This window comes from Achromobacter sp. HZ34, assembly GCF_002209485.1.
Taxonomy (GTDB): Bacteria; Pseudomonadota; Gammaproteobacteria; order Burkholderiales; family Burkholderiaceae_B; genus Bordetella_C.
The window spans coordinates 400758-631443 of record NZ_NJIX01000004.1 but is presented as its reverse complement, the minus strand read 5'-3'; the positions used below and the strand labels follow the sequence as shown (position 1 = coordinate 631443).

The following is a 230686-nucleotide window of genomic DNA, read 5'->3' as shown; positions in this document are numbered from 1 at the left end:
GCGAAGACCTGTCGCGCGACCTTGGCAAGAACTATGAGATGCTGCGCGCGTCGATCAAGCGCTGGCCCATCGGCGGCCCCATCCAGGGCCCCATGCACGTCCTCAACGACCTGATGGCCGAGCATGGATTCAAGGCCGATGACGTGGAGAAGGTCATCGCCAATATGCCGGACAAGGAGCTGGAGATCGTCAACGACCGGCCGATGCCGGATATTTCGGTGCAGCATCTGCTGGCCGTCATGCTGCTGGACCGCAAGCTGACGTTCAAATCGGCGCACGACTTCGAGCGCATGAAGGATCCGCGCGTCCTGAAGATGCGTGCCCGGGTGCACGCGGTGGGCGATCCCGCGCTGACCGACGTGCAACGGCGCTGGCGCTGCGTGATGGAGGTGCACCTGAAGGACGGCCGCGTGCTGCACGGCCAGACCATGGCGTCCAAGGGCAGCTTCGAGAATCCGCTGACGCCCGCCGAGGAAAACGAAAAGGCCATCGACCTGCTGGCGCCCGTGCTGGGCAAGAAGCGCTCCCTGGAGCTGCTCGACACGCTATGGAATATCGACCAGGTGAAGGACGTGCGGGCGCTGCGCAAGCTGTATATGAAATAAGAGCGGGAACGGCGCCCGCGCGCCGCAGCGGCGCGCGTGCGAGGTCGATGCTGGCACGTTCCGATGATGATTTCGGAAAACCCCTTTGCCTAAAGTTACCAGGCAAAGGGGGCCCTCGCCCGGTAGAATGCAGCAAGCTCACTACCCACGAGGCCCTTGGCTATGCGCGCGACCAGCAATGGCAAGCAAGGCATCCCGCATCATTCCCTGCAACCTGCGGCGCGGCTTTCAATGCGGCCTGTGAAATCCGGCGCCATGGCGGCATTGCTCCTGTGCGCCGCGGCTTGGCTGCCCACGGCGCAGGCGTTCCAGGCGGTTCCCAACTGCCTGACCGATCAGCCCTCGCTGATGACGGTCAGGCACGCATCCAGGGGCAAGGTCTGTGAACCCGAGACCGTGGCGCAGCTGTCTTCCGCGCCCCTGGTCCTGGGCCTGTCGCATGTGGAACTGCGCGACGACAAGGACAACCAGCAATCCGTGCTGGACATCCGCCTGACATCCGAATCGCGCAAGGCCTTCGCGCAATTGACCAGCACCAACGTGGGCCGCAGCATGATCCTGCGCGCCGATGGCGAGGTGCTGACTACCGTGGTGATCCGCGGTGCCATCGATAGCGGCGCCATGACCGTGTCGCCGGGCATCGGCGAACACGGCCTGACCGAAGCGAAGATGAAGCAGATCGCCCAACGGCTGTCCTCGGGCACGGGCAAACTGGAAGTCAGCCTGCTGCCGCGGGCGTAGTCCTCCGCCACAAAGCTCGGCTGCTACCGGCCTTGTCCGCTGCCAGGGACCTGGTCTGCCGGCCAGGGCTTGGGATGCGCCGCCGGCTCGGGCGTTTCCAGGATCTGCGCGACGAATCGCCGTACTCCCGGAGCACGTTCATGGCGGCGGTAGATGGCCGCCACCTGTGAAGGAATGATGGCGCCCGCGATGTCGCGGTACACCACGTGCGGCAGCGCGATCACCTGCCGCAACACGCTGGGCACCACCGCCACGCTGGCCCCCACGGAAACCTGCGTCAGCACCGCCAGCAGGGAGCCCGGTACCGCGCTGATATGCGGCGTGAAGCGCCCGCGCCGCGCCACTTCCTGCAAGCCGGAATCCTGCTCCGGCACCACGAAAGACTCGCCCGCCAGCGACCGCGCCAGCACCGGCCCGGGGCCGCGCGCCAGCACATGATCCTGCGGCAAGGCCAGGCAGAAGCGGTCCCGGGCCAGCACCCGGCTGGACAGGCTGGCCGGCAGGTTCACCGGCGTGCGCACGATGGCCACGTCCACCTTGCCCTCTTCCAGCAGGCTGGGCAGTTCGTCCATCGGCAGTTCACGCGCGCGGATCTCCACATCCGGCCACCGAGCCAGGAAGCGCCGCGTCTGGTCCTGCAGCACGCCCGAGTAGGCGGCGGAACCCACATACCCCAGCGCGATCGCGCCCACCTCGCCGCGCCCCGCCCGCCGGCCCACGTCGACCGCATGATCGAATTGCGCCAGCGCCGCCTCGCTTTCCGCCAGGAAGGTTACGCCGGCCGGCGTCAAGGCCACGGAGCGCTTGGTCCGTTGCAGCAGGCGCGCCTGCACGGCGCGCTCCAGCTCCTGGATCTGCACGGTCAGGGTGGGGGCGGAGACGCCCAATAGTTCAGCGGCGCGGGCGAAGTGCAGTTCACGCGCGACGACCACGAAAGCACGCAGGTGGCGAATTTCCATATTCGGTTTTTCTAAATAAAGAAGCCAGTCTTCTTTATTGAACACGAATTTACTCGATGCTGAAATGGAGCTTCGTTTTTCGCAGCATCAGGAGTCTGCAATGAATCGCCTTACCCGCTATACCGCCGCCCTCACGCTTGGCCTGGGCATCGCCGCCGCCGCGCACGCCGCGCCGCCCAAGCTGCCCACCCAGTCCGTCCTCAACCTGGCTGCCGCCCAGCAGGTGCTGGCCGCCGCACAGGCCAAGGCGCAGGCCGGCGGCTGGCCTTGTGTGATTTCCGTAGTGGATGCCGCCGGCGCGCCCATTCTGTTGGTGCGCATGGACAATGCGGCCGTGCCGGCCGGCGTCGAACTGGCACCGGGCAAGGCCCGCACCGCCGCCCTGTTCCGCCGTCCCAGCGGCGCGCTGGAGGATGCCATCAACGGCAGCCGTCCCGCGGCGGCAACCGCGCGCGGGTTCGTGCTGATGCGGGGCGGGCTGCCGCTGACCGTCAATGGCCAGGTGGTTGGCGCCATCGGCGTATCGGCCGACACGCCGCAGCATGACGAAGAAATCGCCCAGGCGGGCGTGGCCGCGCTGCAATAAGCCGCGGGTGCCCCGCTGCGGCCCCAGCCCCGCGCCGGACAGGAGCCGCATGCTTGCAGCGGCTGATCTCCTTTAAAAACTCAAATGCTCCCCCGGTTTACCGGGGGAGCATGTTTACGGGGACGAAATCCACTGCGCCGCTGATCGGGCCGACTATCGTTATCTCAATATCCGACCGTGAAGCGCCGGCGTATGTGGGCCGGGGTTTCTATTTCGTCGACCAGGGCGATCGCGTAGTCCTCGAAGCTGATGCTCGATCCATGCTCGCCGGCCAGCAACTGGTCGGTGCCCAGGCGGAATTTGCCGGTGCGCTCGCCGGGAATGAACATGGCCGACGGTGACAGGAAGGTCCACTCAAGATCCTGCACACCCTTGAGCAGTTCGAGGAACTCCCCACCCTTGGTGGCCTCGACCTTGTAAGCCGCCGGAAAATCCGGCTGGTCCACCAGGCGCTTGCCCGGCGCGATCTCCAGACTGCCGGCGCCACCCACCACCAGATAGCGCTTCACACCCGACGCACGCACGGCGTCGATCAACACTTGCGGATCGCTGGCGGTGAAATGCACCGAACTGATCACCGCGTCATGGCCGCGCAACAGCGCCGCCAGACCATCCTTGTCGGAAACATCACCACGCTTGGCCGTCACCTTGGGCAATTTGGCGATTTTGTCCGGGTTGCGCGCGATGGCGGTGACGCTGTGGCCACGGTCGGACAGTTCCTTGAGTATGCGCGCGCCGGCATTGCCGGAGGCGCCGATGAGGGCGACATTAGCCATGAGCAAATCTCCAAAAGTTCTCAAACGGGACAAGGTCTAAAATACAGACCAAGCCAACGCCTTGCATCTTAAGTAAGACGTTGCGGCTCCACAAGAAGTCACGCCGACGGGCCCTGGTCAGCCCCGCGTGACCATGCCCCGGGAACTTCACCGGGTATTTTCATGGACGCTGACGCCCAGCCCGTTCTTTCCGCCGCGCTCCACGCAAATCGCCACGCAGTTCTTCCCTATGATCCCGCAAGAATATTTCGCCTTCGAACAGCCCTGCCCCATCCGCGACGTCCTCGACCGCATCGGCGACCAATGGAGCCTGCTGGTGCTCATCGGACTCGAAAACGGCACCCGGCGCTTCAATGAATTGATGCGCGACATCGGCGATATCTCCAAGCAGATGCTGTCGCGCACACTCAAGCAACTGGAGCAGGACGGCTTCGTGCACCGCCGCGTCTACGCGGAAGTGCCGCCGCGGGTGGAATACACGCTGACGGACCTGGGCCGTTCCTTCCTGGTGCCGATGAAGGGCTTGGTGCGCTGGGCCGACAGCAACCACAAAGACATCGTCCTGGCACGTGGGCGCTACACTGCCGCCGCATGAACACCCGCGCCGACACCGACAACTACCGCGACATCTTCCTCCAGGACGTCGCCATGATGGACGCCCGCGCGCCCATCGAATTCAACAAGGGTGCGTTTCCGCACACGGTAAACCTGCCGCTGATGACCGACAGCGAGCGGCAGAAGGTCGGCACCTGCTACACCCGGCAGGGGGAAGCCGCGGCCATCGCCTTGGGCCACCAATTGGTCAGCGGCCAGGTCAAGGCAGAGCGCCTGGCGGCCTGGGCGGACTTTGCCCGCCGCCATCCCGACGGCTACCTCTACTGTTTCCGTGGCGGCCTGCGTTCGCAAATCGTGCAGACCTGGCTGCGCGAGGAAGCCGGCATCGCCTATCCGCGCGTGATCGGCGGCTACAAGGCCCTGCGCGGCTTCCTGCTGGACACGCTGGACCGCGCCGTGGACGAATGCGCCTTCACGGTGCTGGGCGGCATGACGGGCACCGGCAAGACGGACGTGCTGGTGCAGCTGGATCATGGCCTGGACCTGGAGGGCCACGCGCATCATCGCGGCTCCAGCTTTGGCAAACGGGTCACCGGCCAACCCGCGCAGATCGACTTCGAAAACGGCCTGGCCATCGACATCCTTCGAAAGCGCCATGCCGGCCACCAGCGTTTCGTGGTGGAAGACGAGGGCCAGGCCATCGGGTCCTGCAGCCTGCCGGTCGAATTGCATCGAGGGATGCAGCGCTATCCCCTGATCTGGCTGGAAGACACGCTGGAGCGCCGCGTGCAGCGCATCCTGCGCGACTACGTCGTGAACCTGTGCCAGGAATTCATTGCCGCGCACGGCGAGGACAGCGGGCGCGAACTGTTCGCGCAGCGGCTGCGGCAAAGCCTGGACAAGATCCAGAAGCGGCTGGGCGGTTTGCGTCACCAGCAGTTGGCGGCGATCATGGACGCCGCGCTGGCGGAGCAGGCCCGCAGCGGCGATGTGGAAGGGCACCGTGCGTGGATAGAAAGCCTGCTCACGGGCTATTACGACCCCATGTACCGCCATCAGCGCCAAAGCAAGGCGGACCGCATCATCTTCACCGGCGACGAAGGCGCGGTCCTGGACTATCTTCAGCAGCAACGACTGCGATGACTTACGGATGGCAAGGATGAACAGCGGTACGGCTGGACAGAAACTGGGGCTCGAAATGGAGATGGTGGTGGTGCGCCGTGGCAGCGGCGCCAGCCATGCCGTGGCGGCCTACCCCGCATCCCTGGCACGCCTGCGGGCCGACCGTGGCGAAGCGATGACGCTCGCCAGCCTGGCGGGCCGGGTGGTCAGCGCTTGCGGCACGCTGGCCGATAGCGGCCTGGACAACGGCTTCAACCTGCTGGAAAGCGCCTTGCATCCGGTCCAGGGCGGCCCGGGTGGCCTGGACCGCCTGGCCACCGCGGTCTACACGGAATTGCGTGACGTACAGCAGGCGCTGGCCGAGGAGGACGCTGCCATCCTGAACGTTGGCGAACACCCCGCCGCGACGCTGGATCCCGGCTACTACGCCGCCATGCGCGTGCCACGGCCCATCTACGACGATGTCGTGGGGTATCGCGGATGGCTGCACCGGGTGGGCATCGACGCCAAGGCGCAGAACAGCCCCTGCACGTCGGTGCCGGTGCACGACGCGGCGCGCGCGGTCAACGTCATCACGGCCCTGGCGCCGGCCTTCATCGCGCTGTTCGCCAACAGTCCGCTGGAATGCGGCCGCGTCACCGGCCACAAGGACAACCGCATGACCATGTGGGACCGCATGTTCCGCTACGCCCGCTTCGCCTGCGACCTGAGGCTGCACCGCATGCCGGATCGTCCCTTCGAAGACCTGGGCGACTATTTCCGCTGGATGTTCGAAGGCGATACACCCGCCCGTTCGCTGCCCCTGGGCAGCGCGTCCGGCTACAAGCATGGCAGCACCGTGTTTCTCGACGGCAATCCGTCGCTGGTCCAGTTCCTGCGCGCGCCGTCGTGGCCGGGCCGGCGCGCGGACAACCGTGAGCCCGTCATCCTGGCGCCGCATACCGCGCATTTCGAGTACGCCCAGTTCTCCAACTTCCTCGATGCGCGCTTTCGCTACAAGCTGGCCAGCCATTGCCCGCTGCCGGAGCTGCTGGCGCAATGGCGCCGGCCGGGCGGCATCGAGTCGCTTTACGAAGGCCTGGGGGTGGATGGCTACATTGAGGGGCGCGTGCCCTCCGCGGTGTTTCCGGACCGGCAACTGCGGCGCCTGGCGGGTGACGCCATCGCCTTCACCGCGCCGCTGGCGCCCTCGGCCTTGCAGCTGGGGCTGATGCGCAATCTGGCGGAAGCGGAGACCCTGGTGCGCGAGTACGGCTGGATGAACTTGCGCCGGCTGCGCGGCGCCGCCATCGATGCCGCATTGGACGACGGCGTGGTGCGCCAACTGGCCGCCGACACGCTGGCCGTCGCCGCGGCGGGGCTGCATGGCGACGCCGATCGTCAGTGGCTGGGCTATGCGCGCTACGTGCTGGCGTCCCGCAGCACGGGCGCCGATCGGCTGCTGTCGCTATGGCAAGGGGAACAAGGCGATGCCGCGACACGCCTGGCAGCCATCTATCCCGAGCGTGTGTTAAGCCTGTAGTGAGCCTGCAGGGCGGGTTGAGCCACGCAGGACGCGTCAGGTCGCGCGGGGCGGCCCCAGCCCTCGCTTATTCGTAGACCTCGTCGGCCGCCAGCAGGATGTCCACCGGAGGATCGAAACCTATGTTGCGCGCCGTCTGCAGGTTCAGCGCGATCTTGGCCGGATCGATCCACACCTGGTTCAACTGGCGCGGCAGCGCGCCGTTGAAAATCCGCGCCATGGTCTCGGCGTAGAACAGGCCGACGTAGGAATAGTCCGCCTGCGCCAGGCTCATCAGGACGCCCTTCTTCACCTCGTCGGAACCCAGCATCGAGAAGCTTGGCACCTTGGCATCGCGCACGATGCGCGCCACCTCGCCGACGCTCTCCGGCGTGATGCCGCGATGCACGGTCACATAGATCGCATCGGCCTTGCCGGCGATCTGCCGATAGCACTCCAGCACGTTCTCCGTCGCCGCCTTCAGTTCGATACCGTTGGCCCGCGCGTCGCAACTCACCACCTTGAATTGCTGCTCCTTGGCCACCTGCTCCACCGCGTCGACGGCGCCATAGGTGCGGCCTTCGGGGCTGTTCTCGTAGACGATGCCCAAGGTCTTGAACGGTACGATGTCGTGGAACAGGCGCACCTGGCGCTGATAGCGTTCCGGCTGCACCCGCGCATGCAGATTGTCCAGGCCGCTGTCCTGCACGCTCTTGACGATGCGCGCACCGACGGCGTCGCTGGTGGATGCGACGATGGTCGGCACGGGCGCGCCCAGCGTGGCCATGTCCTGGCCGGCCAGCGTGCCCATCGCGATGATCAGGTCGATGTCGTGCTTGCCGCGCAGGCGATCCGTGATGGCCTGGCGCACGGCGGGACGCTTGCTGGTCTCGAAATTGCCCGGCTGCCACCAGGCGTCGGCGACGAACTCCAGCGTGTCGCTCTTGGCGTGGTCGGCCAGGAACTGCCACATCTGATGGCCGCTGAGGCCTTCGGGCATGTCCGCCACTGTCACCCAGCCCAGCTGCTGCAGGCCGGCCACGATCACGCGCAGGGTACGGGGATACTCGGTGTAGTCGCCGCTTTCGAAATAGCCGATGCGCCATTTGCGGCCGTCAAGACGGCGCTTGGGCGTGGTGGGAAAAACACGCGCCACGGCCGGCGCAAGCTGCGCCGCCGGGTCGGCAGCCGGCGTGGGCTGCACGGCGGGCGTGGCGGGTGCGGTGGTCGAAGCGGGCGCGGCGCTCGAAGCGGGTGCGGCGCTCGAAGCGGGTGCGGCGGTCGAAGCGGGCGCGGCGCTCGAAGCAGGCGCGGCGGTCGAAGCGGGTGCGGGCGTGGCGGGCGCGCCAGGTGCCGGCGTGGTGTCCTGCGCGCGGACCGCGCCGCAGGGCACGGCCGCCAGGGGCAGCGCCACGGCCAATGACGCAAATAATCGGTGGAGGCAGTTCATCATGGGCGGCGGATCACGATCAGCGTGATGTCATCGGATTGTTCGGCTCCGGCGGAGTGAACCTGCAGATCATCCAGCAGGCACTGGGCCAGAGTGGCGGCGGGCAAGCCCGCGCGCGCCACGGTGGACAACAGGCGTGCCTCACCGTAAAGGACTTCGGTGGGATCGCTGGCGTCGGTCACCCCGTCGGTGTAGCCGATCAGCGTATCGCCGCTGGCCAGATGGCCCGACAGGCTCGTGTACACCAGGTCTTCCTGCACGCCGCAGGCCGGCCCGCTGCGCCCCGGCAGCACGCGCAGCTTGCCGTCGGCGCCCACCACCAGCGGAGGCGGATGGCCGGCATTGGCATACTGCAGGTCGCCCGTATCCAGGTCGAGCACGCCGATCACCAACGTGACGAACATCACATTGGGATTGTTTTCGGCCAGCCGGTTGTTGACCCGCGCCATGATGCGCGCCGGATCGCTTTCGTCTTCGGCGGTGGCGCGGATCAGCGTACGAGTGATCCCCATGAACAGCGCGGCGGGCACGCCCTTGTCCGAGACATCGCCAATGGCGAAGCACAGGCGGCCATCCGGCAGCGTGAAGTAATCGTAGAGATCGCCGCCCACTTCCTTGGCCGGCTTCATCACGGCATGCAGGTCGGCACGCGCCAGCACGCCCGATTCCAGCGGCAAGGGCAGCAGCCCCAGCTGGATGTCGCGCGCAATATTGAGTTCGCTCTCGAAACGTTCCCGCCGGGTGGTTTCGTTCATCAACCGCGCGACGTTTTCGCGCAAGCGATGATCCATGACCAGGAAGGCATCCGCCAGCCGCCCCACTTCATCGTGCAGCCGCTGCGGCAACTGGGCGATATGCGCGGGCACCTCGGGCGGTGCCCTCAGGTCCTGGCGCGGCAGCGCGCGGGCATAACGCGCCAACTGCTGCAAAGGCCGCGCGATACGGGCGGCCACCGGCCACGCGCACAACAGCCCCAACAACATCGTCCCCGCGAAAATCAGCGCCTGCCGATTCAACAGCGCGCGGGCGGGTTCGGCGAAGTCGCTCTCCGGCACGGCGGCGGCCAGGGTCCAGCCCAAAGGTTGGAAATGTACCGCCTCGATATGCCAGGCGCCGTTCAGCCGCGCCTGCAGCACCTCCGGCTCGCCCGCGCTGCGAACGTCAGTCAGGCGCGAACGCAAGCTGCGGCCCTGGCCCGCCGCAAGCGGGCCCTCGGTGTTCGCCGCGGTCACGTCCTTCGAGCCGAGCAAGGCCATCGCCGGGCGCGGCGGCGCCACCACCAGTTCGCCATCGTTGGCCACGATGAACAGGAAACCGCTGCGTGCCAGCGTCAGCCGCGACAGCGTCTCGCGCAGCGCGGCCTTCATTTCAGTGCGGCGCCGTTCCACCTGCTCGGTGATGTCCTGCACGCTGTCGCTGATGGCGATCACCCAATCCCAGGCGCGGAAATAGCCGAAATAGGCATAGCGGCTTTCGCGCAGGCCATCCGGCGTCGGCCAGCGGTAGATGGCGAAGCCATTGCCCGACGTGCGGCTCTCGTCATACAAGGCGCGCGCCAGCGGGCGGCCCTTCAGGTCGAGCACGCCGCCCAGGTCCTGGCCGATCATCTCCGGCGCGCCGCTGGCCAGCACGTGGCCGCCGGCGTCGTAGACGAAGGCATAACGGTGCCCGTCGAAATGCAGCTGGTTGATCCAGGAACGCGCCATCTCCTTGGCGGCATCGTTGCTGACCACGCCGGTGGCCCCCATGCGCGCATAGCTGTCCAGCACGGACGCCACGGTGGCACCGGTCTGCAGCAACTGGCGCCGGCCATTGCGCACGGTACTGATCTTGTCGTTGAACAAGGCCCCCCAGCGCGCTTCGGTGTCGTGCTGCACCAACTCCAGCACGTTGCGCACGGCATGTTGCTCACCGGCAGCCACGGTATTCGTCACATCACGGCGGCTGGCAACCATGATGAAGGCCGCCACTGTCACCAGGATGGCCAGGACCAACAGGAAAATCTTGCTGCGGAGGGAACGCAAGAACATGCTCGGGCCGAAAAAGAAAACGCTGTTACAGAGAACTTAAGGCTGAAGATACAGAACTTAAGAAGTGTAAAACGATATTTAATTGCCTGTATCATAGCTTTACCGTCCTGCGCGTAAGTTCACGATCTGCATTGCCTTTTCGCCCCTATTGGCGGATGTGAACGCGCGATTGCCATCCACTTGTCATGCGCGAACCACTGCTGCGTATCCTTGGCGGGCTGCGCCGCCGCCCCGTCCTGGAAGTCACCCTCGCCTGCCTGGCGGTTCTGCTGCTTGCCCAGACGCTGATGGGTGCGCTGAGCCTGGCCGCGCTGGATCGACTGATCGCCGACACCACGGCGGACCGGGTGGAAGTGGTGGCACGGCGTGTGGCCGGGAACATCGATAACGGCCTGAGGCTGGGCAAGCCCCTGGCGCAATATTTCGGCATGGATGCCTTGCTGCGCGACGGTACGCATGGCTCGGACGATCTGGCCGGCATCGCGGTTTTACTGCCGGACGGCAGCACGGTCGCCAGCCAGGGCGACGTTGCCGGCGCGGCCACGCTCGCACGGGCGTTGTTCCGGCACGACGGCGCAGCCACGCCCCATGACATCGCCGCCCGTCCGTCGGGCGCCCTGCTGAGCAGTGGTGGCGGCCGCGTCCTCCTGGCGGTGCCGCTGGCCAGCGCCGACCCGGCCAAATCGAATGCCGGCGCGCTGGTGGTCTCCGCCGTGCGCGACGCTGCCGCGGCCCACGCGTTGATGTGGCGCAGCCTGGCCGTGCTGGTGGCCGTCACCGCGCTGGTCGGCGTGGCGCTGGCCGCGGCATTCAAATTCCTGGTGCCCTTGACCACGCTGGCCGCGGGCGGCCGCGCGCGCTTCGTCGTGCCGCTGGTCGCCCTGCTGTTGGCGCAGGGCGTGTACGCGGTGTACACGGTGCAGACTTTCCGCGAAGGCTGGCTGCGGGTCACCCGTGAAAACGTGGCGGTGCTGGCGCGCGGCCTGCAAACCGACCTCGACCGCATCATCGGCTACGGCATCGCGGTGGACAAGCTGCGCGGCGTCGAAGCGCCGTTCCAGCGGCTTGCCGCCACGTTCCCCGCCATCCGCGAAATCGACCTGACCGATGCCGGCGGGCACCTGCTGAATCGCGCCGACAGTCGCGGCCCGCTGCCCTTGGCTGGGGGCAACGTTGGCAGCGACACCGGCGTCGCCGCACGCGGCAATGCCGTTGCCGACGATTTGACGCTGGTATTGCCCCTGACCGGGCGCCGGGACACGGCGCAGGCTCCTGTACAAGGAGCGACCCAGGGAGCCACCCAAGGCAATCTGGTCCTGCGCCTGTCCGCCGATGTCCTGGGCGCCGGCGTGCGCAGCCGCATGATCGATGCGATCACGGTCGTCGCCGTCGCCCTGGTGGCGGCGATGGAAATGTTGCTGCTGCTGTCGCTGCTGATGAACCGCGCCTTCGCGGCACGCGGCGTCGCGCCCGACGGCACGCGCGTGGGCCCCGATGACGCCTCCGACATCGGCCGCATCGCCCGCCCCATCATGTTCGGGTTTCTGTTCGCCTGGGCCATGCCGCTGAGCTTCCTGCCCCTGTACGCGCGCACCCTCCCCGAAGGCTGGATCGACCTGCCGCCCAATGTGCTGCTGGCGCTGCCGATCTCGGTGGAAATGGGCTGCGGCCTGCTGACCGCGCTCCTGGCCGGACGCCTGACCGACCGGCGCGGCTGGCAATTCCCGGTGCTGTCAGGCCTGGGCGTGACTTTCCTGGGCATGCTGGCGTGTGCGGGCGCGGGCAGCCTGCCCATCTTCGCGGGTGCGCGCGGCCTGGTGGGCCTGGGCTATGGCCTGACGTGGATGGGCCTGCAGGGTTTCATCGTGACGCGCAGTTCACCGCAGTATCGCGGGCGCAATATGACCACCGTCATCGCCGGCCTGTTCGCCGGCCATCTGACCGGTGCCGCGGTAGGCGCCATGTTGATGGAGCAATTGGGCTTCCGCCTGGTGTTCGGCATCAGCGCCTTCATGCTGTTGATGCCGGTGCTGGGTGTGCTGGCCCTGATGCGGCCATATATGGGCAAGCAGAAGGTTGCGGAGAAGGCCGCAGGGTCGCCGGCCATTGCGACGACGCCGGTTGCTACAGGCGCCGCCGTCGCGCTCCCGTCCCGGGCGCAAGCCGCTCCGTCCACGCGTTCCGGCTTCACGCGCACGGCCCGCCTGGTCTTCACGCGCGACTTCGGCCTGTTGCTGCTGGGTAGCGTCATCCCCTTCTCCATCGCCCAGGTGGGATTGCTGTCCTTCGCCTTGCCGCTCTACCTGGAACATGCCGGCGTGGCCGCGTCCAGCATCGGCCGCGTGCTGATGATCTATGGCCTGTGCGTGATCTATGTCGGCCCCTTGATGGGCCGACTGGTGGATCGCTCGAACGCCAAGAAGACGTGGATCGTGCTGGGCGGCGTGGTCGGCAGCGCGGGAATGATAGGACTGTATTTCGGCGGCGGCCTGGCTGCCGCCACGCTGGCCGTCTTCCTGCTCGCGGTCGCCAGCTGCTTCTCCGGCGCGTCGCAATCGCCTTACATGCTTGGCTTGCCACGAGTGCAGGACTACGGCGCGGCCGGCGCGACCAGTGTGATGCGGGCCGCCGACAAGCTGGGGCAGATGGCCGGGCCGTTGATGGTCGGCGCGCTGTTCGGCAGCATGGGCATGAACACCAGCCTGGCGATCGCCGGCGGCGTCTACCTGGTCGCCACGCTGCTGTTCCTGTTCTTCGCGCCTGGCCGTGGCGTGCAACGGACATCGGGCGCGTAGGTCAGCACGTAAGGATCCATGCGGGCGGATCGTTGCGGATCCTGGCACGCCATTCAACGTAGCGGGCGTCGCCGCAGGCGACCTGGCTCAATACGCGTCGACGAATACGACGCGCGGTGTCAGCGACGTCAGCAGGGCCGCGGCGATGGTGCCGACATGCCTGGCGACGGCTTCCACGGGCAAGTCCTCGCTGCCCCATAGCGTGACGGGGGTGCCGACCTCGGCATCGGGCGCTGCGCCCAGATCGACCAGCAGGCTGTCCATCGTAACGACGCCGAGACTCTCCACCCGCACACCGCCGACATTGACCGGAGTACCCGCGGGCGCATGCCGCGGATAGCCGTCGCCATAACCGCAGGCCACCAGGCCGACCCGCATCGCGCGCGGGGCGACGAAGGCACCGCCATAGCCAATACGGTCGCCGGCCGCGACATCACGCACGCTGCACAGGCGTGAATGCAGCGACATGGCCGCACGCAACCCCAGGGCGCTGCCATCGATGCCGGGCAAAGGGCTGGCCCCATACAACGCAAGTCCGGGGCGCACCCAATCCATCGCGATGCGTGCCGCCGCGGGATGCACGATCGACGCGGAGTTGCCCGCGCTGCGCGGACCGGCCAGCCCGCCGGTCAACGCGTCGAAGCGGGTATTCGCGCGAGCCACGCTGGCCGGATCCTCGCCCTGCCCGTAGTGCTGGAAATGGCCGACCATCGTCACCATGCCGCGCTCCACCAGGGCCTGGCAGCGCCGATAGGCGTCGAGGTAAGCGAGTTCGTCGAAGCCGTTCATGCCGAGATCGCCGGCATAACGCAGCCATAGCGACAAGGGGAAAGGCAGCGCGTTTTCCTGTTCAAGGCGATCGAGCTGGCCCGGCTGCGAGATGACCAGGTGCAGGCCGGGCATCGACAAATCGCGCACATCGTCCGTATCAAGCAAGCCGCCGTACACCAGGACGGGCCCCGACCAGCCGGCCTTGCGGCAAGCCTGCGCGTCCCCTAGCTGCGCCACCGCCAGGCCATCGGCATCCGCGAGTCCGGCAAGGACACGCGCCACGCCATGGCCATACGCGTCCGTCTTCACGGTCGCCCAGATCCGTGGCGCCGACCCAGCGGCCTGCATCAGGCCACGCAGGCAGGCCAGATTGTGCGCCACCGCGGCGGCATCGACACGGGCATAGACACGATGCGGGCTGGCGGCGCTGCCACCGGGCGACGCGTCCGCGCCCCGCGTGAGCAGGCTGGCGGCCGCATCGGGGTGGCCGGGACGAAATTGTCGGAGCGCAGAGAGCTCAGCCATGCGGCGCGGACCTGGATAGGCGGGGGAAGGGCTCCAGAATATATACGAAATGCGACTAAATGCACTGTAATAATTCGAGCGCTTACATCTTCGGCGGGTTATCCAGCACCAGGGTCAGGCGGTTCCACGCGCCGTCGCGTTGATAGTGGAAGGACTTGAGGTAATGCCGCATCAGCCGCAAGCCATGGCCGCCTACTTCCGCTTCGTCCAGCGTCAGCGCGGCGTCGGCGATCTCCAGGCCGGTAGGATCGAAAGCGTGGCCGTTGTCGGCGATCACCACCTTGATCTCGTGGCCGTCGTCCGCGCAAACCAGGTCGATGGCCGGTTCGATGGAAGGCCCGTCGGCCGCGGCCGGGGTGAACGCATACGCCACGATATTGGTCAGCGCTTCATCCACGCTCAGGGTCAGGCCGAAACGTACCTTCGGCGTCCAGTCCTTGCGATCGGCAATGCCTTCCAGCCATTGCATGGCGCGCCCTATCGGGTCGTCTTCAGGTCGCAGGGATAGCGTATCGTCGGGCATGACGGTGATAGTGGCGCGGATGAGTGTCTTTCGGCTGAGTGCCTTTCCTTAGGCAGAAGTATGCACCACGCGCGTGATTTTCGTGATGGCAACGTATCGTCCGCAGCGCCAGTCGCGTATCATGCGAGCGTTTTATTTCCCCGGCGCTGCTCCTGGCCCGCGGCCACGGACACGATATTCCCGCAACGATTCAACGCGTCCGCCCTTGCGCATACGTATTCATTCCGGAACTGCCCCCATGACTCTCGCAACCGAAAAAGAAGGCGACGCCCTGGTCGTCGTGCTGCAGGGACAAATCAATAGCGCCAACGCCACGGCCATCGAAGGCGAGCTGCTGGATCACCTGGAAAATGGCGCACGCAAGGTGGTGCTGGACCTGGCCGGCTTGAACTACATTTCCAGTGCCGGCCTGCGCGTGATCCTGCTGCTGGCGAAAAAACTCAAGCAACAAGGCGGCGCCCTGGCCCTGTGCCAGATCCAGCCCCAGGTCAGCGAAGTCTTTGAAATCAGCGGCTTCCTTGCCATCCTTACCGTGGTGGATACGCGCGCGGCCGCGCTGGCGCGCCTCGGCTGAACCTGAGTCCCGGTCAGCGAGTCGACGCAAGAGGTCGCGCCCGCTGCCTGAACGACGACTTGAAAGCGGACTTGCAGGACACCCTGCAAGACAACTCCCAAGACCACTCGCGCGGCCCGGCCACCACCCGCCGCCCGCCCTGCGCCCTGACATGACATTGAAATATTCGTGTCATAGTATTCGCGGATTTTCCGCCGCCAAGCCGCTGCCGCTGTCGATCCATGATTACCGTTGCTGAACTCTTATCAGGCCTGGGACTGTTGTTCATCGGCCTGCGCCTGATCGGCCAGCATTTGCGGCAAGCCATGGGGCACAGGGTGCGGTCGGCCTTGCACATGGCCACGGCTTCGCGCTGGAGCGGCCTGTTCGCCGGTGCCCTGGCCGGCGCCATCACGCAATCCAGCAATGCCGTCACCCTGATCACCGCCAACCTGGTCCACGGCCGCGTTCTGTCGGTAAACCAGGCGGCGCCCGTCGTGGCCGGCGCCAACGCCGGCACCGCGCTGCTGGTCTTCCTGGCGACGCTGGACATCCGCCTGGTGGTGCTCTATCTGGTGGCGGCCGCCGGCCTGTCCCTGCACTTCAAGCTGGACTATCACGCGCTGCGGCGCGATTGGATCTGGGCCGGCCTGGGTTTGGCGCTGCTTTTCATGGGGCTGGATTTCATCAAGCACGCCCCGGACGCGCTGACCGTCAACGACTGGCATACCCTGCTCGGCGACGGCATGTCTTCGCCGGTGGCGCTGGCCCTGGGCGTGATCATCGCGGTGGCAACCCAGTCGGCATCCACCGCCACCATCCTGGCGGTGGCGTCCCTGCATACGGGCTTCATGAAATTCGAAGCCGCCTTCTGGATAATGACCGGCGCCAACCTGGGCAGCGGCTTGGCGGTGCTGCTCTCCGGCAGCGGCTTGAAGGGTAGCGGCCGCCAGCTGTGCCTGGTGCACGTCATGGTCAAGGGCGGCGGCTCCGTCCTGGTCGCGGCGGCGTGGCTGGTCTATTCCTTGCGCAGCGGCGGCGTGACCGTGCCGAACAGCCAGGCGGCCTCGCTGCTGGCCGTGCTGTTCCTGGCCATGCAACTGGTGGGCGCCCTGCCCGTCACCATGCTGCGCGACCGTGCCATCAGGCTCACCGCGCGCCTGACGCCGGCCGATCCCGTCGAACAGGCCAGCCAACCGCATTACATCTACGATCGCGCCGCCGAGGATCCCGTCAACGCCCTGGAACTGGTGCGCCTGGAACGCGATCGCCTTACCGCCGCCCTGCCTCGCCTGCTGCCCGATCTCGACCAGGAAGACGGACGCGCGCCGGCGCAACGCCGCCACCTGCTGGCCGGCCATCGCAACGTCGCCGCGCAAACCGCGGCCTTCCTGCTGTCCGTGGCCGGCCGAGGCCTGACCCGCAAGGACCTGGCGCGGGCCGCGCACGAACAATCGAGCCTGGAGAACCTGCAGGCCCTGCAGGACACCCTGGCGGAATTCAGCGGCATCGTCGACGCCTGGGACGGTGAGCGCCCGCGCCTGCTGTCCAACCTGTGCGAGGCCCTGCGTACGCAGATCTGCCTGCTGGCCGATACCGTCAGTGCGGAAGGCGTGGCCGATCCGCATGATCTGGACGTGCTGATCCAGCTGACGGGCGACCGCGGCGAACTGCTCGAACGCCTGCGCCGCCAGGTGATGGCGTCGGATGCCCACGACAACGACCAGGCACGCGAGCTGTTGCTGGCCACCCGTCTGTTCGAACGCGCCGTATGGCTGCTGCACCGCATCGGTATCGCGTGCCGTGAAAACGCCCACGGCACGCCGGACGAAACCACCGTCGGCACCGCGACGGTAGCCGCCGCGGCACAAGTCACTCCGCACGCATGACGGCGCCGGCGGCGGTTGCCGCCGAGGCGGTTTTCACGGGGTGGGGTTCATCGAGACCGCCCCGCCCATCTGCTGCGCGCAGATTTCCCGCACCCGCAACAAGGCCGGCGGCAAGGTCTTGCCCTCTATCGTGACGAAGACGAATTGCGAAGACAGTTGCAAGGCCGGCTCCAGGCGCAGCCGCAGCAATTCACCGCTGTCGATCAAGGGCTGCGCCACCTGCAACACGCCGAAGAACACCGCATCGCTGGTACGCACCAGCTCGACCAGCGACTGGATGTCATTGGACTGATATTGCACGGCATCGAGGAAATGGGCATGCGGCCCGAAGTACGCATTCAAATGATGCATGACCTCGTCGCTCATCGCCCGCCCGCTGGCCGCGACCGGATAGCGCCGCAACGTGTCGTAGTCCAGCGACCGCGCCCGCGCCTGGGGGTGCCCCGCGCGCACCACGAAGCCCAGGGGCGTGCGCGGAAAGAACGTCAGGTGCAGGTCGGCGTCGGCCGGTATGTGATTGCGGTGCACGACCAGCGCATCGACCACGCCGTCACGCAGTTCCTGCACCTGCATCTCCGACGTGCCGCCACTCAATAAGAGCTTGATGGCGGGATAGCGCTGCATCATCTCGCGCAGCAGGGGCACCGACAGGATGGCGGTGGGCGTGGGCCCCAATCCCAATTTCAAGGTACCGCCCGCGTACTCCGCCAGCAGGCTGGCGCTGCGCCGCAATTCCGCCAGTTCCACCCGGATGCGGCGGGCCCGGGCGATCGCCAGCTCGCCCAGGGCCGTCAACGTCTTGCCCTTGTCGCGCTCCAGCAATCGGCCGCCCAGGCCCTCTTCCAGCGCTCGGATGCTGCGGCTCAAGGCCGGCTGCGTCAGGTGCAGCTTGGCGGCCGCGCGACTGAAGGACTGCATTTCGACGAGAACCAGAAAGTGCTCCAGCTGCTGCAGATTCATGCTTCCCCTCGCTTTTTATGATTTTCGACTCATGACCGTTTGATGAATTATGCATTGGACGTCATGAAACCGGCTACCTAGAATCTGGGCACACGTATTTGGACACATCCTGGACGGCCCCGTCGTCCGACCCTCTTCTGGAGCGCCAGACCATGACCGCCAACGCGACACCCAGGACTGCCCTGGCCGCTATCGCCGCTGTATTCGCCTTGGCCCTGGGCCAAGCCGCCCACGCCGCGCAATGGCCCACGCGCCCGGTGTCGGTCTTCGTGCCGGTCGCCGCCGGCGGCGCCGCCGATGCGCTGGCCCGGGCCTGGGCCGCCTACGCAGGCAAGGCCATCGGCGGCACCATCGTGGTCGAGAACAAACCCGGCGCCAATGGCAGCATCGCCGCTGCCTACGTCGCCAAGCAAGCGGCCGACGGCTACAACCTGCTGTTCGGCAGCACGTCCAATATGTCGGTGAATCCCTTCACCTACGCCCAGCTTGCCTACAACCCGACCAAGGACTTCACGCCCGTCACCAAAGTGGCGGGCACGTCGCAGGTGCTGGTGGCCAATCCCGCCACCCACATCCGTAACATCCAGGACCTGGTGCAGCAGGCCAAGGCCAGGCCGGGCAAGCTGAACTACGGCTCGGCGGGAATCGGCAACTCCACCCATCTGAACGTCGCCTTCCTGGCCGACCACTTCGGCCTGCAGATGTCGCACGTCCCCTACAAGGGCGCGGCGCCGGCCATGATGGACCTGATCGGCGGCCAGATCGACCTGACGTCCGATGCCCTGTCCGGCGCCATCCCGCAGATCAAGACCGGCAAGGCCGTACCCCTGGTCCTGTTCGGCGCGGAACGCGACCCCCAGTTGCCGGACGTGCCGACCATCGCCGAAGTCGGCGCCAAAGGCTTCCCGGGCGATGCCTGGTACGGCGTGATGGCACCGGCCGGCACCTCGCCGGAAATCGTCGCGCGCCTGACCGAGGCCACCCGTAAATTCTGGGCCGATGAAAACGTGCGCAAGCAGATGGCCGAGATCTACATGACCCCGCCCAAGGAATTGGGCCCGCAATCCGTCGCGCAATCGATGAAGCAGGAGGCCGCCGTATGGGGCCCCATCGTCCAGCGCCTGGGCATCCGCAACGACTGAACCATGAACGACACCTCGAACCCGTCCCTGGCGCAAGCCGTGCAACATTTGCCGCGCGGCGAAGACTTCCTGCTGTGGCCGCCCTGCCTGCAGTCCTACGGCTATCGCATCGTCGACCGCCTGTTCGCGACGCGCACCATCGCGCGCGGTCCCGCGGCCAAGGCCATGCCGCGCGCGGCCGAAGTCCGGCCCGGCTATACCCTGGATGGCCAGGCCCGCGACGTCGCCGAATTCATGGACCGCAACAACGTGGCCGGCCTGCTGGCCATCCATCGCGGCCACATCATCCTGGAACGCTACGGCCTGGGTTTCCGCCCCGAAGAGCGCTGGTCCACCATGTCGACCGTCAAGTCCATGACCGCCATGCTGGTGGGCGCGGCGCTGCATGACGGCGCCATCGCCAGCCTGGATGACCCCGTCACGCGCTACGTCCGCACGCTGGCCGGCTGCGCGTATGAAGACGTCACCGTGCGTCACCTGCTGACCATGTCGTCCGGCATAGACTGGCGCGAGGACTACACGGACAAGCAGTCCCACGTGAACCGCTACAGCAAGTCGCTGGCCGACAAGGTGCCCGGCGGCGTGCTGGCCCTGCTGCGGTCCTGCCCGCGCGGCAACCCCGCCGGCGCGGTGTGGCAGTACAACACCGGCGACACCTATCTGCTGGGGGCGGTGCTCAGCGCCGCGACGGGTGGCACGCTGGCCGACTATATGTCCAAGCGCATCTGGCAGCCTTGCGGTATGGAGTTCGACGGCTTCTACACCCTGGAATCCGATGACGGCCAGGAGATCGGCGGCAGCCGCGCGGGCATGAGCCTGCGTGACATCGGCCGCTTCGCGCAATTCGTGCTGGACGATGGCGTGGTCGACGGCCGGCGCATCCTGCCCGAGGGCTGGGTCGAGCAGTCCGCCACGCCGGCCTTCGAGATTCCGGCAGACCAGCATGCCGCCCAACGCCGCGCGCTGGACCTGCGCGCCTACGGCTACAGCTGGTGGCTACGCGGCGACGGCGCCATGATGGCCATGGGCCATTCGGGGCAACGCATCTTCATCGACCGCGCCGCCGACCTTGTCGTCGTGCAGCTGGCCGCATATCCGGAACCGCGCTATGTCAGCGCCAACGAACCGGACCGCGACGCCGAACTCAACGCCCTGATCGGCGCGATACGCACGGCCACGGCGGGATAGGCGTCGGCGCGGACGCAGGCTTGAGACACCGCGCGTCGTAGGGCGCGCGGTGAACCTTACTCCGGCTCGATGCCGGCCTGCTTGACCACCTTGCCCCATTTTTCCAGATCGGCGTGGATCACCTTGGCATAGTCCTGCGGCGAGCCGCCCTGGATGTCGATGCCGGCGGCTTCCAGCTTGGCCCGCACGTCGGGCATCTGCAAGGCCTTGTTGATCTCGGCGTTGAGCTTGTCGACGATGGCCTTGGGGGTGCCGGCGGGCGCCAGGATGCCGCCATTGGTGTTGGCGTCATAGCCCTTGATGCCCTGTTCGTCGGCGGTGGGCACGTCCGGCAGCGCCTTGGCGCGCTTGAGCGACGACACCGCCACCGCGCGCACATTGCCGGATTTCACCTGCTCCTGGATGGCGCTGATGGTATCGATGTACAGCAAGGTGCGGCCCGCCAGCAGGTCCGGATGCGCGGCCGATGAACCCTTGTACGGAATCATCAACATCGGCACGCCGCTGGCCATCTTGAACATCTCCGCCGCCATCTCCTGCGCGCTGCCGCGGCCGGACGTGGCCACCTTGGCCTCGTCCGGATGGGCCTTCATATAGCTGACCAGTTCCGGCAAGGTCTTGGCCGGCACCTTCGGATAGATGGCAAAGACCAGCGGAATCTCGTGCGTGTAGATGATGGGCTCGAAGCTCTTCTCCGGATCCCAACCCAGGTTCTTGAACAGGAACTTGTTGATGTTGTGGCTGCCGCCGACGATGCCTATGGTGTAGCCGTCGGGCTTGGCGTGGGCCAGCAGTTCCGTGCCAAGGTTGTTGGACGCGCCGGGACGGTTGTCCACGATCACGGCCTGGCCCAGCGCGGTGGACAGCTTCTCGCCGACCACCCGGGCAATGATGTCGATGCCACCACCTGGCGGCGCGGGGACGATCATGCGAATGGGATGATCGGGATAGCCCTGCGCCGACGCGGCGTAGGGCGCCACCGCCAGCATGGCAGTGACCGTGGTGGCGGCGAGCGCCTTGAACAAAGGTTTGAATTGCATCGATGTCTCCTTCCTATTGGTTGATGTATTGGTTGATGCTCAACTCTCATGGAATTCTGGCGGGACAGGTCTCTCGGATTCGCTCCGAGAATCCATCGCCGCGGCCCTGCTATTGCGTACTGCGTCCTTCCTCCTGCGTGCTCCTGCAGCGTGTCTCGATCGGCTTCAACCGCGCCCGACGAACGGCATATTGCTGGCCATGACGGTCATGGTCAGCACATTGGCGTCCAGCGGCAGCGAAGCCATGTGCTTGACGGCATTGGCCACGTGCTGCGCATCCATCATCGGTTCCGGCGCCGTCGTGCCATTGGCCTGCAGCACGCCGCGCTTCATGCGTTCCGACAGTTCGGTCAAGGCGTTGCCGATATCGATCTGGCCGGCCACGATGTTGAAGGCGCGGCCGTCCAGCGACAGGGCCTTGGTCAGGCCCGTGACCGCATGCTTGCTGGCCGTGTACGGGGCTGTGAAGGGACGCGGCGTGTGCGCGGAAATCGAACCGTTGTTGATGATGCGGCCACCCTGCGGCGACTGCCGGCGCATCAGGCCGAAGGCGGCGCGGGCACAAAGGAACACACCGGTGACGTTGGTATTGATGGCGGCGAACCACTTCTCCAGGGGCAGTTCGTCCATCGGCACGGCGGGCGCGTTCACGCCGGCGTTGTTGAACAGCATGTCCAGGCGGCCGTATTCCTTTTCTATCCTGTCGAACAGGGCCTGCACGCTTTCCGGGCTGGTGACGTCGGTGGGAATGGCCAGGGCCGTCTGGCCGCGTGCCGCGGCCTCGGCCGCCAAGGTCTCCAGGGGCTCCGCGCGACGGCCCGCCAGCACGACCGTCCAGCCATCGTTCAGCAGCGCGATAGCGCTAAGCCGTCCCACGCCGCTGCCGGCACCGGTGACCAGGGCGATTTTCTTGGAAGAGGTGGCGTTCAAGGCGAGACTCCTGCAATACGTGAGTGATTCAAGCTTGGAAAGGAATACGGCACCGCGGGCCTCGTGCGTGAGCGTGGATGGCTGGCGTCCGGCGCGCGCCGCCCTGCTCAGGCATAGGCCTGCCGGCAATGGCTTGCGTCGGCGCCACGCAGGACGCCGGGGTTATCGCCTGGCGGGCTGGATACGATCATCGACAGCGTGCCTATGCCGTCCACGCCCGCCGTGACGGCATCGCCGGGCTGCAGCGGCGCCACGCCCACGGGTGTGCCGGTGAAAACCAGGTCTCCCGGCATCAGCGTGACGGACCGCGACAGCATGGCGACCAGCTCAGGCACGGACCACAGCAGATCGGCCACATCGGCACGCTGGCGCTCGACGCCGTTGACCGACAACCAGATCGCGCCCGCCTTGGGATGGCCGCACGCCTGGACGGGCACCAGCGGCGTACAAGGCGCGGAATAATCGAAGGCCTTGGCGGGTTCCCAGGGACCGCCGACGCGCTTGGCTTCCTGCTGCAGGTCGCGGCGCGTCATGTCCAGGCCGGCGGCATAACCCCAGATATGCGCCGCTTCGACTTCGGCGGGATCGATGTCACGGCCGCCGCGGCCGATGGCAACCACCAGTTCGATCTCGGGACAGAACGCCGCCGTTGCCGGCGGATAGGGCAGGACGACCTCGGCCGGGATGACGGCATTGGCCGGCTTCATGAACCACCCCGGCATCGCCGTCGGCGCGGGTTCATCCGGCTGCCATTGGTAGTTGCGGCCGATGCAGTAGACGCGTGACACGGGGAACAGCCGCGACATGCCCGCGACAGGCAAAGTGGTCGGTGCCGACGGGGGAAACACGTAATCCGTCATGTCGTCAGGCTCATCGTCGGACGCTGGCCCGCCAGGCCCTGGGCGACGCTATCCAGCACCATTCTTGCCATGGCCTCGCGGGTCTCCCACGTGGCGCTGGCGCGATGCGCCTGCAGGGTGGCGCGTTCGGACTGGCGCAGCGCAGCGGGCACGCACGGTTCATCGACGAACACGTCCAGGCCCGCGCCGGCGATACGGCCGGCGGTCAGGGCCTCGGTCAGGTCCGCTTCGTTGACCAGTCTGCCACGCGCCACGTTCACCAGGAATCCGCGCGGGCCCAATGCGTCCAGCACGGCGGCGTCGACGATGCCTTCCGCCTTGTCGGCGGCGGCGCACAGCACCAGTGCGTCCGAGGTGCGCGCCAGGTCGATCAGGCCGGGCACGAATTCGTGTTCGACATCGTTCATGCGTTGCAGGTCGGTGTAGAAAATCCGGCAGCCGAACGCCGCCGCGCGCACGGCGACCGCGCGCCCTACCCGGCCCATGCCGACGATGCCCACCCGCATGCCGCTGAAGCGGCGCGCCAAGGGGATCGCGCTGGGCGAAGGATGCTGCTCCCACTGGCCGTCGCGGACGAAGCGGTCGACGGCGCAGAGATTACGGCAGGCGGCGATCAGCAAGCCGATGGCCAGGTCGGCCACGTCTTCGGTCAGCGCGCCGATGGTCGCCGTCACGGGCAGGCCACGTTCGCGGCAGTAGGCAAGATCGACTGCATCCGTTCCCACGCCGTTCACCGCCACCACTTTCAGGTTGGGCAGTTGGGCCAGCATGTCGCGGGAGATGCCGGTGTGGCCGCCGGTGATCACCGCACCCACGGCCGCGCCCTGTTCGCGCAGGAAGGCCTGCGGATCGCTCATTTCGAACAGCTTGTGCATCTGGTACAGCGATGCCAGTTCGTCGTTGATCGCGGGGATCAGGATGGGGTTCAGTTGCAGCACCTGGGGCTTCATATCGCTACGCCTCTAGATCGGGAAGCGGACGGGGTCCGCAGCGTTTGTCTCGGAATCGTTTTTGGATGAATGCGTCCATGGTAGGTAATGATTGATTGTGATGGCAATATTGATGTACAAAATCAATATATAAAAGTTTGTGGGCTCACTCGCGCAGGCTCACCGGACGCTAAGCCGGACTCAGTCCGGGGGGGGCGGCGCGCGCGGCCAAGCCAGAGCCGCGCCAGGACGGGCCGGCCCGGCTCTGGCTGGGCGAGGTCGAGCCGGGCCGAGCGAAGCCGGGCCGAGCGAAGCCAGGCCGAGCGAAACCGGACCGGGCGGGGGCGGGCCCCGCCGAGCCGAGCGCAAGCCAGGGGTCCCGAACTTTTCTTCTTCTCTTTTTTAGGATCCGCATGGCTTCCTGGATTTCGATGGCCGAGGCGTGTAGCCAGCTGGGCGTGCGCCCGCAAACGGTCTACGCCTACGTCAGCCGCGGCAAGCTGGAAGTCATGACGGACCCCGAGGACACGCGGCGCAGTCTCTATCGGGCCGAGGACGTCGCCACACTGGCCAGGCGCAAACAGGCTGGCCGCAAGCATGAAACGCTGGCCACCAACACGCTGTTCGGATCCGAACCCAGCATCCCGACAGCGGTCTCGACCTTCATCCGGCAGCGTTTGTACTACCGTGGCCAGGATGCCGTGGCACTGGCGCGCACTGCCACCGTCGAGGAAGTGGCGAAGCGCTTGTGGAATGCCGAACAGGACGTGGACTTCGCCTGGAAAATGGCGGCGGCGACAACGAAGCCGGACGCGCGCGGCCGCGTCGCTGCGTTCACGCGGCTGGCGACCCTGGCCGCGACCGGGCATTCAACCCGGGGCCGCACGACCCGCGTCCTGCACAACGAGTGCCAGAGCCTGGTCGGGCAACTGGCGGATGCCTTCGGTGCGAAACAGGGCGATGCGCCCCTGCACCAGCGTTTCGCGTCAGGCTGGAAGCAACCCGCCAAGGTGGCCGACCTGTTTCGCACCGCCATGGTCCTGCTGGTCGACCACGAACTGACCAGCTCCGCCTTCGCGGCGCGCATCGCCGCATCGAATGCCGCGTCCCTGCCGGCGTGCCTGCTCACCGGCCTGACGACCCTGGCGGCGCCCCTGCATGGCGATGCCTCGGGCCGCGTACAAGCGTTGTTCAATGAAGTGGAGCGCCTGGGCGACGACCATGTGATCGCGCACTATCTCTCGACGGGCATGTCCCTGGCCGGCTTCGGCCATCATCTGTATCCGGACGGCGATCCGCGCGCGCAAGCGCTGCTGGCCTTGTTCGAGCCGCCCGAGGTCGTCGCGCGCTTCATCCACAAAGTGGCTCACCTGACCGGCCTGCAGCCCAATATCGACGCGGCCTTGGCCGCGCTGGCCGCGCACTTGCGCCTGCCCGCCGATGCAGTGTTCGGCCTGTTCGCCACCGCGCGCAGCGTGGGGCTGCTGGCGCATAGCCTGGAACAGTTGGGCGAGGCTCAAGTGATCCGGCCCAGGGGACGCTACGTCGGACCGCTGCCAGAAGGCGTGCAAGGCAGCGGGCACTAGACCGAGCCCCGGGGGGTTCGGAGCCCGGACACAGGCCCCGGACACAGGACCTGGAAACCCGGGACCCGGCGGAGAGGCCCTAGCCGACGACCTTGTCCTGCGTCTTCGTCTCGAAGTCGCTGGCGTCATGGCGCTCGCGCAACTGGCCGGCGGGATCGCCACTGGTGCGATTCACCATGCGGCCGCGGACCACCGCGGGCCGTGCAAGAATCGCATCGGCCCAACGCAACACGTTCTTGTACTCGTGCGTCGACAGGAACTCGGCCGAGTCGCCATACGACCAGCCCTTGACCATGCCACCGTACCAGGGGAACACCGCGATGTCCGCGATCGAGTAATCGGAACCGCCCAGGTATTCGCTTTCCGCCAGGCGGCGATCCAGCACGTCCAGCTGGCGCTTGGTCTCCATGGCGAAGCGGTCGATGGCGTATTCGATCTTCGTCGGCGCGTAGGCATAGAAATGCCCGAAGCCGCCGCCCAGATAAGGCGCGCTACCCATCTGCCAGAACAGCCACGACAGCACCTCGGCCCGTTCCGGCTGCGTGGTCGGCAGGAAAGCACCGAACTTTTCCGCCAGATAAAGCAGGATGGAACCGGATTCGAAGACGCGCACGGGCTTGGCGCCGGAGCGGTCCATCAAGGCGGGAATCTTGGAGTTCGGATTGACACCGACGAATCCGCTGCCGAATTGATCGCCCTCACCGATCTTGATCAGCCAGGCATCGTATTCCGCACCCTTGTGCCCCAGGGCCAGCAGTTCCTCCAGCAGAATGGTGACCTTCTGCCCATTGGGCGTGGCCAGGGAATACAGCTGCAGGGGGTGGCGCCCGACGGGCAGTTCCTTTTCGTGCGTCGGGCCGGCGATGGGCCGATTGATGTTCGCGAACGTGCCGCCGTTGGGCTGGTTCCACGTCCAGACTTTGGGGGGAGTGTATTGATTGGAGTCGGTCACTGTCGTCCGCATAGGTCAGTGCTGGCTCAGGCAGCCGGCGATTGATCGGTGGCAGGAGCCCCCACCTGACATCCCTGGCGGCTTCCGCGACCGCTCAACCATAACCGGCAATGGGCCTGGCTGTTTGAATATCCCTTGTTCGGCTCAGGGGCAAAATGGCCCGCGGCCGGCGATTTTTCCTTGAGCGCCGTGGATTATCTGCGCAGGGCGAATTGATTGATCAGCAATCCCACCATAATCGTGGCCACACCCGTCCATTGCAAAGCGGAAAGCTGCTCATCGAACGCAAGCGCGCCCGCCCATAATCCAATCACGGGCACCAGCAGGGAATAAGGGGATACGCGGGCACCGCGATGCCGTTGCAGCAAGCGCGTCCACAAGGAATAAGCCAGCAAGGTCGCGAGCAAACCCAGGTAAAGCACCGCCAGGCCCTCGTGCAGGCCGATGCCGCGCAGCATCGCCCACGTGGCATCACCGCCCTCCAGCAAAATGGACAGCAGGAAGAACGGCACGATGGGCATCAGGCTGCTCCAGATCACGAAGGCGGCCGGGTCGTAGGCGATACCGGTCTTCTGTGCAAAGCGGATCACCACATTCGAGGCGCCCCACATGCTGGCCGCAGCCAGCGTCAGGACAAAACCGATCAGCGTCATCTGCCCAGGCCCTTCACCATGCCCCAGTGCGATGGCGGCCAGTCCCGCCGCGGCGACGACCAAACCCGCCCACTGGCGCACATTGGCATGTTCGTTGAGCAACGGCCCTGACAGCAATATGGTGAACATGGCCTGCATCTGCATGACCACCGATGCCATCCCGGCGGTCATCCCGAACTTGAGTGCCGTGAACAGCAGGCCGAACTGGCCCAGTCCTTGCAGCAGTCCGACCACGATCACATAGCGCCACGGCAGCGCCGGCGGTTTGACGAAAAGAAGAAATGGCAGGGAGGCCACGGAAAATCGCAATGCTCCCAGCAACATGGGACTGAGGCCCTTGAGCCCCAGTTTCATGATGACGAAGTTGCAGCCCCAGATCACGACGACACCGGCGACGCACAAATAATCCGCGCCGGACATACGCGTGGTACTCGTCATGACCTGGTCTCCCCCTTATATTTTGGCTGGAGGATTTTACTGCGTAGCGTTTACGGCGCAGCGAAATCGGTGGAGACCGCGACCGCGCGCCACTCCGCCAGCAGCGCCGCGTCGCTGGCGTGTTTGGCTGCGATCGCGGCGACGGTATCGCTACCCAGGGGCAGGCGCACCGGCGGATTCGGGGCATCGGCGAAGGCCACCAGCACTTCGGCCAGCTTGGCGGGATCGCCCGGCTGCGCATGGCTGATCTGCCTGGCGCGTTCGCGCACCGCACCGGCGGTGGCGGCGTAATCGTCGATCTGCACCGGGCTTACGGTAAGCGATGTGCTATCGAGAAAGTCCGTGCGGAAATAGCCCGGCTCCACCGCCGTCACGTGGATGCCCAACGGCCCCAATTCTTCGTATAGCGCTTCGGTCAGGCCTTCGACCGCGAACTTCGTCGATGCGTACACCCCGAAACCCGCGGCGCTGCGATAGCCGCCCACCGAGGAGAAGTTGAAGATGCGGCCACTGCGTTGCTGCCGCATATGCGGCAGCACTGCGCGCGTCACCGCCAGCAGGCCGAACACATTGGTGCGATAGAGCGCTTCGATTTCCTGCGCGCTGGCTTCTTCGACCGCGCCGAGCAAACCGAAGCCGGCGTTATTCACCAGCACATCGATACGCCCGAATTTTTCGACGGCCGCCTTGGCGGCAGCGTGAGCCTGCTCCTCGTTGGTCACGTCCAGCGGCAAGGCCAGCAGATGCTCCTGCGCGCCGAAGCGGTCGATGACGGATTGGGGATTGCGGGCCGTCGCCACGACCTTGTCGCCATGCTTGAGGGCGTGTTCCACGATGAGGGCGCCGAAGCCACGGGAGGCGCCAGTAACGAACCAGATTTTCTGCATGATATTGCTCCTGTCGGGTTGGGACGGCGCGGCGGCGCGCCTCCTGGAAACTGGGGAGGCCGGCGGTTCCGTACTCCCTTGATGCGTATGGTAGGAGCGGCGAGTTGATGAGAGAATATCCAAAAATCTTCCTGGACTACTGAAGAAATTTCATCAATGGCTAAAATCGGCGCGACAGATCTGGCCAGTTTCCTGGCGATTGCCAACCACAGGAATTTCCGGCGCGCCGCAGCGGAGATCGGGTGCACGCCATCGGCGCTCAGCCATGCGCTGCGGGCGCTGGAAGAGAAAATGAATCTGCGCCTGTTCAACCGTACGACCAGGAGTGTGGCGCTCACTGAAGTGGGTGAACGCCTGTACAGCCGTGTCGGTCCGGCTTTTCGCGACATCGAAGACGCGATCGACGATCTCAACAGTTTTCGCGACCAGCCGGTGGGAACACTGCGTATCAATGTGGCGCGCGCCGCGGCGCAGATGGAGCTTCTGCCTTTGGTGTCCGGGTTTCTGGCCGCGCATCCCGGCGCCAATATCGAACTGGGCATAGACAATGCCATCGTCGACATGGTGGCCGAGGGCTACGATGCCGGCATCCGCTTCGGTGAAACGCTGGCGCAGGACATGATCGCGGTACCGCTGGGGCCGCGCCAGCGCACTGCCATCGTCGCGTCGCCGGCGTTTTTCGAGAAGCATGCCAAGCCGCGCAGTCCCAAGCAGTTGAAGGACCTGCCGTGCATCCGGTTCCGGTTCGCGGATGGCAGGGTCTATGCTTGGGAATTCGCGCGCGGCGGCATCGAGCTGAAAGTGGAGATCGACGGCCCGCTTACCATCAATGACCAGGAGCTGGGCATCTCCGCGGCCTTGGATGGCATAGGCCTGGCCTTCGCCTTCGAGTCGCAGGTGGAGGGGCTGTTACGCGAGGGCAGGCTGGTTCGCGTATTGGCGGATTGGTGCCCGTACTATCCGGGCTTTTATCTCTACTACCCCAGCCGGCGGCAGATGCCCGCGGTGCTACGGGCATTCATTGAATATATTGGCCGCTCATGAAAGCAGACACTCGCCTGATAGACACCGCAGCGCTCGAACGGGCGTTGCAAGCGTTCGCCGATGCGCGCGACTGGAATCAGTTTCACTCGCCCAAGAACCTTGCCATGGCCTTGACCGGTGAAGTCGGCGAACTGGTGGAGATCTTCCAGTGGCTTACGGAAGAAGAGTCCCGCAAGGTGGCATCCGCTCCCGCGACTGCGCGCGCGGTACGGGACGAACTGGCCGATGTCCTGCTATACCTCGTCCGCTTATCCAGCGTGCTGGGCGTGGACATGAATGAAGCGGTCACGCACAAGATCCGGGCCAATGCCGTGAAGTATCCCGCTCCCGATTCGGCAGGCTGATGTTCGCCGTGATTCACGACGCATCACACCCAAATTGGGTTTGATCGAACCCAAATTGGGTTCGACACCCTATTTGCGATTATCCCCGCGCGCCCGCTACCACCTGTCAGTAGCCAGCCAGGAGCGCGTTGACCGCGGCAGCGATAGCTGACAAGCTTGGGACTTTCGTTTCCGTGTATGTGGCCCGCTATACGGGCCAGGAGAATTTTGCTGCATGCTTAACCGTCTGATATTCGCTTCCTGCCTTCTTGCCCTGCTCTCCGCGTGTGGACCGGCCGAGCCTAAACGCAGCAGTTCCTGCCACTGGTGGAACAGTTGTTCGTACGACGGTCCCTACGATTCCGGCGAGAAGGATTACGCCCAGGACGAAGCTGCGCGCCTGAATGAAGAGCAGGCCGCGAAGCTCAGGCAACAGCGTTAGGACGTCACTGTCCGAAACTCCGCTTCAGTCGCAGTAGTTCTGCCTTGTTCAAGTTCGCGGCGGCTTTCTGCGCGTAATCCCGTTCGCCGGATTCATAAGGCCCGTTGTACAGGCAACCGCTACGGTTCGCCCGGCACGACTCGGCGGCCTTGGCGACTGGCGCGGGAGCGGAAGACGACGACGAAAAATCCCCATCCGGCGCCGCATCTTCCTTGGGGCCACTCGACGAACACCCGGCCAGCAAAATGACAAGAAACAGACCTGCAACGCGGGCGTTGAACATACGGGGGGAGATCTCCTTGGCGCCCAAGCAGGAACGCCACAACCAAACAAGCATGCCGAATGGCCGCGGAAATGGGCCTGGCGCAATAACACTCCGCCCTTGCGCAGCGAAGCGCGGAGCCGATGCCCCGTAACTCATTGATTGTACGGATTTTTGCGAAATTTTCGTCAAATCTGCAGAATGTTGACGCTTGTTACTCGCAGCCGTTATCTGTCGTGCTCCACGGCCTCGGTATCCGCCGACGTGGGCGGAAGCGGATCTCCAAGGCGGTGTAGCGCACGGTCTACCGGACGCGGCAGAGCCGCCTGGGAGGCCAGCCTCTTCGGTTCTGGAGCTGCCATGGATATATCCGCTCAGATATGAATAAATAGGATCTAAGCGCTCATATATGAGCGCTTATTCCGGAAATTCGGTCATATTTGAGCATTTAAGGGGCGAGCCGGTTCAAGATGTGGTCGCGGTATGACAGCAACGCTTTCAGACTGAAAGTCTGCCGCCGCTACAAAGATGGGAGCCAAGGGAGATTTTGTTGGAGCGGGTGAAGGGAATCGAACCCTCGTATGAAGCTTGGGAAGCTGCCGTTCTACCATTGAACTACACCCGCTCGGGTGCCGTGCCGGGACCATGCAGCCGCCGACAGGAAGCAGGATTATACCTTGTGCGCCGCGCGCCCTGCCCCTGCCCCCGCATCTGCCTCATTCAATCCAGCGGCGACATCGGAAACGCGCTGAGCGCCTCAGCCACCAGGGTCTCGATTTGCCGCAAATGCAGGCTGTTGCGCGGCCACAGAAAGCCAGTCTTACGATAGATCGGATCGACCGGCACCGGGATCTTCGCCAGCCGTATCCCCTCCGGCCAGGGACCGTGCCAGTCAGGTACCAGCGACACCCCCAGGCCCTGATCCACCAGCACCGCGATCGCATCCAGCGCATCCAGCTCGAAGCGCTCCGTCGGCCGGTAACGGTGTGAACGCAGCCAGATATCAGCCAGGCGTCCGCCCCATACCCCGCGGTCATAACGAATGAAAGGCTGGCTGCGCACCAGTTCCCTTGGCGGCGTGTTCTTGAGCTTCGCGCTCGCCAGGAAGACATAGGGATCGATGCGGACAGTCGCCCACGAATAGGCCTTGCCCAGCGGGAAAGGCGGCTCGACCAGCAGCGCCGCGTCGATCTCGTTCGCCTGTAGTTTCTCGTACAACGACGTCGATGCGCCGGGCGTGACGTGCAGTTCCAGACCTGGATGCTTGCTCGCAAGCTTCTTCAGGACAGGTGGCAACAGGCCGATGATCGCCGACGACGTCGCGCCCAACCTGAACTCACCCTCCACCCTGCCGGCACTGGCGACCGCCCGCAAGGCATCGACGTCCCTGACGATGTCGCGCGCGCGCTCCACGATGGCGGCTCCCGCGACAGTGGGCTTTACCGTACGGCCGACCCGCGCCACCAGCCGCGTTCCCACCTGGTCTTCGAGCACGCTGATGCGTTGGGCAACCGCCGTCGCGGATATGCCCAGCCTGCGCGCGGCCTCGGCCACGGAACCATGGTCGATGACCATCAGCAGGCTTTCCAGGAATTCACTGTCCATGGCCGATTGGCTCCGCATAGCACCAGGAGCCATTCTAACAACGCAAAATGTTCATTCTTAAGCATTAAATATCACGGTTTTTATTGATTGCTTCGGCGCTAGTATTGCTGGCTGGGACCCACGCCGGAAACGCCCGGCCAGGCCATGGATAGCGGCACGCACTCGTAGCCGTGCATTTTTTGGGAGACAGCCATGACGACCATCGAAGAAAAATTCAAGCAACTGGGCACCGACAACGCCCCCGGCCAGGAAGTCCGCCAGCAGGCCGATGACAGCGCCGGCGCCGGCGCGGTCATCCCGGGAACGCCGGTCGACTTCTCCCACGGCGACGTCAACGAATCGGCTTTCGCGCCGACGCCGGGCTCCCTCGATGCCTTCGTGCACGGCTTCGAGGAAGGCGGCGCCCAGGCCTATACGGAATACCGCGGCCAGGCCGCGATCCGCGAACGCGTAGCGCAGCATCTCACCGGCTTCACCGGCGCCACGGTCTCCGCCCAGGATCAACTCATCGTCACGCCCGGCACCCAGGGGGCCCTGTTCCTGGCCATCGGCGCCACCGTCGTTCCCGGCGACAAGGTGGCCATCGTGACGCCCGACTACTTCGCCAACCGCAAGCTCGTCGAATTCATCGGCGCGGAAGTGGTGCCTGTCCCCATGGCCTATCTGGCATCGCGCGACAAGGCCGGCATCGACCTCGACAGGCTGGAGGCCGTATTCAAGCAGGGCATCAAGACTTTCCTGTTCTCGAATCCGAACAATCCTGCCGGCGTCATCTATTCCAGACAGGAGATCGATGCGATCGCCAGCCTGGCGAACCGCCATGGCGTCACCGTCATCGTCGACCAGCTGTATTCGCGGCTGCTGTATCCGGGGCGCGACTACACCCACCTGCGGGCAAGCGACATCGACCCCAAGCTGGTCGTGACCATCATGGGACCATCGAAGACGGAATCCCTGAGCGGCTTCCGCCTGGGGGTCGCCTTCGGCGCCGAACACCTCATCGACCGCATGGAAAAACTGCAGGCCATCGTGTCGCTGCGTGCCCCGGGCTACTGCCAGGCGGTGCTCAATACCTGGTTCAACGAACCCGAAGGCTGGATGGCGGACCGGATTCGCAAGCACCAGGCCATCCGCGACGACCTGCTGAGCCTGCTCAAGGAGGTCCAGGGCCTTGAAGTGCGCGCCCCCGAGGCAGGCAGCTACATCTTCCCGCGCCTGCCGAAACTGCGTATCGACCTGTCGCAGTTCGTGCGGACCTTGCGGCTGCATGCCGGCGTCACGGTCACCCCGGGCACGGAATTCAGCAAGGACGCGACCGACAGCATCCGCTTGAACTTCTCCCAGAACCACGCGGGCGCGGTCGACGCGATCAAGCGCACGATACAGATCATCGAACGCAACCGGGCGGGCTGAGAAGCAAGCGGGAAAGACGGCTTGCAACACGGCCGCAAGTAAGCGTCGAACGGATGTTGAATCTGCAATATCCTAGGGGTCCGCGCCGAAAATAAAAGCAGACCCACCCGTGGAAAGACAAAACGCGTACCCGCCGGGAGCCACGTCCCGGCGTCAGCCGTCCCTGCGCTGGCTGTTGATCCCGACCTTGTTCATCATTGTCGCGATATTCGCCTTCATGCTCATGGCAATGAGACAACCAGGGCATATCGGCGCAGGTGACGGCGAAAGCCTGGCGGGCATCTATACGCGCTTCCAGGGCCGCGTGTATATGAACATCCCCTTCCAGGGCTATTACCTGGTCCCCGGCGCCGATGCCGCCAGCTTCGGCCCCCTGGGAGGCTGGGATTCCAGCAATCTGGGCAAGGACAGCCACGCGGTGTACTGCGGTTCGCAGGCGATAGCCGGTTTGCGTCCGCAGCAGGTCCGGCTGGTCAAGAACAGCTATGTCAGCGACGGCATTCACGCCTGGTACTGCTCCGACGAAAAGGACAACGCGGCCTATCACTGGTGGCAGGACCTGCTACGCAACGGCGACGAAGACAGCCCGGAAAAACCGCGCCGGCGGGATTACGTGCTGGTCCCCCTGCAATCGGTGAACGCCATGGACCTGATGAGCGTAGGAGGCGCCTACGCCCAGGATGGCACGCGCGCCTACCATGAGGGCACGGTCATTCCCCAAGCCAATGGACCCGCGCTACATATCGTCGAACCGGGCTGGGGAGAACTGAAAGACGGCCGCGAGGCGGATTACGCGCGCGACGACCAGCGGGTTTATTTCCAGGGCATGCCGGTGCCGGACGCCGCGCCGGCGACGTTCTTCGCGTGGGAGCCCGATGGCGCGCAATGGCACAACCTCTATGGCGTGGATACCGCCACGGGCCAGTTCTATATCGGGGCCAAGCCGTTCCCACGCCAGGTCGACGGCCAGGACAGCGGCGGCCTGCGCCTGCTCTCGGCCAATCGGGACAAAGCCAACCACGAAATTTTCTACAACGCCGCCGGCATCTGGTACTGGGACTATCAGGACGATGCCCTCAAGCGCGGCTGCGACGCGCCCTTCCCCGTCGCGGGCAAAGCCCCGCAACCCCCGCAAGCCCTCCGGCAACTGGCAGCCGGCGTCTGGACCGATGGACGCAATGCCTTCGTCCTGCGCGCCATCGAGCACTGGCGCCACGGCAGGAGCGACCGCTCCCTGGAAGCGCGCATCACCCAGCTGCTGATGCTGCCGGGCCTGGGTCAAGGGCAGTGGCGCAAGGTGGAGGACCTGACCGTCGGCAGCCAGGAACGGGGGACGCTGTGGCAGGCGGCTGGCACGCTGTATTTCGCGCCGGACGTCGGCCAGGGCCATTTCATGAACGACGCCCTGTATGTCGTGCGCGACCTGGACCGCCTGAAACGCGACATGGTGGCCAACGATTACTACCTGAAGCTGCCCAAGGCCAAGGACATCGAACCTTTGGATAGCGCCAACAGCAAGGTCGTCTGCGAAATGCGGTCGGGTTATCCTGCCCTGTGGCAATTTTGGAAATGAGCAGGGCATCCTGTAACTTCCTCCTCCACCGTCCCGCCCTGCCGCGCCGCCCTACTACAATGGCGGGCTATGAACACGCACTCTCCCTCTGCCGACGCCGCTGACCAGCCGTCCGCCGACGATACGGCCCAGCCTGGCGCCGCCCCGCACCAGACCCATATCCGCAGCTTCGTCCACCGCCGCGGCCATATCACGCAAGGCCAGCTCGACGCCCTCGACCGGCTGCTGGAACAATGGTCCATCCCCTATTCCGCCCGCCGCCTGGACGTCCCGAAGGCGTTCGGCGATCGCAATGGCCCCACGATTCTTGAAATCGGTTTCGGCATGGGCGAGACCACCGAGAAAATCGCCCTCGCCCGGCCCGGCGACAACTTCCTCGGCGTGGAAGTCTTCAACGCCGGCGTAGGTTCCCTGCTCAAGCGCATCGAAGCCTCCAGCGTGCCGAATATCCGCATCATCCAGCACGACGCCGTCGAAGTGGTCCGCGACATGATCGCCCCCGACTCGCTCGCGGGCGTCCACATCTATTTCCCCGACCCCTGGCCCAAGAAGCGCCACCACAAGCGCCGCCTGATCCAGCCGCCCTTCATCAAGCTGCTGGCCAGCCGCCTGGCACCGGGCGGTTACCTGCACTGCGCCACGGACTGGGAAAACTACGCCGAGCAGATGCTGGAAGTCCTGGGTGCCGAGCCCCTGCTCGCCAATACGGCCAAGGATTACGCCCCTCGTCCGGACTACCGTCCGCAAACCAAATTCGAGACGCGCGGCCTGCGCCTGGGGCACGGCGTCTGGGACCTGATCTTCAAGCGAGTCGCCTGAATGCTCTTCCCCCCGATCGACCCCTACGCCCACGGCTACCTGGAAACCGGCGACGGCCACCAGATCTATTGGGAGCAATGCGGCAACCCGCAAGGCAAACCCGTGGTCTTCCTGCACGGCGGCCCCGGCAGCGGCTGCTCGCCCGTGCACCGCCAGTTGTTCGACCCCAGCCGCTATAACGTGCTGCTATTCGACCAGCGCGGTTGCGGCCGCTCGCAACCCCACGCCAGCCTGGAGAACAACACCACCTGGCATCTGGTCGAGGACATCGAGCGCCTGCGCAAGGACGTGATGGGCGTGGACCAATGGCTGGTGTTCGGCGGGTCCTGGGGTTCGACGCTGGCGCTGGCCTACGGGCAGACGCACCCGTCGCGTGTAGCGGCGATGATCCTGCGCGGCATTTTCACCATCCGCAAGAGCGAGATCGACTGGTTCTACCAGGAAGGCGCCTCGAACCTGTTCCCCGACCTGTGGGAAGACTACGTTGCCGTCATCCCCCCCGAGGAACGCGACGATCTGGTCGCCGCCTACCACCGCCGCCTGACCGGCCCGGACGAGACGCAGCGCCTGCAGGCCGCCAAGGCGTGGAGCCGGTGGGAAGACAGCACCATCACCATGATGCCCAGCCCCCGCCACCAGCAAAGCCACGCGGCCGACCAGGCAGCGCTGGCCTTCGCGCGCATCGAGAATCACTACTTCATCAACGCCGGTTTCATGGAAGAAGGCCAGCTGATCCGCGACGCCTACAAGCTGCACGGCATCCCCGGCGTGATCGTGCAAGGACGCTATGACGCCTGCACACCGGTGCGCACGGCCTGGGACTTGCATCGCGCCTGGCCGCAGGCGGATTTCCATATCGTGCCGGACGCAGGCCACGCGTTCGACGAGCCTGGCATCCTGGCACTGCTGGTGCAGTCACTCAATCACTTCTCTGCCTGAAACATGAACATCCAACTCAACGGCCAGCCGCGCGATATTCCCCTCGGAGCAACCGTTACTCAGCTGATCGAACTGCTGGGTTACACGGGCAAGCGCATCGCGGTGGAACGAAACGGCGAAATTGTTCCGAAAAGTCAGCATGGAATTACATCTCTAAACCATGATGACAAATTAGAGATAGTGGTCGCGGTCGGCGGCGGTTAACGCACCTTGCCGGGAAATGGCGCCAGCCGGGCGCGAGCTTGCGATGCAAAGGATACAAACATCCCGCAACAGTGTTAACTGCAGAGCAACCTAGTGCGCATAAGTACTACGCACATCGTTACATATCATTGCGCCACCTTGCGCGATGACTACCGATAATCTCATCAATGCCTGTCGGACTTCCGCAGCGTTTTCGACAGGCAACTCCGGTACGGATCTTCCCCTTCCGTATCGGGCAGATGGGCCAGGCCTCCAAGCCTGGCCTTCTTTTTTTTGCGGTGGCACAAAGCAGAACCGGCGCCGCCCCAACGCAAGACGGCGCCCGCAGGCGCCGTCCGCTGAACAGGCAACGCGACTCAGCGCATGCCGCCCATCTTGCCCAGCCCCTTCAGACCGCCCATGGCCCGCATCATCTTGGCCATGCCGCCCTTCTTCATCTGCTTCATCATTCCCTGCATCTGGTCGAACTGAGCCAGCAGGCGATTGACCTCCTGCACCGGCACGCCCGCCCCCGTGGCGATGCGACGCTTGCGCGAGGCCTTGATCAGCTCCGGCTTGGCGCGCTCGGCCGGCGTCATGGAATTGAGGATGCCCTCGGTGCGACGCAGCTGCTTGTCGGCCTGGCCGTTCTGCAACTGCCCCGCCGCCTGCTGGAACTGGGACGGCAGCTTTTCCAGCAGCGAACCCATGTCACCCAGCTTCTTGACCTGCCCCAGCTGCTCACGGAAGTCATTGAGGTCGAACTTGTTGCCCGACTTCAGCTTGGCCGCCAGCTTCTGCGCCTCGGCGATGTCGATATTCTTCTGCGCCTGCTCGACCAGGGAGACGATATCGCCCATGCCCAGGACGCGCTGTGCCATGCGGTCGGGATAGAAGGCCTCCAGGCCGTCGAGCTTTTCCGAAACGCCGACGAACTTCAGCGGCTTGCCGGTGACATGACGCACCGACAGGGCCGCGCCGCCGCGCGCATCGCCGTCCAGCTTGGTCAGCACCACCCCGGTCAGGGGCAGTGCCTCGGCGAAGGCCTTGGCGGTGTTGACCGCGTCCTGGCCCTGCATGGCGTCGACGACGAACAGGGTTTCGATCGGCTTGACCAGATCATGCAGCACGCGGATCTCGCGCATCATGGCCTCGTCGATACCCAGGCGGCCGGCCGTATCCAGGATCAGCACATCATAGTGGTAGCGGCGGGCATGATCGACGGCATTGCGCGCGATGTCTTCCGGCTTCTGGCTGGGATCGGTCGGCAGGAAATCGACGCCGACCTGGGCGGCGACGGTTTTCAGCTGGTCGATGGCGGCCGGACGGTAGACGTCGGCGCTGACCACCAGAACTTTCTTCTTGCCGGTCTTGCGGCCGTTCTGTACATGGTTACCTTCGGACAGCCAGCGTGCCAGCTTGCCGGTGGTGGTGGTCTTGCCGGCGCCCTGCAGACCCGCCATCAGGATGACGGCCGGGGGCTGCGTGGCCAGGGACAATTCGCCGGCGTCAGGCCCCAGGTCGCCGCCCATGAGGGCCGTCAATTCCTTGTGGACCAGGCCCACCAGCGCCTGGCCGGGACTCAGGCTGGTGGCGACTTCCTCGCCCAGCGCCTTTTCCTTGACGCGGGCGACGAAATCGCGCACCACGGGCAGCGAGACGTCGGCCTCCAACAGGGCCATGCGGACTTCGCGCAGCATTTCCTGCGTATTGGCCTCGGTAAGCCGGGCTTCACCGCGCAACGTCTTGACGACGCGCGACAGGCGCTGGGTAAGGTTATCGAGCATGAGATGCGTTTCCGCTTAAACTAGTCGGCTAACTCGTGGCCAGGAAGGCGCGGTATCGCGCCATGGAGCGTCAGTCGCGCCCGGGCCACATCGAAGATACGGGTTCTATGTCAACAGGCATTGTATTTCACGCGGCCGCCGCCGTCGCTTACGCGGTGCTGGCCGGGTCGCTGTGGCGCCGGCTGAGCAGGACCCAGGAGGTCCAACAGGCGGGCCGGACCAACCGATTGTGCCTGCTGGGAGCCCTGCTTTTACAGGGCATCGGCCTGTACCAGAGCATCCTTGGCGGCGAAGCGCTGTTCGTCGGCTGGGCGCTGGCGCTGTCCGCCGCCGTGTGGCTGGGCATGCTGATCTTCTGGCTGGAAAGCCTGCTGGTGCGGATCGACGGCCTGCAACTGCTGCTGTTGCCCGCCGCCACGCTGACCACCGCCCTGGCCGCGCTGTTTCCCCAGGGCCAGGTGGTGCCGCACGCGCACAATCCCTGGCTGCGCACCCATCTGATGATCGCCCTGGCGGCTTACGGCCTGATGACCGTGGCCGCCCTGCATGCCGGCCTGATGGCCTTGCTGGACCGCCACCTGCACCGCCCGCCCCGCGCCGCCGGTCAGGCCAGCATCGTCGGCCGCGTCCTGGACGTGCAACCGCCGCTGCTGATGCAGGAATACCTGTTGTTCCGCCTGATTTCGGTAGGCTTCGTCGTCCTCACCCTGACGGTCTGCACCGGCGCCATCGCGTCATACGAACTTACCGGAAAGCCGCTACCCTTCGATCACAAAACGGTCTTCACGCTGCTGTCCTGGCTGACGTTCGGGGTGCTGCTGCTGGGCCGTTACCTGAAAGGCTGGCGTGGCCGCGTGGCCTTGCGCTGGACCCTGGCCGGTTTTGCCCTGCTGATCCTGGCCTACACCGGCAGCCGGTTCGTACTGGAAGTGATTTTGCATCGAGGTTGAAGTGGGTAAGCTGATTTTCTGGTTCGTCATCGGACTGGTTATCCTGACGGTTGCGCGCATCGCCGCACGCGCCGGTGCGCGCAGCGCGCAACAGCAGGCACGTGAGCAGGCCGGGCAGCAACAGGCTGGCCGCGGCAACGCGGGCAATGCCGGCAACGGCACCAAGGCCGGCGCCAATAATGGCCGCCCGACGCGGCCGGCCGCCGTGCAACAGGCGGAGCAGATGGTGCGCTGTGCGCACTGCGGCATCCACCTGCCGCGTTCCGAAGCGGTACTCAGCGCGGGAGAAACGTATTGCGGGCAGGAACATGCCCGACTGGGCACGGCCTCGACAACCTGAGCCATGCTCAGGCGGGACCACCGCAATAGCAGACCTCTCCTGGCTCCGCGTGCCGCTCGAGCGGCACGCGTGTAATAAAGCTAACACTGGGAGATCACATGGCTTTGCAATTGGACCGACATGGGTGGCTAAAACCCGGGCGCGGCGTGACACTGACGCCCTCGCCTAATTTCAATGAGCGTCCGCCGGGGACGGCCGTCAGCCTGCTGGTCATCCACAACATCAGCCTGCCGCCGGGTGAATTCGGCGGCCCGCATGTGGAAGGCCTGTTCTGCAATCGGCTGGATTACGCGGCGGACGCCTGGTTCGAGCGCCTGCGCGGCTTGCATGTGGCCGCGCATTTCTTCATCCGCCGCGACGGTCTCGTTCAACAGTTCGTTGCCACCGACAAGCGCGCCTGGCATGCAGGCGTGTCGCGGCTGTACGAACGCGAGGGATGCAATGATTTTTCCCTTGGCGTCGAACTGGAAGGCACGGATGTGCTGCCCTACACCGATGAACAATACGCCACACTGGCCCGGCTGACGTCGGCGCTGAAGGCGCGCTATCCCTTGACCCATGCCTGGGGCCATGAACATATCGCGCCGGGCCGCAAGACCGATCCCGGCCCCGCCTTCGACTGGCCGCGCTTCGGCGCGACTTGCGGCTTCCTGCGCAGGACCCTGCCGCCCGGTTGAAAGGCAGCCCCAGGGTGGACTTTGGCGCCCAAGCCTGACGCGCAAACGAAAGGGCCAGGTTTCCACAATGGAAACCTGGCCCTTTCAGCTTGCTGGAACCGCCTCATCGCATGCGGCGAGGTGGCTTCAGCTTCAGCGTCGGCTTTATCATCAAGCGGACATCAAACCGCCTTCAGCAACAGCGCATTCAGGCGCTTGACGAAGCCTGCCGGATCGGCCAATTGGCCCCCCTCGGCCAGCATGGCCTGGTCCAGCAGCAGATTGGCCCACTGCCCGAAGTCGCTGTCGCCCGCGTCGCGGATGCGTTGGACCAGCGCGTGTTCCGGGTTGATTTCCAGCGTCGGCTTGGTGTCGGGCGCCTGCTGTCCCGCGGCCTTGAGCATACGCAGCAGGTTGGGGCTCAAGTCGTTCTGCCCGACCACGATGCAGGCCGGCGAGTCGACCAGGCGCAGCGTCACGCGCACGTCCGCCACCTTGTCGCCCAGGGCAGTCTTCAGGCGCTCGACCAGCGGCTTGAATTCTTCCTGCACGTCAGCCTGGCGCTTCTTTTCTTCCTCGTCCGCCAACGCGTCCAGGTCCAGGCCGCCCTTGGCCACCGACACCAGGGACTTGCCTTCGAATTCGCGCAGGTAGGACAGCATCCATTCGTCCACGCGCTCCCACAACAGCAGCACTTCGATGCCCTTTTTGCGGAAGATTTCCAGATGCGGGCTGTTGCTGGCGGCGGCGTAGCTTTCGCCGGTGACGTAGTAGATCTTGTCCTGGCCTTCCTTCATGCGCGCCACGTAATCGGCCAGCGACACCGACTGCGTGTCGTCGCCGGAATTCGTCGACGCGAAGCGCAGCAGCTTGGCGATGCGTTCCAGGTTGGACTGGTCTTCGCCCGTGCCTTCCTTCAGCACCTGGCCGAATTCGGTCCAGAACGTGACGTAGTCTTCCTTGCGGTTTTCCGCCATGTCTTCCAGCAGCGACAGGATGCGCTTGGCCGAGCCTTCGCGGATGGCGCGCACGTCACGGCTTTCCTGCAGGATTTCGCGCGAGACGTTCAGCGGCAGGTCGGCCGAGTCGATCACGCCACGCACGAAGCGCAGGTAGGACGGCAGCAGCTGTTCGGCGTCGTCCATGATGAACACGCGCTTCACGTATAGCTTCACGCCGCGGCGGCCGTCGCGGTCCCACATGTCCATGGGAGCGTGCTTGGGGACGTACAGCAGTTGCGTGTATTCGCTGCGGCCTTCGACGCGGTTGTGCGACCAGGCCAGCGGATCATCGTAATCGTGGGCGACGTGCTTGTAGAACTCCTTGTACTGCTCGTCGGTGATGTCGCCCTTGGAGCGCGTCCACAGCGCGTTGGCCTGGTTGACGGTTTCCAGCTCGTCCTTGCGCACCTGCTCGCCTTTCTCGGCGTCCCATTCTTCCTTGACCATGCGGATGGGCAGGGAAATGTGGTCCGAGTAACGGCGCAGAATCTCGCGCAGCTTCCAGCCGCTGAGCAGTTCGTCTTCGTCTTCGCGCAGGTGCAGGATGACGTCGGTGCCGCGTGTGGCTTTTTCAGTGGCGGCGATGGTGAACTCGCCCTGGCCGTCCGATTCCCAGCGCACGGCGTCCTGGGCGGGCGTACCGGCGCGGCGGGTTATCACCGTGACCTTGTCGGCGACGATGAAGGAGGAATAGAAACCGACGCCGAACTGGCCGATCAGCTGGGCGTCTTTCTGCTTGTCGCCGGTGAGCTTGGAGAAGAATTCCTTGGTGCCGGACCGGGCGATGGTGCCCAGGTTGGCCACCGCTTCGTCGCGGGTCAGGCCGATCCCGTTGTCGGAGATCGTGATCGTGCGGGCGGCCTTGTCGTAGTCCACATTGATGGCTGCTTCGCCGTCGCCTTCCAGCAGCGCGGCGTTATCGATGGCTTCGAAGCGCAGCTTGTCGCAGGCGTCCGAGGCGTTCGACACCAGCTCGCGCAGGAAGATTTCCTTGTTGCTGTAGAGCGAGTGGATCATGAGGTGCAGCAGCTGCTTCACCTCGGCCTGGAAGCCCAGGGTTTCTGACGGGGTAGAGGAGACGGTTTCGTTCATGATGTCGAAATCTTCAAGGTCTGAGGAAATGGGAAAAATGCAAAAGCGCGTTGCATCTGCCGGGGACGGCCGGCGGGTGGTGATGGCTGCCAGCCGTCAAGGATAGGGTTGATGAGCGAAATTTCAAGGGGGCTATGATACCCAACCGGCGGTATCGCCCATACGACCGAGGAAATGACTTGAGCAGCGATGTGAAATTCGATGTCCGCCGTTACCGGCCCGCCGACAAGCAAGGGGTGATCGATACGATCCTGCCGATCCAGCGTGAAGAATTCGGTATTCCGATCACGGCGGAGGATCAGCCCGATCTGGCCACGATCGAGGCGTTTTACCAGACTGGCAAGGGTGATTTCTGGGTGGCGGTGACGGGTGAGGAAGGGTCTCCCACCGCCGAGGGCCTGGTCGTGGGCACCATCGCGCTGAAGGATATCGGGGATAGCCAGGCTGCCTTGCGCAAGATGTTCGTCGCGGCGCCCTATCGCGGCCGGGATCTGGGCGTGGCCGCCCGGCTGCTGGAAGCGTTGCTGGCCGCGAGTCGCCAGCGCGGGTTGCAGCGCATCTACCTGGGCACCACTGCCAAGTTCCTGGCGGCGCACCGATTCTACGAGAAGCACGGGTTCACCGAGGTAACGGCGGACGCGTTACCGGCCAGCTTTCCGCGGATGGTGGTGGATACGAAGTTTTATGTGATCGAGCTGGAGTAAGCGGCGAGGCACGTTGCCGGGGGGTGCTGGAACGGCGCCAGGCAAATTTCTGCAAACCCGTTATAATTGCGCCCTCTGCACCAACGCGTACCCCATCAGGGGCCACCGCGCACGATCCGCCCGGGTGGTGAAATTGGTAGACGCAGGGGACTCAAAATCCCCCGCCGCAAGGCGTGCCGGTTCGATTCCGGCCCCGGGCACCATAAAAATCTTTCAAAAATTCAAACACTTAGAGGGCTTCCCAATCCAAGCCCCCACCAGGTGACTTCCCAGACTGGGCAGATTCTGCCACGCCTGCCTTTCGATTGATCGAGATCAACTCCCGCTATTCCCCGTGAGCTACGCTGCATCTACCTGATCCGGGAGAAGCACGATGCTAGCTCGCGACATAATGACCACACAGCCGATCGCTGTTTCCATTCATGCGTCCGTCGCCAGCATCATGCAGTTGATGGTCGACCGGCAGATAAGCGCGGTGATTGTCACAAGTCCCGATGATGTCGTTATCGGGATAGTGAGCGAAGGCGACATCGTTCACCACCAGGGAAGTGCGCATCAAGCCCGCCTGGATCATTGGCTGGCGCAAATCGCCGAGGGCGCAGATCTCAACGCAGAATTTCTACGCAGCCTGCAGTTAAGTGAACACACCGCCGCTACGATCATGAGCGCGCCTGCCATCACGCTGGAGGAGACGGCCACGATCGCGGAGGTGGCCGATGTCCTCGACAAGCACCGGATAAAGCGAGTACCCATTACCAAAAATGGCAAACTCGTCGGGATCGTCAGCCGACGCGACATGCTGCGCGCGCTCCTGTCCGAAACGCGCTAAACCGCATGGAGCAAGCCCATGTATAAAAAAATCCTCGTGCCGGTCGACGGTTCCGAAGGAAACCTGTGCGCCTTGCAGGAGGCTTCCCAGATCAAGGCGCTGAGTGGCGCCACCATTCTCCTTTTCCACGTCGTCGATGCGCTTCAGTATTCCAGCGGCCTGGAGCGGCCCAGCGTCTTCCTTGACTATGTGCTGCCTGCGATGAGACGAAACGGCTACCGAATTCTCAATGATGCTCATAAAGTATTGGAGCGCGCCAATGTCGACTCGGAGTTCTTGCTGGAGGAAAGCGATGACCGCCGTATCTCGCAGATCATCCTCGATCGCGCCCAGCGCTGGGGCGCGGACTTGATTGTCATGGCAACCCACGGACGGCGCGGACTCGATCGCCTGTTCATGGGTAGCGTAGCCGAAGGGGTGGCACGAGGCTCACCTGTACCCGTGCTGCTCGTGCGTCCAGCGCCTCGAACGGACGATTGAATGGGGGCCCGGCCCGCGACCCGGGTTCATCCAGCTTTCGGCTTGCCGTTGGCACCACGCGCTAGGGAACTAATACCGCGGCCCCCTCGAGACGTCCCTCCCTCAGATCACTCAAAGCCTGGTTTGCCTCTTGGAGTGCGTAGCGCTTCGTGTGCGTCCGGATTCGCGCCGGCCCGGCGATATCAAGGAAACCCTTGCCGTCCTGGCGTGTGAGATTCGCAACAGAGACCACCCGCCTCTCTTCCCAAAGCATCCGGTAGGGAAAGGCCGGGATATCGCTCATATGGATTCCGCCGCAGACGACGGTGCCTCCTTTCCGCACGGTTTGCAACGCCGCCGGCACCAGCGCGCCGACGGGTGCGAAGAGGATGGCCGCATCCAAGGGCTCGGCGGGGCGCCGGTCGCTCCCGCCTGCCCAGGCGGCGCCCAATGACAAGGCCAGGCCCTGGGCCGCCGTGTCCCCAGGGCGAGTGAAGGCATATATCGACCGCCCCTCCCATCGGCACACCTGGGCAAGGATATGGGCAGCGGCGCCAAACCCATACAGACCTATTCGAGCGCCGTTTCCCGTGGCACGTAGACAGCGCCAACCGATCAAGCCCGCGCACAGAAGCGGAGCGAGAGACTCTGCCTCCCCTTCGTCTCTCAGGGGAAAGACATATTCCGCGTCAGCGATCACGTGCGTAGCATAGCCGCCGTGTCGCGTGTAGCCCGTGAAGAGCGCCGTATCGCACAGATTTTCCTGACCGTCTCTGCAGTACCTGCAACGGCCACAGGTCCGGGCCAGCCAGGACACACCTACCCGGGCCCCCACGCCAATCCGTTGCGCTCCACTCCCCAGCGCTTCGACGATGCCAACGACCTCGTGGCCAGGAATGATCGGTAACGGCACCCTGGGAAGCTCACCATCCACGACATGCAAATCGGTACGGCAAACCCCGCACGCCTCCACCTTGATTCGAACCTGTCCCGGGCCAGGTTCAGGCGTGGTGCGCTGTTCCCAAATCAAGGGGCGTCCGTACTCACGTAACGTCATCGCATACATGCCGATTTCTCCAGAGCCCCATCTGAATGCAGATCAATGGGAAAACAGGACGGGGATAGTCATGTCCGACATCATCTCCCGGGATGCGCCGCCAAGCACCCACTCGCGCGCGCGACTGTGCCCATAAAGACCCATCACTATCAGGTTGGAGCCGAAGTCAGCAGCGGTGTTGAGGATTGCGTTTCCGATGCCGCTCTCCTTGGAGGACGCAGATACCGCCTTGGCCGGCGCATAGCCGTGTGCACGCAGATAATCATCGAGGCCGCTCATCGTCTTGCGGGCCTCTCCCTCCGGCACGACCCGCTTGTCGACCGTCAATACGACAATCTCCTTGGCCAGTTCCAGGAAAGGCGCCGCATCGGCGATCGCCCGGGCTGACTCACGCCCCTGGTCCCAGCACAAAAGTACCTTGTCCACCGGTTGCGTCAGCTCGGTCGCAAATGGAATGGTGAGCACCGGTCGGCCAGCCGTCAAAATCACTGATTCCAGTTGATACCCCTGCACGGAAGATCGATGCGTCTGCGGATCCGCCTGGCTCATAATGAGTATGTCACTACATCGAGAATGCAGCGCCAGCTCATCCTCGAGCGCGCCCTGGACTGCCACCCACGATTTACTCTGCCCGGTGAGGGCGACACGCTGGCAGAAATACTCGGTGCATTTTTGTCTTTCCTCGGCCATCTGGGTTCGCTGCACTTCGAGCACAGCGGCGGAGACAACGACTTCGTCATAGCCGTAGTTGAAGGGCGGATCCTGCACGTAGATTCCGACAATCTGCGCCTCGTGTGTCTTTGCCAAGGCAAGTGCTGTTGCCAGCCGCCCTGCGCAAGCCGGGTCCTTGTCGATATGAACAGCGATACGCTTAAACATGGTATGTCTCCAACAAGGAAACTCGATCCCATCGAGTAAAAAGCCAATCGGCCGCATTGCCGCGTCCCGGCCGTCCCCTCTTTTTCGGGGTCGCGAGCTCAGGTGACGGACTCCAGATTGCGGACGGCTTCATCTGCATCAGCGCTGAACGCACTTTTGCGCGTCTGAACCAACAGATTCTCCGCGGCCCGCAGCACTTCCAGTCCTTCTTCGTCATCGACGCCGACCGACTTCAGAAAATGGATCAGCATCGCCGCCAGGCACGCAATGTCATAGGTTTCGTGCTCCATCGCTTACTCCTCGCTCTAAAAGAGCCGTGTGGGCCGCGTGGGTCCAGGGGGTCTTTGCGTTGATGAATTACGTCATCGTTCCAAGACGTAAGTCCCAGGCGCCTCGCTCAGTATTCTTCCAGGAGGATAAGCAGGCGCGGCACTCCTGGCCCCTGAATGACGCCCTAACCAACCTTGCCAGAACGGCCACCATGAGCCTTGATCCAGCGCCGCCGACTCCGTCCAATCCTGAGGGGGCAGATAGGGATCGCCCTGGCGTCTCACTTTCCACCGATAGTGCTGGTGTGGGGATCCCTCTCCCGGCGGGCTGACGATGCCCACGTTGTGGCCACCGGAGACCAGCACGAAAGTCATTTCCCTATGCGTCAGCAAGTGCAGCTTATGCACAGACCTCCACGGCGAGATGTGGTCCCGTTCGGTCGCCACAACCAGCATCGGGACGTGTATATCGGTCAGGGTGACGGGCTCGCCATCGATGCATTGACGCCCCTCAGCCAGGTTATTGTGAAGGTACAAGTCATGCAGCATCTCGCTGTGCAGCCGGTAAGGCAGCCGCGTCGTATCGGCGTTCCACGCCATCATGGCCGTCGGCGTCAGCTGACGGCCAAGCAGATAATCATGAACCAGCCGCGACCAGATCAGGTCGCGCGAGTTCAGCAGCTGGAATACCCCGGCCAACTGTTTTCCGTCGAGGAAACCCTGCTGCCACATCAGGGCATCCAGGCCGGAGACACCGCTGGAGCTGATGAACAAGCCCAGTTCACCCGGCTCGGAAAAATCGGTTTGCGCAGCAAGCAGCGTGACGGTCTTTATCCATGGTCGGCGGCTATGCTGTCGGCCCAATGCCGCCGCCGCCATCGCCAGCAAGGTCCCGCCCAGGCAATAGCCTGCCGTGTGCACGCGCTTGCCCCCCAATTCACGGTAGATGTGTTGGAGCGCCGCGAAGACGCCTTCTTCGAGATAGGTTGCCAAGCCCCAGTCCCGCCCTTCTTCTCGCGGATTCTTCCAGGACATCATGTATACGGTATGACCGGCCTCGACCAGGTAGCGCACCAGCGAATTCCGAGCGCTCAAATCGAGGATGTAGTACTTCAGCAGCCAAGAAGGTACGATGAGTACCGGCTCGGGATACGTTCGCTTGGATGCGGGTGCATAACGTATGAGCTCCATGACCGGGTTGGCAAAAACCACGCATCCCGGAGTCACCGCCAGATCTTTCCCCACCCTGAAATGCTCGCGCTTGTCTTCCGATGCGCCTGGCGCATTTCCCGTCAACAAATCAGCAGCATCGGCCTGCATCCGCTGCATGCCCAGCAAAAGCGACATCCCGTTCGTTTTGCTCATGGCACCGAGAACTTCGGGATTGACCCACCACACATTGCTCGGCGAAAAGAGGTCAAGTACCTGGCGCCCCACGAAACGAACGACATTCTGGTGCTTGGGGGTGGCCCCGCTTACCCCGCTTGCCGCGGCCTCCCAGCACGCTTCCATGCGCTGAAAGGCATCCCTGAACTGGCGATAAGGCATTTTTTCCCAGTCCGGGTGCTTGAAGCGCGGGTCGGCCACGAGAGACGAACGGTTTGCGGGAGGCGTTGCTTCCAAAGCGGGAGACTTGGCCATGTCCCAAATGGACATTTGCTTTCCCGGTGACACTGCGAGATGCATCGCCCAGTCCAGGCAGTCGAGATAGAGCCCGATAGGCGAAATTCCACCCGCGCTGCGCACGAGACTCGCCTGGACGAGCCTGTCCAGATTCCGCCAGGGCGGATCCGCCGGTGGATGTTGGCATGGCGCGTCGCTCGATAGCACGGCGTGGGGATGCGTCCCGGTATGAACCTGCGTCCACGACGTATCGCCCTCCACCAGCACCTCTGCTGCTGCCTGCTGCTTATCCATGCCCCTTCCTTCTCTGTGGATCCAGCCCTGCTGGAAGCATCCCGCCGCGCACAATGTCGCCTTGCAACCATGCTACGCCGCGCCGTTGCGCCGACTTTGATCTCGCGCAAACGCGGATTTCCTTCCAACGCTGTTGACGCCTCGAACCGGCGCGGCTCGCACCCCTCTGCCCTGGCAAGCCAGTTGATATGCGTCAACCGCCGTCCCGGCCGCTGGCACTAGCCTGCCGGAATGTCCGTGCATCAGTGGACGTTTCAGGAAAGGAGATAGTCATGGCTAGAAGAACGGCACTGGTTACAGGTGGCATGGGCGGCCTTGGCGAGGCCATCGTCGCGCGCTTGCACGCAGCCGGGCACCGGATCGTTGTGACCGCGTCGCCCGATAACCACCGATCAGTAGCGTGGCTGGAGGAAAAGCGTGAAACAGGAATAGACGTCGTGGCCTATCCGCTGGACGTGGCGAACTTCCAGGAGTGTGCGGAGACACTGAAGAAGATCCGCGTCGAGGCGGGGCCCATCGATATCCTGGTCAATAACGCCGGCATCACGCGGGACGCGACGCTTCGGAAGATGGCGCAGTCTGATTGGCAGAAGGTGCTGCGCACGAATCTCGATTCAGCGTTCAACGTGACCCAACCCCTGCTCGGCGACATGATCGAACGCCGCTGGGGCCGCATCATCAATGTCGCCTCCGTAAATGGCCAGCGGGGCCAGTTTGGCCAGACAAACTACGCAGCGGCAAAAGCGGGCCTGCATGGCTTCACGATGTCGCTCGCCCTCGAGGCCGCCCGGCACGGCGTCACCGTCAACACGGTTTCTCCTGGATATCTCCACACCAGGATGCTTGAAGCCGTCCCGCCGGAAATTCTGGAGAAAAACATCCTGCCCATGATCCCGGTGGGCCGTCTGGGCCGACCGGAAGAGATTGCTGCGCTCGTTGCATTTGTCGCGTCAGACGATGCCGCCTATATCACGGGAGCAAACCTTGCTATTAATGGGGGACTGCATATGCAATAACGCTGACACGCGCTCAAGGCATCCAACCCTGCCTACCGAATCAGTAGCAATCCAGAACCGCGATTTTTCTTCGGCGCAGCATGCTTCAGCAATAGAATCAAAAAATCCTGGGAAATCGCTGCATCGCGAAACCAGCTGAGTCGCCCGCCGCCTGGGAACCGGTGCATCCAGCCGGCAGACACATGCAAACATGGACCTCCCCCCGCAAGGGCTCCACGTGTAACGTCGCCAACGTAGGAGGCATTCATGAATGCCATCGAAAATCTGCACCCGTCCGCGCGTGCGGGAGTTGTGACTTCCCTTAGCCCGGTTCCACGCCCAACCCACAGTGCGTCATCAGCGTGTGGGCTATGCGACGCCAGCATCCTATGTCAAATCGCCGGTCTGGGCGCAGGTGGACTGGTCTCGGCACTCGATAATCACATAGGGATACGCGCTGTCCGCGCCGGTGAAGCAATCTTTCGCGCAGGCGATGTCCTGCGCAGCCTATATATTCCGCGCTGCGGAATCTGCAAGATATTACGGGTCGACACCGAGGGCCGTCAGCAGATAACCGCCTTCAAGATCGCCGGGGAGTGTTTTGGCACTGACGGGATAGCCTCCGGCAAACATCAAACCGAGGGGATCGCTCTTCTCGACATGCAGATATGCGTCCTGCCCTTTCTGCGTGCAGAAGCCGTCGCCGACGCCCTTCCGGAAGTCCACCGCGGCATGGAGCGATTGCTGAGCAGGGAGACATTGGACAGGGATGCCCTGCTAATGGTTATCGCCAACCGCAACGCGGAGCAGCGTGTCGCCGCCTTCCTGCTCGATATGGGTGCCCGCTATGGGGAACGCACGGCCAATCCCGCCGTTTTTCCCTTATGCGTCAGCAGGGAAGATATTGGCGCCTACCTGGGCCTGACCCTGGAGACCGTCAGCCGCGTATTCTCTCGCTTGCGCCAGCGCCGACTGATCGAATGGGAAGGGCGGGTAATCCGTCTGCTGGATATGCCGCAACTGTCGAGGCTCTAAGCGAAAACCGCCAGGCGAAGGACATTCCTCCGATACCCCTTCTCGCGCAGGGTGGCGCGCCATTCCCAAAAAATGGCTGCCACCAGCGATCGGCATTGCGCAATGCTCAAGCAATGGTGAGACGCCGTTTCGCTTCCCCTGCCCGTTTTGGCAGCGTCAGCCTGAGCACCCCGTTTTCATAGCTGGCAGTCGCCTTTTCCTCGTCGACGGCACTCGCCAGGGTCAACGCTCTTTGCAGTTCTCCCCAATAGCGCTCGCTACGAAGCACCTCGCCATCTTTTTCGATCTTATGCTCGGACGATTTTTTCGCTGAAATACGGATGGTGGAGCCGTCAATATCAACGCTGATATCGGCCTTGTCCACGCCGGGGATTTCGGCCTGGACGACGTACTCCGACGCCGTTTCCGACAGGTCGATATCCATATGGGCCCGATCCTCCACGATGCCGCGAATCGGGCGCAGGAATCCCTCGAATGCGTCGGCGAACGGCTCGGCGGAAAAGGGGCTATATCGAATGAGTCTGCTCATCATGTACTCCCGGTTTTGAATCGAAGAATGAAAAACGGGCGGCAGCCTGTCACGATATGGCCAGTTGATTGACGACTGCCGTCACGCCTGGCACCGCCCATACCGCCTGCTGCACGGCATTGCGCTCGTGCCAGCTGTGAACCTGTCCTGACAGCGTCACGGAGCCTCCGAGCACCTGCAGCCGAATTCCCTTGGCTTCGATCTCGGCGCTACGCTGTAACGCCTTGTCCACCGAGCTCCTCAGATCACCGGTGTGGACATGCTCTCTGACCTTGACGTCGTTGACAATCCCCCGAATCCCCGCCAGGCGGCGCACCGTACTCTCACAGCTGCGGCGTTGATAGTCCCAGTCGACTGTGCCGCCGAGCGTGACCCACGCGTTCTGAACCTTGACCTGGATCTTGTCGGCGGGCACCGTCGAATCCCAGGCGAGCATATCCACGACTCTTCTCGCCAGCTGGTCATCTTCCGTTTGCACTGACGGAGACAACCGAACCTCCAGCTCCTGCGCCAGCCCCCGAACGCCCTTCACGCGTTGGACGGCGCGCTCTGCGTTATATTTTTCCGCGAATGAAGTAATGTGCCCTGTCAGCGTGACGATGCTGTCTTTGACCGCCACGCCGATGTTTCTGGCGTCGATACTTGGATCGAAATCCAGTTCATCCAAGACCAATCTTCGCAGATCTCTATCGCCCATGATGTTCTCCCGAATACGGCGACGCCGCCGTATTTCAAGCCTACGTATATAAAGGCAGCACAGCTTTGATTTTCATCAACCCCAAATGGCGCAACCCCGTAGCGAAGCTCTGGAGATAAAAGGTCGCCCATAGCTTCTGCATTACTCACCGTTCGCCACGCACGTCAGCTAACAGACAAATAGACCTCTTCCTCCTGCGCGAAGTGCAGCCTCATGATTGCTTCAACGCTGTAGAGAATCCGCTGTATTTTCCTCAGGTCCACGTCAACTTCGACGGTTGCACCCAGCGTATCGATTGACCGACCCAATTGACGCACCAGAGAGAAAATCTCCCGGTGCGTACGGATCAAAGGCGCCATCGAGTCGTCGTCGCCCAGTTCATCGACCAGCACCGGATAAACCTCGCGCTCATCCGCCCTTTCGTGCGCTACCAGCTCGCCATTGATCACATCGTTGAGTTCGCGCAAGGTGGCCACGGCGGCAGCCACCGGCATTGTCTGGATCTGGTCCGCGACCGTAACCAGGCGGTCCAGTATGGGAAGCAGGATGTCATGCTCAGCGGCGAAGTGCTGTGCAGCTTTCTCCGACAGCGCCCTGCGGCCGCCGCGGGAAGAGGCCACGCTGGATACTCTCAGCGCATTCAAGATGGCAACGACGTCGATCACCTCCTGCAGCGCCGCGCCGTAGGCCGGTGGAAGATAACCTGCCGCGGCCACGGCCATGGCCGTGAGGGACATTCCCATGCCGAGCGCCACGCTCTGTAGCGCGATTCGACGGGTTGCACCGGCGAGCTGGATTGCTTCCGAAAGCCGGTCGAGACGATCGACAAGCAAGACGACATCGGCCGCATCGATCGACGCCGCGGCACCGCGTGCGCCCATCGCCACGCCAACGCTGGCGGATGCGAGCGCGGCAGCGTCGTTGACACCGTCTCCCACCATGAGTGTCACGGTTCCTGGGGGCGCTTTGGCTATCACGGCGACCTTGCCCGCGGGAGTCAACTCCGCGTGGATCTCATCCACGCCCACGGCCGATCCAATGGATGCCGCCACATCCCTGCTGTCTCCAGTCAGCATTATGATTCGGGAAACGCCCGCGCGTCGGAGAAGGCGCAATGCTCTTGGTGTCTCGGTGCGGATCTGGTCCGCGAGATGGATTGCCCCAAGAAGGCGGCCGCCTTTGGCGACGAATACCGCCGATCCGCCTTCTTCGGCGATCCGCCGGAGAAATTCAGCGGCCCAGGCAGGGGCAGAGACACTTTCCAGGACAAATCGAGGACTGCCCACCCTTGCCGGCAGGCCATCCAGGGTTCCTGACACGCCCGCGCCATATTCTTCGTGGACGTCGTCCGGAAGGGTGAGTGACAACTCGCGCGCTTGCGCGGCTGACACGATGATCGAGGCAGTCACATGCATAGAGACCTGCTCCAGACATGCGGCGGTCCTCAAGACTTCGGTCTTGTCCACCCCCATGTCGGCCTCGATGTGCGCGATCCGCGCACGCCCGCCGGTGAGCGTCCCGGTTTTGTCGAAGAAAAGTACCTTGGCTTGCGCAAGCAATTCCAGCGCGGCACCGCCTTTTACAAGGATGCCACGCTTGGCGCAGTTGGACATGCCGCAGACCAGAGCGACAGGCACGCCAAGTATCAGAGGACAAGGCGTGGCCACCACGATCACCGAGAGCGCTCGCAAAGGATCGTCAGTCCAGTACCACGTGATCCCGGCCAGCAGTAAGGCAAGGGGAACCAACCAGATGGCAGCCTTGTCCGCCAGGCGGGCTGCCGGAGCGCGGACCAGCCGGGCTTGCGTCACAAGCCTGGCGATGCCGGCAAAGGTACTGCGTTCCGCCGTCTCGTCCGCGAGCATCTTGAAAGCCGCACCGGCGTTGATGGCGCCGCTGAGCACCACATCGCCCCGCCGCCGCTCCGTGAACGTAGACTCACCTGTCAGCACGGACTCATCCAACGTGGCTGCCGCGGACTGGACTCGTCCGTCCACGGGAACGACCTCGCCGCTCTTGATCATCAACTGATCGCCCACGCGGATGGCGGACAGCTCGACTTCGAGGAGTACATCGTCCTGGATACGCCACGCGGCGCGCGGAGCATGCGCCAACAGCGAAGTCATGTCTCTGCCGGCGCGCGCCTGCGCATACCCCTCAAGCGTGTGCCCGCTCGCAGACATGGCGGCAATAATAACGGCGGTCAGGTACTCCTCGAAGCCCAATGCGGCCACTACCGCGAGCAATGCAAGAAGGTCCACGCCGACCTGACGACGGAAAACCGACCGAACCACGTCCCACGCCATAATCCCGGTCGCGGGCATCGCGGCGGCAGCCCAAAAGCGCGCCGCGGCAGGATGTAGACCCAGCCAATAGCAAACTGCCCCCGCGGTCAGTCCTGCCACAGCGACACCCAGCACTACCAGGTCCGACTTAAGCGCGTGCATGCCGGTCCCCTTCGATCGCCTGGTGGCGCTGGCGCGTGCCCAGCCAGCGAATACTGCGTTACTTGACCACCGTAACTGGAACGTCCGCCAGATGCAGGGTCCGAGTCGTGACCGACCCGAGCCAGAGTCCCGCCGTGGCCGTCAGACCGCGCGACCCCATGACGATCTCGTCGCAGTGATACTCCCGAGCCATCTCCGCGATGAGTTCCGCGGCATGTCCCACTTTGATATGCACCGTGTACGGGGCAGCGACCGCGTCAAGCAGAGTCCGCGCCGGCGCAAGTGCGAGCTCCCCCGTCTCCTCGTGATATTTTCGGATCGTTGCGCTATCGATAAAGATGCGCACGGCTCCCGTACCGAGGGGAATCTGTACGTTGAGCAGATGTAGCATCAAGGGCGCGTATCGCTCCCTCCTGTCGATGACGAACTGCACCGCGCGTATCGCGCAATCGGAACCGTCGAAGGGAATCAAGACCGTGGTCATGGCTGGTGCTCCGGCTTAGCGATACACGACAACAGGAATACGGCAATGCGTCAGCACTTTCTGGGTAACGCTGCCGAGCACTATCGCCCGGACGCCTCCAAGGCCATGCGAACCCATGGCAATCATGCCTGCGCCGCAGCGTTGACCCGTCTCGATGATGGCTTCGTATGGCTCAGGGTGTTCCATCATGGACACGGTGCAGGGAACGAATTCTTTCTCGGCAACGGCCCTGGCGCGGTCCAGTATGTGTTTCGCCCTCTCGCCTTCATATTGTGTGAACTCACTTCTGATACGTTCAAGCTGCGCCACCTCGACCGAAAGCAGACGGAAGGGCTCCGTCACGACCAGGAACGTCACGCGCGCTTTCAGTTCTACTGCAAAGGATACCGCCTGCTCCAACGCGGCAGTTGCGCATTCCGAGCCATCGGTGGGAATCAGGATATGCCTAATCACGATCGTCTCCTTCGTGGGCGTCATGCTGACGCCACGTGCCACCCAGTTTCCTTGCGAAGGCGCGCATATGCCTTGACAAGGATCAAAGAGAAAATTCCGGCTTCCTCATCAATAAGGCCGCTTCCATCGCCCCTCACGGACTTGTACAACGGCCGCTCCGATGGCAAGCAGCAGCAGGGAGGCGGCGATGATGCCGGAGATCCAAGCCAGCGAACCAATGTCTCGATAGCCGAGTACCGTCGGCGCGACAGCCAGCCAGATTCCCATCGCTGCTTCCACGCCCCATTCCGGAAGATCGAAACCGACAAGCGCGGCAACGCCGATTGCGATCAAGGCAATTGCGTCGGCAAATCGGCTCCATCCCGTAACATCGCTAATCGCAAGCGCCGGATCGGCCACGATGAGTATCCAGGGAGATACAAGCGCCGCGGAAATTACCAGTAGCGGAAGCCGTCCCAATTCCGTTTTCAAGGAAGTCACCTCCAGCGATGCACTTGCCGATCTGCGGGAAACCACTATGCGTCGAACAGCAAGCGGGCGATTTGATCCAACTCAAATGGCGCCTTGCCTGTTCGGTACAGGATGGTGGGGAGCGGGCGAATTCTTCCTTGTCCGCCAGACGAAAGGAGCGTGTCATCATGGACGACAAAACTCTGCAGCAGGACGTAACCGATGAATTGAACTTTGAGCCCGGCGTGAACGCCGCGCATATAGGTGTCGCGGTAGACCGGGGAATCGTAACGTTGAGTGGTCACGTGGGCAGCTATCTTGAAAAAATGGCTACCGAGCGTGCGGTCGGGCGGGTACGGGGCGTGCGTGGCATCGCCGAGGAGCTGCAGGTACGCTATCCGAACGATAAACGGGCCGCGGACGATCAGATCGCCGAACGCGCGCTGAATATCCTCGCCTGGTATGCAGGCGTGCCCGGCGGAGCCGTCCAAGTACAAGTACAAAAAGGCTGGGTCACCCTGACCGGTGCGGTCTCCTCAGGCTACCAGCGCTTCAACGCCGAGACCGCCGTTCAACGGCTCCACGGCGTGACAGGGATCACCAATCAGATTCGGATCAAGCCCACCGCAGTGGCCGGCGATGTGCATAAAGTCATCGAGGAGGCATTACGCCGCAATGCCGAGTTGAACGCAAGAAAGGTACGCGTAACCATAGACGGCAGCCGCGCTGTCCTGGAAGGTGCAGTCGGCAGTTGGCGCGAACGCGCCGCAGTGGAGCGCGCAGCGTGGTCGGCACCCGGCGTCATGGCCGTCGAAGACCGGATCACGGTGTCGTAAACGCTGGAAGCGCTTCAACGGCGCGGGCCGAGTAATGAAACCCGCCCGCGGAGGTCACGGCGGCCGGTAAGGCCTGAGGCGCCTGCCGCCCGCTCAGGGCGACTGCAGGCGACACGTCAGTTGCGGATCTCCGCAAGCAACCGCTCTATATCCATTCTCCTGCCTTTGTCGGCGGTTTCCCGGCCTGGCCGTGCCGGTGCCTGCAGGGCCTTTTCCAGATAAGGGACAGCTTCCTGCTTGTGATTGCGATAGACCAGATAGTCAGCGTAGAAGTAGTTCGGATCGATCCCCGCCGGATTGATGGCCAGGGCCTGCTTGAGGTAATACTCCGCCTGATGATTGTCGCCGAAGCCGACCGGCCAGCCTGGCACCTTGTAGTACAGGACGCCGAGACTGTTCAATGCAGACCCATCCAATGCATTGCTGTCGATATCGATCGCGGTCTCGTATTCTTTCTTCGCCCGCTTGGCGATGCTCAATGCACCCAGTCCGCCCTTGGCCCCCGCCCACGAACTCAGGATGATGCCCTCCCAGATGTGCGGCTCCGCCCGCGTCGGATATTTCGTGGTCAGGTCGTGCGCCTTCGCCGAAAGTTCCTCGAACGCGGCCGCCCGCTTGTCCTGGGGCGTCTCATACTGGATCTCTGCCCAGGCGGACTGAAGACCCGCGATACCCCTGTCCAAGTCCGCGGGCGCGGCGACCGCGGAAGACAGTCCCCACCGGGCACAGCCTGAAATCAAGGCGGCGGCTGCGGTGGCTTGCAAGAACAAACGACGATTCATGAGGAAACTCCATTGGGTTGCCGCACGGCATCCAATGCGCGGCGGTGTTTGGCGAAGGCGCTATCCAGCAGCCGAGGAAAGAGGGCATTCAAACGAACCGCCAGGGCTTCGAACGCGCCCGCGTAGCGTTGTGCCTCCCCTTTCTTCAGCAAACGAACGACGCATTGGGCGACGACGTCGGGCGTGTCCGTTGCCGAGCCCGTGGCAGCATTGAAGGAGCGAACCTCCGCCGAATTGAAAGGCGTATCGATGGCGCGTGGGGCGTAATACTGAACCCGTAGTCGGGTGTCCGCGAGCTCACGCCGCAAAGCTTCGGTGTAGACGCGTAGCGCCGCCTTGCTCGCACCATAGACTGAGAATCCGGGAACGCCCAGGCTGCCGAGAATGGAGCCGATATTCAATATGGCAGCCTCCGGCATCGACCTCAGTTCAGGCACCAAGGCCCCAGTCAGCAGCATCGGTGCCAGAATGTTCGTCTCGACCACCAGTTGCGCACGTTCCGGGCTTATCTGCTCCGCCGCGCCAAACGCCGGTACGGCGGCGTTGTTGATCAGGACGTCGACGCACCGGGCCTGCGCGGCATCGATCACGGCTGCCCGCCCATGCCCTGTCGTAATATCGACCGCGAGTATGTCCACGGACGCACGGTCATGAGGATCGATGCTGAGCGTGTTCGCCAAGGCGACGAGCGCGTCCGCGCTGCGGCCTACCAGCAGCAGGCGCGACCCTTCCGCATGCAATCGCCGGGCGATTGCACTGCCCAGGCCCCCTGATGCGCCGGTGAGCAACACAGATGCCTTCGACAGGTTCATGCATCGCTCCTTTCCATGCCGTTGCGGGGCAGTCCGCGAAAGATGGCACCGTACAGACGGTAGAACATCCTGGCGGCGTGAACGACGGCTTCCTGATCCGATGGAGCGTCCAGCGTGTCCATCAACTCGGCAAAGTGCGCTGTGTGCAGCTTGTCCAGGTTCCCGTGCGACCGCAAATAACTGAATGCATTGTCCGGCAATGCCAATGTGCGCTGGATCCGGTCGGCAGCATTGAGCGCCAGCGCCACACTGGTCCCTTCCAGAACGTGGACCATGCCGAAAAAGCCGACAGGATTCCCCCGTGCGATGGTGTCATAGGCATATGCCACCATGACCTCCGTCTCCGGACCCGGACCCGCGGCGCGAACCGCCTCGGCTTCATGCCCAAGCGCGGCCAGATCAGCCAGGATCCACGAGTCGTGCCCCGCTTCCTCGTCGATGTACTCATCCAACGCCGGATGCAACCACGCCAGGCGTATTGGCAGGGCGGCACGGCAAGCATGCAGCAGCGGCACCGTATGCCGTACATGGTGATAGGCTTCTTGCAGGAAGGCTTTGTATGCCGGCAGGGTCACATCACCACGCAGGCAGTCCTGGATGACAGGTGTCTGGATAAGCCTGTCGCGGTCTTCCGCCGTGCGGGTGAGCAATTGAGCGAAGAATGTCATGGCGTTGTAGTCGAGTGAATGTTGGTCACTGCAGGGCGGCGCGACGCTCGCCGCCGAACAGATCATGATGCAGGGAAAAAATGCGGTCACGGCGCGGCCGCCCATTCGCGGTCGCCAACTCCGCGTCCGCCGAAAACGGCGCGCGCGCGCGCATCCAGTTACCGATGCGTGCATAGTCGGGCAGCGCGGCGTTGGCCTCATCGATGGCGCTTTGCACCTCGATGTCCGTGGCACCGGGAGCCGGCCAGACCACGGCGCCCAGCGATGGCTGAGCCTCACCGAACACGACGGCGTGGTGAATGCACGGCGAGCCAGTCAACCGCAGTTCGACCCATTCCGGCGATACGTTGCGGCCAAAGCTGGTAATCAAGACGTTCTTCTTGCGGCCCAGGATATGCAGAAAGCCAGCTGCATCGATATTTCCAAGGTCACCCGTAGCGAACCACGCATCCCCGACAGGGGGCTGACCCAGATATCCCAGGGCGACCGTGCCACTTACCATGACCTCGCCGTCCTCGGCGACACGCAGATGGGAGTGCGGCAACGCCCTGCCAGCGGAGCCTGGCAGATCGGCATCAGGCAGGTTCAGTGTCTGTACAGATGCGCCTTCAGACAGCCCATATCCTTCGTAGGCGGGCAAACCGATTTTCCTGGCCTTGGCCAGCAGCGCGGCACCCACCGCCGCCCCTCCTACCGGCATGAAGCGCAGGCTTGCCGGGGGCGGCGTCGTGGTCATGTCGAGCCATTCGCCGTAAACGCGCAGCATTTGCGGCAACATGATGACGCTGTGGGCAGCGCTGCCGTCCAGGGCGAGATGAAAAGCGCGCGGATCGAAAGTCGAGGAGCCGCGCAGTCCAACGGCCTGCAATGGCAAGACCGACACCGTGGCCCCCATGAGCAATGGCGCGTATATCCCGGCGATATTCTCCAGCAGGATCGGCAGCGGCAAGGCGTTCATATGCCGCGACAAGCCTAGCGGATCAAGCGCTGCGGCAAGCTCCTCTGCAACCGTCAACAACTGCGTTGAGCCCAGGCATACGCCCTTCGGCATGCCCGTGGTGCCGGACGTGAACGTTATCTTCTGCGTTCCTTGATGAATACCTACAGCAGCCACCGACCGCCGCAGCAGCTGTGCATTGCCCAGCCCGGAAGACGGCTTGGCCGAGAATCCGAGGGCAGCAAGAGGCTGCGCCGTCAGGGCGTCGCACACCACAGTGTCCGCGCCGACCTGTTCGAGCACGAAGGCCAATTGTTGCGGCGAAAAAAAAACCGGAATTGGAACGTGGACGATGCCCGCCATGAGGCAGGCCAGATCGAGTGCCACCCAGTCCGCGCCATTGTCCAGGATCGACGCAATAGTGCGCGAGCGCAACGCGAGCAGCGCTTCGGCAAGGCTGTTCACGTGCGCAAGCAAATCGGCGTAGGAGCGCGTCCTGCCCTCTTCGACCAAGGCAACATCGGCCTGCCGGTCGGTGGCGGCGATCCGAGCGAAGAATTCGGCGACGTTCATGCCTCGCTCTCCTGGAAGCGCGACACGATACAGGCGAGCCGACCGGCGAATACCTGAGGCGCATGGTCATAATACGTGCCCCACTGCGCTTTCTCGCGGGCATCGAGCAGATCCGGTCGTGCGAGCGACAAGGGCTGATGCGCCAAACCCATGCGCGAAAACAGATGATGCAGCTCGCCGGTCAAGGTGCAGACGCTCCATTCAAATCCGGCGTCGTGAAGATGCTTCGCCAGGTAAGGGACGAGCAAGCGCCCGGCGCCCGGACGTACCGAGGCGAATTGCCCTGCCTCCACCACGCGTTTCCTGGATACGGAAATCCCCTGCTCCGCCATGTACTGCTCCACGGGCGCTGCCAGGTATCGCTCGAGGAACAGCACCTCGGTGGCCGGCCGATAGCCGGCGGCGGCCAGGATTTCGCCATCCGCCTGCAGGCTGACCAGCGTCGGCATCCACGCGGTAATGTGGGCGCCGAAACGCGCCCGGTATCTATCCCGAATGTAGGTTTCCACGCGGCCCCGGGCCACGTCCGTGCCGGAATGAATATGCAGGGAAAAATGGGGCGTGGGGTGCGCTCCCGTGACCAATTCCGAGCTGCCTATGCCTGTCCTGAATCGCGGCATATGATGATCCAATCGAAACATTGGTTTGATCCTTTTGTCGATGGGCCGCAGAATAGGCGCCGAACCTTAACCGCACATTAAGCGGACAGGGGACATGAGGACTGCTACGCGCACACAGGAACCGTGAATGAGAATTCTCATCATCGAGGATGACCCGCAGATCGGCGATGGGTTGAAGAAGGGACTGCGGCTGCTAGGCTATGCGGTAGATTGGTTCGGTAGCGCAGCGGAGGGAGACCGGGCGATGGCAGTCGTGCATTACGATGCCGTGGTCCTGGATCTGGGCCTGCCGGGCGAGGACGGAATAGCGGTGCTAAAGCGCTGGCGCAGCGCAGGAAGAACGCTTCCAGTTGTCATTCTCACCGCGCGCGATGCAGTCGAAAGCAGGATCGCGGGACTGGACGCAGGCGCGGATGATTACCTGATCAAGCCGATCACGCTCGATGAACTGGCGGCACGGCTACGGGCCGTTACCCGGCGCGGCGCCGGCAAACCCGAGCCGGTCTGGCGGCATGGCCAGCTTGAATATCAACCGTCCTCCCACGAGGTGCGCTGGCATGGCAAGCCGATCGATGTGACGGTTCGAGAGGCCTTGCTATTGGAAGTCTTTCTGACGCACCCCAATCGAGTCCTGACGCGCGAGTTCATCCGCGACAAGCTCTATGACTGGGACGGAGATATCGAAAGCAATGCGCTGGAAGTCTACGTGCATCACTTGCGTAAGAAGATCCACCCCAAGTTGATACGTACGTTGCGCGGATCCGGATATGCCTTGGGCCAGCTGGACAATCTCTCATGACGCTGCAGCGAAGACTCATCATCGCGGTACTGCTGGCTGCGCCCCTCGCGTGGATGTTGACGATCGCAGCCACCTATTGGCGCGCGCACCACGAGATCAACGAGCTTTACGATACTGACATGGTGAGGCTCGCCGGACAGACGATAGCCGTGGCCGCGCTGCTTCCCCATTCTGACGCCGCCCAAGCGGCACCGCTCGTCATTGAGCCCAAAGGCGATCTCGGCAATGCCGGGCTGGATAACGTGGCGTTGACGATCTGGCGCGCGTCCGGCGAACCCCTGGTCGTCGATCCTGTCGCAGGACAATTCCCACGCGGCGGAGATCGCGACGGTTTTGTGGATAGCGTGATAAACGGCGCTCCCTGGCGTCTCTATTATGTGCACGATGAGAAGAGCGGCATCTCCCTGGCCGTAGGCCAGCGCATGGGGGAACGGGACGAACTCATACTTGCCTACGTCATCAGCCAGATCGTGCCTTGGCTGATCGGACTGCCGATATTGCTGGCCCTGCTCTATTACTCGGTACGCCGCGCGCTTCGTCCGATGACGCAGATATCCTCTGGCCTGGAACGGCGCAGCCCGGATGACCAGACACCTTTGCCGGAGGAAGATGCCCCTGGTGAATTGCGTGCATTGCTGCGTGCCATGAATGGACTGCTGCGCCGTGTTGGCCGCCTGATCGATCAGGAGCGCCGCCTCACCGCCGACGCTGCACACGAACTGCGAACGCCTTTGGCGGCGCTGCGCGCGCAGTGGGAAGTGCTCCAGCGCGCTGATGATGGAGATGTAAAACGAGAATCCGAGGAAAGGGTAACCCGGGGACTGGAACGCCTGGACAGGCTCGTTTCCCAGCTCTTGACCATGGCTCGTCTCGACTCCACGACGCGGGCGAACTTCGGCCATCAGGTCAACTGGAGAACAATTATCGATCAGGCGGTGAGCGATTGCCTGTGGCTCTCGAACCGGAGGGACGTCGATATCGACGTCGAATGGCCGGACAAGTCTCAGGCACCGCTTCCGATTGCAGGCGACACCGACGCTCTGGCAATCCTTTTACGGAATCTGCTCGATAACGCAATCCGTTATGGACCATGCGGAGGGCGAGTCCGCGTGGTACTGACACCCACCCGGATTTTTGTCGACGACCAAGGGGAAGGCATAGACGCCGATCTGTTGCCTCGCCTCGGTGATCGATTTTTTCGTGCCGCTGGAAATCAAGAGGCGGGCAGCGGACTCGGTGTTTCCATTGCCATGCGGATCGCCCAGAACCATGGACTGGTCCTTCGGTACAGCAAGCGAGAAACGCAGCCCGGTCACGGTCCGGATGCCTTCGGCAACGGCATGAGAGTGACGTTGATGCGGGGGTGATGCGCCGCGCATTGGAACCTGCGGGTGGCTGGTGCTAGTGCCACACCGATTGCTGCCCATAGGCTTGACGCCAGTCAAATGGTGACGAGCCTGTTCAGGCGTATTGTCTCTGGACGCTCAAGACCAGCAGACTGACCACCTGCCAAGCGCCCGAGGAGTTGCCATGAACAAATCAGCTGCTCTCGCTCTGTACAGCGCAGTTTCGATCGCTTCAGTCACATCATGTACGCGTGTCGCCGCCGAAGAGCCCCCGACGCTTGTCTCTCCCTCCATACTGCAACAAGTAGAGGGGGCATCCGATGCGACGCTGAAGAGGCTTTATAACCGTGTTCCCGAAGCCCGGAATGTGATGGATGCTGCAGCCGGGCTGCTCATCATTCCGCGCATGCATGCGAGTGGCGACGTCCTGGGTGTCGCTTACGGGCGAGGCGTCATGCGTGAAGCAGCGGGGCGGCATACATACTACAACGTTGTCGTAGGTCCAACAGCCGCTTATGCGGGCCTGGATGGCAAGGCGGTTTTCCTGATCTTCCTTTCCAAGGACTCGCTTTTTAACTTCCGCAGCGGCCTTATCTGGGCGGACGGGTTGAACGGGACACTCGCGGTGACCAGCAACCCCGCTGCGTTGCACCGTGCCAACGAACCTCCAGACCACATCCCGACGCTTATCCTGACACCGCGAGGGCTGGTAAACGGGCTGTCATTGAAGGGCGGACAGTTCATCAAGGTGCCGGTCTACATGTGCGCGCTTTCGACAGACGCCCCCTGCCCCTGACACCCTCGTGCAGAAGTGACCATGCCCGCGGCCACTGCGCTCGCAAAGGCTCACGATGCCGAATTGGTCGGCATACATGTGCAAGATTCGATGAGCGTATATGAGGCGGCCTATCCCATGATCCAGCCCTTGGTGGGTGAGAGTCACCTTGAGCTGCTGGCAGAAAGCCGGGTGCTCTCCTGGCGTAGAACCAGCGTATGCATGGCAGATGTCGCAGCAGCACATCCGCACGCCTGACGGCGATACAACAGCGGTTCGTGCCGAGAATGCAGCGTAGCACCTGTGGAATCGACTGCCCCATGCGGCAGACTCTCTAGGAGGTCGGTTCTGTCTTCCATCAGGCGTGGAAAGAGGGCCTCAAGGGTCTGACGGTCTATCGCGCGGACCCAACCATGCCTGCAGAGCTCGAAAAATATGGGCAATAGAACCTTCGTAGCGCTTGCGGGCGATGGCAACTCAGCGCGAGAAAAGCCCGGGAGCACCATGACGAGCATATCTGGCGCGCTCAGCCGCAAGGGCTATCCGAGCTTGCCCATGCGCTGTTCCGGAGCAACCTATCACGCGACTGCGCTATGCATGTTGATTTCCGTCAACCGTCACGCGCGGCTTACGCCCCATCATTGATGAAGAAGCGCATGGGTAGCGAGCCCCTGCTCGGACGGTCGTTACAGCGCCGACCTGGCAATTGAAACGAATAGATCATGAGCATGCGTAACCTCGATTCCTTGCTCCATCCTCAATCCGTCGTAGTCATCGGCGCATCAGAGCGCGCCTATGCCGTAGGCACGCAAGTGCTTAAAAATATGCTGGGCGGCGGCTTCACGGGGCAGATCCTTGCCGTGAATCCGAAATACCCGCGCGTCGCAACGTTGCCGTGCTATCGCAACGTCACCGAAATCCCGACGGGAGCAGATCTGGCCGTCATCTGCACACCGGCTGAAACCGTTCCCCGTCTGATCGAACAACTTGGCGCCGTGGGAACCAAGGCAGCCATCGTGCTGAGCGCGGGCATGTCGTCCAGGTCTTCTGCCGGCCGGCAAACACTCAGAGAAGCGATGCTCGTAGCAGCGCGCCCTCACCTGCTACGTATCCTGGGGCCAAACTGCCTGGGAATACTTGCGCCCGGGATCGGCCTGAATGCGAGCTTTGCTCAAAGCATGGCTTTGCCAGGCCGCCTGGCGTTGATATCCCAGTCGGGCGCCGTGGCCACCGCGCTATTGGATTGGTCGAATAGCCGGGGGATTGGCTACTCCTACTTCATTACTCTCGGCGAAAGTGCCGATGTGGATGTGGGCGACCTCCTGGACTACATGGCACAGAGCGCCGACGCAGATGCCATATTGCTGCACTTGGAAGCGATCGCCGCCGGCCGGAAGTTCCTGTCAGCGGCACGCCGCGCAGCGCGCAATAAACTGGTAGTGGTGGTGAAGGCAGGACGTGCTGCACAAGGCGCGCTCGCCGTGTTCACACATTCAGGCGCCTTGGCGGGCTCAGACGTCATCTACGATGCCGCGCTTCGCCGTGCCGGAATGCTGCGGGTCCGTACGATGGAGGAACTGTTTGCGACGGTCCAGACGCTCGCACGCGCCAAGCCGCTTCGGGGTGAACGGCTGGCAATCGTGACCAACGGCGGTGGAATCGGGGTGATGGCGACGGACGCCCTGATCGAGGCTGGCGGCGCATTGGCCGAGCTCGATTCCGCGACGTTGAGCGAGCTGGACACGATCCTGCCCCCTACCTGGTCCCATGGGAATCCCGTAGACATCGTCGGCGATGCGACTGCCGCCCGCTATGCGAAGGTAGCGAGTGCCATCCTGGCCAGCGCCAGCACTGATGCAGTGGTCTTCCTGCACGCGCCCACCGCCATCGTCCCAAGCGAGGACGTCGCCCTTGCCTTGGTGCCGGCCATAAGGGCTTCCTCGAAAACCGCATTCACGGCCTGGCCGGGCGGCGCCAGCGTGGAATCGGCAAGGCATCGCTGCGAGGGTGCCCGCGTACCTTTTTATGAAACGCCTGAACAGGCTGTCCAGGCTTTCACGCATACGGTCTGGCACAGGCGCAACCAGGCCATGCTCATGCAGACGCCTGAGCTCGATCCAGTACTGCCGGCAACACGCACTGCCACCACTGAGACTTACATCCGTCAACGGTTGCATGAGGGCCCTGGGTTGCTTCCCGGCCTGGCCGCGATGGATGTGCTGCGTGCCTATGGGATCCCTTGTCTCGATACCAAACTGGTACGTGATGCAGACGAGGCCGTGGAAATGGCAACGGAACTGGGTTACCCACTGGCTCTCAAGGTCTACTCCAAGGAGATCTTCCACAAGTCAGACGTCGGCGGCGTTGTCCTGAACCTGGAGGATGCCGCCCAGCTACGACTTGCGGTTGCTTCAATACACCAGCGAATCACCTGTCTGCCTGGTTCACCCCGCATCGAGGGATTCTTGCTGCAAAAGATGGTGCGCCGCGTTGGCGCGGTCGAGCTTCTGATAGGAGCGTCGGTCGACCCGGTGTTCGGGCCCGTGGTCCTGGCCGGCCACGGAGGCGCGGTGGTCGAGGTCCTGGCCGATCGCTCGGCCGGCATCGTGCCGCTAAATGACGTCCTGGCGCGCGACATGCTGCAGCGTACGCGCGTTCACCAGCTGCTGCTAGGCTACCGGAACACACCTGCCGCCGACGAGGACGCCATATGCCGCGTCATCATCGCACTGTCCCAGCTGATGTGCGAGGTGCCGCAAATAGCGAGCGTAGACATTAATCCGCTGCTTGCCGACGCTGACGGCGTTGTCGCCATGGACGCTCGCATCCAGGTCCAGGCATACAGCGGCTTGCCGAATGATCGCCTCGCCATTCTTCCTTATCCTTCCCATCTGCAGGAAACATTGGTATGGCGCGGTTCACCGCTGACGATTCGGCCCGCGCGGGCACAAGACGAAGCCCTGTATCAGGAATTCTTCGCGGCCATGGCTGCCGACGATGTCCGCCACCGCTTTTTCGGGATGATTCGCCAACTGCGGCATCGGGACCTGGCCAGCATGGCCCAATTAGATTACGACAGGGAGATAGCGCTCCTGGCGGTACGGAATGATACGGACGCAAGCATGCAACTCCTTGGTGAAGCGCGAGCGGCCGCGGATCCGGACAATGAGGTCGCTGAGTTTGCGATCATGGTCCGGTCGGAGCTCAAAGGGTGTGGACTCGGCTCCCTGTTGCTGGATCGGTTGATCCACTTTTGTCGGAGCAAGGGTACGCGCTACCTGTCTGGTACGGTCATGCGGGATAACATTTCAATGCTGGCTTTGGCGCGCCGGTGCGGCTTCACTGTAGCGGGGACGGCCGAGAGGGGTGAGATCTTCATCAGCCTTGCGCTGTAGTCGGGCAGATCCAGATCGTCCCGCTGAAGCTGCGCCGGATGCTGCATCTCTATCGGAAGCCCGCGCCCTGAAACTAGCGATAAACCAGTACCGGAATGTGGCAATGGGTCAGTACTTTCTGTGTCACGCTACCAAGCACGACAGCCCGTATACCCCCCATGCCATATGAACCCATCGCGATGATGTCGACACCGCCTTGGCGAGCGGTTTCTATGATCGTCTCGTAGGGCTGGCCATGTTCGACATGCCGCACGGAACTCGTGACACCAGCCTGTGCGGCCACCGCCGTGGCCCGTTCGAGGATGCGATATGCGCGCTCACTCTGATGTTGTACAAACTCGCCCTTGACGCGCTCGCCCTGCGAGGATTCAGCGGATAGTGGCCGAAAAGGTTCGGTAGCCACCAGGAATGTCACTTTGGCCTGCAACTGCGCGGCCAGGGATACCGCCCGATCCAGGGCGGCGGTCGCACACTCGGATCCATCGGTGGGAATAAGAATGTGGCTCATCATGAATTTCTCCTGGTGATTTCCGGCGTTCATTCCATGCCACGCCCTGGCATGCCGTGCCAAGCCGCTTCCCGCGCGCCGTGTATCCTGTTCACAGCACCTGCATTCGATCTCGGACCAAGGTGACTCCCGGGATCGACCAGGCGACACGCCGGATGGCACGTCGCTCATACCAGTTTCTGACGGTTCCCGTTAGTACGACATTCCCGCAGGTGTGGATCACAGCGATATCCGAACTGCGGATCTCTGCATTCCGACGCAGCGCGCCCGTCGTCGACTGCATGGGATCGATGGCGCGTAAACGGGCCCGAACAGTCAACAGATTTATGATCCCTACGACTCCAGCCAACTGCCCGACGATCCGTTCACATTCTTCCCTCTGGAAATTCCAGTCCACCACACCCCGTAACGTGACCCAGCCTCGCCTGACGAAAACTTTCACTGCGCCAGCCGGGATAGCGGCTGCCCAAGCGAGGCAACGCTCAACCCGCCACAGCAGCGACTCATCACTGACTCCGTCAGGACTCTCGATAAGCACCAGGATCTCCTGGATGCTCTCGACAACGCCCGCAACTCGACGAACAGCGCGGGTTGCGCGGCACTTCTCGGCGTAGGAAGCTACGGTACCCGTGAGCAATACAATGCCGTCTCCGACTTGTACTTGGAGTGTCGCGTTTCCCAAGCCGGTAGCGGAGGCGAGTTCCTCCTGTACTCGCATGCACACCAGGGTGTCGTCCATGGCGGTCCCATCCCGTTTCGCGCCCGCAAGCGGCTGTCTATATCGGCATCTCTTTTTTCAGACTGTCTACCACGAACGCGCGGGCGGCTTTGACGCACGTCAAGGCAGGGAACCACAAAGCAAGCCTATGGCGTCTTCTCTCTGCGACTCTCTGGATGAGCGCCGGCGACTACCCCAGCATTTTGTCCAGGAGGTCCAAAGCCGCGGATGCGAAGACCTCCATATTGCGGCCCCGGTCCGCGTCACCGGTTTCAACCGTGATGGTTTTCCCTTGCGGCCCGCGTACCGCCAGGCAGGCGTGCCCGGCGGCGTCGCCATAGCGGTTGCCGCTCGGTCCGCTGGCGCCGGTTTCGGCCAGCACCCAGGTTGTCTGCAGCTTGCGTTGCAGGCCTTCGGCCAGAAAGGCGGCGTAGGCTTCGGTCGCCGATCGCATGCCGTCCGGGAGCGTCAACGGCAGATCGAGCAGCGCATGGCGGGACTGGGCCGTATAGACCACGGCGCCGCCGATGAAGTAAGCCGACGCGCCCGGCACGGATAGCAGGCTGGCGGCGATCAAACCGCCCGCGGAACTTTCCACGGTGCCTAGCGTGTGGCCACGCTGCTTGAGTTTGCTGGCGATAGCTTGCGCGCGCAATTGCAGTTCGTTCATCGCGGTTCTCGATCGTTGGTTGAGATGTGCAGACTGTATCCCAGTTGCGAATCCGTGTAGCGCTGCGTCTGAAGGTATTCGCTGGCGGCTGCATGTCCGCGGCGCGCCTGTTTGTCACGAATGCGTAAAAGCGCCGTGACAGAAATCTTCCGCCGACCGTGCCCGAAACACGCGTGAAGCGTTGAGAGCCCGAAGCCGTTGGCGTAGTGTGCTTGCACACACCATCTCGGCGAGATGCGTGTCTCATCAAGACGGAGACCATCATGTCAATCGAGCCCCTTCAACTTGGTAGCGAACTCGTCAGGCGTATCGAAGCCAAGGGCAAAACCGTGACGAACTTGTCTATCCAGAAACTCGCCTATTTCTGCCATGGCTGGCACCTTGCTTTCCTGGATGCACCACTCGTGGAGCAAAGGTTCGAGGCGTGGAGGCTGGGCCCGGTCCTGCCCAAGCTCTATCGTACCTACAGACCCTTCTCGTGCAATCCGCTATCGGCGACGCATCCGATTTTTACACGCCAGACATCTCTTCCCGCAGACTCGGATTCCGCTGAACTGATAGACGTCGTGGTGGATGAGTATGGAGACTACAGTGCCGCGGAGCTTATCGCGCGCACACAGGAACCCGGAGGGCCGTGGGAACAGGTATGGCTGAAGCATATCGAGGCTGGAAAAATTTCGCACGCATCGATCAAGGCCCACTTTCAAGAGAAAGAACGACGGGCTGTCCGACTCTCGGCCGCGCTTCAACCATAAAGTGAAAAGGGACCGCACAGACATGACTAACCCCTCGAAGACAAAAGACCTGCCAGCATCAAGTCCATCCCTCATTTGGCCGAAGAAAAACTCATGGGCCAGATGGCTTCGGCTAGCAGAGGACATATCAGACGCACCTCACACTACCGCCTCAAGCCCCCCTGGTACAGAGGCGCCCAGATTGACAATCTACTCCGAGCGCGTAGTCGCCTTCATAGATATCCTTGGCTTCAAGGATATTGTCATGCGATCGGTCGAAGACGTGGATCTCGAGTGTCGAATTCACAACGCCTTGGATGTTTGCCATGACGATCTGGCTGAAATTTTCGCTGCAGAGATCGATTTGGGTTGGGACCCTACGGATTTCGACGAACGCCTCCATACGTTCTCGGACTGCATCGTGATATCGGTCAGGCCACAGGCGGAGGAAATAGGCCTATTGATTTTCATGGTCTTCCGAATTTGTCGTCAGCTTTTGGAAGACGGCTTTCTGAGTCGCGGAGGCGTCGCCAAAGGACTGCTTTACCATCGCGTCAATCCGCGACGTCATCCTGCTGGCGAGGCACGCGGAACGCGGGGACACTCGCCCCCCGTAACCATGGTCTTCGGCCCGGCATTTGTCGAGGCATATAACTTCGAAAGCGTGCACGCAGATGGCTCACGCGTGATACTTCAAACCAAAGTGTGGCGCGAGATAGACCACTATTGCACCAGCCACCCCGACCGAAAACTGGCACAATTTTTCCGCGCACATATAAGGCGTGCTGACGACGGGCCCGCTTATGTCGACCTCTTTGCGGACTTCGTCTGCAGTGGCAGCTTCTACAGCGCCAAACGAAATCTCGATGACGAAATCAGGACTATCAAGAAGCACGTTTGCGATGCACTTGACGTAACAGCGGACAAACCTCGTTATTTCAGGAAGAGCGCATTATTGGCTCGCATGTTCAATCGCGCCGTCACGGAGAGCAGGCGGGACGAACACCTGATTCCCGGATCGATATTGCCCTCATCCCATCCCGCGCCATAGGGCGCCCGTTGCAGGAGCCCACGTTGACGGCGTTGCCGGGAGTGCCGGCGTTGCCGTCGTTGCAGGCCAAAACTAAGGGCGGGTCGCGCAGGGCTGTGTGTTCTCGATGAAAGACACGATGTCGTCCAGCACCGGAGCGCGCCAGCGCAGGGGGCGTGACAAGGCGCCCACCAATAGCTTGTGGCCGATGTCCGGATAGCGGATCACCTTTACGCACGCACCCGCAGCTTCCAGGGCCTGTGCCAGATGCCCCGTGTTGCGCACCGGATCCACAGTCGTGTCGGCCGTTCCCGTCACCAGCAACGCCGGCACTCCCGCCCCGCCGGCGTGGGCGATGGGCTGCGTATCGGCCGGGGTATCCGGATAATTGAAGACCGGTCGTAGATCCCGACCCGTGATCGGCAGGAAATCGTAGGGACCCGCCATGCCGACCCAGCCCGCCAGCCGGGCATTGCGGACACCCGCCCCGTCCAGCCAGCGTGGATCCAGAGCCAGCATGGCGGCGATGTAGCCGCCCGCGCTATGCCCGGCAACGAACAGCCTGCCCGGATTACCGCCATACTGCGCGATGTTCGCAAAGGTCCAGGCGGTGGCCTGCGCTGCGTCCTGCAGGAAGCCGGGGTAGGAGACCTCGGGGTAAAGGCGATAGTCCGCCACCACCGTCACGATGCCATGCGTAGCCAGGGCATCCCCCACGAAGCGGTAGTCCGCTCGCTCCCCACTGCGCCAGCCGCCACCATAGAAAAACACGACGACGGGTGCGTCGCGGGCATCGATGGGCGCATAGACGTCCAGGCGCTGCCGCGGCAAGGGCCCATACGCAACGCCGTTCACCGTCTTGCTGGCATCGCCAGGAACCGCGCCATTGATGAAGGCAAGGGGCGAGCAACCTGTCAGCATCGCGGGCAGGAAGCCGCTAAGGAAGAGCAGTCGGCCCCAGCCACGCGGGCCGGGCAGAAAATTGGGGGACATAAGGCGCTCCGCGCATTGCACATTCCCCCTATACGTAGCCCGGACCGGATTGGATGCAGCGCGGCAGCCACAAGGCCTGGGCAACCGCTAGCCGACAACGGCGGAGGGAACTCAGGTCAAGGCACCTGAAGCTTCCAGAATCCGAGTCAGGTACAGTGACGTAGCGTACCAGCCTCAACCAAGGACACCTCCCATGTACATCGCCATGAACCGCTTCAAAGTCGCCCCCGGATCCGAGCAGGAATTCGAGCAGCTATGGATGAACCGCGATACGCATCTGAAGGACGTGCCGGGCTTTGTGGAATTTCATCTGCTGCGCGGCCCGCAGAAAGACGATCACGTGCTCTATTCCAGTCATACGATATGGGCGAATCACGCGGCTTTCGAGGGGTGGACCAAGTCCGAGGCGTTCCGGGCAGCCCACCGCAATGCCGGCGGCGGCACGCGGTCGCTGTACCTGGGACACCCCGAATTCGAAGGCTTCGAGGTCATCCAGACGGTGAAGTGACACCGCCTCCGCGGCGTCAATACTGATACCGAAGATTGAGCATCACGCTACGCGGCGCGCCGTAGTAGTTCTGGCGCGAGGCGCCCCCCAGCTTCTCGTAATAGACGCGGTCGAACAGGTTGTTCACCGTCAGCGTGCCATCCAGGTGACGGTCATGGCGATAGCCGACCTGCGCGGACACGACGGTGTATGTGCCCTGGTTCCACCGCGTGCCATTCTCCTCTTCGTAGAAGCCGCTGTTCACCCGAACGCCACCCCCCACGCTCCAACCGCGCAAGGCTTCCTGGCTGAACGCATACTTGGTCCACAGATTGAACGTGTGGCGGGGCGTGATCGAGCTGAACGACGTGCCTTGCGAACCGACGTCGGCATCCAGGTATTTGGTATGGGTATAGGCATACCCCGCCACCAGATCCCAACCCGGCAAGGGCGACCCGCTGACCTCGGTTTCGAAGCCTTCACTGCGCACCTTGCCGGCCGCCACCGAGAACATGGGGTCGTCCGGATCCGCCATGGCCCGGTTACGGTCCTCCATCCGGAACAAGGCCGCGTGCGTATTCAAGCGTCCATCCAGATACTCGCCCTTCAAGCCGATCTCATACTGCTTGCCGGTGCGCGGCTTCAAGGTACTGCCTTGCGCGTCGGTATCGGTCTGCGGCTGGAAGATGCTGGTGTAGCTGGCGTACGCGGACAGCTCATGCGTCAGGTCGTAGACGACGCCGGTATAGGGCGTGATGTGCGCGCTGATACGGTCGGTGTTCTGGCTGAAGTCGTCGAAATAGGTGTTGTTGTTGCGAGCATCGTTGCGCCACCACGAAAGCCGCGTGCCGGCGATCACCTTCAGGTTGTCCGTGGCCTGGAAGTTCAAGCGCGTATAAAGACCGAGCTGCGACGTGCGCGACTCGTTGCCATTGACCCGGTCGAAGTCCGGATCCGGCATATTGCGCACGGGATCGTAGATATTGGTGGCGTACGTCGTGCCGCCCCCATAGCTGAACGCCTTGCGCGTATAGGTGTAGTCCGCGCCCACCAGCACCGAATGCTCGCGTCCGAAAGCCGAGAAAGGCAGGTTCAGGTTGACGTCGGTACCGGTGGTCTGCCAGTGGTTGCGATAGGACCAGCCGATGACGCTGGTATCGCCGGTGGCGGGATCCACCGCTTTGTTCGCCCAGGTCATCAACCGGGTCGGGGTGTCGGTGTCACGATGAAAAACGCTGGCCTTGATCGCCCCACCATTGGCCAGGCGGTGTTCGAGGTTGGCGAAGGTCTCGGTCGTTTCCTCGGTCAGGCGGTTCCACTGGGCGCTGACGTTGGTGGAGCGCTTCACATCCAGCAAGCTGCCGTCCGCATAGGCCGGCAAGCCGAACGAAGGCCTGGAGTGGTCACGCTGCCAGGTGATGCCGGCGGTGAGCGTCGTAGCGGACGTCAAATCGGCTTCGATGACACCGTATAGCGTGGGATGTTCGGCATCGACACGATCGATGAAAGAGCCCCGATGCTCATAGGCGGCGATGAAGCGGCCGCGCACCTTGCCAGCATCGTCGAAGGGCGTGCTCAGGTCCGTGACGGCGCGGTAGTAGTCCCACGATCCCACCGTGGTCTGCGCGCTGAAGCCGAATTTATCCAGCGGACGCTTGCGCACCAGGTTGATGCTGCCGCCGGGCTCGCCGCTGCCCTGGTACAGGCCGCTGGGCCCACGCAATACTTCGATGCGGTCGTAGATGGCGAGATCGAAACCGGTGGACAGGTTGCCCGCGCCGGCCGGCATGCTGATGCCATCCACCATGAGGGTGTCCAGCGCATAGCCGCGCGAAATGAAATTGGAGATGTTGCCGCCGCTGCTCAAGGTCTCCACGGTGATACCGGTGACGTTGCGCATGGCGTCCGACAGATTGTTCAGGTTCTGGTCGTCCAGTTGCTTGCGCGTCACGACCGAAGCCGACTGCGGAATCTCCTTCAGCGTCTGGCCGCCCTTGCCTATCGTCACTGCCCGGCTGGTGTAGGAATTGGACCCCTCCGTCTGCGCCAGCTGATCCGCGTTGCCGATGACCGTAACGGCGTCCAGTTCGGTCACCGGCGCGCCGGCGGGCACGGCTTGCAGGTCATACACGGCCGCGCCGCGCGGGACGGCCCGCCAGCCGCTGCCGCCCAGCAAGCGGTCGAAGCCGGCTTGCACGCCGAAGGAACCGTGCAAGCCGGGGCTCTGCCGGCCCGCCAGCAGGGCGGGATCGAATACCAGCTGCACGCCCGATGCAGCGGCATAACGGGCCAGGGTGTCGCCCAGGCTGCCGGGCGCGATGTCATACGCGCGGGCCCCCGTGCTGGTCGCAGGCACCACGGGGGCTGCGGGGGCCACGCCGGCCGATGGCGCGGCTTGCGCGGCGGCGCATGCTCCCAACAGCGTCGTCAAGGTCAGGGCCTGCCAGGCGGCGGCCGGGACGAATGCGCCAGGGCGCTGGGCACGCATGCCGCGCGGTCGGGGAGTGGCCATCGAGCTGTTTTCCTTCGGTCGATATGAAATGGAGGAGCGGCGCATGCCGCGTATTCCTAAGCCACTCCGGACGAGAAGGAAAAAGTGATCATGCTGTCCAAAAAAAACACTTCAAGGTATCCCAGCGTCGGGGCAACCTCCGGGTTGCCCTGCCCCCGGGTCGGCAGCGCTGCCCGCGCAGGGCGCGGTTGTCCTGCGCGACCTTCCACCCCCACGGGAGGTGGCTTTTTCTTGAAAATATCTACCCGAAACATCATGCAGGACCGACGGAAACCCAATAGCGGCTGATGCGCCGGATGCGCAGGGAGAAGGTCTGGGCCAGGGTCGCCAGTGCGGCATCGGTGTCGGCCACGGACACGGCCCCCGACACGCGCATGTCGGCGATGGAAGGATCGCAACGCAGGAAGCCCGGGCGGTAGCGGCCCAGCTCCGCCAGGACATCGGCCAGGCGCATGTCGCGCGCGAGCAGCATGCCCTGGGTCCACAGATCGGCGCCCTCTTGCGCCGCGCGCGGGGCCTGCGCGCCGGCGCGGTCGAAGCGAGCCTGCTGTCCCGCCTCCAGGCGCAGGGGCGCACCGTGCGCGGGCGCGACCAGCACGGCATGCTCGAACACCGTCACGTCAACCGCGCCGCCTTCCTGGCAGCGCACGCCGAAACGCGTGCCAAGTGCCTGGACGGTGCCCGCCGGCGTATCGACGAAGAACGGACGATAACCAGGCGCATCCGGATCGGCCCCGGTGGTGACCAGGATCTCGCCTTTGCGCAAGACCAGCCGTCGGTCATTGGCCGAGAAAGCGATATCCACGGCGGTGTCGGTGTTCAAGACCAGCTGCGTGCCATCCCGCAGCGTCTCGCGGCGGCGTTCACCGATGTCCGTGGCGGCGTCCGCCATCCAGACTTGCCAGGGGCGTTCGCGCCACGCCAACCAGGCGAGCGGTACCCCGAGGGCGAGGCCCGCGCCGGCGCGCAAAACGGCGCGCCGGCTCGCCCCCTTGGCGGCGGGACGCAGCACCTGGCTGCCGATGCCCGCCGGCAAGGTGTCGAAGGTGCCCAGCACTTTCTCCGCGCGCGCCCAGGCCTGGGCATGCGCGCCGCTGCGCGCGAGCCAGGCCGCGAACGCTTCGCGGTCATGGGATTGGGGTGCATCGAAGCGCAGCCGCATGACCCACTCGGCGGCCTCCTCCAACAATGCCGCCGAAGGAGGATGGGCTGACGTGGCGGAAGTACCGGATGCGGTAGTGGCCGAAGGGGAAGGAGAGGTGCGACTCATTGGAATGGGGAATGCTTTGCCTTGCCCTGCCGCTCACTCCGCCAACGCCATGCAGGCCACCAGGGCCCGCTGGATGTCGCGGCGCACGGTGATCAGCGTGCAGCCGGTACGTTCCGCGATCTGCTGCAAGGTCAGCCCGTCGAGTTGCGCCATCAGGAAGGCCTGACGTGTACGCGCCGACAGTCCCCGCAGCATGGCGTCGATACGCAGCAGCGTCTCCACCACGATCAGTTCCGTTTCCGGGGACGGCGCCAGCGGCTCCGGCAGTTGCGCCAGGGTCTCCAGATAGGCCTGCTGCACCTGGCGGCGGCGCCAGTGATCGACCAGCAAGCCCTTGGCGATATGGGTGATCAGGGCGCGCGGTTCGTCATTCAGCGTGGCCAGCCGGCGCGATCCCATCAGGCGCACGAAAGTGTCATGGGCCAGGTCGGCGGCCTCGCAGGCATCGCCAAGCTTGCGCTGCAGCCAGCCACGCAGCCAGCCGTGGTGGTGGACGTACAGGGATTGCACCGTATGTGCGGAGATGGGATCGAGAACGGTCACGAGCTGTCCAGCGGCGGCCAGCCGCATAACGATAATGAGAACCGCTCTCATTTTTTCTTATTCTCTGCGCAATTGCAAACCGCATTGCGGAAATACGCAGCAGTGAGCGAGTGTGAGCCGCTTGGAACCCGCCTGGGCGCCTGTCGCCCAACGCTGGAACAGGTCATTGGGGTCGCAGGGTTTTTGACAGGGGGATAGTGCCCATAGTCATCCCCCAACGCCGCGCCGCCATAGCCGGTGGCGAAGAGGAAAAAGATAGGCCTTTGCGCGAGCGCGTCCGCCACGGGAACGGAGGTCTCGCCATCCAGGTTGACGTCTACAATGCCAGCGTCGATGCGCTCGGTGCCACCGGCAGCGGAATCTCTATCCTGCATGAGATACCGTCCAGATTGAAGCGGAGTTCGGTTCGGGCCCTGAGTGTGTATTTCAATGCCTTTTCGATCAACTGCCGGCCGAAACCGACCTTGCTCGAATCGGGTATGCGCTTCACGCCCTGCTCGATCCAGTCTATGGCCAGGAACTCGCCCCGCTCTGGCGCGGACTCGACTGTCCATCTCACATCCAGGCTGGCGTCATCATCCTTCAGCGCGCCGTATTTCACCGCATTGGTCGCCAACTCATGCAAGGCCAGGGCGATAGTCTGGCAATTGCCCACGCCAAGGAGAACCACCGGCCCCGCGATCGAGATACGGCTGTTGTCGGCCATGCCCAGCGCACTGAATTCCAGCCTGACAATTGCGTCCAGACTGACCAGATTGCCGTCCGCTTGGCCCACCAGGCCCTGCAAACGCCCCAGGGCCGACAGCCGGTCGTGGAAGGTCTGCACGGCGGGATCCGCCGGCAACGTCTGCTGCGCGATGGACTGAATGACCGCCAGCAGATTACGCGTGCGGAGCTGCAATTCACCGATCAGCACATCCTGCCGTTGTTCAGCTTGAATCATGCCGGTGATGTCAATGAAAGCAATGACTACGCCCTCGGTCTGCCCTTCCACATTCAGATAAGGCGCCAGGCGCACCAGGAAATGGGCGCGAAGGCTCGTACCCATTCCTTTGCCCATCTCCTTGCTCACCACCTTGCATTCCATCGGCTCGCCGCTGCTGAAGACGCTGGCAATGTTTTCTTCCAGCCCGGGCAGTTCGAGCCGGCTGACCAGGTCGGCCAGCGGACGGCCGCGATCGATCGGGCGGATATTGAAGATATCGACCACGGCCGGGGTGAAAGATCGGATCAGCAGCTTGCGATCGAGGAAAATCGTGGCAACCGAGGTACTCTCCAGCAGGTTCTGCAGATCGCCATTGCCGCGGTCCAATTCCTCGATCTTGCCGCTAAGCTCGGTATTGACCGTATGCAGCTCCTCGTTCAAGGAAACCAGTTTTTCCTTGGACGCCTCCATTTCCTCACTGGATTGCAGTTCTTCATTCACCGAGACCAGTTTTTCATTGGAGGATTTCAGCTCCTCCAGCGCGGTCTCGTACTCCTCGATCATCGACTGCAGGCGCTCGCGCGTATCGCGCAGCTCCTTCTCGATCTGCAGCGTCGTGCCGTCCTGCATGACCTGCGCGCGCAGCCTGGCTTCGTCGCGGTTCAGCACCGGGCCCTGGTCCGTGAAGACCACCAGGTACATGCGATCCCCCGGCGACTGCTCCGGCAAGGGCTCCACGGTCAGGCTGATGACCTGCACGCGGCCCTCCTCGCCCTCGATGGCGACGCCCGCCCGGGTGACCGGCCGCCCCGACTCCACCGCTTCGCGAAACACCGAACGCAGGTCCAGCCCCAGGCCCTTGCGGGCCATGGCGAACAACTGACGGGTAGGGATGCCGGGCGCGGCCTCCAGATACTTGCCGGTGCGCGATGAGTAATACACGACATCGCCTTCGCGTGTGGTCAGCACGTGCGGCGGCGTGAACCGTTCCAGCATGTGGTTGTCCACGGCATGGCGCAGCGCGCCGCCGCCCAGGGTGGGACGGTTCGATGCCAGCGTGGCGATATGGCCGATGCGCGTCGACGCCAGGGACAAAGGCATGCGCAATGGCGCCGCCCCCACGTCGCGGCGCTGGAAAATGCGCTGCTTCTTTTCCACCGGCACGAACAGCTCGTCGAACTGGCTGACGTTCTCCGACGTGCCCAGGAATAGATAGCCGCCCGGCCGCAAGGCGTAATGGAAGATGGGGATGACCTGACGCTGGATTTCCTGGCCCAGGTAGATCAGCAGGTTGCGGCAGGAAACCAGGTCGATGCGCGAGAATGGCGGATCGCGTATCACGCTGTGCGGCGAGAACACACACAGATCGCGCACCTCCTTGCTGACGACATAGCTGCTGCGGTCGTGCACGAAGAAGCGCTCGCGCCGCGCCTCGGAAACACCTTCCAGCAAGGCCAGCGGATAACGCGCGGTACGGGCCACGGAAAGCGCGCTGTCATCGATGTCGGTTGCGAAGATCTGCACGCGGGGCGCCTGGTCGAGCTCGTGCAGACACTCACGCATCAGCATGGCCACGGAGTACACCTCCTCTCCCGTCGCGCACCCGGGCACCCACACTCTTATCGTGTCGCGGGGGCCGCGTCCATCGATCAGCTTGGGCAGGATGGTATCGGCCAGCGTCTTGAAGGCCTGCGCGTCGCGAAAGAAGCTGGTGACGTTGATCAACAGATCGCGAAACAGCGCGGCTACCTCCTCCGTATCAGCGCCCAGCCGCGTAACGTAGACATCGGGCTCGTCGATTTCCAGGACCTGCATGCGCCGCTGCACGCGCCGCAGGAAGGTGTTGACCTTGTAGCCGCTGAAATCATGGCCCGTCTGCGCGCGCAACAGCGCGTAGATGCTTTCGCGTGCGTCATCCAGCTTGCGGTCATTGGCGCGCGCGAGGTCGGTCCTGGCCAGGCCATCCAGCAAGAAGAGGCCCTTGGCGAAGCTGGTCAGTTTCGCGCCCATCTGTTCCACGGGGATGGCGAAATCGACGATGCCGGTGCCGATCGCGCTGTCCGGCATGTGCGTATGCTGCGGCCCGAAGGCATCGGCGGTCTGCGCCAAGGTCAGCCCGCCGCGCTTCTTGATGGCCTTGATGCCCAAGGTGCCGTCGGAATCGCCGCCGGACAGGACAACGCCGGCGGCCAGTTCACCGATGTCCTCGGCCAGCGCGCTGAAAAACAGGTCTACCGGACGGCGTTCCGGATGTGCGGCATCGACCTCATCGAGCGATAGCACCCGCTTCTTGATATCCACCACGGCGGCGGCCGGCAGCAGGTAGACGCAATTCGCTTCCACAGGCGTGAGCCCCTCCAGCGCCACCACATTCATCGAGGTGTAGCGGGAGACGATCTCCGGCAGCATGCTTTTGCGATCGGTGCTCAGGTGCGTGACGATCACACAGGCAAAGCCCGGCTTGTCCGGCACACCGCGAAAGAATCCCGCCAGGGCTTCCACCGCGCCGGCAGACGCGCCTATACCCACGATGGGAAAGTCCGATGCTGCCGCCATGCTCACTGCTCCCGCGCCGTCGCGCACCCATGCCTGGAAGAGGGGCATCCTGCCCCCGGCATGCCAGCAGGAAAGGGTAGCAGGTTCCAGGCGGCATGGGCTGTCGCGGGAACCGGACGGCAAGGTTACAGGACTGGCCTGCCGGCCCGGCCCGGGCTGGGCCGGCAGGCCAAGGAGCCGGGCATCTCGGCCGAGCCGCTTACTTGTGTTCCGCCGTGATCGACCGCGTTTCCCCGGTTTCCACCAGGGTGCGGGTGGCGTTGACCGACCCGTAGATCCACAGGATCTTCATTCCCTGGGTGTCGGACAGATTGCGGAAGCGATGTGGCACGCCGGCGGGAATCCAGGTGGTGTCCATGGGCTTGAGGTGGAATTCCTGGCCATCGATGTCGAACATGGCGTCACCTTCCAGCAGCATCACGCTCTCTTCGCAGTTGTGGAAGTGGAAGGGAATCCTGGCGCCCGGGCCGAATTCCGTGATGCCGTTGATGAAGGCTTCGGCGCCCTTGGAGGCGCTGGCCAGGGGAATGGTGCGGGCGCCGCCGCCGCGCTCGTAGGCCTTCATCTGGTCCGGATGAAAGATCTGCGGCTTGAGGCCGGTCGGCGCCGGGGCCGGTGCTTGGGCGGTACTGGTCATGCGGTCTGCTCCTGGACGATTCTTGGGACTTGCGGGTCGGGACGATGGGCTTTGGAATGACGCGGCTGCCATCCACATGCTTCGCCACCGCAAAACATGAAAGTCTAGACAGCGGCCGGCGCCACCGTCCAATGCCGAATGGGCCGGCAGGTATATCATTCTGCGATGGACTTTGAAGGCGAACGGCGGTGAATCTTCGAACTTTGAAATACTTCGTGGCGATAGCCGACGCGGGCAGCCTGACCGCCGCCGCCGAGGCCATCGCCATCGCCCAGCCGGCGCTCAGCCGGCAGATGCGCGCGCTGGAAGAGGAAATGGGCGTACCCCTGCTGCAGCGCACCGCACGCGGCGTGCGCCTGACGCAGGCCGGCGTGACGCTGTATGAAGCCGCGCAGCGCATGCTGGACGAAGCCCAGCGCGTGAAGCGCCAGCTGGCCGGGCCGGCGGAAACCGGCAGCCGGGTGGTACTGGGCGTGTCGCCCACCCTGTCGCGCGTGCTGGTGCCGGGCCTGTTCGAGCGCTGCCACCGCACGCTGGACGAGATGCGGCTGACCGTGCGCGAAGCCTTCACCCCTGAACTGCTGGACATGCTGGAAAAAGGCATGGTGGACATGGCCATCATCACCAGCATGGGCGCCAGCGCGGGCCGTCCCCTGGCCCTGCATCCCCTGGTAGGCGAGCCCTTCGCCCTGGCGTCGCCCGCGTCCATGAAGATCGACCCCATCATTTCACTAGCCGAGCTGGCGCGCCTGCCCCTGCTGATGACCACGCTGCACCGCACCGTGGTCGAACGCCAGCTGCAGCCGATGGGCGTGCATCTGAACATCCATTCTGAAATCGACTCCGTCGATGCCATCCGCGAACTCGTGCGCACCGGCGACTGGTGCGCGCTGATGCCGGTGTCGATGTTCAAGGAACCCCGCCATGACGCCGCCATCACCCTGACCGAGGTGTCCGGCGTCCAGCTGAACCGCCAGCTGATGATGGCCACCCGTATCGAGGCCACGCCCAGCACCGCCGTGGCGGCGCTGCGGGAGATCGTGCTGGCCGAACTGGCGCGGCTCAACCGGATGCGGGTATTCAACCTGGGCAAAGCGCCTGGCAGGACCTCAGCCAGATCAAAATGATATGGCTCCGCGTGGAAACGGTATTAGTTCTACGCGCACCCGCTTCCTATACTTCCCACGCACCGGATGAATCACATCCGGGCCGCGCCCTCGCGCGCCGCTACCCGCCGATGAAGCGCTCGTTCCATCCATAGCGCCATGGGAGACAGGCGGCGCCATGACGCGGACCCCTTTGCCACGATCAGGCCCCGAACACGCTACGAAGATGACTGCCTCGAACGCCGAACGCTCGCACGCCACCCGTTCCACCTCCATTCCCATCGCCGACCTCCAGCGCTTCATTGCCGGCGTCCTGGGCGCCGTCGGCATGCCCGCCGCCGACGCGGCGACCGTCGGCACCATCATGGCGCAGGCCGATGCGCGCGGGGCCGATGCCCATGGCGTGTTCCGCCTGCCCGCCTATGTAAAACGCATCCGCGCCGGCGGCATCAACCTGCACCCCGACATGCGCGTCGTGGAAGAGCGCGCCGCCACCGCCCTGCTCGACGGCGACAACGCCATGGGCCACCTGGTGATGAAGCGCGCTACCGACCTGGCCATAGACAAGGCGCGCCGCTCCGGCATAGGCTGGGTGGGCACCCGCCACAGCAACCACGCCGGCCCGGCCGGCCTGTATGCCCGCATGCCGCTCGAACACGGGATGATAGGCATCTACATGGCCGTGGGCAGCGCCAACCACATGCCGCCCTGGGGGGGCATCGACATGCTGCTGTCGACCAACCCCATCGCCGTTGCCGTACCCGCCGCCAGCCGTCCGCCCATCGTGCTGGACATGGCCACCACCACGGCCGCCTACGGCAAGGTCAAGGCGCTGGCCCAACGAGGCCAGGCCATGCCGGAAGGCTGGATGGTGGGCCGCGACGGCAAGCCCCTGCTGGACCCCAAGCGATCGGACGAAGGCTTTCTGCTGCCCATCGGCGGTGCCAAGGGTTATGGCCTGGCGCTGATGTTCGGCGTGCTGGCGGGCACGCTGAACGGCGCCGCCTTCGGCCGCGACGTGGTCGACTTCAACAAGGACTACCAGAGCGTCACCAACACGGGTCAGGCCGTGGCCGCCATCGACGTCACCGCCTTCATGCCGCTGGCCCAGTTCGAGGCCTGCATCGACGACATCTGGGCGCAGATGAAATCATCGGAATTGCTGCCCGGGGCGCAGGAAATACGCCTGCCCGGCGAGCAATCCGCCATCACGTACGAAGACCGCGTCACCCACGGCGTGCCCCTGCACGCGGAGCTGATCGCGGCCCTGGACACCTTGGCACGCAGCGTGGGGGTGGACCCGATCGTGTAATGCCAGCCCCAGCCCTGGCACCAAGACCGGCGGCGGCGCAATAACAACAACGAAGAGAGGAGACACAGATGGTATCGCGCAGAGGATTTCTGAACGGCGCCGCCAGCGCCGGCATCATGTTCTGCAGTTGCGGACTGCTGGATGCGGCACGCGCGGCAGGCCAGGCGGGCGCGGCAAAAAAACCGCCCGCCCTGGTGATGGACGGCAAGCGCGTCAAGGTCCTGGACACGCACGCGCACTGCTATTTCCAGGAGGCCATCGACCTCATGGGTGACGATGCCAAGAAGGTATTGCCACCGGTGCGCGGCGTGCAGGAGCACTTCATTCCCGTCGACGACAAGGCCGCCGTGGCGGGCCGCCTGGCGGCGATGGATGCCATGGGGGTGGACATGGAAGTGCTGTCCATCAACCCGTTCTGGTATGGCAAGGACAAGGAGACGGCCGCGGCGATCTGCAAGATCCACAACGAGAAGTTCGCCGAACTGTCGCACGCCTATCCTGGACGTTTCGCCGCCTTCGCCTCGCTGTCTCTGCAGTTCCCGGACCTGGCGGTCGAGCAACTGGAGCATGCCGTCAAGACCCTGGGCTTGCGCGGCGCCGCCATCGGCGGCAGCGTGGCCGGCGCGTCCTTCTCCGACCCGCGCTTCCATCCGGTCTGGGCCAAGGCCCAGGAACTGGACACCACGCTGTTCATCCATCCGCAAAGCACGCCCGAACTGGCCAAGCGCTTCCAGGGCAATGGCTGGCTGTCCAACGTGATCGGCAATCCGCTGGACACCACCATCGCGCTGGAACACCTGATCTTCGAGGGCACGCTGGACAAGTTCCCGCGCCTGAAGATCCTGGCCGCGCATGGTGGCGGCTACCTGGGAACGTATGCCGCCCGTTCGGATCGGTCGTGCTACGTATCGCCATCGAACTGCAACGCCGATATCGTTCTGCGGAAAAAGCCGTCGGAATACATCCGCCAGATCTACGTCGACGCCATGGTGTTCACACCCGAAGCCTTGAACTTCCTGATCTCTCAGGTAGGCATCGGCCAGGTCGTGGTGGGCACCGACCATCCCATTCCCTGGGAGCAGCATCCCGTCGACCAGGTGCTGGCGACGCCCATGTCGAATGCCCACCGTGCCGCGATCCTCAGCGGCAACGCAAAAAAACTACTCAATATCGAACTTTGAGGGGAGACAGAAAATGAAAGCGTGGACGAAAAATCCGGCAGTAAAAACCACAACTGGATCGACACAAACCCTGGCTCAGGGGCCGACCGTGAAAGGCGTCCTGACACGCACGCTGCGCCACGCCCTGCTGGCCGCATGCGCGGTGGCCGGCGGCTACACGGCAGCCGCGCAGGCCGCCTACCCCGACCATGCCATCACCATGATCGTGCCGCTGGCGGCTGGCAGCGCGGTGGACAACGCCGCCAGGCTGGTGGCCCAGGAGATGGCCAAGGACCTGGGCGTGGCGGTGGTGGTCGAGAACCAACCGGGCGCCGCTGGCATCATCGGCGCGGACCGCGTCTCCAAGGCCACGCCGGACGGCTACACCATAGGCGGCTTCAACGACAGCATCCTGACCATGGTGCCCAATCTGCAGAACGCCATGCCCTGGGATCCGGTGCGTGACTTCACGCCGGTATCCCTGGCGACCACCTTCGCCTGGGCGCTGGTGACCACGCCCAGCCTGCACTACAAGAGCGCCGCCGACCTGGTCGCGGCCGCCCGCGCGGCGCCGGGCAAGCTGCACTACGGCTCGGGCGGCATCGGCAGCCCGCAGCACATCGCCATGGCGCTGTTCGCCGCGCGTAACGGCCTGGACATCGTCCATGTGCCTTACAAGGGCGCCTCGCAGGCAGCGGTGGGCGTGGCGGCCGGAGAAGTCCAGGCCGCCTTCGAAGCCGTGCCCACCGTCAAGAGCCTGGTCGACGGCAAGAAGCTGGACCTGATCGGCGTCTGTTCGGAAAAGGAACTGGCCAGCCTGCCCGGTGTGAAGACCATTTCCGAATCAGGCTCCGTGCCCTTCACCTTCGAGTCCTGGTTCGTGGTCGTCGCGCCCAAGAAGACCCCGGCTCCCGTCGTGGACCGCTTGAACGCCGCCATCAAGAAAGCCCTGGCGAATCCCGACCTGCAACAAAAGCTGGCAGCCCAGGGAGCATTCCCGCGGGGTTCGTCAGCCAAGGAGTTGGGCGACCTGACCAAGTCGCAGCTGCAGGTCTACAAGAAGTTGATCGACGATAACCACATCAAGGTGGATTGATCCTGCAAGATGCGCCCCCCGGTCGAACCGGGGCGCAAGCGGGTGCCGAGGCTGGGCGGGGTGAACAGGGATACAACTGGTATCTCTTCAAGTTCTTTTGACAGCTCGTCCTCAGCAATATGTATCAAGACGACAGTATGATCCCGCCCGGCGCGTAACACGTGCCGGCGTGGACGATGCCCAGGATCTCTTGCTCCGGGCGCGCCGGGTAGCCAAGCGCCATTGCTGAATCGACGAATGCTCGCTCAATGCCTCACCTATTGCGTTAGGAGACCCCATGTTCAAGAGAAATACCCTGGCCGCCATTGCCCTGGCGCTGACCGCGCTGCTGCAGGGCTGCGCCCATACCACGCCGGAAGACACCGCCAAGCAGAACCTGGCTGCCGCCCAGCACGTGCTGGCGCCGACCGGTTCCCTGCGGGTAGCGATGTACCAGGGCAGCCCGACGTCCTACGTCGCCGGCAAGGAAGGCGATGACCCACGCGGCGTCGGCTATGACGTCGGCCAGGCCTTCGCGCAGAAACTGGGCGTGCCCTTCGAAGCCAAGGTGTTTCCGAACAACGCCGAAGCCCTGAAGGCCGTGGCCAATGGCGATGCCGACTTCACCTTCACCAATGCCACCGAGGAACGCGCCCAGACCATGGACTTCTCGCCCACGGTACTGGACGTGGAAAAGAGCGCACTGGTCGTGAAGAACTCGCGCCTGAAAAAGCTGGATAACCTCAGCCGCCGCGGCCTGCGCATCGGCGTCAGCAAGGGCAGCTCCACGGGTGACGAGTTGAAGCCCCTGTATCCCAAGGCCAAGCTGGTGCCGGTGGCCACCCTGGCGCAAGCGGTGGAAATGCTGCGGACTCGCAAGATCGACGCCTTCGCCACCAATAACGCCATCCTGTTCGAGATGAGCGACAAGCTGCCCGGTTCGCGCGTGCTGCCCGACCACTGGGGCCTGGAGCACTTCGCCATCGGCGTGCCCAAGGGCCGCGAAGCGGGCCAGGATTTCGTCAAGGACTTCGTGTCGGCAGCCGTCGCCAACGGCACGGTGCAGAAGGCAGTGGAACGCGCCAACGTGCGTGGCACGGTCTCCGCGCAGTAGCGGGAGCGTAGTAAAAGCCACGCAGTAAAAGCCACGCAGTAAAAAGCCGCTCACCTGGCGGCGCGCTTCTCTTCAAGTGCGTCGTCCAGGGCAGTGCGCAGTTCGTGGCGTTTCACGCATACGGCCCTGCGGTCCGACACTTTCCGGTCGACCGGCAGCGGATGCAGCTTGCACCAGACTTCCAGGGCGCCCAGGAGCATGGCGTTTTTCTCCGGGCGCGCTTGATCGGAACTGGTCTCCAAGGCTGTCAGCACCGCATCGAATTCATTGACGCTGAAATTCCACAGGGCATGCTGGGCGTCCTTGCTCAGTTGCCTGAGGGCGGCCAGATCGGCGACACCGCGCCGGGTTTGAAAGGTACCGATAGCACTCGACATTTGCGCTCCTGAAGTATCACCCGATGGCGCAATGTAGCGAGCCCGTCCGACCCTGCGTATCCTCTGGCCGGACGAATATCCCTCAGCCGGGCCGATAATCGTGGCGAGTATTCCCAGACGGACCGGGACATTTTCCGACTATGATCGGAATCCGTAATCCATGATTCCCGCCTCAGCCCCGCCGCGCGCGGGACAAGGTTTACCTGCGCCCATGCGTTATCGCCTGCCCCCCTTGAACAGCCTGCGTATTTTCGAAGCCGTGATGCGTCACGGCTCGATCCGCCAGGCCGCCGGGGAACTCTGCCTGACACCCCAGGCGGTGAGCTTGCAGCTCAAGCAATTGGAATCGCACCTGGAACAGCAGTTATTCCAGCGCAGCGCGCGCAGCCTGACGCCCACCGAGGCGGCCCGCCAGTTCTATAAACACGTGCGCGACGGGCTGGACCGTTTCGCCGAGGGCGTCGACGCCATTGCCCCGGCGCCCGCCAGGCAGCAGCTCTATCTTTACGTCAGCCCCTATTTCGCCACCGAATTCCTGGTGCCGCGCCTGGGCCGATTCACGTCGTCCGTGCCGGACATCGACGTGCGCATGGCCATCGGCGTCGAACTGGACGAGTTCAACAACAAGGGCCTGGAAGCCGCCATCCACTGGAGCTATGGCGCGCCGCCCGAATTCGTGGAAACTCCGCTGATCGACGACCTGAAAGTGCTGGTGGCGACACCCAGCCTGCTGGAGCGGCTGCCGGTCCGTACCCCGGCGGACCTGCTGAAACATGCGGTGGTGGTGCCGCTGGTGTCCAACTCGCTGTGGGAGGACACGCTCAAGCTGCTGGGCGTGGACGAGCGCCCGACCCAACCGCTGATGATGCTGCACACCCACGCCGCCATGATGGAAGCCGTGCTGGCCGGCCTGGGCCTGGGCTTCATTTCCTACGCGGACGCGGTGCGCGGCGTCGCTGCCGGGCGCCTGGTGGCGCCCTTCGGCATGGACCTGCTGAAGCAGTTGCCCGTCGGGCATATCCCGCGCTTCAGCCTGCTGGTGCGGCCGGACCGCCGCCATTCGCCCACCCTGATGCAGTTCACCCAATGGTTGCTGGAAGAAGTGTGCACCGAGGCGGTGGTCGGCTACGCATCGAAATGCCGGCCGGACCAGTACGCCGACGCCTGACCTCGATTCATTCGGGTCGCGGCTGATCCCCCGGCATGGGCTGCCCGGTGTTATCGCGGGTGTAAATCAAGCCGATGATGCCCAGCACCGCACCGAACATCAGATAGTAGGCGGGCATCATCTTGTTGCCGGTTTGCTGGATCAGCCAGGCATTGAGCATGGGCGCGGTGCCGGCGAACAGCGCCACCGCCACGTTGTAGCTGACGGCCATGCCGGTGAAGCGCACCTGGGTGGGGAACAGCGCCGGAATGATGGAATAGATGCACCCCAGCAGCGCAGCCAGGCACAGGTTGAGTATCAGCAAGGCCACCACCTTCACCGCATAATCCCCCGTCACCAGCATATTGAAGCAGGGGATGGCGAAGACCAGCACGCCCAGGCTGCCCGCCAGCATCAGGCGCTTGCGGGTGATGCGGTCAGCCAGCGCCCCCATGACCGGAATCATGGCAATGAGGAACAACTGCGGTCCCAAGGACATCAGGAAGCCGGCCTTCGCGTCTATCGTCAGCGTGCTGATCAGATACGTGGGGATGTAGGTGGTCACCGTGTACAGCGTGACGTTGGTCACGATGATGATGCCGCAAGACACCAGCACCAGGCGCAGGCACTTGGAAAACAGATAGTTCCAGCCGGCGTTGGCGTGGGACTTCTTGTTCTCACTGACGGCTTCGAAAGCCGGCGACTCTTCCAGGCGCTTGCGGATGTACAGGCCGATGGCGCCCAGCGGCAGCGCCAGCAGGAAAGGCACGCGCCAGGCCCAGGCGTAGATCTGGTCCTGGGTGAAGAACGACGTCAGCACGGTGGTGATGGTGGCGCCGAAGGCGAAGCCGCTGATGCAACCCACCTCGATCCAGCTGGTGATGGCCGTGCGGCGCTTGTCGGAGCAGTACTCGGCCACATAGATGGCCGCGCCGCTGCCTTCGCCGCCGGCCGAGATGCCTTGCAGCAGGCGCAGCAGCACCAGCAGCACCGGCGCCGCCATGCCTATGCTGTCGTGTGAAGGAATCAGGCCGATGGCGAAGGTGGCCACCGCCATCATCAGGATAGTGACGGTGAGCACCTGCTTGCGGCCGAGGCGATCGCCGATGGGCCCGAAGATGATGCCGCCGAACGGCCGTGCGAAGAACGCGATGGCGAAGGCCGCCAGCGACGCGATCAGCTGCGTGCCGGGCGCGCTGGCTGGAAAGAAGACCTTGCCCAGCACGCTCGCCAGGTAGCCGTAGACCGAGAACTCGAACCACTCGACGAAACTGCCCACCACCGACGCCAGGACGACGCGGTTCAATTCGTCCTTGCCGACCTTGCGCGGCGCGGCGGCCGGCGTAGTCGAGCCCGGCTCGCCGCGTCGATCGAACCTTAGTTCGTCGGATGCTTGTGCTGCATTGATAGCCATCGTGTGCCCCTTGTGTTCCCGCAGCCTGACGCTGGGATAAGCTCAACTGCGCAGCGCCGGGCACGTGCCCGGCGCTGCGCGTTGCGGTTTAGTCGAACGCGTGCGGATAGTCCTGCCGCGCCTGTGCTTCGCTGATATAGCCGTCTCGAACATCCCGTTGCACCAGGGTGGCCGGACGCGCGGTGGGCGCGCCGTAGCCACCGCCACCCGGCAGATCCAGCACCAGGCGTTTGCCTTCGGAAATCAGCTGCGTGCCCTTGGCTTTCATGACGGTACCGTCGTCCATGCCCACCGCGCCGGCCGCGCCGTTGCCGCCGCCTTCATGGCCGCGGGCGGGGAAGGCAACCCGGTCGAACATGGCGTTCAAGGTGAAGTGGTAGCCGTCGTGCGCGCCGATTTCGATGTGCTGGCCCAGCCCGCCGCGCCACTGGCCCGCGCCGCCGGAGTCAGGCCGCAATTCCTTGCGCCAGACGATGATGGGGCCGATGCTTTCCGTGACTTCGGAAGACATGGTGTGCACGCCGCTGGGAAAAGCCGTTGCGCTGAGGCCGTCGCTCGCAGGGCGTGCGCCGCTGCCGCCGGTGTTGAAGATCAGCATTTCGTGGCGCGCCTGGTTGGTGTCCGGCCGCACGCCCGTGAAGCGCATCTGCAGGTTCCACAAGGCGCTGGCGCCTTCGGCCGGGATCAGGTCCGGCTTGTAGGTTTGCAGGGCGCCCAGCACCACGTCGGGAATCAGGTGACCCAGCACATGGCGCACGGCCACCGGCGCGGGACGCAGCGCATTCAGGATGCAGCCTTCCGGCGCGGTGATCTCGAAAGGCTTGAGCGAGGCCCAGTTGTTGGGGATTTCCGGCGCCAGCGCGCACTTCAAGGCGTAGCAGGCATAGGCCTTGGTGTAGGTCAGGGGTACGTTGATGCCGTACTTGCTGGGGCCCGACGTACCATCGAAGTCAGCGTACATGGTGCCGTCCTTGGCTTGCACGCTGACATGCAGGTCGATGGGCTGTTCATACCCGTCCACGCGCATTTCGTATGCATGGCGGCCGGCCGGCAACGCCGCCAGGCGTTCGCGCGTGGCCCGCTCGCTGTGCTCGAAGATGAATTCGGCCAGTTCCTGCAGGTCATCCAGGCCGAACTCGTCCATCATGGATTCCAGGCGCCGGCGGCCGGTGTCATTGCAGGCCACCAGCGAATGGAAGTCGCCGATCACCTGGTCGCGTTCGCGCACGTTGCTGCGCAGGATCTCGATCAGGTCTTCGTTCACCTCGCCGCCCTTGTGGAACTTCATCAAGGGTACGCACAGGCCTTCTTCGTACACTTCGCCGGCATCCGGACCGAAACCGCGGCCGCCGATGTCCACCACGTGCGCGGTCGATGCGAAGAAGCCGATCAGGCGCGGCTGAGCGCTGCCCTTGGGATTGCGGAACACCGGCGTGACCATGGTGATGTCATGCAGGTGTCCGGTACCCATCCACGGGTCGTTGGTGACCAGCACATCGCCGGGTACGAGCTTGCCCTCGAACTTGGCGACGAAATGGCCCACCGACTCCGCCATGGAATTGACGTGGCCCGGGGTGCCGGTAACGGCCTGGGCGATCATGCGGCCATGGGCATCGAAGACGCCAGCCGACAGGTCGCCCGCTTCCCGCACGCTGGTGCAGAAGGCCGTGCGAACCAGGGTGACCGCTTGTTCCTCGACCACCGCGATCAGGCGGTTCCACATGATCTGTTCACGGACGCGGATGGTGGCGCTTTTCTTGCTCGCGCCGGCGTTGCCCGCCTTGGAGTTGCTCGTGCTCATTACGCGGCTTCCTTCTCTGCACGTTGAATCAGCAGGCAGCCATCCTCTTGCAGGATCAGGCTGTAGCTCGGGCTGACATAGGACGAGGTTTCTTTTTCGGTGACGATCAGCGGTCCATCCAGGCGCAGGCCGGTGGGCAGGCTGGCGCGATCATAGATGGCGCAGTCCAGGAATTCACCGGACTTGGCGTCGAAGACCTGACGGCTGTCGATGGGCGGATAGTCCTTGCGGGAGGCGACGCGGTCGCCCAGGCTGGCCTTGATGCGTTCCGGCGGCGGCACTTCGCTGCGCAGGGACAGCGACCAGCTTACGACTTCGACATCCAGGCCGACCACTTCGTGGCCGAACAGTTGCGTGTAGGCCTGCACGAAGTTCTGGCGCAGCACTTCCAGCCCTGCCTGGTCGACGACGGCCATCGGCGCGGCGACGGGGATTTCCCAGCCCTGGCCGGCATAGCGCATATAGGCGCGCAGCTCGCGCACGGTAGCGCCCGTATGGCCGGTTTCGCGCACGAAGCTGGACACCTCTTCATTCATTTCCGCGATCATGCCGTTGACGACGTCGGCATCGAAGCGGGTCAGGCGCATCACGGCGCTGCGCAGCGATTCATAGCCGAAGGGTGCGCGCAGGAAGCCGATGGCGGACCCGACGCCGGCGCCGGGCGGCACCAGCAGGCGATCCATATGCAGTTTTTCGCACAGGCGCGCGGCGTGCAGCGGGGCCGCGCCGCCATAGGCGATCATGGCGTAATCACTCAGGTCGCGGCCACTTTCCACCGCGTGCATGCGCGCCGCGTTGGACATGTTCTCGTCCACCATTTCGGCCACCGCGTAGGCCGCCTGCACGGCGTCGCCGTTCAAGGGCTTGGCGATGTGCGTGTCGAGCGCCTGGCGCGAAGCCTCGCTGTCCAGGGTGATCGAGCCACCGGCAAAACGCTTGGCGTCGAGCTTGGCCAGCACCAGGTCGGCATCGGTGACGGTGGGGCGATCGCCGCCGCGGCCATAGCAGGCCGGACCCGGTTCGGAGCCGGCGCTTTCCGGACCGACGCGGACCTGCTTCAAGTCATCGACATGGGCGATCGAACCGCCGCCGGCGCCGATCTCCACCATCTCGATGACCGGGATGGAGATGGGCATGCCACTGCCCTTCTTGTAGCCTTGGGTGCGCGCAACTTCGAAGGTGCGCGCCGTCTTGGGGTTGAGTTCCTCGATCAGGCAGATCTTCGCCGTGGTGCCCCCCATGTCGAAGGACAACACACGTTCCAGGCCGTAACGGGCAGCCACATGGCTGGCGTAGATGGCGCCGCCGGCCGGTCCCGATTCCAGCAAGCGCACGGGGAACTCCGCGGCGCTGGCCAGGGACATCAGGCCGCCGCCGGAGTGGATCAGGTACAGCGGGCAACGCATCCCTTCTTCCGCCAGCGCGCTGGCCAGGCGGTTCAGGTAGGAAGACATCAGCGGCTTCACGTAGGCGTTGGCGCAGACGGTGTTGAAGCGTTCGAATTCGCGGATCTGCGGCGACACTTCGCTGGAGATGGAGATCGCCACGCCGGGCAGCGCGCGCAGCAGGTGTTCGCGCACCTTGCGTTCGTGCGCGCCGTTGCGATAGCTATGCATCAGGCCCACGGCCACGCTGGTGAAGCCACCGGCGCGGATGGCATCGATGATGCTGTCCAGGCCGGCCATGTCCAGCGGCACCAGTTCACGGCCGTTGGCGTCCAGGCGGCCCTTGAGCGCGTAGCGGTCGCGGCGCGGGATCAGCGGGGTGGGGAGCTGGATGGCCAGGTCGTATTGTTCGAAGCGGCCTTCGTTGCGCATCTCGATGACGTCGCGAAAGCCATCGCTGGTGATGAAGGCGGTCTTGGCGCCGCGGCGCTCGATCAAGGCGTTGGTCGCCAGCGTGGTGCCGTGCACGATCGAGCGGATCAGCGAGGGAGAGATGCCGGCTTCCTGCGCGGCCAGTTTCAGGCCCTGGACGATGGCCCGTTCGGGTTTCTCGTAATCCGTGAGCACCTTGGCGGTGGAGAGCCGCCCTTCGTATTCCAATGCGACGTCGGTGAACGTGCCACCGATGTCGACGCCCGCCCTGCATGCTGCCTGCGTGTTTGCCATGTTCTGCCGTGTTCAGTCGTGATCTGGAGACCCGCAACGGGCGTTGCGCGGCCGCTGTAAATCCATCATCGGCCGGGGGGCCTACGCTTGGCAAACAAGTAATTAGTGACGCGAGAACAAGCATGGCTGTGCCAGCAAATACCCTGATAGGGTTAGTCCGGGGATTTTCTTGGGATCAAAAAAAGGATTTTTTTGAGGGGGCAACCCCATCGCCCCCCTTCTCGTGCTATCGCCCCCGTAAGCCGAACTTTCGCGGAGGAGGGAGGTTCCCGATTACCCTCCCTTCACGCTACCGCTCCCCCGGCCAGACCAAGGCGGATCCCTACGGACACGCGACGAAGTGAACGTCCCATATCCACGCAGAGAACTATTCCAGGCGGATGCCCAGTTCCTTGATCAAGGGAGCCATTTCGGCGCGGTCGTGGTCGATGGTGGCGCCCAGGACGGCGGGGGTGCTGCCGATGGGGATCATGCCCAAGGTGGCCATTTGTGCCTTCATGGCGGGATCTTGCAGGATCTTGGCGACGGATTGCTGGATGAAGGCGATGCGGTCCGCCGGTACGCCAGCGGGCGCCATGAGGCCGATCCAGGGCTGCGGCGCGTAATCCGCCATGCCGGATTCCTCCAGCGTGGGCGTGTCCGGCAAACCGGCGAAACGCGTCGGGCTGGTGATCACCAGCGGACGCAAGCGCCCCGCCTGGATCAAGGCCTGCGAACTGGACGGTGCGTCCAGCGCAATGTCCAGTTGTCCTCCGATCAAATCGTTTTGCGTCTTGCCCGAGGAAGCCGACGGCACATACAGCGCCTTGACGCCGGCACGCCGCGCGGTCTGCTCCCAGATCAGGTGGAAGGCGGTGCCGCGCGGGAACGACCCGATGGCCAGGTCGCGCTCATGGCTGGCGCGCACGAAATCGTCCCAGGTCTTGAACGGACTGTCGCTGCGGACGATGAACAGGAAAGGCGTGCGCGCCACCAGCGATACCGGCTGCAGGTCTTTCTGCGGATCGTAGGGCAGCTTGTCGACCGCGAAAGGAACGATGGTCAGCGCCGACGCCACTACCATGCCCAGCGTATAACCATCGGCCGGCGACTTCACCAGCACACCGGTGCTGATGATGCCGGACGCGCCCGGCCGGTTTTCCACCACCACTGGTTGCTGCCACGTCTCGCCCAGCTTGTTGGCCAGCACGCGCAACATCACATCCACCGGACCGCCCGGCGGATTGGACACGATGATGCGGAAAGGCTTGTCCGGAAAGGCGGCCTGCGCCAGGCAGGGCAGGCACAAGGCAAGAATCAGCGCAAAGCGCTTCAGATAGAACACGAATTTCCCCTTTTTTATGGCTTGGAACCTGGTTCGAGACCTGACTCGGGACTTGGCTCAACGCCCGCTGGCGCTATTACGCAAAAACATGCTGGGCCGGCGCGGCGTCCCACCCTGGCGACCCGCCGCGGATGAAGGCGATCCAGGCGTTCTGCACGGCGTCCGACACTTGCCGCGCCTTCTCGGCCGACAGTCCCTCCAGCATGGGCGCCCCACGGAAGGCATCGAAGGTATCGAAGACAAAAGGTAGCTCCACACAGTGGCAGGCACCGAATTCAGGGCTGTAGCCGGCATCGAAGCGGTACTCCCAGGCTTGCCGGCCACGCTCGACGGCATCGCGAGCCCAACGGCGCGAGCGTACCGCGAAGGTCTCCTCGCCCTTGCGTCGGCTGTCCTCGTCCAACCCACCCCCGGGAAATGCCGCCAGTTCATCGCGGGAGTAACCGATCAGGACGTCGGCGCGACCGGCGGCCTCAGTCATCGCAGCCTCGATGTCGCGCGCCACCACCTCGCCATCGATGGCGGGATAGAACAGGCTGCGGCTCGATCCTTCCGCCTGCAGCGCCGCCACCACGTCTGGTGCCTGCTGGGCGTCCAGCAGCGCCTGCACCGGCAACTCGCGCGCAGCGGCCAGGCTGGCCGCGCCGGCCGCGCGCAGGAACACCCGGCTCAAGTGCGCGGCCTGCTCACCATCCCGAAAGCCCCGCCCCAGGCCGGCACTCTGCATGATGGCGCGCTGGAACAGCGGCTTGCGCGTGAGCATCAACGCAATATTGGAAGCCCCGGCCGATTGGCCCATCACGGTGATGCGCGCGGGATCGCCGCCGAAGGCCGCGATGTGCGCATGCACCCACGCAATGGCGGCCTCTTCGTCCAGCAGGCCGACGTTGGCGGTTTCCCCTGGCAGGCATAACCAGCCCAGCCCGGCCAGCCGGTAGTTCACGGCGACCACCACGAAGTCGCCCCGCTGCGCCAGCCGCGCGCCGTCATACCAATCCAGCGCACCGGCGCCGCTCTGCCACGCGCCGCCATGCAGCCACACCACCACGGGACGTTGCTGCGTATCGACGCCCGGCGTCCACACGGTCAGGTGCAGGCTGTCTTCGGATTGCTCCGCCTGGAAATCGCCCATCACGCGACGCAGCCGCGAAGGCAGTTGCGGACACACGGGGCCGGGGCGTGTCGCATCGCGTTCGCCGCGCCACTGCGCGGGGCGCGGCGGCGCGAAACGCAAGGGCCCGACGGGCGCCTCGGCGTAAGGGATCGCGGAGAAACGGCAGACGCCCTGCTCGCTTATGCCGTTCAAAGTGCCTTGCGGCAGCCTGGCCTGGACGGTCTGCTTCATCACTGGAATGCTCCTTGGGGCTCGTTGCGCCTATGGTTGTTCATCGACTGCCCGGCATGACGGGAATGGCGATAGCCGGCGCGTCGCGCCGGACCAGCCCCTCCGCAACCTTGACAGGACGGCACAGCGGGTCGGTCTTGGCGTCCATCTCGAAAGCCATCCGCCGATCGCGCCGGTCGTCGTAATAGAAACCCAGCAAATGCCACGCGACCGCTTCGCGGCATTCGCGATCGTCCTTGTCATTCGCGGGATAAAGCTTGTAGCTCGTGCGCTTGCCCCACAAGGCATTGCCTTCCTGCAGGTCACGCGTCTCATGGTTCTCGCTGTCGTAGTCGACATGGCGGGCCGGCTTCACATAATAGGACTGCCAGAAGGGCTCGTAGCCGAACAGCCCATCGAACGTGCGCAGCTGCCCGCCGGCGCTTGAGGTTTCATCCACCATGGGCGTGCCATCCGGATTGATGGCCCAGTGCCACAGTTCGCCCTGGAACTTGAGCGGAAAGATCGCCAGCACGGCCAGGCTCAACAGCACCGCGTAAGGCGCCAGTCGCGTCTTGCGGCTGGCGTCGATCTGCAGCGCGATCATGAACGGCAGGATCAGCAGCGCCGCCAGCAACAACGCCTTGCCCAGGTCGGCGGGCTCCATGCCGACGCCGAAGAAATGTATCGTCTGGTTGCCGGCGCCGGCGGCGAAAAAGCATAGCGCCGTGAGAAACATCAGGAAAGAAAAAAGCAGGCCGACGACGACGCGCTTCATGGCAAGGTGATTCCTCTGATACGTTGATAAAACTCGACCGCATAGGTATCGGTCATGCCGGAAACGAAATCCGTCACGCACAAGGCGCGCTCATACGGACGCAATGTCGCGAAATCGCCGCGCGCACCCGGCATCAAGTGCAGCAGGGTGCGCGTGCGCACGCTCTGGCCCTTTTCCCCGCGCGCCGCATTATCTTCCACGGCGCCGAGAAAAGCCGACAACAGGCCGCTGATGACCTCGAAGCCGCAAGCCTCGATCTCCAGCACGGCCTGGTGGCGGTACACCCGTTCGCGGGCGACGTCCTTGAAGTGCCTGAAGGCCGCGGACCGGGGGATGCCCAATACCAGTTCGCGATCGAAGCTGCCGTCCAGCATGCCGGGCAGGCTGGCTTCGAACTGGTCGACGACATCGTCGATCAGCTTGCCTATGGTCTTGGCGCGGTAGAACTCTGCCTTCTGTGCATCGGTGCCCATCTGCTCGGCGCGACCGTCGATGTGCGCGTCACGCCAGGGCTGATGCAGGCTCAGCAACTGCTCGTAGCTGACCACGCCGGCCTTGTAGCCATCCTCGATGTCCATCACGTGATAGCAGATGTCGTCAGCGGCCTCGACCAGGAAGGCCAGCGGATGGCGGTGCCAGGCCAGGGGCACTGCCGGCGAGGTCGCCTGGGACGGTGCTGGGGATGGTGCCGGAGACGGTGCCGAGGAAGCCGCCGGCGGTGTCGCCGAGCCCGCCGGCTGCGACCTGGGCAGCAGCCCCGTCATGGCCGCCACTTCCTCGAACAGGTCCGCCTCGGATTGCATATAGCTGAACTTGTGCCGGCCAATGGCAGCGCCGTCCGCATCCGCCGCCGTGGACGCACCGGGATACTTGGCGAAGGTCGCCAGCATCGCCGCCGTCAGGTGCATGCCGCCGCGCTGCTGCGGATACTGCAGGCGGGTCAGGATGCGAAAGCCCTGCGCATTGCCTTCGAACGCTTCCAGGTCGGCCCGCTCGGCCGCGCTCATGCCGCTGCACGACAGGAACTCACGCCCTTCCGGCGCCCGGCTGAACCATTCCTGGATGGCCGATTCGCCCGCGTGGCCGAACGGCGGGTTGCCGATATCGTGCGCCAGGCAGGCGCTGGCGACGATCATGCCCACCTCGTCCGGGCGCACCACGGTGGCCGCCTCCGGGCAGACGCGGCGTATGCGCTCGGCCGCCCGCATGCCCAGCGAGCGCCCCACCGACGCCACTTCCAGGCTATGGGTCAGCCGGGTGCGGACATAGTCGCTCTTGGCCAGGGGAAAGACCTGGGTCTTGTCCTGCATGCGGCGAAAGGCCGACGAAAACACGATACGGTCGTTGTCGCGCGTGAATTCGCTGCGCGGATCCTGTTCCTCGGGCGCGGCCCGTTTGCCCAGGCGCTGCGGCGTTAGTAGACGCTCCCACTGCATGAAATCCTCCGGCCCTGCGCTGTTTTCGATGCCTGCCAGGCGCCTATTATTACGGAACACGGGGACAGAGCAAATCGGAACGGCGCCACAGGCGTGCCAATCATGGCACCGGCACGCCCATTCTGTTTGTTTGTTAACCTTCTAGATCCATTTGAAGGAGAACACTATGCCTTTCGCCTCTGCCCGCCATATCCTCGTTTCGACCGAGGAAAAAGCCAAGGAACTGAAGACCGCCATCGAAAATGGCGCGGATTTCGCCAAACTGGCGCAAGAAAATTCCAGCTGCCCGTCCAAGCGCGACGGCGGCAACCTGGGCACCTTCGGCCGCGGCCAGATGGTCCCGGAATTCGACCAGGTCGTGTTCAGCGCCCCGGTCAACCAGGTGCAGGGCCCCGTGAAGACGCAGTTCGGCTACCACCTGGTGGAAGTGACCAGCCGCCAGGACTGATCACGTCCTTCAGTCTGGTGGATCCGCCTTGGCGTGATCCACCGGGCCTTGCCCCAGCAAGTCCCGATAAGCCGCGATCAGCATCGCATTCTTATGATCCAGCTCCGCGCGCAGCTTGCGATTCTCCTCGAACAGCGAGACGGTGAGATCGCCCAATGCCTTGGTCGAGCGGGTGCTCTCCAGGGTGTCGACCGCGGCGATGCGGTCGTTGCGCAACATACGCCGGGCAAACAGGACCAGGCCGGAAACCAGCGCGCCCATCGCGCCGCTGCCGAAGACCCACTTGATCCACACGGCCATCTGTACGCTGTCGTTGAGTGATCCATCCATCACCGTGCTCTCCTACTCAAGCATTGAGTCCCTATTCATTGGTTCGTTGAGGCCTTTGAGCCGCCACGCCTTTGTCGACGACAAGGGAAAAATGCTATTACCTTAACGGTAATTAAACAAGGTAAAAATTACCGCTACTGGTCTTTACCTTTTTGGTAACTTCAGGTCTAATCGCGCCATGCGATCCGCCAAAGAAATCCGCCGCTTGAATTTCGTCGATGTCGTTGCGCGCCTGTGCGACGGCAGCCAGACCAAAGCCGCCGACGTGCTCGGCTACTCCACGCCTTCCCTGGTCAGCCGCTATGCGTCCGGCGCCAAGGACATGGGCGACGGCACGGCGCGCAAGGTCGAGGAAGCATTCGGCCTGGGCCTGTACTGGATGGACACGGACCATGCTGGGACGCGCCCCGCGGCGCCACGCAGCGCACCCGCGGTAGCCGCGACACGCGCCGGAACATCCTCGGTCGCAACATCGACCGCGGCCTCGGCGGCGCCCTCGACGGCGCAGCCAGCCGCTGCCACCTACGCCACCGGCGGCGCCAGCATCGAACTGGCCAACCCCGCCTACGATCTTGCCGGTACGCGGCCGATGCAGGGCCAGGTGCCGCTGATCTCCTGGGTGCAGGCCGGCGCGCTGGCTGAAGTGATCGACAACTTCGCCCCCGGCGACGCGGACATCTGGCATGCCTGCCCGCGCCGCCACGGCCCGCACACTTTCGCGCTGCGCGTGCGCGGTGTCAGCATGGAACCCAAGTTCCAGGACGGTGACATCATCTTCGTCGATCCCGACGTCGCCGCGGAACACGGACGCAATGTCGTGGTGCGCTTCGAGGACTCGAAGGAAGCCACGTTCAAGCAGTTGCTTATCGAAGGCGAACACCAGTACCTGCGCGCGCTCAACCCGGACTGGCCCGGACCGCGCCTGATCGAAATCGATGCATCGGCAACGATATGCGGCGTGGTGATCGGCAAGTTCGTGGAGTTCTGACTCCCCCGGCCGCACATCCTCCCGCGCTTCCCCAAACCGCCCGCTACCCGCATTTGCCCATGACTCGATGACCGACAGCCCCAGCCCTACTCCTCAATTCGTCCCCGCCGGCCTGGTCCCCACCGCCGAGCAATGCGACATCCAGCTGGCGCGCCAGCGCGTCTGCCTGGTGCATGCCAATGCCGGCGCCGCCAAGACCACCACGCTGGCGCTGCGGGTGGGCGAGGCCCTGGCGCGCGGCCTGCCCGCGCAAGCCATCCTGGCGCTGACCTTCACCCCCGAGGCACGCCAGGTGATGCGCACGCGCCTGCAGGAAGTCGGCCTGCCCGCCAGCACGGTGGCACAGCTGACGGTGCTGACCGTCGATGAACTGGCGCAACGGGTGCTGGCGCGCCTGGAGGACGAAGCGCCGCTGCCGCTGCTGTCGGCACGCGAACTCAAGGAGCCGGCACTGGATGCGCTGGAGGGCCTGGCCGATGCTTACCCGGCCTACCTCGATCAGCTGGAGATACGCACCCACGACAGCGCGGTCAGCCAATTCCTGGACAACCTGTTGACGCTGAAGGCCCGGCTGGCCCTGGACCTCGGTGAACGCGACGAGGAGCAACCGCTGACCTACGTGGCCGAGGACCGCGGCATCTCGCTGACCGACCTGCTGTGGGCCCAGGAGTTCGAAAGGCTGCGGCAGGGTGGCGGCGAAACACCGCAGTTTCGCGGCCCCTGGGACGCCACTTACGACCTGGCGCGCCTGCTGCGCGACTTTCCCGAATCCGCCGACGCCCTGCCCACCTGGCGCCTGGTGGTGGCCGATGAGCTGCATGATTTGAACGAGGCCGCCTACACCGTCGTGGAAACGCTGCTCGCGCGTTCCAGCGACGGCCGTGACGCCGTGTATTTCGTCGGCGCGGGCGATCGCGACCAGGTGATCCACTCGCGCCTGGGCGCCAGCGAACAGTATCTGGACCATCGCTTCGCCGCGCGTTTTCCGGCGACGATGAGCTACCCCCTGACGGTGACGTGGCGCCACGGCCCGCATCTGGCCCACGCCATGGAAGCGTTCAAGAACAAGCCGGTGCGTTCGGGCTTGCCCGTGAAAACCGACCTGGACGTCATTACCTATGCGCTGGACGCCGGGCCGGACCAGGACGGCGCCGACGCCTGCGCCGTGCAGGTGATCGCGGCGCTGCGGCGCTGGAAGCAGGACAAGCATCCGCTGGAGGGCTGCGCCATTCTCCTGCGCGACCGCCATCAGTCCATCGCCATCGAGAATGCGCTGATGCAGGCCGATATCGGCTATCGCACGCAGACCATGCCCAGCTACCTGCGGCGCGAGGAAATCCTGTTCCTGCGCGGCATGCTGGCCGTCGCCCTGGACAATCTGCACACGGTCGAGGCGCTGCCGGTACGCGAAGCCATCATCGCGGCGCTGGCCCTGTTCGGCGAAGTGCCGCTGAGCCCGGAGGAACTGGGCCAGGCCAAACGCGACATCGCCAAACAGCCGGAACTGCTGAAGACATTTTTCCAATACCAGATCCAGCGGGTAGGCGGCGAGAGCGCGCGCCGCCGCATGGCCGCGGCCGTCGATCATGTGCGTGGCCTGCCGGACGACGCGCCCGCGCATGAAGCGCTGCTGCGGATCTGCGCCGATGTGGCGGTGGAGAACCTGGCCCAGAGGCTCTATGTCCATCCCTACGATACCGAGGTGGTCACGCGCTCGGTACAGGGCTTTGTCGCGGCGGCACGGGCGTCCGGCCGCTCGCTGCGGGACTTCGCGGCGTGGATCGGCGCCGCCGATGCTTTCGTGGCGGCGCGCCGCGGCAAGAACCTGGTGCTGCTCGAATGCGTCGAGTCGGCCAAGGGCAAGGAGTTCGACCATGTGATCCTGCCTTTCCTGGCCATTGGGGAATTTCCCCACCCTTTGCAGGCGGCGCGGGAAGAGGAAAACCTGTTCTATGTAGCGGCGACACGCGCCCGTACGCGGCTGACCCTGATCACGCCCTCGGATGAACGCCAGCGCAGCCCTTATATCGCGCGCATGGACATCGCCGGCACGCGCGCGCGCTCCGACGCCGCAGTGCAGACCAACCAGGCGCTACGCCAGGCACAGGCAACAGGCGGCGCCAGGGCAGCCAAGACTGCCCGGTCGACGCCCCCCCCCGCGCGCGGCGCCGCGCCGAACGAAGACGCCGGCAACCGGCGCGACTTGAAGGTGCCTTATGCCGACAAGGACCATGTGAAGAAGCTGGGCGCGCGCTGGGATGCCACGCGCAAGGTCTGGTATGCGCCGGAGGGCGTGGATATCGAGCCGCTTACGCCGTGGCTGCCCAAGGATTAGAAAACTGGCGGGGAATGTGCCCGGGTACCCGGCGCATTCCCCGCAGCCCATGCGCGACTCGGGCTGGATCTACGCGCGCGTGCGCAGGCCTTCCAGGGCGCGTGGCGCCACGCCCATGTCACGCCAGTTCGCGGGATGGCAGGTGAACAGCAGCACCTGGTGCCGCGTCGCCGCGTCGAACAGGACGCGCTTCATCTGCGCCAGACGCTGGTCATCGCTGTGCACCAAGGCATCGTCCAGGATGATCAAGGTGGGCCGTCCGGCCTCCAGCAGCAGATCCGCATAAGCCAGGCGGCTGATCACGCCCAACTGCTCGCGCGCGCCGAAGCTCAGTTCCTCGAACCTGGCCGCCTCCAGGCCCGCCGCACCGGCGCGTGCCAGGGTGCCGGGCATCAGATCGGTATCCAGGTCCACCTGGCCTTGCGGAAACAGCAATTGCACGTACCGCTGCAGATGCTGCCGTAGCGGAGCCTGCAGTTGTGCCGTCAGCGCGGCCCGCTTGTCGCGCAACAAGGTCAGCAAGCGGTCCAGCGCTTCGGCACGTTGCGTCAGTTCCTGCGCATGCCGGCGCGCCTGCGCCAGATCGCGCGTGATTTCCGCCTGCCGCTCTTCCAGGCCGCGCGCGCCGGCGGCCTGCAATTCCACGTCCAGGCGCATCAGGGCATCGCGGCGCTGATGAAAAGCCTGCTCCAATTGTTCGGCGCTGCGGCGATAGCGTTCGAGATCCTGCTTCAGGATATCGGGGCGGGCCTGCTCCACCTGGGCCAGCAGGCTCTGCACCCGCGCCCGCGCGGATGCCGCTTCGGCCAAGGTGTCGTCCAGGGACTGCCGGCTCGCCATTTCTTTTTCCGCGCGGCCCGGCGCGGACAAGGCGGCCTGCGCGGCATCGTGTTCACGTTGGGCCGCGTCGACACGGGCCTGGCTGTCGCTGGCAGCAAGCTGCGCCTTGTGCAGATCGGCGCCGATCTGCTTGAGCGAGCGTTCGAGCGCGGCCAGGCGACTTTCCGCCTCCTGGGCGGACAGCACGGGCGCGTCGGCCGCGCCAGCCTGTGTCGCAGGCCGCGCTTCTATCTGCTTGTCAGTTCGCGCGTGGGTAGACTCGCCCCCCGGCCCCGATTCCTCGGCCTGCTTCTCCGTATCGCTCCCTTGCTGCACCAGCTGCACACGTACCTGTTCCACTTCACGCAGGCGAGCTTCGTCGCGGGCCAGTTGCGAACGCAAGGCATCGAGGCCCTGGGGCGCCAGGCCCTTGAGCGTCGCGGCCGCGACCTTGGCCTCGTCCAAGGCAGACCGGCATTCTCGTGCGCGTGCCTCGGCGGCGTCCAGCGACGCCAGGTCCAGGCTTTGCAGCAAGGACGAAAGTCGCTCGCCCGCTTCGTCGGCCTGGCGCCGCAAGGCGGTCAGGTCGGCCCCACCCGGCGTGATCGTCAGGCGTCCCACACCTGGCAGCGTCAGCGCGGTCGCCTTGGCCAACTGGCGTTCACCGCTACCCTGCACCGTGCTGCCGTCGATCTCGATGACCTGGCCGGCTTCCAGCGCGAACTCCAGCCGGGTCGCCACCGCCGATAACCGCAACTCCAATTCGCGTTGCAAGCGCGCCTGCTCGCGCAAGGCGGCCAGGTCCTGTTCGGTGATGCGCAAGGCGGCGGCACGCCGCTCATGGTCTTGCTGACGTGCCTGTTCATCCTGCGCCGCCGCCAGGGTCTGCGTGGCGGCCTGCACCCCAGCCTGCAAAGCAGCGTGCTCGCGGTCCAGCGAGGTCCGGCGTTCACGCAGGCGCGCACGTTGCGCGCCTATGCTGGCCGCCTCGTGCTGGCGCGTCGTCTCGTCCAGCCGCAAGCGCCAGGGCGCCACACCGGCGACGGCCGCCTCGTGGGCCTGGCGCGCTTCGGCCAGCGCCACACGCCGGGTCTCCGCCGTGCGCGCGTCCTTGGCGTAGCCCTCGATCTGCGCACGCAGCAAGGTCGTACGCTCTTCGATCTGTGCCACGCGGACACGCTGTTCGCCCAGGGTGCGCTCGATCTCCTGGATTTCCTCCAGGCGCCGTGCCGCCGCCCGTTCCTGCTCGCGCGCATCCAGCCAGGGCGGCTGCGCCTCGTCGGCGTCGTGCGCCTGGCGCAGGCGGGCCAGGTCGTCCACCTTGTGGCGGTATTCCTCGATTTCCGCGGCGACCTGCGTGGCGGCGGCGGCCAGCTGGTCGCGCTTGTCCAAGGCAAGCTGATAGCCGCCGGTGGGCTTGCCGCTGCGGGCCGTGAGCAATTCACCGCGCGCGCTTTCCACCCGCGCGATGATGTCGTCGCCATGGCTGCTGGCCACATCGCTGACCGCGCTGCCCAGCACCGAGCGCAGATGGCCGGTGGCGTGCGCCAAGGGCTCGCGCACGTCCTGCGCCGTACCTTGCGCCATCCACAGCAAACCCGGGATGCCCCAATGTTCAGCCTTGCTGGCGCCCTTGTTGGCATGCTGGAATCCCAGCAGCATGGCAAGATGGTCTTCCGCTTCGGCGCCGTCGAGACGGCGCGGCGAGCGGCCGGCGCCGCCGATCTGCAGTTCACAGCGCTTCTTGCCCAGAAAGCTTTTCAACAACTGGTACTGCTCGCCGCCATGTTCGAAGTCCAGCGTGACGGAGGGCGCCGCCGCACCGTCGCCCCAGGGCCGGAAATCCTCGGCGCTATTGGACCGGTAGCGCTCGAAGAACGCCGCGCGCAGCGCCGTCACGATCGTGCTCTTGCCGGTCTCGTTGGGTCCGGTAAACAGATTCAGGCCGGGCGCCAGGCCGTCGATCTCGATGGCATCGCGGAACTGACGGAATTGGGCAATGCGGAAACGGGAAAGCTTCATGCCAGCATCCCCGCCAGCAGCGCCAGCGCATCGCGCGCGATGCGTGCATCATCGCCGTCCGCGCCGGGGCCCTCCTGCGCGGCGCGCAGTTCAGCGATGACCTCGCCCACGTAGCCGTCGGCTTGCAGGGCATCGATATCGTCCTGGGTCGGCGCCAGGCGCAGGCTGCCCAGGTCCGCCAACACGCCGCGCGCCGTTCCACGCGCCTGCTCGATGGCCGCCAGCAAACGGCGATGACCCTGCAGATCGATCTGGCCGTCTATCTCCAACGCCACCACGTCGTTTGCCGTCAGTGCGTTCAGTGTGGCGATGACGGCGTCCACATCGCCTGGCACCCGCAACGTGGCGCGCTCGCTTTGCCAACGGTAGCGGCCCGTGGCACGCGCCTCCACACGGGGCGCGGCGGCACCGTCCAGGCTGACCAGCAGCGCGCAACCGGAGGCGTTGGCGCGAAAGCGGTCGGTTTCTGGCGTACCGCTGTACCAGGTGCGCTCGTCGATCTGGCGCGCGCCGTGCCAGTCGCCCAGCGCCAGGTAATCCAGGCGTGCCTGCGCCGCGCGGCCTGCCGCAATGGGATTGGTGGAATCGATGCCTTCGGCCAGGATGCCCTGCACACTGCCGTGGGCCATGCCGATACGCGGCAGACCGGCCGGCGTATCCGCGCCGGCGAACCATTCCGTCAAGTCCGCGTAAGTATTGCGTTGAGTCATTGGCGCGGGCAGGATGGCCACCGCGGTCCGCGCCTGGCCGGAGGCCGGAAGACCGGACCCAGGCTGCACGTATGCCGGCAACGCGGCCGACTGCGGGCCGAGCCCCACGATCAACGGTTCGGAACGTAAGCAAATCGTGACATTATCCGGCACCGCGCCCAACCGCTGCGCGCGCGTCCACACCGATTCCGCCAGGCCCGCGTCATGGTTACCGGGGATCATGATCCAGGGGCCGGCGTAGGCGCTCATCGCCTTGAACAGGCGGTGTATGGTCCGGTCCGCCACGGTTTGCGCGTCGAACACATCGCCGGCAACCAGGATCAGATCGACCTGCTCCGCTTGCGCCAGACGCGCCAATCCTTCAACCACCTGAAAGCGCGCATCGGCCAGCAGCGCTGCATCATCAGAATCGAATTGACCAAAAAGCTTACCGATTTGCCAATCAGAGGTATGCAATATCTTGAGCACAGGGGAATTCCACAGGCAGTCCGCCAACCAGCGCGCGGTCCCGCGCGCTGCACGGTAAGGCTGCGAGTTTAACAGCGGCCCCGAGGCCGCGATTCCCTGCTTCAACGGCGTTCATCATTCGCCGCAAGTGTTACGCAAGACAACCTCAACACGAAGGAAACTACATGCCGCCTCACGTTTCGGCGCCCCGAGCATCACGTCATCGCCAACGCCTGCTGGCCGTCTTCCTGGCCATGCTGCCCGCCAGTGCGGCACTGGCCGACACCGTCTGGCTGGACAACGGCGACCGTGTGACCGGGACGATCAAATCCCTGGATAGTGGATTCCTGATGGTGTCCACTTCCTACGGCGGCGACCTGCGTATCGATTTCAAGCACGTCACCACGCTGCAAAGCACCGATAACCTGGTGATCCGCGACAAGGACGTGGAGCGCGAATACCAGGCCAAGCTGGTGCGCGCCGATAATGGCAAGGTGGTTCTGGCCGGCGCGGTCACCGAGGCCGACGCCACGCGCGATATCCACACCGATGTGCCCCTAAGCTCGCTGGACAGCATCAATCGCAACCACACGGTGATAGGCGATACGTCGTTCAAAGGCAGGCTGGATGCTTCCCTGGTGCAGACGCAGTCCAGCTCCACCAGCCAGGTCTATGCGTTGGCGGCGAACGCCCAGGCCCGCAGCGGCATGTGGCGCAACACCCTCAACGCCAACTACAACCGCGACAAGGACGACGACAGCGTCAGCGTCAACAATTACGGCGGCGACTACACGCTGGACCGCTTCCTCACGCAGAAGGCTTTCTGGCAGTTGCGCGGCCTGTACCGCGCCGACACGGTCGAACAGGTGCGCCGCCAATTCGCCTACGGCACCGGGCCTGGCTACCAGTTCTGGGACGACGAGCTGGGTGCCTTCTCCATGTCAGCCCTGGCCGGCGCGGTCAACTACCGCTACGACGATGGCAGCAGCGACCATTCGCTGGCGGGTGCGATACGCTGGGACTACTCGCGCTACCTGAGCGGCAAGAAGTTCCAGATCTACACCAAGGGCGAACTGCTGCGGCCGGTGGAGGCCGATGCGAAACTCAGCATCAGCGGTGAAGCCGGGATGCGCTACAACATCAACAACTTCCTGTCGCTGTACGTCAAATACGCCAGGGACCAGGTCAGCGGCACGCGTCAGACCATGAATGAGTCGATCTACAGTACGGGCGTAGGGCTGACCTGGTGATGCGCGTGGGAATGCTTCCCACTGGGGTCACGCCGTGATGCCGGCAGCGGTCGCGTTCGCGCGCCCGTGCTCAGGCAGCGGCGGCGGCAGTTGCTCCTTCTGCTGTGGCAACTGCTGCAGCACCTCCGGCGGCGGCGGTGGAAATTCGTCGTCGCTGTCCACGCCCGAGTCGGCGTCGGCGTCGGCAGCAGCGGCGGCAGCGGTAGAGGCGTCAGCGGCATCGGCCACCTCATCGTACGTCTCCATCGTGTTCAAGCGCGAATCCACGACGACAACGGCCTTGGCCTCCATAGCCGCATCATCCACGCGATCGGCCAGGACAGGATCCTCGAAGATACTGGCCTGGACCAGGGCCGCTGGCGTGCCCGATTCGACGCTCTCCGGCACTTCGAGCGGGTCCGCGGGTCGCGCCTGCGGGTCCTGCAGTGCCACGCCCCGCGCCACGCGACCCATTCCCGCAATTGCCTCGCCCAGGCGCGCCAGGGTCGGGTTGAGCGTGACGCCGGCCTGTGCCTCATCCTCCTTCATCAAGCGTTCCAGCATTTCCTGCTTGACGGTGTAGTCTGGCCGATACGCTCGATGCGTCAGGCGGGCCTGGAATCTGGCCGAGAGTGCGTCGGCCAGATTCTCATAATATTCAGCCCGGCTCGCGACGCGCCTGGGTTCGACCGGCCGCACACCCGATTCCTTTTCAAGACCGGCCTTCAGCTCCTCCTGATGAGACCCGCATGCCTTGCGGCAGCCTGACACGATCTTGCTGATGGCGTCCTTCATCTCCTGGTCCACGGCCTTCTCGTTGCCGAATAGCGCATGGCCCATGGACTTTTTGATGTGGGGAATCTTCCTGGAAAAAATGGCGCTCACGCGCTGCAGATCGTCAGCGAAATGCGCTTTTTCATGGCGGCCGAACGCCTTTTCCGCGGAGGATGCCTGCTTGTTCAACACGCTCAGGATGGTATCGACCGCTTCCTGCAGGCTGGCCGCTTTTTCGAACTCGCCCTGTTGCCACAAGGTGGAGACTTCCCCCTTGTAGCGCGGGATCTCTTCGCGCAACTGCTTGCGCTGCCCGGCCGACAGTTGGTCCACGACGCGCGCAAACGACCGCTCGGTCGCGCAGGCCTTCTGGGCGCCTGGCGGCAGCGGCCTGGGCAGGCTGCCACCCTCGATTTTTCCGTTCAGGCTTGGCACATCACCCAAAAGCGAATGCGCCTTGGACGTGCCCGCCATTTTCGCGCTCAAGGGTTGGGCAGTGGCTCTCTCGGCGCGAATCTGTTCGCCGAACGCCGTTAATTTACCGGCATCCAGCGGCCCCTCGGTCAAAGCCTGGCGCAGGGCCTGGTCTTCACGCGCCCATTTGAAGCTTTCCACCACCAGACGGGGAATCGCCGGGTTCAGCTTGTTGCTGTACGCGACCAGACTGTCAGTGCGGTCCCTGATGTCTTCGGGATCCGTGACACCCGCGATACCGGCCATGTAATCGAGGACGCGATTCTTCGTGCGATCGTCGCAACCGTCCAGGCTTTTGCCTACGGCTCGATGGACGATGTCGTCGGTGGGCACACCTTCCGTGCCGTACACCACCACGGCAGCCCTGGACGCGCCGTCCGCGCGCGTGGTGTCGTTGAAACCCTGGATTTTTTCCATCTGACGGGTGACCTTGCCGATCGCCGCGCCCACGGCTTTGTACATCTCGTGCTTGCTGGCACGGCCCAGCGACCCATTCGTCGTCGCGATCAGCTTGCAGACGGCCCGTTCGAGCTTGAGTCCATTTCGTTCCAGCGTGTCGGCGTTGAATGCCCGCCTGTCGGCGGCGGACATGAGGCCCATGCGAAACAGGAGTTTCGTCCCCAGGCTCGGGTTCTTGATCTCTCCGGGAAATTGCGTCTTTCCCGACGGCTCCGGCTTGCCGGCATCGTGGATGTCGGCCATACGCCCCGCAAGGGGCGATCCAGCAACAGAGAATGTGGACATAGGTGTTCTCCAATAGCGCGCCAGGAGGATCGGCGAGCGCGTCGATGTCGTTCGCCCACATCAAACCTGGCTATATGAATCGCAATACTAGAGAGCACGAATCGTTGCCGTAAGCGGCCGCACTCACACGGCTTCGGCGAATTTTCCTGAATCGCTGACGGGCCGGGCGTTGCGCAGCTGCGCATAATCCGCCAGCCCCACTACCGTATCGGCGTCGCCCAATTGGGCAACCACGATCAGCGTTACGGCAGGATGATTGCCGCGCACGCTGACTGACGCGGTCAGCTGTATTTGCGGTGCCGCGTTGCTGCTGCCGTCGTCGACGCGGGCAGCGCGTATCGCCAGCAGCCGCGCCAGGCGCAAAGGCCGGCCGTCCCTGTCGAAGAACACGGGGGCATTCCAGCTGCGGGCAAAATCCACGAACGCGGCAATCGCCAGGGCGGCACGAAAGCAGGCGGTTGCGTGGGCGGCCACCCTGGTATCGGCGAGTGCGACGATGGAGGCGATCGATGCCGTATCGGCCCCACCCCCGGCCAATACCAGCAAGACATCCAGCAAGACCTGCAGGTCGGAGGTCAAGCCGGTGCCATCCTGCGATGTCGAGATCACTTCCACGGCAGAGGCGGCGAGCGGCGCTGACGCGGCGCCATCCAGCGCCTGGCTCAAGGCAGCCCGCCGGCGCAGGGTGGTGGCCAATTCCCTCAGCATTCCCGCATCGGGCATCCGGCCCAATTCCAAGCACTCCTGGATTTCCCGCGTCACCGCCTGCGAGGCCGACCTGGCGTTGGCCAGCCGGCGCTGCAGGTCGTAGCGGGCGACATACTGGAACATCGCCAGATGGGAAGTCCCGCAGGCATGCAGCGCCGCCAGACGGTCTTCCGGCATCTCGCGCAGCGCTAGCTGCAGGACCGGCGCACTCATCCTGTCGAACAGGGTGGCGATCAACACCCAGGCCAGATGTCCGGCATGGCGGCAAGCCAGGGGATTGCCTCCACCCAGGTCGCACAACTGCGCGCGCAGCTGGCGCCAGGCCTGCGGAATATCGTCGAGCCAGGCGCGCAACAGCCCGGCTTGTTGTGCCGGCTCCGCCGCCAGAAGGGCAGCGGCGCTGGCCGGCGGCCATGCCTCCAGGCGCTCGCCGAACTCACGTAAGACTTCCGCGCAAAAGGCGTCATGCACCACTCGGTATGCCGTGCGCTTGGCGTCTGAACCCGGAATATCGCAAACGAGGGCCCGGAACGTCGTCATTATCGGGCGGTCAGCGCGACGGGTCCGCCAGAGTGCGGCCAAGTCCTGACCAGCGACAGTGCCGCGACCAACAGCGTGATCGTGTCCACGCACTCGACCCCGAACTGGATTGCCGTCCGCGGCGCGACACGCTTGTCATTCTGCCCGGCACAGAAGTTGACCAGTTCCCCGAAATCGCTCCCGGCCTTTTCCGCGTTTGGCTGGGGCATGGCAACGGCGTGCACCACGTTGATCGGCGGCCTGATCAATTTCTGCCGTTCTTCGGCGCAAATGCGCCGGAGATCTTCCGGGCGCACGCCATGGATGGCGGTGATTTCCGCCACCAGTTCCAGCGGCGCATTCGCCGCCTTGCCCAGGAGATCGACGGGCAGATCCCTGATCGTCTCGCGCGCCCCGGCAAGCTTGGCGCTGTACCGGGCCGCGTCCTCCTGGAGTTCAGCCGCCGACCGGCCACCTTGCTGGCGCGCCGCGGCGCCATGCTTCTGCTCCACCAGCACGCGCTGCTGGTTAGCCCGCGCGACCGGGTTTGCCTGCGCCGCGACCAGCTGCGGCTGCGCGTCGCCATACAGGAGACCTGCGCTTTCCCCCGCGCTTTCCACCGATGAACGGCGTTCCCTGCGCTCCTTGGCCAGTGCCTGGTTCCGCGTCGACTGCGTGGCCAGATAAGCGCCACCGGCGGCGATGAAAGTCTCGACCTCTTCCCGAGTGGACTTGCGGCGCTGCTGTTGCGCGAATTGCTTCTTGAAGCCCCCCTTGCGGTACGAACGCCACACCTTGGACTGGTGCAGCCTGGCACGGGGACCCGCGGTCACGGCTGAAACGGCGGGAATGGCATCGACACCGTCGCCGCGTTTGACGGAGTCGTAAGTCCGGCCAATAGCAGTCGCGACGACGGAGGCGTTGACAGGGGATACGGGGGAGACGGAGTTTGCGGCCATGCTTTCGATCTCGCTAAAACTTGGTAACTACATTACAGACGCATACATCTGGAAAAATTCGATTCCCGCAAGATGACAGACGTCGCGCCAGTCCAGCTCAGTAACAGCAATCGCGCAAAGGATCCCTGCCAGCAGGCATTTGATGCACTGTGCCACGCCCGGCTTCCCCGTCGGGCGCTGCGCCGTGAGCCTGCTTTGCCGTGAAATCCAGCCCCTGGTGACGCGCATCTTTGTTGCGCTTTCCTTGGCGTGGCGCCTTCAAATAGCCATTTTTTTGGATTAGGATTTTTTATTCGACCGCCCAGCAAGGACATGTCTTGAAAGATCCCGCCAGCGCCGCCGTATCCGCTAACGATTCCGAAGCCAACGTGGCTCATCCCGAACATGATCGCTCCTCGCTTTCGCGCGAATCATTGAAACGGGCTTTCCTCGATCACTTGCTGTACACGCAAGGTAAATCGCTGGAAATCGCTTCGAAGAACGACCTGTACCAGTCACTGGCCCATACCGTGCGCGACCGGCTGGTGCGGTCCTGGTTCGATACGACCGCCACCTACCAGAAGCGCAATGCGCGCACCGTGGCCTATCTGTCAGCCGAATTCCTCATGGGTCCTTATCTGGGCAACAACCTGCTCAGCCTGGGCATCACTCACGAGATCCGCCTGGCCATGAGCGAACTGGGCCTGGACCTGGATGAACTGCTGCGCCAGGAGGAAGAGCCGGGGCTGGGCAACGGCGGCCTGGGCCGCCTGGCGGCCTGCTTCATCGATTCGCTGGCGACGCTGGAAGTCCCCGCCATCGGCTACGGCATCCGCTACGAATACGGCATTTTCTACCAGACCCTCATGGACGGCTGGCAGGTGGAGAACACCGACGCCTGGCTGCGTTATGGCAATCCGTGGGAAATCCAGCACGCCGAATGGGCGGTGCAGGTGAAGCTGGGCGGCTATACCGAACAATATACGGACGACGGCGGCCGTTTCCGCGTGCGCTGGGTGCCGGAGAAGACCGTGGCGGGCGTGCCTTTCGACTCGCCCATCCCCGGCTATCGCGTGGCCACCACCAATACCTTGCGGCTGTGGCGGGCAGAAGCCACGGAAGCCTTCGACTTCCACACCTTCAATCGCGGGGATTACCTGGGCGCGGTGAACAAGAAAGTCACCTCGGAAAACCTGACCAAGGTGCTTTATCCCAACGACGAAAGCGTGCAGGGCAAGGAATTGCGGCTGGAGCAGCAATATTTCTTCGTGTCCTGCTCCCTGCAGGACATGCTGCGCCTGCAGCTACATCGCGGGCAGCCGGTCACGTCCTTCCACAAGTCCTTTGCCATCCAGCTCAATGACACGCATCCCTCGATCGGCGTGGCCGAGTTGATGCGCCTGCTGATAGACGAACATCAGGTGCCTTGGGAAAGGGCCTGGGACATTACGCGGCAGACTTTCTCGTATACCAACCATACGCTGCTGCCCGAGGCGCTGGAGCGCTGGCCGCTGGAGTTGTTCCGCCGCGTGCTGCCGCGCCATCTGGAAATCATCTTCGAGATCAATGCGCGCTTCCTCAACGAGGCACGCATCCACTTCTTCGGCGACGAAACCCGCATCGCCCGCCTGTCCCTCATCGATGAATCGGGCGAACGCTATGTGCGCATGGCCCACCTGGCCTGCGTCGGCAGCCATGCCATCAACGGCGTGGCCGACCTGCATTCGGAATTGCTCAAACGCGATCTGCTGAAGGATTTCTACGCCATGTGGCCGGAGAAATTCACCAGCATGACCAACGGCGTCACGCCGCGCCGCTGGGTGGCGCAAAGCAATCCGCGCATGGGCAAGCTGATCACCCGCTGCATAGGCGAAGACTGGATCAAGGACTGGTCACGGATACGCGCCATCGAGCCTTACGCCGACGATGCCGCCTTCGCGGCGGAATGGCGCGCGGTCAAGCGTGCCAACAAGATAGACCTGGCCGCGCTGCTGCTGCGCAAGAGCGGCATCAAGGTCGACCCGGATTCGATGTTCGACGTCCAGGTCAAGCGCATCCACGAATACAAGCGCCAGCATCTGTCGGCGCTGCACATCGCTGCCCTGTACCACCGTGTGAAGTCGCAGCGCAACCTGGATATCACGCCGCGTACCTTCATCTTCGGCGGCAAGGCCGCACCGGGCTACGTGCGCGCCAAGCTGATGATCAAGCTGATCACCGCCATCGGCGACGTCATCAACAACGATCCGGACGTGCGCGATCGCTTGAAAGTGGTATTCCTTCCCAACTTCAGCGTCACGGTGGGCCAGTGCGTCTACCCGGCCGCGGAATTGTCGGAACAGATATCGCTGGCCGGCAAGGAAGCCTCGGGCACGGGCAACATGAAATTCGCCATGAACGGCGCCCTGACCATAGGCACCATGGACGGCGCCAATATCGAAATCCGCGACGAGGTCGGCGAGGATGTGTTCTTCCTGTTCGGCCTGACCGCCGAGGAAGTCTATACGCTGCGCCGCGAAGGTTACCGGCCCATGGACTTCCTGCGGCGTGACAGCGAACTGCAAGCCGTGATGGACTTGATCCGTTCGGGCTTCTTCTCCCGGGGCGACAGTGATCTGTTCGCGCCGCTGATGGACGACCTGCTGTATCACGATCCCTACATGCTGCTGGCGGACTACGACTCCTACGCCGCCTGCCATAACCGGGTGGACCAGGCTTACCGCGATACCCAGGACTGGACCCGCATGTCCATCCTGAATACGGCACGATCGGGAAAATTTTCCTCGGATCGCGCCATCGGGGAGTACTGCGACCGGATCTGGAAAGCACGGGCGGTGCCGGTGGAAAGGCGTTGATTAGCGCGTGCCTGGCCCTGTCCCGCGGAATTTTTACGCTACGGATGAGGTCAGGCACGCTAGTTGCCACTGATGGGCGAATGTCGCATTCCAATCGTCGCCCCGAGGCCCCTGAGGCTATACGCCAGCGACGGGCGACATCCCATGCATTTCTTTCTAGCCGGAGATAACAATGATGAACCGCCGCAAATTCGTGACCATTCCCGCTGCCCTGATCATGACGGCCGCTCTCGCCGCCTGCACCACCACCGGCAACAACGCCGGCGGCAGCAACGTCAACAAGCGCCAGGAATTGAACAGTGGTGCCGACACCACCCTGAATCGTCTGTACAGCTCGGTGCCGGGCTCGCGCGAAATGGGTAGCCGCGCCAAGGGCATCCTGGTATTCCCCAACGTGCTGGCCGCCGGCTTCATGTTCGGTGCTGAATACGGCCAAGGCGTCCTGAAGGTCGGTGGCACGCCTTCCGGCTACTACAGCACGACCACCGGCTCGTTCGGCTTGCAGGCCGGCGCGCAATCCAAGGCTGTCGTGATCATGTTCATGACGCAAAACGAACTGGATAAATTCCGCAACAGCAGCGGCTGGACCGCCGGTGCCGACGCCTCGGTGGCGCTGGCCAAGATCGGTGCCAACGGCGCCGTCGACACCAACACCGCCCGCCAGGCCGTGGTGGCATTCGTGCTGACCAACGCCGGCTTGATGGCCAACCTGACGGTCGAAGGCACCAAGATCAACAAGCTGGATCTTTGATCGTCACGGCGCGGGGTGAATTCGGACTGGTCCGATCGATCCCGCTCCGGTCAGGAAGACGAAGACGCCCGCCGGCATTGCCGGTGGGCGTTTTTTCATGCGTAAGCGTGGGGCGCGTGCCTGAGCGTGCGCACCGTGGTCACCTGGGCGCGCGCATTGATGACCATCGGCTGGGCCTGAGCCTGTTTTCGGGTCTGGATCAGCGTCCGGCTCAACTCAGGCACGGTGCACCCGGCGGTGTCCTGCGCCGAGCTGCCGGGGTCATAGGGGTGCACGGCGGCCCGGCATGACGCCAGCGATGCCAGCAGCGCGGCCGCGTCCGAACGTTTGCAACGCCTGGAGTCCTCGTCGTCCTCATCGCCGCAACCCAGGCCGTCATAACACCCCTGGGAGAAGGAAATATGGATCATGGGGGAAGTTCCTGGCCTGCGGCCGATGCGGCGCGCGCGTCCAGGACACGCCCGGCAGCCGCGTGCCTGGGGAACGTGTAATGGAAGGGAGTGCGGTGCCTGGGGGGAGGGAAGCCAAAGATTCTAGCCCGAATCATTCGCACCAGAATGATCTCGTTTATTACAACTAACGTAGGAAAATTCCGAAAGATTCGGAATTGCATCAACGCGCGCGTGCCACCTACCCCGGCAGGGATAGCTTGAAGGGGAGGCCCCCTTCAATTTCCCCATTCACTTGGCCACGGTCCACTTGCTGTCCGCGGCCAGCGCATCCAGCGCTTCCTGCGACAGCGTCAAACCCCGCCAAGCCATGGCACACGTTGCCCGCAGCGCATTGCGCAAGTCCGCCTCGTCGACTACGCCGGGCACATCGCCGGCCGCCAGGATGTTGTTCACCTTGGAATCGGGCCGATCGAAACCGGCCGTCAGACGCAGGGCGGGAATCCCATGGCGTGCAAAATTGGCATGGTCCGAATTGGACATGAACGGCAGATACGTATCCACCGTCGTGTCGGCATCCGCGGCGGCGGCCGCCACGAAAGGCGCCAGCGCCGGATACTCGCTGATCATCGCCGTCAGTTCGCTGTGGCCGCCAACCGTGTCCAGATTGATATCCAGCTTCATCGTCGCACGCTCGGCCGGATCCATATCGTCCAGATAGCGGGCCGAACCGGTCAGCGCCCATTCCTCGGCGGTGAAGAAGCACACCCGCAAGCCATGGGTTTGCGCCGACACCAGCGGGGCCAGCGCGCGCGCGGCCGCCAGTGCAACGGCAACACCGGTGGCGTTGTCCAGGGCGCTGGTGCCCAGGTCGTGGCCGTCCATGTGCGCGGTGATGACGACGCGGCTGTCGCTGCCGCCCGGGATGTCCAGGATGGCCAGGTCCGCCAGCGCGTTTTCCAGCTCTTCGCCCGTCAGGACCAGGCGCACCTGGCAGGAGCCGGCGGCGGCTGCCGCGGCCAGGACCTGGCTGCCTTCGAAGTCGATATAGGCGGCCGGGATGCCGGCAGCCCCGCGCGCACGGCCCGACGAACCGGACAGCACGCCACGGCCAGGCAAGGGATTGGCGATGAGGAAACCGATGGCGCCACGCGCCACCGCCTGGTCGTACTTCTTGCGGCGGTGCAGGTGCGTCGGCGAGAAAGGATACTCATGACGAACCATCACGATCTTGCCGCTTACCGCGGCGCCGGCCCGTTCGAAGTCGTCCAGCGTACCTTGGCCCAGATCCAGCACTTCGCCCACCAGCCCTTCGGCCGGCGTCGACGCCGAACGCAGCAGCGCGCGGCAAGCCAGGTTACGGGGTTCGGCACCCAGCAACCGCAGCTCGGCGCGGCCGGCACGCCAGCCGTCGTAAGGGACCTGTACCTTGCGCACGGTGCCGCCGGTGGCGCGCATCCGTTCCAGGGCCCAGGCGATCGCCGCCGTATCCTGGCCGGAACCGGACAGGCGCCCGCCGAAGGCGCAGATCGCATTGAAATCATCCATCAGCGCCGCATCGGCGCCGGCCTTGGCCAACCAGGCTTCCATATAGGTCTCCTCCGTGCTTGCAGAAATTATTCGAACTTGACGTCGGCGCGCTCGACCACGTCGGCCCAGCGGGTGAAGTCTTCGTTCAGGAAGTTCTGCAGGGCCTTGGCGCTGGTGTCCGCGGGCAGGTTCACGCCCACGCTGTTCAGGCGCGTCTTGATCTTGGGCGATTGCATGACCTTTTCCATCGCGGCGTTCAAGCGCTCCAGCACCGGGGCAGGCGTCTTGGCCGGGGCGACCAGGCCCCACCAGCTTTGCACCGTCATATTGGGCACGCCGGCTTCGTCAAAGGTGGGAACATTGGGCGTATCGGGCTGGCGCTTCGGGCTGGACACGGCCAGGGGGCGGAGCTTGCCGCCCTGGTACAGGGCGCTGGCCGAAGGCATCGTGGTGAAGCCGGTTTCGATCTGGCCGCCGGCCAGGTCGTTGGCGGCAGCCGATGCGCCCTTGTAGGGGATGTGGACCAGCTTGATGCCGGAGTTCAGCATCAGCAGTTCGGCCATCAGGTGGGTCAGCGAACCATTGCCGCCGGAGCCGATGGAGATCGTGCCCGGCTTGGCCTTGGCCATTTCGACCAGTTCGGCCACCGTCTTCGCCTGGAAGCCAGGATTGACGAACAGGTACATGGGCGACAGGCCCAGCAGCGAGATCGGCGCGAAGTCCTTGGCGGCGTTGTACTTGATGCGGTCGCCATAGAGCGCCGGCACGATGGTGAAGGGCACGTCGGCCAGCAGCAGCGTGTAGCCGTCGGGCTTTTCATTGGCCACGTAGGCGGTGCCGATCATGGAGCCGGCGCCGGCACGGTTTTCCACGATGACCGACTGGCCCAGTTCGGCGGTCAGTTCATCGCTGATGGCGCGGGCGATCACATCCGAGCTGCCACCGGCCGTGTACGGCACGATGATGCGAATCGGCTGCTCGGGATAGGCAGCCATGGCAGCGGGAGCGGCGCAGGTCAGCGCCACGGAAGCAGCGGCGAGGAGGGTCTTGATGGACTTCAACGTGTGCAGGGAGATCATGGCAAGACTCGGAAACCTATGGAAACAGTCTTGGATTTTGCCCGCAGTGCAACATGGCGTGAAGCGAAGTATCGGCATGTAGTATTCCAGTCTGGAATATCGATGCAACAAATGACCGCTGCCGGGTTGCCAACTCGTAGGACAGGGCCGCGCGCCCCGCCCCTGCATGCCGGCCAAACGGGGGGCCGCTGCATGTAAGTAGCTGCATGTGAGGCGTGCTTGCGGATAGCTAGCCACTGCGAGCGCCGCCGCCCGGCCGCCTTCAGCCGCGCAGGCTTTGCACCGCCCGGTTCATTGCCGCGGCCCGCTCCAGGATCCAGTCGCAGAAGGCGTCCAGATAGGGACCGCCCACATCCGGCCGGGGGCGCATCAGGTAATAGCCATAGCGGCCTTCCACCGTCTCGCCCAGAGGACGCTGCAACACGCCCTCGCGCAGGGGATCCAGCGCCATGCAAATGGGCACGATGGCCACGCCCAGCCCATTGAGCACCGCCGGCATCAGCACGGAAAAGCCTTCGTACTCGGGCGCCGTGGCGGACGGCCCGGGCCAGACGGGCGCCACCTCGCTTTTCCATTCGTCCCAGCCGTAGCCGCGCTGCGCCCGCTTGAGCAGCGGCACGTGGGCCAGGTCGTCGACGTTGCGCACCGGGGTGCGTTCGAACAGGGACGCGGCGCCGACCAGGGCCATCTCCCGCCCGCACAGGTATTGGGCGGACATGCCCGACATATGGCCGGTATGCAGCTGGATCTCGGCGTCGAAGCGTTCCGTCTTCTCGCGCCCATGTACCAGACGCGGCCGCACATTGATGCGGATATCGGGATGCATGTCGAAAAACTCGCGCAGGCCGGGAATCATGCAGAACTGCGCGAAAGACGGCGACACGGCGATATTCAGCGCCACGCGGGCGTCCGGCCGCGCCACCAGCGCATCGGCCTCGTCCAGCAGGCGCACGGCCGCGCCGACGCGTTCCAGGTAAAGGGCGCCGGCATAGGTCAGCCGCAGGCCTGCCGACAGGCGCTTGAACAGGCTCACGCCCAGGCGCGACTCCAAGGCCTGGATGTGCTTGCTGACGGCGCTCTGGGTCAGGCTGAGTTCTTCCGCGGCCCGGCTGAAATTCAGGTGCCGGGCCGAGGCAAGAAAGATGCGCAGCGAGGTCAGCGACTGGCGCGAGCCCTTCATACGGCTGTCACCCGGGGCTGAGACCGCGGTTCAGCCCGCGGCGCTTGTCCCACTGCACCGTCAGACCCGGGCGGTAGCGACGCGGTCGCCGGCGTCGCCCATATGGGCCGCCAGGGAGACAGCTTCAGCGTCGGCACTGGCGGGTGCCTTCATCCCGGGCTTGGCGGTGGCTTTCGCCAGGCCGGGGCGCTGCGCGTGTTCGCCCGCCCACGTGCAGGTGCTGTCCACGGCATCGCCGCGCCCGCTCAACAGCGGGCAGCGGCTGAAGATTTCCGCGGCCCAGTCGGTGAAGGCGCGCACCTTGGGCGACAGGTGCCGGTTGTGCGGATACACCACGGAAATCGGCATGGACTTGGGCTTCCAGTCATGCAGGATTTCCACCAGCTCGCCGCTTTGCAGATAGGGCAAGGCCATGTAGCGCGGCGGCTGGATCAGCCCGAAACCCTGCAGGCCGCAGGCCATATAGGCGTCGGCGTCGTTGACCGACACCACGCCTTCCATCTTCACTTCCACCTTCTGGCCCTCGACCATGAAGTCCCAGTCGAAGGACCGGCCGGTCAGGCTGGAGAAGTAATTGACCGACTTGTGTTCGGCCAGCTCTTCCAGCGTGGTCGGCGCACCGTGGCGCTCGATGTAGGCGGGTGAAGCGCAGCTGATGCCTTCGAAACTGCCGATGCGGCGCGCCACCAGGCTGGAATCCTGCAGCTCGCCCACCCGGATGACGCAGTCCACCGCTTCCTGCACCAGGTCCACGGGACGGTCGCCCATGCCGATGTACAGTTCGATGTCCGGATATTTGTCGTGAAATTCACACAACGACGGAATCAGGATCAAGCGGCCGATGGCCGCCGGCGTGTCGATACGCAATTTGCCGCGCGGACGCCGCGAGGCATCCTGGAAGGCCGCTTCGGCCTCGTCCACGTCGGCCAGGATGCGGATACAACGCTCGTAGTAGGCCGCGCCGTCCGGCGTCAGGCTCAGGCGGCGCGTGGTGCGGTTGAGCAGCCGCACGTTGAGCAGCTTTTCGAGATTCTGGATGATGGTCGTGACGGTAGTGCGGGGCAGGCCCAGATGGTCGGCCGCGCGGGTAAAACTATTGGCGTCGACGACCCTGGTGAACACCTGCATGGCCTGAAAGCGGTCCATGGCGTACCTCGGGATGGGGGGTGTGACGAGATTATGAACAAATTATTGTTCGCCCGCATCGAATAGTGTTGTTTATGTAGAGATATTTATTCAAGGGAACAAAACAGCCAGAATGCGAGCCATCCCAATCACCAAGTGGTTACGGATCAGGCGGCGCCGCAGCCACGGCAAGCCGCTCCGCGCATTCTCTCGATCACGCATCGCCCCGCGCGACGCCGGTTTTCGCCAAGGACCGGTGCGCCAGGCACCACGCTTCGGCGTGGCCAGAAACACAATATCCAGTGCAGGCCAGGGTTACAGCCCGGTCCGGATGCTTCTACGCGTCCGTCGCACGTGATCCGGCGCCACTCGCGCCACGCGGAAAGACTGATCGGTAGCCATAGGCATTCCGCTCAAGGAACTGTAATGAATAAATCGCGCAATCGCTTTGCCCTGGCCGGCACGCTGGCCGCCGTCATCCTCGTGGCCGGCGGTGTCGCCGTGCTGCGTGGGCAGGGCGGCACCCCCGCCACCGCCGCGGCCGCCCCCCAAGCCACCCCGGTCGACGTCGCCGAGGTCGTGCAGCGCCAGATCACCGACTGGCAAAGCTATTCGGGCCGGCTGGAAGCCGTGGACCGCGTCGAGTTGCGGCCGCGCGTGTCCGGCACCCTGGTCGCCGTGCGCTTCAAGGACGGCGCCCTGGTGCGCAAGGGCGATGAATTGTTCACCATCGATCCCCTGCCCTACCAGGCTGAAGTCGCCCGGGCGGAAGCCAACCTGGCCGGCGCTCAGGCGCGCGTGGCCTACACCACGTCGGACCAGGCCCGCGCCAACCGCCTGATCGCCGACAACGCCATTGCCCGCCGCGACCTGGAGCAGAAGCAGAACGACGCCCGCGAAGCCGCCGCCAACCTGAAGGCGGCGCAGGCAGCGCTGGAGATCGCCCGCCTGAACCTGGGCTACACCCACATCCTGGCGCCGGTCTCCGGCCAGGTGTCCAAGGCCGAAGTGACCGAGGGCAACCTGGTGGCCGCCGGTGCCGCGTCGGTGCCCCTGACCACGCTGGTGTCGGTCGACCGCATGTACGCGTCCTTCGACGTCGATGAGCAGACCTTCCTGAAGTACGTCAATCCGGCGCGCACCGGCAAGGGCGCCCCGGTGCCGGTGGACCTGGGCCTGGCCAATGAAGACGGCTATTCGCGCCAGGGCACGGTGCAGTACGTCGACAACCGCCTGGATACCACCTCCGGCACGATCCGCGTGCGCGCTACCTTCGACAACCGCGACGGCAGCCTGGTGCCTGGCCTGTATGCCCGCATCCGCCTGGGCGGCGGCGCCCCGCGCGAAGCCCTGCTGATCGACGAGAAGGCCCTGGGCACCGACCAGAACAAGCGCTTCGTCATGGTGCTGGACGGTGAAAACCATGTGCAATACCGCGAAGTGCGCCTGGGCGCCAGCCAGGGCGGCTTGCGGGTGGTGGACAGCGGACTGAAGGCCGGCGAACGCATCGTCGTCAATGGCCTGCAGCGTGTCCGTCCGGGCGACACCGTCGATCCGCACGTCGTGAAGATGGCCGGCAGCTGGCCCACGGTGGGCCAACGCGAGACGCCCGCCAGCAATACGGCGGCGGCCGAAACGGCCAAGGACAACGGCAAGGGCAACAGCGCGGCGGCCAAGGCAGACACCAAGGCAACCACGGCAAACCCGGCATGAATTTCAACACGGACATACACGCGTACGGAAAACGGCTGAACGCGTAACCCGCGCCCGCCCCACCGTTCAAGCATCGCTTCGAATCGACCGCGTATATGGCGCTCCGGCTGACCGGGGCGCGGACGCCGCGCGCCGATAGCGTCGAATCGAACCAAGAGCCGAATCATGAATATCTCAAAATTCTTCATCGACCGCCCGATTTTCGCGGGCGTGCTGTCGGTGCTCATCCTGCTGGGCGGCCTGCTGGCCATGTTCCAGTTGCCGATCTCGGAATACCCGGAAGTGGTACCGCCGTCGGTGGTGGTGCACGCGCAGTACCCGGGCGCCAACCCCAAGGTGATCGCCGAAACCGTCGCCGCGCCGCTGGAAGAGCAGATCAACGGCGTGGAAAACATGCTGTACATGCAGGCGCAGGCCAATAGCGACGGCAACATGACCCTGACGGTGTACTTCCGCCTGGGCGTGGATCCGGACAAGGCCCAGCAACTGGTGCAGAACCGCGTCTCGCAAGCGCTGCCGCGCCTGCCCGACGACGTGCAGCGCCTGGGCGTGACCACGGCCAAGAGCTCGCCCACGCTGACGCTGGTGGTGCACTTGATCTCGCCGGACAACCGCTATGACATGACCTACCTGCGCAACTACGCGGTGCTCAACGTCAAGGATCGCCTGTCGCGCATCACCGGCGTGGGCGACGTGCAGCTGTGGGGTTCGGGCGACTACTCCATGCGCATCTGGCTGGATCCGCAGAAGGTGGCCGAGCACGGCATGACCGCCACCGACGTGGTGCGCGCGATCCGCGAGCAGAACGTCCAGGTGGCCGCCGGCGTGATCGGCTCGTCGCCGTCGCTGCCCGACGTGCCGCTGCAATTGAACGTCAACACCCAGGGCCGCCTGCAAAGCGAAGACGAGTTCCGCGACATCGTGCTGAAGACCTCGGCCAATGGCGGCGTGACCCGCCTGGGCGACGTGGCGCGGGTTGAACTGGACGCGGCCGAATACGGCCTGCGTTCCCTGCTGGACAACAAGCCGGCGGTGGCGCTGGGCATCATGCAGGCGCCGGGCGCCAACGCCCTGGACGTGTCGAAGCAGGTACGCGATGCCATGGCCGACCTGGCCAAGGACTTCCCGCCCGGGGTCAAGTTCGACGTGGTGTACGACCCCACGCAGTTCGTGCGCGCCAGTATCGAAGCGGTGATCCACACCCTGCTGGAAGCCATCGCGCTGGTGGTGATCGTGGTGATCGTGTTCCTGCAGACGTGGCGCGCTTCGCTGATTCCGCTGCTGGCGGTGCCGGTGTCCATCATCGGGACGTTCTCGCTGTTGCTGCTGTTCGGGTATTCGATCAACGCCTTGTCGCTGTTCGGCATGGTGCTGGCCATCGGGATCGTGGTGGATGACGCCATCGTGGTGGTGGAAAACGTCGAACGGAACATCTCGTCCGGACTATCGCCACGCGAGGCCACTTACCGCGCCATGCGGGAAGTCAGCGGCCCCATCATCGCCATCGCCCTGACCCTGGCGGCCGTGTTCGTGCCGCTGGCCTTCATGACGGGCCTGACCGGGCAGTTCTACAAGCAGTTCGCCATGACGATCACCATCTCCACCGTGATCTCGGCCTTCAACTCGCTGACCCTGTCGCCGGCCTTGTCCGCGCTGCTGCTGAAAGACCACCACGCCAAGCCGGACGCCGTGCAGCGCGTCATGAACAAGCTCCTGGGCGGTTTCTTCCGCGGCTTCAACAACGTGTTCAACCGCGCCTCGGACCGCTATTCGGTGGGCGTGGGCGGCGTGATCAAGCGCAAGTCCGCCAGCCTGGTCGTCTACGTGCTGCTGCTGGCCGGCGCGGTGGGCATTTCCTACCTGGTCCCCGGCGGCTTCGTGCCGGCGCAGGACAAGCAGTACCTGGTGGGCTTTGCCCAACTGCCCAACGGCGCGTCGCTGGACCGTACCGAGGACGTCATCCGGCGCATGGGCGACATCGCCCTGAAGGAACCCGGCGTCGACCATGCCGTGTCCTTCCCCGGCCTGTCGATCAACGGCTTCACCAACAGCTCCAGCGCCGGCATCGTGTTCGTCACCTTGAAATCCTTCGAGGAACGCAATCGCGAAGGCCTTAGCGCGGACAAGATCGCCGCTTCGCTGAACATGAAGTTCGGCGGCCTGAAGGATGCCTTCATCGCCGTGTTCCCGCCCCCGCCGGTGATGGGCCTGGGCACGCTGGGCGGTTTCAAGCTGCAGATCGAAGACCGTGCCGCGCTGGGCTACGAAGCGCTGGACCGCGCCGTGCAGGCCTTCACGGCCGAGGCCGCCAAGCAGCCCGAGCTGGGACGTTCCTTCTCGAACTACCAGATCAACGTGCCGCAGCTGGATGTAAAGCTGGACCGCGTCAAGGCCAAGCAGCTGGGTGTGCAGGTGACCGACGTGTTCGACACCATGCAGGTCTACCTGGGTTCGCTGTACGTCAACGACTTCAACCGCTTCGGCCGCGTGTTCCAGGTGCGAGCCCAGGCTGACGCGCCCTTCCGCGCCCACGCCGACGACATCGGCCTGCTGAAGACGCGCAATGCCGCGGGTGAGATGGTGCCGCTGTCCTCGCTGGTGCGGGTGTCGGAGACCTATGGTCCGGAAATGGTGGTGCGCTACAACGGCTATACCGCCGCCGACATCAACGGCGGTCCGGCCCCGGGCTACTCGTCCGACCAGGCCAAGGAAGCGGCCGAACGCGTGGCCGCGGCTACCCTGCCGCGCGGCATCAAGTTCGAGTGGACCGACCTGACGTACCAGCAGGAACTGGCAGGCAACGCCGGCATCTGGGTCTTCCCGATCAGCGTGCTGCTGGTGTTCCTGGTGCTGGCCGCCATGTACGAAAGCCTGACCCTGCCGCTGGCGGTGATCCTGATCGTGCCCATGAGCCTTCTGGCAGCACTGACCGGGGTGTACCTGACCCAGGGCGACAACAACATCTTCACGCAGATCGGCTTGATGGTGCTGGTGGGGTTGTCGGCGAAGAACGCCATCCTGATCGTGGAGTTCGCCCGCGAACTCGAACTGCAGGGCTACAAGCCGCTGAAGGCCGCGATCGAGGCCAGCCGCCTGCGTCTGCGCCCCATCCTGATGACGTCCATCGCCTTCATCATGGGTGTGGTGCCGCTGGTGTTCTCGTCGGGCGCCGGTTCGGAAATGCGGCATGCCATGGGTATCGCGGTGTTCTTCGGCATGCTGGGTGTGACGCTGTTCGGCCTGTTCCTGACGCCGGTGTTCTATGTGGTGCTGCGTAGCATCAACCCGCGTCCGCTGCATTCGGCGAGCAAGCATGAGGCACCGGCGACGGGCCACGACGACGCCCCGGGCAAGCCCGCCGCGCCTGTCGCCGTCACCGAACATTGAAATCTGGATGAATGACATGAAGCACTTGAAACGCTTTTCTATGTCCTTGCTGACGACGCTGATCCTGGCGGGTTGTTCGGTCACGCCCACCTATGAGCGTCCGGCTGCCCCCGCTTCGGCGGCCTTCAAGGAAGCCCTGCCGGCCGACCAGGCCGGGCAGTGGAAGACCGCCCAGCCCGCCGAAGACCAATTGCGCGGTGCCTGGTGGGAATTGTTCAAGGACGACCAGCTGAACCGCCTGGAAATCCAGGCGCAAGCGGCCAACCAGAACCTCAAGGCCGCCGCCGCCCGCCTGGCGCAGGCGCGCGCCCTGCAACAGCAGACGCGCTCCAGCCTGTTCCCGGAAGTCACGGCCAACTTCGGCCCGACGCGCCAGCGCGCATCGGCTGCCTCGCAAGGCTTGCCGGATAACGGCCCGGCCATGTCCACCACGCTGTGGCGCGCGCAGGCCGGCGTCTCCTACGAGGCCGATCTGTGGGGCCGCGTGTCGGCCAACGTCGATGCCGCCACCGCCGACGCGCAACAGAGCGAAGCGCTGCTGCGTTCGGTGCAACTGGCCCTGCAGGCCGACGTGGCGCAGAACTACTTCCAGGTGCGCCAGCTCGATGCCGAGCGCCAGGTCTATGTGCAGACCCTGGACCTGCGCGAACAGACCTTGAAGCTGGTCGAGCGCCGCTACAAGGAAGGCGACATCAGCGAACTGGACGTGGCGCGTGCGCGTTCCGAACTGGCTTCGGCGCAATCCGAAGCCCTGGGCATAGACCGCAACCGCGCCGGCGCCGAACACGCGCTGGCCGTGCTGCTGGGCCTGGCACCGTCGGAGTTCACGTTGCCGGCCACGCCGCTGGCGCGCATCGACCTGCGCGTGCCGGCGGGCCTGCCCTCGGGCCTGCTGGAACGGCGTCCCGACATTGCCGCCGCCGAACGTGCGATGGCCGCGGCCAATGACCGCATCGGCGCGGCCCGCGCGGCGTTCTTCCCGCAGCTGGACATCACGGGCTATGCCGGCTACGAGTCCTCGCAGCTGGGTCACCTGTTCCAATGGTCCAGCCGCACTTTCCTGCTGGGTCCGTTGACCGGTGCGATGTTGAGCCTGCCCATCTTCGACGCCGGGCGCCGCCAGGCTGGTGTGGATCGCGCCCGCGCGGTCTACGAAGAAGACGTGGCCAACTATCGCCAGAGCGTGCTGGGCGCCTTCCGCGAAGTGGAGGACAACCTGGCCAACCTGCGCATCCTGGACGACCAGATCGGTGCGCAAGACCGGGCCGTGCAAGCGTCTTCGCGGGCGGCGCAGCTGTCGCACACCCAGTACAAGGAAGGCTCGATCAGCTATCTGGACGTGATCGATTCCGACCGCACGGTGCTGGCACAGCAACGCATCTCCGCGCAGCTGGATGGCGCGCGGGCGCTGTCCACGGTCAACCTGATCCGCGCGCTGGGCGGCGGCTGGGCCCTGCCCACGCCGCAGGTCGGCGACAGCGGTCAGATCACGCCGCCCACCGGGACGGACAAGACCGCGGGTTAAGCATAGACCGGGGCGGCGGCGCAGCACTGGGCCAGCCACTTTCGGTGCATCATGAGAGGCCCCGTCGTTTTAAAAACGACGGGGCCTTTTTCCTACCTGCGGGAGATGCCACGATGACCGGACCGAGAGACGAACGGCCTGCCAAGGACACGCGCCCTGCGGGGACGAGCGGCCACGCACCGGACGCTCGATCCCGGCAACCGCCGGTAGCAAAGGCCCTCGAAGCCCCGAAAGTTCGGCTCTTCTTCGCGTTGTGGCCGGATGCCGCCACCTTGCGGGCCCTGACGGACTGGTGCGCGCAGGCGCACGCCGTGTGCGGCGGACGGGTGATGCGACCCGACACCTTGCACCTGACGCTGGCGTTCCTGGGCCAGGTACCGGCCGATCTGGTCGATCCCTTGATACGGCTGACGGTGGAGCGCCCGTTCACGCCCGGGCTCTTGCGCCTGGATCGCTATGGCGTGTTCCCGCGCCAGGGCATCGTCTGGGCCGGGCCCGGCGATGGCGCGCCCGCGCTGGCCGAGCAGGTGGCGGGCCTGTGGCGCGACCTGGCCGCGCTGGGTAATCTGCGGCCCGACCATCCCTTCCGGGCGCACGTCACCCTGCTGCGTAATGTCGTCATCAAGGGGGACAACGCGGCCGGCAAAGGGGACATCGCCCCGGGCGAGAGCGACAAAACGGCCGGCAAAGCCACGCCGCTGCCGTCGGCGCCGCCCCCGCTGGACTGGCATTACGATCGCTGCGTGCTGGTGCAGTCAGTGCAGGACGGCCAGTCGCGCTATGAGATCAAGGCCACCAGCCGGTGACGGCGGCCGCCACGCGCGCTGCGCCGCACGTAGCGCATTTCTTCCCGTGGCTTCCCGATGACGGGTTTATCATCCTCCCTTGCCCGCACGGATCCTCCGGACGGCTTAACCCTTCCCGGCGCGGACCGCCTTCCCAAGTATGTTGATCCTGCTCGATCAAGACGGCGTGCTGGCCGACTTCGAACACGCTTTCCTGGACGCCTGGCGCCAGCGCTATCCGCACATCCCGCCGGTCGAATACGAGGACCGCAAGTCCTTCCATATCCTGGAAGACTATCCGCCGGAACTGCGCGACCGCGCCGAAGCCATCTACACGGAACCGGGATTCATCCGCAATCTGCCGCCGGTGCCCGGCGCCATCGAGGCGGCGCACGAACTGCTGGAACTGGGCATGGAAGTACGCATCTGCAGCTCGCCGCTGCGCCAGTACGAGAACAACGTCGCCGAGAAATACCACTGGGTCGAACGCCACCTGGGCCGGGCCTGGACCGAACGCATCATCCTGACGCGCGACAAGACCCTGGTGCATGGCGATCTCCTGATCGATGACCGGCCCGCCATCACCGGCGCCGTGAGGCCCAACTGGCGCCACATCATTTACGACACCCCCTACAACCGCCAGGAAACGGACCGCCCCCGGCTGACGTGGGCCAATTGGCGCAACGTCCTCGGCGGCGAACTCTACCGTGCGGACCATTGACAGGGCCGGTGCCGCTCGCGGCGGGTGGATCCCGGCATCGCAGGGGGCTCCACGAGCGGCGCCCCGCAACGGATACCACGGCTCGCATAAAAGCGGGTAAGGCAGCGGGCATCGCACGTCTTTTGCTTATTGACATATGAACGGCGCCCCGGACGGGCTATCCTGTCTGGGCGTACGTGCCGGCACAGACCCGGCCGCCGTCGCGTCATTCGTGGGGAAGATGCAAAATGAATCTTTATCGCATGCTCAAGCAACGCGAATCGGAAGAAAAGCCTATCGGGGTCGCCCTGATCGGGGCGGGCAAGTTCGGTTCGATGTTTCTCAGCCAGGCCCATCGCACGCCTGGCATGCGCCTGGTGGCCGTGGCCGATCTGCGGCCCGACGCGGCCCGCGCCGCGCTGACCAAGGTGGGCTGGCCGGCCGCGGCGCTGCAGGCCAAGTCGGTGGGCGACGCCCGCCGCGGCGGCGGGGTGTTCTGCACCGACGAAACCGACCGCGTGATCGCCCACGGCGACATCGACGTGGTGATCGACGCCACCGGCAATGCGGCGGCGGGTATCCGCCACGTGCTGGCGTGCTGCGAGCATGGCAAGCACATCATCATGGTCAACGTCGAAGCCGATGCGCTGGCCGGCCCCCTGCTGGCGCGCAAGGCGCGCGAGGCCGGCATCGTCTATTCGCTGGCCTATGGCGACCAACCTGCCTTGATCTGCGAAATGGTCGACTGGGCGCGCGCCAGCGGCTTCGAGGTCATCGCCGCCGGCAAGGGCACCAAATACCTGCCGGCCTTCCATACGTCCACGCCCGATACCGTCTGGCCCTACTACGGCTTCACGCCGGAGATGGTGGCGGCGGGCGACTTCAACGCGCAGATGTTCAACAGCTTCCTCGACGGCACCAAGAGCGCCATCGAGATGGCCGCGGTGTCCAATGCAACGGGCCTGCTGCCGGCGCCGTCCGGCCTGCATTTTCCGCCCTGCGGCGTCGACGACCTGGCGCGCGTGCTGCGGCCGCGTGATGACGGCGGCATGCTGCACCATCGCGGCCAGGTGGAAACCGTGTCATCGCTGGAACGCGATGGACGGCCGGTCTACCGCGACCTGCGCTGGGGCGTCTACATCACGCTGGCGGCGGACAGCGATTACGTACGCCGCTGCTTCAAGGAATACGGCGTGGTCACCGATCCCAGCGGCAACTACTCGGCCATGTACAAGCCGTATCACCTGATGGGCATGGAGCTGGGCATCAGCGTGGCCAGCGCGGCGTTGCGGCGCGAGCCGACGGGATCACCGGCCGGCTGGCATGGTGACGTCGTCGCCACCGCCAAGCGGGAACTGGCGGCCGGCACGGTGCTGGACGGCGAAGGCGGTTATACGGTCTACGGCCGCCTGATGCCGGCCAAGGATTCCGTCGAGGGCGGCTATCTGCCCCTGGGGCTGGCGCACAACGTCAAGCTGAAGACCAATGTGCGCGCCACCCAGGCCCTGCGCTGGTCCGACGTGGAGTACGACACCGACTCCCCCGTGGTGCAGCTGCGCCGGGAAATGGAAGGCGGGCATCGATAAGACGGGCAGCGCCGTCAGCCTTGCCGCGACGGCGATTTGTCGCTTTCTTGCCAGCAATATGTAAAGAACATGGAGAAATCCCCGGCAATCACGGCGTCGGCGTTGCGGAATACCGAACAAGCGATATATAAATAACAATCATTCTTGTTCTCCATTTTTGCCATGTCCATGCAAGAGGCCGGGCCCGGTGCCCTCTCGACCACCGAGCTGCGGGTACAGCACGCCTTGCAAACGCTTTACCGGGAACACCACGGGTGGCTGCAGGGCTGGCTGCAGCGCCGCCTGGACAACAATGCCTGCGACGCGGCGGATCTCGCCCAAGACACCTTCGTCCGCGTGCTGGCCAAACCGGAGCCGGTTTCCATGCGCCAGCCGCGCGCCTTCCTGACCGCCATCGCCAAAGGCCTGCTGGTAGACCTCTGGCGCCGCCGCGAACTGGAGCGCGCCTGGCTGGACGCCCTGGCGACACTGCCTGAGCCTGATACGCCATCGCCCGAAGAACGCCTGTGCCTGTTCCAGACCCTGGCCGCCATCGACTATGCGCTGGCCCGCCTGTCACGACGGGCGCGCCAGGTCTTCATGTGGGCAAGGCTGGAAGGGCTTTGTTGTCCCGCCATCGCCGCGCGCCTGGGCGTGTCGCTCGCCACCGTGGAACGCGACCTCGCGGCCGCGCTGCGCCTGTGCTACGCCGCCCGCTTCGAGTCATGAACGCCACGGCCAGGCGTGTCAGCCATGAACACCAAATCACGAACGCCAAGGACGAACGTCAAGTCATGAGCGTCAAGCCATGAAAGCCGAGCCATGAGCACAGACTCGCAGCGGACGATCCCCGCGGCAGCCGTCGATGCCGCCATCGGCTGGGCGGTCAAGCTGCATTTCAATTCACCGGGCGACGATGCGTGGCGTGCCTTTGAAGCGTGGCGCCAGGCCGAGCCCGCCCATGCCGCCGCCTGGCAGCGCGTGCAGGCACTGGCGACCGACAATGGACGCGGTCGCGGCGCCCTGGTGGCCGAGGCTTTGCGCCGCGCTGAAGCTGCCACGACGGCCAGGACGTCCAGCCGACGGCGGATGCTGGCGTGGCTGGTGGCGGGTGCCGGGATCGCGCTGGCTGGCAAGATCACGTACGAGCGCGCCCCCTGGCAACGCCTGCTGGCCGACTACAGCACCGGCACCGGCGAGCAGCGCACAGTGATTCTGGCCGACGGCAGCAAGGTTGTCCTGAACACCGATAGCGCGCTGAGCGCCGACTTCGACCGCACGCGCCGCCTGCTGCGGCTGACTCGCGGCGAAATACTCGTGGCGACAGGAACGGACACCCCCGCCCATCGGCCCTTCTGGGTACGCACACCCTACGGCGTGCTGCAAGCATTGGGCACCCGTTTCGACGTCCGCCTGGACCCGGCCGGCGCGCACCTGAGCGTGCAGGAAGGCGCGGTACGCCTGCAGCCCGCCGACGGCGGCGACACCATCGTTGCCGAAGCGGGCCAGCGGTGGTGGTTCGATCGCGCGGGCGCCATACCCGCGGCCGCCAGGGGATTGCGTGATGACAGCTGGGCGCAAGGCGTCATCATCGCCGAGGATGCCCGCCTGGACGACCTGCTGGCCGAACTGGCGCGCTATCGCCCAGGCCGTATCGGGTGCGCCCCCGGCATCGCTGCAATGAAGGTCTCCGGCATATACCAGACAAGCGATACCGACGAAGCCCTGCGTTTCCTGGCACGCACCCGGGCGCTGCGCGTGGTGACCCACACCCGTTTCTGGATCACCCTGGAGCCGGTCACTGCGTGATCCGCGCGCGCGCGGGCCGGCGTACCGTGCGGGACCGCCTGAAAGCGCCCGACACCGCCCGCCCGTGCCGGCAGCGACAACGGCTGAAAAAAAATGAGGGGATTTCCAATCTCGTCCGGCATGGAAGTAAGAGCGCTGCTTTTGCTGCCTTCCTCCCCCCAGGACCCCGCCCTCGAGAAGAGAAACATGATTTTTGACCCAGCATCGCGTCACGCCCTCCCTCGCGCGACACGTCCCCGCCATTTGCCCAAGGCGTTCGCGCTGCGGGCGGCCGCTTGCCTGGCAATCGGCATGGCTGTCACGCCGCAAGCATCGGCGCACACGGCCCCGGCCGCTCCCAGGACGCCGGCCGCGGCACTACTGTCCTTCGACATCCCGGCGGGCGCGCTGGATGTGGCGCTGGCGCAGTACGCCCGAATCGCGCGGGTCAATCTCTCGTACGACGTCACGGCGGTCAAGGCGGCTTCGACGCAAGGCTTGCAAGGCCAGTATTCAGCGTCGATGGGGCTGGACCGCCTGCTGGCGGGCAGCGGTATCCAGGCTGCGCCGCAGGCCGGCGGCGGCTATATCCTGCGGCCGGCGCCACGTCCCTCCGCCCCTGGCGACGCCACCTTGCCTGTGGTATCGGTCACGGGCAGCACCGTCGGCGACACCACGGGCTTCGTCGCGACCAGCACGGCGGTAGGCACGAAGACGGATACTCCCATCATCGACATCCCTGCCGCCGTATCCGTAGTGACGCGACAGGAGATGGACACCCGTGGCGTGCAGAACCTGCAGCAGGCAATCGCCTACACGTCGAGCGTGGCCGTGGACGAGTACGGCGCCGACGATCGTTACGACTACTTCCGCATCCGCGGCTTTGACGAAACGACACTGGGCACCTACCGCGATGGCTTGCCCGCACGCGTACCCGCCTGGTTTACCGCCAGCCGTGTCGAACCCTATGGGCTGGAACGGGTGGATGTACTCAAGGGATCGACGTCCAGCCTGTTCGGCCTGAACGCGCCTGGCGGCCTGGTCAATGCCATCACCAAGCGTCCCACGGACGAACCTTTGACGGAGCTCTATACGACCCAGGGCGCCGGACATGACGAGGCTGGCTTCGACGTCGGCGGCCCGGTCGACGAGGCCGGCAAGTGGAAGTACCGCCTGACGGGAATGTGGCAGAACGCCGACTACGGTTATGACTACACCAAAGACAATCGCCTTTACATCGCGCCCGCACTGACCTGGAGCCCCGACGCCAACACGACGTTGACGCTGCTGGCCGACTACAGCAAACGGGAAAGCTCCACGGCCCGCTCCTTCCCGGCCGACGTGGACCTGAGCCTGAACAAGTTCCTGGGAGAACCCAGCTTCCACCACTTCGACACGCGCCAGACCGACGTTGGCTGGTTGTTCGAACACAAGTTCGGCAACGGCTGGATTGTCCGATCAAATGCCCGTTATACACACGTCGATCTGGATTATGCGGATGTCTATGGTGCCACCATCGATCCCACCGAGGATCGCACGGCCTTTTCGGTCGCCGGCAAGAGCGACCGCTATACCATCGACAACCAAGTCCAATACGATACGCGCTGGCAATCGATCGAAAGCAAGACCCTGGCAGGCTTCGACTACACCGACGACAACACGCACGAGAACATACTCCTGGGCACGGCGCCGGGTATAGACATCTACCACCCCGTCTATACCGGCCGCTCCGGCATCGCCCTGGCGCCTTACGTGGATTGGCGCGTCAAGCAGCAGGCCTTGGGCCTGTACGGCCAGGAGCAGCTGACGTATGGCCCCTGGATACTGACACTGGGCGTGCGCCAGGATCATGTGAACACCAAGGCCATCTATTACGACACGGGCACGCAAGACAACGACACCGCAACCGCCTTCACCAAGCGCATCGGCCTGACTTATAAATGGACTGAAGGCCTGGCGACTTATGTGAACTATTCGGAATCGTTCCAGCCGCTGGTGGCGCCCACCGCCAATGGCTATACGGTGGGCGGGTCGCTCAAGCCCCAGGATGGCACGCAGTACGAGGCCGGCGTCAAATACCAGCCAGCCGGCACCGATGCCCTGTTCACCGCATCCGTCTTCGACTTGAAGCAGACCAACGTACCGGACTCCATCACGGAAACCGAACAGCGGCAGATCGGCAAGGTGGGCGTGCGCGGGCTTGAACTGGACGGCAAGTTCGCCCTGGCCGAGCGCCTGAACGCGACACTGGCCTATTCCTATTGGCATGGCCGCATCCTCAGCGACGGCATCGATGGCAATACCGGCAACCGCCCCGATCATGTGCCCAACCATCTGGCCTCGGCCTGGCTCGACTACACCATCCCGGGCGACGGTTGGCGCGGCAACCTGGCGGTAGGCGCCGGCGTGCGCTACGTCGGACAGACGTTTGGCGATAGCGCCAATGATGTTTCGATCGGCGGCCATGCGGTATTCGATGCGTCGGCGAAGTACGACATCAACAAGCGCGTCAGCCTGCAGATCAACGCCACCAATCTGTTCGACCGCAAGTACAAGGCATCTTGCGACACCGTCAGCTGCTACTACGGCGACCCGCGGGCGGTGTACGCGACCCTGCGATATCGCATGTAAGACGGCGGCACGAAGGACTGCGCATCCAGCGCAAACAAAACAAGGGCACGTCCAGGACGTGCCCTTGTTTCATCGCGCTGTTCCAAAGCGTCATGGCCGCGGCGCACGACGCCGCGGCAACGCCTGTCACTTGCGGCGCAGCTGGCTGATGTCGCGCACGGCGCCGCGGTCGGCCGACGTGGCCAGGGCGGCATAGGCCTGCAGGGCTTGCGACACCACGCGTTCGCGGCCCAGCGGCTGCCACGCGTCATCGCCAAGCGCTTCCATCTCGCCCCGGCGCTTGGCCATCTCGGCGTCGCTGATATCCAGGTGGATCAAACGCTTGGGAATATCGATGTTGATGGGATCGCCATCACGCACCAGCGCGATATTGCCGCCTTCGGCCGCTTCCGGCGAAGCATGGCCGATCACCAGGCCGGACGAACCGCCGGAGAAACGGCCGTCGGTGAACAGCGCGCACACCTTGCCCAGGCCCTTGGACTTCAGGTACGAGGTCGGATACAGCATTTCCTGCATGCCGGGGCCGCCCTTGGGGCCTTCGTAGCGGATCACCACCACGTCACCCGGTTGCACCTTGTCGCCGAGGATGCCCTCGACGGCGTCGTCCTGGCTCTGGAACACGCGGGCGCGGCCGTTGAAAACCAGCTGGCTGTCGTCGACGCCGGCGGTCTTCACGATGCAACCCTTCTCGGCCAGGTTGCCGTACAGCACGGCCAGCCCGCCATCCTTGGAATAGGCGTGCTCGATGTCGCGGATGCCGCCGGTCTTGCGGTCGTTGTCCAGGGTCAGGTAGGTTGCGTCCTGGCTGAAGGCCACTTGCGTGGGCACGCCGCCAGGCGCGGCACGGAAGAACTTCTTCGCTTCTTCATTGCCTTCGGCCTGGATGTCCCACTTGGCCAGGGCATTGCCCAGCGTGCCGCTGTGCACGTTGCCCGCCGACAGGTCGAGCAGGCCGCCGCGGCCCAGTTCAGCCAGGATGCCGATCACGCCGCCGGCGCGATGGATGTCTTCGATGTGGTACTTGTCGGTGGCGGGCGCCGCCTTGCACAGGCACGGCGTCTTGCGCGAGATGCGGTCAATGTCGGCCATCGTGAAGTTGACGCCGGCTTCTTCCACGGCGGCCAGCAGGTGCAGCACCGTATTGGTCGAACCGCCCATGGCCACGTCCAGCGTCATGGCGTTTTCGAAGGCGGCGCGCGTGGCGATATTGCGCGGCAGCACCGATTCGTCATCCTGTTCGTAGTAGCGGCGGCACAGGTCGACGATCAGGCGGCCGGCCCCTTCGAACAGCCCCTTGCGCCAGGCGTGCGTAGCGACGATGGTGCCGTTGCCCGGCAGGGCCAGGCCCAGGGCTTCGGTCAGGCAGTTCATCGAGTTGGCGGTGAACATGCCGGAACAGGAACCGCAGGTCGGGCAGGCGCTGCGTTCGACCTCGGCCACGTCGGCGTCCGACACGGTGGGATCGGCGGCCTTGATCATGGCGTCGATCAGGTCGATTTTGGCGGCGATCTTGGTCTGGGTCGGGGACTTGACCTTGCCGGCTTCCATGGGGCCGCCGGACACGAAGACCACCGGAATGTTCAGGCGCATGGCGGCCATCAGCATCCCGGGCGTGATCTTGTCGCAATTCGAGATACAGACCATGGCGTCGGCGCAGTGCGCGTTGACCATGTATTCGACCGAGTCGGCGATCAGCTCGCGCGACGGCAGCGAGTACAGCATGCCGCCGTGACCCATGGCGATGCCATCGTCCACCGCGATGGTGTTGAATTCCTTGGCGTTGGCGCCGGCCTCTTCGATCTGGCGCGCCACCAATGCGCCCAGGTCGCGCAGGTGCACGTGGCCGGGGACGAACTGGGTAAAGGAATTGACCACCGCGATGATGGGTTTGCCGAAGTCGCCGTCCTTCATGCCGGTGGCGCGCCACAGAGCGCGCGCGCCAGCCATATTACGGCCGTGGGTAGAGGTGCGGGAACGATAGTGCGGCATGATTGATCTCGTCTTGCCTGGGGGGAAACCCAATATGATAACGGTTAAGCCGCGCAATCGCCCGCGGCCATCCTTTATTGCAACGCAACAACCATGTTCCCCGACAATTCCGCTCAGATCACCATTCGCGACGCCGCTGCCGGCGACTTCGTTGCCATCCAGGCCATCTACGAACATCACGTGCTGCACGGGACGGCGTCCTTCGAACTGACGCCGCCTACTGCAGAGGAACTGGTGCAGCGCCATGCCGGCGTGCTGGCCGCGCGCTTGCCCTATCTGGTGGCATTGCTGGACGAGGTGGTGGTGGGCTATGCCTACGCGACGCTGTACCGGCCGCGCCCCGCCTACGGCAATACCTGCGAGGACTCGGTCTATGTGAAGCCGGGGCTGGCGGGACACGGGATCGGCGGCAAGCTGCTCAAGACGCTGATCGAACGCTGCACGGCAGGCGGCTGGCGGCAGATGCTGGCCGTCGTCGGCGACAGCGCCAATGCGGCGTCGCTGGCTCTGCATGCGCGCTGCGGCTTCCATCCGGTGGGGACGCTGCGGTCGGTGGGCCACAAGCACGGCGAGTGGCGCGATACGGTGCTGATGCAGCGGGCGCTGGGCGCCGGCGATACTGAGGCGCCCACGCCGAAGACGAAACCTTAGCGGTTTCGAACGACGCCGTAGTGTTGTTGAACCACACCCCGGCGTTCTTGAACTTACGGGTTCGGCGTTGCTGTTGCGGCGTCCGTGGACCTGCCGGCCTGCCAGCGTTCCCAGCCGGCCTTGCGCAGGACGCAGGCGGGGCAGTGGCCGCAGCCGTAGCCCCAGCCGTGGCGGGCTCCGCGTTCGCCCAGGTAGCAGGTGTGGCTGTGCTCGACGATGGTCTCGACCAATTCATCGCCACCCAGCTGCTGCGCCAGCTCCCAGGTCTGGGCCTTGTCCAGCCACATCAAGGGGGTTTCGATGGTCAGGCGGCTGCCCAGGCCCAAGCCCAGCGCCACCTGCTGCGCCTTGATGGTGTCGTCGCGGCAATCGGGATAGCCGGAGAAATCGGTTTCGCACATGCCGCCGACCAGGACGTCCAGCTGGCGCCGGTAGCCCAGCGCGGCCGCCAGCGTCAGGAACAGCAGGTTGCGGCCCGGCACGAAGGTGTTGGGCAAACCGTTGGCCTGCATTTCAATGGCGCGGTCGCTGGTCAGGGCGGTGTCGGCCACCTGGCCCAGCACGGACAGGTCCAGCAGATGATCCTCGCCCAGGCGCGCGGCCAGGCGCGGCAGGTGTGCCCGGAATTGCGCGAGCACCTGCAGGCGGGCGTCCAGTTCGATGCGATGGCGCTGGCCATAGTCGAAGGCGACCGTCTCTACGTGCGCATAACGCTCCAAGGCCCAGGCCAGGCAGGTGGTGGAATCCTGGCCGCCGGAAAAGAGAACCAGGGCGCGACGTTGATGATTGAGCATGGCAGCACTGCGAAGAAATGCGAAAGAAGCAGGCACTTTACTGCCTGCGGCATTATTGCGCTGAAGGTCGCGGATTTTGGTGGATCCAGGTCCGGATCACATCCCTCCATCCCGCATCCGATACCACGTCACCACCGCATTGACGTAAAGCCTCCGCAGCGCATACAGCGGAAAGCCCTTGATCGGCGAGACCGGGACAGGCAGCTCGGTCTGGTCGCCGGTCGCCACATAGGCCGCCATCGCCTTGCCCATGGCCGTTTGCAGCCCGACCCCGCGCCCCTGGCAGCCGATGTCGATCAGCACGCCAGGCGCCGGCTCGTGCAGATGCGGCAGGTAATCCCGCGTGATCGCCACACGCCCGCACCAGCGGTATTCATGAGGCACCCCCGCCACCTGCGGGTACATCTTCACCATCACGCGTTCCAGATGCGCCCAATCTTCCTGCCCACGCGGCTCGCGGAAAGGTCCACGCCCCCCCATCAACAAACGCCCCTGGTGATCGAGCCGGAAGTACAGCAGCAGATTGCGCGTGTCCGAACACACCTGCCCCTGCGGCAGGATGCTGGCGCGGATGGACGCCGGCAGCGGCTGTGTCGCCACCTGGAAGGTATTGGCATCGATGATGCTGGGTTGCAAGCCCGGCCACAGATCGGCGCCATAGGCATTGGTACACATGACCACGCGCGCGGCGGTCACGGTAGCCCCCGCAGTGGTCGTGGCCACCCAATCCGTGCCGCTGCGCTGCAGCCGGTCGACCGGCGTATCGGTATAGATCCTGGCCCCCGCGTCAATGGCCGCCCGCGCCAGGCCGCGCACATAACTCAAGGGCTGGATGCTGCCGGCACGAGGGTCGAGCCAGCCGCCCAGATAGCGATCGGTACCCAGCAGCGTGGCTGCCCCGGCCGCGTCCAGGGTGCGTGCGGCGACACCGTGGCGGCGCCACTGCTCGGCGCGTTGCTGCGCCACCGCCAGCGCCTGCGGCGTATGCGCGCCCTGGATCCAGCCCTGGCGCACGTGCGGCACCTCCATGCCGTGCCGGGCTATCAGATCGAACACCAGGTCAGCGGTGCTGCCGGCAAAACGAATCAGGTTGGCGCCGCGTTCCTGTCCATACATGCGCAGCAGATCATCAGGATCGTGCTTGAGCCCCGGGATGACCTGCCCGCCATTGCGTCCCGATCCGCCAAAGCCGATTTCGCGCGCTTCCAGCAACACCACGTCGATGCCGCGCTGCGCCAGGTGCAAGGCGGTGCTCAGGCCGGCATAGCCGCCGCCGATGACCAGCACGTCCGCGCGCCGCGACGCATCCAGCGCGGACGTGGCGGGAGGCGGCACGGCGGTGGCGGCCCACAGCGACGGGGAAAGCGGGAACATGTCATGCCGCATGGCGTGGCGATCCTCACATGGGGTGCAGGACGCGGCGCAGGAAATCCTGCGTGCGTGGATGGCGGGGCTGGTTCAGGACATCCGCGGCGGGTCCCTGTTCGACGATGACGCCGGCGTCGAAGAACAGCACGCGATCGGCCACTTCCCGCGCGAAGCTCATCTCGTGCGTGACGACCACCATGGTCATGCCGGTCTCGGCCAGCTTGCGCATGACGCCCAGCACGTCGCCCACCAGTTCAGGGTCCAGCGCGGAAGTGGGCTCATCGAACAGGATGGCCTTGGGCTGCATCGCCAGCGCACGGGCGATGGCCACGCGCTGTTGCTGCCCGCCGGACAGTTGCGCGGGGTGGGCGTTTTCCTTGTCGGCCAGGCCGACGCTGGCAAGCAGGGCGCGCCCGCGCTCGGTAGCGGCGGCGCGCGGCTCGTGCTTGACGAAGATCGGGCCCTCGATGACGTTCTCCAGCGCCGTGCGATGCGGGAACAGGTTGAAGCGCTGGAACACCATGGCCACTTGCGTGCGGATGCTGGAGATCGATGCCGCGCGCGTATCCACCAACTGGCCGTCGATGGTGATGTTGCCTCCGTCGTAGCGTTCCAGGCCATTGATGCAGCGCAGGATGGTGGACTTGCCCGAACCCGACGGGCCGATTACGCACACCACTTCACCCTTGCTGATGTGCGCGTCCACCCCCTTGAGCACTTCCAGGTCGCCGAAGCGTTTGCGCACGCCATGCAGCTGTATCATCGCCGGCCGCTCCTTTTTTCCAGATGCCGCACGAACATGATCAGCGGCACGCACATCACCAGGTACATCAAGGCGACCAGGGTGTACACGGTGGCGTTCTTGAAAGTGGCCGTCGCGATCAGCTTGCCTTGCAGCGCCAGTTCCGCCACGGTGATGGTGGACGCTTGCGACGAGTCCTTCAGCATCATGATCATGATGTTGCCGTAGGGCGGCAGGATGATGCGTACCGCCTGCGGCAGTATCACCCGCCGCATGGTCAGGCTCCAGCTCATGCCCATGGCCATGGCGGCTTCGATCTGGCCCTGGTCGATGGCCTGGATACCGGCGCGGAAATTCTCCGCCTGGTAGGCCGAGTAGGCGATGCCAAGGCCGATGATGGCAGCCTGCACCGCGGTCAACGCGATGCCGACGTCGGGCATGACGAAGTAGATGTAGAACAGCAGGACGATGATGGGGATGCCGCGCAGCACATTGATCATCATGCCGCTGAAGCGCACCAGCACGGTGATGCCGGAGACCCGCATCAGGGCCCAGACCATGCCCAGCACGGTGGAGAACGCCAGGGAGCCCAGCGCCACCAGGATGGTGAGCTTGGCGCCTTGCAGCAGGATGGGCAGGTACTCGCGGGCGTCGCTGAAAAATTCAGACATGCTCAGCCGGCTCCCAACCCCCATTTCTTCAGGATGCGGTCGATGCTGCCATCCGCCTTGAGCTTGGCCAGCGCGGTGTTGATCTTGTTCAACAGTTCGGTGTCGTCCTTGCGCGTGGCCAGGCCCAGGCTGCCGACCACGGTAGGCTCATAGCTGGAGACCATGTGCAGGTTCGGGAAGCTGCCCTGCGAGATGGTATAGGCCGCGATGGGGAAGTCCATGAAGCCGCCCTGGATGCGGCCCGCGTTGGCGTCGCGCATCATGTCCGGCGGGCTGTCATAGAGCTTCACCTCCTTGAACATGCCGCTTTTCTGCACCGGATCGACGAAAGCCGTGCCCACCTGCACGCCGACGGTCATGCCCTTCATGTCGGCGAAGCTCTTGTACGCCTTGGTGTCGCTCTTGGGCACCATCAAGCCTTCGCCGTAGCGGTAGACGGGCTCGGAGAAGCTCACCACCTGCTGGCGCTGCGGCGTGATGAACATGGCGGCCGAGATGATGTCGATGCGCTTGGACGTCAACGAGCCGATCAAGGCAGAGAAGGTCATGGGTTCGATCTGCACTTCGAACCCCGCTTCCTTGCCGACGGCCTTGACCACGTCCACCATCACGCCTTCGATGGAATTGGTCTTGGTGTCGAGGAAGGTGAAGGGGCTGCCGGTGGGCGTGGAGCCCACCTTGACCACCTGCTGCGCGTGGGCGCCGGCGGCGGCCAGGGACAAAGCGGCGAACATCGAGACAAACAGCTTTTTGGCGGGCATATCCATGTCCTTCTTCGTGAGGGCCGCTCAATGCTATGCGTGACAGTAAGTCGCGTACAACCTAGGGACTACCCGGTCAGCTGCGCGCCTTTGCAGCGGCCACGATCACTGCACTTTCACTTCGTAGGCAGTGAAGCGCGTGAAAGGCTGCGTGGCGGTGGCGCGTATGCCCCAGTTGCCGCCGTTGTCCAGGTTGTAGGTGATGTCGGACGCTTCACCGACCTTGTTGCCCTGCGCATCGAACAGCGTGAACACGACGGATGCGCTGTTCAAAAGACGGCCGGTGCCATTGTGCAGGGTGCCGGTGATCATGGTCTGGCCGGTGGCGTTGTCGCGCGTCGCCTGCATGGCGTCGAGGGTGACGCCTTGCGGCAGCGACTGGGCGCTTGCCAGGCCGGCGGCGCAGGAAAGGAGAAGGGTAGCGAGCAGACGTTTCATGGCGGCTTCCGGTTGCGTTGAATTCCGTGGCGCGGAATCCAGGGGATACGCGCCACGGTCCGTTGCCTCCGGCAACCCGGCGGCTGCACGGTTGAGCACGTAGCGTGCCAAGTGTGCGCCAGCCCGCGGCCAAGCGCCAGTGCCTTGGCGCACCGGCGCGCGCCGTCCGCCCTGCTACGCGAACTTCAGGGGCAGCCCGGTGACGCGCAGCAATTCGTCTTCGCTGATGCCGCCGAAGCGGTCCGTCACATACACGCCATCCGCGCGCAGGTCGAAAACGGCCACGTCGGTATAGACACGCGACACGCAGCGCACGCCAGTGAGCGGATAGCTGCATTGCTCCACCAGCTTGCTGGCGCCTTCGCGCGTGGTCAGTTCCATCATGACGAAGACTTGCTTGGCGCCGATCGCCAGGTCCATGGCGCCGCCGACGGCGGGAATGGCGTCCGGCGCGCCTGTGTGCCAGTTGGCCAGGTCGCCCTGCGCCGAAACCTGGAACGCACCCAGCACGCAGATATCCAGATGGCCGCCACGCATCATGGCGAAGGAATCGGCGTGGTGGAAGAAAGCGGTGCCCGGGACCTGGGTCACGGCCTGCTTGCCGGCGTTGATCAGGTCGTAGTCTTCTTCGCCCTTGGCGGGCGCCGGGCCCATGCCCAGCATGCCGTTTTCGGTGTGCAGGACGATTTCGCGGTCAGCCGGCAGGTGATTGGCGACCAGGGTGGGCAAGCCGATGCCGAGATTGACGTAGGCGCCTTCCGGAATGTCCTGGGCGACGCGCGCTGCGATCTGGTCGCGGGTCAGTTTGCTGCTCATGCTTGCTCCTTGCCGGCGGGCGCGGCATCGATCTCGACCACGCGCTGCACGAATATTCCGGGGGTGACGATGGCTTCGGGGTCCAGGCTGCCCAGTTCGACCACTTCATTGACCTGGGCCACGGCCACGCGCGCCGCGGTGGCCATGATGGGCCCGAAGTTGCGCGCCGTCTTGCGATAGACCAGGTTGCCCCAGCGGTCGGCCTGCAGCGCCTTGATCAGGGCGTAGTCGGCATGCAGAGGAGATTCCAGCACGTAATGGCGGCCGTTGATCTCGCGCGTTTCCTTGCCTTCGGCCAGCGGCGTGCCGTAGCCGGTGGGCGAGAAAAAGCCGGCGATGCCGGCGCCGGCGGCGCGGATACGCTCGGCCAGGTTGCCTTGCGGCACCAGTTCCAGCTCGATCTTGCCGGCACGATACAGGCCGTCGAAGATCTGCGAGTCGGTCTGGCGCGGGAAGGAGCAAATGATTTTGCGCACGCGGTTGGCGCCCAGCAGGGCGGCCAGGCCGGTGGTGCCGTTGCCGGCGTTGTTATTGATGATGACCAGATCCTTGGCGCCTTGCGCCAGGAGGGCATCGATCAATTCCATGGGCTGGCCGGCCGGGCCGAAGCCGCCGATCATGATGGTCGCGCCGTCCGGCACGTCGGCCACGGCGGCGGCCGCGCTATCAACGATTTTCGAGATCATCGCTATCCTGCTTGTCCAAGAGGAGAAATAAAGCTGTCGATCCGCGGTTTGCTATCGGCAGTCCGGCCTGCGCCAGGACTGCGGGTCAGGTGTAAGCGTCATCAGGTTCGCTGCCCCGGCAGGGCCAGGCAGCTTGTCTCCGACGCCGTTCACCACCCGCGCGTAACCGGTGGAACAGACCACGGGTACAGGCCAGGGGACCAAGCGTTTGTTCTAATAGCGAACTTTGGTTCTATAATCGAACATCTTCCATGCCTGTCCACCCTGTGTCAAGAATCAGTGTCCTCAGGGTGAACACATGACTGGCTGGCAAGGCGGCTGTCCGGCCCGTGTTCCTGAAGCGTCAGCATCGCCCCAACCCCAACCCGACGAGTGCCCCCGCCTATGACCGACCTGGATGTCCCGCAGCAGCCCAGCGATTCCTACGTGCAATCCTTTGCCCGTGGCCTGGCGGTCATCCGTGCCTTCGGACCGGAAACGCCGCAGATGACCTTGAGCGAAGTGGCCGCCCGCACCGGACTGACCCGCGCCGGGGCGCGCCGCATCCTGCTGACGCTGGAGCACCTGGGCTACGTGCGCATGGACGACCGCCGCTTCACGCTGACGCCGCGCATCCTGGACCTGGGCTACGCCTATCTGTCGGCCACGCCGCTGTGGAACCTGGCATTGCCTTATATGGAGTCCGTGGCCCAGGCCACGCGCGAGTCCTGTTCGGTGGCGGTGCTGGACGGCGCGGACATCGTCTACATCCTGCGGCTGGCGGCGCACAAGGTGATGAGCATCAACCTGGCGGTGGGCAGCCGGCTGCCTGCGTGGGTGACCTCCATGGGACGCGTGCTGCTGGCCGGCTTGAGTGAAGCGGACCTGGAGCAGTTGCTGGCGAATACGCCGCGCGCCGCGTATACGGGCGAAACCGTCACCGATGCCGCCGCCCTCAAGCGCGTCATCGCGCAAGTACGCGAGCAGGGCTATGCCTGCGTCGAGCGCGAGCTGGAGCCCGGTTTGCAGTCGGTCGCCGTACCGGTGATCGACCGCGCCGGCAAAGTCATCGCCGCCATGAACGTCAGCGGCCACGCCAGCCGCTACACACGCGACGAGATGCTGGCGGCCTTCCTGCCGCCCCTGCGCGCGGCGGCGGAGCAGATCAACCAGGCGCTGCGGCGCAGGTAGTGGATTGTCAAGGTCTCCCACTTTAGTGGGAGACCTTTTTCTACACACGCGGTTGCGGTCCTGATTCTGGCCGCCACAGGCTCAAGGCTGTTTCATGGGCTTGAGGTCCAGCCGGTGGGCGGGTGGGCCGGGCAGGAACGGGGTGGCCCGGCCTTCGACCCAGGCGGCGTTGCCGGCGAGGTAGTAAGGCGACAAGGGATGGCCCGAGGCGCCGCCCGGCATGTGGAGTATGCCCAGTTGCTCCTGCCCCGGCGCCACCACGAAACGCTCCGATGCCCCAAACGCGGGACGCTGGACGCGCACCAGATGCAGGTCGCCGGGCATGGGCGTGGCGGGCGCCGCCAGCCAATTCGACAAGCCGGCAGGCAGCAGACGGGCGAAGGGATGTGCCAGGGCCAGGCGATTGCGGTCGCCCCAGCGGGCCTGCGCCAATCCGCCGGACCGCGTTTCGTCGTCGATAACCTCGTCCGCCATCGCCAGCATGAATGTCCGCCAGTCGCCGTAGCGCCGCGGCACCCACGCGTGCTCACGCATCAGCGCCTGCATGACGGCCTCCAGCCGCGATGACGTGCGCCCGAACGTGAGCGGCCAGGCCAGCCGGCCAGCTTGCCGATCCACGAGGGTGCGCGAGGCCAGGCGTATTTCGAGGCCGCCGAACCAGGCCTGGTACACCGCGTCGCGAAAATCGCGCACCAGCGTATAGCCCACGGCGTCGACGTCGGCACGGCCATTCCAGTCCGCCACCAGGCGCGCCATCTCGGCCCGTTGCGGATGATCCGCGACCGCCTGGGCGTCCAGCGTTGCCATCAGAAGGTCGCGCCAAGGCTGCATCCAGCGCGCTCGATCGTCCAGCTGGACCGCCAGCAGATCGCTTTCCTTGCTGGAAGGCCGTGCGAGCAGGTCGTCGCGGATCTGCCTGCTGCGCGTGCCGACATCCGCGCCCCCATCGCCGATGCGCGCCTGCATGGCGGCATCGCCCAGCTGCGTACTATTGGCCGTCCACAGGCGGCCGGCCGCGGGGTCCATCACCACCGGATAATTCGCCGGTGCAAGACGACGTAATGCATCGTATGCGTCTTGCCCCTGCCCTTGTCCTTGCCTATGCCCATTGGCCGCATCGGCCGTTGCGGCAGCCCCTGCGTCCGCATCCGATCGAAGACGCGCCCGTGAACCGAGTTCGGAGGCCGGCACGGGGTAGCCTTGCGGATCGAGCACGGATGCCGGCAGCGGACCGGCCAGGGTCCAGCCTATGCGGCCGTGGCGGTCGGCCACCAGGATGTTCTGCGTAGGCACGCCAGCCCGCTGCGCCACTGCCAGCGCTTGCGGCAGATCGCGGGCCTGCTCCATCGCCATCAGGCCAAGGTCCGCGGCGCTCGGCAGATACGCCACCCACCGGATGGCATAAGACGCATCGCCGCTGCGGAACAAGGGCCCCCAGGGCGTCTCCCGCACGCTCAGGCGCACGGACTCGCCACCCCGCACGGCGATGGTCTCGACGTGTTCTTCGGCAAGGCGCCAGCGCCCATCGGCATCGCGATAACGCCGCGGATTCTGCGGGTCACGTTCGACGCGCACCAGATCGACGTAATGCCCATAGCTATTCGTATAGCCCCAAGCCACGTCGCCATTGCTGCCGGCGACCACCAACGGCGCGCCTGGCAGGCTGACACCGGAAATCCGCCGTTCCGGCTTGCCGTCCGCGCCCTGCAGCACCAGCGTCAGGCGATACCAGATGTTGGGCAGACCCAGGCCCAGATGCATATCGTTGGCGACCATGGCGCGCCCATCGGCACCATGCGCGCCATCCACCGCGAAGCCGTTGCTGCCGACCGCCGCATTGTCCGCCGCCCCCGCCTGCATCGCCTGCGCAATCGTGGCGCCGAACGCGCCGGACGTTGAAGCAGGCCCGCTGCGGCTGGTCGAAACCGGACCGTCCAGCCAGTCGGGCCGCGTGGCGGGCACCGTCAGCGGCGCAACCGTCATCGCCACATGGTCGAGCGGGGCATCGATGTCGCTGCTGCCTGGCGTCAGGAACGCCAGCAGATCCGGCGGCACGGTGTCGCGCAACAGGCCTCGCCCCAGCGTCCGTGAAATCTCGCCAGACTGCAAATCCAGGTACATGGCATCGACCACCAGCAGCGTGTCCTCCGGCCGCCAGGGTTCGGGCTTGCTGCGTAACAGCGCATATTCGAAGGGCCGCGCGCGGTTGGCCTGGGCGGCCGCGTTGACACCATCCGCATAACGTCGCAGCAGCGCCTGCTGGTCGGCACCCAGTGCGCCGTAGGCGGCCTGGGCACGGGCGCGGAAGCGATGCAGGCGATTGCGCCGATCCAGCGGCACCGCGTCCGACCCGACCAAGGCCGCCAGCTCCCCCGCCGCGACACGGCGCAGCAGGTCCATCTGGAACAGCCGGTCCTGGCCATGGGCGTAGCCCGTGGCATACGCCAGGTCCAGGCGGTTCGACGCCGTTACCGTCACCACGCCTTGGCCGTCGCGTTCGATACGCGCCGAACCCGTCAGCCCGGCCGTCGCGACCGCGCCGTCCAGCCGCGGCAGGCTGGCGTGCAGGTAGCCCCAGCCCGCCAGCACGACGATGATTCCCAACAGCACGAGCGTCGCCAGCGTTCCCAGGGTGCGCCGCCGCCACTTGCCACGCCGTGGCACCGTCGTCCCGGCCACGTTGGTCGCATGATCGAAGGCGCGCGGTTCGCCGGCCGGCAACGATGCCGCGCGCGCTTCAGTGTGGGACGGCTTACCGTCCCCCGGCTCCATCTCGCGCATTCAGTGCAGTTCCAACAGCATGGGTTGGTGCTCCGATGCGTCGCTTTGCAAATCCACTTCGCAGCGCGCCACCCGTTCCGCCAGATCGGCCGTAACGAAGAAGAAATCGCAAGGGAAAGGGCCATCGGCCCATTGCTCGTGGTCGTACACGCCCGTGGTGGGCGCGCGCTCGGGACCAGCCACCGGACCGGGATGCTTCAGCAGCCACGCATCGTAAAAGTCGGGCGCGCCCGCGGTGGACGGCATGGGCGCCACCATGCGCGTATAGGCGCTGTCACCCGCCGCGCTATTGAAATCGCCGCACAGGATGGCGGCTGACGGCCGATTCGTCGCGGCGAACGGCGTGCCCGGCTTCTCCAGCGGCGCCGGCCTGCGCGCATGGGCGCAAGCTTCGGCGTGCATGACGCGCAAGGATTCCACCTGCGCCAGGCGCTGTTGCTCCGAGTAGTACTCCAGATGCGTGGTGATCACGCGCACCAGGCCCTTTCCGCTATCGATCACCGCCTCCAGCGCGATGCGGGGCATGGACGGCACGCCAGGATCGGCCGGCCATGGCAGGCTGTGGCGCCATACCTGGCGCACGGGCAGACGCGTGATGATGGCATTGCCGAAATGCCGGCGCGGCGCCCCGGCCACTGCCGCCGGCAGGTCCACGGCCACGCCGTCCAGGACGGTGTAGCCGGGCAACAAGCTGGCGAGTTCGGCGAACTGGTCTGAGCCCGTGCCGCCGGGCAGCCCGACGCTATCGCTTCGATCCGAACCTGTACGGCCGGACAGGCCTGCGCCACCCTCCGCGTCCCCATCCGCCGGCTGCCGCGTGTCGAATCCCCGGCTCACTTCCTGCAGGCACAGGACATCGAAATCCGCCAGCCGCCTGGCCTCGCTGACGATACGCCCCAGATCGACCCGCCCGTCGCAGCCGCGGCCCCATTGGATATTCCAGCAAACCAGTTTCATGCGCAGCCTCCCTAGCTCCCGCCTTTGTAACAGCCGGGGAGGCAGACGGTCCAGCGCAAGGAGCTTGTGTCCGGACCCCGATTCAACGCACGGATCCAGGCGCACCCTCGATGACGCGCGGTGGCGCTGTAACGTCCTTGCCATCTTCGCGCTTTGGCGCGCCCTCACCGGCAAGCAACGCCGCCTCGGTCTGCACGGCAGCGTCGCCCAGCCGCGCCGGATCGATCTCGTGGCCCTGCCAGCCGCCGCCCAGCGACTTGTACAGCGCCACCAGATCGGTGGTGACCTGTACCTGCTGCTGGGCCAGCTGGACGCGGCTGTCGCTCAGTTGACGCTCGGTATCGAGTACGTCGATGAAGCTGTTCAGGCCGTTGCGCCAGCCGTTGCGCGCCAGGTCGAAGGCGCGGGCATTGGCGTCGGTCACGCGTTGCAGCGTGGCCTGGCGCGCCTGGTCGGTGCGATAGCGCACCAGCGCATCGTCGACGTCGCGCAGCGCCGATAGCACGGTCTGGCGGTAATTCAATACGCTGGCGGCCTGGTCGGCCTTGGCGATGGCCACCTGCGCCCGCAAGGCGCCACCTTGGAAGATGGGGAGGCTGACCTGCGGCCCGACCGAATAGAAATGGCTGGCCCATCGCGTCAGGTAACTGGCCTGCGTCGCGCGAAAACCGAATTGCCCCGTCAAGGACAAATCCGGGAAGAGCTCGGCAATGGACTCTCCCACCTGCGCGGTAGCGGCATGCAGGTCGGCTTCGGCGCGACGGATATCGGGCCGCCGCCGGGCCAGGCTGGCCGGCAGACCCACCGGTACGACAGGCGGCACGGGTGGCACGCCGCCCGCCGAAGATAATTCGGCGTCCAGCGTGCCGGGCGGCTGGCCCAGCAACAGCGCCAGCGCATTCAGCGCCTGCGCCGCCTGCTGCTCGAATTGCGGCAACTGCGCCGCCACGGCGCCCAGTTGCGCATCGGCGCGTTCGACATCGGTCTGGCTGGCCAGCCCGGATTGCTGGCGGCTGCGGGTCAGGTCCAAGGTATCCTGGGAAACGCGCACCTCTTCGCGCGCGATGCTGTCCAGCAGCTGCGCCCCGCGCAGCGTCGCGTACGTGCGCGCCACCTCGGCCTCCAGGGACACCAGGGCATCGTTGCGGTCTTCCAGCGCGGATTCGGTCTGCGCATTGGCGGCTTCGACGCCGCGCCGCACGCGGCCGAACAGGTCCAGCTCCCAGCTGGCGTCCACGCCCAGCATGTACAGATTCACCGGCTTGTCCACTTCATCCAGGAACTGCTTGCCGGCGCTCGACGCCTGCGCGCCGGCATCGGGCGCGATGTCGTTCAAGGGCGAATCCGCGTCACCCAATCGATCGATCTTGCCCGGTATGCCGCGCGATTCCAGTATGCCTTTCGCACCCAGCTTCTGATACGTATAGCTGCCCGTGCCATTGATCTGCGGCAGGCCGCGAGCGCCTGCCGCGCGCGCCTGCTGGCGCGCGGCGACGATGCGCAGCACCGCCTGGCGCAGCGTCAGGTTGCCCGCGATGGCCCGGTCTATCAGTGAATCCAGCACGGGATCGTTGAAGCCATGCCACCACTGCGGATCGGGATCGGTGTTCTGCGTGACCGACGCTACCGGCGGCTGCGGTGCGCGTTGCCGGTCAGCGTAATCGGCCGGGGTCCCCGCGTCGGGCGACTTGAAATCGGGACCGACGGTGCAGGCGGCGCAAAGCAGCGCCGCGCCAATCAGCCCGGCCAGCCGAACTGCGCGAGCGAGCCCCGCCAGGGCCGGCGCAGCGTCCGTGCGCGGATGCCCGGCGCGCCTAATCGAAATATCCTCAACATTCATCATCCGGCGCGCCATGTTCAATGTCCCGCCGCGCCGCCCGCGGCCTTCGTGGACGAGAAAAGGAAAGTCAGCGGGATGAAGCAGAAGGCAAAAATCCCGCATATCGCGAAAATGTCGATGTACGCCAGTATCGTGGCTTGCGAAACGAAGGTCTGGTACATATGCCCTGTCGCTGCCTGGGTCTGGTCACCGACGGCCCCGGTATAGTCGCGCAAGGCCTGGCCGATCCGCTGCACCGTCTCCTGATACTGCTGCGACAAGGGCGACATATGTTCCGACATGTGCGCCATGCGGACCTGCATCCGTTCCCGTATGCCGGCCGTGGCCAGCGAGATGCCGATGGACCCCGCCACATTGCGGAACATCGTGAACAAGGCGGCGGCATCGTCGTTCAGTTCCTGGGGCAGCGACACATACGCCAGCGTACTGGTGGGCACGAACAGAAAAGCGAGCCCGAAGGACTGCGCCATGCGCATGAACATCAGCGTGCGGAAGTCGATGTCCGGCACCAGATGGCGCGAATACAGGAGTGCCGTCCCCAGCAGGAAAAAGCCGAAGGCGATCAGATGCCGCGTCTCCACTTTTGGCATGATCTTGCCGACGATGGGAATCGTGAAGACGATCAGCAATGCCCCCGGCGACAGCACCAGCCCCGCCAGGGTGGCGGTATAGCCCAACTGCTGCTGCGCAAGCTGCGGAATCAGCACCGAGCTGCCGTACAGCACCGCGGCAAAGGCGGCGATGGTGACGCAGCCCAGGGCAAAGTTGCGGTCCCGCATCACCCTCAGGTCCACCACCGGCCGCTTTGCGTACAACAGCCACAGCACCGCGCCCACCAGTCCCAGCACGGCCAGTACCGCGAACGTGCAGATGAAATTCGAACTGAACCAGTCCTCGTCCTCGCCCCGGTCCAGCATCACCTGCAGGCAGCCCAGGCCCAGTGCGATCAATCCGATGCCGGGCAGATCGATATGGCGCTTGCCCTTGGGCACCGGCTTCTGCCAGGGCGGATCCTCCACCACCTGCATCACCGCCAGCGCCGTCAACGCGCCGATCGGCACATTGATCAGGAAGACCCAGCGCCAGGAAAAGTTGTCGGTGATCCAGCCGCCCAGGGTCGGGCCCAGCACCGGCGCCACCACGATGGCCACCGCCGACACGGAAAACGCGCGTCCCCGCTGCGACGGCGGGAAGGTGTCCAGGATGATGGACTGCTGGCACGGCTGCAGGCCGCCACCGAAAAAGCCCTGCAGCATGCGGAACACGATCAGCTCGCCCAGGTTGGTGGCGATGCCGCATAGAAAGGAGCAGGCGGTGAAGGCGATGATGCAGATCAGGAAATAGCGCTTGCGTCCCAGGGTGCGCGACAGGAATCCGGAGATGGGCAACACCACGCCATTGGCCACCAGATAGGAAGTCAGCGTCCAGGTGGCTTCGTCGTAGCTGGCCGACATGGTGCCGGCGATATGCGGCAGCGAGACATTGACGATGGTGGTGTCGAGCACCTCCATGAATGCCGCCATCGTCACCACGACGGCGATGGTCCAGGGATTGGACTGCGGCTTCCAGCCGGCCGGGCCCTGCGCGGAAGCCTGGGCCGCGGCGCTCATTGCAGCGCCACCGTGGGCACCACCGACAGGCCCAGCGGCAGCGGCACGTTGGGATCCATGCCGCTGTCGATGACGATCTTCACCGGCACCCGCTGCACGATCTTGACGAAATTGCCGGTGGCGTTTTCCGCCGGGAAGGCCGAGAAGCGCGAGCCGGTGCCCAGCTGCACGCTGTCGACATGCCCGTGCAGCTTCAGGTCCGGATAGGCATCGACATCGATATCCACGGCATTGCCCGGCCGCATGCGGTCAAGCTGGGTTTCCTTGAAATTCGCCGTCACCCACACGGTGGGCGGCACCAGCGCGAAGACCGTCATGCCGGCCTGCAACAGGGAGCCGACGTTCACATTGCGCCGTGTCACCCAACCGTCGCTGGGCGCGTGCACTTCGGTGTAGGACAGGTTCAACTCGGCCTGTTCGACCTGGGCGTCGGCGGCCTGCAGCTGCGCTTCGCGGGCCTTGACCAGGGCTTGCGCCTGGTCGATCTGCTGCTGCACCACGTCGGCCGCCTGTACCTGCGCCTGGGCATTGGCCACTTCGGCTTGCGCGCTGCGCTGTTGCGCGGTGGCGGTATCGACGTTCTGCTGGCTGGTGGCGCGCGGGTCGACATTGCGTTGCCGCTGGTAGGCGGCCTGCGCGTTGGTCAGGTTGGCCTGGGCGGATTTCTCCTGCGCACGGGCTTGCGCCAATTGTGCGGGGTATTGCACGCGCGCCAATGCCAGTTGGGTATTCGCCTGGTTCAGTTGCGCGGCCGCCAGCGCGCGTTGCGCCACGGCCTGGTCGCGCGCGGCAATGTAATCGCGCGGATCGATGCGCAGCAGCAGGTCGCCTTTCTTTACCTTGGTGTTGTCATCGATGTTCAGCTGGACGACATAGCCACCGACCTTGGGCGCGATGGTGACGGCATTGCCTTCCGTGTAGGCGTCATCGGTGCTGACCTGATTACGCGTGAGAAACCACCATACGACGCCGCCCACCACCAGAACCAATGCGACGATACCCAGGATGATCAAGGGCTTCTTGCTGCGCTTCTTGCCCTTGGCTTCGTCGTCCTTGCCGTCGTCCTTGCCGTCGTCCTTATCGTCGTCCTGGTCGCTGTCGTCCTTCTTTTCCTTGGCGTCGTCGGCTTCTTTCTTACCGTCCTCGTCCTGCTTATCGCTCGCGTCATGAGGCGCGGGTTCGTCGTGTTCGCGTTCGGTCTGGTCGGCCATGCCGGTGCCCTTCAGATTTACTGATCCGAAGGGCGATGGCAAGCATCATGCCTCGGCATGACGGCAAGCTGAACAGGCTTTGGAAGAACTGGCTTTGGAAGAAGTGCTGCCAGGGGCAGCCCCTGGGAACGGCACGGCGCCCAGGCCCCCAGAGGGCCGGGCGCCGCGGACGAAGCAGCGCTCAAGGCCAGGCCGGGCGTTCCAGGTGGAATTCGTCGTCGCGGGTGATGCCGAAATACGAAGTCGGGCCGCCGCCGCGCAAGATCGGTTCGCCGCCTGCCGTGTCGTAGACCCCGTCCACGATCAGATCGCGGCGGATGTGGATGCCTACTGCTTCGCCCAGCACCAGCCAGGCGTCGATGTCCTCGCCGCCCTTGCCCTTGAGCCGCACGATCTGTGTCACCTTGCACTCGAAGGCGACCGGGGTTTCCTTCACGCGTGGCACCTTGACCAGACGCGAGGGCTCCGGTGTCAGGCCCGCCAGCTTGAACTCGTCGACATCGGCCGGCGCCGGCGCGCTGCTGCGGTTCATGGCCTCGGCCAGCGATCGCGTGGCCAGGTTCCAGACGAATTCGCCATGCGCTTCCACATTGCACAGCGAGTCCTTGCGGCGCAGGCTGCAGAAGCCGACGATGGGCGGCTTGTAGTTGAACAGATTGAAGAAGCTGTAGGGTGCCAGGTTCAGGGTACCGTCGGCGGCCTGCGTCGACACCCAGCCGATGGGACGCGGCGCGACGATGGCATTCAAGGGATCGTGCGCCAGGCCATGGCCCGCGCTGGGTTCGTAGAAATGGATATCGGACATGGCGGCAGATAAGTGAGCGGGATAACCAGGCAGGAAGGCCGGGCAAACACAGCCAGGCGTACGTGGCCAGGCATGCGTAGGTAAGCCAGGCATACGTAGCGCGTGATATTACGCCAGTATCAATCGGCCAGCGCCGCCGCCAGGATGGCCGAAGACCGCGCCGCGCGGCGCTGGGCCAGGTTGCCCGGCGCGTCGGCCTGCATGGCCTTGAGCACGGCGTCGCGCTTGGCCGTCAGGTGCGCGGTCATCAAGGCCCGCATGCGGGCGCCGTCGCGCTGCTCCAGCGCTTCCAGCATGGCGGTGTGGTCGGCCAACGCGGCATCCCATTTGTCCTGGTCGAAATTCGAGCGATAGCGCAGCGACTGGCAGCGCATGTTCACCCGCTTATAGGTTTCCGACAGCATGCTGTTGCCGGCCGCGCGATTGATGGCTTCATGGATGCGGCGGTTCAAATCGAAATAGGGCGCCAGGTCGCGGCGCGCGTGACAGGCCATCATCTCGAAATGCAGTGCGCGGATTTCCGCCAACTGCGCCGCCTCGATGCGGGCACAGGCCAGCTCGCCCGACATCGCCTCCAGCCCGCCGATCAATTCGAACAGCTCGATGACTTCGGCCTCGGTCAGGCGCAGCACCTCGGCGCCCCGATTGGGCAGCAGGCGCACCAGGCCTTCGACGGCCAGCACCTTGTAGGCCTCGCGCAAGGGCGTCCGCGACACTTTCAGCTGTTCGCACAGGACGCGTTCATTCAAGCGCTGTCCCGGCGCCAGGCGCCCCTCGACGATCAGCGCGCGCAGATGCCCCACGACGGCGTCGTGCAGGACCGAAGGGCCTGTCGGCGGGCGATCCAGGCTGGCGAGCAGCGGCGGCGTGTCGGAGTCGAGAGACATGGGGTGGACAGGACAGGGAGAGAGATCGCACTTTACCGACAAAAAAGGGAGCGAAACAGCTTGCGCCCTTGGGGGCCCATCTTATGTCTGCCAGGGAAAACCCTTATGTTGTTACGCTGGCGTTCAATTAGCATCAACGCGGCAAAATTGCATGCAAAAAACAAGGATTCCACCATGACCTTCCGAGCCCCCTACCGTGGCGGCAGACATTTCCTGCAGATTCCTGGTCCCAGCAACGTCCCCGACCGCATCCTGCGGGCCATCGACCAACCCACCATCGACCATCGCGGCCCGCAGTTCCAGGTGCTGGCGCGCAAGATCCTGGCGGACCTGGGCGAGCTGTTCGGCACCACGCAGCCGGTGATGGTCTATCCCGCTTCCGGCACGGGTGCCTGGGAAGCGGCGCTGGTCAACACCCTGGCCGCCGGCGATCAGGTGCTGATGTACGAGACCGGCCAGTTCGCCACGCTGTGGCAGAACCTGGCGCGCAAGCTGGGCCTGGTCACGGAGACCCTGCCCGGCGACTGGCGCCATGGCGTCGACGCCGCCGTCATCGAACAGCGGCTGCGCGAAGACCGCGAGCATCGCATCAAGGCCGTCTGCATCGTGCATAACGAAACGTCCACGGGCGTGCTGTCCAACGTCCCCGCCGTGCGGCAGGCCATGGACCGTGCCGGCCACCCGGCCCTGCTGATGGTCGACACCGTGTCGTCCCTGGGCGCGGTCGAATACCGCCACGACGACTGGGGCGTGGACGTGACGATTTCCGGCTCGCAGAAAGGCATGATGCTGCCGGCCGGCCTGTCGTTCAACGCCGTCAGCGCCAAGGCCCTGGCGGCAGCGGCCAGCGGCGGCATGCCGCGCAGCTACTGGAACTGGCAGGACATCATCCAGGCCAACGAGAAAGGCAGCTGGCCTTATACGCCGGCCACCAATCTGCTCTATGGCCTGTCGGAAGCCTGCGACATGTTGCGCGAGGCCGGCCTGGCGCAGGTTCACGCACGTCATGTGCGCCACGGCGCCGCCGCGCGTGCCGCCGTGGCCGCGTGGGGCCTGGAGAACAACTGCGTGGATCCGGCCGAATACAGCCCGGTGCTGACGACGGTGCGCATGCCTGAAGGCCACGACGCCGATGCTTTCCGCGCCATCGTCCTGGACCGCTTCGACATGTCGCTGGGCCAGGGGCTGGGCAAGTTGAGCGGCAAGGTGTTCCGCATCGGCCACCTGGGCGACTTCAACGACCTGAGCCTGATGGGCACGTTGGCCGGGGTGGAAATGGGCTTGGCGCTGGCCGGCGTCCCACACCAGCCCGGCGGCGTCGCCGCGGCCATGGAAGTCCTGCGCGAACACGCCGCGTCTTAGTACGCAACCTGCAAGCCGGCCCGTAGCCGCGGTTCGATGAAATCGAGAAACGCCCGCGTCCTGGCGGGCGGCACCCGCGTCGGCGTCAAGGCATACAAGGGCACGGGCGCCAGCCGCCACGCCGGCAGCACCTGCAACAGCCCGCTGCCGCCCACCCATCCACGCACCTGCTCACACGCGGGCAGGGCCGCGATGCCCAGCCCCGCCGCCGCCAGCCTGAACAGCAGTTCGGCCTGATTGGCGGTCAAGCGGCCCGACACCGCCACCTGTTGCGTCTCCGTTCCGCGCTTCAGTTCCCAGGTCTGGTTCTGTTCCTCCAGCAGACTGCGCAGGCATTCGTGGCCGGCCAGGTCGCCCGGCACGGCCGGCACGCCATGGCCGGCCAGATAGGCGGGTGCGGCATACATGTCCCAGCTCATCTCGCCCAGCTTGCGCGCGACCAGGCTGGAATCCGGCTGCCGGCCCAGGCGCAGCGCCAGGTCGCAAGAATCGCGGGCGGGATCGATGACGGCGGCGCTGACATCGAACTCGCATTCGATCAGCGGATACATGCGGATGAATTCATCCATCACCGCGGGCAGGAACAGATCGGCCAGGCTGCTATGCAAAGAGACCCGCAGCTTGCCACGTGGAATGTCGACGGTGTCCTGCAAGGACATATGCGCCATGCGCGCGCGTTCGACCAGGGGTTGGCAGCGCTCGTAGTACATCTGGCCGGCCTCGGTCAGGGCCACGCCTTGCCGGCTGCGGCTCAGCAGGCGCAAGCCCAGCCGCCGTTCCAGTTCATCGACCCGCCGTGTCAGCGTGGTTGCGGGCATGTTGAGGACTCTGGCGGCGCGGCTGATGTTGCCACGCCGCGCCACTTCGACGTAGAGCGCGATGTCGTTCAAATGCAATTCCATGATGCTCGAAACCGGGTGGGGACTGACCAGCCCCCAGCGCATTCATAGGCGCTTTTCTTGTTGGCGCCATGATGCCCCAAGCATGTGAACGTTTTGTCTCAATGGCGTCGCGTCACGTACCGTCCATGGAAGATGGCAGAAAGATGACAAACGTTCCCCACTGATGGAACGCGACTCACCGATTAACGGATTTATCTCATTTGGAAATGGCTTGAAACTGCGCCCCGTCCTCGTGTCTCCCGACACAGCTATCGAGGCGTTTTATTCAAACCAGAATCTTGGGAAATCCATGAACAAGAAACTTCTCGCCGTGGCCCTGACTGCGGCATGTGCCGGCGTGGCCCATGCGGACACGAACGTGACCCTGTACGGCTTGATCGACGCCGGTATCGGCTACGAGCGCATCAAGGGCGACGGCTTCCACGCCACCCGCTTCTCCGAAGTCCAGAACACCCAGAACGGTTCGCGCTTCGGCCTGAAGGGCACGGAAGACCTGGGCGATGGCCTGTCGGCGGTCTTCGTGCTGGAAAACGGCTTTGGTCCCACCGATGGCCGGCTGCAACAAGGCAGCCGCCTGTTCGGCCGCCAGGCCACGCTGGGCCTGGATTCCAAGAGCTGGGGCCGCCTCGAGTTCGGCCGCCAGACCAATATGGCGACGAAGGTGTTCACGGCGGTCGACCCGTTCGCCACCAACTTCAACTCGGCCAATATGGGCACCACCTTCGGCGCGCTGAACACCCTGCGCCTGGACAACCTGGTGCTGTACCAGACCCCCAACCTGGGCGGCTTCAAGTTCGGCGCCGGCTACTCCTTCAACGCCGACGACACGCGCACCGACAACTCGGGCCGTTTCAGCACGTCCGACAACAACCGCGCCATCACCGCCGGCATGTCGTACGCCAACGGCCCCGTCTACCTGGCCGCGTCGTATGACCGCATGAACCCCACCGACGCAGCCGTTGGCGGCCAGAACGAAGCCAAGCTGTCGCAATGGGCCCTGGGTGGCTACTACGACTTCGAAGTGCTGAAGCTGCACGCCGCCGTCAGCCAGACGCGCGACGGCTGGTTTATCGGCCAGGCCTTGGCCACGTCTCCCGGCGCCGACTACAGCGACCTGGGCACCTACAAGCTGGCCGATGGCTTCAAGGCCACTTCGACCATGGTTGGCCTGACGGTTCCCGTCGGTTCGTCCACCGCCGTGTTCGGTTCGTGGCAACGTGCCAAGCCGGACAACGACAAGCTGACCGGCGACGACAAGACCTTCAATGTCTACGCCCTGGGCGCCACGTACGCCTTCTCCAAGCGCACCAACGTGTACGCCTACGCTTCGTATGGCGACAACTACGCCTTCCACGACGGCGTGACCGACACCGCGGTTGCCATCGGCCTGCGTCACCAGTTCTAAGCAGGACCCCGGGCCATTGCGCGGCCAGGCTATCCGGATCGTTTCCGTTCGGTCCGGAGAGTGACAACCAGCCCCGCTGGTCGTGCACGGCACGGGTTACAGCGGTAGCCCGGACAGGGACCGGCGTCTCCAGCAAAGCGTTATTTCCTGCCTTACCGCGGAGCCGCGAGCAGATTCTTCTGCTCGCGGCTTTTTTCATCCTCGTCTTCCACTAAGGACAGGCCCAGGTTCAGGCGCGGTTCGATGAAGCTGAGGAAGGCCTGCGTCTTGGCCGGCAGTACGCGCGACGGCAGCAGCGCATAGAGGGGCAGCGGCGCCAGCTGCCATTCCGGCAGCACGCGCACCAGCCCGCTTTCCCGTACCGCGTGACGGACGCGGTCGAACACGGGCAGCGCCACGATGCCCAGCCCGGACACGGCCAGACGGTACAGCAGGCTGGATTGGTTCGCCGACATATGGCCGGACACCTGCACCACCTCCACTTCTTTTCCGCGCCGCAATTCCCACGCCGAATGGCGTTCGTCGATGAGCGAGCGCAGGCATTCATGTCCCGCCAGGTCCTGCGGTGTACGCGGCACGCCATGCTGTTCCAGGTAGGCAGGCATCGCATACATCTCACAGCTCATGCTCAATAGCTGGCGCGCGATCAGCCCGGAATCGGGCTGCTTGCCGAAGCGCAACACGACATCGTAGGGATTGCTGATCGGATCGATGGGCGCCGAACTCACATCGAATTCGCATTCGATATTGGGATAGGTGCGCGTGAACTCCGCCATCGCCACGGGCAGGAACAGATGTGCCAGGCTGCTCTGCATCGACACGCGCAACAGGCCTTTGGGCGCGCTGGCCATATCGGTCAGTTGTTCGTGCGCCACGCGGGCCCGTTCCACCAGATGGCGGCAGCGTTCGTAGTAGATCTGGCCCGCCTCGGTCAGGTCGATGCGCCGCGTGCTGCGATTGAGCAGCCGCATGCCCACGTGCTTCTCCAGTTCCCCGACCCGGCGCGACAAGGTCGAGGCCGGCATGTTCAATACTTCGGCCGCGCGGCTGAAGTTCTTGCGCCGCGCTACCTCGACGTACAGCGCGATGTCGTTCAAATGCAAATCCATGATGTTCTTCTCGTGCCGGCCGGGGGACCGACTTGTCAATCTCAGCCAAAATTTTAGGCTCGGGCCGACGCTTTATTGCGTGCACTCATGAGAATGTGTTCGCCGTAATAAGGGTTTTTACTTATGACTGGAAAATCCATAATTCGCCACCGCCTCCCGATGGAGCGGTCTCATGCGCTACCGGCGAAACACCCGGTTGGCGCTCGAATCAGGAAAAGAAGATGAAGATTGCCCCTCTGGCCCTGGCCGCCGGCGCCCTGTTGATCAGCGCCTCCACGGCTTTCGCATTCACCCCGCCGCAAGATCCCGACGCGCCCGCGCAGATTGTTCCTTTGGCACCCGCACGGGCCCAGGAAACATCGGTGCCGCAGACGGCGGCGCCGCGCGCGACCACCGCCGCCGCCAAGACCCGGGCGCAGGTCGAGCAGGAACTGGCCGAAGCGAAGGCCAGCGGCCAATACACCTTCGGTGAACTGGATTACCCGCCGCAGCGGAAATGACGCCGCAGTGTGGTCCTGCTGCGCTCCTGCGCCGCCGTAAGTTGCCTCGCGCCGTGGCAATACGACAGCAGGGAAAGGAATGAGGCCTGGCTGGCCAAGAACCGCTGGCGAGGCCGGCAACGGCCCCCATCCTTGCATCTACGGGAAGCTGTTCGCCACATTTACGCTTTTTCCATCATCGAAAAGAATTGAAACTTGCGCTCGTATTCGGTTCCGCGTGGATCGAAGCCTCGTTTCCCTCCTTTCGATTTTGAGAAAAGCATGAAAAAGACCCTACTCGCCGTGGCCCTCACGGCGGCATGTGCCGGTGTTGCGCACGCGGAAACCGCCGTTACCCTGTACGGCCTGATCGACCTCGGCGTAGGCTACGAGCGCGTGCGCGGCGACGGCTTCCATGCCTCGCGCTTCAGCGAAATGTCCGGCACGTCCAGCGGCTCCCGTTGGGGCCTGCGCGGTGTGGAAGACCTGGGCGATGGCCTGTCGGCGGTCTTCACGTTGGAAAACGGCTTCACCGCCAACAACGGCAAGATGGCCCAGAACAGCCGCCTGTTCGGCCGCCAGGCCACGCTGGGCCTGGATTCGCGCTCGTGGGGCCGCCTGGAATTCGGCCGCCAGACCAATATGGCTTCCAAGCTGTTCGGCCAGATCGATCCCTTCGGCATCAGCTACAACTCGGCCAATATGGGCACGACGTTCGGCGCCATGAACACGATGCGTGTGGACAACCTGGTGCTGTATCAAACCCCCACCATCAACGGCTTCAAGTTCGGCCTGGGTTACTCCTTCAACGCCGACGACACCCTGGCCGACGGCTCCGGCAAGTTCAACACCGGTGGCAACGACCGCGAGATCACCACCGGCCTTTCGTACAGCAACGGCCCCTTGTTCCTGGCCGCATCGTATGACCGCCTGAACCCCACCGACGATGCGGTCGGCGGCAAGAACTCCGCGCGTCCCACGCAATACGCCTTGGGCGGCTACTACGATTTCGAAGTGGTCAAGATCGCGGCGGCGGTCAGCCAGACGCGCGACGGCTGGTTCATCGGCCAATCGCTGGCCACGTCTCCCGGCGGTGATTACAAGGACTTCGGTACGTATCGCAATGCCAACGGCTTCACCGCCACGTCCACCTTGCTGGGCGTGACCGTGCCGGTGGGTGCCGTTACGTCGGTGTTCGGATCCTGGCAGCGTGCCGATCCCAACAACAGCAAGCTGACGGGTGACGACAAGACGTTCAACGTGTATGCCGCCGGCATCACCTACAACCTGTCCAAGCGCACCAACCTGTACGCGTATGCCTCGTACGCCAACAACTACGCCTTCCATGACGGCGTCACCGACACGGTGGTGGCCACGGGCATACGCCACCGCTTCTAAGTAGCGCCCCGACGCCTTCGCGCGGCCCGCCTGTCCGGATCGTATTCCGTTCGATCCGGGGAGTGACAACCAGCCCGGCTGGTCGCGCGCGGCACGGGTTACAGCGGTAGCCGAACAGGGACCGGCGTCTCCAGCAAAGCGTCATTTCCTGCCTTACCGCGGAGCCGCGAGCAGAATTTCTGCTCGCGGCTTTTTTGCGTTTGCACGGCGCGGATGGTGTCCGACCTAGTCAATTAGCCACTATCCGCGCATCAGAACGTTACTAGTGATTACTCCTAACAACCGAGGCGGTGACGACACAATCCTGACCTATGCACACCCGCAAAGGAAGCTCTCATGACCATCGCGTCGCACGCCGACCCAGGTGACCTGAATCCAGGCAAGGGGAATATTTGCATTCGAGTTTGCATGGAGGAATTCGATGGCACGCATCCGGCGATCAAGGATCACTTCGTGGGCGAACCGATCGCGCCATTGGTAGCGCTCGCCCGCTACGCCCTTTGGGGTCCCTACATGCCGCCGTTGCCGGAATTCGTCAACTTCGTTCCGGCGATCAATCCCTATTCCCAGGACATGGTTCCCGATGCAGGCGCGACGGTGACGCCGGACTTGATATCGTCACGCGCCAGCGGCGGTCGTTCGGAGACGGGGCAAACCGCCATCACCTGCACCGGGTTCACCGCGGAGAAAATTATCGACGCCAGTCCGATATCGCCGGACTACGGCGTTGCCTACATCGCGGCATATGAGAATTTCACCGTTCCCGGGATGCCGATTTCACCGCAATGCATACCTTGGACGGCGCTCTTCACGATTCGAATCTGGCACGCGCCGACGGCGATGCTGACCTACGCAAACGGCAATCAGCAAACAACCGCGCCCTTCAGAAACTTTGCCATCCCACTATCCATGATCACCACGGACAGCGCCGGCTCACAGCGGGCCGTCAATGGCATGCAGGTGTTCTTCGACATCGTCGGGAATACCGATGCGATTTTCGATGCGTCCGGGGTCACCACGCGTTACTGCCAGATCGTCGAAGAAGGCCGTAGAGCCATCGTCATCTCACAGGAGGGCGTCGCCATCTCACCGCCGGTCAAGGCGGGCGCCCTCACCGGATCCTTCGAGGTCATCGGTACATCGCGCATTGCAGGCAATGGCGTGAGCTACGCGCTGACCGTGGCATGACGCCGGGTTCGCAAGCCGCCGGCACCGTAGCGCGCGTCGCGCGGTGGATATCGGCACACCGACTATCGCCAATGCTGCCAACGAAAGAACGCCCCATGAAAAAAGACCATACAACATCCGACCCATCCTCCGCGGTTGCGTCGCCGGATCCGCTAAACGGCGGGCTGGTATCCGCCCGCATCGATTGGGCGGTACATCAAGTAGATCAGCATCCCCAGATACACCACCTTTTCAAGGATCAATTTGCGCAACTCTGGATCCGGGGTTGCACGGCCGCCACGGGCCAGACCCTGTGGGGAATGCATACGCGGATGCTTTGGCGCTTTCTGGCCGACCCCTTTGGCAATGGCGTGTATCCGCTATCGACCGCCGTGGCCACTACGAATAACCAGGAACTGAGACAGCCGCAATACACCCCGATCTGGGCAAGGGACATCACTGGCAACAGCATTGAATCTCCGGATTACGGCACGGCATTCGTCTGCGCCCAGGACGGGGACCAGCAAATCATGTCCTCGCCGCTATCGGCGGATCTGCTCCCGTATGTAGCGCTATTCGAACTCCGTGTCTGGAAGACAGCCTCCGCCGTTATCAAGAGCCGCAACGGTGACGGGCAGAATGCCGCATGCGGGCGCTTCTTCGAAACGCCGCTCAGCGCCTATGTCGTGGATAGCCAGGGATCGATACAGGGCACCCATGGTGTTCCTGTGCGCTTCGATATTGTCGAGGGCGATGCCACCTTCGATGCGGGCGGATATATCCAGCGCCTGGCAACGGTAACAGCAACCAGCGCGCAGGTTTTCTCGGAGCACGGTACCGCTTTCGCCCCCCGGATCAAGGCGGGCATCACGGTCGGATCCATAAAGATCCGGGCATCCTCGCCGTTCGCTGCCCAACCGTTCTACTTCGAACTGCACGCGGTCGATAAGCTGGGCCCCACGGATGCCGCCTTTGTCGCCGTATTCGAGGGCGACTACCAAGACGTCACCGCACCCGGAGGCTTTGCTTTACCGCTGGTGGCCAAAGTGCAGAACCAATACATGCAGCCGGCGCAGACCGGGAAGATCGTGTTCACGGCTTACCCTGGGGCTGACGGTCAGCCACTCTCGGCCGTCTTCGGAAATGTCGGCACGGCCACTGTTTCGGCGGACGTCGTCGAAGGCTACGCCGAAGCGCCCACCTTGTTGACCGCCGTAATAACGGCGACGCCCGCCTCTGGCTACACCTCCAATATCATCTGCGCCTATCCCGATACCTTTGACATTGAAGATGAGGATCCGCGCACCGACACCTCCGGCGCGGTCGGCCGTTACACCGAACGGGTGTGGGCCGGCAAGGCTGCGCTTCTCAGTCGCGACGACAGCAAGAACGGGCAAACCACTGCACCAGGACAGTTCTTCCCCAACCGCCTGACCGCTACCGCCCAGGACGCCAACCACAACGGCGTCGATCGAATGGCGGTCACGTTCACGCTGCAGGGGCCAGGCCAATTCGATAACGACGACAGCGTCCCTGTGCAGGCCTGGAGCCAGAAACTCGTCATTGTTCGCACGAACAGCGATGGCCTGGCGACCGCCCCCCGCATCCAGGCACTGAGCGGGCAAGAGGGTGACATAGGCGTCACCATCAGTTGCCCTGTATCCAACTACACGCCGACATACACGTTGATCTCGGCCATTCCACCGGACGAGGGTGTCTCCGTCGGCCTGGCAGCGGGCGACATGCAGGACCAGATCCTTGGCATGCCCTTCGCCAACCCCATGAGCGTCAGCGTCAAGAACGCCAAAGGCGCAAACGCCACCGCGGGCCAGGTCACCTTCACATGCAAGGACACCGCCGATGCAACGGGCAGTTTCAAGGGGACCGCGTCGGCCACCGTGGATGTCCAGGATGGCTCAGCCATTGCGCCGGCGACGCTGCAGGGCGACAGCGTCGTGCAGCAACATGCGACCTATGGCTACTTCGAAGTAGCGGCCGCGACGGCCCATACCCAGCTGCCCCCTGTCTTCCGGCAGCGCGTATGGCGGGCCAGGCATGCAGTGCTGAGCCAGGTAAGCGGCGGGACACCCGATAACAAGACCAAGCCAGGCGAGCTGTTTCCCATCCCCGTGGTCGCCTACGTCGCGGGGCCTGACGCCGAGGACATACAGGATCTGCTGGTCACGTTCACGCTGCAGGGTCCCGCTGAATTCGTCTACGACGATTTCCAGAAGCAGCCCGACGACACCGCCACTTCAGCCACCGTGCGCAGCGACGCGCATGGCATAGCCGCAGCGCCGGCCATCAGGGCGGAAGCGGCGGCCCAGATCGAGGCCGACAGCGATCCGATCATCGTGACCGCCGACGCCACCGTGGCTCAGACGCCGTTGCCATTCAACCTGACCTTGCTGCCGCCGTTGACCAAGGCGACCTATGTCTATGCCGATCCGGCGACCGATCTTCAAGCCGCGTTGGCCGCTCAGCCTTTTGCCGTGCCGCTGGCGGTGTCCGTAAAGAATCCTGACGGTAGCGCGGCGACCACGGGCTCCGTCACGTTCAAGATCTTCCCTGTTGGCGCAACCGGCTTTTTTCCCAAGGAAAACGACCGCAACCTATGCGTCGCCCAGGTCACGGATGGGCGGGCCACGACGACGACCCTGAGCGCCGGCGGTGTGCCGGGCGCACCGTTCGGCATCTTCAGGGTGGTCGCCTACCCCAGCAACGAAGTCCCCGACGACCCGCTGAACGATGACAGCGACCAGACCGCGCACTTCATTGAAAGAGTGTGGGCCGCGAAATATGTCACCCTGGCGAAGCAGGATGGGGATGCGCAGCATGCTGGCATCAACCAATTCTTTCCTGCACATCCGACGGTCAAGGTGACCGACCAGAGCAATCGCAATATGCCGGTGGGCGACTACCTGGTGAACTTCAGTATCTCCGATTCCACGCTGGCGACGTTCGACCTTACCGACACCGATCCGGACGTGAGCATCGTTTCAGGGTCGTCTCAATCGGTGCAGGTGCGCGGTGGACCCAACGGCATCGCGACGGCGCCACGCATCCTTGCGGGCGCCACCGCCGCCAGCTTCCAGGTCCAGGCGCAAGGCACGGTCGACCAGGGCGCCACCTTCCAGCTCACGGTAGACGGCACGCCACCGCAACAGAAGCTCTACACACTGAAACCCGACGCGGCGCAGAAGAAGATTCCGCCCGATGGCAGCAACATGGCCATTTTCACGCTGCAGGACAGCAGCGCCAGGGGTGTCGGTGGGAAAGTGGTGACCTTTTCGCTGGACCAGGCCGGCATCGTCAGCTTCAGCCCGACCGACCCCAGCGTGACGACGGCGCCTCCCGTCACGACGACCGAAACGGGCGAAGCTTCGATCCTTCTGTATGCCGGCGAGAACCTGGGCACGGTGACCCTGACGGCGACGAACGTGCAGTCCACCGACGGTCAGATGAAGATCACTGTCGGCAATTGACCGAGGGCTGCCAGGCCACCCCATCATCGTCCACGAGGAATTGCCATGACCATCGCTTTGTCCAGCGGAGAGATTCGCACTCAGATATGCATGGAGACATTCACGGGTCAACATCCTGCCATCAAGGATGCTTTTTCAGGTGAGCGGCTCGATACCTTGATCGCCCAAGCTCGCACGGCCCTGAGCGGTAAGAGCGCCTGGCCATCCATCGATGGCTTGATGTTCGACTCGGCGCCCACGCCCTACACCGGCAACGCCATCCCCGAGGCATCCGCGACCGTCTATCCATCGACGCTGCAATCCCCCCAGGGGGGAACCGGAGAAAGCGGGCAAACGCTCGTAAGCTGCAATGGCTTCTCGGCGGGAAGCATTACCGGGAATTCCTCGATATCGCCCGATTATGGCGTGGCCTATATCGCGGCACGCCACGCCGCTACCGTCCAGGATGGTCCACCGTTCCCGCCGCGGTGGGTGCCCTGGGTGGCCCTCTTCACCATACGAGTGTGGCATGCCGCGACGGCTGTACTGGGATTTGCTGGCGGCAACAATCAATCGGCAGGCCCCAAGAGAAATTTCCAGCCGCTGTCCCTGACGACCACGGACAGCACGGGCTCGCAGCGCGCCACCGACGGGATGCAGGTCACCTTCGACATCACCCAGGGCGACGTCACGTTCGATCCTTCCGGGGTGACCACTCGCTACTGCTTCATCACGGACAACGGCCGCAGAGCCGTCGTGATTTCCCAGCAAGGACTCGCCATCTCGCCGCCGATCAAGGCCAGCCCCGCCGTGGGCCCGGTCACGGTGCTGGCCACTTCGCGCTTCGCGGCGAATTCGCTGGCCTACTCATTGACCGTGGCTTGACCGTCACCACCACCGAACGCGCTACTGCGTGAAGAACCGACCATGAAAGACAAACCAGCTTCATTGGCAGTACAGCCGTCCGGCGCACGGCCCGAAAGCCCGATCGACGTCTCCATGAGTATCAGGGTGGACTGGCGCACGCACGACACCAATCAGTATCCGGACATCAAGGATGCCTTCCTGTTTGAGACGGTGACGCTCTATTCCATGCCTTTCGATTCCGCGTACGGTGGGCCGGAAAGCAGCCGACCGGCCGTAGCTACATGGCAACCCTTGAGCGATCCTTTTCAAAATGGGATCTATCCCTTATCGACCGCGGGGACACTCTCCTTCTATAGCTACAGCGACCAGCAGCACCCCTATCATTGCGATATCGACCCTGCGTCGATTTCCGGAGCCGACACCGAATCGCCCGACTACGGCGCGATATATATGGTCTCCTACTTTCGCGTCGGCGATTACGTGCCGTCAGTCGACCCCGTCCCGACGCTGAACGCCGGCACGCTTCCCTACGTGGCCCTGTACAAGACCCGGGTCTGGACCAAACCCTCGGCCATCATCACTGGCCGCTCCGGCGATGGCCAGCATGCCGTGACCAACAGCTTTTTCGAGACACCGCTCTCGGTCAAAGTCACGGACAGCACTGGCTCCACGCAAGGCACGCATGGCATGGCGGTGCGCTTCGAGATCATGCAGGGCGGAGCGTCCTTCGATACGGGAGGCTATAACCAGCGCCTGGTTACCGTGAGCGACGGTAGCGCCAGCAACACCGCTGCGTGGGTCTTCTCGGAATACGGTACCGCTTTCGCACCCAGGATCAAGGCGGGCAGCACGGCTCAGAATATCCTCATCCGCGCGTACTCACAGTTCGCCGTGCAGCCGTACTACTTCAACCTGACGGTCGTCGATCGTACTGGCCCGGCGGATGCCGCATTCGTCTCGGTGGCAGAAGGGGATTACCAGGACCAGCTCGAGAGCGCGGATTTTCCTATCCAGCTACGCGCCAAGGTGGAAACCAAGCTCAGGGCACCCGCGGCGACGGGAACCGTTCAATTCGTGGTCTATCCCGCCGTCGCCGGACAGGAAGTCTCGGCGCTTTTCTCTGGATCAACCACGGTTTCGCAGCCCGTCGAGGAAGGCTATGTCGTCGCTCCCACGTTGAGCACGGCAAACGGAAGTGCCTCGCCCTCCGGCTACACCGCCAATATCGTCTGCGCCGCGCCCGAAAGCTTTGACTGGGACGACAGCGACCCGCGTACCGACGCGACCGGTGCCGTCGCCCGGTTCACGGAACGGGTCTGGAGCGGCCGCGTCGCCATCCTGCGCAAGGACGCCAGCAAAGACGGGCAAACAACCGCCCCGGGACAATTCTTCGCCAGTCGACTGACCGCCACCACCCTGGATGCCGCGCAGCAAGCCGTCGCGCGGATGCTGGTCACGTTCACCCTGCAAGGCCCCGGGCAATTCGACCATGACGACGACGTGCCGGTCGAGGATTGGAGCCAGAAAGTGGTCACCGTCCGCTCGGACGGCGATGGCCTGGCAACCGCGCCACGCATCCAGGCAGTGCGCGGCCAGGAAGGCGCCATCACCGTCACCCTCGGCTGCCTGGTATCCGATGACCAGCCGGTGTACGCGATCAAGTCGGTGATCCCGCCCGACGAGGGTGTCTCCGTCGGCCTGCAAGCCGGCGACATGCAGGACCAGGTGCTCGATAAGCCTTTCGCCTTTCCCATGAGCGTCAGCGTCAAGAACGCCCAGGGAAACAACGCCACCGCGGGATCGGTCACCTTCACGTGCCAGGCTACCGCCGATGCCACGGGCAACTTCAACGGCGCCAATTCGGTTACCGCGAATGTCCACGACGGGATGGCCATCGCCCCGGCCACGCTGCAGGGCGCCACCCTGCCGCAACAGACAGAATCCTATGGCTATTTCGAAGTGGCGGCCGAGACCGACCACACCCCGCGGCCATATGTCTTCCGCCAACGCGTATGGCGCAGCGCGCACGCCATCCTGGAGCCGGTAAGCGGTGGCTCTACCGACAACAAGACCAAGCCTGGTGACCGCTTTCCCATTCCCGTGGTCGCCCACGTCAAGGGACCCAATGCGGAAGACATCCAAGACCTTCTGGTCACGTTCACGCTGCAGGGACCCGCTGAATTCGTCTACGACAGTTCCCCGGAACAAGTCGGCGACTCGGAAGCTTCCGCCAGCGTCCGCACCGACAAGCATGGCCTGGCACAGGCCCCAGGCATCCGTGCGCTGATGCAGCACGGCGCCGTTACGGTCACCGCCAACGTCACCGTGGCGCAAAATCCGCTGCCCTACAGCCTGACTGTCCTGCCGCCGAAGACCGACGCCTTCTATGTCTACGTCGATCCCGCCACGGACCTGCAGGCGGCGTTGGCAGCCCAGCCCTATGCCAGCCCCCTGTCGGTTTCCGTGAAGACCTCCGCGGGGGACGCCGCCACCACGGGCACCGTCACGTTCAAGGTTTTCAATGTCGGCGCGACCGCTTTCTTTCCCAAGGAAAGCGACCACACTCAATGCGTCGCCCAGGTCACGAATGGGCGGGCCACGACCAGTACCCTCAGCGCAGGCGGTATCACCGGATCCCAGTCCGGCATTTTCAGGGTTGTCGCGTATCCCACCGAATTTGCCCCCAACGACCCAAAGACCGATACCAGCGACCAGTCCGCGCATTTCACCGAACAGGTGTGGTCGCAAAAGTACCTTGCGTTGACCAAGCAGGAGGGCGACGCGCAGCATACGAGCATCAATCAGTTTTTCTCCGCCCACCTGACGGTACAGGCGACCGACCAGAGCAACCGCAACGCGGCGGTTGCCTATTACCTGGTGACCTTCAGCATTCCCGATCCGACGTATGCGGCGTTCGACATGAACGACACCGACCCGGACGTGGATATCGTTACAGGCACATCCCAGTCGGTAACCGTGCGAGGCAGCCCCACCGGCTTCGCCAAGGCACCCCGCATCCTTGCGGGCGCCAATGCCCGCAGCTTCCAGGTGCAGGCACAGGGGACGGTGGATCAGGGCGCCAGCTTCCAACTCACCATAGACACCGCCGCGCAGACGAAGATCTACACCCTGACGCCGGACCCCACGCCAACGATTGAAATGGACGCCGACGACAACGATTTCGCCAGCTTCATCCTGAAGCAGAACGGCGTGGCGGTGACGACCGGCGTCGAAGTCACGCTGACCATCGCTCCGCCCGGCGTGGCGTGCTTCAGCCCCACCGACCCGAGTGTGCTGAGCAAGGTGGTCACCACCACCAGCCGAGGCGAAGCTCGCCATGAAATCTGGTCCGGCGATGCCGCCGGCACCGCAACCGTGACAGCAAGCGCCCAACTCTCTTCCGACGGCTCGCAGAAGTTCGTCGTCGGCGATTCGACCCTGCGCTGACTCAGCAGCAATGACGTACCGACACCCGCGCTACGCGGCACCCGCCCTCACCTAAGAGTAGACGCCATCATGGACCTTTATGCCCCCACCGTCTCGCCTCTGAATATCGACCGCCAGCTCCAGGATACCGTTGGTGTTACCGCCACACCCGAAGTCGCCGATGCAGGCGCCAACGACACGACGACGATGTTCTGGGGCAACTGGCCGGCCACGACCCATTCCGGTCCGACCGCCTTCCAGACCGTCAACATCCCTTCCAACCAGATCTGCAACGGCGCGGTGTGGTGCTGGTACAGCGTGACGGACGCGATCGGCAACACCTCCTATTCGGACGTGGCCAAGCCGACCATCATCACCACCGGCAACTACCCCGACAAGCCCGATGTGCAGCCGGCCGGCACTACGCCCGCGGACGGCATGAATGTCACGGTCTCGCTGAAGAACAATTTCAACCCGGACCTGACGCTGCGGGATAGCGATATGGTCACCGTCTCGTGGACGATAGCCGACAATGGCTCGTCTCAAGGCGTACCGGCGACACCGGCAAAAAGAACGCCGGGCAGCGATCTGGCGGGCGGCAAGCTCACGCTGGCAGGGCTGAAACCCGCGCCTACGGCGAACCAGTATGCCCTGGTGCGCTTCGACGTCGAGCGCACGCAGTTCAGCAGCACCGAGGCGCCGGACCGCTACCAGAAATTCAGCTCCGATGCCGTCGCGGTTTCCGGCAGTACCTTGTACCCGCAAACCCAGAACAAGCTGCCCGCGCCCGTTTTCAAGGTCGCCAACAACGTCATCGACCTGGGCCAGGTCACTGGCGATATTCCGGCCCAGATTCCCTCGACCAACCTGATCAAGTTCAACAACCAGGTCGTGCTGTTCGGCCTGGGCTTTGACACGGCAGGCACGGTCGTCCCGGGATCGTACTGGACGCAGCCCGTGAGCGGCATCTTCGCCCCCTATGACTTCAGCGTTCCACGCGCCAACGTTGCCGTGGTTCCCAACGGCGGCCATTACCTCATTCACTACACCGTCGATGGCGCCAGTTCGCCGACGACCCCTTCGGAGGTCAAGCAGACCTCATCACCGGTCCATTTGCAAACCGGGACGCTGTGGAGTTGGGGCGACGCGGAATACGGAACGATAGGGCCGTAGGTTCCATACACCGTCCCATACATCGACGCCACGGCCACATTTGCTCGGGACCTTGCACCCCCGCTGCGGACCCGTGACACAACACACGGAATTCTCCTTTCTATCGAGATTGCCATGACCCACACTTCCGAATCCCCCGTCCAGACCGGCCAGGCGCAGATCAATGCGCCCTACGACAAATCCAATTGGGTAGCGCTCAGCGCCAACTACGAACACGCCGCCGCCATCGACGCCAATGGCTACGTCTGGGCCTGGGGCAAGAACGACAAAGGCCAGCTGGGATTGGGTCCCGGCAAGGCTGACCGGTATACCGCCCCGCAACGCGTCGGCACCATCAAGGCGGTCTCGGTCGCCACCGGTACTTTCCACACCTTGATCGTCGACGACCAGAACCAGCTGTGGGGCGCGGGAATGTCCGCCGTGGGCGCGCTCGGCAATCAAGGCATGACGGCGCCGCTGTGGAACCTGACCTTGCTGGGCGGCTTCACGAGAATGGGCGACATCCTCGAGGTCCATAGCAAGAGAGACATCGCTGTCGCCAGGACATCGAGAGGAATGTGGATTGCCTGGGGTGACAACACCCGGGGAGGTGTCGGCGTCGACAGTAACGACGACTACATCACCACGCCTGGGGTGTTGTTCGGTGTAGGTAACACGGTCGTCCAGGTGAGCGTCGGCATCGACGTGGGTGCGGCAGTGACCAGCACGGGCGACCTGTGGGTCTGGGGTGACAACAGCTCCGGCCAGGTCTCGGCGGTGGCGCCGGCGTTCATCGGCAGCAAGGCCATCGATGTCACGAAAGCCACGACGAAAGCCGGACAGTGGGCCAAGGTGGCCGCGGGCCAGACCCATCTCCTTGGCTTGACCAAGAGCAACACGCTGTGGGCATGGGGCAGGGGAAACGCGGGCCAGTTGGGCTTGGGCGAAGGGATGAACCCGGCCTCCTCCACACCCATGGCCGTCGAAGTCCTGCCTTACTCCGGCGTCAAGTCGTATGTCTCGATCGAGGCGAGCAAGGATTGCTCTGGCGTGATCACCGAATCGGATGACGGTACCCGGTCGCTGTATCTGTGGGGCAACAACGGCTACGGGCAGGTGACCAGCGACTCCGACTCGTACTCGTATGGATGGGTCCCGGACCAGCCCATCGGCTCCACGGATTTGCCAACGTGGTTCGCCCTGCAACTGGGCGACGGTTTCACGACAGCGCTGGCCTGAGCGATCCGATGCGTCCATGAGGAATACGGCAATGAACGAACCTTCATCCATCAAAGACCGTGGCAGCCGCGCAAGCATCACCCAGACGGCGGCGCTCAACAATCCCTACGCCGGTAAGCTCTGCGTGCTGCCGGCCTTGCTCACGGTGGGGAACCGGCCCGGCATCACGGATGTCCTGGCAGGCTCACTGTCCGATACTTTGGTTTTCCAGACCCAGGTGGGTACACAGGGGGCAACACGGCCTGGGCCGAACAGCCAGGCTCACTTCAAATGGCTGCCGCCTCCAACCTCTTCGGCTACTGCCACGCCAGCCGAGGGAACGATAGACATCCTGGGCACTGGCCGCGCACTAATGCCGCAATTCCGCTTGGCAGCGACAGCTGCCACGGCCGTGACGTCGCCCGATTATGGCGTGGCTTACATCATGGGCAGCCCTGGCAACGGCGCTGCGCCGGTAAACGTGGATACCGACGCGCCGTTGCTGGCAACCTATGCAGTCCGAACCTGGAAGTCGGCCTCTGGCGTGGTCCTGAAAGCCACCGACGCCGCCGCTCAAAATGGCCAACTCACAACACCTGGCGGCTATTTTGGCGTTCCCTTGGCCGTGTCGGTGACAGATAGCCAAGGCAGCACGGATGCGGCCGATGGCATGGCAATTACATTCCAGATCCTGAACGGGGGCGACGCCCGATTCGATCTCAGCACCTCCATGATTTCCCGCGCGGACGGCGGTAACCAGTGGTTTACCACCTTATCTCAACATGGCGTAGCCATTTGCCCGGCCATCAAGGCCGGCACCACGTCGGGGCCCATCACCGTTCGCGTGTTCCCACTGGCGTTCATCGGCTCGCCTGACACCGGATCCTCGTCTTTTTCCTATCTCTTTCACTTGGTCGTTACCTGACAGCGCGGCCGTGAAGACACACGTTCACCCCTTGCGCGCGGATGGGCTTGACGCAGTGCATGCCCGCCGTAGAGACCGCACTCCACACTCTCTCGATCGGAAGCTCAATGAACATGCCCACCCCATCCGGACATGGCCCCGCCGAGGCCGTTATCAATCCCAACAACAGAAGCGTGCGTATCTCCTGGGACACCAGGCCCGATGTTCCTTACCCATCGACCCTGCAGGATGCGCAAGTCATCCATGCCTACGAAGGCTCACCCGAGGTCGCGCTGACGGCGCTCTCTTATATGGGCCCTTCCGGCAAGACGCTGGCACCGGTGCCCAGTTCGATCCTCTTCAACCTTATCGATAAGCCCTTCACCAACTGGCCTTCCGAGTACAGGAATACCGCCAGCGTCTCCCCCGCCCTCCAGATCGTGCGGACGGCCGGCGGGGCACCGGCAAATGGCGCCGCGATCGCGCGATTCACCGCATCTTCGCTCCATACCAATGCGGTGGAGTCTCCTGATTACGGATCGGCACTGGTCGCGGCATGGGACTCCACCTTTTTCAACCCTCCCTTTCCGCCGGAAGCGGCAGCCTATGTCAGCTTGTTCGAAGTGCGGTTCTGGGCTGGACGGACGGCGAGAATAACGGCCTCACAGGGTGTTGGGCAGAACGTCGCCAGCAATTCCCCCTTTCGCGTGCTGTGGGTCACGGTTACCGATAGCGTAGGCTCCATGCGTGCGACGCACGGCATGCGTGTGCGCTTCCACATCGAACGCGGCGACGCGCGATGGGAGCAGACCCTTCTCGACCAGCGCTATGTGGCGTTCAGCGATGACAACACTACGGTCACGGTCCTCTGCGACTATGGCTACGCGATATCGCCGCGCCTCATTGCCGGTGCCGGCGTGGACACCGTCATCGTCGTCGCCACCGCCGACATGGCGAGCGAGCCGGCGAATTTTTATCTTTCCTATGGCCGAACGCCGGCTACGGATCCGGATGTCATCGGACTCGACAGCGGCTTTTCCCAGGATCGGCCATGGAAGGGGCAATACGATCCCCTCACGGTTAAAGCTCTCACCAGAACCGGTGACGCCGCGACCACGGGAAGCGTCATATTCCAGTGCTCACCCGGTGACGGTGGCGGCCTCGTGCTGTTCGACGGCCAGTCCTCGGTGTCCGTGCCCGTGAGCGACGGCGCCGCAACGGCGTCCGGCCTGATCGCGTATCCCAGTCCCGCGGATGGTTCGGGATACTCAACGGGCACGGTCCTGGCCTATCCAGCAGGGGCCGATCCAAGCACGCCGGACGCCGGCGCCACCTTCTACGAACGCGTGTGGTCCGGTCGTGCAACGGTGGTCAAGACCGCGGGCGACGGCGCGACAGCCGGGCAAGGGCAGCCATTTCCGACTCGCCTGGCTGTGACGGTTCTCGATCTGAAACAAAATCCAGTCCCCGATATCCTGGTCAGATTCCAGATCAACACCACCCGCGCCAGCTTCAGCACCTCGGACCCCCGCGTCCGCGTCGATCAATGGCTGACGGATCAGGAAGTCATCGTGCGCGTAGCCGACGGAAAATCGGCCTACGCGCCCATCATTCTCGCTGGCGTCGATGTAGGCGGTGGCAAGTTCACGGTGACGGCCAGCACGGAAGTAAGCGCGGGCGTGGATTTCAACCTGGCCATTCTCGCCAACGCGGGCGAAGGCCAGACATGCGCGGTAAATACCGGCGATTGGCAAGACCAGGTCCTGGGCCAGGATTTCCAGATCGCCTTGGCGGCCAGCGTCAAGGATGCCGATGGCAACGATGCAACATCGGGGCTGATCTATTTTTCTACCGGCGGTGACAACGACCTCGACGCCAGTGGCAGTTTCTCGGGACAACTGCTGGTCACGGCACCCGCCCAACAGGGCCTGGCGCTTGCCCCTGCCCTGCGCGCGGACAGTGTGCTGGACGCTTCCAAGATCCACGGCACCTTCCTGGTTTCCGCTTATCCACAGAACGGCGCGCAATCGCCGGGGCAGGTGGCTACCTTCACCGAACGGGTATGGCGCAACAAAGCGGCCGTGCTCACTGCCGTGTCTGGCGACGGGACGACAGCCAACCCGGGTGAAGTATTTCCGCCCCTCGTCGCCGGCATCAGCACACCAGGCCATACCGACCCCATCCAGAACATGCTGGTGACTTTCACGCTGGATGGACCGGGCAAATTCACGCCGAACGACGCACCTGGGTATGTCAGCCTGTCCGATTACCAGGCGGTCGTGCGGTCGGACCAGAACTCGCAGGCCACTTCGCCGCCGATCGTGGCAACAGGCCCGGATGGCACCATCACCGTGACGGCGAACGCGGTCGTGGCAAGTGCGCCGCTGCCGTTCAAATTGACGGTCGAAGCCACCGCCGACCTGGCGGTGAATGTCTATGCCGCCGAGGGCGATCTCCAGGATTCCGACACCGGGACGCCGTTCCGATACTTGCTTGCCGTCGACACCCGCAATGCCGACGGCGAGGTCGCCACCAAGGGCAACGTCGTCTTCAAGATTTACCCGAGCGCCGATACCGATGCGACGTTCTCGTCGGGTGACCGTACGCTCACCGTTGCTGTCAAGGATGACGGCACGGCCACCGCGCTGCCATTGACGCCCACCACGACGAAAACCGGCGGCAATGGCGTGTTGAAGGTCGTCGCTTATCCCCAGCAGTTCTCCGGTGACCCCGCGACCGATAACTCCACCCAGACCGCGCATTTCACCGCACGGGTCTGGCCCGGCACGGACTTCGTAGCCATCGCCACCGTCAGCGGTACACCGCAATCGGCCGACACGGATATGCAGTTCGAGAAGCGGCTCGTCGGCAAGGCCTTCAACCAGCGCAACAACAATTCGCCGCTTGGCGATTACCTGATGCACTTCGACATCAGCGACGGCGCGGTATTCGACGTCAACGATCCGGCGGTGCATTGCGAGTACGCCAGCACCACGGCCGTGGTGGTGCGCACCAATGATGATGGCATGGCCACCGCGCCGCGCGTCATCGCGGGCAGCGCCCCGGGCCCCGTCACGGTGGTCATGGATGGCGCCGCCTTGCCCAACCCGCGCACACCGACCAACTTCAACCTGACCGTGACGGAAGCCGTCATCACTGAACCGTATTTTGTTGCCGTGGCCGGGGGCAATTTTCAGGATGCGGACATCCAGCAGCCCTATCCGCTTGCCCTCAGCGTGACCGTGAAGGACCAGCAGAACAACGACGCACAAAGTGGCGAAGTCACGTTCAAGATTTTCCCGGACACGGCGTCGAACTTCATGTTCCAGGGGACCAGTGCGGACAGCGTCGAGGCTACCGTCACCAACGGCGAGGCCGTCGCTCCCACCGTGATCTCCGGCATAGGTCCGGGCATGGGCCCGGGACTAGCCTATGTCGTGGCCTTCCCCAAGGACTACAAGGGCACGGATCCCTTGAACGATACGTCCGGACAGGCAGCACGCTTCACCTTACGGACATGGATGTACGACGGTTCATTGAGCCTGGCAAAACAGCACGACAACCAGACGGCCAACCCGCAGGCGTACTTCACGGATCGTCTGCAGGTCCTTGCCCGCGATACCTATAACGAAGTCAATCTGCCTTTTTTCCTGATGACTTTCAGCATCGATGGCGATGCCACGTTCGAGATGAACGATGCCGACGCGCCGGTGGTTTCGTGGCACAACAAGCAGGTATTGGTGCAGGGGGATGCACACGGCACACTCACGGCGCCGCGCATCCTGGCCGGTGAAACCCCGGGGGCCTTCACCGTCACGGCGCAGGGGAATATACAGCGGGCGCTCACGTTCAACCTGGCCATCCAGGGCGGGCAGGGCCAGACGCTCTATCTTTTAAAGCCGACGGCTTCGACACTCAGGGTGCCTGCCGATGGCAGCGTACCGGCGATTTTCAACCTGATCGACATCGATACGCACAAGGGGAAGGGGCAGCAGCCGGTGACGATGACCATCGTCAACACCGGTTCGTCCCGGGCCAGCTTCAAACAAGGCGATCCGACCGCGCTGACGGCCAGCAATCTGCATACGGACAATTTCGGGGAGGTCAGCGCGACGGTATACGGCAACGGCCAGGCCGGCACCGCCACGTTGACGGCCAGCAACCCCAACGCCGCCGACTATCCGCTGCCGGTGAGGATCAGCTGAGGGACGCGCAAACAAAAACGCACAGCAATTTATTTGCTGTGCGTTTCAGTCCTTGCCGGTACAAGGGAATTTGACCAAATCAATGGTCGGGGCGAGAGGATTCGAACCTCCGACTCCTGCGTCCCGAACGCAGTACTCTACCAGGCTGAGCTACGCCCCGTGCTTGCTACTTTGTTTTCGCTACTACTGGCTTACCGAAATCGCTATCGATCTCTGTTTACCGCGAAAGCGCAGAAGTCTAACAGACTTTTGCGATAAGTGGAAACGGGATAGTTGGCCAAGGCATTACCCGCCTTGTCCGCCTCGGCCCGCGCGGCATCCCGCGCATGCGCCAGCGCATCGGTGCTGTTGATGGCGGCAGCCACGGCGGCGAAGTCGGCGTCGCCGGTTTCGATGGCCTTGCGGATCAGTTCGCGCTGTTCCGGCGTGCCCACTTCCATCACCCGGATCAGCGGCAGCGTGGGCTTGCCTTCACGCAGGTCGTCACCGACATTCTTGCCCAAGGCCTGCGCATCGCCACTGTAGTCCAGCACGTCGTCCACCAGCTGGAAAGCGGTGCCGATGTGGCGGCCATAGGCAGCGGCCGCTTCTTCCTGCTCCGGCGTGGCGCCGGCCAGCACCGCGCCGACCTGGGCGGCGGCCTCGAACAGCTTGGCGGTCTTGTAGCGCACGACCTGGAGATAACGCTCCTGCGAGACGTCCGGGTCATGCACGTTGAGCAGTTGCAACACTTCGCCTTCGGCGATGACGGTAGTGGCTTGCGACAGGATGGCCATGACACGCATCGAGTCGACATCCACCATCATTTCGAAGGCGCGGGAATACAGGTAGTCGCCCACCAGCACGCTGGCGGCATTGCCGAACGCCGCGTTGGCGGTCTGGCGGCCGCGGCGCATGTCGGACTCGTCCACCACATCGTCATGCAGCAGCGTGGCGGTATGGATGAACTCGACCACGGCGGCCAGGGTGTGATGATGCGTCCCCTCGTAACCGAGGGCGCGGGCGATCATCAGCAGCAGGGCCGGCCGCATGCGCTTGCCGCCGGCACCTATGATGTAGTCGCCTATCGTGCGTATCAGCACGACTTCGGAATCCAGGCGGTCGCGGATGACGGCATCAACCGACTTCATGTCGTCGGCGATGGGAGCGATAAGATCGGGGAGATTCAAGACGTTTCCGGCAGTCTGGGCGAGCCGATGGCCCGTGTAACTTGTGCCCCGCGCGGGCTGACCCGCCTCGGGGAATCCGGCGATTATACGGGCTTGGACGGACTCGGAAGGCGGAGGTAGACCTTACCGCGCCATCCGCCCGGAACCAGCGCCGTCAGCGCCCGTCGCAGCAGCGCCCAGGCCCGGCGGGCGCCCCGGTCCAGGCCCCCAGCGTTGCCTCTCGGACACACGTAACTCTTTGAGCCAGCGCGGCTTTTTTGACTTTGGCCAGCCGACGGGCTAATATCTTCGATTCGGCTGTCCGTACGCAGGGCGCATTGCGTCCGCCGGTACTGAATGTTCAGTCGAAAGTTTTTCTCGTTCTTTACAGAACCTCATCCAAGGAATTAACCCATGTACGCGGTCATAAAAACCGGTGGCAAGCAGTATCGTGTTGCCGTCGGCCAAAAACTCAAGGTAGAACAGATACCTGCTGACATTGGGCAAGAAATCAACCTGGATCAAGTGCTGTCCGTAGGCGAAGGCGACCAACTGAAAGTTGGCACGCCCCTCGTTTCGGGCGCCCTGGTCAAGGCCACCGTTCTTGCGCATGGCCGGCACGACAAGGTCACGATCTTCAAGATGCGTCGTCGTAAGCATTACCAAAAGCATCAGGGCCACCGTCAAAACTATACCGAGATCCGTATCGAAGCCGTCACGGCTTGATGCAGGCATCCGGTAAACCTTTTATTTAGCAGGAGCTAAAAAAATGGCACAGAAAAAGGGCGGCGGCTCTACGCGGAACGGTCGTGACTCAGAATCGAAGCGCCTGGGCGTCAAGGCCTATGGCGGTCAACTGATCCCGGCAGGCTCGATCATCGTGCGTCAACGCGGCACCCGCGTCCACGCTGGCGTCAACGTCGGCATGGGCAAGGATCACACGCTGTACGCGCTGATCGATGGCAAGGTGAAGTTCGCGGTCAAGGGCGCCGGCAACAAGTCGACGGTTTCGATCGTCGCTGCCGAGTAAATCGTCCGGAACCTGGTTTCCGCACGATCTTGACGGCTGGGGGCCGGTAACAGGCCCCCGCTTCAGAAGGCCCTGTCGCGTGCGACAGGGCCTTTTTTGTCGCAGGGCGACAAAGCCTGTGTTTCCCCAGGCCTTCTCACGCAATACACTGGCATGCACCACCACCACGCTGGCGTGGGCATCGCTCTTCTTTTTATCCACATCATCATCATCCGGTCCCCATCATGAAATTCGTCGATGAAGCCACCATAGAAGTCATTGCCGGCAAAGGCGGCAATGGCGTGGCGAGCTTTCGCCGCGAAAAATTCATTCCCAAAGGCGGGCCGGATGGCGGCGACGGTGGCCGCGGCGGCAGCATCATCGCGATCGCCGACCGCAACATCAATACCCTGATCGATTTCCGCTACGCGCGCCTGCATCGCGCCCGCAACGGCGAAAACGGCCGTGGCTCGGACCAGTACGGCGCCGCCGCGGCGGACATCGTGCTGCGCGTGCCGGTGGGCACCATCGTGCACGATGCCGACACCGGCGAGCAGCTGTTCGACCTCAACCGCCACGGCGAAGAAGTCGTGCTGGCCGCCGGCGGCCAGGGGGGCATGGGCAACCTGCACTTCAAGTCCAGCGTCAACCGCGCGCCGAAACAGTGGACGCCGGGCAAGGAAGGCGAACAGCGCCGCCTGCGCATGGAGCTGAAGGTGCTGGCCGACGTCGGCCTGCTGGGGTTGCCCAACGCCGGCAAGTCGACCCTGATCAGCAAGATCTCCAACGCGCGCCCGAAAATCGCCGACTACCCCTTCACCACCCTGCATCCCAACCTGGGCGTGGTGCGTACCTCCGCCTCGCGCAGCTTCGTCGTGGCCGACATTCCCGGCCTGATCGAAGGCGCTTCCGAAGGCGCCGGCCTGGGCCATCTGTTCCTGCGCCATCTGGCCCGCACCCGCGTGCTGCTGCATCTGGTGGATGTTTCCTCGCCCGATCCGGACGTCGATCCCATCCCGCAAGCCGTGACCGACGCCCGCGCCATCGTCGAGGAATTGCGCCGCTATGACGCCGACCTGGCCGCCAAGCCGCGCTGGCTGGTGCTGAACAAGCTGGACATGGTGGCCGATGACGTCGAGGACATGAAGCAGCGCTTCTGCGCCGCGTTCGACTGGACCGGTCCGGTACACGCCGTGTCCGGCCTGACCGGCGACGGTACCCAGGACCTGATCTGGGCGCTGCAGGACTACCTGGACGCGGAGCAGCAGAAAGACCACATCATCCAGGACCAGGCCGACGGCACCTACGTGCACGAAGATCCGCGCTGGGACGACTCGCGCCAGCTGGCCGCCCCCTCCCCCGACGCCGCGCCGCGCGGCGGTGACGAATAAGCCATAATTCCGTCCGTCACCGTGCCTGGGGCCAGCCCCCAGGCTTTCGCCCGCCAGGCAGCGCAGGACCAGGCATAGGCTAGCGCCACAACCAGGCCGCCGATGCCACGCCGCCACCAACGGGTTTTGTTTCCGCCATCGTCCGGCCCGCGCCATGACCGCTGCCATTCAATCCGTGCAAGACTCCGTTTCCGTCATCGCCGCCGCCAATCGGCTGGTGGCCAAGGTGGGCTCATCGCTCGTCACCAATGAAGGCCGCGGCCTGGATCGTGCCGCCGTCGCGCACTGGGCCGCGCAGATCGCTTCGCTGCGCCAGCAGGGCAAGCAGATCGTGCTGGTGTCCAGCGGCGCCATCGCCGAAGGCATGGCGCGGCTGGGCTGGCGCAAGCGGCCGTCGGTCATGCATGAACTGCAGGCCGCCGCCGCCGTCGGGCAGATGGGCCTGGCGCAAGCCTATGAAGCCGCGTTCGCCGAGCACGGCTTGCGCACGGCGCAGGTGCTGCTGACGCACGAAGACCTGGCGGACCGCCGCCGTTATCTGAATGCCCGCTCCACGCTGTTCGCGCTGCTGCGGCTGGGCGTGGTGCCCATCGTCAATGAAAACGACACCGTCGTCACGGACGAGATCCGCTTTGGCGACAACGATACGCTGGGCGCCCTGGTCACCAATCTCATCGAAGCCGATTCGCTGATCATTCTCACGGACCAGCGCGGCCTGTACGAATCCGATCCGCGCAAGAATCCCGACGCACGTTTCGTGGGGCATGCCCAGGCGGGGGATCCGGAACTTGAAGCCATGGCCGGCGGCGCCGGCAGCGGCATCGGTACCGGCGGCATGCTGACCAAGATCCTGGCCGCCAAGCGCGCGGCCCATAGCGGCGCGCACACGGTCATCGCTTCGGGCCGCGAACGCGACGTGCTGGTGCGGCTGTCGCAAGGCGAATGCATAGGCAGCGAACTGCGCGCGGTGTTGCCGGTGTGGTCGGCCCGCAAGCAATGGATGGCCGACCATCTGCGCCTGCGCGGCCATGTGGTGCTGGATGACGGCGCCGTGCATGCGCTGATGAATGAAGGCAAGAGCCTGCTGCCGATCGGCGTCGTCGAGGTGCAAGGCGATTTCGAGCGCGGCGACGTGATCGCCTGCATCGGCCAGGACGGGCGCGAGTGCGCGCGCGGTCTGGTCAACTATTCATCGGCCGAAGCGCGCCGCATCATGCGCCAGCCTTCCGCCCAGATCGCCGCCATCCTGGGCAGCATGACCGATCCGGAACTGGTACACCGCGATAATCTCGTGGTGCTTTGAGGCGGCCGAGAGGTCGGCCCGATAAGGCTTTCGCCGCCGGCAAAAGATATTTTTTAATGGTGGGGGCCCCCCACCGCCCTTCCTTGGGCTAGCGCCCCCGCGGCTGCGGGATCCTATGAGGGCAAAGGGCTACCTGTTGGCTGGCCGCGGCTTGGCGCGATGACTACGCGCCTGGCGGAAAGCGCCGCCTGGCGCCACGCAGGGCGCGCCTCCTCTGACGCCCGGCACATCAAGCCAGGCTGTCCGCCTGCAAGGACATTCCCAGTTGCACGCGCCGCTGCAGCCACAGGCTTGGGCGATAGCGGGGGTCGCCGGTGACGCGCTGCATATTGCGCAGGATCTCCAGGATGCGCGCCGCGCCCAACGCATCGCCCAGCGCCAGCGGGCCCATGGGATAACCGAGGCCCAGGCGCACCGCCTGGTCGATATCCTCCGGCGTGGCAATGCGCTGCTGCGCGATATCCGCCGCGATGTTGACGATGCAGGCAACGATGCGCTGCGCCACGAAACCCGGCGAATCCTGCACCACGCTGACGGCCGCGCCGTCGGCCGCGAACAGCGCATGCGCCGCATCGCGCCAGCGCGGTTCGGTCGCGGGCGACACCATCAAGGTGCGGCGCTGGCCAGCCTTCAGGCCATGCAGCGTATCGATCCCCACCGTCCGCGCCGGATCCAGCCCCTGCGTGTATACCGCCGTGGAAACATCCTCGCCATAAGGCGTGACAAGGATCAAGGCATCGTCGGGCGCTTCGCTGGCCGTGGACAGTTCGATGCCCAACTGCAAGGCGCCGGATTTCAACTGTTTCAGCAAATCCTGCGCGCAGCCATACCCCTGCGGGTGCACATGGCTCACCCACACTTTCAGTGCGCCCGGCAAGGCCGGCGCGGGCGTTTGCGCCGGCACCTGCTTCTGGCCATCGACATAGCGATAAAAACCTTCGCCCGCCTTGCGGCCGATCAGGCCACCGGCCAGGCGCACGGTGGTCAGGGGCGAGGGCCGGAAACGCGCCTCATCGAAGAACTGCCGGTAGATGGACTCCATCACGGGATGCGACACATCGAGCGCGGTCAGGTCCAGCAGTTCGAACGGCCCCATGCGGAAACCGGCCTGCTCGCGCATGATGGCGTCGATCTGGTCGAAGGCCGCCACCGATTCCTGCGCGATGCGCAAGCCTTCGGTGTTCAGGCCACGGCCGGCGTGATTGACGATGAAACCCGGCATGTCGCGCGCGCGCACCGGCGTATGGCCCATGCGGCGCGCCAGCGCCATCAAGGCGTCGCCGGCCGCGGGTTCGCCGCGCAGGCCGTCGATGACCTCGACCACCTTCATCAAGGGCACGGGGTTGAAGAAGTGGAAGCCGGCCACCCGGCCCGGCAGGCGGCAGCCCGCGGCGATCGCGGTGATGGACAGGGACGAAGTATTGGACGCCAGGATGCAGTCGTCAGCCACTACCGCTTCCAGCTTGCCGAAGACTTCGCGCTTGACGTCCAGGCGTTCGACAATGGCTTCGACCACCAGTTGGCAATCCGCCAGGTCTTCCAGCGCGGCGCAGGCCAGGACCTGCTGCAGGGCGGCTTCGGCGGCGGCGGCCTCCAGCTTGCCCTTCTGCACCAGCTTGTCCCAGGTCTGCTGCAGGCTGGTTCGCGCCGCCTGCACGGCGTCGGCGCTGGTATCGAACAGCCTGACACGCAAGCCCGCCTGCGCGGCGATCTGCGCAATGCCACGCCCCATCGCGCCAGCGCCCACGATGCCCACGGTTTCGATCGGCTTCATTTTCCTGTCTCCTGCTTATCTACGAAATCCGGATCGGCGCCCGCTTGAACGCCGACATTGATTGGTGGGAGCAGAGGCCCCCAAGGGGCCTTTGCCTGGGCCCTTAGCCACTGCGGCAGTTGCACGCACGATCGATCGAGCTCGATTGTGCGTTGCCGCCGCGACGGTTCAATGACCAGAGGCCAGCGCATCGATGTCGGCGTCGGACAGGCCCAGGCGGTCGCGCAGTACTTGCGCGGTGTGCTCGCCCAGCATGGGAGGCGCGTGGCGATATTCGACCGGGCTGCCCGACAGGCGCAGCGGGCTGCCCGCCATGGGCACCGTGCCGGCCACCGGATGCGGCAACTCACGCTTCATCTGGCGAAACACCACCTGCGGGTCCTCGTACACCTGATCCAGGGTATTGATGGGGCCGGCCGGCACGCCCGCGCGCTCCAGCTCGGCCAGCCAGTGGTCGCGTTCACCTTGCGCCATGCGCTCGACCAGCAGCGGCACCAGTTCCTCGCGATTCAGCACACGCTTGGGATTGGTATTGAAGCGCAAATCCTCGGCCAGCTCGGGCATGCCGATGACGCGGCAATAGGCGCGGAACTGGCTGTCGTTGCCCACCGCCACGATCATGTGGCCGTCGCTGACCGCGAAGACCTGGTAAGGCACCAGGTTCTGGTGCGCGTTGCCGGCGCGCCGCGGCGCCTTGCCGGACGTCATGTAGTTGAGATTCTGGTTGGCCATCATGGCCACCTGGCAATCCAGCAAGGCCATGTCGATATGCTGGCCCAGGCCGCTACGGCCCCGTTCGTGCAAGGCCGCCAGGATGCCAACCGTCGAATACATGCCGGTCATCAGGTCCGCTACCGCCACGCCCGCTTTCTGCGGACCACCACCCGGGGCATCGTCGCGTTCACCGGTGATGCTCATCAGGCCACCCATGCCCTGGATCATGAAGTCGTAACCGGGACGCGTGGCATACGGCCCGGTCTGGCCGAAGCCCGTGATGGAGCAGTAGATGAGACCGGGGTTTTCCTTGCTGAGGCTCTCATAATCGAGGCCGTACTTGCGCAATCCGCCCACCTTGAAGTTTTCCACCAGGATGTCGCTCTGGCGCGCCAGCTCGCGCACGAGTTCGGCACCGCGCGGCGTGGCGATATCCAGCGCAACGGATTTCTTGTTGCGGTTCGCGGAAAGGTAATAAGCCGCCTCGGTCGTGTCGTTGCCGTCCTGGTCCTTCAGATAAGGAGGGCCCCAGGCACGCGTATCGTCGCCCGCGCCGGGACGTTCGATCTTGACGACCTCCGCACCGAGGTCAGCCAGGTTTTGAGTGCACCAGGGGCCCGCGAGCACGCGGGTCAGGTCGAGGACGCGGATACCGGTCAGGGGAGCAGGACGTGTGGACATAAAACCGAGAGTGAGCGGTTAAGGGAGTGGGCACATTTTGCCCCACAAACGCGCAGGATGCGTTCGCCGCCGATCGACCAGGAGGGGATGCGCGATCATGGCGTCCGGCAACGGGTCGTCGGCGAACGGTGGTCAATAGCCGTGCGCCTTCATCGTCTCGCGCGCGATCACCAGCTGCTGGATCTGGGTGGTGCCTTCATAGAGGCGGAACAGGCGCACGTCGCGGTAGAAGCGCTCGACGGCGTATTCGGAGACATAGCCCGCGCCGCCATGGATCTGCACCGCGCGGTCCGCCACCCGGCCGACCATTTCCGTGGCGTACAGCTTGCAGCAGGAGGCCTCCAGCGTGGTGTTTTCCCCGCGGTCGCGCTTGCGCGCGGCATCCATGACCATGCAGCGCGCCGCATAGGCTTCCGCCTGGCTGTCCGCGATCATGGCCTGGATCAACTGGAATTCGGCGATCGGCTTGCCGAACTGCTTGCGCTCGGCGGCGTAGCGCACGGCGTCGGCGATCAGCCGCTGCGCGGTGCCCACGCTGAGGGCCGAGATATGCAGACGGCCTTTGTCCAGCACGCGCATGGCGGTGCGGAATCCCGTGCCTTCCTGGCCGCCCAGCAGCGCCGAGGCGGGCACGCGGCAGTTATCGAAGATGACGTCGCAGGTGAGCGCGCCGGCCTGGCCCATTTTCTTGTCGGGCTTGCCCAGCGTCAGGCCGGGCGTGCCGGCCTCCACCAGGAAGCAGGAAATGGCGTCGGACTTGCGTTCCGGGCTGGTGCGCGCCATCACGGAAAACAGGCCGGCGACAGGCGCGTTGGTGATGAAACGCTTGGTGCCGTTGAGGATGTAGTGGTCGCCGTCCTTTTTGGCGCTGGTACGCAGGGACATGGCGTCCGAGCCGGCCTCCGGTTCGGTCAGGGCAAACGAGCCGATGATCTCGCCGCTGGCCAGCTTGGGCAGGTAATGGTTGCGTTGTTCGTCACTGCCGGCCATGACGATGGATTGCGAGCCGATGCCGATATTGGTGCCGGCCAGGGACCGGAAGGCGGGCGAAGTGTGGCCCAGCGCCATGGCGACCAGCACTTCTTCTTCCATGTTCAGGCCCAGGCCGCCGTATTCGGGCGCGATGGACAGGCCGAACAGTCCCAGTTCGCGCATTTCCTGGACGATGGCGGGCGGGATCTCACCCGTCTCGGCCACTTCATGTTCCGCGGGGATCAGCCGTTCGTCGACGAAGCGGCGCACCGCCTCCAGCAGCAGGTTCAGGGTTTCGTGGTCGAGTGCCATCGTGAGTCTCCTGGGGTTTTCGATGCGTGTAGATGTTTGGGGCCGTGTCTTGGGCGGGACGCGTGAACGTTCGATTCAAGGCTGCGTGAGCGGCGACGCATTGCCGGCGGCCGCCAGGGGTTGGCGCAGGCCGCCCAGCAGCAGATCGTAGTAGCCCGCCGCCACCGATTCGGCGCTTTGGCCCTGACCCGGCTTGTACCAGCGCGCCATCCAATTGAGCATGGACAGGATGGCGCGCCCGGTGGCGGCCTGGTCGAGGTCGCGGAAAACGCCCTGGGCGACGCCCTCGGCGATCAGGCGCCGCAACAGGTGCTCATAGCCGTCGCGCAGGCGGGCTGCGTCGTCACGAAATACGGGGCTCATGCCCGAGTAGCCGATCAGCATGGCGACGAATTCGGCGTGATGCGCTTCCAGGTAGCGAGCGTGCGCCAGCATGAACGCCCGCAGGCGTTCGGCCGGACCGTCGGCGCTCGCCACGGCTTCGGCCACGGCCTGCCCCAAGGCGGTCAGGGTCTCGATGATGATGGCGTCGTAGATGTCCTGCTTGGTGCGGAAGTAGTGGTAGATGGCCGCCTTGGACAGTCCCAGGCGCGCCGCCACATCGGCCATGGCGCTGTTCTCATAGCCACTGTCCGCGAACAGGCGCGCCGCCTCGGCCAGGATGCTGGCCCGTGGCGCGGGCATCGAAGGCGGACGGCCGGCACGCGGACGCGGGCGCGTATCGCCCACCACGGCGGATGCGTCGGTTGCCGCGTTCTGCGACGTCGATGTCGTGTTCATGAACCGCATTCTAATTACTTACCGACCAGACGGTAAATAATTATTCAGGCCGAATTTCTGCCACTGCTGAGCATTTCTTATTGCCAAACGCCGGTTGTTATGCCTGTTTACAACATATCTAGGGTTTACCCCTAAATTGATGTTGCGCTGCACATAGGGTATTCCCTATAATCGTTTTCACTGATGCAGCAAACGAAGCAGCACCCCTGGAGAAAGACCATGACGAACATTGCCCTGAACCAAGCCCGCCTGACCGACGCCCTCGAACGCGACATTCTGGAAGCCAGCATGAACCAACAAACCGTTGCCCACCCCTTCGCCGCCATCAAGCGCGCCGTTGGTGCCTTCTTCGACTTCATCGACGAAGTGCAAGAAACCATGAACCAGGCTCGTGCCACCAGCACCCGCTTCTCCGGTTCGCAGTGGTAAGCAAGTAGCAGCAAGCCGTACCTGTAGTAGCAACACGCAGTAGAAGCAGTGGTTGTAGTCGCAGCAGAAGTTCTGAAGTAACCGTTGCAGTAAATGCAGTCGCAGTACGCAGGACAGCAGTTGCAGCACCTGAAGTCGCAGCACGAGCAGTCTCGCAAGCACCGGCGAATTCGCGGCAGTATTGGCGAATTCGCTGGCAGATGTCAGCAGTGCGATGCAAAAAAGCCCGCGACCGCCGCGGTTCGCCCCGTCTTCCAGGACGTGCAGCGCGAATCGCCCCGGCCGCAGACTTCCCCCTTTCCCCCTGTTCGCCTTACCCCGGGATCCTTTGGACACCGTTGCGGGTAACAGCGAATTGACAGCATTTCCCCCCAATCCGGATAATCGGCCCCGTCCTAACGGTGCTTGACCATGGCTTATGCCGCCATGGCCGCACGCTCTCTCCGGAGTTTCTATGCTGTCTCGTCTTACCCTGGGGCTGCTCGCCGCCGCCGGCATCGCCGCGACGCTCCCCGCGCAGGCCCAGTCGCTGAAGATCGCCGTCTCGGCGGAAGCCACTTCAGCCGATCCGCACTATCACAAGAACACCGCCAACGAAGCGCTGGCGGCGCATGTGTATGACATGCTGATCGGGCGCGACGCCAACATGAACCTGATCCCCCGGCTGGCGACCTCCTGGAAGAACACCGACGACCTCACTTGGGAAATCAAGCTGCGCGACGGCGTGAAGTTCTCCAACGGCAAGCCGTTCACGTCGGAAGATGTGCTGTTCACCATCTGCCGCACGCTGAACAACAAGACCAATATCTCCGACTCCTACGCCACGTTCACCAAGCTGTTCGCGGACGTGCAGACGCCTGATCCGCATACGGTCATCATCAAGACCCGCCAGCCGCTGCCGGTCATGCCGCAGGAACTGGCCCGTTCGCTGTCCATCATCTGGAGCGGCATCCTGCCCCACGGCAAGATGACCTTCGACCCCGAGCATGGCTGCGGCGTCACCGGCCCCTGGCCCACCAACGCGGACTTCAACAATGGCAAGGACGCCATCGGCACCGGCCCCTTCATCCAGAAGTCCTGGACCAAGGGCACCGGCGTCGAGCTGGAGCGCAACGAAAACTACTGGGGCCCCAAGCCGGCCTGGAAAGAAGTCAAGATGGTGCCGGTGCCCAACGCCGGCCCGCGCCTGACGGGCCTGCTGTCGGGCGACTTCGACGTGATCGAGAACCCGGCGGCCCGCGACCTGCAGCGCCTGAAGGACAATCCCAAGTTCGGCTATGTGGCCACGCCCTCGACGCGCCTGGTGTTCTTCCAGCCCGACGTGGCGCGCTCGCCCAGCCCCTTCGTCAAGGCGGCGGACGGCAAGAATCCGCTGCAGGATGTGCGCGTGCGCCGCGCCATCTCCATGGCCATCGACCGCAAGACCATCGACGCCCGCATCATGGACGGCCTGGCCACCCCGGCCTACCAGTTCATGCCCGACGGCATGTTCGGCGGCCTGGCCAAGGCCCCGGAAATCAAGTACGACCCCGAAGGCGCCAAGAAGCTGCTGGCTGAAGCCGGCTACCCCAACGGCTTTGAAATGACCGTCTCCGGCACCAATGACCGTTACATCAACGACGGCCAGATCATGCAGGCGGTGGCCCAGTACCTGTCGCGCATCGGCATCAAGACCAATGTGGATGCGATGACGGCTTCCATCTACTTCCCCAAGCGCGCCAAGCGTGAGTTCAGCTTCTCGCTGGGCGGCTGGCCGTCGGAAGTGGGCGAAGCGTCGGCGCTGTTCCAGCTGTGGGTGGCGTCGCTGGACGCGCCCAAGTCGCTGGGCACCAGCAACTACGGCGGCTATTCCAATCCGGCGTTCGACAAGGTCTATATCCCCGGCCAGTCGACGGTGGACCCCGACAAGCGCCGCGCGCTGTATGAACAGGCCACCAAGATCGCCCTGGACGACCTGGCGCTGATCCCCCTGCACTTCGAAAGCTCGATCTGGGCCTTCCGCAAGGGAATCACGTACGAAGGCCGCCGCGACCAGTTCACCCTGGCGACGTCGGTCAAGCCCGCCAAGTAAGCTCCTGCGCGCGGTCCACGCCGCGCTGCAATGCGGGCTTTATGAAAAAGCCTCCCTCACGGGAGGCTTTTTCTGGCCGGACGTACCGCGCGGGGCCGGCGCCCAGGGCGGGCGCGCAGCGCATGCGGGCGCGCGCATCGTTGAAAAGCCTCCCCGAAGGGAGGCTTTATCTGGTCCGTAGGTGCCGGCGGGCCGGCCCTGCGTCACAAGGCCAAACGGCTTACTTCGCGGCCTGCACGCGCACCTTGCCGGAGGCCCGCAGTGCCTTGGCGCGGGCGGCGTCGACGTCGCCGGCCGTGGCCAAAGCTACGCCCATGCGGCGCTTGACGAAGGATTCGGGCTTGCCGAACAGGCGCAGGTCGGTACCCGGCTCGGCCAGGGCGTCGGCCACGCCATGGAAGGTCACCGCGCGGGTGTCGACGCCACCGTAGATCACACTGCTGGCGCCAGGCTGGCGCAGGGAAGGATCGACCGGCAGGCCCAGCAAGGCCCGGGCATGCAGTTCGAATTCATTCTGCGCCTGGGTGATCATCGTCACCATGCCGGTGTCATGCGGACGCGGGCTGACCTCGGAAAACCACACCTGGTCGCCAGCCACGAACAGCTCGACACCAAAAATCCCCAGCCCGCCCAGTTCGCCCGTCACCTTCAGGGCGATATCGCGCGCGGCTTCCAGCGCCTTGGCCGACATCGGATGCGGCTGCCAGCTTTCGACATAATCACCGTCCACCTGCTTGTGCCCGATGGGCGCGCAGAAGCCGGTCTCGATCTCCCCCGACGCCCCCCGCGAACGCACGGTCAGCAACGTGATCTCGTAGTCGAAGCGGATGAAACCCTCGACGATGGCGCGGCCCGCGCCCACCCGGCCGCCTTCCTGGGCATAGCGCCAGGCCTGGGCGACGTCGTCCGGCCCCTTGAGTACGGATTGCCCCTTGCCCGACGAGGACATCACCGGCTTGATGACGCAGGGATAGCCTATGCCGCCGGCTATCGCTGTCCGCAATTCTTCCTCGGTATCGATGAAACGGTAGGGCGACGTTGGCAGGCCCAGCGTCTCGGCCGCCAGGCGGCGGATGCCCTCGCGGTTCATGGTCAGCTGGGCAGCACGCGCCGTCGGCGTGACGCGGACGGTGCCGGCGGCCTCCAGTTCAACCAGCAGGTCGGTGGCGATCGCCTCGATCTCCGGCACGATGACGTCCGGCTTCTCCTGCTCGATGATGGCGCGCAAGGCGGCACGGTCGGTCATCGACACCACGTGGGCGCGGTGGGCCACCTGCTGGCCCGGCGCGTCGGCATAGCGGTCCACCGCGATGACCTCCACACCCAGGCGTTGCAGGGCGATGACCACTTCCTTGCCCAGCTCGCCCGCCCCCAGCAGCATGACACGGGTGGCGGCGGGAGACAGGGGCGTGCCCAGGATGGGCGCCGGAATCGATGACATGGGATAAACCTGATGAAATGTAAGGAAATAGAGCGTGAAACGAGCCGCCAGGATGCCATAGCCCCCCGCCTGGGAGCAAATGCCCCGCTGCGATTAAAATCGCCGGATGAACGCACTTCCCGCAACGACCCCCGAGGCGACGCTGGCTTCGGCCCGCCGTACATTGTCCATCGAGGCGCAAGCCTTGCGCGACCTCGAAGCACGCCTGGATGACACCTTCGTACAAGCTGTCGACATGCTGCTGCAATGTCGCGGCCGTGTCGTCGTCACCGGCATCGGCAAGACCGGCCACGTGGCCAGCAAGGTAGCCGCCACCCTGGCGTCCACCGGCACGCCGGCTTTCTTCATGCATGCCGGCGAGGCAGCGCACGGCGATCTGGGCATGCTCACCGCCGACGACGTCATGCTGGCCATTTCCTATTCGGGCTCCGGCTCGGAACTGCTGACCATCGCCCCGGTGGCGCGCCGCCTGGGCGCCCGCGTCATCGCCATGACGGGCAAGGCAACGTCCGAACTGGCGAAACTGGCCGATATCCACCTGGACGTCAGCGTGGCCCAGGAAGCCTGCCCGATGAACCTGGCACCCACCGCCAGCACCACCACCGCGCTGGCCATGGGCGACGCGCTGGCGGTCGCCTGCCTGGAAGCCCGCGGTTTCGGGCCGGAAGACTTCGCGCGCTCGCATCCGGGCGGGGCGCTGGGACGGCGCCTGCTCACGCACGTGCGCGACGTCATGCGCCAAGGTACCGCACTGCCCACGGTGGGCCGCGACGCCACCTTGTCGCGCGCACTGGAAGAAATGTCGGCCAAGGGCATGGGCATGACGGTGGTGATAGACGAAAATCGTCATCCCATCGGCATCTTCACTGACGGCGACCTGCGCCGGCTGATTGAACGCCGGGGGGACATCCGCGGTCTCACCGTCATCGAGGGCATGACGCGTTCGCCCCGTACCGTGCGGGCCGATGCCCTGGCGGTGGTGGCGGCGGAACAGATGGATACCCTGCGTCTGAACCAGATGCTGGTCCTCGACGAAAGCGGCGCCCTGCTGGGCGCACTACACATGCATGACCTGATGGCAGCGAAGGTGGTATGAACATGATGGCGACTGCAACGACCCTGCCGCATCCGGCCGAAGCCCTGATCCTGGCGCGCGTCGCGGCCCTGGTGAAGGAACGCGCGGCGGCGGTACGCCTGATGGTGTTCGACGTCGATGGCGTGCTGACCGACGGCAGCCTCTACTACGGCGAAAACGGCGAGATATTCAAGCGCTTCCACGCGCTGGACGGCCACGGCCTGCGCCTGCTGGCCGAAGGCGGTATCGGTGTGGCCCTGGTGACCGGCCGCTCCGGCCCCATCGTCGACCGCCGCGCGGCCGAACTGGGCATCGCCGATGTCATGCAAGGCGTGCGCGACAAGGGCAAGGCCCTGGTCGAACTGGCGCAACGCCACGGCGTGTCCCTGGACCAGTCGGGCTTCATGGGCGACGACATCATCGACCTGCCCGCCATGCAGCGCGCCGGCTTCTCCGCCAGCGTGCCCAACGCCCCCGTTTACGTCTCGCAAGGCGCGCACTGGGTATCCAACCAGCCCGGCGGCAGCGGCGCGGTGCGCGAATGCTGCGACCTGCTGCTGGCGGCACAAGGCCGCCTGGGCGCGCTATTGTCCACACCTGGCCTGCTGGGCCCCGGTGTCATCCAATAAAGACAGGCAGGAATGAAAGAACGTTTTCCTTCGCTCATCGCGCTGTTCCTCTTGCTGGCCCTGGTGGTCGGCACGTGGTGGGCGGCCGACTACACGCAACGCGCGGTGCAGAACGACCCGCCGCGCCGCTACACCCATGAAATGGATTCGTGGTCGCGCAACTTCACCATGGTGCGCTCGGACGTCGACGGCAAGCCCATCAACCGGCTGGAGGGCGACTACGGCGAGCACTATCCGGATGACGACTCCTATGTCGTCACGATGCCGCGCGCGGTCGGTTTGCGGGAAGGCACGCCTGTCACCATCGGCACGGCGCAGACCGGCACCATGTATGAAGGCGGCAAGCGCATCGTCATGGAAAAGGACGCCCACCTGCACCGCATGCCCGACGCCCAGACGCCGGCCATGGACGTGAACAGCGAAAAGCTGATCATCCTGCCCGATGACGACGTGATGTACACCGACCTGCCCGCGCTGGTCATCCGCGGACAATCGCGCATGCATGGCGTCGGCATGAAATACAACAACAAGACTACCCAGCTGGAAGTCTTTTCGGCGAGCAACGTCGAAATCAACAATAACGACATGTCGGGCTCGTCCAAGAGCTCGGCTCCCAAAAATACCGGATCCGCTCCGCAACAAAAAAAACCATGACCCATAACCGACCCTTCACTCTTTCGGCCTGGCTGATCGGCGCGCTGCTCGCGAGCGCCGCCAGCTGTGTCTCCGCCCAGCAGGCGTCCGGCGACAACGCCGCAAAATCGACGCCGAACCGCTCGGCGCAAGGCGGCACCCCGGCAGCCAAGAGCAGCGCCAAACCGGCCACGCCGGAAGAAGAGCCGAACACGCAGATCCTGTCCGACACGCTGCACTACGACGACACGAAGAAGATCAGTGTCTTCACCGGCAACGTGATCATGACGCGCGGCCTGCTCACCATGAAGTCCGACAAGCTGGAACTGCATCAGGACGCGCAAGGCGGCCAGTTCGGCGTGGCGACCATGAACAACGCCAGCAAGCTGGTGAACATCCGGCAGGAACGTCCTGAAACCTTCGAACTCATCGAAGGCGTGGGCCAGCGCGCCGAATACGATGGCCCGAAGAGCCAGTTCGACTTGATCGGCCAGGCCGTCGTCACGCGCTTTATCTGTGGCAAACAGTTCGATACCATCCGCGGCCAGCGGGTCCGGTATAACGACAAGGCCGGCACCTACGAAGCCATTGGCGGTCCGGGTTCGTCGGCGCCTGGCGGCCGCGTGCGTTCCATCGTCGAGCCGCGCTCGCGCACGGATCAGGCGGTCGAGGAATGCCGGCGCGCCCAGGCCGCCAAGGCGCCCCTGCCCTCGGCGCCGCCGGCCAAGAACACCCGCTGATCCCAGGCCTTCCCGCCACATACCAGCACTGAATACCGTCTCATCCCGCCGCTGTCCTGACCTCACGACCGCGCGCGGGCCGTACGCCCCCTACCCAGTCCACGATGATCACTGACGCCTCTTCCAGCAAATCCGCCAAGCCGGTGGGACCGCCCAGCCAACTGCGGGCGACCGGCCTGCGCAAGACGTATAACGGCCGCACCGTGGTGCAGGACGTGTCACTGTCGGTGTCGAGCGGCGAGGTGGTGGGCCTGCTGGGCCCCAACGGCGCCGGCAAGACGACCAGTTTCTACATGATCGTGGGGCTGGTGCCGGCCGATGCCGGCCGTATCGAAATCGAGGATCTCAACATCACCGCGCTGCCCATCCACAAGCGCGCGCGGCTGGGAGTGTCCTATTTGCCCCAGGACGCCTCGGTGTTCCGGCGCCTGACGGTAGAGCAGAATATCCGGGCGGTGCTGGAATTGCAGATCGACGAGAACGGCCGCTCGATATCCAACGCCAAGATCAACGAAAACCTGGAATTGCTGCTCGATGAGCTGCAAATCGGCCATATTCGCAAAAATACGGCCATTTCCCTGTCGGGCGGCGAGCGCCGCCGCGTGGAAATCGCCCGCGCCCTGGCCACCAGCCCGCGCTTCATCCTGCTGGACGAACCCTTCGCCGGCGTGGATCCGATCGCGGTGATCGAAATCCAGCGCATCGTGCGCTTTCTCAAGAGCCGCGGCATCGGCGTGCTGATCACCGACCACAACGTGCGCGAGACCCTGGGCATCTGCGACCGCGCCTACATCATCAGCGAAGGCAAAGTGCTGACCGATGGCAATCCGGAAGACATCATCAGCGATCCCGCCGTGCGGCGCGTGTACCTGGGCGAGCACTTCCGGATGTAACCGACCGGTGGTCAACCGTGGTGTAACTGGGGACTAGGCTTGTAAAAGCTCGTTGATCGGGCCCCCAGGGCCTTGAATTAAGACCCAGAGTCATTACACTAGGATGACGGTCCACCACTTTCCAGAGGAGATTTCCCACGCATTGAACGCGCATACCGCGCACCCCTGTGTTTTTTGGCAGAAGGAGATTGCACTATGAATCTGAGCATCTGCGGTCGTCATCTCGACGTCACCCCGGCTCTCCGGGAATATGTAGTCAACAAGCTGGCGCGAGTACTCCGGCATTTCGATCATGTCATCGATACCCAAGTCATGCTTTCGGTTGAACCTCTGCGTCATTGCGCGGAAATCACCATGCGATTACGCGGCAAGGACATCCACTGCGAGGCCCAGGACGAGAACCTGTATGCGGCCATCGACTTGCTAGCCGACAAAATCGACCGTCAGGTCATCAAGCACAAGGACAAAGTGCAAAGCCACGATAACGAGTCTGTGAAGCGACAACCATTAGCGGCTTGATTGCCCGCACCGCGCCTCACAAACACTCGTAATCCGAGCTGATTTCCCGGCCTGCGGCCAGGGAACCACGAAGCAGGTGCAAGGCCTGCTACCAGAGTAAGTCGCCGATGTCCCCGCCTTTGCAGTTCCGGGGCACATCGGTGCCTGATGAGCCAAATCTCCTCATCACGGCCCCCTCCATGAAATTCCCACTCTTACCCGCCACGCCCACACCGCCTTGTGTGATGCGCCCGTCCCTGCCTGTGCCTGTATCCCGCCGGGGGGAATTTTTGCGGCGCCGCAATCGCCCCTATAATCCGCAAAATGAACCATTTGTCCCGTATTCTGCCCGCGGGCAACGTCGTGCTGGATCTACTGGCCACCAGTAAGAAACGCGCATTCGAGCAAGCGGGCCTGCTATTCGAAAACAATAACGGCCTGGCTCGCGCCACCGTCTTCGATAGTCTGTTCGCACGCGAACGCCTGGGCTCGACCGGTCTGGGCCAGGGCGTGGCGGTGCCGCATGGCCGCGTCAAGAGCCTTGAGCAGGCGGTTGCCGCGTTCATCCGGCTGGCGCAACCGGTGGCGTTCGATTCGCCGGACAGCCAGCCGGTGACATTGCTGCTGGTGTTGCTGGTGCCCGAGGCGGCCACGCAACAACACCTGGACATACTCGCGGAACTGGCGCAATTGATGTCCAATAAGCCGCTGCGCGAAGCGCTTCATACCGAAACCGATCCGGCTGCAGTGCATCGCATGCTGACGACGGGCAAACTCTGACCCCTTCGATACCGCCATGCTGCTTACCGTCCAGGAACTGGTCGACGACAACGCCGACAAAATCCCCTTCAATTGGATCGCGGGGCAAGGCGCCGCCGAGCGCGTGATCCCCGACGACGGCATGGCTGCCGCCGACCTGGTCGGCCACCTCAACCTCATCCACCCCTCGCGTATCCAGGTGTTCGGCCAGGAAGAACTGGCTTACTACCAGCGCTTCGATCTGCGCCGCCGCATGCACCACATGGACGAGCTGCTGATCGGCGGCGTGCCGGCGATCCTGCTGGCCGACGGTCTGACGCCGCCGCAGGATTTGATCGACCAGTGCGAGCAGCATCAGGTGCCACTGCTGGGTACGCCGGTGGCCGCCGCGCAATTGATCGACTTGCTGCGGATCTACCTGGGCAAGAAGCTGGCGCCCACCACAACGGTGCACGGCGTCTTCCTGGACGTGCTGGGGTTGGGCGTGCTGATTACCGGCGAATCAGGGCTGGGCAAGAGCGAACTGGCGCTGGAACTGATTTCGCGCGGCCACGGCCTGGTGGCCGACGATGCGGTGGAGTTGTCACGCACTGCACCGAACATGATCGAAGGCCACTGTCCGTCCTTGCTGCAGAACCTGCTGGAAGTGCGTGGGCTGGGCTTGCTGGATATTCGCACCATCTTCGGCGAGACGTCGGTACGGCGCAAGATGCGCCTGAAGCTGATCGTGCACCTGGTGCGCGCGACGGCGCAGGACAAGTTCGAACGCCTGCCGCTGCAGGACATCACCCAGGACATGCTGGGCCTGCCGATACGCAAGGTCATGCTGCAAGTGGCAGCGGGCCGTAACCTGGCGGTACTGGTGGAAGCGGCGGTGCGCAACACCATCCTGAAGCTGCGCGGCATCGATACCTTGGGCGAATTCATGGAACGCCAGGCCATGGCGATCCTGCAAAGCAGCAAGTAAGGCCTGCGTTCAGCGGGCGCGCTTGACTTGCAAGGCGGTGACGCCGCCGGCCTGGTTGCCCCATTGGTTGCGGATGTAGCTGACGACCGCCGCCACATCATCGTCATTCATCACCTGGCCGAAAGGCGGCATGCCATGCGGCTGCGGATTCGCGGCCGTGGCGGGCGCGAAGCCACCTTGCAACACGACGCGGATGGCATTCTGCGGCGATGGCGCGGTAACGCTGATATTGCCTGCCAGCGGCGGCCAGGCAGGGGGCCGACCTTCGCCCTGGCTCTGGTGACAGGCGACGCAATACGTACCGTAGAGTTTCTCCCCCCGTTGCAGCGTGGCGCGCCCCGGCGGCGGCGCATTGGGCACGGCCGCGGCGGGTAGTGACTTCAGGTAATCAGCGATGGCCAGGGCGTCGGCTGGACGCAGATACTGCGTGCCGCCCGTGACCACCTCGGCCATGGGACCGCTGGCGCTGCCATGGGGCGACACGCCATCACGCAGCAGCGCGGCGATGTCGGCTGCCGTCCATTGCGCCAGGCCTGGGGCCGACCCATCTGCCGCCGGACCCGCGTGCAGGGACGGGCCATACCAGCCAAGGCCCGGGATTTCGCCGCCGGGCAAGCCTGTGCCCGTGGTCGCGCCCAAAGCATTGCGCGGCGCGTGGCAGGCCACGCAATGGCCCAGGCCTTCGACCAGATAGCGGCCACGGATGACACTGGCCTGGGGCGAACTGGCGGCCGCGGCGTCCTGCGCAGGCACCCCGCCGGCAGCCACCGTGCCGGACCGGGCAATTCCAGCCGCATTCGAATCAAAGGCAGCGGCACTGGAGTCGGCGGCCGGCGGCGCGATCGCACCGGAATCCGCTCCTGCGACGGGTTTGAAATGGAGCGCACGCCAGAAGGCCAGCAGGTAGCGTTGATCGTAGGGGAAAGCTAGCTCGTGCGGGCGGTTTTCCTGGCGCACCGCGGGCAGGCTGCGCAAGTAGGCGTACAAGGCGTCGGCATCGGTGCGCGTGACGTGGGTGTATTCCGTGTAGGGGAAGGCGGGGTACAGCAGCTGGCCGTCAGGCCGCTTGCCATGATGCAGCGCCCGCCAGAAATCATCGGCGGACCAGTCGCCGATGCCGGTCTGCAGGTCCGGGGTGATGTTGGGTCCGTAGAATGTGCCGAACGGGCTGGGGATAGCCGCGCCGCCGGCATAGGACGCGCCGCCACGCGCGGTGTGGCACGCCGCGCAGTCGCCGATGCGGGCGAGGTAGGCGCCATAGGCCACGCGCTGAGCGGGGTCCGCGAGGGGCACGGTGGCCGTCCGCGTGGGCTCGTCTTCACGCGTACCCATCCAATACAACACGCCGCCGGCAACGACCACCAACAGCACCAGCACCGTCACCGTCCGGGCCACGATATGCCGCCATGTTGCCCGGCTCATTGCACGTTCTCCTGGCTGCCGCATTGGACCGGCAGGGTCAGACTGCCCGCCGGGGCAGGACGGTAGCCCGAATCCGCCGCCACGAGCGTGCCTGCTGGAACGGCGCCACTGCTTTGCGCCGGGCCAGCGTCGCCTAGTGGCGGGATCCCTCGAGGAACCGGTTGGGCGGATAACCAGGCCGCCACGGCCGCGATGTCGGCGGGTTCGAGCCGGCGCGCGATGTCGGCCATGCAGTCCGGGGCCGCGGCATGGCGCAGGCCGCTCTGCCAACTACCGATCTGGGCGCCGATGTAATCGCGTGGCAGGCCCAGCAGGCCGGGAATGGCCGGCAGCACGCCGCTCAGCGCGGCGCCATGACAGGCGCTGCACGCCGGCAGCTTGCGCGCCGTATCGCCCCGCAGCACGAGCTGATTGCCGCGCGCCAGTTGCGCGGCGTCGGTCGACGTCGCGGTGGGAGCGGGATAAGGCGGATGCTGGTCGGAAAACCAGGTGGCGATGTCGCGCAGATAAGCGTCGGGCAGATCGCGCAGCAGATGCGCCATGGGTTGGTATTGGCGCCGGCCGTCGCGGAAATTCAGGAGCTGGTGATACAGGTAGTCGCGCGGCTTGCCCGCCAGGCGCGGGTAGTAGCCGTCAGCGCCGGCCCTGCCCTGCTCCCCATGGCAGGCCGTACAGGCCGCCAGGCGCGCCTGCATGGTGTTGGGCTCCAACGTGGCGCCAGGAGACGTTGCCGCCGGCGACGCCGTTGCAGGCGACGGTGCCGGAGGCGGCGCTACTGGCGCTGATGCCGTTCCAGTCGACGCTCCAGTTGACGTCGCACTAGGCTGCGCATGGCCGGGGGCAGTAAAGGCAAAGGCAAGGGTGAACAGGAAACTGGCCAACGCAAGCCGACAACGCCGCGCAGGCTTACGGCGGGCAGGCCCCGCCCATGATGGAAAGATGCAATTCGACGACACGGTCACGCACCTATTCATTATTGGAAAAAGGAGTGCGATGCAACAAACCCGGCGGGCAGCCCAGTCCGGGCGCGCGCCAGGCAAGACCATAGCAGATACGCGCAACGCACGCTGACGGCGCGGCCCCGAACCCCTCCTCCATCCGCACACTTGCCGCACATCTATAAGACCTGCCATATTTATCCAGCTATTTTGTGCAACAATCGTATCCACTATGTTGAGAGTCGTTCTAATTACCGGCATTTCCGGCTCCGGCAAATCGGTCGCTCTGCGCCTGCTGGAAGACTCCGGATATACATGCGTCGACAATCTGCCCGTGCGCTTCCTCGCGGACTTCATCGCCAGCGCGCGCGATGACCGCATGGAACGGGTAGCCGTCGCGATCGATGTGCGCTCGCCTGGCGAACTGGCCGAACTGCCTGCTGCCATCAACACGCTGCGCACGATGGGGACCAGCCTGCGGGTCGTGTTCCTCGACGCCAATACCGACACCCTGGTGCAGCGCTATTCCGAATCGCGCCGCCGCCATCCGTTGACGGAGCGTCTGCAACGCAACGGCAAGACCCCTTCGCTGCTGGACTGCATCGAGCTCGAACGTGAACTGCTGGCGCCCTTGCGCGACCAGGAACACGTCATCGATACCTCATCGCTGACGCCCGGCCAGCTGCGCGCCTGGATCCGCGATCTGGTACAGGTGGACCGCCAGGCCATCCTGCTGACTTTCGAGTCCTTCGCCTTCAAGCATGGCGTACCGCGCGACGCCGACCTGGTGTTCGACGTCCGCTGCCTGCCGAATCCTTATTACGACCCGGCGCTGCGTCCCTTGACCGGCCGCGATGCCCCGGTGGCCGCGTATCTGGCCAGCTTCGAAGCGGTCGGCCAGATGATCGAGGACATCAGCAGCTTCATCCACAAGTGGTTGCCGCGCTATGCCCAAGATACGCGTAGCTATCTAACTGTAGGAATCGGTTGCACCGGTGGCCAGCACCGTTCGGTTTATATTGTCGAGCAGCTGAAGGAACGTTTCAGCGATCACGCCCCTCTATTAGTGAGACATCGCAGGCAATTACCCGAAGAACACGCATGATCTTTCGCTTTCCGCGCGCCCTACCCGCCCCCGACCACAGTCAGACCTCACCCGACTCGGGGCCACAAGCGGCGCGGCCGCGAAGCGGATTGACGATTTTTTCGCGGTGGTTCGCCGCGGTGTTCAAGGGTTCGGCGTCGCGACAGCGTATGGGACCGAATGCGGCGAAGCCGCGCGGTGTCGGGTCTTTGCTCCTGATGATCGTGGTGGCGATGATGGTCGCCGGCTGTTCCAGCACGGGGCATAAGCGCGGCGGCGGGTATTACTCGAACGATGGTCCGGGCGACGACATCCCCGCCAATATCGAAGCCATCCCGGACGCCGTGCCACGCGTCGAGCCTTACGCCGGCGGCGCCAACCGGCCTTATGTCGTGTTCGGCAAGCGCTATGTCCCGGATACCTCCGACAGCCCGTTCAAGCAGCGCGGCATCGCCTCCTGGTACGGCAAGAAATTCCATGGCAATTCGACGTCGATCGGCGAGTCCTACGATATGTACGCGATGACGGCCGCGCATCCGACGCTGCCCATTCCCAGCTATGCGCGCGTGACCAGTGCCATCAATGGCAAAAGCATCATCGTGCGCGTCAATGACCGCGGGCCGTTTCACGACAACCGCATCATGGATTTGTCGTATGTGGCGGCGTACAAGCTGGGCATCATCGGTCCCGGCAGCGGCGAGGTGACGGTGGAACGCATCCTGCCGGCCGAGGCGCGTCAGATGGCGGCTGCCGCGGCAGCGGGCGGCGCGGTTGCCGCCGGTACGCCGGCGGTTACGCCAGCGCTTGCCCCGGCGAACACGGCCGAGGGCGATGCGCCGGTGATCGCGCCGTCCGCGTCCATTCCAGTGCCCTTGGCGCCGGCCGCTGCAGCGGCACCGGGCGGGAGCAGGACGGCCGCCCTGCCGCCGACCACGAGCGCCGCCGCGGCTGCAACCATTCCCCCGCCGGCCTTGGCGCGCAGCGGCGCTGCGACGGCGGGGAATGTTTATTTGCAGCTGGGGGCGTTCAGCCAGGCGGGCAATGCGCAGTCGCTGGTGTCACGCATCAATGGTCCGTTGGCGGCGGCCGGCTTGCCGCAGGCCCAGGTGGCGCAGACGGGCAATCTTTATCGCGTCCATGTCGGTCCGTACAGCGACCGCAATTCCGCCGAAGCCGCCCTGCAATCGGTGGCCGACCGCACGGGCATCCTGCCCAGCATCATCACCCGGTGATTTGCACGACGTTGGCCTGAGCGGCGGGCTACATAAAAGGTCTCTCACCAAAGTGAGAGCCCCTTGACCAGTACAGCGGTGACCGGAGCAGGACGCTACAAAGGACTGTCTAGAGACCGGCGCTTGGGTTAAGCCTTTACCAGGCCAAAGTGCCTTGTGCCGGATCGGTGTTCTGGCGCCGCGTGGTCGCGGTCAGGCGGCCGTAGGTGTGGCCTTCGTGCGAGAGCAAGGTGCGTTTGCGGGCCAGGCCACCGCCGAAGCCGGTCAAGGACGTGTCGCTGCCAACGATGCGATGGCAAGGAATGATGACCGCGATGGGATTGCGGCCGACGGCCTGGGCCACTGCCCGCACGGCCGCGGGACGGCCCACGGTACGCGCCAGATCGCCATAGCTGACCAAGGTGCCGAAAGGCAGTTCACACAAGGCCTGCCAGACCTGCTGCTGGAACGGCGTCCCGCGCGGCGCCAGATCCAGGTCGAAGTCGCGCCGCTTGCCGGCGAACCAGTCGCTCAATTGCGCGGCCGCCGTCTGCAGGAAAGGATGATCGGGGCGCTCCACTTCCGTATCCGGATGATAGGACGGCCCATAACCGGCCGCCGCCATATCGCCCGGATCCATGAACCACGCGCCCACCAGTTGGTCTCCGCGCGCGACCAGGCGCATCGGTCCCACCAGCGTGGGAACGATGGCGTAAATATCAGTGTCGATAACGGCAGACATGAACCTCAGACCGTCTCTTCGCGCTGCTTGCGGTCGAGCGCGCGGGCGTACAGGACGTCGCGCGGCAGGCCGGTGATGCGCGCCGCCACGCGGGCGGCATCACGCACGGACAGGGCTTCGAGCAGGGCATCGAGCAGCGCGTCCGTCGCGGCGTCGTTTTCATCGGAATCCTGCTCGACACCGGTCGAATGCAGGATCAGCACGAACTCGCCCTGCGTGCGATGCGGTTGGGCGACGATCCAGTCCGCCACCTCGCGCAAGGGCATGGAAGCGATCTCTTCGAAACGCTTGGTCAGCTCGCGCGCCACGGTGACTTCGCGCGCCGGTCCGCAGACCGCCAGCATGTCCTGCAGCGTGGCCGCCACGCGATGGGGCGATTCGAACAGCACGACCGGCGCCGGCAGGGCCGACCAGCGTTCCAGCCAGCGCACGCGCGCCATGGCCTTGGTCGGCGGGAAACCGGCGAAGGCATAGGCCGGATTTTCATCGGTGGTGACGCCGCTGCCCATGAGCGCGGTGATGACCGCGCTGGGACCGGGCACGGGGACCACGGCGAAACCCGCGGCGCGGGCGGCGCGCACGATGCGTGCGCCGGGGTCGCTGACGGCCGGTGCGCCGGCGTCGGAAATCAGGGCCACCCGTTGGCCTTGTTCGAGGCGGGCGACGATGTTGCCGGCGGCCTCGGCCTCGTTATGGCGGTGGGCCGACATCATGGGCGTGGCGATGCCCCAGGCATCGAGCAGCACGCGGCTTTCGCGGGTGTCTTCGGCGGCGATGACGTCGACGCGCGCCAGGGCTTGCCAGGCACGCAGGCTGAGGTCGCCGAGGTTGCCGATGGGCGTGGCCACGACATATAGCGTGGACGCCGGCCACTGTTGGCCGGCGACTCGGTCAGCGATACGCGCCCAGGCTTCCTGGCCCGGCAGGGTTGCGGCGGATGCGTTCATGGTACGGAACTGGTCTCCAGAATTTCGTCACAGTTTAGTCCCATCCCACGTGATCGATGAGCTTTCCCCATGGTGAATCCCGTAACAGCATCTGAGCAGCGACGATCGGCCGCCTCCGGCCGGCAAAGGGGAGATCTGTCCCCGTTCCGGGCACCGGCGGCGGTACCGCCGGACGGCGCGCCCGCCCCCGCGCCGCCGCCCTCCGGATCGAGCAACGTCGACATGCAGCCGGATGCGACTCTGCAAATTGCGTTCAACATCGCAAGAGAGGCCCAACGCAAGGCGTATCAGCGCCGCCAGCAACGTCTGCGACGGCGGCAACGACAGGCCGCGCTCGGCAGCCAGACGGCGGCGCAGGACACCAGCCAGGATATACAGGCGCCACGCAGCCGCTCCGCCAGCCGACGCCATGGCGACCGCTATGAGGACCAGGCGCTGGCATTGTTGACGAAAGCCGGATTGGTGCCACTGGCGCGCAACCTGCGTTGCCCGACGGGCGAAATCGATCTCGTCATGCGGGAAGGCGACACGCTGGTGCTGGTGGAGGTCAGGGTCCGCTCGCATTTGAACTACGGCGGTGCGGCCGCCAGCGTGGACTGGGCCAAGCGTAACCGGCTGCGCCGCGCGGCAGCCCATTTGCTGCCGGGACTGGCGCGGCAACACTGGGACGGCGCGCTGCCGCCCGTACGCTTCGATGTAGTGGCTTACGGGCCGACCGGCACATCCTGGCTGCGCGGCGCTTTCGCCGAAGAATAGGCCCCGCGGGCAGCAATGGCGGGCACCATCGAATGAGCCGCCGGCCGTGGTGCCGCCCCAACGCTCTCCATCGTCCGGACGAATTCCTCCGGTCTATGACGAAAATCGTCACCCTCGGATAGAAAAAAGGAGTGCGCGCCCATGAGATAATCGCGGCCATGATGGATATGACCGCCCGCATGACCGCGCACTTCGATGACGCCGTGGCCGTGCATGAACAGAGCCGCGACGCCCTGGCGCCCTTGCTGGCCGCCGCGGCCGATATGCTATTCAGCGCCATCGCCAATAACGGCAAGATCCTGGCCTGCGGCAATGGCGGCTCCGCCGCCGACGCCCAGCACCTGGTCGCCGAACTGGTAGGCCGCTTCGAACGCGAACGCCTGCCGCTGGCCGCCGTGGCGCTGACCACCGATACCGCCATCCTCACCGCCGTCGGCAACGACTACGGTTTCGAGGAAATCTACGAACGCCAGGTCAGCGCCCTGGGCCAACCCGGCGACGTCCTGGTGGCCATCTCGACCAGCGGAAATTCCCCCAACGTCGTGCGCGCCATCGAAGCCGCGCACGAACGTGAGGTCCACGTCATTGCCCTGACCGGCAAGGGCGGCGGCACGGTCGGGGAACTCATGACCGATCACGACATCCATATCTGCGTGCCGCACGACCGCACCATGCGGATCCAGGAGGTCCATGGGCTGATGCTGCACGCACTGTGCGACGGTATTGATGCTTTGCTGCTGGGAGATCCCGAATAATGACCATAAATCGCACCCCGACCGCCCGGACTGCCCGGACTGCCCTGTTCATCTTCGGCCTGGTCGGCGCCTCCCTGACATTGTCCGGCTGCCTGGCCCCGGTCCTGGTGGGCGGCGCGGCCGCCGGCACCGCCGTGGTGGCGACCGACCGCCGCAGCTCCGGCGCACAGTTGGACGACAAGAACCTGGGGTTCAAGGTCCAGCACGCCATTTCGCAGAAATTCGGCGATACGGTACGCATCGACGCCAATATCTATGAAGGCCAGGTGCTGCTGACCGGCGACGCGCCCACCGAGGCCGTCAAGGCCGAGGCCACCACCCTGGCCAAGACCCAGCAGGGCGTGAAGACGGTCTACAACGAAATGGTGGTGGGCGACCCGGCCAGCTTCGGCACCCGGTCCAACGACACCTGGCTCAGCTCCAAGGTGCGTACCGCCCTGCTGAACACCAAATTCGTGCCGTCGGGATCGATTTCGACCACCACCGACCGCAGCGTCGTGTTCCTTCAGGGCAAAGTCACCCAGGTCGAGGGAGAATATGCCGCGAATGCCGCCGCCGACGTCAGCGGCGTGCACAAAGTGGTAAAACTCTTCAATGTCATCAGCCGGGATGAGGCAGTGCGCCTGTCGGGTTCCTATAGCGATCCGACCGGCACGAGCAGCAAATCGCCCAATTCGGCTCCCGTCGTGAACGCCCCGGGTGCGGACAGCACCACGGAACCGGCTGGCAGCGGCGCTGTTGAATCTCTACCGATCAAATGAAAAAACTCGTCTTTGTCTTTGCGCTGGTCGTGGCGGCGGGTATCGCCTCCTGGTTCGTCTGGCGCCCCGCGCAGGCCGCCCCCAATGTGGCCTTCGCCGCCATCGATGGCCAGAAGCTGACGCTGCAGGACCTGCGCGGCAAGGTGGTGCTGGTCAAATTCTGGGCGACCGACTGCGTGACCTGTATCAAGCAGATGCCGGACACCATCGCCGACTACAACAAATATTCGGCGCAGGGTTTCCAGACCGTGGCGGTGGCGATGAACTACGACCCGCCCAACTACGTGCTGAATTACGCGCAGACGCGCAAGCTGCCGTTCACGGTGGCGCTGGACAGCAAGGGCGAGGTCGCCCGCGCCTTCGGCGACGTGCGCCTGACCCCGACGGCCTTCCTGATCGACAAGCAGGGGCGCATCGTCAAGCGCTACCTGGGCGTTTACGATCCCAAGGAATTCCACGCGGAAATCGAAAAGGCGCTGAAGGGCTGATCCCGTCGATGCGCCGATGGACCGTTCATAAGCCCCTTGCCCTGCAAGGGGCTTTGCACTTCAGGATTCGAATTTTTTGGATGATCGCGGATGCGCCGGCCCGGCCCTCCGCCTGTTGATTACCGAATACGCCAGGATTTGCCCATGTCGCACTCATCGCTTCCGCCGTCCTCCTTGCCCTCTTCGCCTTCATCGCCCTCATCGCCCTCGGCGGGCGCGCCCAACCTGGCGCCGGCCGCCCTTGGCGCGTACCTGTTCGCTTTCCGTGGGGGAGAACTGCTGGTGCGCGAGGATGGCGCGGTGCTGCCGCTGGATGACATCCGCCATCACCTGGCCGATGCGCAAGCGGACTGGCACACGGTGGGGAGCCATCGCGGCCAACCCTGTCTGGCGCTGGCGCTGGCCCGGGACAGCGTGCCGCCCGCCGGCTATGTGTTCCGCCGCCTGCGCGAAGTGATGGGCGAGCTGGAGGCGACGGCCGGGGCGCTGGCCGGGCGCGCCTTCCAGGTGGCCGAATGGGCGCGTACGCATCGCTATTGCGGCGTGTGTGCGACGCCAACGGAGCGCGTGGCACATGAGTTCTGCCTGAAGTGCCCGAACTGCGGCCATAGCAACTACCCGCGTATTTCGCCGGCCATGATGGTGCTGATCAAGAAGGGTGACAGCATTCTGCTGGCGCGCAACGCCAATTTCGCCGCGGCCCGCTATAGCGCACTGGCGGGGTTCGTCGAAGCCGGCGAGTCGCTGGAGGAAACGGTGCATCGCGAAGTGCAGGAGGAGGTGGGGTTGCGCGTGCATCAGTTGCGCTACTTCCAGAGCCAGTCCTGGCCGTTTCCCCATTCCCTGATGCTGGCCTTCACCGCCGAATATCTTGACGGTGACATCCAGGTCGACGGCACCGAGATCATCGACGCCCAGTGGTATGGGCCCGGCGATACCCTTCCCAATATTCCGCCGACCGATTCTGTGGCCGGCCGGCTGATCCGGGCCAATTTACCTGGGAAATGAACGTGGCCCGGGGACTCGTCAATCTGGATTGGCGCTTTCCCCGCTGAAGGCCATCAGGGTTTGTTGGGGAATAAACAGGGGGTTTTTTATAAAAAACCCTGTAAAAAATTCTCTCCCTACCGGCTTTCGCCGGCTTCCTGGCCGGCCGCTGCCCGCCGAGGCGCGCGCCATGCCGGCCTACTTGGGACGTCGACCGCTGCCTGGAGCCAGGACCTTCCTTGATGCAAGGGCTGACAGGAACCAAGGACTCGTCTACTTTATTTCCATAAGAAATAAACAAACCAATATTTATTCTTTTACGTTAGTAAGGCTCCCCGGCATCATCCGTACCAGTTACAGCGCGATACGCCTGTGCAGAATGCCGCCCGATGGGCGGGACTGCAGTCGCGCTGCCGGACCACCCCGTTTTCGCGGAGCTTTCCTTGATCAGCCGTCTTTTCGCCGCCTCCTTCGCCGCCGCCTCGCTGCTGGCCGGCGCCGCCGCCCAGGCCCAACAGCCGCAAGTCTTGTTGAACTCGTCCTACGACGTTGCGCGCGAACTGTTTACGGCCATCAATCCGAAGTTCGAGGAAAGCTGGAACAAGAGCAACGATACGAAGGTCAAGATAGAGCAATCGTTCGGCGGCACGTCGCGCCAGGCCCAGTCCATCATCCAGGGCCTGAAGGCCGACGTGGTGACCTTCAACCAGGTGCCCGACGTCGACATCCTGGCCCAGCGCGGCCTGGTCGAAAAGAACTGGCAACAGCACTTCCCCAACAACAGTTCGCCCTACTACAGCACCATCGCCTTCCTGGTGCGCAAGGGCAATCCCAAGCAGATCAAGACCTGGGACGACCTGGTGCGCGACGACGTCAAGGTGGTGTTCCCGAATCCCAAGACCTCCGGCAACGCACGCTATACCTACCTGGCCGCCTGGCTCTACGCCAACGAGAAGTTCAAGGGCGATGACGCCAAGACGCGCGCCTTCGTCGGCAAGCTGCTGCACAACGTCGAAAGCTTCCCCACCGGCGGCCGCGGCGCCACCGTGGCCTTCGCCCAGAACAACCAGGGCGACGCCGTGCTGACGTTCGAATCCGAAGTGAACAACATCGCCAAGAGCGATGAATTCAAGGCCCAGGGCTTCGAGGTGGTGGTGCCGCCCGTCAGCGTGCTGGCCGAATTCCCCGTGGCCATCGTCTCCAAGGTGGCCAAGGATAAAGGCACGGAAAAGCTGGCGGAAACGTACCTGAAGTTCCAGTACACGCCGGAAATCCAGGCCCTGCTGGCCACCTTCTACTACCGTGTACGCGATCCCCAGGTGGTCAAGGCCAATGCCGCCCAGTTTCCCGAAATCCGCCTGATCAATCCGACGGACGTGCTGGGCACCTGGGACAACATCACGAAGGTACACTTCTCGGCTAACGGCGTGCTGGACCAACTGCTGGCCGGCAAGTAGTATCGCCGCCGGCCCCGGGGCTTCGCACCCCGCGGCAGCCTCCGCACCGCCCGCCCGCACCGGCTGCCCCAAAGGCGGCCGTTCGGCTTTTCATCCAGCCCAGGCCCATGCCGAAATTCTTCCTGCAAAAACCCACGCTGCCCGGCTTCGGCCTGAGCTTCGGCGTGAGCAGCTTGTATATCTCGCTGGTGATTCTCTTCCCCATCGCGGCGCTGTTCGCCTACACCAGCGAAATGAGCCTGGCGCAGTACTGGCGCGCCATCACCGACCCGCGCGTGCTGGCCAGCTATCGCGTCACCCTGGAAGGCGCGGCCATCTCCACCGCGGTGGTCCTGGTGTTCGGCCTGCTGCTGGCCTGGATACTGGAACGCTACCGTTTTCCCGGCCGGCTGTTCCTGGACGCGCTGGTCGACCTGCCCTTTGCCCTGCCCACCGCCGTGGCCGGCCTGACGCTGTCGGTGCTGCTGGCGCCGGGCGGCTGGGTTGGACAATGGTTCGCTCCCTACAAGATCAGCTACGCCTTTCCCGGCCTGACCATCGCCATGATCTTCACCAGCCTGCCCTTCGTAGTGCGGTCGGTGCAGCCGGTGCTGGCCGAGATCGGCCCTGAATACGAGGAGGCCGCCCACACCCTGGGGGCCAATGACCGCCAGACCTTCTGGCGCGTGCTGCTGCCGGCCCTGGTGCCGGCGCTGTTCACCGGCGCCTCGCAGGCCTTCATCCGCAGCCTGGGCGAATTCGGCGCGGTGGTGATGATCGCCGGCAATATTCCGCTGAAGACGGAGATCACTTCGCTGATGATCTTCGTCCGCCTGTCTGAATTCGATTACCCGGCCGCCTCGGCCATCGCCAGCGTGGTGCTGGCGGCGTCGCTGCTGCTGCTGTTCAGCCTGCAACTCCTGCAAAACCGCCTGCTGCCCTGGCAGCGGCCGGGCCGCTGAGGACACCCTGATGCGCAAACCCAAGAACTGGCGTCAGTGGACGCTCATCGCCGTCGGCGTGGCAGGCGCGGTCCTGCTGCTGTTGCTGCCGCTCATCCTGATCTTCGCCCGGGCCCTGTCGGGCGGCTGGTCCATGCTGGTGGAAAACCTGGTGGACAGCGATATGCAGCATGCCATCCTGCTGACCCTGCTGGCGGCCGTGCTGACGGTGCCGATCAACATCGGCTTCGGCATCATGCTGGCGTGGTGCGTCACGCACTATGAGTTCCGCGGCCGCGCCATCCTGACCACGCTGGTGGACATCCCCTACGCTACTTCGCCGGTGGTGGCGGGCCTGTGCTACCTGGTGATCTACGGCGCGGAAAGCGCCCTGGGCGGGTGGCTCGGCCAGCACGACATCCAGCTGATGTTCGCCTGGCCGGGCATTGTGATGGTGACGGTATTCGTGACCTCGCCTTTCGTGGCGCGCATCCTCATCCCCTTGATGCAGGCGCAGGGCAGCGATGAGGAATACGCCGCGCTGACACTGGGCGCGCGTGGCTGGCAGATCTTCCGCCACATCACGCTGCCCAACATCAAATGGGCCTTGCTGTACGGCACCGTGATCACGAATGCCCGCGCCGTGGGGGAATTCGGCGCCGTTTCAGTGGTATCGGGCGCGATACGCGGCAAGACGGTCACCCTGCCGCTGCTGATCGAGCAGCTCAACGACGATTACAAGACCGTGGGCGCTTTCACGGCGGCCGCGCTGCTGGCCTGCATGGCGCTGGTGACGCTGGTGGTCAAGACCGCCATGGAATGGACGCAACGGGTGGAAGTGCGCGGACGCACGCATTGACACGCAGGCCCGGCTCGATTCTGGCCGCGGCCGCCGGCTCAGGCGCGGGCCAGGCCGCCGCGCCGGCGGCGCCATAGCTGCGAGGCCAGGAACAGCACGATAAGCACGTTGGCCAGCACCACCAGGGCCGAGAAGACGGAAGGTGAGTGCAGCAGGTGGCGTACCTCGAAGGGGATGTAGATGGCCCCGGACAGGGCGCCCAGCCATTCCCCCCAGACCCGGTCGTGCCACAGGCCATAGGCCTCGATCAGGCGCACGGCGACATAGGCCCCCGCCAGGCTGACCAGCAGGCGCACGCTGGTGTCCTGCAGCACATCCGCATAGTGCAACAGCGTGTGCGGATAACGGCCGCCAGGATCCAGCCCGAAGTGGCCGATGAGATCGATGACGATTCCGCGCAGGTCATGATGCAGCAGGCCTAGCAGGCCGATACTGGCCGCCAGTGCCGCCAGGCCCTTGAACGCTTCGAACAGGGCGATGGTGCGCTGCGCGCGCTGCCTGATCGCGACCTGCCGCGGCGAGATCGGGTGGCCAGATTGCATGGGATTTCCTCCTGCCTTGCGGAGAGTTAGCATAACGCGGTCGCAGGCAAGTCGCGGGCCGCAGCGAAGCATGGGAAAATACCCCGCACGTTTCATCATTGCACAGGACCACCATCATGCCTTCTTTTGACGTCGTTTCCGAAGTCAACAAACACGAATTGAGCAACGCCATCGACCAGGCCAACCGTGAACTGTCGACCCGTTTCGATTTCAAGGGGACCGACGCCAAATACGAACTCGATGACTTCGTGGTCACCCAGGTCGCGCCTTCGGAATTCCAGCTCAAGCAGATGCTGGACATCCTGCGCGGCCGCCTGACGGCACGCGGCATCGATCCGCGCTGCATCGACGTGGCCGACGCCAACGTCAACCTGGGCGGCGCCCGCCAGAAGATCACCCTGAAGCAAGGGATCGAGCAGGCCGTGTCCAAGAAGCTGATCGCCGCCATCAAGGCCGCCAAGCTGAAGGTGGAAACGCAGATCACCGGCGACAAGCTGCGCGTCACCGGCAAGAAGCGCGACGATCTGCAGACGGCGATCGCGCTGCTGAAGAAAACCGACGTGGACCTGCCGCTGCAGTTCGACAACTTCCGCGACTGACGAAGACGAATCGCTGGTGAACGGTCACCGCTCGACGATCACCGAACCCTTAGAGAAACAGGCATGCAGATCAGCAACATCCCCTTCGGCACCACCGATTGGTCCACCATCGACCCCACCCGGCATGCCGGCGACACCGGCCATGCGCTATGGCGCACGCGCCAGTTCGGCGACATCCGCGTGCGCATGGTGGAGTACACCCCCGGCTACCTGGCCGACCACTGGTGCAGCAAGGGCCATATTCTGCTGTGCCTGGAGGGGCGCCTGGATACGGAACTGGAAGACGGCCGCCGCTTCACGCTGCTGCCGGGCATGAGCTACCAGGTAGCCGACCAGGCGGAAGCGCACCGCTCTTCGACGGAAGGCGGCGCCAAGCTGTTCATCGTCGATTAACCCTTGCCACCCGCCGGCTTGATGGCCGGACCGGCGACGGCCGCCAGGGCGTCGACGCTGGCGCCATAAGCAGACTGCGCCGCGGCCAGCGTGACCTTGCCGTCGAGCAGGTCGCGCTGCAGGGCGCGGTCGGCGCGTGCCGCCGGCGCACCATAGCCGCCGCCCCCAGGCGTTTCGATACGCACGCTCTCATCGGCCTGCAACGTGATGTTGGCGGTCTTGGAAAACAGCTCCTCCTGCCGCGCCGTGCCGAAGTTGCGCAACAGCCGCGCGCGCCGGCCATCGGCGCCACCGTCCACGCCAGTCGCCACGCCCACGGTATGGCTGTCCGACCGGGCGGAGAACACGATGCCCGGCACCAGGGCGCGGATCTGCTTGGCGATGGACATGCCGCCGCGCGTGCGCCCCGCGCCGCCCGAATCGGCAATCAGCGAATACTCGTCCATCAACAGTGGATACTCGTTTTCCAGCGCCTCCACCGGCAGGTTCGAGGTGTTGGTCATATGCACGTGGATGGCATCCATGCCGTCGCTGTCGTAGCGCGCGCCGGCACCGCCGCCCAGCGTTTCCAGATAGACGAACTCGCCCGGCCGCGTGCTCCATTTGCCGGAGAACACGATGGCCGGGCAGCAATCATTGCCCGACGCCATGATTTTTTCCGGCGGCAACAGGCCACGGAAGGCACCGAAGATGGCGCCCGCCACCTTCTGCGCGGTAATCGACCGCGCCCCCACGGCAGCAGGATGTTCCGGATTGGTGATGGTACCCAGGGGCGCTTCCACCGTAATCGGCTCGAACAGGCCCGCATTGGGCGCGATGTCCGGGTCCAGCAAGGCCTTGACCGCGTAATACACGGACGCGCGCAAGGCGTTCACCGGCAGGTTCATGGCGCCGCGCGCCTGCTTGCCCGACCCGGTGAAATCGAAATGCAGGCCCTGCGGACGCACCGTCAGCGTGACCTGGATGCGCACGGGATCGCCGCCCATGCCGTCATCGTCCAGGTCGCTGTGGAAGGTATAACTGCCCTGCTTCAACTCAGCGATGCGATTGAGCAGACGGCGGCGCGTATAGCGGATGACGTCGTCCACCGACCGCAGCACGGCGTCCAGGCCCATCTGGCGAATCAAGCCCTGTACCGCGGCGGCACCGCGGCGATTGGTGGCCATCTGCACCCGCAGGTCGAGCAGGCGCTCTTCCGGATCGCGCGTGTTGGCGCAGATCAGGTTCAGCAGGTCTTCGTCGATCTGGCCGGCCCGCGCGATGCGGCTCACTGGAATGCGGATCCCTTCGGCGAAGATGGAACCCAGGCCGCCCGCGATCGAGCCCGGCACGGGGCCGCCGACGTCCGAATGGTGGGCGATATTGGCCGCGAAGAAGCGCAGCGTGCCTTCCCAGAACACCGGCGTGACGATGTTGATGTCCGGCAGGTGGCTGCCGTTGGCCAGGTAGGGATCGTTGCAGATGAAGATATCGCCATCGACGATTTTCTCCACCGGGAAGTGCGTCAGGATGGCGCGCATGGCGCCGTCCAGTGAACCCAGGTGCAGGGGAATCTGCGTGCCCTGCGCCACCAGCCGGCCGGCGGCGTCGAACAGCGCCACCGAGCAATCCTTGCGTTCCTTGATGTTGGTGGAGAACGATGCCCGCACCAGGGTGTTGTTCATGTCTTCCGTAATCGACAGCAGCCGGTTGCAGAAGACTTCCATGCCGATAGGATCGGCCAGATCGTCGTCAGTGCGTTGGATCTCGGTCATGTCCTAGCCTCGCAGGGTGATGATCAGGTTGCCGTAGTCATCGACGATGGCATGATGGCCGACGCCGATGATCGTGGTGGAACTCATTTCCTCGACCAGGGCCGGGCCGTGGAAGGCGACACCGGTGGGCAGGCGATTGCGGTCGAACACAGGCGTTTCGACCCAGCCGTGCGTGGGGCCGAAGTAGCTGGAACGCGCGCCGATGCGGGCGCCTTCCACCGTGCCCTCGACGTGGCGCGGCGCCAGCGGCGCCTTGATGACCTGCCCTACCGCCTGGACGCGGCAGTTGATGATCTGGATGGCACGGTCGTCCACGGTATAGCCGTACTCGCGCTCATGCGCCTGGCCGAACGCGGCGATGAAGGCCGCCAGGCCGTCGGGGCCGATGTCGTCCAGTGGCACCTGCACTTCGAAGTTCTGCCCTTCGTAGCGCGCGTCGATGGCGCAGTGCGTGGCGCGCAGCGCTTCGCTCACCCCTTCGTTCGCCAGCCAGGTTTGCGCCTGGTCGCGCAGCGCATCGAAGATGGTGGCGACATTGGCCCAGCCTTCCGGCCTGGCCAGCGTGATCTCGCTGCGCACGAAGTCGAAGGAAATGTCGCTGAGCAGGATGCCGCGTGCGCACATGGTGCCCGGCTCCTGCGGCACGATGACGCGCGGGATGCCGCATTCTTCCGCCACTTCCACCGCGTGCAACGGGCCCGCGCCGCCGAAGGCGAACAGGGCGAAGCGTGACAGGTCGTGGCCGCGTTCGGTCGACACCGCGCGGATGGCACGGCTCATGTTGGCGGTGGCGATACGCAGGATGCCTTCGGCCGCGGCCTCCACGGCCAGGCCCAGCGGCTTGCCGACTTTTTCCTCGATGACGGCGCGCGCCTCCTTGGCGAAGACAGGCATGCGGCCATTGAGCAGGGACACGGGATTGAGGCGCTGCAAGGCGATCTCGGCATCGGTGATGGTCGGCTCGACGCCACCGCGGCCATAGCCCACCGGCCCCGGCACCGCGCCGGCACTGTGCGGGCCGACCTTGAGCGCGCCGGCATCGTCCATCCAGGCGATGCTGCCGCCGCCCGCGCCGATGACATGGATATCGACCATGGGCGTTTTCACCGGATAGCCGGCCACCTGGCGATGCGACGTGAACAGCGGCTTGCCGTCGCAGATCAGGGAAACGTCGGTGCTGGTGCCGCCGACGTCGAAGGTCACCAGGTTGGGGCTGCCGATGACGCGACCCACTGCCGCCGCGCCGACCACGCCGGCGGCCGGTCCGGACAGGCAGGTCCGCACCGGGAACTGGCGCACGCTGGCGATCGACATCAGGCCGCCGTTCGAATGCACCGTGTGCGGCTCATGGGCGATGCCCAGCTCGCGCACGCGCTGCAGGAACAATTCCAGATAGCGCGCCATGCGCGGCCCCACCGCGGCGTTCAGCACCGTGGTCGACAGGCGTTCGTACTCGCGGAACTCCGGCAGCACTTCGCTGGACAGGCTGATATAGGCGTCCGGCATTACCTCGGCGACGATCTGGCGGGCCCGCTGCTCGTGCGCGGGATTGCGATAGGAATGGAGGAAGCAGATGGTGACCGCGCCGATGCCCTGTTCGGCGAAATAGCGCGCGGCTTCACGCACCGCCGCTTCGTCCAGCGCCTCGCGCACGCGGCCGCTGGCTTCGATGCGCTCGCCCACTTCGATACGGAACTGGCGCGGCACCGCCACCGGCGGCTTGCCGACACTGTAGTCATACAAATGCGGCCGGGTCTGGCGGCCGATCTCCAGCACATCGCGGAAGCCGCGCGTGGTGATCAGGCCGACCGCCGCGCCCTTGCGCTCGATGATCAGATTGGTGGCCACGGTGGTGCCGTGGCCCACATGCGCCACCTGCGAGGGGTGCACACCATGTTCGCGCAACATGCCTTCGATGCCGGTGGCGATGGCCTGCGAAGGATCATGCGGCGTCGACGGGACCTTGTGGAAGTGGACGTGGCCGGCTGAGGCGCGGCCAGCAGTGGCGCCTGCTTCACCGGCGCTTTCGTCGATCATGGTGAAGTCGGTGAACGTGCCTCCGACGTCTATGCCGATGCGGTACATATCGTTGTCATCCTGGGTTGCGGATATCGGTGTGGGAAATCAATCGAGTCGGATGTTGGCCTGCTTGACGACCTTGCACCACTTCTCGGTTTCGCTCTTGATCATGCTGGCGAAAGCGTCGTTGGAGATGCTGGAGACTTCAGCGCCCTGTTCTTCCAGATAGGGCTTGAGCGAGGGGCCATTTTGCACATCCACGATGGCCTTGCTGAGACGGTCGCGGATGTCGGTGGGCAGGTGCGCGGGCGCCAGCATGCCGAACCAGACCATGGCTTCGAAGCCGGGGTAGCCCGACTCCGCGACCGTGGGCACATCGGGCAGCAGCTTGTTGCGTTGCGAGGACGTCACCGCCAACGCGCGGATCTTGCCTTCCTTGATATAGGGGTAGGACGTCATCACCACGTCCATCATCATGTTGACCTGGCCGCCCAGCAGATCTATCAGGGCCGGGCCGGATCCACGGTAGGGAACATGGGTCATCTTGACCCCGGCGGTATTGGTGAACAGCGCCGATGCGAGGTGGTTGGAGGTGCCTGGACCGTTGGACGCGTAGGTGTATTTCTCCGGGTCCTTCTTCAGCAACTGGACGAATTCCTGCAGATTCTTGGCCGGCACGTCCTTGTTGATGACGATGACGTTGGGAATGGTCGCCACGACGGCCAGCGGGGTGAAGTCCTTGCCGGCGTCATAGGGCAGCTTGGGGTAGATACACGGCGCGCTGCCATGCGTGCTGACCGATCCCATCAGGATGGTGTAGCCGTCGGCCGGCTGGCGTGCGACGTAATCGGTACCTACGGTGCCGCCCGCGCCGGGGCGATTTTCCACGATCACATTGCCGTTCAACTGCTTGCTCAGGCCTTCGGCCAATTTGCGGGCGACCAGGTCGGTCGACCCGCCGGCGGCGAAGGGCACCACCAGGCGGATGATCTTGTCATTGGGCCAGGCGGCCATGGCGGACATGGCCGATAGCGCCAAGGTGGCGCCGACGGCGATTGCCCCACATCTGCGGATAAATCCTGCATTCATCGGTATTCCCCTTGTAGGTCGTGACACGGTGGCCACGGCGGCCCCGGCTTTTTTGCTACGGGAACATCCTAGGATCCAGGCGCGCCAGCCGTCTCCCTTTTGCATCTATAGTCACATAAACGTCATTTATGTCTACCGCGCATGAAGCATCCCGACCTCAACCTGCTGGTTCACTTCGATGCCTTGATGACCTGCCGCAGCGTGTCGCGCGCGGCCGAACAGGTGGGCATCAGCCAGCCGGCCATGAGCGCGGCGCTGGGGCGCCTGCGCAAACTGTTCAACGACCCCTTGCTGGTGCGCGAGAACACGGCCTGGCAACCGACCCCGCAAGGCCTGGCCCTGCTGCAGGAGTTCCAGCCGCTGCTGGCACGCTGGCGCCGTGCCACGGGCGAGCAGGAAGAATTCGATCCGCGCCGCTCGACCCGCACGGTATCGCTGTATGCCACCGACTATATGCAGTTCACTCTGCTGCCGCGCGTGCTGCCGGGGTTGGCGCAGGACGCGCCGCACATCCATCTGCGGGTCATGCCGGCGCGGCTGCTGCACGGCATGAGCATGCTGGACACCAATCACGTCGAACTGCTGGCCGGCTATTTCCCCGACCCTTCACCCAACCTGCGCGCGCGTTTCCTCTATGAGGAGCCGGCCGTCTGCATCGTGCGCGAACAGCATCCCTGCCTGCGGCGGCGCTGGAACCTGGACGCGTACCTGCGCTACGGCCATGTGGACCTGGCCGCCCATACTGGTTACTTCAGCAGCGCCATCGACCGGCTGTTGCACAGCAATAATCGCCAGCGGACCGTGGCGGCCACCCTGTCCAGCTATATGGTCTGCCCCTATGTAGTGGCGGCCTCGGACCTGATCTCGACCATGCCCCTGAGCATCGCGCGCGCGGCCGCCGCGCAGACTGGCCTGGTGCTGCTGGAGCCACCGCTGAAATTGCCGCCCCTGTCGGTGAGCCTGTACTGGCATGAACGCTATCAGGATGACAGCGGCCATGCCTGGTTGCGCCAGTACATCGCCGGCAAGGTCGCGCAGCCATGACGGCAGGGAACACCGGACGGTGCGAGCCCCGGATCGCGACAGGACTGAATACTCTGAACCAGGCGGGAAGCCTGGAAAAGGCGCAAAAAGCCGAAGATTTGCCATCTTTTGAAAAGTTCCATCGAAACCGCAGGATTACCCTGGATCGGCACGGCAAGGCCGCCGGTTTACGCTAGACTTTGCAGCGGCAACCGCCGCTTTCCGAAAGACGATGACCCAAGACGTTCCCGCGCCGAGCAACCCCGCCATGCAGTTGAGCAACGACCAGCGCACCACGCTGCTGGTCGATGCCATTCGCGACTATGCCATCTACCTGCTGGACGCGAACGGCTACGTCAGCAGCTGGAACCCGGGCGCGGAGCGTTTCAAGGGATATACGGCCAGCGAGATCATCGGCCAGCACTTCTCCCGTTTCTACACCGACGAAGATCGCGCCAGCGGCCGGCCTGCCAAGGCCTTGCGCATCGCCGCGGAGACGGGCAGCTTCGAGTCCGAGGGCTGGCGCGTGCGCAAGGACGGCAGCCGGTTCTGGTGCAGCGTGGTGATCGACCCGGTGCGCGCGCCCGACGGCAGCATCATCGGCTACGCCAAGGTCACGCGCGACATCAGCGACAAGAAGGCGGCGCGCGATGCGCTCTATGCCAGCGAACAGCGCTTCCGCCTGCTGGTGCAAGGCGTGCGCGACTACGCCATCTACATGCTGGATGCGGACGGCTGTATCACCAACTGGAACACCGGCGCGCAGACCATCAAGGGTTATGGCGAAGCCGAAGTGATCGGCCGCCACTTTTCCATGTTCTACACGGAAGAGGACAGGGAGCGCGGCGAACCCTGGCACGCGCTGGAAACCGCGCGCACCAAAGGCAAGTACCAGCGCGAAGGCTGGCGCGTGCGCAAAGGCGGTGAGCGCTTCTGGGCAATGGTGGTGATCGACCCCATCCATGACGAGAACGGCAACTTCCTTGGCTATGCCAAGATCACCCGCGACGTCACGGAACGGCGCGAGGCCCAGCTGGAACTGGACCGCAGCCGCGACGCCCTGAACCAGGCGCAGAAGATGGAAGCCATCGGCCGGCTCACCGGTGGCGTGGCGCACGACTTCAACAATCTGCTGACGGTGATCCGGTCGTCGGCCGAGCTGCTGCGCCGCCCCGACCTGGCGCCGGAAAAGCGTGACCGCTTTCTGGCGGCGATTGTCGACACCGCCGCGCGCGCCGGGGAATTGACGCGCCAATTGCTGGCATTCGCCCGCAAGCAGCCGCTGCGTCCGGAGATATTCGATGTAACGCAGCGCCTGAGCGGTATGGAACACCTGATCCTGACATCGGTGGGGTCGCCGATCCGGGTCGAATTCGATTTGCCGCAGGGGCTGGACCACATCCGCGCCGATCCCAGCCAGTTCGAGACGGCAGTGCTGAACCTGGTGGTCAACGCGCGCGATGCGATGCCGCGCGGTGGCACGCTGCGCATCGCCGCGCGCAACACGGGCACACTGCCGGCGGTGCGCAATCATGCGGGCGCGCTGGGTGCTTACGTGGCGGTCAGCGTGACGGACACCGGCAGCGGCATTCCGGCGGAGCTGCTGTCACGTATCTTCGAGCCCTTCTTCACCACCAAGGGCGTGAACCAGGGCACCGGCCTGGGACTGAGCCAGGCCTACGGCTTCGCCAAGCAGTCAGGCGGCGAGGTCGACGTGCAGACGGAGCTGGGCGCGGGGACCACGTTCACGCTGTATTTCCCGCGGGCGCAGCCGGCCGACCGTGCTGACCTGCCCGCGACCGCCAGCGAGGGCGATGGCCATGGCACCACCGATGCCCCGCTGGTCGCACGCAAGGTCCTGCTGGTGGAAGACAACGAAGCCGTGGGCAGCTTCGCCAGCAATGTACTCACCGAACTGGGCGTGGAAGTGACCTGGGCCACGGACGGCGCCCGCGCGCTGGAAACACTGATCGGCGCGCAGGGCGCGTTCGACCTGGTGTTTTCGGACGTGGTGATGCCGGCCATGAGCGGCATCGAGCTGGGTGCCGCCATCCGCCAGCGCTGGCCCGGCTTGCGCGTGGTGCTGACCAGCGGCTACAGCCATGTGCTGGCCGAAGAAGGCGTGCGCGACTTCGAACTGCTGGAAAAGCCCTATTCCACCAGCGCCTTGCTGGCGGTGCTGCAAGGACGGCCGGTGGCCAGGGCTCAGGCCAGTGCCGCGGTCGCCGGCGCCTGGCGGGCCACCCCGTAGCGCGAAATATCCAGGCCGGACAGGGAGATCGCCGGCGGTTGGCCGGTAATCAGGTCGGACAGCAGCTTGCCGGACCCGCAGGACATCGTCCAACCCAGGGTGCCGTGGCCGGTATTCAAGAAGAGATTATGGAAGGGCGTGGCGCCGACCACGGGCGTGCTGTCGGGCGTCATCGGCCGCAAGCCGGTCCAGAATTCGGCCGCCGCCACATTGCCACTGCCGGGATAGAGGTCGTTGACCACCAATTCCAGGGTTTCCCGGCGGCGCGGATTCAGGCGCAAGTCGAAGCCGCCCAGTTCGGCCATGCCGCCCACCCGGATACGGTCGTCGAAGCGCGTCACGGCCACCTTGTAGGTTTCGTCCAGCACGGTGGAAACCGGCGCCTTGCCGGCGTCCGTGATGGGGATGGTCAACGAATAGCCTTTCACCGGATAGACCGGCAGGTGGATGCCCAGCGGCTTGAGCAGCGCCGGGCTGTAGCTGCCCAGGGCAAGCACATAGCGGTCGGCCTCCAGGATCTCATCGTCGACCTTGACGCCGACGATGCGGCCGTCGCGCGCTTCGATGGCACGGACCTCGGCGTTGTAGCGGAATTGCACACCCTGGCGCTCGGCCAGTTGCGCCAGGCGCACGGTGAACAGGCGGCAGTCGCCGGTTTCGTCATTGGGCAGCCGCAGGCCGCCGGCCAGGCGCGATGCGGCGGCGGCCAGCGCCGGCTCGGCCCGATGCAGGTCAGCCGCGGTCAGCAGTTCATAGGGCACCCGGTTTTCTTCCAGCACGGCGATGTCGCGCCGCGCGGCCTGCATCTGGGATTCGTCGCGGAACAATTGCAGGGTGCCGCCGGTGCGCTGCTCGTACTGGATGCCGGCTTCCTGGCGCAGCGCGCGCAGGCAGTCGCGGCTGTATTCGGCCAGGCGCAACATGCGCTCCTTGTTGATGGCATAACGTTCCGGCGAGCAGTTGGCCAGCATCGCCCCCATCCAGCGCAACTGGTCCAGCGTCCAGTCCGGGCGGATCGACAGCGGCGCATGGCGCTGGAACATCCACTTGAGCGCCTTCAGCGGAATGCCGGGCGCGGCCCACGGCGTCGAATAGCCGGGCGAGACCTGGCCGGCGTTGCCGTAGCTGGTTTCCTGCGCCGCGCCGGCCTGGCGATCGATCAGGGTGACGGACGCGCCTTGACGCGACAAGTAGTAGGCCGTGGTGGTGCCTATGACGCCACCGCCGAGAACCAGGACACGCATAGCGGAACACCGTGAAAAGAGGGAGTAGAAAGGTGTAGTCTAAGCACAGTCAAGCAGTGAATTTCACTGAAATCAGGCCTCTTACTGGGTAATATCCGGGATACCGACGTCACTTTTACGCCCTGGACAGTGAAATGCGCGAACTCGATCGCACCGACCTCAAAATCCTCGATATCCTGCAGCGCTTCGGGCGCCTGTCCATGACCGAACTGGCCGAGCAGGTGGGGCTGTCGGCGACGCCGTGCACGGAGCGCGTGCGGCGGCTGGAACGGGAGGGCGTGATCACCGGGTACCACGCCCGGGTCGACCCCAACGCGCTGGGGCGCGGCCTGCTGGTGTTCCTGGAGATCAAGCTGTCGGCCAAGTCCGGCGATGTATTCGAGAAGGTGCGCAAGGAGCTGCTGCACATTCCCGAAATCATGGAGTGCCACCTGGTCTCGGGCGACTTCGACTATCTGGTCAAGGCGCGCCTGAGCGAGATGTCGGCCTATCGCCACCTGCTGGGCGAGATGCTGCGGCGGCTGCCCAACTCGGCCGAGTCGCGCAGCTATGTGGTGATGGAAGAGATCAAGGAAAGCCTGTACCTGGCGCCGGATCGGTAAGGTTTGCCTGGCTGCCCGGGGCCGCCTGGCCTTACAGGGCGGCGTCCGCGGCCGCGCCATCGCCGCGTTCAGGGAACAGCCCGCTGGCGCGGCGCACCTGGCGCAGGATGCCCTGTTCCAGGACGCTGTCACCCCCCGGGCTGAGCAGGCTCAAGCGGCTGCGCGCACGGGTGATGCCGGTGTACAGCAGTTCGCGCGTAAGGATGGGGCTGAGACGTTCCGGCAGCACCACCACCGCGTGTTCGAATTCCGAGCCTTGGGATTTGTGCACCGTCAGGGCGTAGACGGTCTCCACCGATTGCAGGCGGCTGGGCGGCACCCATTTGATGCGGCCGCTACCGTCGCTGCTGGTGAAGGCCACGCGCAAGGTCGCGGGTGCGTCCTGGGCGCCGGCTTGGGCGACATTGGCGCCATCGAGCGCTGCCGCCGCGTGCGCGTCCGCGCCTGGCACCGGCAGGGTGATGCCGATATCGCCGTTCATCAGGCCCAGGGCATAGTCGTTGTGAGTGACGAGAACCGGCCGGCCGGCGTACCAGCCCTCGGCCTGGGTGATCAGCCGCTCTTTCAGCAACAACTGCGCCGTGCGCCGGTTCAGGCCCTCCACGCCCCATTCGCCGTTGCGCAAGGTCGCCAGCAACTGGAAGCGTTGATGCTGCCGCAGGATGGCCGCGGCCCAGGCGTCCAGGGTCTGCGGGTCGGTGTCGGCCGGCCCCTGGCGCAGCGTCGCCAGATAGGCGGAATAACCGTTCAGAACCAGCGCTGGAAAAGCGCGTTCGCACGCGGCGCCCACCAGCTTGCTGACGTCCTCGCCCGGGTTTTGCCAGAACATCCGCGCGGCCAGGACATCGCCGTCATTGACCGTCTTGGCCAGCCGGCCGATACCGCTGTCGGCGGCGAAGCGGTGGCTATGCCGCAGCATGACCACGGCCTGGTCCAGCGCGGCGCCTTGCGGGTCGATGCGCGGCTGTGGCAGCCGCTGGCCGCTGACCTGTTCCAGCCAGGCGCGCGTGGCCGGCGTGTAGCGGCCTTCGCGCGCGTGCACGCAAAGATCGGCCAGCACCGCGCCGGCTTCCACCGAAGCCAGCTGGTCCTGGTCGCCCAGCAGGATCAGGCGGCCGGCGGGCGGCAGCGCTTCCAGCAAGGCAGCCATGGTCTCCAGGTCCACCATGGACGCTTCATCGACGACCAGCACGTCCAGGGCCAGGCGGTTGTCGCGGTCATGGCGGAAGCGCCGCGTGCCGGGACGGCTGCCGAGCAGGCGGTGCAAGGTGCTGACCTTGGTCGGGATGGCCGCGCGCAAGGCGTCGGCGTCTTGCAAGGCGTCTTGCAAGGCGTCTTGCAAGACGTCTTGCAAGGCATGTCGTGAGCCGCCCTCCGCGTGATCCAGCAGACTGCTCAGCGCGGGCAGCCTTTGCACCGCGCCGGAAATGGATTCGCTGAGCCGCGCCGCCGCCTTGCCGGTCGGCGCGGCCAGGCGGATACGCAGCTGGCCCGGCGGCGTGGGGCCTGCGCCCCCCTGGGCGGTGCCGGCGCCCAGGGCCAGTGCTTGCAGGACCGCCAGCACCTTGACCACGGTCGTGGTCTTGCCGGTACCGGGTCCACCGGTAATGATGGTGAGCGCACTGCCGGCCGCCGTTGCGCACGCGATTTTCTGCCAGTCCACGCCGTCGTCGCCGACCTGCGCGTCCGCGAACAGGGTATCCAGGTACTGGCGCAAGCGCGCCGTGGGCAAGTCCGTCTGCAGCGCGGCATTGCGTTGCAGGCGTTGCGTGATGCCCTGCTTGATGTCCTGCTCGTACTGCCAGCAACGCCGCAGATAGACACGCGGCCGCGTGCCGCCGGCCAGGACCAGGGGCGTGTGGCCGGGGCCGGTTCCAACAAGGCGCGGATCGTCCAGGGCCGCCAGCCAGTCGTTCAGCGTCAGTTGTTCCAGCAGTTGTGCCGGATTCAGGGCGGGGGGCAATTGGCGCGCGGCGGCGGGCGCATCGTCGGGCGGCAGGGCCAGGGTCACGGCGGGATCTTCCAGGGCCGCCAGCAGATCCAGGCAGGCGTGGCCATGCCCTAACTGATGGCTGGCCAATACGGCCGCCAGGACGAGCCGTGGAGAAACGTCGGGGACTTCCCGCATGAGGAAATCGGCGAACACCACGTCGAGGCGGCGCAGCCAACGGCGCTCGACCCAATCCAGCAGGGTGGTGCGCAAGCGGGCCGCGTCGTCCAGTGGGGCAGCGTGGCGGCGGCTGGCCGCGCGCGCGCGGGAGGCTGGCGTGCCGGCCCTGGCGTCGCCGGACGCCGGACCGATGTGCAGGAGGGAATCGTCCAACGGTTCTGTGGGGCTCATCATGCAGCCTCTCGCTCGGGGCGCGCGCCGCCGTCGCCGTGGCCAGTGAACAGCGCGTCGAGGCCTTCGATCAGCGCGCGCGCGGGCCGGTCGACGTAGACGCCGCCGCTGGCCGCATGGCTGCCGCGCAGGAATAGATAGACCGCGCCGCCGATATGGCGGTCATAGTCGTAGTCCGGGATGCGGGCACGCAGCAGGCGGTGCAGGGCCAGCAGATAAAGCACGTATTGCAGTTCGTAGCGATGGCTGAGCATGGCGCCCAGCATGGCGTCGGCATCGTACGCGGCGTCGTCCGGTCCCAGGCGGTTGGACTTGTAATCGGCTACGTAATAGCGGCCTTCGAATTCGAAGACCAGGTCGATGAAACCCTTGAGCATGCCATTCAGGCGCGCCGGCGCCAGCGCCGCGCGGTCACGGCCTGGATGCACGTGCGCGCACACCAGCCGGTCGATGCGCGTGGCGGCGACGTCGTGCGCGGCGAACCAGAATTCCATTTCCGACACGCAGGCACGTGCATCCAGGTCGGCCAGGGCGACCGGGCCGGGCGCGGCGGATTGCGGCATTGCAGGCAGCGCCAGCGGCAGCACGAGGAAATGGCGTAGCCAGTCCGCCAAGGGGGGGGCCCAGTCTTCCCAGCCGCGCTCCTGGCAGCGGCGCATGACCGCGTCTTGCAGCGCGGCGGCGTCAGTGCCTGCCTGGCCGAAGCCTTGAGCGGCGGCCCATTCCAGCAATTCGTGAAAAAAGGTGCCAGCCTCGGCGCCGGCGGGGAAGCCGTGCAGCGGGCCGGCATTGCCCAGGCTCAATTGCATGGCCGCTGCGTCCGGCGCGATCGCGGCCGCCCCTGTCGACGAACGCGGCGGGCTTGCGCTGCCAGCCGGAACGAGGCCGACCGCCGCGAACGCATCCACGCCTGTGTCGCTATCGCCCGTCAGCGGGCCCGCCGCGGCTTCCACGTAGACATCTTCGGCCGCGGTGGCAGGTTCTTCCCGCAATCCGTTCTCCACCGTACGCAACGCTGAATAGCTGGCCACCCACCAGTGCTCGCGCACGCCACGCGACATCTGGCGGGCGTAGCCCTCCTGCGTCGCGCTGCGCGTGGCACGGTAGCTGGCGCTGCCGACCGTGTCACGCGATTCGGGCGCGGGCGCCACGGCGATATCCGGATGGTCGCCACGCCACTGTTTCAGGTCGGTGTCGAAGGCCGCCGCATTCAGCGGCTGGCCCTGCTTCAGCAGATAGCCCAGTGCACTGGCTTGCGCATTGGCGATGGGCGCGCAGCCCAGCCAGGTGGCATAGCGGGCGCGCGTGAGCGCCACGTAGAACTTGCGCAGGTCCTCGCCCAGGCGCTCGCGATCGGCGCGTGCGCGCGCGTCTTCGTCGGGCTCCAGGGTCACTTGCACTTCGCCATTGCCGTCGTGCCAGGCCAGGGGCAGGTCGTCCACGCCGACGGGCCGGAAAGCCATGGCAAAGGGCAGGAACACCAGCGGGTACTCCAGGCCCTTGGATTTGTGCACCGTCACCACACGCAGCAGGTCGGCGTCGCTTTCCAGGCGTATGGTCAGCGCATCGTTCTCTTCGCCTTCTTCGGCGGCCGCGCGCATTTCGGCCAGGTGGCGCAGCAGCGCGTGTTCGCCTTCGATCTGCACGCTGGCCTGCTGCAGCAGTTCGGCGATGTGCAGCAGGTCCGTGAGGGCGCGCTCGCCGGCGCTGGCCACGACCGTGCCGCCGCCACGCTGCCGCGCCGGCACGTCGAAGTCATCCATCAGGCGCCGCAGCATGGGCAAGACGCCCAGCGTGCGCCAATCGCGGCCATAGCCGCGGAACTGGTCGACGCGGCGATCCCATTCCCACTCGTCGCTGTTGAGGCTGTCCAGCGCGGCCCAGGACAAGCCCAGGGTGGGCGTGGCCAGCGCCGCGCGCAACAGGCGCGGGTCGTCCGGCTCGGCGCAGGCGCGCAGCCAGTGTTCGATGTCGGCGGCTTGCGGGCTCAGGTAGACGGATTGGTTTTCGGACAGGTAGACGCTGCGCACGCCGCGCTGCGCCAAGGCCTTGCGGATGACCCGCGCTTCGCGGCCGCTGTTGACCAGCACGGCCATGTCGGCCGGGCGCAATGGGCGCAGCGGCGCGGCTTCGGCATCGACGTTCGCGAAACCTGCGCGGCCTTGCTGGCCCAGGGCCATGAGACGGGCGATCTCGCTCGCGCAGGCGGCGGCCATCTGTTCGCGGTAGGCGCCGATGCCCACCGGCGAGCCGTCCTCGTCCCCGGCCAGCCACCAGGTTGTCAGCGCCGGCGCGGCGGCATCCTCGATCACCAGACGATCCGCGCGGCCGCGCGCCATCGAACCGGTGAACGGCACGGGATTGCCGCGCGCCGTGCGGAACAGGAAAGCGCCTTCACCTTCCGGACGATGTTCCGCTACCTCGAAGCAATGATTGGCCGCGGACACCATGGCGTGGGTCGAACGGAAATTGGTCTTCAGCGCGTACAGCCGCCCGGCCACCGCCGCGCGGGCGCGCAGATAGGTGTAGATATCCGCGCCGCGAAAACCGTAGATGGCCTGCTTGGGATCGCCGATCAGGATCAGGGCGCAATCCGTCGGGTTTTCCGCCAGCCGGTAGACCGCGTCGAAGATGCGGTACTGCACGGGATCGGTATCCTGGAATTCGTCGATGAGGGCGACCGGGAATTGCTGGCGCATGGCGGTCGCCAGCACGGCGCCGTTGGGTCCCGCCAGGGCGCGATCGAGCTGGCCCAGCAGGTCGTCGAAGTCCATCTGCGCGCGACGCGCCTGTTCCTGCGCATAGCGGCCGCGCATCCAGGCGGCGGCATGCTTCAGGATGTCGTTGCGTGCGTTCGGCAGCTTCAGTACCTGTTCGCGCAGCCCGGCAAGCGCGGCGCAGGCCGGATGGTCCGGTGGATCGCCCTTCCAGGCCTCGTCCATGCCCTCTGGCGACAGGCGTTGCCAAGCTGCGTCGGACAGCCCGGGCAGGGTGTTTTCCGGATCCTCACACCAGCTTTGCAGGATATTCAGCCAGCCGTTGTAGTGCTGCGCGCGGAACTTGCGCCCGTCTACTTTCTTCGCGGCAACGCCGGCGTCGAAGATATCGCGCAGTTCCGTGATCCAGGCGGGCCAGCCGGCCTTCAGATCGGCCAATGCCGCCATGCGTGTGGCCCGCGCCGTTGCCAGCAGCACGCTCGGGGTGCCTGGCGCTTCATCGCCGGACTGCACGCGAGCAGGCGTGGACGGCGGCGGGATGGCCACGGGCTTGGCCTGGACGCCGGCGGGATTCATCGGCTGATGCGTGCCTGCTTCCAGTTGGGGGGCATAGCGGAACAGGCGTGCGGCGTCCTGTTGCAAGGCGTCCGGGCTGACCCACCAGCCACGCAGTTCGCGCGCACCGTCGCTGTCCAGTCCGGCGATGAAGACACGCCAGTAGTCGCGCGCGGCCTCGGCGAGCAGGGGCGCGCTGTTCTGCTCCAGTGTCTGCTGGAACAAACTGTCGCTGTCGAAGGCGTGCTCGCGCAGCATGCGATTACACCAGCCGTGGATGGTGGACACGGCAGCTTCGTCCATCCATTCCACGGCCAGTTGCAGCTTGCGTGCGCAAGCGCCCCAGGCTTCAGGGGGATACTCCGCGCGCAGCTCATACAGGGCATCGGCACGCGCCGTCCGCGCGGCGGGGGCATCGGCATTGTCGTCTGCGTCTGCGTCAGGGTCAGCGTCAGCGTCAGCATCGGCATCGGCATAGGCTTGTTCGGGATCTTCCAGGAAGACCCGCGCCGCATCGGCCAGGCGCACGCGGATGCGGTCACGCAACTCCTGGGTGGCGGCATCGGTGAACGTCACCACCAGGATCTCGGGCGGCACCAGGGGCCGGCCCAAGCCGTCGTCACCGCCATGGCCCAGGACCAGGCGCACGTACAAGGTGGCGATGGTGTAAGTCTTGCCGGTGCCGGCACTGGCCTCGATCAGGCGGCTGCCGCGCAAAGGAAAGCGCAGCACGTCGAGTTCGACGGCGGTCGTATCGCGCTCAGGCCTGGCCATTGTCGTCTCCAGACCGGTTCGTCTTCTTCGGCCTGCTTTCCGCATAAAGCGCGGCGCGCATGGGGCGCAGCAGCGCGCGCGCCAGGGCCTGGAACTCGCCGCCGCGCGTCAACGCGGTGAAATCCGGATAGACCGCTTGCAGATACGCGCTGCGGTCGACTTCCCCTTCGGCCATGGGCGCCCCTTCGTACACCTTGCGGGCCTGCTGCCAGGCGATGGCGCGTGCGCCGGTAAGCGCCGCCGCTGGCAGCGCATCGTCGGGATCGTGCGCGAGGCCCGCTACCGCGCCATCCTGGTGGCGGGCCACTTCCGGACCTGCCCCCGAGTCTG

197 protein-coding genes and 3 tRNA genes (2 of these 200 only partly in view) are annotated in these 230686 nt (G+C 64.7%); 101 read left to right on the top strand and 99 right to left on the bottom strand.

The window, feature by feature from the left end; genetic code table 11:
• Together CEY05_RS19365 and CEY05_RS19360 are read left to right on the top strand one after the other, a co-directional pair.
• Positions 1–605, top strand: the 3' end of a protein-coding gene (locus tag CEY05_RS19365) for an MmgE/PrpD family protein (RefSeq protein ID WP_088597105.1). It extends 838 nt beyond the left edge of the window; 605 of the gene's 1443 nt are visible here — the last part of the coding sequence; the start codon falls outside the window, past its left edge; the stop codon is at positions 603–605.
• A gap of 255 nt (positions 606–860) precedes the next feature.
• Positions 861–1346 (top strand): hypothetical protein, encoded by a 486-nt coding sequence (locus CEY05_RS19360; protein WP_143220508.1) that lies wholly within the window; start codon positions 861–863, stop codon positions 1344–1346.
• A 23-nt stretch (positions 1347–1369) separates the two neighbouring features.
• Here the strand turns inward: CEY05_RS19360 and CEY05_RS19355 are convergent, their stop codons facing one another.
• On the bottom strand, positions 1370–2305 hold the full coding sequence (locus CEY05_RS19355; protein ID WP_088597103.1) for a LysR family transcriptional regulator: 936 nt from the start codon (positions 2303–2305) through the stop codon (positions 1370–1372).
• A gap of 100 nt (positions 2306–2405) precedes the next feature.
• Here CEY05_RS19355 and CEY05_RS19350 point away from each other — a divergent pair, with 100 nt between their 5' ends.
• Positions 2406–2891: a heme-binding protein gene (locus CEY05_RS19350; RefSeq protein WP_088597102.1), complete on the top strand. Its 486-nt coding sequence runs from the start codon at positions 2406–2408 to the stop codon at positions 2889–2891.
• Between the two features lie 164 nt (positions 2892–3055).
• Here CEY05_RS19350 and CEY05_RS19345 read toward each other — a convergent pair whose 3' ends face one another.
• Positions 3056–3667 (bottom strand): NAD(P)-dependent oxidoreductase, encoded by a 612-nt coding sequence (locus CEY05_RS19345; RefSeq protein ID WP_088597101.1) that lies wholly within the window; start codon positions 3665–3667, stop codon positions 3056–3058.
• Positions 3668–3896: 229 nt separating this feature from the next.
• Here CEY05_RS19345 and CEY05_RS19340 point away from each other — a divergent pair, with 229 nt between their 5' ends.
• The 3 genes from CEY05_RS19340 to CEY05_RS19330 are packed head-to-tail and all read left to right on the top strand — an operon-like array spanning position 3897 to position 6866.
• The gene (locus CEY05_RS19340) at positions 3897–4262 is read left to right on the top strand and encodes a helix-turn-helix domain-containing protein (protein ID WP_088597100.1); all 366 of its coding nucleotides are present in this window, start codon (positions 3897–3899) and stop codon (positions 4260–4262) included.
• Positions 4259–5365: a tRNA 2-selenouridine(34) synthase MnmH gene (gene mnmH / locus CEY05_RS19335; protein ID WP_088597099.1), complete on the top strand. Its 1107-nt coding sequence runs from the start codon at positions 4259–4261 to the stop codon at positions 5363–5365. Before CEY05_RS19340 ends, mnmH begins: the two co-directional genes overlap by 4 nt.
• Before the next feature lie 16 nt (positions 5366–5381).
• Positions 5382–6866 carry a glutamate-cysteine ligase family protein gene (locus tag CEY05_RS19330; RefSeq protein WP_088597098.1) on the top strand — a complete coding sequence of 495 codons (1485 nt, stop codon included), beginning with the start codon at positions 5382–5384 and terminating at the stop codon, positions 6864–6866.
• Positions 6867–6933: 67 nt separating this feature from the next.
• Here the strand turns inward: CEY05_RS19330 and CEY05_RS19325 are convergent, their stop codons facing one another.
• On the bottom strand, positions 6934–8298 hold the full coding sequence (locus CEY05_RS19325; protein ID WP_233161598.1) for an ABC transporter substrate-binding protein: 1365 nt from the start codon (positions 8296–8298) through the stop codon (positions 6934–6936).
• The gene (locus tag CEY05_RS19320) at positions 8295–10325 is read right to left on the bottom strand and encodes a SpoIIE family protein phosphatase (protein ID WP_088597096.1); all 2031 of its coding nucleotides are present in this window, start codon (positions 10323–10325) and stop codon (positions 8295–8297) included. The genes CEY05_RS19325 and CEY05_RS19320 overlap by 4 nt, the downstream gene beginning before the upstream one ends.
• A gap of 185 nt (positions 10326–10510) precedes the next feature.
• Here CEY05_RS19320 and CEY05_RS19315 point away from each other — a divergent pair, with 185 nt between their 5' ends.
• Positions 10511–13120, top strand: coding sequence for an MFS transporter (locus tag CEY05_RS19315; RefSeq protein ID WP_088597095.1), 2610 nt, complete (start codon positions 10511–10513; stop codon positions 13118–13120).
• 87 nt (positions 13121–13207) lie between these two features.
• On the opposite strand, the gene alr is transcribed toward CEY05_RS19315, so the two are convergent.
• Positions 13208–14416 (bottom strand): alanine racemase, encoded by a 1209-nt coding sequence (alr, locus tag CEY05_RS19310; protein WP_088597094.1) that lies wholly within the window; start codon positions 14414–14416, stop codon positions 13208–13210.
• 82 nt (positions 14417–14498) lie between these two features.
• Entirely contained in the window at positions 14499–14885 is a 387-nt protein-coding gene (locus tag CEY05_RS19305; protein ID WP_233161597.1) for an ATP-binding protein, read from the bottom strand.
• 292 nt (positions 14886–15177) lie between these two features.
• On the opposite strand from CEY05_RS19305, the gene CEY05_RS19300 reads away from it, so the two are divergent.
• Together CEY05_RS19300 and CEY05_RS19295 are read left to right on the top strand one after the other, a co-directional pair.
• Positions 15178–15513 carry an STAS domain-containing protein gene (locus tag CEY05_RS19300; RefSeq protein WP_088597092.1) on the top strand — a complete coding sequence of 112 codons (336 nt, stop codon included), beginning with the start codon at positions 15178–15180 and terminating at the stop codon, positions 15511–15513.
• Between the two features lie 221 nt (positions 15514–15734).
• Positions 15735–17381 (top strand): Na/Pi symporter, encoded by a 1647-nt coding sequence (locus tag CEY05_RS19295; protein WP_088597091.1) that lies wholly within the window; start codon positions 15735–15737, stop codon positions 17379–17381.
• A gap of 33 nt (positions 17382–17414) precedes the next feature.
• Here the strand turns inward: CEY05_RS19295 and CEY05_RS19290 are convergent, their stop codons facing one another.
• On the bottom strand, positions 17415–18341 hold the full coding sequence (locus tag CEY05_RS19290; protein WP_088597090.1) for a LysR family transcriptional regulator: 927 nt from the start codon (positions 18339–18341) through the stop codon (positions 17415–17417).
• Positions 18342–18493: 152 nt separating this feature from the next.
• Between CEY05_RS19290 and CEY05_RS19285 the strand changes: the two genes are divergently transcribed.
• Positions 18494–19483 (top strand): tripartite tricarboxylate transporter substrate binding protein, encoded by a 990-nt coding sequence (locus tag CEY05_RS19285; protein ID WP_088597089.1) that lies wholly within the window; start codon positions 18494–18496, stop codon positions 19481–19483.
• A 3-nt stretch (positions 19484–19486) separates the two neighbouring features.
• Positions 19487–20671: a serine hydrolase gene (locus tag CEY05_RS19280; RefSeq protein WP_088597088.1), complete on the top strand. Its 1185-nt coding sequence runs from the start codon at positions 19487–19489 to the stop codon at positions 20669–20671.
• A 56-nt stretch (positions 20672–20727) separates the two neighbouring features.
• Here the strand turns inward: CEY05_RS19280 and CEY05_RS19275 are convergent, their stop codons facing one another.
• From CEY05_RS19275 to CEY05_RS19260, 4 genes are all read right to left on the bottom strand, one after another.
• Positions 20728–21711, bottom strand: a complete 984-nt coding sequence (locus CEY05_RS19275; protein ID WP_088597087.1) for a tripartite tricarboxylate transporter substrate binding protein — start codon at positions 21709–21711, stop codon at positions 20728–20730.
• A 165-nt stretch (positions 21712–21876) separates the two neighbouring features.
• Positions 21877–22641, bottom strand: a complete 765-nt coding sequence (locus CEY05_RS19270) for an SDR family oxidoreductase (RefSeq protein ID WP_088597086.1) — start codon at positions 22639–22641, stop codon at positions 21877–21879.
• Positions 22642–22748: 107 nt separating this feature from the next.
• Complete coding sequence (locus tag CEY05_RS19265) at positions 22749–23501, bottom strand: fumarylacetoacetate hydrolase family protein (protein WP_088597085.1); 753 nt, start codon at positions 23499–23501, stop codon at positions 22749–22751.
• On the bottom strand, positions 23498–24451 hold the full coding sequence (locus tag CEY05_RS19260; RefSeq protein WP_088597084.1) for a 2-hydroxyacid dehydrogenase: 954 nt from the start codon (positions 24449–24451) through the stop codon (positions 23498–23500). The genes CEY05_RS19265 and CEY05_RS19260 overlap by 4 nt, the downstream gene beginning before the upstream one ends.
• A gap of 392 nt (positions 24452–24843) precedes the next feature.
• On the opposite strand from CEY05_RS19260, the gene CEY05_RS19255 reads away from it, so the two are divergent.
• Positions 24844–26016: a citrate/2-methylcitrate synthase gene (locus CEY05_RS19255; RefSeq protein ID WP_088597083.1), complete on the top strand. Its 1173-nt coding sequence runs from the start codon at positions 24844–24846 to the stop codon at positions 26014–26016.
• A gap of 79 nt (positions 26017–26095) precedes the next feature.
• Here the strand turns inward: CEY05_RS19255 and yghU are convergent, their stop codons facing one another.
• The 3 genes from yghU to CEY05_RS19240 all read right to left on the bottom strand — a co-directional run bounded on the left by yghU (position 26096) and on the right by CEY05_RS19240 (position 28946).
• Positions 26096–26968, bottom strand: coding sequence for a glutathione-dependent disulfide-bond oxidoreductase (yghU, locus tag CEY05_RS19250; RefSeq protein ID WP_088597676.1), 873 nt, complete (start codon positions 26966–26968; stop codon positions 26096–26098).
• A gap of 194 nt (positions 26969–27162) precedes the next feature.
• Positions 27163–28059: an EamA family transporter gene (locus CEY05_RS19245; RefSeq protein WP_088597082.1), complete on the bottom strand. Its 897-nt coding sequence runs from the start codon at positions 28057–28059 to the stop codon at positions 27163–27165.
• 50 nt (positions 28060–28109) lie between these two features.
• A complete protein-coding gene (locus tag CEY05_RS19240) occupies positions 28110–28946 on the bottom strand; it encodes an oxidoreductase (protein WP_088597081.1) in 837 nt (278 codons plus the stop codon).
• A gap of 156 nt (positions 28947–29102) precedes the next feature.
• Here CEY05_RS19240 and CEY05_RS19235 point away from each other — a divergent pair, with 156 nt between their 5' ends.
• The 3 genes from CEY05_RS19235 (at position 29103) to CEY05_RS19225 (ending at position 30755) form a co-directional block, all read left to right on the top strand.
• Positions 29103–29990 (top strand): LysR family transcriptional regulator, encoded by an 888-nt coding sequence (locus CEY05_RS19235; RefSeq protein ID WP_088597080.1) that lies wholly within the window; start codon positions 29103–29105, stop codon positions 29988–29990.
• The gene (locus CEY05_RS19230; RefSeq protein ID WP_088597079.1) at positions 29987–30334 is read left to right on the top strand and encodes a nucleotide pyrophosphohydrolase; all 348 of its coding nucleotides are present in this window, start codon (positions 29987–29989) and stop codon (positions 30332–30334) included. Before CEY05_RS19235 ends, CEY05_RS19230 begins: the two co-directional genes overlap by 4 nt.
• Positions 30335–30548: 214 nt before the next feature.
• Positions 30549–30755: a hypothetical protein gene (locus CEY05_RS19225; protein ID WP_088597078.1), complete on the top strand. Its 207-nt coding sequence runs from the start codon at positions 30549–30551 to the stop codon at positions 30753–30755.
• A 4-nt stretch (positions 30756–30759) separates the two neighbouring features.
• Here CEY05_RS19225 and CEY05_RS19220 read toward each other — a convergent pair whose 3' ends face one another.
• The 3 genes from CEY05_RS19220 to CEY05_RS19210 form a co-directional block, all read right to left on the bottom strand.
• On the bottom strand, positions 30760–31038 hold the full coding sequence (locus tag CEY05_RS19220; RefSeq protein ID WP_088597077.1) for a hypothetical protein: 279 nt from the start codon (positions 31036–31038) through the stop codon (positions 30760–30762).
• A gap of 530 nt (positions 31039–31568) precedes the next feature.
• Positions 31569–31642 (bottom strand) — tRNA-Gly (locus CEY05_RS19215).
• Positions 31643–31737: 95 nt separating this feature from the next.
• Positions 31738–32622, bottom strand: a complete 885-nt coding sequence (locus CEY05_RS19210) for a LysR family transcriptional regulator (protein ID WP_088597675.1) — start codon at positions 32620–32622, stop codon at positions 31738–31740.
• Positions 32623–32814: 192 nt separating this feature from the next.
• Here CEY05_RS19210 and CEY05_RS19205 point away from each other — a divergent pair, with 192 nt between their 5' ends.
• The 5 genes from CEY05_RS19205 (at position 32815) to thiS (ending at position 37570) form a co-directional block, all read left to right on the top strand.
• Complete coding sequence (locus CEY05_RS19205) at positions 32815–34035, top strand: pyridoxal phosphate-dependent aminotransferase (RefSeq protein WP_088597076.1); 1221 nt, start codon at positions 32815–32817, stop codon at positions 34033–34035.
• Positions 34036–34144: 109 nt separating this feature from the next.
• Positions 34145–35608 carry a DKNYY domain-containing protein gene (locus tag CEY05_RS19200; RefSeq protein WP_143220507.1) on the top strand — a complete coding sequence of 488 codons (1464 nt, stop codon included), beginning with the start codon at positions 34145–34147 and terminating at the stop codon, positions 35606–35608.
• A gap of 69 nt (positions 35609–35677) precedes the next feature.
• Complete coding sequence (gene trmB / locus CEY05_RS19195; protein WP_088597074.1) at positions 35678–36427, top strand: tRNA (guanosine(46)-N7)-methyltransferase TrmB; 750 nt, start codon at positions 35678–35680, stop codon at positions 36425–36427.
• The gene (gene pip / locus CEY05_RS19190) at positions 36428–37366 is read left to right on the top strand and encodes a prolyl aminopeptidase (protein ID WP_088597073.1); all 939 of its coding nucleotides are present in this window, start codon (positions 36428–36430) and stop codon (positions 37364–37366) included. It abuts the gene before it with no gap.
• A gap of 3 nt (positions 37367–37369) precedes the next feature.
• Positions 37370–37570 carry a sulfur carrier protein ThiS gene (gene thiS, locus CEY05_RS19185; RefSeq protein WP_088597072.1) on the top strand — a complete coding sequence of 67 codons (201 nt, stop codon included), beginning with the start codon at positions 37370–37372 and terminating at the stop codon, positions 37568–37570.
• 356 nt (positions 37571–37926) lie between these two features.
• Here thiS and ffh read toward each other — a convergent pair whose 3' ends face one another.
• Positions 37927–39336 (bottom strand): signal recognition particle protein, encoded by a 1410-nt coding sequence (gene ffh, locus CEY05_RS19180; RefSeq protein WP_088597071.1) that lies wholly within the window; start codon positions 39334–39336, stop codon positions 37927–37929.
• A gap of 107 nt (positions 39337–39443) precedes the next feature.
• Between ffh and CEY05_RS19175 the strand changes: the two genes are divergently transcribed.
• The 3 genes from CEY05_RS19175 (at position 39444) to ampD (ending at position 41303) form a co-directional block, all read left to right on the top strand.
• Positions 39444–40286 carry an inner membrane protein YpjD gene (locus CEY05_RS19175; RefSeq protein ID WP_088597674.1) on the top strand — a complete coding sequence of 281 codons (843 nt, stop codon included), beginning with the start codon at positions 39444–39446 and terminating at the stop codon, positions 40284–40286.
• Between the two features lies 1 nt (position 40287).
• Positions 40288–40626, top strand: coding sequence for a PP0621 family protein (locus CEY05_RS19170; protein ID WP_088597070.1), 339 nt, complete (start codon positions 40288–40290; stop codon positions 40624–40626).
• 98 nt (positions 40627–40724) lie between these two features.
• Positions 40725–41303 (top strand): 1,6-anhydro-N-acetylmuramyl-L-alanine amidase AmpD, encoded by a 579-nt coding sequence (gene ampD, locus CEY05_RS19165; RefSeq protein ID WP_088597069.1) that lies wholly within the window; start codon positions 40725–40727, stop codon positions 41301–41303.
• 161 nt (positions 41304–41464) lie between these two features.
• Here the strand turns inward: ampD and htpG are convergent, their stop codons facing one another.
• A complete protein-coding gene (htpG, locus tag CEY05_RS19160; protein WP_088597068.1) occupies positions 41465–43375 on the bottom strand; it encodes a molecular chaperone HtpG in 1911 nt (636 codons plus the stop codon).
• Positions 43376–43554: 179 nt separating this feature from the next.
• On the opposite strand from htpG, the gene CEY05_RS19155 reads away from it, so the two are divergent.
• From CEY05_RS19155 to CEY05_RS19140, 4 genes are all read left to right on the top strand, one after another.
• Positions 43555–44079, top strand: coding sequence for a GNAT family N-acetyltransferase (locus CEY05_RS19155; RefSeq protein WP_233161596.1), 525 nt, complete (start codon positions 43555–43557; stop codon positions 44077–44079).
• 118 nt (positions 44080–44197) lie between these two features.
• A tRNA-Leu gene (locus CEY05_RS19150) sits at positions 44198–44282 on the top strand.
• A 170-nt stretch (positions 44283–44452) separates the two neighbouring features.
• On the top strand, positions 44453–44908 hold the full coding sequence (locus tag CEY05_RS19145; RefSeq protein WP_088597066.1) for a CBS domain-containing protein: 456 nt from the start codon (positions 44453–44455) through the stop codon (positions 44906–44908).
• A gap of 18 nt (positions 44909–44926) precedes the next feature.
• Positions 44927–45388 (top strand): universal stress protein, encoded by a 462-nt coding sequence (locus tag CEY05_RS19140; RefSeq protein WP_088597065.1) that lies wholly within the window; start codon positions 44927–44929, stop codon positions 45386–45388.
• Positions 45389–45449: 61 nt separating this feature from the next.
• Here CEY05_RS19140 and CEY05_RS19135 read toward each other — a convergent pair whose 3' ends face one another.
• The 4 genes from CEY05_RS19135 to CEY05_RS19120 form a co-directional block, all read right to left on the bottom strand.
• Positions 45450–46433 (bottom strand): zinc-dependent alcohol dehydrogenase family protein, encoded by a 984-nt coding sequence (locus tag CEY05_RS19135; RefSeq protein ID WP_088597064.1) that lies wholly within the window; start codon positions 46431–46433, stop codon positions 45450–45452.
• 33 nt (positions 46434–46466) lie between these two features.
• Positions 46467–47303, bottom strand: coding sequence for a universal stress protein (locus tag CEY05_RS19130; protein WP_158219359.1), 837 nt, complete (start codon positions 47301–47303; stop codon positions 46467–46469).
• 98 nt (positions 47304–47401) lie between these two features.
• Positions 47402–47593, bottom strand: a complete 192-nt coding sequence (locus CEY05_RS19125) for a hypothetical protein (protein ID WP_088597062.1) — start codon at positions 47591–47593, stop codon at positions 47402–47404.
• A 72-nt stretch (positions 47594–47665) separates the two neighbouring features.
• Positions 47666–49489 carry an alpha/beta fold hydrolase gene (locus CEY05_RS19120; protein ID WP_088597061.1) on the bottom strand — a complete coding sequence of 608 codons (1824 nt, stop codon included), beginning with the start codon at positions 49487–49489 and terminating at the stop codon, positions 47666–47668.
• A 272-nt stretch (positions 49490–49761) separates the two neighbouring features.
• Between CEY05_RS19120 and phbB the strand changes: the two genes are divergently transcribed.
• Positions 49762–50505 (top strand): acetoacetyl-CoA reductase, encoded by a 744-nt coding sequence (phbB, locus tag CEY05_RS19115; RefSeq protein WP_088597060.1) that lies wholly within the window; start codon positions 49762–49764, stop codon positions 50503–50505.
• Between the two features lie 246 nt (positions 50506–50751).
• Complete coding sequence (locus CEY05_RS19110) at positions 50752–51519, top strand: helix-turn-helix domain-containing protein (protein WP_088597059.1); 768 nt, start codon at positions 50752–50754, stop codon at positions 51517–51519.
• Positions 51520–51625: 106 nt separating this feature from the next.
• On the opposite strand, the gene CEY05_RS19105 is transcribed toward CEY05_RS19110, so the two are convergent.
• The 6 genes from CEY05_RS19105 to CEY05_RS19080 all read right to left on the bottom strand — a co-directional run bounded on the left by CEY05_RS19105 (position 51626) and on the right by CEY05_RS19080 (position 56600).
• Entirely contained in the window at positions 51626–52048 is a 423-nt protein-coding gene (locus CEY05_RS19105; protein WP_088597673.1) for an Hsp20/alpha crystallin family protein, read from the bottom strand.
• A 49-nt stretch (positions 52049–52097) separates the two neighbouring features.
• A complete protein-coding gene (locus CEY05_RS19100; RefSeq protein ID WP_088597058.1) occupies positions 52098–52745 on the bottom strand; it encodes a BON domain-containing protein in 648 nt (215 codons plus the stop codon).
• A 164-nt stretch (positions 52746–52909) separates the two neighbouring features.
• Positions 52910–55192, bottom strand: coding sequence for a heavy metal translocating P-type ATPase (locus CEY05_RS19095; protein ID WP_088597057.1), 2283 nt, complete (start codon positions 55190–55192; stop codon positions 52910–52912).
• Positions 55193–55250: 58 nt separating this feature from the next.
• Positions 55251–55676 (bottom strand): universal stress protein, encoded by a 426-nt coding sequence (locus CEY05_RS19090; protein WP_088597056.1) that lies wholly within the window; start codon positions 55674–55676, stop codon positions 55251–55253.
• 15 nt (positions 55677–55691) lie between these two features.
• Entirely contained in the window at positions 55692–56153 is a 462-nt protein-coding gene (locus CEY05_RS19085) for a universal stress protein (protein ID WP_198952828.1), read from the bottom strand.
• Between the two features lie 84 nt (positions 56154–56237).
• On the bottom strand, positions 56238–56600 hold the full coding sequence (locus tag CEY05_RS19080; RefSeq protein WP_143220505.1) for a hypothetical protein: 363 nt from the start codon (positions 56598–56600) through the stop codon (positions 56238–56240).
• Between the two features lie 167 nt (positions 56601–56767).
• Here CEY05_RS19080 and CEY05_RS19075 point away from each other — a divergent pair, with 167 nt between their 5' ends.
• A complete protein-coding gene (locus tag CEY05_RS19075; RefSeq protein ID WP_088597054.1) occupies positions 56768–57415 on the top strand; it encodes a BON domain-containing protein in 648 nt (215 codons plus the stop codon).
• Between the two features lie 116 nt (positions 57416–57531).
• Here CEY05_RS19075 and CEY05_RS19070 read toward each other — a convergent pair whose 3' ends face one another.
• Genes CEY05_RS19070 through CEY05_RS19050 form a run of 5 tightly spaced genes read right to left on the bottom strand, consistent with a single transcriptional unit; the run spans position 57532 to position 61807 of the window.
• Positions 57532–58197 carry a hypothetical protein gene (locus tag CEY05_RS19070; protein ID WP_088597053.1) on the bottom strand — a complete coding sequence of 222 codons (666 nt, stop codon included), beginning with the start codon at positions 58195–58197 and terminating at the stop codon, positions 57532–57534.
• Entirely contained in the window at positions 58194–59009 is an 816-nt protein-coding gene (locus CEY05_RS19065; protein ID WP_088597052.1) for an SDR family oxidoreductase, read from the bottom strand. Before CEY05_RS19065 ends, CEY05_RS19070 begins: the two co-directional genes overlap by 4 nt.
• On the bottom strand, positions 59006–59677 hold the full coding sequence (locus CEY05_RS19060) for a TenA family transcriptional regulator (protein ID WP_088597671.1): 672 nt from the start codon (positions 59675–59677) through the stop codon (positions 59006–59008). The genes CEY05_RS19065 and CEY05_RS19060 overlap by 4 nt, the downstream gene beginning before the upstream one ends.
• A 25-nt stretch (positions 59678–59702) precedes the next feature.
• A complete protein-coding gene (locus CEY05_RS19055; RefSeq protein ID WP_088597051.1) occupies positions 59703–61187 on the bottom strand; it encodes an AMP-binding protein in 1485 nt (494 codons plus the stop codon).
• The gene (locus CEY05_RS19050) at positions 61184–61807 is read right to left on the bottom strand and encodes a thermostable hemolysin (RefSeq protein ID WP_088597050.1); all 624 of its coding nucleotides are present in this window, start codon (positions 61805–61807) and stop codon (positions 61184–61186) included. The genes CEY05_RS19055 and CEY05_RS19050 overlap by 4 nt, the downstream gene beginning before the upstream one ends.
• 127 nt (positions 61808–61934) lie before the next feature.
• On the opposite strand from CEY05_RS19050, the gene CEY05_RS19045 reads away from it, so the two are divergent.
• The 4 genes from CEY05_RS19045 to CEY05_RS19025 all read left to right on the top strand — a co-directional run bounded on the left by CEY05_RS19045 (position 61935) and on the right by CEY05_RS19025 (position 68122).
• On the top strand, positions 61935–62606 hold the full coding sequence (locus CEY05_RS19045; protein WP_088597049.1) for a response regulator: 672 nt from the start codon (positions 61935–61937) through the stop codon (positions 62604–62606).
• Complete coding sequence (locus CEY05_RS19040) at positions 62603–63973, top strand: ATP-binding protein (protein ID WP_088597048.1); 1371 nt, start codon at positions 62603–62605, stop codon at positions 63971–63973. Before CEY05_RS19045 ends, CEY05_RS19040 begins: the two co-directional genes overlap by 4 nt.
• 163 nt (positions 63974–64136) lie before the next feature.
• Entirely contained in the window at positions 64137–64748 is a 612-nt protein-coding gene (locus CEY05_RS19035; RefSeq protein WP_143220503.1) for a hypothetical protein, read from the top strand.
• Between the two features lie 701 nt (positions 64749–65449).
• The gene (locus tag CEY05_RS19025; RefSeq protein ID WP_088597045.1) at positions 65450–68122 is read left to right on the top strand and encodes a bifunctional acetate--CoA ligase family protein/GNAT family N-acetyltransferase; all 2673 of its coding nucleotides are present in this window, start codon (positions 65450–65452) and stop codon (positions 68120–68122) included.
• 73 nt (positions 68123–68195) lie between these two features.
• Here the strand turns inward: CEY05_RS19025 and CEY05_RS19020 are convergent, their stop codons facing one another.
• The 3 genes from CEY05_RS19020 to CEY05_RS19010 form a co-directional block, all read right to left on the bottom strand.
• The gene (locus CEY05_RS19020; protein ID WP_158219358.1) at positions 68196–68633 is read right to left on the bottom strand and encodes a universal stress protein; all 438 of its coding nucleotides are present in this window, start codon (positions 68631–68633) and stop codon (positions 68196–68198) included.
• 88 nt (positions 68634–68721) lie between these two features.
• Entirely contained in the window at positions 68722–69369 is a 648-nt protein-coding gene (locus CEY05_RS19015) for a BON domain-containing protein (RefSeq protein WP_088597043.1), read from the bottom strand.
• 169 nt (positions 69370–69538) lie between these two features.
• Positions 69539–70018, bottom strand: a complete 480-nt coding sequence (locus tag CEY05_RS19010; RefSeq protein ID WP_088597042.1) for a CinA family protein — start codon at positions 70016–70018, stop codon at positions 69539–69541.
• A gap of 263 nt (positions 70019–70281) precedes the next feature.
• Here CEY05_RS19010 and CEY05_RS19005 point away from each other — a divergent pair, with 263 nt between their 5' ends.
• Positions 70282–70773: a Panacea domain-containing protein gene (locus tag CEY05_RS19005; protein WP_088597041.1), complete on the top strand. Its 492-nt coding sequence runs from the start codon at positions 70282–70284 to the stop codon at positions 70771–70773.
• Positions 70774–70954: 181 nt separating this feature from the next.
• The gene (locus CEY05_RS19000) at positions 70955–71803 is read left to right on the top strand and encodes a hypothetical protein (protein WP_233161594.1); all 849 of its coding nucleotides are present in this window, start codon (positions 70955–70957) and stop codon (positions 71801–71803) included.
• A 72-nt stretch (positions 71804–71875) separates the two neighbouring features.
• On the opposite strand, the gene CEY05_RS18995 is transcribed toward CEY05_RS19000, so the two are convergent.
• On the bottom strand, positions 71876–72775 hold the full coding sequence (locus CEY05_RS18995) for an alpha/beta hydrolase (RefSeq protein WP_088597040.1): 900 nt from the start codon (positions 72773–72775) through the stop codon (positions 71876–71878).
• Positions 72776–72968: 193 nt separating this feature from the next.
• Here CEY05_RS18995 and CEY05_RS18990 point away from each other — a divergent pair, with 193 nt between their 5' ends.
• Positions 72969–73283 carry an antibiotic biosynthesis monooxygenase gene (locus tag CEY05_RS18990; RefSeq protein WP_088597039.1) on the top strand — a complete coding sequence of 105 codons (315 nt, stop codon included), beginning with the start codon at positions 72969–72971 and terminating at the stop codon, positions 73281–73283.
• A gap of 16 nt (positions 73284–73299) precedes the next feature.
• Here CEY05_RS18990 and CEY05_RS18985 read toward each other — a convergent pair whose 3' ends face one another.
• The 5 genes from CEY05_RS18985 to CEY05_RS18960 all read right to left on the bottom strand — a co-directional run bounded on the left by CEY05_RS18985 (position 73300) and on the right by CEY05_RS18960 (position 81705).
• The gene (locus CEY05_RS18985) at positions 73300–75774 is read right to left on the bottom strand and encodes a TonB-dependent receptor (protein WP_233161593.1); all 2475 of its coding nucleotides are present in this window, start codon (positions 75772–75774) and stop codon (positions 73300–73302) included.
• 253 nt (positions 75775–76027) lie between these two features.
• Positions 76028–77044, bottom strand: coding sequence for a FecR domain-containing protein (locus CEY05_RS18980; RefSeq protein ID WP_088597037.1), 1017 nt, complete (start codon positions 77042–77044; stop codon positions 76028–76030).
• 33 nt (positions 77045–77077) lie between these two features.
• Positions 77078–77587, bottom strand: coding sequence for a sigma-70 family RNA polymerase sigma factor (locus CEY05_RS18975; protein WP_233161592.1), 510 nt, complete (start codon positions 77585–77587; stop codon positions 77078–77080).
• Between the two features lie 316 nt (positions 77588–77903).
• A complete protein-coding gene (locus CEY05_RS18965) occupies positions 77904–81068 on the bottom strand; it encodes a CheR family methyltransferase (protein WP_088597035.1) in 3165 nt (1054 codons plus the stop codon).
• 199 nt (positions 81069–81267) lie between these two features.
• The gene (locus CEY05_RS18960; RefSeq protein WP_088597034.1) at positions 81268–81705 is read right to left on the bottom strand and encodes a cupin domain-containing protein; all 438 of its coding nucleotides are present in this window, start codon (positions 81703–81705) and stop codon (positions 81268–81270) included.
• Positions 81706–81893: 188 nt separating this feature from the next.
• Here CEY05_RS18960 and CEY05_RS18955 point away from each other — a divergent pair, with 188 nt between their 5' ends.
• From CEY05_RS18955 to CEY05_RS18935, 5 genes are all read left to right on the top strand, one after another.
• Positions 81894–82832: a LysR family transcriptional regulator gene (locus CEY05_RS18955; RefSeq protein WP_088597033.1), complete on the top strand. Its 939-nt coding sequence runs from the start codon at positions 81894–81896 to the stop codon at positions 82830–82832.
• Positions 82833–83037: 205 nt separating this feature from the next.
• Positions 83038–84123: an Ldh family oxidoreductase gene (locus tag CEY05_RS18950; RefSeq protein WP_088597032.1), complete on the top strand. Its 1086-nt coding sequence runs from the start codon at positions 83038–83040 to the stop codon at positions 84121–84123.
• Positions 84124–84191: 68 nt separating this feature from the next.
• The gene (locus tag CEY05_RS18945) at positions 84192–85304 is read left to right on the top strand and encodes an amidohydrolase family protein (RefSeq protein ID WP_088597031.1); all 1113 of its coding nucleotides are present in this window, start codon (positions 84192–84194) and stop codon (positions 85302–85304) included.
• Between the two features lie 88 nt (positions 85305–85392).
• Entirely contained in the window at positions 85393–86379 is a 987-nt protein-coding gene (locus CEY05_RS18940; protein WP_233161591.1) for a tripartite tricarboxylate transporter substrate binding protein, read from the top strand.
• Between the two features lie 277 nt (positions 86380–86656).
• Positions 86657–87472, top strand: coding sequence for a transporter substrate-binding domain-containing protein (locus tag CEY05_RS18935; protein WP_088597029.1), 816 nt, complete (start codon positions 86657–86659; stop codon positions 87470–87472).
• A gap of 50 nt (positions 87473–87522) precedes the next feature.
• Here the strand turns inward: CEY05_RS18935 and CEY05_RS18930 are convergent, their stop codons facing one another.
• Positions 87523–87849, bottom strand: coding sequence for a hypothetical protein (locus CEY05_RS18930; protein WP_088597028.1), 327 nt, complete (start codon positions 87847–87849; stop codon positions 87523–87525).
• Between the two features lie 160 nt (positions 87850–88009).
• Between CEY05_RS18930 and CEY05_RS18925 the strand changes: the two genes are divergently transcribed.
• Positions 88010–89017 carry a LysR substrate-binding domain-containing protein gene (locus tag CEY05_RS18925; protein ID WP_088597027.1) on the top strand — a complete coding sequence of 336 codons (1008 nt, stop codon included), beginning with the start codon at positions 88010–88012 and terminating at the stop codon, positions 89015–89017.
• 7 nt (positions 89018–89024) lie between these two features.
• On the opposite strand, the gene CEY05_RS18920 is transcribed toward CEY05_RS18925, so the two are convergent.
• The 7 genes from CEY05_RS18920 to dgt all read right to left on the bottom strand — a co-directional run bounded on the left by CEY05_RS18920 (position 89025) and on the right by dgt (position 99184).
• Positions 89025–90410 carry an MFS transporter gene (locus CEY05_RS18920; protein WP_088597026.1) on the bottom strand — a complete coding sequence of 462 codons (1386 nt, stop codon included), beginning with the start codon at positions 90408–90410 and terminating at the stop codon, positions 89025–89027.
• Between the two features lie 88 nt (positions 90411–90498).
• Positions 90499–92211, bottom strand: a complete 1713-nt coding sequence (locus CEY05_RS18915) for a hydantoinase B/oxoprolinase family protein (RefSeq protein WP_088597025.1) — start codon at positions 92209–92211, stop codon at positions 90499–90501.
• Positions 92211–94322, bottom strand: coding sequence for a hydantoinase/oxoprolinase family protein (locus CEY05_RS18910; protein ID WP_088597024.1), 2112 nt, complete (start codon positions 94320–94322; stop codon positions 92211–92213). The genes CEY05_RS18915 and CEY05_RS18910 overlap by 1 nt, the downstream gene beginning before the upstream one ends.
• Before the next feature lie 367 nt (positions 94323–94689).
• Positions 94690–95646, bottom strand: coding sequence for a tripartite tricarboxylate transporter substrate binding protein (locus tag CEY05_RS18905; protein ID WP_233161590.1), 957 nt, complete (start codon positions 95644–95646; stop codon positions 94690–94692).
• 76 nt (positions 95647–95722) lie between these two features.
• Entirely contained in the window at positions 95723–96991 is a 1269-nt protein-coding gene (locus tag CEY05_RS18900; RefSeq protein WP_088597023.1) for a carboxylesterase/lipase family protein, read from the bottom strand.
• Between the two features lie 40 nt (positions 96992–97031).
• The gene (locus CEY05_RS18895; RefSeq protein WP_088597022.1) at positions 97032–97748 is read right to left on the bottom strand and encodes a hypothetical protein; all 717 of its coding nucleotides are present in this window, start codon (positions 97746–97748) and stop codon (positions 97032–97034) included.
• Positions 97745–99184 carry a dGTP triphosphohydrolase gene (gene dgt, locus CEY05_RS18890; RefSeq protein WP_088597021.1) on the bottom strand — a complete coding sequence of 480 codons (1440 nt, stop codon included), beginning with the start codon at positions 99182–99184 and terminating at the stop codon, positions 97745–97747. The genes CEY05_RS18895 and dgt overlap by 4 nt, the downstream gene beginning before the upstream one ends.
• 166 nt (positions 99185–99350) lie before the next feature.
• Between dgt and CEY05_RS18885 the strand changes: the two genes are divergently transcribed.
• The gene (locus tag CEY05_RS18885) at positions 99351–99632 is read left to right on the top strand and encodes a peptidylprolyl isomerase (protein WP_088597020.1); all 282 of its coding nucleotides are present in this window, start codon (positions 99351–99353) and stop codon (positions 99630–99632) included.
• 9 nt (positions 99633–99641) lie between these two features.
• Here CEY05_RS18885 and CEY05_RS18880 read toward each other — a convergent pair whose 3' ends face one another.
• Positions 99642–99962 (bottom strand): hypothetical protein, encoded by a 321-nt coding sequence (locus CEY05_RS18880; RefSeq protein ID WP_088597019.1) that lies wholly within the window; start codon positions 99960–99962, stop codon positions 99642–99644.
• A 178-nt stretch (positions 99963–100140) separates the two neighbouring features.
• Here CEY05_RS18880 and CEY05_RS31770 point away from each other — a divergent pair, with 178 nt between their 5' ends.
• Together CEY05_RS31770 and CEY05_RS18870 are read left to right on the top strand one after the other, a co-directional pair.
• Complete coding sequence (locus CEY05_RS31770) at positions 100141–100950, top strand: LexA family transcriptional regulator (RefSeq protein WP_233161589.1); 810 nt, start codon at positions 100141–100143, stop codon at positions 100948–100950.
• A gap of 67 nt (positions 100951–101017) precedes the next feature.
• Positions 101018–103285: a DUF5710 domain-containing protein gene (locus CEY05_RS18870; protein WP_088597018.1), complete on the top strand. Its 2268-nt coding sequence runs from the start codon at positions 101018–101020 to the stop codon at positions 103283–103285.
• Between the two features lie 69 nt (positions 103286–103354).
• Here CEY05_RS18870 and CEY05_RS18865 read toward each other — a convergent pair whose 3' ends face one another.
• Both CEY05_RS18865 and CEY05_RS18860 read right to left on the bottom strand, forming a co-directional pair.
• Positions 103355–106126 carry an AAA family ATPase gene (locus CEY05_RS18865; protein WP_088597017.1) on the bottom strand — a complete coding sequence of 924 codons (2772 nt, stop codon included), beginning with the start codon at positions 106124–106126 and terminating at the stop codon, positions 103355–103357.
• Entirely contained in the window at positions 106123–107304 is a 1182-nt protein-coding gene (locus CEY05_RS18860; RefSeq protein WP_088597016.1) for a DNA repair exonuclease, read from the bottom strand. The genes CEY05_RS18865 and CEY05_RS18860 overlap by 4 nt, the downstream gene beginning before the upstream one ends.
• Positions 107305–107468: 164 nt before the next feature.
• Between CEY05_RS18860 and CEY05_RS18855 the strand changes: the two genes are divergently transcribed.
• The gene (locus CEY05_RS18855) at positions 107469–108533 is read left to right on the top strand and encodes a DUF481 domain-containing protein (RefSeq protein ID WP_088597015.1); all 1065 of its coding nucleotides are present in this window, start codon (positions 107469–107471) and stop codon (positions 108531–108533) included.
• Positions 108534–108560: 27 nt separating this feature from the next.
• On the opposite strand, the gene CEY05_RS18850 is transcribed toward CEY05_RS18855, so the two are convergent.
• The 3 genes from CEY05_RS18850 to CEY05_RS18840 all read right to left on the bottom strand — a co-directional run bounded on the left by CEY05_RS18850 (position 108561) and on the right by CEY05_RS18840 (position 112690).
• Positions 108561–110462, bottom strand: a complete 1902-nt coding sequence (locus CEY05_RS18850; protein WP_088597014.1) for a hypothetical protein — start codon at positions 110460–110462, stop codon at positions 108561–108563.
• A gap of 165 nt (positions 110463–110627) precedes the next feature.
• Positions 110628–111683 carry a hypothetical protein gene (locus CEY05_RS18845; RefSeq protein WP_143220501.1) on the bottom strand — a complete coding sequence of 352 codons (1056 nt, stop codon included), beginning with the start codon at positions 111681–111683 and terminating at the stop codon, positions 110628–110630.
• A gap of 68 nt (positions 111684–111751) precedes the next feature.
• Positions 111752–112690 carry a hypothetical protein gene (locus tag CEY05_RS18840; protein ID WP_143220498.1) on the bottom strand — a complete coding sequence of 313 codons (939 nt, stop codon included), beginning with the start codon at positions 112688–112690 and terminating at the stop codon, positions 111752–111754.
• A 317-nt stretch (positions 112691–113007) separates the two neighbouring features.
• Here CEY05_RS18840 and CEY05_RS18830 point away from each other — a divergent pair, with 317 nt between their 5' ends.
• Together CEY05_RS18830 and CEY05_RS18825 are read left to right on the top strand one after the other, a co-directional pair.
• Positions 113008–115524 carry a glycogen/starch/alpha-glucan phosphorylase gene (locus CEY05_RS18830; RefSeq protein ID WP_369825965.1) on the top strand — a complete coding sequence of 839 codons (2517 nt, stop codon included), beginning with the start codon at positions 113008–113010 and terminating at the stop codon, positions 115522–115524.
• Between the two features lie 175 nt (positions 115525–115699).
• A complete protein-coding gene (locus CEY05_RS18825) occupies positions 115700–116275 on the top strand; it encodes a YSC84-related protein (RefSeq protein ID WP_088597666.1) in 576 nt (191 codons plus the stop codon).
• A 95-nt stretch (positions 116276–116370) separates the two neighbouring features.
• Here the strand turns inward: CEY05_RS18825 and CEY05_RS18820 are convergent, their stop codons facing one another.
• The 5 genes from CEY05_RS18820 to CEY05_RS18800 all read right to left on the bottom strand — a co-directional run bounded on the left by CEY05_RS18820 (position 116371) and on the right by CEY05_RS18800 (position 121599).
• Positions 116371–116685, bottom strand: coding sequence for a hypothetical protein (locus CEY05_RS18820; protein ID WP_088597010.1), 315 nt, complete (start codon positions 116683–116685; stop codon positions 116371–116373).
• A 270-nt stretch (positions 116686–116955) separates the two neighbouring features.
• Positions 116956–118254 carry a M28 family peptidase gene (locus CEY05_RS18815; protein WP_088597009.1) on the bottom strand — a complete coding sequence of 433 codons (1299 nt, stop codon included), beginning with the start codon at positions 118252–118254 and terminating at the stop codon, positions 116956–116958.
• Positions 118255–118280: 26 nt separating this feature from the next.
• Positions 118281–119273, bottom strand: coding sequence for a tripartite tricarboxylate transporter substrate binding protein (locus tag CEY05_RS18810; RefSeq protein WP_158219357.1), 993 nt, complete (start codon positions 119271–119273; stop codon positions 118281–118283).
• A gap of 262 nt (positions 119274–119535) precedes the next feature.
• Entirely contained in the window at positions 119536–120453 is a 918-nt protein-coding gene (locus CEY05_RS18805) for a LysR substrate-binding domain-containing protein (protein ID WP_088597007.1), read from the bottom strand.
• Positions 120454–120513: 60 nt separating this feature from the next.
• Complete coding sequence (locus CEY05_RS18800; RefSeq protein ID WP_088597006.1) at positions 120514–121599, bottom strand: LysR family transcriptional regulator; 1086 nt, start codon at positions 121597–121599, stop codon at positions 120514–120516.
• A gap of 405 nt (positions 121600–122004) precedes the next feature.
• On the opposite strand from CEY05_RS18800, the gene CEY05_RS18795 reads away from it, so the two are divergent.
• The 9 genes from CEY05_RS18795 to CEY05_RS18755 all read left to right on the top strand — a co-directional run bounded on the left by CEY05_RS18795 (position 122005) and on the right by CEY05_RS18755 (position 135672).
• Positions 122005–123291: an efflux RND transporter periplasmic adaptor subunit gene (locus tag CEY05_RS18795; RefSeq protein ID WP_088597005.1), complete on the top strand. Its 1287-nt coding sequence runs from the start codon at positions 122005–122007 to the stop codon at positions 123289–123291.
• A 165-nt stretch (positions 123292–123456) separates the two neighbouring features.
• Positions 123457–126678: an efflux RND transporter permease subunit gene (locus CEY05_RS18790; protein WP_088597004.1), complete on the top strand. Its 3222-nt coding sequence runs from the start codon at positions 123457–123459 to the stop codon at positions 126676–126678.
• A gap of 16 nt (positions 126679–126694) precedes the next feature.
• The gene (locus CEY05_RS18785; RefSeq protein ID WP_088597665.1) at positions 126695–128203 is read left to right on the top strand and encodes an efflux transporter outer membrane subunit; all 1509 of its coding nucleotides are present in this window, start codon (positions 126695–126697) and stop codon (positions 128201–128203) included.
• 113 nt (positions 128204–128316) lie between these two features.
• A complete protein-coding gene (gene thpR / locus CEY05_RS18780; RefSeq protein ID WP_088597003.1) occupies positions 128317–129009 on the top strand; it encodes an RNA 2',3'-cyclic phosphodiesterase in 693 nt (230 codons plus the stop codon).
• A 139-nt stretch (positions 129010–129148) separates the two neighbouring features.
• Positions 129149–129709 (top strand): 5'-3'-deoxyribonucleotidase, encoded by a 561-nt coding sequence (locus CEY05_RS18775; RefSeq protein ID WP_088597002.1) that lies wholly within the window; start codon positions 129149–129151, stop codon positions 129707–129709.
• A 227-nt stretch (positions 129710–129936) separates the two neighbouring features.
• The gene (locus tag CEY05_RS18770) at positions 129937–131274 is read left to right on the top strand and encodes an NAD(P)H-dependent oxidoreductase (RefSeq protein WP_088597001.1); all 1338 of its coding nucleotides are present in this window, start codon (positions 129937–129939) and stop codon (positions 131272–131274) included.
• A 168-nt stretch (positions 131275–131442) separates the two neighbouring features.
• Positions 131443–131982: a sigma-70 family RNA polymerase sigma factor gene (locus tag CEY05_RS18765; RefSeq protein WP_088597664.1), complete on the top strand. Its 540-nt coding sequence runs from the start codon at positions 131443–131445 to the stop codon at positions 131980–131982.
• Positions 131983–132075: 93 nt separating this feature from the next.
• Positions 132076–133062: a FecR domain-containing protein gene (locus tag CEY05_RS18760; protein ID WP_088597000.1), complete on the top strand. Its 987-nt coding sequence runs from the start codon at positions 132076–132078 to the stop codon at positions 133060–133062.
• A 291-nt stretch (positions 133063–133353) separates the two neighbouring features.
• Positions 133354–135672 (top strand): TonB-dependent siderophore receptor, encoded by a 2319-nt coding sequence (locus CEY05_RS18755; protein ID WP_198952827.1) that lies wholly within the window; start codon positions 133354–133356, stop codon positions 135670–135672.
• Positions 135673–135798: 126 nt separating this feature from the next.
• Here CEY05_RS18755 and ilvD read toward each other — a convergent pair whose 3' ends face one another.
• Complete coding sequence (gene ilvD, locus CEY05_RS18750; RefSeq protein ID WP_088596999.1) at positions 135799–137661, bottom strand: dihydroxy-acid dehydratase; 1863 nt, start codon at positions 137659–137661, stop codon at positions 135799–135801.
• Positions 137662–137754: 93 nt separating this feature from the next.
• Between ilvD and CEY05_RS18745 the strand changes: the two genes are divergently transcribed.
• Positions 137755–138312: a GNAT family N-acetyltransferase gene (locus CEY05_RS18745; protein ID WP_088596998.1), complete on the top strand. Its 558-nt coding sequence runs from the start codon at positions 137755–137757 to the stop codon at positions 138310–138312.
• A 53-nt stretch (positions 138313–138365) separates the two neighbouring features.
• Here the strand turns inward: CEY05_RS18745 and queC are convergent, their stop codons facing one another.
• The 8 genes from queC to CEY05_RS18705 all read right to left on the bottom strand — a co-directional run bounded on the left by queC (position 138366) and on the right by CEY05_RS18705 (position 144588).
• Positions 138366–139106: a 7-cyano-7-deazaguanine synthase QueC gene (gene queC / locus CEY05_RS18740; RefSeq protein ID WP_088596997.1), complete on the bottom strand. Its 741-nt coding sequence runs from the start codon at positions 139104–139106 to the stop codon at positions 138366–138368.
• Between the two features lie 96 nt (positions 139107–139202).
• The gene (locus tag CEY05_RS18735; RefSeq protein ID WP_088596996.1) at positions 139203–140492 is read right to left on the bottom strand and encodes an FAD-binding oxidoreductase; all 1290 of its coding nucleotides are present in this window, start codon (positions 140490–140492) and stop codon (positions 139203–139205) included.
• 13 nt (positions 140493–140505) lie between these two features.
• Positions 140506–141237 carry an amino acid ABC transporter ATP-binding protein gene (locus CEY05_RS18730; RefSeq protein ID WP_088596995.1) on the bottom strand — a complete coding sequence of 244 codons (732 nt, stop codon included), beginning with the start codon at positions 141235–141237 and terminating at the stop codon, positions 140506–140508.
• The gene (locus CEY05_RS18725) at positions 141234–141887 is read right to left on the bottom strand and encodes an amino acid ABC transporter permease (RefSeq protein ID WP_088596994.1); all 654 of its coding nucleotides are present in this window, start codon (positions 141885–141887) and stop codon (positions 141234–141236) included. The genes CEY05_RS18730 and CEY05_RS18725 overlap by 4 nt, the downstream gene beginning before the upstream one ends.
• A gap of 2 nt (positions 141888–141889) precedes the next feature.
• Positions 141890–142648 (bottom strand): ABC transporter substrate-binding protein, encoded by a 759-nt coding sequence (locus CEY05_RS18720; RefSeq protein ID WP_088597662.1) that lies wholly within the window; start codon positions 142646–142648, stop codon positions 141890–141892.
• A gap of 105 nt (positions 142649–142753) precedes the next feature.
• On the bottom strand, positions 142754–143086 hold the full coding sequence (locus tag CEY05_RS18715) for an FxLYD domain-containing protein (RefSeq protein WP_088596993.1): 333 nt from the start codon (positions 143084–143086) through the stop codon (positions 142754–142756).
• Positions 143087–143260: 174 nt separating this feature from the next.
• A complete protein-coding gene (locus CEY05_RS18710) occupies positions 143261–143902 on the bottom strand; it encodes a 3-oxoacid CoA-transferase subunit B (protein WP_088596992.1) in 642 nt (213 codons plus the stop codon).
• Positions 143899–144588 carry a 3-oxoacid CoA-transferase subunit A gene (locus CEY05_RS18705; RefSeq protein ID WP_088596991.1) on the bottom strand — a complete coding sequence of 230 codons (690 nt, stop codon included), beginning with the start codon at positions 144586–144588 and terminating at the stop codon, positions 143899–143901. Before CEY05_RS18705 ends, CEY05_RS18710 begins: the two co-directional genes overlap by 4 nt.
• 384 nt (positions 144589–144972) lie before the next feature.
• On the opposite strand from CEY05_RS18705, the gene CEY05_RS18700 reads away from it, so the two are divergent.
• Positions 144973–145758: an IclR family transcriptional regulator gene (locus CEY05_RS18700; RefSeq protein ID WP_088596990.1), complete on the top strand. Its 786-nt coding sequence runs from the start codon at positions 144973–144975 to the stop codon at positions 145756–145758.
• An 81-nt stretch (positions 145759–145839) separates the two neighbouring features.
• Here CEY05_RS18700 and CEY05_RS18695 read toward each other — a convergent pair whose 3' ends face one another.
• From CEY05_RS18695 to CEY05_RS18665, 7 genes are all read right to left on the bottom strand, one after another.
• A complete protein-coding gene (locus CEY05_RS18695) occupies positions 145840–148539 on the bottom strand; it encodes a penicillin acylase family protein (RefSeq protein ID WP_233161588.1) in 2700 nt (899 codons plus the stop codon).
• Positions 148540–149496, bottom strand: a complete 957-nt coding sequence (locus CEY05_RS18690) for an endonuclease/exonuclease/phosphatase family protein (protein WP_088596989.1) — start codon at positions 149494–149496, stop codon at positions 148540–148542.
• Between the two features lie 82 nt (positions 149497–149578).
• Positions 149579–151339, bottom strand: coding sequence for an efflux transporter outer membrane subunit (locus tag CEY05_RS18685; protein WP_233161587.1), 1761 nt, complete (start codon positions 151337–151339; stop codon positions 149579–149581).
• A 14-nt stretch (positions 151340–151353) separates the two neighbouring features.
• The gene (locus CEY05_RS18680; protein WP_088596988.1) at positions 151354–152946 is read right to left on the bottom strand and encodes a DHA2 family efflux MFS transporter permease subunit; all 1593 of its coding nucleotides are present in this window, start codon (positions 152944–152946) and stop codon (positions 151354–151356) included.
• Complete coding sequence (locus CEY05_RS18675) at positions 152943–154157, bottom strand: HlyD family secretion protein (RefSeq protein WP_088596987.1); 1215 nt, start codon at positions 154155–154157, stop codon at positions 152943–152945. The genes CEY05_RS18680 and CEY05_RS18675 overlap by 4 nt, the downstream gene beginning before the upstream one ends.
• 181 nt (positions 154158–154338) lie before the next feature.
• Positions 154339–154962 carry a flavin reductase family protein gene (locus CEY05_RS18670; protein ID WP_088596986.1) on the bottom strand — a complete coding sequence of 208 codons (624 nt, stop codon included), beginning with the start codon at positions 154960–154962 and terminating at the stop codon, positions 154339–154341.
• Between the two features lie 119 nt (positions 154963–155081).
• Positions 155082–155849, bottom strand: a complete 768-nt coding sequence (locus CEY05_RS18665; RefSeq protein ID WP_088596985.1) for a GntR family transcriptional regulator — start codon at positions 155847–155849, stop codon at positions 155082–155084.
• 174 nt (positions 155850–156023) lie between these two features.
• Between CEY05_RS18665 and CEY05_RS18660 the strand changes: the two genes are divergently transcribed.
• Positions 156024–157211 (top strand): alanine--glyoxylate aminotransferase family protein, encoded by a 1188-nt coding sequence (locus CEY05_RS18660; RefSeq protein ID WP_088596984.1) that lies wholly within the window; start codon positions 156024–156026, stop codon positions 157209–157211.
• On the opposite strand, the gene CEY05_RS18655 is transcribed toward CEY05_RS18660, so the two are convergent.
• On the bottom strand, positions 157208–158113 hold the full coding sequence (locus tag CEY05_RS18655) for a LysR substrate-binding domain-containing protein (protein WP_088597659.1): 906 nt from the start codon (positions 158111–158113) through the stop codon (positions 157208–157210). The two genes, CEY05_RS18660 and CEY05_RS18655, sit on opposite strands and share 4 nt — an antisense overlap.
• A 289-nt stretch (positions 158114–158402) precedes the next feature.
• Between CEY05_RS18655 and CEY05_RS18650 the strand changes: the two genes are divergently transcribed.
• The gene (locus tag CEY05_RS18650; RefSeq protein WP_088596983.1) at positions 158403–159518 is read left to right on the top strand and encodes a porin; all 1116 of its coding nucleotides are present in this window, start codon (positions 158403–158405) and stop codon (positions 159516–159518) included.
• A gap of 152 nt (positions 159519–159670) precedes the next feature.
• On the opposite strand, the gene CEY05_RS18645 is transcribed toward CEY05_RS18650, so the two are convergent.
• Positions 159671–160627, bottom strand: a complete 957-nt coding sequence (locus tag CEY05_RS18645) for a LysR family transcriptional regulator (RefSeq protein WP_088596982.1) — start codon at positions 160625–160627, stop codon at positions 159671–159673.
• A gap of 221 nt (positions 160628–160848) precedes the next feature.
• On the opposite strand from CEY05_RS18645, the gene CEY05_RS18640 reads away from it, so the two are divergent.
• The 10 genes from CEY05_RS18640 (at position 160849) to CEY05_RS18595 (ending at position 178907) form a co-directional block, all read left to right on the top strand.
• Positions 160849–161127 carry a DUF4148 domain-containing protein gene (locus CEY05_RS18640; protein WP_088596981.1) on the top strand — a complete coding sequence of 93 codons (279 nt, stop codon included), beginning with the start codon at positions 160849–160851 and terminating at the stop codon, positions 161125–161127.
• A gap of 261 nt (positions 161128–161388) precedes the next feature.
• Positions 161389–162504, top strand: a complete 1116-nt coding sequence (locus tag CEY05_RS18635) for a porin (protein ID WP_088596980.1) — start codon at positions 161389–161391, stop codon at positions 162502–162504.
• A 336-nt stretch (positions 162505–162840) separates the two neighbouring features.
• Complete coding sequence (locus CEY05_RS18630) at positions 162841–163692, top strand: hypothetical protein (RefSeq protein WP_143220497.1); 852 nt, start codon at positions 162841–162843, stop codon at positions 163690–163692.
• 311 nt (positions 163693–164003) lie between these two features.
• On the top strand, positions 164004–167156 hold the full coding sequence (locus CEY05_RS18625; protein ID WP_088596978.1) for a hypothetical protein: 3153 nt from the start codon (positions 164004–164006) through the stop codon (positions 167154–167156).
• 45 nt (positions 167157–167201) lie between these two features.
• Entirely contained in the window at positions 167202–168020 is an 819-nt protein-coding gene (locus tag CEY05_RS18620; RefSeq protein ID WP_088596977.1) for a hypothetical protein, read from the top strand.
• A 42-nt stretch (positions 168021–168062) separates the two neighbouring features.
• Positions 168063–171449 carry a hypothetical protein gene (locus tag CEY05_RS18615; RefSeq protein WP_143220495.1) on the top strand — a complete coding sequence of 1129 codons (3387 nt, stop codon included), beginning with the start codon at positions 168063–168065 and terminating at the stop codon, positions 171447–171449.
• A 69-nt stretch (positions 171450–171518) separates the two neighbouring features.
• Complete coding sequence (locus CEY05_RS18610; protein ID WP_088596975.1) at positions 171519–172601, top strand: hypothetical protein; 1083 nt, start codon at positions 171519–171521, stop codon at positions 172599–172601.
• Between the two features lie 114 nt (positions 172602–172715).
• Positions 172716–173819: a hypothetical protein gene (locus CEY05_RS18605; RefSeq protein WP_088596974.1), complete on the top strand. Its 1104-nt coding sequence runs from the start codon at positions 172716–172718 to the stop codon at positions 173817–173819.
• Between the two features lie 31 nt (positions 173820–173850).
• Positions 173851–174723, top strand: a complete 873-nt coding sequence (locus CEY05_RS18600) for a hypothetical protein (RefSeq protein WP_088596973.1) — start codon at positions 173851–173853, stop codon at positions 174721–174723.
• Positions 174724–174836: 113 nt separating this feature from the next.
• Positions 174837–178907 carry a hypothetical protein gene (locus CEY05_RS18595; protein ID WP_143221050.1) on the top strand — a complete coding sequence of 1357 codons (4071 nt, stop codon included), beginning with the start codon at positions 174837–174839 and terminating at the stop codon, positions 178905–178907.
• An 83-nt stretch (positions 178908–178990) separates the two neighbouring features.
• On the opposite strand, the gene CEY05_RS18590 is transcribed toward CEY05_RS18595, so the two are convergent.
• Together CEY05_RS18590 and ispB are read right to left on the bottom strand one after the other, a co-directional pair.
• A tRNA-Pro gene (locus CEY05_RS18590) sits at positions 178991–179067 on the bottom strand.
• A 43-nt stretch (positions 179068–179110) separates the two neighbouring features.
• Positions 179111–180076, bottom strand: coding sequence for an octaprenyl diphosphate synthase (ispB, locus tag CEY05_RS18585; protein ID WP_088596971.1), 966 nt, complete (start codon positions 180074–180076; stop codon positions 179111–179113).
• 393 nt (positions 180077–180469) lie between these two features.
• Between ispB and rplU the strand changes: the two genes are divergently transcribed.
• The 4 genes from rplU (at position 180470) to proB (ending at position 183758) form a co-directional block, all read left to right on the top strand.
• On the top strand, positions 180470–180781 hold the full coding sequence (rplU, locus tag CEY05_RS18580; protein WP_088596970.1) for a 50S ribosomal protein L21: 312 nt from the start codon (positions 180470–180472) through the stop codon (positions 180779–180781).
• 43 nt (positions 180782–180824) lie between these two features.
• On the top strand, positions 180825–181085 hold the full coding sequence (gene rpmA, locus CEY05_RS18575) for a 50S ribosomal protein L27 (RefSeq protein WP_088596969.1): 261 nt from the start codon (positions 180825–180827) through the stop codon (positions 181083–181085).
• A gap of 224 nt (positions 181086–181309) precedes the next feature.
• Positions 181310–182455, top strand: a complete 1146-nt coding sequence (gene obgE / locus CEY05_RS18570; RefSeq protein ID WP_088596968.1) for a GTPase ObgE — start codon at positions 181310–181312, stop codon at positions 182453–182455.
• A 154-nt stretch (positions 182456–182609) separates the two neighbouring features.
• Positions 182610–183758 (top strand): glutamate 5-kinase, encoded by a 1149-nt coding sequence (gene proB, locus CEY05_RS18565; protein WP_088596967.1) that lies wholly within the window; start codon positions 182610–182612, stop codon positions 183756–183758.
• A gap of 229 nt (positions 183759–183987) precedes the next feature.
• Here the strand turns inward: proB and CEY05_RS18560 are convergent, their stop codons facing one another.
• The 4 genes from CEY05_RS18560 to CEY05_RS18545 form a co-directional block, all read right to left on the bottom strand.
• Positions 183988–185532, bottom strand: a complete 1545-nt coding sequence (locus tag CEY05_RS18560) for a 3-hydroxyacyl-CoA dehydrogenase (RefSeq protein WP_088596966.1) — start codon at positions 185530–185532, stop codon at positions 183988–183990.
• A 168-nt stretch (positions 185533–185700) separates the two neighbouring features.
• Positions 185701–186927, bottom strand: coding sequence for a CaiB/BaiF CoA-transferase family protein (locus CEY05_RS18555; RefSeq protein WP_088596965.1), 1227 nt, complete (start codon positions 186925–186927; stop codon positions 185701–185703).
• 132 nt (positions 186928–187059) lie between these two features.
• A complete protein-coding gene (locus CEY05_RS18550; RefSeq protein ID WP_088596964.1) occupies positions 187060–188211 on the bottom strand; it encodes an acyl-CoA dehydrogenase family protein in 1152 nt (383 codons plus the stop codon).
• 75 nt (positions 188212–188286) lie between these two features.
• Positions 188287–188991, bottom strand: coding sequence for a TetR/AcrR family transcriptional regulator (locus tag CEY05_RS18545; RefSeq protein ID WP_088597658.1), 705 nt, complete (start codon positions 188989–188991; stop codon positions 188287–188289).
• 219 nt (positions 188992–189210) lie between these two features.
• Here CEY05_RS18545 and CEY05_RS18540 point away from each other — a divergent pair, with 219 nt between their 5' ends.
• Together CEY05_RS18540 and CEY05_RS18535 are read left to right on the top strand one after the other, a co-directional pair.
• Complete coding sequence (locus CEY05_RS18540; protein WP_088596963.1) at positions 189211–189420, top strand: hypothetical protein; 210 nt, start codon at positions 189211–189213, stop codon at positions 189418–189420.
• 454 nt (positions 189421–189874) lie between these two features.
• Entirely contained in the window at positions 189875–191491 is a 1617-nt protein-coding gene (locus CEY05_RS18535; RefSeq protein WP_088596962.1) for an ABC transporter substrate-binding protein, read from the top strand.
• A gap of 220 nt (positions 191492–191711) precedes the next feature.
• Here CEY05_RS18535 and purT read toward each other — a convergent pair whose 3' ends face one another.
• Positions 191712–192932, bottom strand: a complete 1221-nt coding sequence (gene purT / locus CEY05_RS18530) for a formate-dependent phosphoribosylglycinamide formyltransferase (RefSeq protein ID WP_088596961.1) — start codon at positions 192930–192932, stop codon at positions 191712–191714.
• 106 nt (positions 192933–193038) lie between these two features.
• Between purT and CEY05_RS18525 the strand changes: the two genes are divergently transcribed.
• From CEY05_RS18525 to hprK, 8 genes are all read left to right on the top strand, one after another.
• On the top strand, positions 193039–194028 hold the full coding sequence (locus CEY05_RS18525) for an SIS domain-containing protein (RefSeq protein WP_088596960.1): 990 nt from the start codon (positions 193039–193041) through the stop codon (positions 194026–194028).
• A gap of 2 nt (positions 194029–194030) precedes the next feature.
• Positions 194031–194636, top strand: a complete 606-nt coding sequence (locus tag CEY05_RS18520) for a KdsC family phosphatase (RefSeq protein WP_369825964.1) — start codon at positions 194031–194033, stop codon at positions 194634–194636.
• A 12-nt stretch (positions 194637–194648) separates the two neighbouring features.
• Positions 194649–195290, top strand: a complete 642-nt coding sequence (gene lptC, locus CEY05_RS18515) for an LPS export ABC transporter periplasmic protein LptC (protein ID WP_088596958.1) — start codon at positions 194649–194651, stop codon at positions 195288–195290.
• Positions 195287–196009 carry a lipopolysaccharide transport periplasmic protein LptA gene (gene lptA / locus CEY05_RS18510; RefSeq protein ID WP_088596957.1) on the top strand — a complete coding sequence of 241 codons (723 nt, stop codon included), beginning with the start codon at positions 195287–195289 and terminating at the stop codon, positions 196007–196009. The genes lptC and lptA overlap by 4 nt, the downstream gene beginning before the upstream one ends.
• Positions 196010–196113: 104 nt before the next feature.
• The gene (lptB, locus tag CEY05_RS18505; protein WP_198952826.1) at positions 196114–196902 is read left to right on the top strand and encodes an LPS export ABC transporter ATP-binding protein; all 789 of its coding nucleotides are present in this window, start codon (positions 196114–196116) and stop codon (positions 196900–196902) included.
• Positions 196903–197097: 195 nt separating this feature from the next.
• On the top strand, positions 197098–197421 hold the full coding sequence (gene hpf, locus CEY05_RS18500; RefSeq protein WP_088596956.1) for a ribosome hibernation-promoting factor, HPF/YfiA family: 324 nt from the start codon (positions 197098–197100) through the stop codon (positions 197419–197421).
• 303 nt (positions 197422–197724) lie between these two features.
• Entirely contained in the window at positions 197725–198180 is a 456-nt protein-coding gene (locus CEY05_RS18495) for a PTS sugar transporter subunit IIA (RefSeq protein WP_088596955.1), read from the top strand.
• Between the two features lie 19 nt (positions 198181–198199).
• Positions 198200–199126: an HPr(Ser) kinase/phosphatase gene (hprK, locus tag CEY05_RS18490; RefSeq protein WP_088597656.1), complete on the top strand. Its 927-nt coding sequence runs from the start codon at positions 198200–198202 to the stop codon at positions 199124–199126.
• A 9-nt stretch (positions 199127–199135) separates the two neighbouring features.
• Here the strand turns inward: hprK and CEY05_RS18485 are convergent, their stop codons facing one another.
• Both CEY05_RS18485 and CEY05_RS18480 read right to left on the bottom strand, forming a co-directional pair.
• Positions 199136–200548, bottom strand: a complete 1413-nt coding sequence (locus CEY05_RS18485) for a cytochrome c (RefSeq protein ID WP_088596954.1) — start codon at positions 200546–200548, stop codon at positions 199136–199138.
• Positions 200545–201243, bottom strand: a complete 699-nt coding sequence (locus tag CEY05_RS18480) for a c-type cytochrome (protein WP_088596953.1) — start codon at positions 201241–201243, stop codon at positions 200545–200547. Before CEY05_RS18480 ends, CEY05_RS18485 begins: the two co-directional genes overlap by 4 nt.
• Positions 201244–201718: 475 nt before the next feature.
• Here CEY05_RS18480 and rapZ point away from each other — a divergent pair, with 475 nt between their 5' ends.
• On the top strand, positions 201719–202591 hold the full coding sequence (gene rapZ / locus CEY05_RS18475) for an RNase adapter RapZ (protein ID WP_088596952.1): 873 nt from the start codon (positions 201719–201721) through the stop codon (positions 202589–202591).
• Between the two features lie 197 nt (positions 202592–202788).
• Positions 202789–203802 (top strand): septal ring lytic transglycosylase RlpA family protein, encoded by a 1014-nt coding sequence (locus CEY05_RS18470; protein WP_233161609.1) that lies wholly within the window; start codon positions 202789–202791, stop codon positions 203800–203802.
• Positions 203803–203938: 136 nt separating this feature from the next.
• On the opposite strand, the gene CEY05_RS18465 is transcribed toward CEY05_RS18470, so the two are convergent.
• Both CEY05_RS18465 and rsmI read right to left on the bottom strand, forming a co-directional pair.
• Positions 203939–204523 carry a methylated-DNA--[protein]-cysteine S-methyltransferase gene (locus CEY05_RS18465; protein WP_088596951.1) on the bottom strand — a complete coding sequence of 195 codons (585 nt, stop codon included), beginning with the start codon at positions 204521–204523 and terminating at the stop codon, positions 203939–203941.
• A gap of 5 nt (positions 204524–204528) precedes the next feature.
• A complete protein-coding gene (rsmI, locus tag CEY05_RS18460; RefSeq protein ID WP_088596950.1) occupies positions 204529–205470 on the bottom strand; it encodes a 16S rRNA (cytidine(1402)-2'-O)-methyltransferase in 942 nt (313 codons plus the stop codon).
• Between the two features lie 222 nt (positions 205471–205692).
• On the opposite strand from rsmI, the gene CEY05_RS18455 reads away from it, so the two are divergent.
• From CEY05_RS18455 to cysW, 8 genes are all read left to right on the top strand, one after another.
• Entirely contained in the window at positions 205693–206226 is a 534-nt protein-coding gene (locus CEY05_RS18455) for a YraN family protein (protein WP_088596949.1), read from the top strand.
• A 161-nt stretch (positions 206227–206387) separates the two neighbouring features.
• Positions 206388–206981 (top strand): phosphoheptose isomerase, encoded by a 594-nt coding sequence (locus CEY05_RS18450; RefSeq protein WP_088597654.1) that lies wholly within the window; start codon positions 206388–206390, stop codon positions 206979–206981.
• Complete coding sequence (locus tag CEY05_RS18445; RefSeq protein WP_088596948.1) at positions 206981–207742, top strand: BON domain-containing protein; 762 nt, start codon at positions 206981–206983, stop codon at positions 207740–207742. The genes CEY05_RS18450 and CEY05_RS18445 overlap by 1 nt, the downstream gene beginning before the upstream one ends.
• Complete coding sequence (locus CEY05_RS18440) at positions 207739–208230, top strand: peroxiredoxin (RefSeq protein WP_088596947.1); 492 nt, start codon at positions 207739–207741, stop codon at positions 208228–208230. Before CEY05_RS18445 ends, CEY05_RS18440 begins: the two co-directional genes overlap by 4 nt.
• A gap of 144 nt (positions 208231–208374) precedes the next feature.
• Positions 208375–209238 carry an NAD(+) diphosphatase gene (nudC, locus tag CEY05_RS18435; RefSeq protein WP_088596946.1) on the top strand — a complete coding sequence of 288 codons (864 nt, stop codon included), beginning with the start codon at positions 208375–208377 and terminating at the stop codon, positions 209236–209238.
• Between the two features lie 422 nt (positions 209239–209660).
• Complete coding sequence (gene cysP / locus CEY05_RS18430) at positions 209661–210674, top strand: thiosulfate ABC transporter substrate-binding protein CysP (protein WP_233161586.1); 1014 nt, start codon at positions 209661–209663, stop codon at positions 210672–210674.
• A gap of 107 nt (positions 210675–210781) precedes the next feature.
• Positions 210782–211615, top strand: coding sequence for a sulfate ABC transporter permease subunit CysT (gene cysT / locus CEY05_RS18425; RefSeq protein WP_088596944.1), 834 nt, complete (start codon positions 210782–210784; stop codon positions 211613–211615).
• A gap of 10 nt (positions 211616–211625) precedes the next feature.
• On the top strand, positions 211626–212453 hold the full coding sequence (gene cysW, locus CEY05_RS18420; protein WP_088596943.1) for a sulfate ABC transporter permease subunit CysW: 828 nt from the start codon (positions 211626–211628) through the stop codon (positions 212451–212453).
• 38 nt (positions 212454–212491) lie between these two features.
• Here the strand turns inward: cysW and CEY05_RS18415 are convergent, their stop codons facing one another.
• Positions 212492–212995: a DUF2127 domain-containing protein gene (locus CEY05_RS18415; RefSeq protein ID WP_088596942.1), complete on the bottom strand. Its 504-nt coding sequence runs from the start codon at positions 212993–212995 to the stop codon at positions 212492–212494.
• Between the two features lie 116 nt (positions 212996–213111).
• On the opposite strand from CEY05_RS18415, the gene CEY05_RS18410 reads away from it, so the two are divergent.
• Both CEY05_RS18410 and CEY05_RS18405 read left to right on the top strand, forming a co-directional pair.
• Entirely contained in the window at positions 213112–213594 is a 483-nt protein-coding gene (locus CEY05_RS18410) for a YajQ family cyclic di-GMP-binding protein (RefSeq protein WP_088597653.1), read from the top strand.
• A 63-nt stretch (positions 213595–213657) separates the two neighbouring features.
• Positions 213658–213987 carry a DHCW motif cupin fold protein gene (locus CEY05_RS18405; protein ID WP_088596941.1) on the top strand — a complete coding sequence of 110 codons (330 nt, stop codon included), beginning with the start codon at positions 213658–213660 and terminating at the stop codon, positions 213985–213987.
• Here CEY05_RS18405 and CEY05_RS18400 read toward each other — a convergent pair.
• From CEY05_RS18400 to CEY05_RS18390, 3 genes are read right to left on the bottom strand one after another with little or no spacing between them, the layout of a single operon-like run.
• Complete coding sequence (locus tag CEY05_RS18400) at positions 213984–215741, bottom strand: hydantoinase B/oxoprolinase family protein (protein ID WP_088596940.1); 1758 nt, start codon at positions 215739–215741, stop codon at positions 213984–213986. The genes CEY05_RS18405 and CEY05_RS18400 overlap by 4 nt on opposite strands.
• 3 nt (positions 215742–215744) lie before the next feature.
• Positions 215745–217826 carry a hydantoinase/oxoprolinase family protein gene (locus CEY05_RS18395; protein WP_088596939.1) on the bottom strand — a complete coding sequence of 694 codons (2082 nt, stop codon included), beginning with the start codon at positions 217824–217826 and terminating at the stop codon, positions 215745–215747.
• Positions 217827–217865: 39 nt separating this feature from the next.
• Positions 217866–218849: a tripartite tricarboxylate transporter substrate binding protein gene (locus CEY05_RS18390; protein WP_088596938.1), complete on the bottom strand. Its 984-nt coding sequence runs from the start codon at positions 218847–218849 to the stop codon at positions 217866–217868.
• Positions 218850–218990: 141 nt separating this feature from the next.
• Between CEY05_RS18390 and CEY05_RS18385 the strand changes: the two genes are divergently transcribed.
• Both CEY05_RS18385 and CEY05_RS18380 read left to right on the top strand, forming a co-directional pair.
• Positions 218991–219893 carry a LysR family transcriptional regulator gene (locus tag CEY05_RS18385; RefSeq protein ID WP_088596937.1) on the top strand — a complete coding sequence of 301 codons (903 nt, stop codon included), beginning with the start codon at positions 218991–218993 and terminating at the stop codon, positions 219891–219893.
• Positions 219894–220104: 211 nt separating this feature from the next.
• Positions 220105–222123, top strand: a complete 2019-nt coding sequence (locus CEY05_RS18380) for a PAS domain-containing sensor histidine kinase (RefSeq protein ID WP_233161585.1) — start codon at positions 220105–220107, stop codon at positions 222121–222123.
• Here CEY05_RS18380 and CEY05_RS18375 read toward each other — a convergent pair.
• Positions 222078–223367: a D-amino acid dehydrogenase gene (locus CEY05_RS18375; protein ID WP_088596935.1), complete on the bottom strand. Its 1290-nt coding sequence runs from the start codon at positions 223365–223367 to the stop codon at positions 222078–222080. The genes CEY05_RS18380 and CEY05_RS18375 overlap by 46 nt on opposite strands.
• Before the next feature lie 134 nt (positions 223368–223501).
• On the opposite strand from CEY05_RS18375, the gene CEY05_RS18370 reads away from it, so the two are divergent.
• Positions 223502–223969, top strand: a complete 468-nt coding sequence (locus tag CEY05_RS18370; RefSeq protein WP_088596934.1) for a winged helix-turn-helix transcriptional regulator — start codon at positions 223502–223504, stop codon at positions 223967–223969.
• Positions 223970–224000: 31 nt separating this feature from the next.
• Here the strand turns inward: CEY05_RS18370 and recD are convergent, their stop codons facing one another.
• The 3 genes in view from recD to recC are tightly spaced (each overlapping or abutting the next) and all read right to left on the bottom strand, a layout consistent with a single transcriptional unit that may run on beyond the window.
• Positions 224001–226313, bottom strand: a complete 2313-nt coding sequence (recD, locus tag CEY05_RS18365; RefSeq protein ID WP_198952825.1) for an exodeoxyribonuclease V subunit alpha — start codon at positions 226311–226313, stop codon at positions 224001–224003.
• Positions 226310–230356 carry an exodeoxyribonuclease V subunit beta gene (recB, locus tag CEY05_RS18360; RefSeq protein ID WP_088596932.1) on the bottom strand — a complete coding sequence of 1349 codons (4047 nt, stop codon included), beginning with the start codon at positions 230354–230356 and terminating at the stop codon, positions 226310–226312. Before recB ends, recD begins: the two co-directional genes overlap by 4 nt.
• Positions 230343–230686, bottom strand: partial view of an exodeoxyribonuclease V subunit gamma gene (gene recC / locus CEY05_RS18355; RefSeq protein WP_088596931.1) — the end only. It continues 3589 nt past the right edge of the window; only the last 344 of its 3933 coding nucleotides appear in the window; its start codon lies off the right edge, out of view; it ends in the stop codon at positions 230343–230345. The genes recB and recC overlap by 14 nt, the downstream gene beginning before the upstream one ends.

Bases quoted from the DNA above. Each gene is read 5' to 3' on its own strand.
- CEY05_RS18725 (WP_088596994.1), bottom strand. From the start codon at position 141,887: ATGTCTGAATTTTTCAGCGACGCCCGCGAGTACCTGCCCATCCTGCTG.
- CEY05_RS18545 (WP_088597658.1), bottom strand. From the start codon at position 188,991: ATGAACACGACATCGACGTCGCAGAACGCGGCAACCGACGCATCCGCC.
- CEY05_RS19255 (WP_088597083.1), top strand. From the start codon at position 24,844: ATGGCTTCCTGGATTTCGATGGCCGAGGCGTGTAGCCAGCTGGGCGTG.
- CEY05_RS18735 (WP_088596996.1), bottom strand. From the start codon at position 140,492: ATGCGGCATGACATGTTCCCGCTTTCCCCGTCGCTGTGGGCCGCCACC.
- CEY05_RS19355 (WP_088597103.1), bottom strand. From the start codon at position 2,305: ATGGAAATTCGCCACCTGCGTGCTTTCGTGGTCGTCGCGCGTGAACTG.
- CEY05_RS19145 (WP_088597066.1), top strand. From the start codon at position 44,453: ATGCTAGCTCGCGACATAATGACCACACAGCCGATCGCTGTTTCCATT.
- recB (WP_088596932.1), bottom strand. From the start codon at position 230,356: ATGGCCAGGCCTGAGCGCGATACGACCGCCGTCGAACTCGACGTGCTG.
- CEY05_RS19285 (WP_088597089.1), top strand. From the start codon at position 18,494: ATGACCGCCAACGCGACACCCAGGACTGCCCTGGCCGCTATCGCCGCT.
- CEY05_RS19075 (WP_088597054.1), top strand. From the start codon at position 56,768: ATGGACGACAAAACTCTGCAGCAGGACGTAACCGATGAATTGAACTTT.
- CEY05_RS18400 (WP_088596940.1), bottom strand. From the start codon at position 215,741: ATGACCGAGATCCAACGCACTGACGACGATCTGGCCGATCCTATCGGC.
- CEY05_RS19070 (WP_088597053.1), bottom strand. From the start codon at position 58,197: ATGAATCGTCGTTTGTTCTTGCAAGCCACCGCAGCCGCCGCCTTGATT.
- CEY05_RS18775 (WP_088597002.1), top strand. From the start codon at position 129,149: ATGTTGATCCTGCTCGATCAAGACGGCGTGCTGGCCGACTTCGAACAC.
- CEY05_RS18700 (WP_088596990.1), top strand. From the start codon at position 144,973: ATGACCGACCTGGATGTCCCGCAGCAGCCCAGCGATTCCTACGTGCAA.
- rapZ (WP_088596952.1), top strand. From the start codon at position 201,719: ATGTTGAGAGTCGTTCTAATTACCGGCATTTCCGGCTCCGGCAAATCG.
- CEY05_RS19360 (WP_143220508.1), top strand. From the start codon at position 861: ATGGCGGCATTGCTCCTGTGCGCCGCGGCTTGGCTGCCCACGGCGCAG.
- CEY05_RS19340 (WP_088597100.1), top strand. From the start codon at position 3,897: ATGATCCCGCAAGAATATTTCGCCTTCGAACAGCCCTGCCCCATCCGC.
- CEY05_RS18760 (WP_088597000.1), top strand. From the start codon at position 132,076: ATGAGCACAGACTCGCAGCGGACGATCCCCGCGGCAGCCGTCGATGCC.
- CEY05_RS18465 (WP_088596951.1), bottom strand. From the start codon at position 204,523: ATGTCTGCCGTTATCGACACTGATATTTACGCCATCGTTCCCACGCTG.
- CEY05_RS19045 (WP_088597049.1), top strand. From the start codon at position 61,935: ATGAGAATTCTCATCATCGAGGATGACCCGCAGATCGGCGATGGGTTG.
- CEY05_RS19210 (WP_088597675.1), bottom strand. From the start codon at position 32,622: ATGGACAGTGAATTCCTGGAAAGCCTGCTGATGGTCATCGACCATGGT.
- obgE (WP_088596968.1), top strand. From the start codon at position 181,310: ATGAAATTCGTCGATGAAGCCACCATAGAAGTCATTGCCGGCAAAGGC.
- CEY05_RS19060 (WP_088597671.1), bottom strand. From the start codon at position 59,677: ATGACATTCTTCGCTCAATTGCTCACCCGCACGGCGGAAGACCGCGAC.
- CEY05_RS19140 (WP_088597065.1), top strand. From the start codon at position 44,927: ATGTATAAAAAAATCCTCGTGCCGGTCGACGGTTCCGAAGGAAACCTG.
- CEY05_RS18870 (WP_088597018.1), top strand. From the start codon at position 101,018: ATGACCGACAGCCCCAGCCCTACTCCTCAATTCGTCCCCGCCGGCCTG.
- CEY05_RS19005 (WP_088597041.1), top strand. From the start codon at position 70,282: ATGTCAATCGAGCCCCTTCAACTTGGTAGCGAACTCGTCAGGCGTATC.
- CEY05_RS18620 (WP_088596977.1), top strand. From the start codon at position 167,202: ATGACCATCGCTTTGTCCAGCGGAGAGATTCGCACTCAGATATGCATG.
- CEY05_RS19015 (WP_088597043.1), bottom strand. From the start codon at position 69,369: ATGGACGACACCCTGGTGTGCATGCGAGTACAGGAGGAACTCGCCTCC.
- CEY05_RS18540 (WP_088596963.1), top strand. From the start codon at position 189,211: ATGACGAACATTGCCCTGAACCAAGCCCGCCTGACCGACGCCCTCGAA.
- CEY05_RS18550 (WP_088596964.1), bottom strand. From the start codon at position 188,211: ATGGCACTCGACCACGAAACCCTGAACCTGCTGCTGGAGGCGGTGCGC.
- CEY05_RS18885 (WP_088597020.1), top strand. From the start codon at position 99,351: ATGCCTTTCGCCTCTGCCCGCCATATCCTCGTTTCGACCGAGGAAAAA.
- CEY05_RS18910 (WP_088597024.1), bottom strand. From the start codon at position 94,322: ATGGCAAACACGCAGGCAGCATGCAGGGCGGGCGTCGACATCGGTGGC.
- CEY05_RS19205 (WP_088597076.1), top strand. From the start codon at position 32,815: ATGACGACCATCGAAGAAAAATTCAAGCAACTGGGCACCGACAACGCC.
- rplU (WP_088596970.1), top strand. From the start codon at position 180,470: ATGTACGCGGTCATAAAAACCGGTGGCAAGCAGTATCGTGTTGCCGTC.
- CEY05_RS18665 (WP_088596985.1), bottom strand. From the start codon at position 155,849: ATGTCTCTCGACTCCGACACGCCGCCGCTGCTCGCCAGCCTGGATCGC.
- CEY05_RS19320 (WP_088597096.1), bottom strand. From the start codon at position 10,325: ATGTTCTTGCGTTCCCTCCGCAGCAAGATTTTCCTGTTGGTCCTGGCC.
- CEY05_RS19135 (WP_088597064.1), bottom strand. From the start codon at position 46,433: ATGTATGCGATGACGTTACGTGAGTACGGACGCCCCTTGATTTGGGAA.
- CEY05_RS19220 (WP_088597077.1), bottom strand. From the start codon at position 31,038: ATGTTCAACGCCCGCGTTGCAGGTCTGTTTCTTGTCATTTTGCTGGCC.
- CEY05_RS18900 (WP_088597023.1), bottom strand. From the start codon at position 96,991: ATGAAGCAGACCGTCCAGGCCAGGCTGCCGCAAGGCACTTTGAACGGC.
- CEY05_RS19025 (WP_088597045.1), top strand. From the start codon at position 65,450: ATGAGCATGCGTAACCTCGATTCCTTGCTCCATCCTCAATCCGTCGTA.
- CEY05_RS18895 (WP_088597022.1), bottom strand. From the start codon at position 97,748: ATGAAGCGCGTCGTCGTCGGCCTGCTTTTTTCTTTCCTGATGTTTCTC.
- cysW (WP_088596943.1), top strand. From the start codon at position 211,626: ATGCGCAAACCCAAGAACTGGCGTCAGTGGACGCTCATCGCCGTCGGC.
- CEY05_RS19090 (WP_088597056.1), bottom strand. From the start codon at position 55,676: ATGACCACGGTCTTGATTCCCTTCGACGGTTCCGATTGCGCGATACGC.
- CEY05_RS18615 (WP_143220495.1), top strand. From the start codon at position 168,063: ATGAAAGACAAACCAGCTTCATTGGCAGTACAGCCGTCCGGCGCACGG.
- CEY05_RS19125 (WP_088597062.1), bottom strand. From the start codon at position 47,593: ATGGAGCACGAAACCTATGACATTGCGTGCCTGGCGGCGATGCTGATC.
- CEY05_RS19300 (WP_088597092.1), top strand. From the start codon at position 15,178: ATGACTCTCGCAACCGAAAAAGAAGGCGACGCCCTGGTCGTCGTGCTG.
- hpf (WP_088596956.1), top strand. From the start codon at position 197,098: ATGAATCTGAGCATCTGCGGTCGTCATCTCGACGTCACCCCGGCTCTC.
- CEY05_RS18945 (WP_088597031.1), top strand. From the start codon at position 84,192: ATGGTATCGCGCAGAGGATTTCTGAACGGCGCCGCCAGCGCCGGCATC.
- lptA (WP_088596957.1), top strand. From the start codon at position 195,287: ATGACCCATAACCGACCCTTCACTCTTTCGGCCTGGCTGATCGGCGCG.
- CEY05_RS18440 (WP_088596947.1), top strand. From the start codon at position 207,739: ATGAAAAAACTCGTCTTTGTCTTTGCGCTGGTCGTGGCGGCGGGTATC.
- CEY05_RS18650 (WP_088596983.1), top strand. From the start codon at position 158,403: ATGAACAAGAAACTTCTCGCCGTGGCCCTGACTGCGGCATGTGCCGGC.
- CEY05_RS18795 (WP_088597005.1), top strand. From the start codon at position 122,005: ATGAATAAATCGCGCAATCGCTTTGCCCTGGCCGGCACGCTGGCCGCC.
- CEY05_RS19235 (WP_088597080.1), top strand. From the start codon at position 29,103: ATGGCTAAAATCGGCGCGACAGATCTGGCCAGTTTCCTGGCGATTGCC.
- CEY05_RS18380 (WP_233161585.1), top strand. From the start codon at position 220,105: ATGACCCAAGACGTTCCCGCGCCGAGCAACCCCGCCATGCAGTTGAGC.
- CEY05_RS18745 (WP_088596998.1), top strand. From the start codon at position 137,755: ATGTTCCCCGACAATTCCGCTCAGATCACCATTCGCGACGCCGCTGCC.
- CEY05_RS18535 (WP_088596962.1), top strand. From the start codon at position 189,875: ATGCTGTCTCGTCTTACCCTGGGGCTGCTCGCCGCCGCCGGCATCGCC.
- CEY05_RS18730 (WP_088596995.1), bottom strand. From the start codon at position 141,237: ATGATACAGCTGCATGGCGTGCGCAAACGCTTCGGCGACCTGGAAGTG.
- CEY05_RS18720 (WP_088597662.1), bottom strand. From the start codon at position 142,648: ATGCCCGCCAAAAAGCTGTTTGTCTCGATGTTCGCCGCTTTGTCCCTG.
- CEY05_RS18560 (WP_088596966.1), bottom strand. From the start codon at position 185,532: ATGAAGCCGATCGAAACCGTGGGCATCGTGGGCGCTGGCGCGATGGGG.
- CEY05_RS18395 (WP_088596939.1), bottom strand. From the start codon at position 217,826: ATGTACCGCATCGGCATAGACGTCGGAGGCACGTTCACCGACTTCACC.
- CEY05_RS18595 (WP_143221050.1), top strand. From the start codon at position 174,837: ATGCCCACCCCATCCGGACATGGCCCCGCCGAGGCCGTTATCAATCCC.
- recD (WP_198952825.1), bottom strand. From the start codon at position 226,313: ATGATGAGCCCCACAGAACCGTTGGACGATTCCCTCCTGCACATCGGT.
- CEY05_RS18765 (WP_088597664.1), top strand. From the start codon at position 131,443: ATGCAAGAGGCCGGGCCCGGTGCCCTCTCGACCACCGAGCTGCGGGTA.
- CEY05_RS18820 (WP_088597010.1), bottom strand. From the start codon at position 116,685: ATGATCCATATTTCCTTCTCCCAGGGGTGTTATGACGGCCTGGGTTGC.
- CEY05_RS18480 (WP_088596953.1), bottom strand. From the start codon at position 201,243: ATGCAGGCGCGCCTGGCGGCCTGTACGGCCTGCCATGGGGAGCAGGGC.
- cysT (WP_088596944.1), top strand. From the start codon at position 210,782: ATGCCGAAATTCTTCCTGCAAAAACCCACGCTGCCCGGCTTCGGCCTG.
- CEY05_RS19085 (WP_198952828.1), bottom strand. From the start codon at position 56,153: ATGACGCCCACGAAGGAGACGATCGTGATTAGGCATATCCTGATTCCC.
- CEY05_RS18980 (WP_088597037.1), bottom strand. From the start codon at position 77,044: ATGAGTCGCACCTCTCCTTCCCCTTCGGCCACTACCGCATCCGGTACT.
- CEY05_RS18640 (WP_088596981.1), top strand. From the start codon at position 160,849: ATGAAGATTGCCCCTCTGGCCCTGGCCGCCGGCGCCCTGTTGATCAGC.
- CEY05_RS18770 (WP_088597001.1), top strand. From the start codon at position 129,937: ATGAATCTTTATCGCATGCTCAAGCAACGCGAATCGGAAGAAAAGCCT.
- CEY05_RS18385 (WP_088596937.1), top strand. From the start codon at position 218,991: ATGAAGCATCCCGACCTCAACCTGCTGGTTCACTTCGATGCCTTGATG.
- CEY05_RS18415 (WP_088596942.1), bottom strand. From the start codon at position 212,995: ATGCAATCTGGCCACCCGATCTCGCCGCGGCAGGTCGCGATCAGGCAG.
- CEY05_RS18600 (WP_088596973.1), top strand. From the start codon at position 173,851: ATGAACGAACCTTCATCCATCAAAGACCGTGGCAGCCGCGCAAGCATC.
- thiS (WP_088597072.1), top strand. From the start codon at position 37,370: ATGAACATCCAACTCAACGGCCAGCCGCGCGATATTCCCCTCGGAGCA.
- purT (WP_088596961.1), bottom strand. From the start codon at position 192,932: ATGTCATCGATTCCGGCGCCCATCCTGGGCACGCCCCTGTCTCCCGCC.
- CEY05_RS18630 (WP_143220497.1), top strand. From the start codon at position 162,841: ATGACCATCGCGTCGCACGCCGACCCAGGTGACCTGAATCCAGGCAAG.
- CEY05_RS19290 (WP_088597090.1), bottom strand. From the start codon at position 18,341: ATGAATCTGCAGCAGCTGGAGCACTTTCTGGTTCTCGTCGAAATGCAG.
- CEY05_RS19020 (WP_158219358.1), bottom strand. From the start codon at position 68,633: ATGATGAGCCACATTCTTATTCCCACCGATGGATCCGAGTGTGCGACC.
- CEY05_RS18625 (WP_088596978.1), top strand. From the start codon at position 164,004: ATGCTTTGGCGCTTTCTGGCCGACCCCTTTGGCAATGGCGTGTATCCG.
- thpR (WP_088597003.1), top strand. From the start codon at position 128,317: ATGACCGGACCGAGAGACGAACGGCCTGCCAAGGACACGCGCCCTGCG.
- CEY05_RS19100 (WP_088597058.1), bottom strand. From the start codon at position 52,745: ATGGGCGATAGAGATCTGCGAAGATTGGTCTTGGATGAACTGGATTTC.
- CEY05_RS18555 (WP_088596965.1), bottom strand. From the start codon at position 186,927: ATGTCCACACGTCCTGCTCCCCTGACCGGTATCCGCGTCCTCGACCTG.
- CEY05_RS31770 (WP_233161589.1), top strand. From the start codon at position 100,141: ATGCGATCCGCCAAAGAAATCCGCCGCTTGAATTTCGTCGATGTCGTT.
- htpG (WP_088597068.1), bottom strand. From the start codon at position 43,375: ATGAACGAAACCGTCTCCTCTACCCCGTCAGAAACCCTGGGCTTCCAG.
- CEY05_RS18635 (WP_088596980.1), top strand. From the start codon at position 161,389: ATGAAAAAGACCCTACTCGCCGTGGCCCTCACGGCGGCATGTGCCGGT.
- ampD (WP_088597069.1), top strand. From the start codon at position 40,725: ATGGCTTTGCAATTGGACCGACATGGGTGGCTAAAACCCGGGCGCGGC.
- CEY05_RS19240 (WP_088597081.1), bottom strand. From the start codon at position 28,946: ATGCAGAAAATCTGGTTCGTTACTGGCGCCTCCCGTGGCTTCGGCGCC.
- CEY05_RS19315 (WP_088597095.1), top strand. From the start codon at position 10,511: ATGCGCGAACCACTGCTGCGTATCCTTGGCGGGCTGCGCCGCCGCCCC.
- CEY05_RS18925 (WP_088597027.1), top strand. From the start codon at position 88,010: ATGATTCCCGCCTCAGCCCCGCCGCGCGCGGGACAAGGTTTACCTGCG.
- CEY05_RS18450 (WP_088597654.1), top strand. From the start codon at position 206,388: ATGGATATGACCGCCCGCATGACCGCGCACTTCGATGACGCCGTGGCC.
- CEY05_RS18915 (WP_088597025.1), bottom strand. From the start codon at position 92,211: ATGAGCACGAGCAACTCCAAGGCGGGCAACGCCGGCGCGAGCAAGAAA.
- CEY05_RS18675 (WP_088596987.1), bottom strand. From the start codon at position 154,157: ATGGCCGACCAGACCGAACGCGAACACGACGAACCCGCGCCTCATGAC.
- CEY05_RS18965 (WP_088597035.1), bottom strand. From the start codon at position 81,068: ATGGCGGCAGCATCGGACTTTCCCATCGTGGGTATAGGCGCGTCTGCC.
- lptB (WP_198952826.1), top strand. From the start codon at position 196,114: ATGATCACTGACGCCTCTTCCAGCAAATCCGCCAAGCCGGTGGGACCG.
- CEY05_RS18950 (WP_088597032.1), top strand. From the start codon at position 83,038: ATGACTGCCTCGAACGCCGAACGCTCGCACGCCACCCGTTCCACCTCC.
- CEY05_RS19280 (WP_088597088.1), top strand. From the start codon at position 19,487: ATGAACGACACCTCGAACCCGTCCCTGGCGCAAGCCGTGCAACATTTG.
- CEY05_RS18710 (WP_088596992.1), bottom strand. From the start codon at position 143,902: ATGAGCAGCAAACTGACCCGCGACCAGATCGCAGCGCGCGTCGCCCAG.
- CEY05_RS19040 (WP_088597048.1), top strand. From the start codon at position 62,603: ATGACGCTGCAGCGAAGACTCATCATCGCGGTACTGCTGGCTGCGCCC.
- CEY05_RS18805 (WP_088597007.1), bottom strand. From the start codon at position 120,453: ATGAAGGGCTCGCGCCAGTCGCTGACCTCGCTGCGCATCTTTCTTGCC.
- CEY05_RS18375 (WP_088596935.1), bottom strand. From the start codon at position 223,367: ATGCGTGTCCTGGTTCTCGGCGGTGGCGTCATAGGCACCACCACGGCC.
- CEY05_RS18850 (WP_088597014.1), bottom strand. From the start codon at position 110,462: ATGGCCGACATCCACGATGCCGGCAAGCCGGAGCCGTCGGGAAAGACG.
- queC (WP_088596997.1), bottom strand. From the start codon at position 139,106: ATGCTCAATCATCAACGTCGCGCCCTGGTTCTCTTTTCCGGCGGCCAG.
- CEY05_RS19120 (WP_088597061.1), bottom strand. From the start codon at position 49,489: ATGGATAAGCAGCAGGCAGCAGCAGAGGTGCTGGTGGAGGGCGATACG.
- CEY05_RS18810 (WP_158219357.1), bottom strand. From the start codon at position 119,273: ATGATCTCCCTGCACACGTTGAAGTCCATCAAGACCCTCCTCGCCGCT.
- mnmH (WP_088597099.1), top strand. From the start codon at position 4,259: ATGAACACCCGCGCCGACACCGACAACTACCGCGACATCTTCCTCCAG.
- CEY05_RS19105 (WP_088597673.1), bottom strand. From the start codon at position 52,048: ATGAGCAGACTCATTCGATATAGCCCCTTTTCCGCCGAGCCGTTCGCC.
- CEY05_RS19175 (WP_088597674.1), top strand. From the start codon at position 39,444: ATGTCAACAGGCATTGTATTTCACGCGGCCGCCGCCGTCGCTTACGCG.
- CEY05_RS19350 (WP_088597102.1), top strand. From the start codon at position 2,406: ATGAATCGCCTTACCCGCTATACCGCCGCCCTCACGCTTGGCCTGGGC.
- CEY05_RS19035 (WP_143220503.1), top strand. From the start codon at position 64,137: ATGAACAAATCAGCTGCTCTCGCTCTGTACAGCGCAGTTTCGATCGCT.
- CEY05_RS18715 (WP_088596993.1), bottom strand. From the start codon at position 143,086: ATGAAACGTCTGCTCGCTACCCTTCTCCTTTCCTGCGCCGCCGGCCTG.
- CEY05_RS18670 (WP_088596986.1), bottom strand. From the start codon at position 154,962: ATGTCCGATATCCATTTCTACGAACCCAGCGCGGGCCATGGCCTGGCG.
- CEY05_RS18985 (WP_233161593.1), bottom strand. From the start codon at position 75,774: ATGGCCACTCCCCGACCGCGCGGCATGCGTGCCCAGCGCCCTGGCGCA.
- alr (WP_088597094.1), bottom strand. From the start codon at position 14,416: ATGGCTGAGCTCTCTGCGCTCCGACAATTTCGTCCCGGCCACCCCGAT.
- pip (WP_088597073.1), top strand. From the start codon at position 36,428: ATGCTCTTCCCCCCGATCGACCCCTACGCCCACGGCTACCTGGAAACC.
- nudC (WP_088596946.1), top strand. From the start codon at position 208,375: ATGTCGCACTCATCGCTTCCGCCGTCCTCCTTGCCCTCTTCGCCTTCA.
- CEY05_RS18410 (WP_088597653.1), top strand. From the start codon at position 213,112: ATGCCTTCTTTTGACGTCGTTTCCGAAGTCAACAAACACGAATTGAGC.
- CEY05_RS18920 (WP_088597026.1), bottom strand. From the start codon at position 90,410: ATGGCTATCAATGCAGCACAAGCATCCGACGAACTAAGGTTCGATCGA.
- CEY05_RS19065 (WP_088597052.1), bottom strand. From the start codon at position 59,009: ATGAACCTGTCGAAGGCATCTGTGTTGCTCACCGGCGCATCAGGGGGC.
- CEY05_RS18705 (WP_088596991.1), bottom strand. From the start codon at position 144,588: ATGATCTCGAAAATCGTTGATAGCGCGGCCGCCGCCGTGGCCGACGTG.
- dgt (WP_088597021.1), bottom strand. From the start codon at position 99,184: ATGCAGTGGGAGCGTCTACTAACGCCGCAGCGCCTGGGCAAACGGGCC.
- CEY05_RS18660 (WP_088596984.1), top strand. From the start codon at position 156,024: ATGACCTTCCGAGCCCCCTACCGTGGCGGCAGACATTTCCTGCAGATT.
- CEY05_RS19305 (WP_233161597.1), bottom strand. From the start codon at position 14,885: ATGCAATGGCTGGAAGGCATTGCCGATCGCAAGGACTGGACGCCGAAG.
- CEY05_RS18470 (WP_233161609.1), top strand. From the start codon at position 202,789: ATGATCGTGGTGGCGATGATGGTCGCCGGCTGTTCCAGCACGGGGCAT.
- CEY05_RS18935 (WP_088597029.1), top strand. From the start codon at position 86,657: ATGTTCAAGAGAAATACCCTGGCCGCCATTGCCCTGGCGCTGACCGCG.
- CEY05_RS18690 (WP_088596989.1), bottom strand. From the start codon at position 149,496: ATGAAACTGGTTTGCTGGAATATCCAATGGGGCCGCGGCTGCGACGGG.
- CEY05_RS18930 (WP_088597028.1), bottom strand. From the start codon at position 87,849: ATGTCGAGTGCTATCGGTACCTTTCAAACCCGGCGCGGTGTCGCCGAT.
- CEY05_RS18880 (WP_088597019.1), bottom strand. From the start codon at position 99,962: ATGGATGGATCACTCAACGACAGCGTACAGATGGCCGTGTGGATCAAG.
- CEY05_RS18655 (WP_088597659.1), bottom strand. From the start codon at position 158,113: ATGGAATTGCATTTGAACGACATCGCGCTCTACGTCGAAGTGGCGCGG.
- phbB (WP_088597060.1), top strand. From the start codon at position 49,762: ATGGCTAGAAGAACGGCACTGGTTACAGGTGGCATGGGCGGCCTTGGC.
- CEY05_RS18445 (WP_088596948.1), top strand. From the start codon at position 206,981: ATGACCATAAATCGCACCCCGACCGCCCGGACTGCCCGGACTGCCCTG.
- CEY05_RS18455 (WP_088596949.1), top strand. From the start codon at position 205,693: ATGCAGCCGGATGCGACTCTGCAAATTGCGTTCAACATCGCAAGAGAG.
- CEY05_RS18645 (WP_088596982.1), bottom strand. From the start codon at position 160,627: ATGGATTTGCATTTGAACGACATCGCGCTGTACGTCGAGGTAGCGCGG.
- CEY05_RS18370 (WP_088596934.1), top strand. From the start codon at position 223,502: ATGCGCGAACTCGATCGCACCGACCTCAAAATCCTCGATATCCTGCAG.
- rsmI (WP_088596950.1), bottom strand. From the start codon at position 205,470: ATGAACGCATCCGCCGCAACCCTGCCGGGCCAGGAAGCCTGGGCGCGT.
- CEY05_RS19225 (WP_088597078.1), top strand. From the start codon at position 30,549: ATGCTTAACCGTCTGATATTCGCTTCCTGCCTTCTTGCCCTGCTCTCC.
- CEY05_RS18990 (WP_088597039.1), top strand. From the start codon at position 72,969: ATGTACATCGCCATGAACCGCTTCAAAGTCGCCCCCGGATCCGAGCAG.
- CEY05_RS18840 (WP_143220498.1), bottom strand. From the start codon at position 112,690: ATGGCCGCAAACTCCGTCTCCCCCGTATCCCCTGTCAACGCCTCCGTC.
- CEY05_RS18610 (WP_088596975.1), top strand. From the start codon at position 171,519: ATGGACCTTTATGCCCCCACCGTCTCGCCTCTGAATATCGACCGCCAG.
- CEY05_RS18520 (WP_369825964.1), top strand. From the start codon at position 194,031: ATGATGGCGACTGCAACGACCCTGCCGCATCCGGCCGAAGCCCTGATC.
- CEY05_RS19330 (WP_088597098.1), top strand. From the start codon at position 5,382: ATGAACAGCGGTACGGCTGGACAGAAACTGGGGCTCGAAATGGAGATG.
- CEY05_RS19345 (WP_088597101.1), bottom strand. From the start codon at position 3,667: ATGGCTAATGTCGCCCTCATCGGCGCCTCCGGCAATGCCGGCGCGCGC.
- CEY05_RS18680 (WP_088596988.1), bottom strand. From the start codon at position 152,946: ATGAGCGCCGCGGCCCAGGCTTCCGCGCAGGGCCCGGCCGGCTGGAAG.
- CEY05_RS19265 (WP_088597085.1), bottom strand. From the start codon at position 23,501: ATGACGGATTACGTGTTTCCCCCGTCGGCACCGACCACTTTGCCTGTC.
- CEY05_RS19095 (WP_088597057.1), bottom strand. From the start codon at position 55,192: ATGCACGCGCTTAAGTCGGACCTGGTAGTGCTGGGTGTCGCTGTGGCA.
- CEY05_RS19055 (WP_088597051.1), bottom strand. From the start codon at position 61,187: ATGAACGTCGCCGAATTCTTCGCTCGGATCGCCGCCACCGACCGGCAG.
- CEY05_RS18685 (WP_233161587.1), bottom strand. From the start codon at position 151,339: ATGATGAATGTTGAGGATATTTCGATTAGGCGCGCCGGGCATCCGCGC.
- CEY05_RS19050 (WP_088597050.1), bottom strand. From the start codon at position 61,807: ATGCCGCGATTCAGGACAGGCATAGGCAGCTCGGAATTGGTCACGGGA.
- ffh (WP_088597071.1), bottom strand. From the start codon at position 39,336: ATGCTCGATAACCTTACCCAGCGCCTGTCGCGCGTCGTCAAGACGTTG.
- CEY05_RS19325 (WP_233161598.1), bottom strand. From the start codon at position 8,298: ATGATGAACTGCCTCCACCGATTATTTGCGTCATTGGCCGTGGCGCTG.
- CEY05_RS19110 (WP_088597059.1), top strand. From the start codon at position 50,752: ATGAATGCCATCGAAAATCTGCACCCGTCCGCGCGTGCGGGAGTTGTG.
- trmB (WP_088597074.1), top strand. From the start codon at position 35,678: ATGAACACGCACTCTCCCTCTGCCGACGCCGCTGACCAGCCGTCCGCC.
- CEY05_RS18605 (WP_088596974.1), top strand. From the start codon at position 172,716: ATGACCCACACTTCCGAATCCCCCGTCCAGACCGGCCAGGCGCAGATC.
- CEY05_RS18695 (WP_233161588.1), bottom strand. From the start codon at position 148,539: ATGCGCGAGATGGAGCCGGGGGACGGTAAGCCGTCCCACACTGAAGCG.
- CEY05_RS18790 (WP_088597004.1), top strand. From the start codon at position 123,457: ATGAATATCTCAAAATTCTTCATCGACCGCCCGATTTTCGCGGGCGTG.
- CEY05_RS18405 (WP_088596941.1), top strand. From the start codon at position 213,658: ATGCAGATCAGCAACATCCCCTTCGGCACCACCGATTGGTCCACCATC.
- proB (WP_088596967.1), top strand. From the start codon at position 182,610: ATGACCGCTGCCATTCAATCCGTGCAAGACTCCGTTTCCGTCATCGCC.
- CEY05_RS18495 (WP_088596955.1), top strand. From the start codon at position 197,725: ATGAACCATTTGTCCCGTATTCTGCCCGCGGGCAACGTCGTGCTGGAT.
- ilvD (WP_088596999.1), bottom strand. From the start codon at position 137,661: ATGCCGCACTATCGTTCCCGCACCTCTACCCACGGCCGTAATATGGCT.
- CEY05_RS18390 (WP_088596938.1), bottom strand. From the start codon at position 218,849: ATGAATGCAGGATTTATCCGCAGATGTGGGGCAATCGCCGTCGGCGCC.
- CEY05_RS18800 (WP_088597006.1), bottom strand. From the start codon at position 121,599: ATGGACCGCTTTCAGGCCATGCAGGTGTTCACCAGGGTCGTCGACGCC.
- rpmA (WP_088596969.1), top strand. From the start codon at position 180,825: ATGGCACAGAAAAAGGGCGGCGGCTCTACGCGGAACGGTCGTGACTCA.
- CEY05_RS19230 (WP_088597079.1), top strand. From the start codon at position 29,987: ATGAAAGCAGACACTCGCCTGATAGACACCGCAGCGCTCGAACGGGCG.
- CEY05_RS18525 (WP_088596960.1), top strand. From the start codon at position 193,039: ATGAACGCACTTCCCGCAACGACCCCCGAGGCGACGCTGGCTTCGGCC.
- CEY05_RS18825 (WP_088597666.1), top strand. From the start codon at position 115,700: ATGAACCGCCGCAAATTCGTGACCATTCCCGCTGCCCTGATCATGACG.
- CEY05_RS18755 (WP_198952827.1), top strand. From the start codon at position 133,354: ATGGCTGTCACGCCGCAAGCATCGGCGCACACGGCCCCGGCCGCTCCC.
- CEY05_RS19275 (WP_088597087.1), bottom strand. From the start codon at position 21,711: ATGCAATTCAAACCTTTGTTCAAGGCGCTCGCCGCCACCACGGTCACT.
- CEY05_RS18815 (WP_088597009.1), bottom strand. From the start codon at position 118,254: ATGGAAGCCTGGTTGGCCAAGGCCGGCGCCGATGCGGCGCTGATGGAT.
- CEY05_RS18865 (WP_088597017.1), bottom strand. From the start codon at position 106,126: ATGAAGCTTTCCCGTTTCCGCATTGCCCAATTCCGTCAGTTCCGCGAT.
- lptC (WP_088596958.1), top strand. From the start codon at position 194,649: ATGAAAGAACGTTTTCCTTCGCTCATCGCGCTGTTCCTCTTGCTGGCC.
- CEY05_RS18785 (WP_088597665.1), top strand. From the start codon at position 126,695: ATGAAGCACTTGAAACGCTTTTCTATGTCCTTGCTGACGACGCTGATC.
- CEY05_RS18855 (WP_088597015.1), top strand. From the start codon at position 107,469: ATGCCGCCTCACGTTTCGGCGCCCCGAGCATCACGTCATCGCCAACGC.
- CEY05_RS19260 (WP_088597084.1), bottom strand. From the start codon at position 24,451: ATGAAGCCCCAGGTGCTGCAACTGAACCCCATCCTGATCCCCGCGATC.
- CEY05_RS19245 (WP_088597082.1), bottom strand. From the start codon at position 28,059: ATGACGAGTACCACGCGTATGTCCGGCGCGGATTATTTGTGCGTCGCC.
- CEY05_RS19010 (WP_088597042.1), bottom strand. From the start codon at position 70,018: ATGAACGAACTGCAATTGCGCGCGCAAGCTATCGCCAGCAAACTCAAG.
- CEY05_RS18960 (WP_088597034.1), bottom strand. From the start codon at position 81,705: ATGACCAGTACCGCCCAAGCACCGGCCCCGGCGCCGACCGGCCTCAAG.
- CEY05_RS18995 (WP_088597040.1), bottom strand. From the start codon at position 72,775: ATGTCCCCCAATTTTCTGCCCGGCCCGCGTGGCTGGGGCCGACTGCTC.
- CEY05_RS19295 (WP_088597091.1), top strand. From the start codon at position 15,735: ATGATTACCGTTGCTGAACTCTTATCAGGCCTGGGACTGTTGTTCATC.
- CEY05_RS18485 (WP_088596954.1), bottom strand. From the start codon at position 200,548: ATGAGCCGGGCAACATGGCGGCATATCGTGGCCCGGACGGTGACGGTG.
- CEY05_RS19130 (WP_158219359.1), bottom strand. From the start codon at position 47,303: ATGTTTAAGCGTATCGCTGTTCATATCGACAAGGACCCGGCTTGCGCA.